Annotated in this window: 204 protein-coding genes, 4 tRNA genes and 1 riboswitch; of the genes, 152 read left to right on the top strand and 56 right to left on the bottom strand. The window is 73.5% G+C overall.

Translation table 11 applies throughout. From position 1 onward, the window contains the following. Positions 1-93 precede the first annotated feature (93 nt). Both radA and AB1207_RS04990 read right to left on the bottom strand, forming a co-directional pair. On the bottom strand, positions 94-1,494 hold the full coding sequence (gene radA / locus AB1207_RS04985) for a DNA repair protein RadA (RefSeq protein WP_367636698.1): 1,401 nt from the start codon (positions 1,492-1,494) through the stop codon (positions 94-96). Between the two features lie 93 nt (positions 1,495-1,587). Beyond that, positions 1,588-1,953, bottom strand: coding sequence for a hypothetical protein (locus AB1207_RS04990; protein WP_367636699.1), 366 nt, complete (start codon positions 1,951-1,953; stop codon positions 1,588-1,590). 80 nt (positions 1,954-2,033) lie between these two features. Between AB1207_RS04990 and AB1207_RS04995 the strand changes: the two genes are divergently transcribed. Then, entirely contained in the window at positions 2,034-3,266 is a 1,233-nt protein-coding gene (locus AB1207_RS04995) for a GGDEF domain-containing protein (RefSeq protein ID WP_367636700.1), read from the top strand. After that, on the top strand, positions 3,263-5,056 hold the full coding sequence (locus AB1207_RS05000; protein WP_367636701.1) for a putative bifunctional diguanylate cyclase/phosphodiesterase: 1,794 nt from the start codon (positions 3,263-3,265) through the stop codon (positions 5,054-5,056). The genes AB1207_RS04995 and AB1207_RS05000 overlap by 4 nt, the downstream gene beginning before the upstream one ends. On the opposite strand, the gene AB1207_RS05005 is transcribed toward AB1207_RS05000, so the two are convergent. Both AB1207_RS05005 and AB1207_RS05010 read right to left on the bottom strand, forming a co-directional pair. After that, the gene (locus AB1207_RS05005) at positions 5,023-5,712 is read right to left on the bottom strand and encodes a class I SAM-dependent methyltransferase (RefSeq protein WP_367636702.1); all 690 of its coding nucleotides are present in this window, start codon (positions 5,710-5,712) and stop codon (positions 5,023-5,025) included. The genes AB1207_RS05000 and AB1207_RS05005 overlap by 34 nt on opposite strands. Further along, a complete protein-coding gene (locus AB1207_RS05010) occupies positions 5,709-6,524 on the bottom strand; it encodes a DUF3109 family protein (protein ID WP_367636703.1) in 816 nt (271 codons plus the stop codon). The genes AB1207_RS05005 and AB1207_RS05010 overlap by 4 nt, the downstream gene beginning before the upstream one ends. A 65-nt stretch (positions 6,525-6,589) precedes the next feature. On the opposite strand from AB1207_RS05010, the gene AB1207_RS05015 reads away from it, so the two are divergent. From AB1207_RS05015 to AB1207_RS05075, 13 genes are all read left to right on the top strand, one after another. Continuing rightward, positions 6,590-7,582 (top strand): Ppx/GppA family phosphatase, encoded by a 993-nt coding sequence (locus AB1207_RS05015; RefSeq protein ID WP_367636704.1) that lies wholly within the window; start codon positions 6,590-6,592, stop codon positions 7,580-7,582. A gap of 1 nt (position 7,583) precedes the next feature. Continuing rightward, positions 7,584-8,432 (top strand): sugar phosphate isomerase/epimerase family protein, encoded by an 849-nt coding sequence (locus AB1207_RS05020; RefSeq protein WP_367636705.1) that lies wholly within the window; start codon positions 7,584-7,586, stop codon positions 8,430-8,432. A 31-nt stretch (positions 8,433-8,463) separates the two neighbouring features. Continuing rightward, positions 8,464-9,267, top strand: coding sequence for a pyrroline-5-carboxylate reductase (gene proC / locus AB1207_RS05025; RefSeq protein WP_367636707.1), 804 nt, complete (start codon positions 8,464-8,466; stop codon positions 9,265-9,267). An 85-nt stretch (positions 9,268-9,352) separates the two neighbouring features. Next, positions 9,353-10,468 (top strand): acetoin utilization protein AcuC, encoded by a 1,116-nt coding sequence (locus AB1207_RS05030; RefSeq protein WP_437178876.1) that lies wholly within the window; start codon positions 9,353-9,355, stop codon positions 10,466-10,468. Positions 10,469-10,660: 192 nt separating this feature from the next. Further along, positions 10,661-10,861 (top strand): helix-turn-helix domain-containing protein, encoded by a 201-nt coding sequence (locus AB1207_RS05035; protein WP_106210166.1) that lies wholly within the window; start codon positions 10,661-10,663, stop codon positions 10,859-10,861. Positions 10,862-11,004: 143 nt separating this feature from the next. After that, complete coding sequence (locus tag AB1207_RS05040) at positions 11,005-11,103, top strand: 30S ribosomal protein bS22 (protein WP_012085056.1); 99 nt, start codon at positions 11,005-11,007, stop codon at positions 11,101-11,103. A gap of 241 nt (positions 11,104-11,344) precedes the next feature. After that, positions 11,345-14,749, top strand: coding sequence for a hypothetical protein (locus AB1207_RS05045; RefSeq protein WP_367636710.1), 3,405 nt, complete (start codon positions 11,345-11,347; stop codon positions 14,747-14,749). Then, positions 14,746-15,552 carry a hypothetical protein gene (locus AB1207_RS05050; protein WP_367636711.1) on the top strand — a complete coding sequence of 269 codons (807 nt, stop codon included), beginning with the start codon at positions 14,746-14,748 and terminating at the stop codon, positions 15,550-15,552. Before AB1207_RS05045 ends, AB1207_RS05050 begins: the two co-directional genes overlap by 4 nt. Beyond that, entirely contained in the window at positions 15,549-16,688 is a 1,140-nt protein-coding gene (locus AB1207_RS05055) for a glycosyltransferase family 4 protein (protein ID WP_367636712.1), read from the top strand. The genes AB1207_RS05050 and AB1207_RS05055 overlap by 4 nt, the downstream gene beginning before the upstream one ends. Before the next feature lie 47 nt (positions 16,689-16,735). Beyond that, complete coding sequence (locus AB1207_RS05060) at positions 16,736-17,866, top strand: glycosyltransferase (protein ID WP_367636713.1); 1,131 nt, start codon at positions 16,736-16,738, stop codon at positions 17,864-17,866. 54 nt (positions 17,867-17,920) lie between these two features. Beyond that, entirely contained in the window at positions 17,921-19,438 is a 1,518-nt protein-coding gene (locus tag AB1207_RS05065) for a glycoside hydrolase 5 family protein (RefSeq protein ID WP_367636714.1), read from the top strand. Positions 19,439-19,557: 119 nt separating this feature from the next. Continuing rightward, positions 19,558-20,694: a glycosyltransferase family 4 protein gene (locus AB1207_RS05070; protein WP_367636715.1), complete on the top strand. Its 1,137-nt coding sequence runs from the start codon at positions 19,558-19,560 to the stop codon at positions 20,692-20,694. Between the two features lie 83 nt (positions 20,695-20,777). After that, positions 20,778-21,836: a cellulase family glycosylhydrolase gene (locus AB1207_RS05075; RefSeq protein ID WP_367636716.1), complete on the top strand. Its 1,059-nt coding sequence runs from the start codon at positions 20,778-20,780 to the stop codon at positions 21,834-21,836. Positions 21,837-21,849: 13 nt separating this feature from the next. On the opposite strand, the gene AB1207_RS05080 is transcribed toward AB1207_RS05075, so the two are convergent. Beyond that, positions 21,850-23,079: a glycosyltransferase gene (locus AB1207_RS05080; protein WP_367636717.1), complete on the bottom strand. Its 1,230-nt coding sequence runs from the start codon at positions 23,077-23,079 to the stop codon at positions 21,850-21,852. Next, the gene (locus AB1207_RS05085; RefSeq protein WP_367636718.1) at positions 23,076-23,996 is read right to left on the bottom strand and encodes a glycosyltransferase family 2 protein; all 921 of its coding nucleotides are present in this window, start codon (positions 23,994-23,996) and stop codon (positions 23,076-23,078) included. Before AB1207_RS05085 ends, AB1207_RS05080 begins: the two co-directional genes overlap by 4 nt. Positions 23,997-24,370: 374 nt before the next feature. On the opposite strand from AB1207_RS05085, the gene AB1207_RS05090 reads away from it, so the two are divergent. After that, positions 24,371-25,264: a DUF4397 domain-containing protein gene (locus tag AB1207_RS05090; RefSeq protein WP_367636719.1), complete on the top strand. Its 894-nt coding sequence runs from the start codon at positions 24,371-24,373 to the stop codon at positions 25,262-25,264. Positions 25,265-25,482: 218 nt separating this feature from the next. Continuing rightward, positions 25,483-25,926, top strand: coding sequence for a class F sortase (locus AB1207_RS05095; RefSeq protein WP_367636721.1), 444 nt, complete (start codon positions 25,483-25,485; stop codon positions 25,924-25,926). Positions 25,927-25,938: 12 nt separating this feature from the next. Here the strand turns inward: AB1207_RS05095 and AB1207_RS05100 are convergent, their stop codons facing one another. Further along, complete coding sequence (locus AB1207_RS05100) at positions 25,939-27,147, bottom strand: GH12 family glycosyl hydrolase domain-containing protein (RefSeq protein ID WP_367636723.1); 1,209 nt, start codon at positions 27,145-27,147, stop codon at positions 25,939-25,941. 73 nt (positions 27,148-27,220) lie between these two features. Further along, on the bottom strand, positions 27,221-28,021 hold the full coding sequence (locus AB1207_RS05105) for an HAD family hydrolase (RefSeq protein WP_367636724.1): 801 nt from the start codon (positions 28,019-28,021) through the stop codon (positions 27,221-27,223). Between the two features lie 41 nt (positions 28,022-28,062). On the opposite strand from AB1207_RS05105, the gene AB1207_RS05110 reads away from it, so the two are divergent. The 6 genes from AB1207_RS05110 (at position 28,063) to hemB (ending at position 34,452) form a co-directional block, all read left to right on the top strand. Continuing rightward, entirely contained in the window at positions 28,063-28,353 is a 291-nt protein-coding gene (locus AB1207_RS05110) for a glutaredoxin family protein (RefSeq protein WP_367636725.1), read from the top strand. Positions 28,354-28,551: 198 nt separating this feature from the next. After that, positions 28,552-29,256, top strand: coding sequence for a redox-sensing transcriptional repressor Rex (locus tag AB1207_RS05115; protein WP_367636726.1), 705 nt, complete (start codon positions 28,552-28,554; stop codon positions 29,254-29,256). Then, positions 29,257-30,597 (top strand): glutamyl-tRNA reductase, encoded by a 1,341-nt coding sequence (locus AB1207_RS05120; protein ID WP_437178865.1) that lies wholly within the window; start codon positions 29,257-29,259, stop codon positions 30,595-30,597. After that, positions 30,594-31,637, top strand: a complete 1,044-nt coding sequence (gene hemC, locus AB1207_RS05125) for a hydroxymethylbilane synthase (RefSeq protein WP_367636727.1) — start codon at positions 30,594-30,596, stop codon at positions 31,635-31,637. Before AB1207_RS05120 ends, hemC begins: the two co-directional genes overlap by 4 nt. A gap of 5 nt (positions 31,638-31,642) precedes the next feature. Beyond that, on the top strand, positions 31,643-33,436 hold the full coding sequence (locus tag AB1207_RS05130; protein WP_367636931.1) for a bifunctional uroporphyrinogen-III C-methyltransferase/uroporphyrinogen-III synthase: 1,794 nt from the start codon (positions 31,643-31,645) through the stop codon (positions 33,434-33,436). 38 nt (positions 33,437-33,474) lie between these two features. Next, a complete protein-coding gene (gene hemB, locus AB1207_RS05135) occupies positions 33,475-34,452 on the top strand; it encodes a porphobilinogen synthase (RefSeq protein WP_367636729.1) in 978 nt (325 codons plus the stop codon). Positions 34,453-34,498: 46 nt separating this feature from the next. Here hemB and AB1207_RS05140 read toward each other — a convergent pair whose 3' ends face one another. Then, positions 34,499-35,044: a DUF6308 family protein gene (locus AB1207_RS05140; RefSeq protein ID WP_367636730.1), complete on the bottom strand. Its 546-nt coding sequence runs from the start codon at positions 35,042-35,044 to the stop codon at positions 34,499-34,501. 64 nt (positions 35,045-35,108) lie between these two features. Between AB1207_RS05140 and AB1207_RS05145 the strand changes: the two genes are divergently transcribed. Beyond that, a complete protein-coding gene (locus AB1207_RS05145) occupies positions 35,109-36,269 on the top strand; it encodes an aldose epimerase family protein (RefSeq protein ID WP_367636731.1) in 1,161 nt (386 codons plus the stop codon). On the opposite strand, the gene AB1207_RS05150 is transcribed toward AB1207_RS05145, so the two are convergent. Continuing rightward, positions 36,266-37,315, bottom strand: a complete 1,050-nt coding sequence (locus tag AB1207_RS05150) for a metallophosphoesterase family protein (RefSeq protein ID WP_367636733.1) — start codon at positions 37,313-37,315, stop codon at positions 36,266-36,268. The genes AB1207_RS05145 and AB1207_RS05150 overlap by 4 nt on opposite strands. A gap of 62 nt (positions 37,316-37,377) precedes the next feature. Between AB1207_RS05150 and AB1207_RS05155 the strand changes: the two genes are divergently transcribed. Continuing rightward, complete coding sequence (locus AB1207_RS05155) at positions 37,378-37,821, top strand: helix-turn-helix transcriptional regulator (RefSeq protein ID WP_367636735.1); 444 nt, start codon at positions 37,378-37,380, stop codon at positions 37,819-37,821. Then, the gene (locus AB1207_RS05160; RefSeq protein ID WP_367636736.1) at positions 37,815-38,264 is read left to right on the top strand and encodes a VOC family protein; all 450 of its coding nucleotides are present in this window, start codon (positions 37,815-37,817) and stop codon (positions 38,262-38,264) included. Before AB1207_RS05155 ends, AB1207_RS05160 begins: the two co-directional genes overlap by 7 nt. Before the next feature lie 6 nt (positions 38,265-38,270). Here the strand turns inward: AB1207_RS05160 and AB1207_RS05165 are convergent, their stop codons facing one another. The 4 genes from AB1207_RS05165 to AB1207_RS05180 all read right to left on the bottom strand — a co-directional run bounded on the left by AB1207_RS05165 (position 38,271) and on the right by AB1207_RS05180 (position 39,824). Beyond that, a complete protein-coding gene (locus AB1207_RS05165; protein WP_367636738.1) occupies positions 38,271-38,447 on the bottom strand; it encodes a hypothetical protein in 177 nt (58 codons plus the stop codon). After that, the gene (locus tag AB1207_RS05170; RefSeq protein ID WP_367636739.1) at positions 38,437-38,667 is read right to left on the bottom strand and encodes a hypothetical protein; all 231 of its coding nucleotides are present in this window, start codon (positions 38,665-38,667) and stop codon (positions 38,437-38,439) included. Before AB1207_RS05170 ends, AB1207_RS05165 begins: the two co-directional genes overlap by 11 nt. Then, the gene (locus tag AB1207_RS05175) at positions 38,664-39,098 is read right to left on the bottom strand and encodes a hypothetical protein (RefSeq protein ID WP_367636740.1); all 435 of its coding nucleotides are present in this window, start codon (positions 39,096-39,098) and stop codon (positions 38,664-38,666) included. The genes AB1207_RS05170 and AB1207_RS05175 overlap by 4 nt, the downstream gene beginning before the upstream one ends. 108 nt (positions 39,099-39,206) lie before the next feature. Beyond that, on the bottom strand, positions 39,207-39,824 hold the full coding sequence (locus tag AB1207_RS05180; RefSeq protein ID WP_367636741.1) for a pyridoxamine 5'-phosphate oxidase family protein: 618 nt from the start codon (positions 39,822-39,824) through the stop codon (positions 39,207-39,209). Between the two features lie 138 nt (positions 39,825-39,962). On the opposite strand from AB1207_RS05180, the gene AB1207_RS05185 reads away from it, so the two are divergent. The 9 genes from AB1207_RS05185 to AB1207_RS05225 all read left to right on the top strand — a co-directional run bounded on the left by AB1207_RS05185 (position 39,963) and on the right by AB1207_RS05225 (position 47,632). After that, entirely contained in the window at positions 39,963-40,550 is a 588-nt protein-coding gene (locus AB1207_RS05185) for a hypothetical protein (RefSeq protein WP_367636742.1), read from the top strand. A 144-nt stretch (positions 40,551-40,694) separates the two neighbouring features. Beyond that, a complete protein-coding gene (hemL, locus tag AB1207_RS05190; RefSeq protein WP_367636743.1) occupies positions 40,695-42,053 on the top strand; it encodes a glutamate-1-semialdehyde 2,1-aminomutase in 1,359 nt (452 codons plus the stop codon). After that, positions 42,050-42,712, top strand: coding sequence for a histidine phosphatase family protein (locus AB1207_RS05195; RefSeq protein WP_367636744.1), 663 nt, complete (start codon positions 42,050-42,052; stop codon positions 42,710-42,712). Before hemL ends, AB1207_RS05195 begins: the two co-directional genes overlap by 4 nt. Next, the gene (locus tag AB1207_RS05200; protein WP_367636746.1) at positions 42,712-43,335 is read left to right on the top strand and encodes a TlpA family protein disulfide reductase; all 624 of its coding nucleotides are present in this window, start codon (positions 42,712-42,714) and stop codon (positions 43,333-43,335) included. The genes AB1207_RS05195 and AB1207_RS05200 overlap by 1 nt, the downstream gene beginning before the upstream one ends. Continuing rightward, positions 43,332-44,099, top strand: a complete 768-nt coding sequence (locus tag AB1207_RS05205; protein ID WP_367636747.1) for a cytochrome c biogenesis CcdA family protein — start codon at positions 43,332-43,334, stop codon at positions 44,097-44,099. The genes AB1207_RS05200 and AB1207_RS05205 overlap by 4 nt, the downstream gene beginning before the upstream one ends. A 12-nt stretch (positions 44,100-44,111) precedes the next feature. Beyond that, positions 44,112-45,842 carry a cytochrome c biogenesis protein ResB gene (resB, locus tag AB1207_RS05210; protein ID WP_367636749.1) on the top strand — a complete coding sequence of 577 codons (1,731 nt, stop codon included), beginning with the start codon at positions 44,112-44,114 and terminating at the stop codon, positions 45,840-45,842. After that, positions 45,839-46,834, top strand: coding sequence for a c-type cytochrome biogenesis protein CcsB (ccsB, locus tag AB1207_RS05215; protein WP_367636751.1), 996 nt, complete (start codon positions 45,839-45,841; stop codon positions 46,832-46,834). Before resB ends, ccsB begins: the two co-directional genes overlap by 4 nt. A gap of 3 nt (positions 46,835-46,837) precedes the next feature. After that, positions 46,838-47,119 carry a DUF4229 domain-containing protein gene (locus AB1207_RS05220; protein ID WP_367636752.1) on the top strand — a complete coding sequence of 94 codons (282 nt, stop codon included), beginning with the start codon at positions 46,838-46,840 and terminating at the stop codon, positions 47,117-47,119. Positions 47,120-47,167: 48 nt separating this feature from the next. Then, the gene (locus AB1207_RS05225; protein WP_367636753.1) at positions 47,168-47,632 is read left to right on the top strand and encodes a hypothetical protein; all 465 of its coding nucleotides are present in this window, start codon (positions 47,168-47,170) and stop codon (positions 47,630-47,632) included. A 14-nt stretch (positions 47,633-47,646) separates the two neighbouring features. Here AB1207_RS05225 and AB1207_RS05230 read toward each other — a convergent pair whose 3' ends face one another. From AB1207_RS05230 to menE, 4 genes are all read right to left on the bottom strand, one after another. Then, on the bottom strand, positions 47,647-47,937 hold the full coding sequence (locus tag AB1207_RS05230; protein ID WP_367636754.1) for a hypothetical protein: 291 nt from the start codon (positions 47,935-47,937) through the stop codon (positions 47,647-47,649). 61 nt (positions 47,938-47,998) lie between these two features. Next, on the bottom strand, positions 47,999-48,919 hold the full coding sequence (locus tag AB1207_RS05235; RefSeq protein ID WP_367636755.1) for a 1,4-dihydroxy-2-naphthoate polyprenyltransferase: 921 nt from the start codon (positions 48,917-48,919) through the stop codon (positions 47,999-48,001). A gap of 51 nt (positions 48,920-48,970) precedes the next feature. Next, complete coding sequence (locus AB1207_RS05240; protein ID WP_367636756.1) at positions 48,971-49,228, bottom strand: PLDc N-terminal domain-containing protein; 258 nt, start codon at positions 49,226-49,228, stop codon at positions 48,971-48,973. Positions 49,229-49,271: 43 nt separating this feature from the next. Next, entirely contained in the window at positions 49,272-50,462 is a 1,191-nt protein-coding gene (menE, locus tag AB1207_RS05245) for an o-succinylbenzoate--CoA ligase (protein WP_367636758.1), read from the bottom strand. A 213-nt stretch (positions 50,463-50,675) separates the two neighbouring features. On the opposite strand from menE, the gene AB1207_RS05250 reads away from it, so the two are divergent. Both AB1207_RS05250 and AB1207_RS05255 read left to right on the top strand, forming a co-directional pair. Then, on the top strand, positions 50,676-53,078 hold the full coding sequence (locus tag AB1207_RS05250) for a putative bifunctional diguanylate cyclase/phosphodiesterase (protein ID WP_367636759.1): 2,403 nt from the start codon (positions 50,676-50,678) through the stop codon (positions 53,076-53,078). Positions 53,079-53,130: 52 nt separating this feature from the next. Next, positions 53,131-53,343, top strand: coding sequence for a barstar family protein (locus AB1207_RS05255; protein WP_367636932.1), 213 nt, complete (start codon positions 53,131-53,133; stop codon positions 53,341-53,343). A gap of 38 nt (positions 53,344-53,381) precedes the next feature. On the opposite strand, the gene AB1207_RS05260 is transcribed toward AB1207_RS05255, so the two are convergent. Beyond that, on the bottom strand, positions 53,382-54,323 hold the full coding sequence (locus tag AB1207_RS05260; RefSeq protein ID WP_367636760.1) for a 1,4-dihydroxy-2-naphthoyl-CoA synthase: 942 nt from the start codon (positions 54,321-54,323) through the stop codon (positions 53,382-53,384). A gap of 63 nt (positions 54,324-54,386) precedes the next feature. On the opposite strand from AB1207_RS05260, the gene AB1207_RS05265 reads away from it, so the two are divergent. From AB1207_RS05265 to AB1207_RS05290, 6 genes are all read left to right on the top strand, one after another. Further along, complete coding sequence (locus AB1207_RS05265) at positions 54,387-55,436, top strand: o-succinylbenzoate synthase (RefSeq protein WP_367636761.1); 1,050 nt, start codon at positions 54,387-54,389, stop codon at positions 55,434-55,436. 13 nt (positions 55,437-55,449) lie between these two features. Next, entirely contained in the window at positions 55,450-56,112 is a 663-nt protein-coding gene (locus AB1207_RS05270) for a response regulator (RefSeq protein WP_437178866.1), read from the top strand. Between the two features lie 202 nt (positions 56,113-56,314). Continuing rightward, entirely contained in the window at positions 56,315-58,057 is a 1,743-nt protein-coding gene (locus tag AB1207_RS05275; protein WP_367636762.1) for a phosphatidylglycerol lysyltransferase domain-containing protein, read from the top strand. Beyond that, a complete protein-coding gene (locus tag AB1207_RS05280; protein WP_367636763.1) occupies positions 58,054-58,239 on the top strand; it encodes a hypothetical protein in 186 nt (61 codons plus the stop codon). The genes AB1207_RS05275 and AB1207_RS05280 overlap by 4 nt, the downstream gene beginning before the upstream one ends. 62 nt (positions 58,240-58,301) lie before the next feature. After that, positions 58,302-58,718 (top strand): GntR family transcriptional regulator, encoded by a 417-nt coding sequence (locus tag AB1207_RS05285; RefSeq protein ID WP_367636764.1) that lies wholly within the window; start codon positions 58,302-58,304, stop codon positions 58,716-58,718. Then, positions 58,715-59,812 (top strand): DUF5808 domain-containing protein, encoded by a 1,098-nt coding sequence (locus tag AB1207_RS05290; protein ID WP_367636765.1) that lies wholly within the window; start codon positions 58,715-58,717, stop codon positions 59,810-59,812. The genes AB1207_RS05285 and AB1207_RS05290 overlap by 4 nt, the downstream gene beginning before the upstream one ends. Before the next feature lie 4 nt (positions 59,813-59,816). Here AB1207_RS05290 and AB1207_RS05295 read toward each other — a convergent pair whose 3' ends face one another. Beyond that, the gene (locus tag AB1207_RS05295; RefSeq protein WP_367636766.1) at positions 59,817-60,239 is read right to left on the bottom strand and encodes a hotdog fold thioesterase; all 423 of its coding nucleotides are present in this window, start codon (positions 60,237-60,239) and stop codon (positions 59,817-59,819) included. Positions 60,240-60,280: 41 nt separating this feature from the next. Between AB1207_RS05295 and menD the strand changes: the two genes are divergently transcribed. The 4 genes from menD to AB1207_RS05315 all read left to right on the top strand — a co-directional run bounded on the left by menD (position 60,281) and on the right by AB1207_RS05315 (position 65,246). After that, positions 60,281-61,957 carry a 2-succinyl-5-enolpyruvyl-6-hydroxy-3-cyclohexene-1-carboxylic-acid synthase gene (gene menD / locus AB1207_RS05300; protein ID WP_367636767.1) on the top strand — a complete coding sequence of 559 codons (1,677 nt, stop codon included), beginning with the start codon at positions 60,281-60,283 and terminating at the stop codon, positions 61,955-61,957. Between the two features lie 176 nt (positions 61,958-62,133). Next, positions 62,134-62,859 (top strand): demethylmenaquinone methyltransferase, encoded by a 726-nt coding sequence (locus AB1207_RS05305; protein ID WP_437178867.1) that lies wholly within the window; start codon positions 62,134-62,136, stop codon positions 62,857-62,859. 45 nt (positions 62,860-62,904) lie between these two features. Then, a complete protein-coding gene (locus AB1207_RS05310) occupies positions 62,905-64,185 on the top strand; it encodes a geranylgeranyl reductase family protein (RefSeq protein ID WP_367636768.1) in 1,281 nt (426 codons plus the stop codon). 8 nt (positions 64,186-64,193) lie between these two features. Then, on the top strand, positions 64,194-65,246 hold the full coding sequence (locus AB1207_RS05315; protein ID WP_437178868.1) for a polyprenyl synthetase family protein: 1,053 nt from the start codon (positions 64,194-64,196) through the stop codon (positions 65,244-65,246). Between the two features lie 201 nt (positions 65,247-65,447). Here the strand turns inward: AB1207_RS05315 and AB1207_RS05320 are convergent, their stop codons facing one another. Continuing rightward, entirely contained in the window at positions 65,448-66,242 is a 795-nt protein-coding gene (locus tag AB1207_RS05320; RefSeq protein ID WP_367636769.1) for an SDR family NAD(P)-dependent oxidoreductase, read from the bottom strand. 192 nt (positions 66,243-66,434) lie between these two features. Between AB1207_RS05320 and AB1207_RS05325 the strand changes: the two genes are divergently transcribed. Next, on the top strand, positions 66,435-67,673 hold the full coding sequence (locus AB1207_RS05325; protein WP_367636770.1) for a prolyl oligopeptidase family serine peptidase: 1,239 nt from the start codon (positions 66,435-66,437) through the stop codon (positions 67,671-67,673). A 71-nt stretch (positions 67,674-67,744) separates the two neighbouring features. Here the strand turns inward: AB1207_RS05325 and AB1207_RS05330 are convergent, their stop codons facing one another. From AB1207_RS05330 to AB1207_RS05340, 3 genes are all read right to left on the bottom strand, one after another. Further along, positions 67,745-69,364, bottom strand: coding sequence for a methyl-accepting chemotaxis protein (locus AB1207_RS05330; RefSeq protein ID WP_367636772.1), 1,620 nt, complete (start codon positions 69,362-69,364; stop codon positions 67,745-67,747). An 88-nt stretch (positions 69,365-69,452) separates the two neighbouring features. Continuing rightward, positions 69,453-70,478 (bottom strand): non-homologous end-joining DNA ligase, encoded by a 1,026-nt coding sequence (gene ligD / locus AB1207_RS05335; RefSeq protein ID WP_367636773.1) that lies wholly within the window; start codon positions 70,476-70,478, stop codon positions 69,453-69,455. Continuing rightward, positions 70,475-71,515, bottom strand: coding sequence for an ATP-dependent DNA ligase (locus AB1207_RS05340; RefSeq protein WP_367636774.1), 1,041 nt, complete (start codon positions 71,513-71,515; stop codon positions 70,475-70,477). Before AB1207_RS05340 ends, ligD begins: the two co-directional genes overlap by 4 nt. A gap of 81 nt (positions 71,516-71,596) precedes the next feature. Between AB1207_RS05340 and AB1207_RS05345 the strand changes: the two genes are divergently transcribed. Continuing rightward, a complete protein-coding gene (locus AB1207_RS05345; protein WP_367636775.1) occupies positions 71,597-72,847 on the top strand; it encodes a four-carbon acid sugar kinase family protein in 1,251 nt (416 codons plus the stop codon). Continuing rightward, positions 72,844-73,488 carry a DUF998 domain-containing protein gene (locus AB1207_RS05350; RefSeq protein ID WP_367636777.1) on the top strand — a complete coding sequence of 215 codons (645 nt, stop codon included), beginning with the start codon at positions 72,844-72,846 and terminating at the stop codon, positions 73,486-73,488. Before AB1207_RS05345 ends, AB1207_RS05350 begins: the two co-directional genes overlap by 4 nt. On the opposite strand, the gene AB1207_RS05355 is transcribed toward AB1207_RS05350, so the two are convergent. The 4 genes from AB1207_RS05355 to rarD are packed head-to-tail and all read right to left on the bottom strand — an operon-like array spanning position 73,470 to position 78,148. Further along, the gene (locus AB1207_RS05355) at positions 73,470-74,492 is read right to left on the bottom strand and encodes an alpha/beta hydrolase (RefSeq protein ID WP_367636779.1); all 1,023 of its coding nucleotides are present in this window, start codon (positions 74,490-74,492) and stop codon (positions 73,470-73,472) included. The two genes, AB1207_RS05350 and AB1207_RS05355, sit on opposite strands and share 19 nt — an antisense overlap. Then, complete coding sequence (locus AB1207_RS05360) at positions 74,489-75,295, bottom strand: hypothetical protein (RefSeq protein WP_367636780.1); 807 nt, start codon at positions 75,293-75,295, stop codon at positions 74,489-74,491. The genes AB1207_RS05355 and AB1207_RS05360 overlap by 4 nt, the downstream gene beginning before the upstream one ends. Beyond that, positions 75,296-77,038: a bifunctional lysylphosphatidylglycerol flippase/synthetase MprF gene (locus tag AB1207_RS05365; RefSeq protein ID WP_367636782.1), complete on the bottom strand. Its 1,743-nt coding sequence runs from the start codon at positions 77,036-77,038 to the stop codon at positions 75,296-75,298. Positions 77,039-77,095: 57 nt separating this feature from the next. Continuing rightward, entirely contained in the window at positions 77,096-78,148 is a 1,053-nt protein-coding gene (gene rarD / locus AB1207_RS05370; protein ID WP_367636783.1) for an EamA family transporter RarD, read from the bottom strand. Positions 78,149-78,215: 67 nt separating this feature from the next. Here rarD and AB1207_RS05375 point away from each other — a divergent pair, with 67 nt between their 5' ends. From AB1207_RS05375 to AB1207_RS05385, 3 genes are read left to right on the top strand one after another with little or no spacing between them, the layout of a single operon-like run. Beyond that, positions 78,216-79,613, top strand: coding sequence for an FAD-dependent oxidoreductase (locus AB1207_RS05375; RefSeq protein WP_367636785.1), 1,398 nt, complete (start codon positions 78,216-78,218; stop codon positions 79,611-79,613). Between the two features lies 1 nt (position 79,614). Further along, on the top strand, positions 79,615-80,418 hold the full coding sequence (locus AB1207_RS05380) for an electron transfer flavoprotein subunit beta/FixA family protein (protein ID WP_367636787.1): 804 nt from the start codon (positions 79,615-79,617) through the stop codon (positions 80,416-80,418). After that, entirely contained in the window at positions 80,415-81,401 is a 987-nt protein-coding gene (locus tag AB1207_RS05385; RefSeq protein ID WP_367636788.1) for an electron transfer flavoprotein subunit alpha/FixB family protein, read from the top strand. Before AB1207_RS05380 ends, AB1207_RS05385 begins: the two co-directional genes overlap by 4 nt. A gap of 49 nt (positions 81,402-81,450) precedes the next feature. Here AB1207_RS05385 and AB1207_RS05390 read toward each other — a convergent pair whose 3' ends face one another. After that, positions 81,451-82,566 carry an alpha/beta hydrolase gene (locus AB1207_RS05390; RefSeq protein WP_367636790.1) on the bottom strand — a complete coding sequence of 372 codons (1,116 nt, stop codon included), beginning with the start codon at positions 82,564-82,566 and terminating at the stop codon, positions 81,451-81,453. An 82-nt stretch (positions 82,567-82,648) separates the two neighbouring features. Next, positions 82,649-83,443 (bottom strand): SGNH/GDSL hydrolase family protein, encoded by a 795-nt coding sequence (locus AB1207_RS05395; protein WP_367636791.1) that lies wholly within the window; start codon positions 83,441-83,443, stop codon positions 82,649-82,651. 205 nt (positions 83,444-83,648) lie between these two features. Then, positions 83,649-83,751, top strand: a riboswitch (SAM riboswitch). Here AB1207_RS05395 and AB1207_RS05400 point away from each other — a divergent pair. Continuing rightward, positions 83,745-85,088 carry an MFS transporter gene (locus AB1207_RS05400; protein ID WP_437178869.1) on the top strand — a complete coding sequence of 448 codons (1,344 nt, stop codon included), beginning with the start codon at positions 83,745-83,747 and terminating at the stop codon, positions 85,086-85,088. Its footprint overlaps the riboswitch before it by 7 nt. Continuing rightward, a complete protein-coding gene (locus AB1207_RS05405; protein WP_367636794.1) occupies positions 85,085-86,449 on the top strand; it encodes an LLM class flavin-dependent oxidoreductase in 1,365 nt (454 codons plus the stop codon). Before AB1207_RS05400 ends, AB1207_RS05405 begins: the two co-directional genes overlap by 4 nt. An 11-nt stretch (positions 86,450-86,460) precedes the next feature. Here the strand turns inward: AB1207_RS05405 and AB1207_RS05410 are convergent, their stop codons facing one another. Next, positions 86,461-87,732: a PP2C family protein-serine/threonine phosphatase gene (locus tag AB1207_RS05410; RefSeq protein ID WP_367636795.1), complete on the bottom strand. Its 1,272-nt coding sequence runs from the start codon at positions 87,730-87,732 to the stop codon at positions 86,461-86,463. Positions 87,733-87,852: 120 nt separating this feature from the next. Between AB1207_RS05410 and AB1207_RS05415 the strand changes: the two genes are divergently transcribed. Together AB1207_RS05415 and htpX are read left to right on the top strand one after the other, a co-directional pair. Next, positions 87,853-88,506, top strand: coding sequence for a LysE family translocator (locus AB1207_RS05415; protein WP_367636797.1), 654 nt, complete (start codon positions 87,853-87,855; stop codon positions 88,504-88,506). Between the two features lie 80 nt (positions 88,507-88,586). Next, a complete protein-coding gene (gene htpX, locus AB1207_RS05420; RefSeq protein ID WP_367636798.1) occupies positions 88,587-89,468 on the top strand; it encodes a zinc metalloprotease HtpX in 882 nt (293 codons plus the stop codon). Between the two features lie 4 nt (positions 89,469-89,472). On the opposite strand, the gene AB1207_RS05425 is transcribed toward htpX, so the two are convergent. Beyond that, positions 89,473-90,453 carry an alpha/beta hydrolase family protein gene (locus tag AB1207_RS05425; RefSeq protein ID WP_367636800.1) on the bottom strand — a complete coding sequence of 327 codons (981 nt, stop codon included), beginning with the start codon at positions 90,451-90,453 and terminating at the stop codon, positions 89,473-89,475. Between the two features lies 1 nt (position 90,454). After that, entirely contained in the window at positions 90,455-90,946 is a 492-nt protein-coding gene (locus tag AB1207_RS05430; RefSeq protein ID WP_367636801.1) for a YajQ family cyclic di-GMP-binding protein, read from the bottom strand. A gap of 96 nt (positions 90,947-91,042) precedes the next feature. On the opposite strand from AB1207_RS05430, the gene AB1207_RS05435 reads away from it, so the two are divergent. From AB1207_RS05435 to AB1207_RS05470, 8 genes are all read left to right on the top strand, one after another. Continuing rightward, positions 91,043-91,124: transfer RNA gene (locus tag AB1207_RS05435), tRNA-Tyr, on the top strand. A gap of 115 nt (positions 91,125-91,239) precedes the next feature. Then, a tRNA-Thr gene (locus AB1207_RS05440) sits at positions 91,240-91,311 on the top strand. A gap of 28 nt (positions 91,312-91,339) precedes the next feature. Next, positions 91,340-91,412: transfer RNA gene (locus tag AB1207_RS05445), tRNA-Met, on the top strand. 167 nt (positions 91,413-91,579) lie between these two features. Beyond that, positions 91,580-91,747 (top strand): 50S ribosomal protein L33, encoded by a 168-nt coding sequence (gene rpmG, locus AB1207_RS05450; protein ID WP_012085006.1) that lies wholly within the window; start codon positions 91,580-91,582, stop codon positions 91,745-91,747. Between the two features lie 32 nt (positions 91,748-91,779). Beyond that, positions 91,780-92,259, top strand: coding sequence for an FAS1-like dehydratase domain-containing protein (locus AB1207_RS05455; RefSeq protein ID WP_367636802.1), 480 nt, complete (start codon positions 91,780-91,782; stop codon positions 92,257-92,259). Beyond that, on the top strand, positions 92,256-92,675 hold the full coding sequence (locus AB1207_RS05460; RefSeq protein ID WP_367636803.1) for a MaoC/PaaZ C-terminal domain-containing protein: 420 nt from the start codon (positions 92,256-92,258) through the stop codon (positions 92,673-92,675). The genes AB1207_RS05455 and AB1207_RS05460 overlap by 4 nt, the downstream gene beginning before the upstream one ends. Further along, a complete protein-coding gene (locus tag AB1207_RS05465) occupies positions 92,672-93,913 on the top strand; it encodes an MFS transporter (protein ID WP_367636805.1) in 1,242 nt (413 codons plus the stop codon). Before AB1207_RS05460 ends, AB1207_RS05465 begins: the two co-directional genes overlap by 4 nt. Beyond that, positions 93,910-94,980, top strand: coding sequence for a UDP-N-acetylmuramate dehydrogenase (locus AB1207_RS05470; RefSeq protein WP_367636807.1), 1,071 nt, complete (start codon positions 93,910-93,912; stop codon positions 94,978-94,980). Before AB1207_RS05465 ends, AB1207_RS05470 begins: the two co-directional genes overlap by 4 nt. On the opposite strand, the gene AB1207_RS05475 is transcribed toward AB1207_RS05470, so the two are convergent. From AB1207_RS05475 to AB1207_RS05500, 6 genes are all read right to left on the bottom strand, one after another. Then, positions 94,973-95,362, bottom strand: a complete 390-nt coding sequence (locus AB1207_RS05475) for a GntR family transcriptional regulator (protein WP_367636809.1) — start codon at positions 95,360-95,362, stop codon at positions 94,973-94,975. The genes AB1207_RS05470 and AB1207_RS05475 overlap by 8 nt on opposite strands. Next, entirely contained in the window at positions 95,359-96,288 is a 930-nt protein-coding gene (locus tag AB1207_RS05480; RefSeq protein WP_367636811.1) for a hypothetical protein, read from the bottom strand. Before AB1207_RS05480 ends, AB1207_RS05475 begins: the two co-directional genes overlap by 4 nt. A 40-nt stretch (positions 96,289-96,328) precedes the next feature. Next, positions 96,329-97,390 carry an adenosine deaminase gene (locus tag AB1207_RS05485; protein WP_367636813.1) on the bottom strand — a complete coding sequence of 354 codons (1,062 nt, stop codon included), beginning with the start codon at positions 97,388-97,390 and terminating at the stop codon, positions 96,329-96,331. 118 nt (positions 97,391-97,508) lie between these two features. Then, positions 97,509-98,138 carry a response regulator gene (locus AB1207_RS05490; protein ID WP_367636814.1) on the bottom strand — a complete coding sequence of 210 codons (630 nt, stop codon included), beginning with the start codon at positions 98,136-98,138 and terminating at the stop codon, positions 97,509-97,511. Further along, on the bottom strand, positions 98,135-99,388 hold the full coding sequence (locus tag AB1207_RS05495) for a sensor histidine kinase (protein WP_367636816.1): 1,254 nt from the start codon (positions 99,386-99,388) through the stop codon (positions 98,135-98,137). Before AB1207_RS05495 ends, AB1207_RS05490 begins: the two co-directional genes overlap by 4 nt. Positions 99,389-99,435: 47 nt before the next feature. Continuing rightward, a complete protein-coding gene (locus AB1207_RS05500) occupies positions 99,436-100,689 on the bottom strand; it encodes a pyridoxal phosphate-dependent aminotransferase (protein WP_367636817.1) in 1,254 nt (417 codons plus the stop codon). A 114-nt stretch (positions 100,690-100,803) separates the two neighbouring features. Between AB1207_RS05500 and AB1207_RS05505 the strand changes: the two genes are divergently transcribed. The 50 genes from AB1207_RS05505 (at position 100,804) to AB1207_RS05750 (ending at position 141,128) form a co-directional block, all read left to right on the top strand. Beyond that, a tRNA-Trp gene (locus tag AB1207_RS05505) sits at positions 100,804-100,876 on the top strand. Between the two features lie 71 nt (positions 100,877-100,947). Continuing rightward, positions 100,948-101,181, top strand: coding sequence for a preprotein translocase subunit SecE (gene secE / locus AB1207_RS05510; RefSeq protein WP_367636818.1), 234 nt, complete (start codon positions 100,948-100,950; stop codon positions 101,179-101,181). A 65-nt stretch (positions 101,182-101,246) separates the two neighbouring features. Next, on the top strand, positions 101,247-102,185 hold the full coding sequence (gene nusG, locus AB1207_RS05515; RefSeq protein ID WP_367636820.1) for a transcription termination/antitermination protein NusG: 939 nt from the start codon (positions 101,247-101,249) through the stop codon (positions 102,183-102,185). A 184-nt stretch (positions 102,186-102,369) separates the two neighbouring features. After that, on the top strand, positions 102,370-102,801 hold the full coding sequence (gene rplK / locus AB1207_RS05520) for a 50S ribosomal protein L11 (RefSeq protein ID WP_367636821.1): 432 nt from the start codon (positions 102,370-102,372) through the stop codon (positions 102,799-102,801). A 77-nt stretch (positions 102,802-102,878) separates the two neighbouring features. Next, on the top strand, positions 102,879-103,595 hold the full coding sequence (gene rplA / locus AB1207_RS05525; RefSeq protein ID WP_366172937.1) for a 50S ribosomal protein L1: 717 nt from the start codon (positions 102,879-102,881) through the stop codon (positions 103,593-103,595). Positions 103,596-103,897: 302 nt separating this feature from the next. Further along, on the top strand, positions 103,898-104,425 hold the full coding sequence (gene rplJ, locus AB1207_RS05530; protein ID WP_367636822.1) for a 50S ribosomal protein L10: 528 nt from the start codon (positions 103,898-103,900) through the stop codon (positions 104,423-104,425). An 84-nt stretch (positions 104,426-104,509) separates the two neighbouring features. Further along, positions 104,510-104,899 carry a 50S ribosomal protein L7/L12 gene (rplL, locus tag AB1207_RS05535; RefSeq protein WP_367636823.1) on the top strand — a complete coding sequence of 130 codons (390 nt, stop codon included), beginning with the start codon at positions 104,510-104,512 and terminating at the stop codon, positions 104,897-104,899. Positions 104,900-105,286: 387 nt separating this feature from the next. Then, the gene (gene rpoB, locus AB1207_RS05540) at positions 105,287-108,796 is read left to right on the top strand and encodes a DNA-directed RNA polymerase subunit beta (RefSeq protein ID WP_367636824.1); all 3,510 of its coding nucleotides are present in this window, start codon (positions 105,287-105,289) and stop codon (positions 108,794-108,796) included. A 116-nt stretch (positions 108,797-108,912) separates the two neighbouring features. Next, on the top strand, positions 108,913-112,794 hold the full coding sequence (locus AB1207_RS05545; RefSeq protein ID WP_367636826.1) for a DNA-directed RNA polymerase subunit beta': 3,882 nt from the start codon (positions 108,913-108,915) through the stop codon (positions 112,792-112,794). Positions 112,795-113,082: 288 nt separating this feature from the next. Next, on the top strand, positions 113,083-113,457 hold the full coding sequence (gene rpsL / locus AB1207_RS05550) for a 30S ribosomal protein S12 (RefSeq protein WP_012084987.1): 375 nt from the start codon (positions 113,083-113,085) through the stop codon (positions 113,455-113,457). A 1-nt stretch (position 113,458) separates the two neighbouring features. After that, positions 113,459-113,929, top strand: coding sequence for a 30S ribosomal protein S7 (gene rpsG, locus AB1207_RS05555; protein ID WP_106209636.1), 471 nt, complete (start codon positions 113,459-113,461; stop codon positions 113,927-113,929). Between the two features lie 62 nt (positions 113,930-113,991). After that, positions 113,992-116,094, top strand: coding sequence for an elongation factor G (fusA, locus tag AB1207_RS05560; RefSeq protein ID WP_367636827.1), 2,103 nt, complete (start codon positions 113,992-113,994; stop codon positions 116,092-116,094). A 155-nt stretch (positions 116,095-116,249) separates the two neighbouring features. Beyond that, positions 116,250-117,443: an elongation factor Tu gene (gene tuf / locus AB1207_RS05565; protein WP_367636829.1), complete on the top strand. Its 1,194-nt coding sequence runs from the start codon at positions 116,250-116,252 to the stop codon at positions 117,441-117,443. A 455-nt stretch (positions 117,444-117,898) separates the two neighbouring features. Further along, on the top strand, positions 117,899-118,207 hold the full coding sequence (rpsJ, locus tag AB1207_RS05570) for a 30S ribosomal protein S10 (RefSeq protein ID WP_012084982.1): 309 nt from the start codon (positions 117,899-117,901) through the stop codon (positions 118,205-118,207). Between the two features lie 13 nt (positions 118,208-118,220). Next, the gene (gene rplC, locus AB1207_RS05575; protein ID WP_367636830.1) at positions 118,221-118,880 is read left to right on the top strand and encodes a 50S ribosomal protein L3; all 660 of its coding nucleotides are present in this window, start codon (positions 118,221-118,223) and stop codon (positions 118,878-118,880) included. 5 nt (positions 118,881-118,885) lie between these two features. Beyond that, entirely contained in the window at positions 118,886-119,590 is a 705-nt protein-coding gene (gene rplD, locus AB1207_RS05580; protein ID WP_367636831.1) for a 50S ribosomal protein L4, read from the top strand. Then, entirely contained in the window at positions 119,587-119,898 is a 312-nt protein-coding gene (gene rplW / locus AB1207_RS05585; protein ID WP_366172920.1) for a 50S ribosomal protein L23, read from the top strand. The genes rplD and rplW overlap by 4 nt, the downstream gene beginning before the upstream one ends. A gap of 56 nt (positions 119,899-119,954) precedes the next feature. Beyond that, complete coding sequence (gene rplB / locus AB1207_RS05590) at positions 119,955-120,791, top strand: 50S ribosomal protein L2 (protein ID WP_367636832.1); 837 nt, start codon at positions 119,955-119,957, stop codon at positions 120,789-120,791. 15 nt (positions 120,792-120,806) lie between these two features. Beyond that, positions 120,807-121,088 carry a 30S ribosomal protein S19 gene (gene rpsS, locus AB1207_RS05595; RefSeq protein ID WP_367636833.1) on the top strand — a complete coding sequence of 94 codons (282 nt, stop codon included), beginning with the start codon at positions 120,807-120,809 and terminating at the stop codon, positions 121,086-121,088. Positions 121,089-121,144: 56 nt separating this feature from the next. After that, positions 121,145-121,525 (top strand): 50S ribosomal protein L22, encoded by a 381-nt coding sequence (rplV, locus tag AB1207_RS05600; RefSeq protein ID WP_366172914.1) that lies wholly within the window; start codon positions 121,145-121,147, stop codon positions 121,523-121,525. Beyond that, positions 121,525-122,328 (top strand): 30S ribosomal protein S3, encoded by an 804-nt coding sequence (gene rpsC / locus AB1207_RS05605; RefSeq protein WP_367636834.1) that lies wholly within the window; start codon positions 121,525-121,527, stop codon positions 122,326-122,328. The genes rplV and rpsC overlap by 1 nt, the downstream gene beginning before the upstream one ends. A 3-nt stretch (positions 122,329-122,331) precedes the next feature. After that, complete coding sequence (gene rplP, locus AB1207_RS05610; RefSeq protein ID WP_366172910.1) at positions 122,332-122,748, top strand: 50S ribosomal protein L16; 417 nt, start codon at positions 122,332-122,334, stop codon at positions 122,746-122,748. A gap of 1 nt (position 122,749) precedes the next feature. After that, a complete protein-coding gene (gene rpmC, locus AB1207_RS05615; protein WP_366173018.1) occupies positions 122,750-122,998 on the top strand; it encodes a 50S ribosomal protein L29 in 249 nt (82 codons plus the stop codon). Beyond that, positions 122,995-123,288: a 30S ribosomal protein S17 gene (rpsQ, locus tag AB1207_RS05620; RefSeq protein WP_367636836.1), complete on the top strand. Its 294-nt coding sequence runs from the start codon at positions 122,995-122,997 to the stop codon at positions 123,286-123,288. The genes rpmC and rpsQ overlap by 4 nt, the downstream gene beginning before the upstream one ends. Before the next feature lie 130 nt (positions 123,289-123,418). After that, positions 123,419-123,787, top strand: coding sequence for a 50S ribosomal protein L14 (gene rplN / locus AB1207_RS05625; RefSeq protein ID WP_012084971.1), 369 nt, complete (start codon positions 123,419-123,421; stop codon positions 123,785-123,787). 2 nt (positions 123,788-123,789) lie between these two features. Continuing rightward, complete coding sequence (gene rplX, locus AB1207_RS05630) at positions 123,790-124,161, top strand: 50S ribosomal protein L24 (protein WP_106209611.1); 372 nt, start codon at positions 123,790-123,792, stop codon at positions 124,159-124,161. Beyond that, entirely contained in the window at positions 124,161-124,730 is a 570-nt protein-coding gene (rplE, locus tag AB1207_RS05635) for a 50S ribosomal protein L5 (RefSeq protein ID WP_367636837.1), read from the top strand. Before rplX ends, rplE begins: the two co-directional genes overlap by 1 nt. Positions 124,731-124,732: 2 nt before the next feature. Further along, complete coding sequence (locus AB1207_RS05640; RefSeq protein ID WP_367636839.1) at positions 124,733-124,918, top strand: type Z 30S ribosomal protein S14; 186 nt, start codon at positions 124,733-124,735, stop codon at positions 124,916-124,918. 97 nt (positions 124,919-125,015) lie between these two features. After that, complete coding sequence (gene rpsH, locus AB1207_RS05645) at positions 125,016-125,414, top strand: 30S ribosomal protein S8 (RefSeq protein WP_367636841.1); 399 nt, start codon at positions 125,016-125,018, stop codon at positions 125,412-125,414. 13 nt (positions 125,415-125,427) lie between these two features. Continuing rightward, the gene (rplF, locus tag AB1207_RS05650) at positions 125,428-125,967 is read left to right on the top strand and encodes a 50S ribosomal protein L6 (protein ID WP_367636843.1); all 540 of its coding nucleotides are present in this window, start codon (positions 125,428-125,430) and stop codon (positions 125,965-125,967) included. Between the two features lie 2 nt (positions 125,968-125,969). Then, complete coding sequence (gene rplR, locus AB1207_RS05655; protein ID WP_437178877.1) at positions 125,970-126,347, top strand: 50S ribosomal protein L18; 378 nt, start codon at positions 125,970-125,972, stop codon at positions 126,345-126,347. Positions 126,348-126,378: 31 nt separating this feature from the next. Then, a complete protein-coding gene (rpsE, locus tag AB1207_RS05660; RefSeq protein WP_367636844.1) occupies positions 126,379-127,038 on the top strand; it encodes a 30S ribosomal protein S5 in 660 nt (219 codons plus the stop codon). Next, a complete protein-coding gene (gene rpmD, locus AB1207_RS05665) occupies positions 127,038-127,220 on the top strand; it encodes a 50S ribosomal protein L30 (protein ID WP_367636846.1) in 183 nt (60 codons plus the stop codon). The genes rpsE and rpmD overlap by 1 nt, the downstream gene beginning before the upstream one ends. Then, the gene (gene rplO / locus AB1207_RS05670; RefSeq protein WP_367636847.1) at positions 127,220-127,678 is read left to right on the top strand and encodes a 50S ribosomal protein L15; all 459 of its coding nucleotides are present in this window, start codon (positions 127,220-127,222) and stop codon (positions 127,676-127,678) included. Before rpmD ends, rplO begins: the two co-directional genes overlap by 1 nt. Before the next feature lie 228 nt (positions 127,679-127,906). Further along, positions 127,907-129,208: a preprotein translocase subunit SecY gene (gene secY / locus AB1207_RS05675; protein WP_367636849.1), complete on the top strand. Its 1,302-nt coding sequence runs from the start codon at positions 127,907-127,909 to the stop codon at positions 129,206-129,208. Further along, on the top strand, positions 129,205-129,780 hold the full coding sequence (locus AB1207_RS05680; protein ID WP_367636850.1) for an adenylate kinase: 576 nt from the start codon (positions 129,205-129,207) through the stop codon (positions 129,778-129,780). Before secY ends, AB1207_RS05680 begins: the two co-directional genes overlap by 4 nt. 8 nt (positions 129,781-129,788) lie before the next feature. Beyond that, on the top strand, positions 129,789-130,604 hold the full coding sequence (map, locus tag AB1207_RS05685; protein ID WP_367636852.1) for a type I methionyl aminopeptidase: 816 nt from the start codon (positions 129,789-129,791) through the stop codon (positions 130,602-130,604). Between the two features lie 172 nt (positions 130,605-130,776). Further along, the gene (infA, locus tag AB1207_RS05690; RefSeq protein ID WP_012084955.1) at positions 130,777-130,998 is read left to right on the top strand and encodes a translation initiation factor IF-1; all 222 of its coding nucleotides are present in this window, start codon (positions 130,777-130,779) and stop codon (positions 130,996-130,998) included. Positions 130,999-131,059: 61 nt separating this feature from the next. Beyond that, positions 131,060-131,173 (top strand): 50S ribosomal protein L36, encoded by a 114-nt coding sequence (gene rpmJ / locus AB1207_RS05695; protein ID WP_106209588.1) that lies wholly within the window; start codon positions 131,060-131,062, stop codon positions 131,171-131,173. Between the two features lie 187 nt (positions 131,174-131,360). After that, positions 131,361-131,741: a 30S ribosomal protein S13 gene (rpsM, locus tag AB1207_RS05700; RefSeq protein ID WP_366172883.1), complete on the top strand. Its 381-nt coding sequence runs from the start codon at positions 131,361-131,363 to the stop codon at positions 131,739-131,741. 90 nt (positions 131,742-131,831) lie between these two features. Next, complete coding sequence (gene rpsK / locus AB1207_RS05705) at positions 131,832-132,239, top strand: 30S ribosomal protein S11 (RefSeq protein ID WP_366172881.1); 408 nt, start codon at positions 131,832-131,834, stop codon at positions 132,237-132,239. Positions 132,240-132,388: 149 nt separating this feature from the next. Further along, a complete protein-coding gene (locus tag AB1207_RS05710) occupies positions 132,389-133,402 on the top strand; it encodes a DNA-directed RNA polymerase subunit alpha (protein WP_367636854.1) in 1,014 nt (337 codons plus the stop codon). Positions 133,403-133,458: 56 nt separating this feature from the next. Continuing rightward, entirely contained in the window at positions 133,459-134,007 is a 549-nt protein-coding gene (gene rplQ / locus AB1207_RS05715) for a 50S ribosomal protein L17 (protein ID WP_367636855.1), read from the top strand. After that, positions 134,004-134,897: a tRNA pseudouridine synthase A gene (locus AB1207_RS05720; protein ID WP_367636938.1), complete on the top strand. Its 894-nt coding sequence runs from the start codon at positions 134,004-134,006 to the stop codon at positions 134,895-134,897. The genes rplQ and AB1207_RS05720 overlap by 4 nt, the downstream gene beginning before the upstream one ends. 156 nt (positions 134,898-135,053) lie before the next feature. Continuing rightward, positions 135,054-135,569: a SixA phosphatase family protein gene (locus tag AB1207_RS05725; RefSeq protein WP_367636856.1), complete on the top strand. Its 516-nt coding sequence runs from the start codon at positions 135,054-135,056 to the stop codon at positions 135,567-135,569. Positions 135,570-135,615: 46 nt separating this feature from the next. Beyond that, positions 135,616-137,313, top strand: a complete 1,698-nt coding sequence (locus AB1207_RS05730) for an ATP-binding cassette domain-containing protein (RefSeq protein WP_367636857.1) — start codon at positions 135,616-135,618, stop codon at positions 137,311-137,313. A 169-nt stretch (positions 137,314-137,482) separates the two neighbouring features. Beyond that, complete coding sequence (gene rplM, locus AB1207_RS05735; RefSeq protein WP_367636858.1) at positions 137,483-137,926, top strand: 50S ribosomal protein L13; 444 nt, start codon at positions 137,483-137,485, stop codon at positions 137,924-137,926. An 85-nt stretch (positions 137,927-138,011) separates the two neighbouring features. Next, positions 138,012-138,476, top strand: coding sequence for a 30S ribosomal protein S9 (rpsI, locus tag AB1207_RS05740; protein WP_367636939.1), 465 nt, complete (start codon positions 138,012-138,014; stop codon positions 138,474-138,476). Between the two features lie 139 nt (positions 138,477-138,615). Further along, entirely contained in the window at positions 138,616-139,980 is a 1,365-nt protein-coding gene (gene glmM, locus AB1207_RS05745) for a phosphoglucosamine mutase (RefSeq protein ID WP_367636859.1), read from the top strand. Between the two features lie 77 nt (positions 139,981-140,057). After that, a complete protein-coding gene (locus AB1207_RS05750; RefSeq protein WP_367636860.1) occupies positions 140,058-141,128 on the top strand; it encodes a GNAT family N-acetyltransferase in 1,071 nt (356 codons plus the stop codon). Here AB1207_RS05750 and coaA read toward each other — a convergent pair. Further along, on the bottom strand, positions 141,104-142,096 hold the full coding sequence (gene coaA / locus AB1207_RS05755; protein ID WP_437178870.1) for a type I pantothenate kinase: 993 nt from the start codon (positions 142,094-142,096) through the stop codon (positions 141,104-141,106). The genes AB1207_RS05750 and coaA overlap by 25 nt on opposite strands. 75 nt (positions 142,097-142,171) lie before the next feature. Between coaA and glmS the strand changes: the two genes are divergently transcribed. The 9 genes from glmS to AB1207_RS05800 all read left to right on the top strand — a co-directional run bounded on the left by glmS (position 142,172) and on the right by AB1207_RS05800 (position 151,735). Continuing rightward, the gene (gene glmS / locus AB1207_RS05760) at positions 142,172-144,043 is read left to right on the top strand and encodes a glutamine--fructose-6-phosphate transaminase (isomerizing) (protein WP_367636861.1); all 1,872 of its coding nucleotides are present in this window, start codon (positions 142,172-142,174) and stop codon (positions 144,041-144,043) included. Between the two features lie 75 nt (positions 144,044-144,118). Beyond that, entirely contained in the window at positions 144,119-144,472 is a 354-nt protein-coding gene (locus AB1207_RS05765) for a holo-ACP synthase (RefSeq protein ID WP_367636942.1), read from the top strand. 60 nt (positions 144,473-144,532) lie between these two features. Continuing rightward, positions 144,533-145,972: an NAD(P)H-hydrate epimerase gene (locus AB1207_RS05770; RefSeq protein ID WP_367636863.1), complete on the top strand. Its 1,440-nt coding sequence runs from the start codon at positions 144,533-144,535 to the stop codon at positions 145,970-145,972. A gap of 108 nt (positions 145,973-146,080) precedes the next feature. Continuing rightward, positions 146,081-147,265: an alanine racemase gene (gene alr / locus AB1207_RS05775; RefSeq protein WP_437178871.1), complete on the top strand. Its 1,185-nt coding sequence runs from the start codon at positions 146,081-146,083 to the stop codon at positions 147,263-147,265. Beyond that, entirely contained in the window at positions 147,262-148,335 is a 1,074-nt protein-coding gene (locus tag AB1207_RS05780) for an alpha/beta hydrolase (RefSeq protein ID WP_367636864.1), read from the top strand. Before alr ends, AB1207_RS05780 begins: the two co-directional genes overlap by 4 nt. After that, positions 148,332-148,841, top strand: coding sequence for a tRNA (adenosine(37)-N6)-threonylcarbamoyltransferase complex ATPase subunit type 1 TsaE (gene tsaE / locus AB1207_RS05785; protein ID WP_437178872.1), 510 nt, complete (start codon positions 148,332-148,334; stop codon positions 148,839-148,841). Before AB1207_RS05780 ends, tsaE begins: the two co-directional genes overlap by 4 nt. Further along, on the top strand, positions 148,838-149,656 hold the full coding sequence (locus tag AB1207_RS05790; RefSeq protein WP_367636865.1) for an alpha/beta hydrolase: 819 nt from the start codon (positions 148,838-148,840) through the stop codon (positions 149,654-149,656). The genes tsaE and AB1207_RS05790 overlap by 4 nt, the downstream gene beginning before the upstream one ends. A gap of 10 nt (positions 149,657-149,666) precedes the next feature. Beyond that, positions 149,667-150,338, top strand: a complete 672-nt coding sequence (gene tsaB, locus AB1207_RS05795) for a tRNA (adenosine(37)-N6)-threonylcarbamoyltransferase complex dimerization subunit type 1 TsaB (RefSeq protein ID WP_367636867.1) — start codon at positions 149,667-149,669, stop codon at positions 150,336-150,338. A gap of 41 nt (positions 150,339-150,379) precedes the next feature. Then, positions 150,380-151,735 carry an MFS transporter gene (locus AB1207_RS05800; RefSeq protein WP_367636869.1) on the top strand — a complete coding sequence of 452 codons (1,356 nt, stop codon included), beginning with the start codon at positions 150,380-150,382 and terminating at the stop codon, positions 151,733-151,735. Here the strand turns inward: AB1207_RS05800 and AB1207_RS05805 are convergent. After that, the gene (locus tag AB1207_RS05805; RefSeq protein ID WP_367636871.1) at positions 151,732-152,649 is read right to left on the bottom strand and encodes a squalene cyclase; all 918 of its coding nucleotides are present in this window, start codon (positions 152,647-152,649) and stop codon (positions 151,732-151,734) included. The genes AB1207_RS05800 and AB1207_RS05805 overlap by 4 nt on opposite strands. A gap of 53 nt (positions 152,650-152,702) precedes the next feature. Here AB1207_RS05805 and rimI point away from each other — a divergent pair, with 53 nt between their 5' ends. Next, entirely contained in the window at positions 152,703-153,680 is a 978-nt protein-coding gene (gene rimI, locus AB1207_RS05810; protein WP_367636872.1) for a ribosomal protein S18-alanine N-acetyltransferase, read from the top strand. Here rimI and AB1207_RS05815 read toward each other — a convergent pair. Further along, positions 153,673-154,848 (bottom strand): class I SAM-dependent methyltransferase, encoded by a 1,176-nt coding sequence (locus AB1207_RS05815; protein WP_367636873.1) that lies wholly within the window; start codon positions 154,846-154,848, stop codon positions 153,673-153,675. The two genes, rimI and AB1207_RS05815, sit on opposite strands and share 8 nt — an antisense overlap. A gap of 205 nt (positions 154,849-155,053) precedes the next feature. On the opposite strand from AB1207_RS05815, the gene groES reads away from it, so the two are divergent. After that, complete coding sequence (gene groES / locus AB1207_RS05820; protein ID WP_012084928.1) at positions 155,054-155,350, top strand: co-chaperone GroES; 297 nt, start codon at positions 155,054-155,056, stop codon at positions 155,348-155,350. A gap of 86 nt (positions 155,351-155,436) precedes the next feature. Then, complete coding sequence (groL, locus tag AB1207_RS05825; RefSeq protein WP_367636874.1) at positions 155,437-157,053, top strand: chaperonin GroEL; 1,617 nt, start codon at positions 155,437-155,439, stop codon at positions 157,051-157,053. Between the two features lie 131 nt (positions 157,054-157,184). On the opposite strand, the gene AB1207_RS05830 is transcribed toward groL, so the two are convergent. Continuing rightward, positions 157,185-157,487, bottom strand: a complete 303-nt coding sequence (locus AB1207_RS05830) for a WhiB family transcriptional regulator (RefSeq protein WP_367636875.1) — start codon at positions 157,485-157,487, stop codon at positions 157,185-157,187. A gap of 376 nt (positions 157,488-157,863) precedes the next feature. On the opposite strand from AB1207_RS05830, the gene AB1207_RS05835 reads away from it, so the two are divergent. The 7 genes from AB1207_RS05835 (at position 157,864) to AB1207_RS05865 (ending at position 165,915) form a co-directional block, all read left to right on the top strand. After that, positions 157,864-158,928, top strand: coding sequence for a MerR family transcriptional regulator (locus AB1207_RS05835; RefSeq protein WP_367636876.1), 1,065 nt, complete (start codon positions 157,864-157,866; stop codon positions 158,926-158,928). Positions 158,929-159,130: 202 nt separating this feature from the next. Continuing rightward, a complete protein-coding gene (locus AB1207_RS05840; RefSeq protein WP_366170466.1) occupies positions 159,131-159,742 on the top strand; it encodes a response regulator transcription factor in 612 nt (203 codons plus the stop codon). A gap of 382 nt (positions 159,743-160,124) precedes the next feature. Continuing rightward, entirely contained in the window at positions 160,125-160,709 is a 585-nt protein-coding gene (gene shbA / locus AB1207_RS05845) for an RNA polymerase sigma factor ShbA (RefSeq protein WP_367636947.1), read from the top strand. Then, the gene (locus AB1207_RS05850; protein ID WP_367636878.1) at positions 160,706-162,223 is read left to right on the top strand and encodes a hypothetical protein; all 1,518 of its coding nucleotides are present in this window, start codon (positions 160,706-160,708) and stop codon (positions 162,221-162,223) included. The genes shbA and AB1207_RS05850 overlap by 4 nt, the downstream gene beginning before the upstream one ends. A gap of 10 nt (positions 162,224-162,233) precedes the next feature. Next, positions 162,234-163,757, top strand: a complete 1,524-nt coding sequence (gene guaB, locus AB1207_RS05855) for an IMP dehydrogenase (RefSeq protein WP_367636879.1) — start codon at positions 162,234-162,236, stop codon at positions 163,755-163,757. A gap of 57 nt (positions 163,758-163,814) precedes the next feature. After that, entirely contained in the window at positions 163,815-164,936 is a 1,122-nt protein-coding gene (locus AB1207_RS05860; RefSeq protein WP_367636880.1) for a GuaB3 family IMP dehydrogenase-related protein, read from the top strand. Between the two features lie 19 nt (positions 164,937-164,955). Further along, positions 164,956-165,915: an oxidoreductase gene (locus AB1207_RS05865; protein ID WP_367636882.1), complete on the top strand. Its 960-nt coding sequence runs from the start codon at positions 164,956-164,958 to the stop codon at positions 165,913-165,915. Positions 165,916-165,918: 3 nt separating this feature from the next. Here AB1207_RS05865 and AB1207_RS05870 read toward each other — a convergent pair whose 3' ends face one another. The 3 genes from AB1207_RS05870 to AB1207_RS05880 form a co-directional block, all read right to left on the bottom strand. Next, entirely contained in the window at positions 165,919-167,118 is a 1,200-nt protein-coding gene (locus AB1207_RS05870) for an MFS transporter (protein ID WP_367636883.1), read from the bottom strand. 74 nt (positions 167,119-167,192) lie between these two features. Further along, positions 167,193-168,959, bottom strand: a complete 1,767-nt coding sequence (locus tag AB1207_RS05875; protein WP_367636884.1) for an ABC transporter ATP-binding protein — start codon at positions 168,957-168,959, stop codon at positions 167,193-167,195. Beyond that, positions 168,956-170,734 carry an ABC transporter transmembrane domain-containing protein gene (locus AB1207_RS05880; RefSeq protein ID WP_367636886.1) on the bottom strand — a complete coding sequence of 593 codons (1,779 nt, stop codon included), beginning with the start codon at positions 170,732-170,734 and terminating at the stop codon, positions 168,956-168,958. Before AB1207_RS05880 ends, AB1207_RS05875 begins: the two co-directional genes overlap by 4 nt. A 185-nt stretch (positions 170,735-170,919) precedes the next feature. Between AB1207_RS05880 and guaA the strand changes: the two genes are divergently transcribed. Further along, positions 170,920-172,500, top strand: a complete 1,581-nt coding sequence (gene guaA, locus AB1207_RS05885; RefSeq protein ID WP_367636949.1) for a glutamine-hydrolyzing GMP synthase — start codon at positions 170,920-170,922, stop codon at positions 172,498-172,500. 39 nt (positions 172,501-172,539) lie between these two features. On the opposite strand, the gene AB1207_RS05890 is transcribed toward guaA, so the two are convergent. Further along, positions 172,540-172,998 (bottom strand): Lrp/AsnC family transcriptional regulator, encoded by a 459-nt coding sequence (locus AB1207_RS05890; RefSeq protein WP_367636888.1) that lies wholly within the window; start codon positions 172,996-172,998, stop codon positions 172,540-172,542. Positions 172,999-173,091: 93 nt separating this feature from the next. On the opposite strand from AB1207_RS05890, the gene AB1207_RS05895 reads away from it, so the two are divergent. The 3 genes from AB1207_RS05895 (at position 173,092) to AB1207_RS05905 (ending at position 174,312) form a co-directional block, all read left to right on the top strand. Beyond that, the gene (locus tag AB1207_RS05895; protein ID WP_367636889.1) at positions 173,092-173,517 is read left to right on the top strand and encodes a rhodanese-like domain-containing protein; all 426 of its coding nucleotides are present in this window, start codon (positions 173,092-173,094) and stop codon (positions 173,515-173,517) included. Positions 173,518-173,611: 94 nt separating this feature from the next. Continuing rightward, positions 173,612-173,947 carry a PadR family transcriptional regulator gene (locus tag AB1207_RS05900; RefSeq protein ID WP_367636890.1) on the top strand — a complete coding sequence of 112 codons (336 nt, stop codon included), beginning with the start codon at positions 173,612-173,614 and terminating at the stop codon, positions 173,945-173,947. Further along, positions 173,944-174,312, top strand: a complete 369-nt coding sequence (locus AB1207_RS05905; protein WP_367636891.1) for a DUF1048 domain-containing protein — start codon at positions 173,944-173,946, stop codon at positions 174,310-174,312. The genes AB1207_RS05900 and AB1207_RS05905 overlap by 4 nt, the downstream gene beginning before the upstream one ends. A gap of 16 nt (positions 174,313-174,328) precedes the next feature. Here the strand turns inward: AB1207_RS05905 and AB1207_RS05910 are convergent, their stop codons facing one another. The 3 genes from AB1207_RS05910 to AB1207_RS05920 all read right to left on the bottom strand — a co-directional run bounded on the left by AB1207_RS05910 (position 174,329) and on the right by AB1207_RS05920 (position 177,569). Beyond that, positions 174,329-175,225: an alpha/beta fold hydrolase gene (locus AB1207_RS05910; RefSeq protein ID WP_367636892.1), complete on the bottom strand. Its 897-nt coding sequence runs from the start codon at positions 175,223-175,225 to the stop codon at positions 174,329-174,331. A gap of 99 nt (positions 175,226-175,324) precedes the next feature. After that, entirely contained in the window at positions 175,325-176,101 is a 777-nt protein-coding gene (locus tag AB1207_RS05915) for a methyltransferase domain-containing protein (RefSeq protein WP_367636893.1), read from the bottom strand. Positions 176,102-176,195: 94 nt separating this feature from the next. Continuing rightward, positions 176,196-177,569 (bottom strand): aminotransferase-like domain-containing protein, encoded by a 1,374-nt coding sequence (locus tag AB1207_RS05920; RefSeq protein ID WP_367636894.1) that lies wholly within the window; start codon positions 177,567-177,569, stop codon positions 176,196-176,198. Positions 177,570-177,647: 78 nt separating this feature from the next. On the opposite strand from AB1207_RS05920, the gene AB1207_RS05925 reads away from it, so the two are divergent. The 5 genes from AB1207_RS05925 (at position 177,648) to AB1207_RS05945 (ending at position 181,992) form a co-directional block, all read left to right on the top strand. Continuing rightward, a complete protein-coding gene (locus AB1207_RS05925; RefSeq protein WP_367636896.1) occupies positions 177,648-177,836 on the top strand; it encodes a hypothetical protein in 189 nt (62 codons plus the stop codon). Between the two features lie 36 nt (positions 177,837-177,872). Next, entirely contained in the window at positions 177,873-178,688 is an 816-nt protein-coding gene (locus tag AB1207_RS05930; RefSeq protein WP_367636897.1) for an SURF1 family protein, read from the top strand. After that, positions 178,685-179,050 (top strand): DUF3817 domain-containing protein, encoded by a 366-nt coding sequence (locus AB1207_RS05935; protein ID WP_367636898.1) that lies wholly within the window; start codon positions 178,685-178,687, stop codon positions 179,048-179,050. The genes AB1207_RS05930 and AB1207_RS05935 overlap by 4 nt, the downstream gene beginning before the upstream one ends. Then, positions 179,047-179,886 (top strand): NUDIX domain-containing protein, encoded by an 840-nt coding sequence (locus AB1207_RS05940; protein ID WP_367636900.1) that lies wholly within the window; start codon positions 179,047-179,049, stop codon positions 179,884-179,886. The genes AB1207_RS05935 and AB1207_RS05940 overlap by 4 nt, the downstream gene beginning before the upstream one ends. Before the next feature lie 90 nt (positions 179,887-179,976). Further along, positions 179,977-181,992: a bifunctional metallophosphatase/5'-nucleotidase gene (locus AB1207_RS05945; protein WP_367636901.1), complete on the top strand. Its 2,016-nt coding sequence runs from the start codon at positions 179,977-179,979 to the stop codon at positions 181,990-181,992. Positions 181,993-182,233: 241 nt separating this feature from the next. On the opposite strand, the gene AB1207_RS05950 is transcribed toward AB1207_RS05945, so the two are convergent. Together AB1207_RS05950 and AB1207_RS05955 are read right to left on the bottom strand one after the other, a co-directional pair. Then, on the bottom strand, positions 182,234-184,447 hold the full coding sequence (locus AB1207_RS05950; protein WP_367636902.1) for an MMPL family transporter: 2,214 nt from the start codon (positions 184,445-184,447) through the stop codon (positions 182,234-182,236). Between the two features lie 3 nt (positions 184,448-184,450). Then, a complete protein-coding gene (locus AB1207_RS05955; RefSeq protein ID WP_367636903.1) occupies positions 184,451-185,047 on the bottom strand; it encodes a TetR/AcrR family transcriptional regulator in 597 nt (198 codons plus the stop codon). A gap of 127 nt (positions 185,048-185,174) precedes the next feature. Here AB1207_RS05955 and pcrA point away from each other — a divergent pair, with 127 nt between their 5' ends. Beyond that, a complete protein-coding gene (pcrA, locus tag AB1207_RS05960; protein WP_367636904.1) occupies positions 185,175-187,538 on the top strand; it encodes a DNA helicase PcrA in 2,364 nt (787 codons plus the stop codon). Here the strand turns inward: pcrA and AB1207_RS05965 are convergent. Further along, positions 187,514-188,266 carry an alpha/beta fold hydrolase gene (locus tag AB1207_RS05965; protein WP_367636905.1) on the bottom strand — a complete coding sequence of 251 codons (753 nt, stop codon included), beginning with the start codon at positions 188,264-188,266 and terminating at the stop codon, positions 187,514-187,516. The genes pcrA and AB1207_RS05965 overlap by 25 nt on opposite strands. Positions 188,267-188,322: 56 nt before the next feature. Between AB1207_RS05965 and AB1207_RS05970 the strand changes: the two genes are divergently transcribed. Next, positions 188,323-189,171: a nitrilase-related carbon-nitrogen hydrolase gene (locus tag AB1207_RS05970; protein ID WP_367636906.1), complete on the top strand. Its 849-nt coding sequence runs from the start codon at positions 188,323-188,325 to the stop codon at positions 189,169-189,171. Here AB1207_RS05970 and AB1207_RS05975 read toward each other — a convergent pair. Together AB1207_RS05975 and AB1207_RS05980 are read right to left on the bottom strand one after the other, a co-directional pair. Beyond that, the gene (locus tag AB1207_RS05975) at positions 189,161-190,582 is read right to left on the bottom strand and encodes an alpha-L-fucosidase (protein ID WP_367636907.1); all 1,422 of its coding nucleotides are present in this window, start codon (positions 190,580-190,582) and stop codon (positions 189,161-189,163) included. The two genes, AB1207_RS05970 and AB1207_RS05975, sit on opposite strands and share 11 nt — an antisense overlap. Beyond that, positions 190,579-191,481, bottom strand: a complete 903-nt coding sequence (locus tag AB1207_RS05980) for a MurR/RpiR family transcriptional regulator (protein WP_367636908.1) — start codon at positions 191,479-191,481, stop codon at positions 190,579-190,581. The genes AB1207_RS05975 and AB1207_RS05980 overlap by 4 nt, the downstream gene beginning before the upstream one ends. Positions 191,482-191,715: 234 nt before the next feature. On the opposite strand from AB1207_RS05980, the gene AB1207_RS05985 reads away from it, so the two are divergent. From AB1207_RS05985 to AB1207_RS06005, 5 genes are read left to right on the top strand one after another with little or no spacing between them, the layout of a single operon-like run. Continuing rightward, positions 191,716-192,495 (top strand): sugar isomerase domain-containing protein, encoded by a 780-nt coding sequence (locus AB1207_RS05985; RefSeq protein ID WP_367636909.1) that lies wholly within the window; start codon positions 191,716-191,718, stop codon positions 192,493-192,495. 35 nt (positions 192,496-192,530) lie between these two features. Next, positions 192,531-193,937 carry an N-acetylglucosamine/diacetylchitobiose ABC transporter substrate-binding protein gene (ngcE, locus tag AB1207_RS05990; protein WP_367636910.1) on the top strand — a complete coding sequence of 469 codons (1,407 nt, stop codon included), beginning with the start codon at positions 192,531-192,533 and terminating at the stop codon, positions 193,935-193,937. Further along, positions 193,934-194,941 carry a carbohydrate ABC transporter permease gene (locus tag AB1207_RS05995; protein ID WP_367636912.1) on the top strand — a complete coding sequence of 336 codons (1,008 nt, stop codon included), beginning with the start codon at positions 193,934-193,936 and terminating at the stop codon, positions 194,939-194,941. Before ngcE ends, AB1207_RS05995 begins: the two co-directional genes overlap by 4 nt. Further along, positions 194,938-195,828, top strand: coding sequence for a carbohydrate ABC transporter permease (locus AB1207_RS06000; RefSeq protein ID WP_367636913.1), 891 nt, complete (start codon positions 194,938-194,940; stop codon positions 195,826-195,828). The genes AB1207_RS05995 and AB1207_RS06000 overlap by 4 nt, the downstream gene beginning before the upstream one ends. Continuing rightward, positions 195,825-196,808, top strand: a complete 984-nt coding sequence (locus AB1207_RS06005) for an N-acetylglucosamine kinase (RefSeq protein ID WP_367636915.1) — start codon at positions 195,825-195,827, stop codon at positions 196,806-196,808. The genes AB1207_RS06000 and AB1207_RS06005 overlap by 4 nt, the downstream gene beginning before the upstream one ends. A 15-nt stretch (positions 196,809-196,823) precedes the next feature. Here the strand turns inward: AB1207_RS06005 and AB1207_RS06010 are convergent, their stop codons facing one another. Further along, the gene (locus tag AB1207_RS06010) at positions 196,824-197,426 is read right to left on the bottom strand and encodes a LysE/ArgO family amino acid transporter (RefSeq protein ID WP_367636917.1); all 603 of its coding nucleotides are present in this window, start codon (positions 197,424-197,426) and stop codon (positions 196,824-196,826) included. Positions 197,427-197,496: 70 nt separating this feature from the next. On the opposite strand from AB1207_RS06010, the gene AB1207_RS06015 reads away from it, so the two are divergent. Together AB1207_RS06015 and AB1207_RS06020 are read left to right on the top strand one after the other, a co-directional pair. After that, complete coding sequence (locus tag AB1207_RS06015) at positions 197,497-198,363, top strand: LysR family transcriptional regulator ArgP (RefSeq protein ID WP_367636918.1); 867 nt, start codon at positions 197,497-197,499, stop codon at positions 198,361-198,363. Positions 198,364-198,409: 46 nt separating this feature from the next. Then, positions 198,410-198,898, top strand: a complete 489-nt coding sequence (locus AB1207_RS06020) for a DUF427 domain-containing protein (RefSeq protein ID WP_367636919.1) — start codon at positions 198,410-198,412, stop codon at positions 198,896-198,898. Positions 198,899-198,959 lie beyond the last annotated feature (61 nt).

The following is a 198,959-nucleotide window of genomic DNA, read 5'->3' on the forward strand; positions in this document are numbered from 1 at the left end:
CCACCTCCGAAACCTCGCACGTCACGACCACGAACCTGGGCGGAGTCTAGCGGTGCGCCCGTCGTAGCGGGGCGTCCCCTCCCCGCGACGGTTTCACGAGGCCACGAGTCGAGCGGCGACGCAGGCGTCCAGCAGCGTCTCGACCTCGTGCACCCGCAACCCCGCGGGCGCCGCGCCGTCCCCGAGCGACCCCTTCGGGACGATCGCCGTCGTGAACCCCAGCCGGGCGGCCTCGCTGAGCCGGCGGGGAACCCCCGTCACCCGGCGCACCTCCCCGGCCAGCCCGACCTCGCCGAGCGCGATGGTGCCCGCGGCGATCGGCCGGTCCTTCGCGGCGCTGGCCACGGCCAGCGCCACCGCCAGGTCGACCGACGGTTCGGTCAGCTTCACCCCGCCGACGGTGGCGACGAACGTGTCGCGGTTGCCGAGGGCGACGCCGAGGCGGCGCTGCACGACGGCGAGGACCATCGCCATCCGGCTCGACTCCAGACCGCTGGTGACGCGGCGCGCGTTGCCGGGCGTGGTGTCGGTGGAGACCAGGGACTGCAGCTCGGCCAGGAGCGGCCGGCGTCCCTCCAGCGTGACCGTCACGCACGTGCCCGCCACCGGTTCCGGTGTGCCGGAGACGAACAGCCCGCTCGGGTCGGGCAGGCCGACGATCCCGTCCTCGCCGAGCTCGAAGCAGCCGACCTCGTCCGTGGGGCCGTACCGGTTCTTCACGGCGCGCAGCAGCCGCAGGCGCGAGTGGCGCTCGCCCTCGAACTGGCAGACGACGTCGACCAGGTGCTCCAGCGTCCGCGGCCCCGCGATGGAGCCGTCCTTGGTCACGTGCCCCACGAGCAGCGTGGCGAGCGCCCGCCGCTTGGCGACGCCGATCAGCGCCCCGGCGACCTCGCGCACCTGCGAGACCCCGCCGGCCGCCCCGTCCACCTCGCCGGAGGCGATCGTCTGCACGGAGTCGACGACCAGCAGGTCGGGGTTCGAGTGCTCCACGTGGCCGAGGACCGTCGCGAGGTCCGTCTCGGAGGTCAGCAGCAACCGCGGGCGCAGCGCCCCGATCCGCTCGGCCCGCAGCCGCACCTGCGCCGCGGACTCCTCGGCCGTGACGTACAGGACGGTGCGGCCCGTCGCGGCCGCGCGGGAGGCGGCGTCGAGCAGGAGCGTCGACTTGCCCACGCCCGGCTCGCCCGCCATGAGGACGACCGCGCCGGGCACCAGACCGCCGCCCAGGACGCGGTCGAACTCGTCGACGCCCGTGGGCGTCGCCCGGGCGGCCTCGACGTCGACCTCGGCGATGGGGCGGGCCGGTTCGCGCACGGGGGCCGCCGTCGTCGTGCGGACGGTGACCGCCCCGACCTCCTCGACCGTGCCCCACGCCTGGCACTCCCCGCAGCGGCCGACCCACTTGGCCGTCGTCCAGCCGCACTCGGCGCACTTGTAGGCCGGACGGGACTTCGCGGACGAACCACGGGCGGTCGAGCTCTTCGCAGGCACGTCCCGCACCGTAGGGGCCGGGTACGACACGACCCCCGCACCGGGGCCGGTGCGGGGGTCGTGGCGGAGCGGACGGGCCGGTCGGGCCACCGGTCAGGTGCCGTAGAGGACCTTCATGGTCGTCATGAGGATGCCGAGCGTGGCCATCACGAAGCTGGGCACGAAGGCGAGGATCGCGGCGCCGATGCTGCCGCTCTTGCGGTAGAGCAGGTAGGCCGAGAAGACCATGACGAGCGCGCCGACGAGGGTGAACGTCAGGCCCACCGCGATCCGGCCGCCGGGGGCCGCCTCGTACGGGTCCGAGCCCAGCAGCAGCAGCGGGACGACCCCGGACAGGACGAGGCCGACGACCCAGATGGCCAGCGCGGCGACGGTCCCGCCGTTCGGCTTGGACCACTTGATGGGGGCGATGGCCCGCTGTTCCTCGTGCTGGACCGGCGGGGTGGCGTGCGCGCTCATGCCTCCATCATCCACGCTCGTGACCCTCCGCGGCGACCCAGGTGCACCGTGCGTCGTGCCGCGGCTCCTACGCCGGGCGGGTGAGCGGGCTCCGGAGCCCGCGCGGGACCGCCGACACCACAGGGGTGACCGCACCGCGCCGAGCAGGCAGCCTGCTGCCCCGGCCCTTCGCGGCGGACCTGGAACGGGAGTTCCAGGTGGCGCGCAACGCCTCCCGGTCGCGGTGGTTCGTCCCGACGGCTCTGCTCGGGCTCGTCTTCTTCGACCTCTACGTCCTCCTCGACCTCGTGATGGCCCCCCAGGTGGTCGAACTGTCCCTGTGGCTGCGGCTCGGCCTGGTCAGCCCCGTCACGCTCGTGGGCCTGTGGCTGCGCGGACGGCGGATCGCGGCGCGTCCGGGCTCCCGGGTCGACGTGCTGCTCGTCGCCGGCGCCGCCTCGCTGGTGGTCGGGGTCCTCGCCGTCGTCCAGCGCAGCGCGCCCGACGCGCTCGGCGGGGCGTACTTCGCGGGCGCCCTCATCGTCGTCGTGTTCTTCAGCACGCTCCTGCGCAACGACGTCCGCGGAGCCGCTGGGGTGCTCGCGACGATGGTCGGCGCGTTCGGGTGGGGGCAGTGGTACGTGGGGTCGGACCCCGTGGCGCTGCAGGCCACGTCGCTGCTCGCGGTCGCCGTCAGCGGCCTGTTCGGGCTCGTGCTGGCCGGGACCCTCGAGGAGAGCGAGCGGGCCCGCTTCCTCGCCGAACGCCGCGAACGCCGGCTGGCCGCCGAGCGCGAGGAGCTCATCGCCGCGCTGGCCCAGGCCGCCGTCCGGGACGAGCTGACCGGTCTGCTCAACCGCCGCGGGCTGCTCGACCGCGTGTCGGCGCACCCGGGCACCGCGGGCCGCGGGGGCGTCCTCGTGGTCGACGTCGACCACTTCAAGGAACTGAACGACCGGTTCGGCCACCTCGAGGGGGACCGGTGCCTCACGCTGGTCGCGGACGCCCTGGCCTCGGCGTGCCGTCCCACGGACGTGGTGGCGCGCTTCGGCGGGGAGGAGTTCGTCGTGGTGCTCGACGTGGAGCACGGGCAGGACGCCGGGGAGGGCGACGTGCAGCTGGCCGGGGAACGACTGCGTGCCGCGGTGCGCGGGTGCGCGCTGCCGCACCCCCGCGGCGGGGTGGTGACCGTGAGCGTCGGTGCGGCCCGCGGGGACTGGGAAGCGGCGCTGGCCGCCGCCGACGAGGCCGTCTACGCGGCCAAGGCGGCCGGGCGCGACACCGTCGTGGTGGCCGCCGCGGTGCCGGGGTCGACCGTGGGAGCGCGGACGTGAACCGCCGGCGCCGGGAGCAGCTCGGCGACCGCCTGCGCCGCCTCGGGCTGCCCGTCGTCTCGCCGAGCTACGAGGCGCTGGCCCGGCAGGCGGCCGACGAGGTGCTCGTGACGGACCCGGAGGGGACCGTCCGCTTCCTCAGCCCGTCCTTCAGCCGCCGCTGGAACCTCGACCGGTGGGGCCTGGTCGGGCGCGACGCCTTCGACTGGGTCCACCCCGACGACCGCGACCAGGCGCGTGAGCTCCTGCGGCAGGCGTGCCTGCCGGGGGCCGGTCCCGTCGACTCCCAGCACCGCTACCTCGTCCGCGCCACGGGGGAGGTGCGCTGGTGCCGCGTGCGGTTCAGCGACGCCCGCCACGAGCGCAGCGTGCGCGGCGTCATCTGGAACTGCGTCGACACCACCGACGAGAAGCGCGCCCTGGAGGCGCTGCGCTTCGCCGCCAGCCACGACGGCCTGACGGGGCTGCCGAACCGCCGCAGCCTGTTCGAGTCCTTCTCCGCCGCCGCCGACGCCGGGGCCACCTGCGGTCTCGTGCTGCTCGGCCTCGACGGGCTGAAGGCCGTCAACGACCGGCTGGGGCACTCCGCCGGTGACGACGTCGTCCGGCGCACCGCCGAGCGCCTGCTCCAGGTGGCCGGCGCCGACGCCGTCGTCGCGCGCCTGGACGGGGACGAGTTCGCCGTCCTCGTGACGGGGCAGGAGCGGAGCGTCGGTCAGGCCGTCGCCGTACTCGGCGACCGGTGCGTGCGCGCTGTCCGCGAACCGCTCGCCGTCGGCGGCCGGTCGGTCAGCGTGACGGCCGGGGCCGGCACGGCGCTCGCCGTCCCGGACACCCGGGACGCACGGGGCGGTGCCGCGCCGCAGGACCGGGTGCGCGAGCTGTTCCAGCACGCCGACATCGCCCTGGCCGCGGCCAAGGCCGGCGGTGGCGACCGAGCGCTCCCGTTCTCGCGCGGCCTGCTCGACGCCCGTCACGAGCGCGCCGAGCTCGCGGCCGACCTGCGGCACGCCGTCGCGCAGGGCCAGCTGCACGTCGTCTACCAGCCCCTCGTCGACCTCGCCGCGGGGTCGACGGTGGGGGTGGAGGCCCTCGTCCGCTGGGACCACCCGCGCCGCGGGGCGGTGTCCCCGGCGGTGTTCGTGCCCGTCGCGGAGGAGTCGGACACGATCCTCGACCTCGGGGCGTTCGTGCTCGACCAGGCGCTGGGGGCCGTGTCCGGGTTCCACGCGGCCGCGGGGTCGGGCGTGCTCGTGAGCGTCAACCTGTCCGGGCACCAGCTGCTGCAGCCCGGGATCGTGGAGCTCGTCGCCGACGCCCTCGCCCGCCACGCCGCCGACCCTGCCGCCCTGTGCCTGGAGGTCACCGAGAGCGCCGCCGTCGCGGACCTGTCCGCGGCGCGCGAGACGTTGCTGCGCCTGCGGTCCCTGGGTGTGCGGACGGCGCTGGACGACTTCGGGACGGGGTACTCCTCGCTGTCGTACCTGCGCCGGCTGCCCGTCGACAAGCTCAAGATCGACAAGTCGTTCCTCGACGACGTGGCCGACGGGCAGGGCGTGGCGGTGCTGTCGGGCATCGCGGCGCTCGCCTCGGGGCTCGGGCTGACGACGGTCGCCGAGGGCATCGAGACCGACCAGGTGGCCCGGCTCGTGGCCCGGGCCGGCTGCACGTGGGGGCAGGGCTACCACTTCGCCCGCCCGCTCGCCGAACCCGTCGTGCGCGAGCACCTCGCCCGCCGGGCCGGCCGGGGCGGTGCTCAGAACCCCTTGTGGCGCAGCACGACGGCGTAGTCCACCCGCGTCCCCGGGTGCCCCGCGAGGAACGCCTCGGCCAGCCGGGGGGTGAACTCGATCCGGACGACGGCCTCGAGGTCGGCGCGGGAGTCGAACTCCCACGCCACGTCCAGCCGCTCGACGTCCCACCCGCGGCGGGCGAAGAACCGGTCCACCGCGACCGGGTCGTAGGAGGGCAGCGACGTCGCGAACCAGCGGCCGACCGTCGAGCGGGTCGCGTCGTTGTCCACGACGAACGCGGTACCGCCCCGGCGCACGACGCGGTCGAGTTCGGTCAGGCCCGGTTCGCAGCCGGGGCCGAAGAAGTAGGCCCACCGGGCGTGCACCACGTCGACGCTCGCGTCCGGCAGCGGCAGCGCACCCGCTTCCCCCTGCAGCACGGCGACCCCCGGGGTCCCCGCCGTGCGGGCCCGGGCCCGCTGCAGCAGGGGCGGGTGGGGTTCGACGCCGGTGACCGAGCGGGCCGTGGCCGCGAACCGGGGGAGGTGGAACCCCGCACCGCAGCCGACGTCGAGGACGTCCTGCCCGGCCCAGTCGTGGACCGCGCGCATCGCCGCCTCGATCAGGCCGCCGCGGTCGACGGCGAGGTTCTCCAGCTCGTAGACGTCGGGGGAGTCCCAGATGTTCGGGCTGGGGACGACGCCACCCGTCACCGGCGCGGGTCGGCCGAGTGGTCTGCAGGGTGGACGGTCAGCGGCAGCAGCCGCCGGTGCGCCGACCCCGACCGCGTCCGCGCCACGAGCGCCTCGCAGTGCCGGGCCAGCTCCTCGTAGGGGGCGTCGCCGATCATCTCGCGCAACTCGTTCTCGCAGCTGAGGAACACCGGTCGTTCCCCGACGTGCGCGGCGGGGTTGCCGGTGCAGTACCAGTCGAGGTCGTGCCCGCCCTCGCCCCAGCCGCGGCGGTCGTACTCGGCGATGCTCACCTCGAGGTACGTCGAGCCGTCCCCGCGCGTGACGGTCCGGTACGAGCGCTTGAGCGGCAGCTGCCAGCAGACGTCGGGTTTGTAGGTCAGCGGGTCGACCCCGTCGCGCAGGGCCTGCAGGTGCAGCGCGCACCCGGCGCCGGCGGGGAACCCCGGGCGGTTGGCCAGGATGCAGCCGCCCTCGTGCACGCGCGTCTTGCGCTCGCCGTCCTCGACCTCGGTCCAGCCGCCCGCGCGGCCCTCGTCGTGGAACTGCCACACCTCGGGGGTCAGCCGCTTGACGACCTTCGCGACGCGCTTCTCGTCGGCCTTCTCGGTGAAGTGCGCGCCCAGCGCGCAGCAGCCGACGTCGGGGCGGTCGGCGTAGATCCCCGGGCAGCCGTTGCCGAAGATGCACGTGTAGTCGCTCGTGAGCCACGTGAGGTCGACGCGGTAGACCGTGTCGGGCTGGTCCTCGGGACCGCGCGCGGAGGCCACGTCCTGCGGGTCGGGGAACTCCAGCCACAACCGGGCGGTGTCCAGCGGGGTCTCGACGCTCACCGCTGCAGCGTAAGCGTGCCCACGGGACGCGCGGGGGACCCGCCGTCGTCCACTAGGGTCGCCGCGTGCGCTTGGGTGTCCTGGACGTGGGCAGCAACACCGTCCACCTGTTGGTCGTCGACGCCCATCCCGGGGCCCACCCGTTGCCCGCGAACTCCACGCGCCGGCTGCTCCGGCTGGCCGAGCACCTGACTCCCGAGGGCGCGATCGACACCGCGGGTGTCGACGCGCTCACCGACGCCGTCGCGGCGGCGGCCGCCGCAGCCGAGGACGCGGGCGTCACCGAGATGCTGGCGTTCGCCACGTCCGCCGTGCGCGAGGCCGTCAACGGCGAGGACGTCCTCGACCACGTCGAGCGCGCCACGGGGGTGCGGCTGCAGGTGCTGCCCGGGACCGCCGAGGCCGACCTGACCTTCCTGGCCGTGCGCCGCTGGTTCGGGTGGTCGGCGGGCCGGCTGCTCGTCCTCGACATCGGCGGCGGCTCCCTGGAGGTGGCCGCGGGTCTGGACGAGGCGCCCGACGTCTCGTTCTCGCTGCCGCTGGGCGCCGGCCGCCTCACCCGCGACCGGCTGGCCGGGGACCCGCCCTCGCCCGAGGCCGTCCGCGACGTGCGCCGCTCGGTGCGCCAGCAGGTCGCCGCGCGCGTGCGCGACGTGACGCGCGCCGGCACGCCCGACCGCGTCGTGGTGACGTCCAAGACCTTCCGCAGCCTCGCCCGCCTCACGGGGGCGGCCCCGGCGGAGGAGGGCCCCGCGGTGCGCCGCGTGCTGCGCCGCGACGACCTCGCACCCTGGGTGCCGAAGCTGGCGGGCATGACGTTCCGCCAGCGTGCGGAGCTGCCCGGGGTGAGCGTCGAGCGCGCGCCGCAGGTGCTGGCCGGCGCCCTCGTCGCCGAGGCCGCGTTCGAGCTGCTCGGCGTCGAGGAGGCGCTCGTCTGCCCGTGGGCGCTGCGCGAGGGCGTCATCCTGCGGCGCCTCGACGCGATCACCGCGTCGGGGTCGGGTTCGGGTGCGGGGGCTGTGGACGGCGCGCACGGTGGTGTCGGGAAGGGGAACTAGCGTGAGCGCCGTGGAAGACACGTCCCCGACCGCCGCGGACCTGCCCGAGGGCCGGATCCGCGTGGCCCTCTCGACGACGTGCTCCTACCCGGAGTCGACGACGGCCGCCTTCGAGATCGCCGCGCGCCTGGGCTACGACGGCGTCGAGGTCCTCGTCTGGACCGACCCCGTCAGCCAGGACGCCGCCGCCCTGCGCCGGCTCGTCGAGCACTTCGAGGTGCCCGTCCTGTCCGTGCACGCGCCGACGCTGCTGCTGACCCAGCGCACGTGGGGCCGGGGCGACCCGTGGGGCAAGCTCGAGCGTTCCGCCGAACTGGCCGCCACGCTCGGCGCGGACACCGTCGTCGTGCACCCGCCGTTCCGCTGGCAACGCGAGTACGCGACCGGTTTCGTCGCCGGCATCGAGGCCCTCGAGGCCCGGACGGGCGTGACGATGGCCGTGGAGAACATGTTCCCGTGGCGCGCCCGCGGCCGGGAGGTCGTCGCCTACGCCCCCGGCTGGGACCCGACCGAGCTCGGCTACCGGCACCTGACGCTGGACTACTCCCACGCCGCGACGTCGGGTCAGGACTGCCTGGAGCTGACGAAGGCGTTCGGCGAACGGCTCGCGCACGTGCACCTGTGCGACGGCACCGGGTCGGCCAAGGACGAGCACCTCGTGCCCGGTGACGGTTCCCAGCCCGTGGCCGCGGCGCTGGCCGAGCTGGCCCGCACCGGGTTCGCCGGGGTCGTCGCCGCCGAGGTGAACACGCGCCGGGCCCGCGGCCGCGCAGCCCGCGAGGAGGCGCTCGCCCGCACCCTGCGGTTCGCCCGCGAGCACCTGGCGCGGACCCCGGAGGTCACGGCGTGACCGGGCCCGAGCTGCTGACGGACGAGGGGGAGTGCGCGTGACGCTGGCGATGGTCGGGGCCGGGGTGATGGGCCAGACGCTGCTCGGGGGGCTGCTGCGCGCGGGTCGCGCCGCGGACGACGTCCTCGTCGTGGACCGGCGGGCGGGGCGTGGCCGGGAGCTGCACGAGCGGTTCGGCGTGCGGGTCGTGGACGACGTCGCGGCCGTGGCGGGCGCCCGCACGGTGCTGCTGGCGGTCAAGCCGCAGGACCTGCCCGCCCTGCTCGACTCCCTGGCCCCGCACCTGGACGCCGACGCGCTCGTCGTCTCCCTGGCCGCCGGGGTCACGACCGCGGCCATCGAGGCCCGGCTGCCCGCGGGAACGTCCGTCGTGCGGGTCATGCCGAACACGCCCTCCCTCGTGGACGAGGGGATGGCGGCGCTGGCCGCCGGGTCCTCGTGCGCGGACGCCCAGCTCGCCGAGGCGGAGGACCTGCTGCGCTCGTGCGGTCGCACGGTCGTGCTGGCCGAGAAGCACCTCGACGCCGTCACGGCGCTGTCCGGGTCCGGCCCGGCGTACGTCTTCTACGTGGTGGAGGCGATGGTCGAGGCGGGGGTCCTGCTGGGCCTGCCGCGGGCGACCGCGACCGAGCTCGTGGTCCAGACCGTCGTCGGGGCGGGGGCGATGCTGCGCGAGACCGGGCAGCACCCGACCGTCCTGCGCGAGCAGGTGACGTCGCCGGCGGGCACGACGGCCGCAGCGCTGCGCCAGCTCGACGACTCCGGGGTGCGGGCCGCGCTGGTCTCCGCCGTCGAGGCCGCCGCGGCCCGGTCCCAGCAGCTGTCGGGGGGCTGAGCCGGTGGGCGAGGGCACGCGGGACGAGGTGCGGGTCGTCTGGGACGAGGCGTTCACGCGCTACGACTTCGGCCGGTGGCACCCCATGGCGCCCGTCCGGCTCGACCTGACGGCCCGCCTGTGCGCGGACCTCGGCCTGTTCGACCGGCCCGGCGTCGTCGTCGTCGGGGCCGAACCCGCGGACGACGAGCTCCTGTGCACCGTGCACGACCGCGCCTACGTCGACGCGGTCAAGGCCGCCTCGGCCGACCCGCGGCAGGCCCAGCCGGTCTTCGGCCTCGGCACCGAGGACGACCCGGCCTTCCCCGGGATGCACGAGGCCGCCGCGCGCATCGTCGGCGGGTCCGTCGACCTCGGTCGCGCCCTCGTCGCGGGACAGACCCTGCACGGGGTGAACTTCTGCGGGGGCATGCACCACGCGAAACCGGGCTGCGCCAGCGGGTTCTGCGTCTACAACGACGCCGCCGCCGCCATCGTCGCGATGCTGCGCGACGGGGCCGAGCGCATCGCCTACGTCGACCTGGACTGCCACCACGGTGACGGGACCGAGGCGGTCTTCTGGGACGACCCCCGGGTCCTGACGATCAGCGTCCACGAGTCGGGCACCACGCTGTTCCCGGGCACGGGCTTCGCCGACGAGCTCGGCGGGCCCGACGCCCTCGGGGCCGCCGTGAACCTGGCCCTGCCGGCGGGCACGGGGGACGCGGGCTGGCTGCGGGCGGTGCACGCCGTCGTCCCGCAGCTCGTGCGGGCCTTCGCCCCCGACGTCCTCGTCACCCAGCACGGCTGCGACACCCACGCCCTGGACCCGCTCGGGCACCTGACGGTGTCCGTGGACGCGCAGCGGGTGGCGTCGGCGGCGATGCACGCGCTGGCGCACGAGGCGTCGCAGGGTCGGTGGCTGGCGCTCGGCGGTGGGGGCTACGAGGTCGTCGACGTCGTGCCGCGGACGTGGGCCCACCTGGTCGCGGAGGCCTCCCAGCAACCGCTCGACCCGGCCACCCCGCTGCCGGCGTCGTGGCGCGCGCACGTGGAGGCGACGCTCGAGCGGGAGGCCCCCGCGGCGATGACGGACGGTGAGCCCGCGACCTTCACGGGGTGGGAGGCGGGGTACGACCCGGACGACGCCGTGGACCGCGCGATCCTGGCCACCCGCCGTGCTGCGTTCCCGCTGCACGGGCTCGACCCGGACTTCGACTGAACTCCCAGCAGATTTTTACGGAGCGTCAGTGCTGGTCACAGCCTGTCCAGGTCACTCTGAGTGACTCAATGAGCACGGAGATCTTCCACGCACGTCACACGTGCCCCTAGAGTGGACGGTGAACGCGCCCCCACCGGGCCGTCCGCGGGGGACGGTGCGCAAATGGCGCGCGAACTGAAGGGTGCTGTGGGGATGCCTGAGGATCGCCCGCTGTCCGAGGTCCGGTTCCTGACCGTGGCCGAGGTCGCGTCGATGATGCGCGTGTCGAAGATGACGGTGTACCGCCTGGTGCACAACGGGGAGCTGCCCGCCGTCCGCGTCGGCCGCTCCTTCCGCGTGCCCGAGGACGCCGTCCACGAGTACCTGCGGCAGTCGTTCATCGACACCGCGTGAGCGCCTCCACCGGACTGCTGACGCTGCGGGCACCGCTGGGCGGGTAGACTCGCGGACGGTCTGCCGCTCGCTGAGCGGCACGTCGCGCGCCGGTCCGCCGGGGTGTCGGCAGCAACCAGTCGTATCGAGTGAGCGAGGACCCCTTGGGCTCTGTCATCAAGAAGCGTCGCAAGCGCATGGCGAAGAAGAAGCACCGCAAGCTGCTCCGCCGCACGCGTCACCAGCGTCGCAACAAGAAGTGATGTGCTGAAGGGCGGCTCCCCTGCGGGGGAGCCGCCCTTCGTGCACCGGCGGCTCACCACCCGGTGCCACCGACAGTGACGCGGCAGCAGCCTTGCGTTGCGTCTTCCCCGCCGAAACGGTGAAGGGTCCGCCCAGATGCGGGGAGCGGACCTCGCGGGGGAGGGATTCCGCTGCGGGCGGTCCTTAGACTCCTGGCGCCGGTAGGTCCGCGGTGGTCTGCCGCCAGAGTCGAGGAGTCGGATGACGCCCGGAACGGCCAGTTCGACTGTTCCCCCTCCGCCTGCACCGCCCGCCGGTGGTCTGCAGCGCATCCTCCGCATCTCCGCCTCGCTGGTCGGCACCCAGGCCGCCACGAGCGTCCTGGGCCTCCTGTTCTGGACGCTCGCCTCCCGCAACTTCGCGAAGGACCAGTTCGGCGTCGCGAACGCAGCGATCTCGGCGATGGGGTTGCTGGGCGCCCTGGGGACGCTCGGCCTGGGCACCTTGCTCATCTCGCTCCTCCCGCAGACGCCGCAGGGTGTCCGGCGGGTGACGGTGCGCACCGCCTTGGCTGTCTCGGCCGGCGCGGGGACCATTCTCGCGGTGGTCGTGCCCTTCCTCGCGATCCACGTCCTGGACCTCGGGAACCTGAGCCCGCTCGCCGGTTCCCCGGGCCACGCGACGCTCTTCGCGGTGGGTACTGGGCTCGCCGCTCTCGCGATCGTGCTGGACCAGGCGGTCCTGGTCGTCGGTTCGGGGAGCCTGCAGCTGGAGCGCAACGTCGTGGCCAGCGCGACGAAGGTCGTCGCCCTCCTGGGGCTGGCGGCCCTCGGTGCCACCGACGGCATGGCCGTCTTCGCCGCGTGGGCCCTCGGAACCCTGGTCTCGTTGCCGGTGGTCGCGCACCGCACGCGCGGCGGCCGGCCGCTGCAAGACCACTCTCGGCTGGTGGATCCCGCCTCCCTCCGCGGTCTGGGGCGTCGGGCCCTGAGCCACCACGCGCTCAACACGACGCTGCAGAGTCCTCTGATGCTGCTCCCGGTCATCGTCACGGCGACGGTGTCCGCTGCGGCCAACGCCCCCTTCGGGGCGGCCCTGCAACTGACGGGCTTCGTCTTCGCCCTGCCCTACGCCCTGTCGGTCGGCTTGTTCGCCGCCGCCGAGGGCGACCAACGGGAAGTCCTGCGCAAGATGAGGGTGACCCTGCCGCTGGGGCTCGCGGTCAGCGTCGCCGCCGACGTCGTCCTGTGGCCGACGGCACCGCTGGTCCTGCGGATCTTCGGCGAGGGGTACGCCGACGACGGTGCGACCGTGCTGCGCATCCTCGTGCTCGCCGGCCTGCCCTTCGTGGTCAAGGACCACTTCGTGGCCCTGCGGCGGGTCCAGGGTCGTACGAGCCAGGCGACGGCCGTGCTCGTGGTCTTCACCCTCCTGGAGCTGGGTGGCGCACTGGCCGGCGCACACCTGGGCGGGGTCGTCGGCCTGAGCGTGGGCTGGGTCTCCGTGCTGTTCGTGGAGGCCGTGGTGCTCGCGGTCCCCTTGGCGCTCGCCCGCCGGCGCTTCTCCGCGGAGGAGCGCGCGCACGCGGAGTCGGTGGGTGCGGCGGACGACGACGGCGGGACGGGAGCAAACCCACCAGGGTCTGGCGACGAACTCCCCGACGGGACGGTGGACGAGCGGGTCCGGCCGGCAGTCGACGACGTCCTTGGAGAGGACGGTTCCCGCCGCCGGGCGTCATCGACCGCAACGACAGGATCAGGGGAGCACATGCCGACGTCCGTCGAGACGCAGGAGCACGAGGCCCGGGAGGCCCGCGCGCGCGACGACCTCGACGTCGGCGCGGTGACCGAGCCCCGCCCCGCCCGCCGGGGCTCACGAGGCCTGGGGCCGGCCCTGCTGGCCATGGCCGGGGGACTGCTGTTGATGGCGTTCGCGGCGTCGCGTGCGCGCGAGACAGGCGACGACGGCGGTTTCACCCAGGTCCTCTGGGAGGTCGGCCTGGTGCTCATCGTCGCCCCGGCGGCAGTCCTCGCCGCCTGGCCGCGCACGAGCGGCAGCGTGCGGATCTGGGTGGCCGTCACCGCGGCCACGGCCCTCCAGCTGAGCCGCGTGGTCCTCTACCCCACGCGGTTCATGTTCCACGACGAGCTGCTGCACGCCAACCTGCTTCGTCAGATCTCCGACACGGGGCAGCTCTTCGACGTGAACCCGTTGCTGCCCATCACGGCCTACTACCCCGGGCTCGAGGTGGCCACGGACGGGGTGCACGACCTCACGGGCCTGTCCCTGCACACGAGCTCGGTGGTGCTCCTGCTCCTCGCCCGGGTGGTGCTCAGCCTCGGCATCGCGGCGATCGTGCTGAAGCTCACCCGCTCCAGCAGGGCCGGTGCCCTGGCGGTCGTCGTCTACGTCTGCAATCCGCAGATGCTGTTCTTCAACTCCCAGTTCAGCTACCAGACGCTGGCGCTCCCGCTGGCGGTGCTGACCGTGGCGCTGTTCGTCGCGCGGGAACGCCGTCGGGCTGCGGGGATGGTGCTGCCGCTCGCGGCGTTGACCTCGGTCGTGGTGACCCACCACGTGACCGCGGCGCTCCTCCTGGCCGCGCTCGTGGTCTGGTCGGTCGTCGACGTGGTCCTCGGCCGGGGTGTCGACCGGTCCCGGTCGTCGCAGGTCGGTCCCCTGCTGGTCATGCTGGGAGTCGGAGCGGGGGGCTTCCTGCTGACGCTGCTGAACCCCGGCAACTCCCTCGGCACGTACCTGGGATCCATCGTGACGAGCTCGTCCTCGGATCTCGGAGCTCTCTTCGAGGGACGTCAGACGAAGGCCCTCTTCGCGAACACCGCCGGTGTCGGACCTGCCTGGTGGGAGCAACTCCTGCTGGTCGGGGCGCTGGGGATCACCCTGTGCGCTCTGGTCCCGTCGTTGTGGGCGGCCCGGGCGTGGGTTCGACGCAGGGTCAGCCTCGCGGTGGTGCTCATCCTCACCGCGGTCCTGTGGCCCGTCGTCCCGGGCGGGCACGTGGCCCGGGCGACGTCCGAGGTCGGTGACCGTGCAGCCGGCTTCGTCTTCCTCGGTGTCGCCTTCGTCGTGGCGTGGTGGCTCGTGCGGCGCGCCGCCACGCGGCGGACGGCAGGGATCTTCGGGGTGGCTGCGACCGCGACGTTCCTGGGGGGTGTGGTGCTCGGTTCGGGCACCGTCAGCGCGCAGTTGCCGGGTCCCTTCCTCGTCTCGGCCGACGCCCGGAGCGTCGACGCCGACAACATCGCGGCGGCGGACTGGATGTCCCGGTCCCTGCCCGCCGGCAGTCGCGTCTACGCCGACCGGGTGTCCGGCCTCCTCGCGGCCGCGGACGGGGGAATGTTCACGGTGCGTCACATCAGCACCGGGGTGGACGCGTCGAGGTTGATCCTGGATCCCGAGTTCGGCGACGAGGACGTCCGGCTGATCCGGGAGGCCGGGATCCGTTACCTGGTCGTGGACCGCCGCGACGCCAACGGGTTGCCCAACCAGGGCGTCTACATCGAGTCCGGGGAGTTCGGCGGGGAGGGACGCACCGAACCGGTGCCGGTGGCGGCGCTGCTGAAGTTCGACGACGTCGCCGGGGTCGACCGCATCTACGACAACGGGTCCATCGCCGTCTACGACCTCTCGGAGCTTGACCGGTGAACCAGAGCCCTGACGTCGTCGACGACCGCGCGACTGGACGCCCCGCCTCGCGCCGGGCCCGGTGGTCTCTCCCGGCGGCGGCGGCCGCCGTCCTCGTCCTCGCCGCCGTGGTCGCGGTCGCGGCGGGCGCCGACTCGTGGCTGCGCGTGCCGCTGGTGGCCCTGGCGGTCGCCGCGACGTCCTGGCAGGCCGTGCGCCGGGGGTGGAGGCGTCCGCTCGTCGAGCGGGTCCTCACGGCCGTGGGCGCCGTCCTCGTGGTGCTCGTCCTCACCGGCATCGTGCTGGGTTTCGCCGGCCCGGGCCTGCGACCGGTCACCTGGGCCGTCGGCCTGGGACTGGTGGCCCTCGGCGTCCTCGCGGGGTCGGTCCTCGGCCACCGACCCGAACGTTCCGCAGCCGCCACCGAGCCCACCCCCGCGGAGCAGACCGGACCCGGGTCGCTGCGCGGCGCGGTGCTCCGCACCACGCCCTGGGCGCTCGCGGCGGTCGTCGTGACCGTCGCGGCGGTGGTCGTCGCCGTGCGCAGCGTCGACGTCGCCAACGTCCCGCCCGTGCAGGTCTCCCTGGCCTCCCTGGACGGCGCGCGAGCCGTCGTCGCCGTCTCGACGGACGAGGAGGTCGGACCGCTGGAACTGCGCACCGACCCCGGTGACGGGTCCGCCGTGACGTACCCCCTCTTCTCGGTACCTCGGGGACAGACCGTGCGGACCGACGTCGTCGTACCCCTGGAGGGCAGGGTCCTGATCACCGTCAGCAACCCCGGACAGGTCCAGCCCCTGCGCACCCTGGTGGTGAACAGGTGAGCCGCAGCGTCCGTCGGCCGCGGGTGCTGCACGTCGTGCAGCGGTACTTCCCCGAGATGGGCGGCCTGGAGACCCACGTGGCCGAGGTGACCCGGGGCCTGCAGGAGGCGGGGGAGTTCGACGTCACAGTGTTGACGACGGACCGCAGCGGACAGCTCCCGCGTCGCGACGAGGTGAACGGCGTCCCCGTCCTGCGCAGGCGGTCGTGGCCGCGGCACGGTGACCTGTACCTGGCTCCGGGGCTGCCGGCACCCCTCGTCCGCGGCCGCTGGGACCTCGTCCACGTCCAGGGCGTCAACACGCTCGCCCCGCCCGTCGGGATGCTGGCCGCGATCGCCTCCCGCACCCCGTTCGTCCTGACGTTCCACAGCGGTGGGCACTCCTCGCCGGTCCGCACGGCCGGACGCCGGGCGCAGTACGGGGCGCTGGCGCCGCTGCTGCGCCGGGCCGCACGGCTCATCGCGGTCAGCCGGTTCGAGCGTTCCCTCTTCATGGGGGTGACCGGACTCCCGCAGGACCGGTTCACCGTCATCCCGAACGGTGGTCGCCTGCCGGCCACGCCCGCAGACGTCCGTCCCGTCAGCGGTCGCATCGTGACCAGCGGGCGCCTGGAGCGCTACAAGGGCCACCACAGGGTCATCGAGGCGCTCCCCCTCGTGCGGCGGTCCGTGCCGGAGGCGCACCTCGTGGTCCTGGGGCGCGGGCCGTACGAGCCGGAACTGCGCGAGGCGGCACGCCGGGCGGGCGTGAGCGAGCACGTCGAGATCCGTGCGCTCGCGCCCACCGACCGAGGGGCGATGGCGACCGAGCTGGCGCGGTCGAGCGTCATGGCGGCCATGTCGGAGTACGAGGCGCACCCGGTGGGGGTGATGGAGGCCGTCACGCTGGGACTGCCGGTGGTGGGTGCGGACGTCGCCGGGATCGGCGACCTCGTCGAGGACGGTCTCGTGGACGGGGTGCCGGTGGACGCCGAGGCCGCCGAGCTGGCCGCGGCTCTCGTCGCCCGGCTCTCGGTCGGTGCGGTGGACGGAGCGGCGCCGCACTCGCCGCGCGCCGTGGAGCTGCCCACCTGGGAGACGAGCGTGGCGGCGACGGCGCAGGTCTACCGGGACGTCCTGGCCGGGGGGCGGTCGTGACCGCGGGTCCCGGACCGGATGCGGGCGAGAGCCGTCCTACGCGTGTCGTGCACGTCATCACGACCCTGACGACCGGTGGCGCCGAACGGCAGCTCGAGCTGATCGCCCAGCGTTCGGCCGCGTCGTCCCGGACGATCTGCCTCTACGAGGGGGGGCCGGTCGCCGACTCGATGCGTCGGGGAGGACTGACGGTCGAGGTGCTCGGCATGCGCGGCTGGCGCAAGGCTCTCGCCGTGCCGCGCCTGGCGCGGAGGTTGCGGGAACTGAGCCCCGACGTGGTGCACGTGCACCTCCTCGCGGCCCAGTTGTGGGGCATCCCGGCCGCTCGGCTGGCGCGCGTGCCCGTCGTGGTCTCCAGCGAGCACTCGCTCATGGCGGACTCCATCGAGGGTCGACCGCTGTCGCCGTGGCTGCGGCGGGTGTACCTGACCCTCGAACGGTTGGCGGACCACACGGTCGCGGTCTCCGCGACCACGGCGGAGCGGCTCGTCGCCTGGGGCGTACCCCGTGGTCGCATCTCGGTCGTGGACAACGGGATCGACGTGGACGGCGCGCAGCCGGCGACCGGGGACCGCGAACGCGTCCGTGCCGAGCTGGACGTCCCCGGGGGAGCGACCGCGATCGTGGCCGTCGGTCGCCTGGACCCGGTCAAGCGGGTCGACGAGATCCTCGAGGCCGTCGCGCCCCGGCTGCGCTCGGGAGGCCACGTCCTGCTGGTGGCTGGAGCGGGGAGCCTGCGGGACGCGCTGGCCTCCCAGGCCCGCTCACTGGGGGTGGACGCTGCGGTGCGGTGGCTCGGAGCCCGGGACGACGTCCCCGCCGTCCTGGCGGCGAGCGACGTCCTGGTCAGCGCGTCCCGGGACGAGACGTTCGGGTTGGCCGTCCTCGAGGCGGTCGCGGGTGGTCTGCCGGCCGTCTTCGTCCAGTGTCCCGCACTGGAGGAGTTGGGCGCCCTGCCCGACGGCACCGAACGCGCCGACGGTGGCGGACCGGAAGCCCTCCGCGCGGCCCTCGACCGGTTGACGGCTCGGGGACTGGGCCGTCGGCCGGTCCCGCCGGGGGTGAGGGAGCGCTACGACGTGCGAGCGACGGCAGCGGCCCTCGACTCCCTCCACGAGCGTCTCCTCCAGCGCACCGCCGGCGGTCCGGGACCGGGACGTCCCCACCGACGCCGGTGAGCCCGCGCTCCAGTCCGCGCTCCAGTCCGCGCGCCGGGACGCCGATGGGAGCGGGTGAGCACACGATCGTCCGCCTCCGGCCTGCTCCGCCGCGCCGCTCGCGGGGTACTGGGGTTGCCGCTGGTCCTGCTGGTCCTCGTGGCCGGCCTGACCGCGTCGTCCGAACCCGCCCGGGCGGCCCTGCCGACGGACGGGACGCCGGCCCCGACCACGAGCTCCTTCGTCCAGCGCGACGGCAGCCGGCTCACCCTGGACGGGCGCACGTTCCGGTTCTCCGGCACGAACGTCTACTGGCTCGGGCTGGACGACAACGTCCGCGACGCCCAGGGGTCCCCCGCGGTGCCGTCCCGGTTCCGGGTCGACGACGCCTTCCGCGCCGCGCAGGCGGCGGGCGGAACCGTCGTCCGCACGTGGGGTGGACTCGTCGGGTGCGACCGCTGCATCGAACCCCGCCTGGGGGTGTTCCAGGACTCCGCCTTCGACTCCATCGACTACGCCGTGGCGTCCGCAGCGCGTCACGGCCAGCGGATGGTGATCACCCTGGTCGACAACTGGGACTACTACCACGGCAGCAAGAGGACGTTCACCTCCTGGCGAGGCCTCCCCGAGTCGTCGTTCTTCTCCGACGCCCGTGTCATCGAGGACTACCGGGAGTACATCACGCACTTCGTGCAGCACGTGAACCCGTACACGGGACTGGCCTACCGCGACGACCCCACGATCATGGCGTGGGAGACGGGCAACGAGATGTGGTGCCAGACGTGTTCCGGCAACTACTGGGACGGGTCGTGGACGAAGGCCGTGGCCGACCACATCGCGGCGGTCGCCCCGAAGCAGCTCGTGGTCGACGGGCACGGAACCGACCCGGCCTGCCGTCGGGCCTGCCTCCACGAGCCCAGCCTCGACATCGCCTCCGTCGACATCGTCGACGACCACTTCTACCCGATGCAGCTCGACCGGGTCCGTTCCTCGGCCCAGACGGCCACCCGGCACGGCAAGGCCTACCTCGTCGGGGAGTACGACTGGAACGGTCACCGCGGCGGTGACGGGCTGCAGCCCTTCCTGGACGCCGTCCGCGACTCCGGGGCGGCCGGCGCACTCACCTGGTCCGTGGTGCCGCACGCCGACACCGCAGGGTTCGTGGACCACGACGACGGCTTCCAGTACTTCTTCCCCGGCCGCACCGCCGACGAACGGGCACGGACGTCGAGCTTGCAGAAGTTCGCCGTCAGCCTGGGGGGTGCAGCTCCGGTCGACCGTCTGCCGCCCGCACCCTGTGCCCTCATCGTCGGGCCGACGGCCGGAGGGAACGGACTGCGGTGGCGAGGGGCGGCGCCTGCGGCTCGCTATGCCGTGCAGCGGCGTCCGGCTTCAGGGTCGTCGGGGTGGACGACCCTCACGACCTGGGCGCGGGACCAGGTGGTTCCCGGCTCGGCGGCGCTCTGGATCGACAGCACGGCCGTCGCGGGGCGCGGGTACGCCTACCGGGTCGCCGGCGTCACCCTGGCTGGACGCACCGGCACGTGGTCGTCCGCGGTGACGAAGGGATCGACGAGTCCCTGCGCCGCCTGAGCCGCCGCACCTGCGGGTCACCTGTCCGGGTCTGGCTCCTTCCCGACGACGTGGGGGATCCTGGTGACGAGTGCGTCCATCCACCGGCGCACCACGCATCGGAGGAGGTCACCGACCGCATGGTCCTGGACGCCCGGTCTGCGGCGGCCCGCACGCCGCACGGCAGGGGACTGCTGCTGGCCTCACGGGGCGACGCCCTGACGCCCTTCCTGTTCGAGGAGGTCGCGCGGCGCTATCCCGTGGCCGGGGTCTTGAGCACCGACTTGTCACGGTGGCAACGTCTGGCGGTCGCCGCGACGACGTTCCGGGCCACGCGTGAGCGGTGGGCCGAGCAGTACTTCAAGAGCGCTCTGGGCTACCGACTGCGGTCGCGGAACGCCGCTGCGCTGCGGCGGGCCTCCGCGGCGCCCGAGGCGCCCGTGCTCCAGGTCCACGCACTCTTCGACGTCGCGGGGGCCGACAGCCTCCTGTACGTCGACTGCACACACCGGCAGGCCGCGCAGGCATGGGCGCCGTGGAACCCGATGCGCGGACGTGCACTGCGACGCTGGTACGAACGGGAGGCGATCGCCTACCGATCCGCGCGCCACGTCTTCGCGTTCAGCGGAGCGACCCGTGACTCCTTGGTGGAGGACTACGACGTGGACCCGGAACGGGTGACCGTCGTGGGTGCCGGCGCCAACGGTGGGCTGCCGCCGGTGACCGGCGCGACCAGCCTGCCGGACCGGCCGAACGTGCTGTTCATCGGGAACGACTTCGCCCGCAAGGGCGGCTGGGACCTGCTGGCGGCGTTCGCGGAGGTGCGCCGGTCGGTACCGGCGGCGACGTTGCGCCTCGTCGGAACACGGCCGGCCGTGCCGTCCACCCCGGGTGTCGAGGTACTGGGTCGGGTTCACGACCGCTCGCGCATCGACCGGTTGTACGCCGAGGCGTCCGTCTTCGTGCTTCCTTCGGTCTTCGACCCGTTCCCCCTGGTGCTGCTGGAGGCCATGGCCCGAGGAGTTCCCGTGGTCACCACGAACTCGTGCGGCATTCCGGACATGGTCCGCGGCGGGGTGGACGGGCAGGTCGTTCCCGTCTCGGACCCGTCGAGCCTGGCCTGTGCGATCGTGCGATCCTTGACCGACCCCCGCCGCAGCGCCTCGATGGCTGCTGTCGCGCGAACCCGGGTTCGAGAGGAGTTCACGTGGGAGCGCGTCGTCGACCGGATGGCACCAGTGCTCGACGAACTCGTCCTCCCTGGCCGCGCCGTCTGAAGGGACCCGTTGCGACGCTCGGTCTCCTCGCCCTGGTCGGCGCGTCCCTCGCGGCGTGCTCGCGTACCGACCTCGACGAGTTCGTGGGCCGGGACGGGCGGGACTTCGTCGTCGGTGGCGAACCCTTCCGCTTCGTGGGTTTCAACCTCTACGACGCTGCCGCCAGCGACCGCTACTCCTGTCGTCCGCAGTCGCGCATACCTCCTGAGGACCTCGAGGAGCAGTTCCGGTGGTTGCACGACGAGGCGGGTGTCACGGTCATCCGGTTCTGGGCCTACCAGCCCTACACATCGGGCGGACGGGACTTCAGCGCGGTGGACGCCGTCATCGAGGCCGCCCGTGCCGCCGGGATCCGGCTCATCCCGGTGCTCGAAGACGGCCCGGGGGACTGCAGCACTGGCCGACCCGGCGTGCCGCTGTCCGAGGCCGACGACGGGACCTGGTTCTCGTCCGGTTACCGCAAGCCCTACGGGAACGCGAGACTGTCCTACCGGGACTACGTGCGCGTGGTGGCGGAGCACTACCGCGATGAACCCACGATCCTCGCGTGGATGCTCGTGAACGAGGCGGAGACCACCGCCCGCGACGACCAGGACCGGTCGGTCCTGGTGAGTTTCGCCGGGGACGTGGCGCAGGTCGTCCGCGACGTCGATCCGAACCACCTGATCACGTTGGGCACCCAGGGGAACGGTGCACCGGGTGGCAGTGGATCGGACCTGCGGGCGGTCTACAACCAGTCCGGTCTGGACTTCGTGGAGGTCCACGACTGGGCCAGGTACGGATCGGACACGGAGCCTCTGCCTGGAGCGACGGCGGCCGGCGCGTTGCCCGCCGCCGACTCAGGGGAGTGCACGTCGCGAACGGCCCGCATCGCGTGCGCCTTCGCCGTTGCCGCCGACCTCGGCAAGCCGATCGTCGTCGGAGAAGTGGGGATCACCGCGACGGACGCTGCCGCCCGCCGCCGCAGGGCGGATCTGCTGCAGGCCAAGGGTGAGGCGGCGTTCCGTGCCGGTGCCGAGGGTTACCTCGTGTGGCACTACGGCACGGCGCAGACCGACGGTTACGACATCGTCCGGACCGACAACGACCCGACGTTCGGTGTCGTCCGCCGGCTGGCCGCGGAGTTCGGCACCGGAGACTGAACCCGGCTCGTCCTCAGTTGGCCGAGTTCGCCGACAGCGGGTCCCCAGCGGGGGTGCCGGCCATGGTCCCGTTGACGCCCAGTCCCTGGAACACCTGGTCGAACCGGCTGACGGACGTAGCCCACGAGTGCGGGTCCGCGTACCGCTCGTCACGTCGTCGCAGCAGGTTCCGCAGCGCGTCCCCGAGGGCCCGGGGGTCGCGGGGCGGGACGAACTCCGCCCCCTCGTAGTCCGCGGCCGCTTCGACGAGGCCTCCGACCGAGGTGACGACGACGGGGAGGCCGGCGCTCATGGCCATCTGCAGCGGACCGGAGGACGACGACCGACGGTAGGGCAGCACCACGGCGTCAGCGGCGGCGAAGTGGTCGCGCACCTCGGCGTCGGTCACGTAGCGGTTGACGAGCTCGATGCGGTCCCGGTGCGGACTGGTCTCGACGTCTCGCAGGGGCTGCGTCCAGCCCTCCCAGGTCTCCCCGACGATCGTCAAGCGGAACTGCTCGGCGAGGTCGCGGGGCAACGCGGAGAAGGCCGCCACCAGGTCTTCGAGGCCCTTGTAGGGGCGGATGGTCCCGAAGAACAGCAGCTGCATCTCGGGTGCGGTCTCCGACGTCGAACGAGGGGTGGAACTCTCGAGGACGTGGTCGTAGGGACCGTGCGGCACGATCGTGACGGACCGGTCGTCCAGGCCGTAGGCCTGTCGCAACAGGTCCCTGTCGAACTCGGAGTGGACGACGTGCGCGTCGACGCGGCGCAGCAGGGCCTTCATCGCCCACCGGACGTAACGCACGGCACCGGGGATGCGCGCCTCCCCGGTGTCCTGCACCTCGTGCCACTCCACGACGACGCGAGCGCCCCGAGCGCGCAGCAGGCCCGCGAGGAGGATGTAGGAGTGCAGAACGGCGCCCGTCCACCACTGCAGGACGACGACGTCAGGCGCCGTGCGGTCCAGGAACGCGCGCAACCCCCGGGTGCTGTTCCCCCAGTACCAGTCCACGCCGTCGAACACGTCGACGCCCTGGGCGTAGTCGAGGTCGTGGACGACGGAACCCACACGGGCCCGGCCCGGGTAGAGGAACCGGGGCACCAGTCGGCGCATGAGCACGACGCTCGTCGTGGTCTGCTCCGCGAAGGCGTTGGCGAGGCGGCAGGTGTAGTAGCTGATCCCGGATGTGAAACGCCACCCGGAGCCGACGACGAGGACACGTGTGCGGCGAGGTGTCTGCGGCCGGCCGGCCTGCGTCACGCGGTTGCTCCGTCCTGGACGTCGTCCGCCATCTCGGCCGACCGGCGGCGTTCGTCCGCGGTCCGCAGGTCGATGACCCGGGCGGCAGGCACGTGGTCGACCGCCGGGAACTGCTCGAGGGCGTCGAGGCGCTCGGCGTCGGCGTGCGCGTGGGTGAGCAGGTCCGCGCTGGGGGCGGGGACGTTCGCGCGGCCGCGCTGGAACCGTTCGGTGAGGATGGTGCGCAGCACACGGAAGCCGTCGCGCACCGCGTGGAGGTTGCTCTCACCGTGGATGCGGCGCAGTTCGACGCTGGGGACCTCGTGGATCTGCAGGCCGGCGGCTGCCACCCGGCAGTTGATGAGGGTCTCGATCTCGAACCCGTCCCCCCACTGCGCCGTCTCGTACCGGGACGAGGGGATCGCCATGTGTTGGAGCGCGTCCCGCCAGAAGGCGTTGTACCCGTAGCAGAGGTCCGTGTACTTGGTGCGGAACAGGACGTTGGTGATGGCTGTCAGCACCCGGTTCCCGGTGTCGCGCACGAGGGTGATGTCGTCGCTCCCTCCGGCGGCCAGGACCCTCGACCCCTTGGCGAAGTCGGCGCCGGCTGTGAGCGCCGCGACGAAGTCCTCGATCTCGGCCTCGTCGGCGGAGCCGTCCGCGTCGAACATGACCACGACGTCACCCGTGGCTGCCTCGAAACCCACGGCGAGGGCGTTGCCCTTGCCCTTGCGGGTCTGCTGCAGGAAACGGGCCCGGGGCAGGACCCTGGCCACGACGTCGGCCGTGTCGTCGGAGGAGTGGCCGTCGACGACGATCACCTCGTGGACGTCCGGCAGCTTCGGCAGCACGATCTCGAGGTTCCTGGCCTCGTTGCGTGCGGGGACCACGATGCTGACGGTCGGCGTCTCCGGGCGCGCTTCAGTGGCAGTGGACATCGATCGGGCCTCTCCGTGGGCGAATGGACGGCGTGGGGGATTCGCGACGTCGAGATTCCCGGCCGTGGGTCGGCCTGTCGGCGAAGGTAGCCCCCGGAACGTGAAGACGTTCGGTGCGCTGGTCCGAATGGATGGGTATTTCGTCAAAGAACTTCGCTGAGTCACCACGACTGGACAGGATGTGGCGGATCTGCGAGCTGAACAGGTGGCTCGTTCACTCCCGGTGCTTGGATGGCCACGGTTTTCGCGGCCGTCGGTGCGGTCTTCCACGGCGTGGCGCACAATGACCCCGGGGCACGCAGGTCGTGCCGCGGACGACAGGTCTCGACCGTCCTGGTCCCCACCGTCCTGGTCCCTGCCAGAGGAGTTTCGACGTGCCCTCCACCGCCCACCGTCGACAGCGGTCCACACGGTTGTCCCTTCTGCTCGCGGTCCTGGTCGGAGCGCTGGCGCTCTCCGGCTGGTCCGCGTCGTCCGCACGCGCCGCTGTCCCCGGCGACGCGTGGGTGCGGGCGGCCCACCTCGTGCCGGGTCTCGAAGCCATGCAGGTCGTCGCGCGGCCCCTCAGCGGCGGAAGCCCGTCCGTCCTCGCCGAACGGGCCGCCTACGGGGACGTCGCGCCGTACCAGCGTCTGACCCCTGGTGACTACAGCGTCGAGCTCAGGCCGGCCGGGGCTCCCACCTCGTCCGCGCCTATGCTGTCGAGCACCGTCGTGGTCGAGGCGGGTCGGGCCTACACCCTGGCGGGCCTGGGGTCGCTGCAGTCCCCGAGGCTGGCGACGCTGAAGGACGACCTGACGCCACCCGCCGCCGGGACGGTCCGCGTGCGACTGCTGCCGGCCGCCTCCAGTGCGGACCAGGTGACGGTGGCGGCGGTGGGCGGACCGGTCGTCGCCCGCGACGCCGTCTTCGGTCAGCCCACCGCGTACGCGGCGGTTCCGGCCGGGCGGTGGACGTTGCAGACCACCTCCGGCGGGGGCGACCCCACGTCGACGACGGTCGACCTCGCAGCGGGCGGGATCTACACCCTGGCCGTCGTGGACCGCGACGGCGGCGGGTTCGGGATCCAGGTGGTCACGGACGCCGCGGGGTCCGCCACGATGCCGGTGGGCGGCGCGGCGACGGGTGGCGGCGGTACCGCGGCCGGTTCCCCGGCCGGCGTTCCTGGGGCCGTGCTCGCGGGCGCCGCACTTCTGGCCGTCGTGGGCGCCCGCACCCGCGGGCGAGCCGTCCGGTCGCAGCGGCGTACGGCAGCACGCTCCTCGTGAGGACGGCCTGTGCTGCCTGCCGCGGTCCGCAGGCGTCGGTGCTCCTGCTGACGGTTCTCCTCGCGGGGTGCGCCGGTTCTGCTGGTCCTGGAGCGCAGCCGCCGTCGGGGTCGGCCGCGACTACGGCTGCCTCGTCACCATCTGTGTCCGCCCCGCCTGCGGGGCCCAAGACGGGAGACGTCGAGCCCGTCCCCGCGCCGGGTGGACCTGCGCGCTCCGTGGACCCGAACTCGGTCCCGGTGGAGCTCGAGATTCCCGCTATCGGCGTGGACGTCCCCCTGATCGGCCTCGGGACGACGGCGGCGGGCGAGCTGGAGGTCCCGTCGGACTACCAGCAGGTGGGGTGGTTCACCGGTGGGGCAGCGCCGGGGCAGACCGGGCCCGCCGTCATCGCGGGACACGTGGACAGCACGGACGGGCCGGCCCCGTTCTACCGCCTCCGGGACCTGGCGGCCGGCGACGAGGTCCTCGTGCGGTCGGCCGACGGGACACAGCACACCTTCCGGGTCGACGGCGTGCAGCAGTACCCCAAGGACCAGTTCCCGTCGGCCGCCGTGTACGGGCCGGCTCCTGGTCCGGTCCTCAGGCTCGTCACCTGCGGCGGTACCTTCGACCGAGCGTCCCGGCACTACCGCGACAACGTGGTGGTCTTCGCCTCGTGAGCGCTGCCGCCCTCAGGAGCAGGTGATCGTGGCCGGCGTCGAGGTGCTGCCGGTCGCGGCGAGCTGGTAGCCGAAGCTCGTCGTCCCACCCGCGGCGAGGGAGCCGTTGTAGGAGGCGTTCTTCACCGTCAGCGTCCGCCCGGACTGCGTCCAGGTGCCGTTCCACAGGTTGGTCACCGTCTGACCGGCGGGCAGCGTCGCGACGGTGGTCCAGCCCGTGCGGGCCTCGCCGCCGTTGGTGACCGTGACGTTCTGCACAGCCCCGGCGCCCCAGGCGGACTCGGTCTTCGCCGTCGCGGAGCAGACGGGACGGCCGGACGTCGGCCGCGGCGAGCGGGTCACCGTCACGGTGGGGCTCGCGGTGGCGGTGGGCGTGGCGGTGGGGCTGGCGGTCGGGCTGGTGGTGGCCGTCGGGGTCCCCGTCGAGCCCGTGCCCGCGGAGAACGACGTCACCGCGAGGCCCGCGCCGCCGGTCCACGGCTCGAACCCGGCCTGGATGCTCGTCAGGTACCAGGAGCGCTGGACCCAGCCGCGGGCCAGGGCGTCGTCGAAGAACGTGCTCACGGCGAAGTCCGCCGACGACGTCGGGGTCTGGCGGACGTACGAGACCACGTTCCAGCCGGTGTTCCCGTACCAGACGTCCCACGTCGCACCGGCGAGCGTCACGGTGCCGACCTTGCTGCCGACGGGCTGCGGGCGGCCGGCGTGGTTCAGCCACACCATGACCTCGGCGCCGGTGTTCTGGCCGTCGGTGCGCGGCGTCGGGTCGAACCAGAGGTCGAAGGACGCGTCCCACTCACCCGAGGTCGGGTAGGTCATGGCGACGCTCGTGCGGACCGACCCGAAGGTGCCGCTGGAGGCCTGCACGGGGGAGAACCCCGTGGTGCAGTCCGCGTAGTGGCAGCCCCAGTAGATCGACGGGTAGCTCTTGGGGGCGCCGCTGGTGGACACCGCGCCGTCGGCCTGGGTCACGCGGAAACCCGTCGCCGTGGGCTCGATGCACTGCTGCGCCGAGGTGCCCCAGCGGTTGTTCTGGATGCGGTACTTCCCGTCCGCGGTGGTCGTCTTGGCGTACTGGTCGCACAGGGCGGTGGCGGCCGCCGCGCTCGGGGTGTCGAGGGTGGTCACCGCCGTGGCGGCGCCCGCCACGAGGGCGGTCACGGCCGCGGCCACCCCGAGCTTGGGTCCGACGGTGGCGGCGAGGGCACGCAGGCGAGGCACGCCGCTGTCTCGTCCGTCCGTGCCCCCGACCTGAGCGTTCTCGGGTGTGGTGTGCATCACAGCTCCTGTCTCCTCACCTGCGGCGGACCAGGCCGGCCACGACCACGGCGCCCGCGGCCACTCCACCGGCGCGGACCGTCCAGCGGGCGACGTGCTGCCACGAGCGGAACTCGTGGACGGGCCACCCGTGGGTGGCCGCGTGCCGGCGCAGGGCGCGGTCGGGGTTGACCGCGCTGGGGGAGCCGACCAGTCCCAGCAGCGGGAGGTCGTTGGCGGAGTCGGAGTAGGCGGCGCAGCGGGCCAGGTCCAGCCCGGAGCGCTCGGCGAGGTCGCGCACGGCGTCCGCCTTGGCCTGTCCGTGCAGGGGTTCGCCGATGAGGCGGCCGGTGTACGTGCCGTCGACGGACTCGGCGATCGTCCCGAGCGCGCCGGTCAGCCCGAGGCGCCGGGCGACGACGTCGGCGAGCTCGACGGGGGCGGCGGTGACGAGCCAGACGGGGGCGCCGGCGTCGAGGTGCCGACGGGCGAGCGCGCGCGTCCGGGCCTGCACCTTGGCCTCGACGTGCTCGTCGTAGACCTCCTCGCCGATCTGCCGGATCTCCGCCGTGGTGTGGCCGGCGACGAAGGCGAGCGCGAGCTCGCGGATCTCGCCGAGGTGGCCGAGGTTCTCCCCGCGCAGGGCGAAGTGCAGGGCGCGGCGGCCGAAGCGCTGCAGCTCGCGGCGGGAGAAGAAGCCGCGGGCCGCGAGGCCCCGGGCGAAGTAGAAGAGGGAGGCGCCGCGGACCATCGTGTTGTCGAGGTCGAAGAACGCGGCCTCGCACGCAGCGCTCCCGCCGGGCAGGGCGGTGCTGTGGAGGGCGTCGTCGCGGTGCACTGCGGCATCGTAGGACGCCCCACCGACATGAAGGGTGACGAATGGACGACGCAGAGCGAACGAACGCGGCGACCGCGCGGGTCGTGCTCGTCTCGCGGGTCGGCTGCCACCTGTGCGACGACGGCCGCGAGGTGGTCCGGACCGTGGCGCAGGCGGCCGGTGTCGCCTGGGAGGAGGTCGACGTCGACGCCGACCCGGACCTGCACCGGCGGTTCACGGACAAGGTGCCGGTCGTGCTCGTCGACGGTGCCGAGCGGGACTTCGGCCGCCTCGACGCCGACCGGTTGCGGCAGGCGCTCGCGGGGCGCCGCTGGTGGCGGCGGGGGCGGTGACGACCCGGGTGCAGCGAAGGTGAGGTGAGGCTCACCTACCCGCGAAAGCCCAGGTCAGGGGCGACGTGGTCCTCGTCACGCGAGGCCTCCACGACTTTGTGCGTGGCTTCACAAGAGCCTAGGCTGCTGGCGCACGACCAGGGGTCCCGGGTTCTCCCGGACCCGAGCGACGCGTACGAGGATGCTGGTCTGACCGCTGTGGACGAGGACGACGTGGGGACGGTCGACGTCCCCGAAGCCACCGTGGCGCGGCTGCCCCAGTACCTGCGCGCGCTGTCCGTCCTGGCCGAGGCCGGTCTGCAGACCGTGTCCTCCGAGGCGCTCGCCGAGGCCGTCGGCGTCGGGTCGGCCAAGCTCCGCAAGGACCTCTCCCACCTCGGCAGCTACGGCACGCGCGGGGTCGGCTACGACGTCGCCGAGCTGCACCGGCAGATCGCCGACCACCTCGGGCAGACGACCCCCTGGAACGTCGTCATCGTGGGCATCGGCAACCTCGGCCACGCGCTCGCCGGCTACGGCGGCTTCGCCAGCCGCGGCTTCCGCGTCGTGGGCCTGTTCGACGACGGGGCCCACGTGGTGGGCGAGGTCGTGGGCGGCGTCCGCGTCCGGCCGCTGGCCGAGCTGCCCGACGTCGTGTGCCCGGGCGAGACCATCGGCGTCCTGGCCGTCCCCGGCGAGCACGCCCAGACCGTCTGCGACCGCCTCGTCGCCGCCGGGGTGCGGAGCGTCCTGAACTTCGCCCCGACCGTGTTGCGCGTCCCCGCGGGCGTCGACGTGCGCAAGGTCGACCTCGCCTCGGAGCTGCAGATCCTCGCCTTCCACGCCCAGCGGCGCGCCTCCCGCGTGCCGAGCCTGGCGCGCGTGGCTGAACCCGTGACCGAACGTGTCGGAGAGGTGGTCTGAGTGGCCCTCATGGTCGTGGGCCTGTCCCACCGGACGGCGTCCCTCGGCGTGCTCGAGCGCGCCAGCTTCGACGCCGCCGCCGCCGGGGAGGTCGTGGCCTCGCTGTCGGCGTCGCCGCACGTCGACGAGGTCTTCGTGCTGTCGACGTGCAACCGCGTCGAGCTCTACTGCGACGTCACCCGCTTCCACGGCGGTGTCGCCGACGTCGGTGACGCGCTGTGCCGGCGGATCGGCCTCGGGGTCGACGAGCTCGGCGAGCAGCTCTACGTCCACTACGAGGACGCCGGGGTCGAGCACCTCTTCCGCGTCGCCTGCGGGCTGGACTCGATGGCCGTGGGGGAGAGCCAGATCCTCGGCCAGCTGCGGCTCGCGCTGCGCGACCTGCACGAGCGCGGGCTGGCCGGCGGGACGCTGGACCGCCTGCTGCAGAACGCGTTGCGCGTCGGAAAGCGCGCCCACTCCGAGACCCGGCTGGACGCGGCGGGCGCCTCCCTCGTCGACGCGGCGATGACCCGTGCGGCCGCCGTCGTCGGCGGTGAGCTCGCGGGCCGGCGCGCCCTCGTCGTCGGCGCCGGGGCCATGAGCGCCCTCGTCGCGACGACGTTCGCCCGCGCCGGCCTCGACGTCGTCGTCGCCAACCGCACGCCGGACCGCGCCCAGCGCCTGGCCGCGGCCATCGGCGGCCGGGCCGTCGGCCTGGAGGACCTGCGGGCCGAGGTGGCCGCCGCCGACCTCGTCGCCAGCTGCACGGGTGCCGTCGGGCACGTCCTCGACGTGGCGACCGTGGCCTCGGCGCTGCTGGACCGCCCGGAGCGACCGCTCTTCGTCGCCGACCTGGCCCTGCCGCGCGACGTCGCCCCCGACGTGGCGACGCTGCGCGGGGTGCACCTGGCCGACCTCGAGGCCCTCGGCACCGACCTCGCCAGCACCGCCGTCGCCGACGACCTGCGCTCGGTGCGCGCCATCGTCGCCGAGGAGGTCGCGGCCCACGCGGCCTCGCTGCGGGCGGCCGACGTGGCCCCGACGGTCGTCGCGCTGCGCGCCCAGGCCCGGCACGTCGTCGACGTCGAGATGCGGCGGCTCACCAGCCGAGTCGACCTCGACGACGCCGCCCGCGCCGAGGTGGACCGCACGGTGCACCGCATCGTCGAGAAGCTGCTGCACACCCCGACCGTGCGGGTGAAGGAGCTCGCCGAGTCGCCCGGTGGCGTCGGGTACGCCGCCGCCCTGCGGGCGCTGTTCGACCTCGAGGTCGGGCCCGACCGCGCGCGCGGCGGGGCCCTGCCCGGCGACGCCCCGCTGTCCGGGACCGTGGCCGACGCCGTGGGACGCGTGTCGTGACGCGTGCGCTCCGGCTCGGCACCCGCCGCAGCGCGCTGGCCACCACGCAGAGTTCGTGGGTCGCTGACCTGCTGCGCCGCGGCGGCTCCGAGGTCGAGCTCGTCGAAGTGACGACGCACGGCGACGTCAACCGCGCGCCGCTGGCCCAGATCGGCGGCACGGGGGTCTTCGTCTCCGCGCTGCGCGACGCCCTGCTCGCGGGCGAGGTGGACCTCGCGGTGCACTCCCTCAAGGACCTGCCGACGGCCCCGGCCGACGGGCTCGCCCTGGCCGCCGTCCCCGAGCGGGAGGACGCGCGCGACGCGCTCGTCGCCGCGGGCGGGCGCACGCTGGCCCAGCTGCCCGCCGGGGCCCGGGTCGGCACCGGCTCACCCCGCCGGCAGGCACTGCTGCTGGCCCTGCGACCCGACCTCGAGGTCGTCGCCATCCGCGGCAACATCGACACCCGCGTGGGCTTCGTGGCCTCCGGCGAGCTCGACGCCGTCGTCCTGGCCGCGGCCGGGCTGGCCCGGATCGGGCGCTCGGACGAGGTCAGCGAGTTCTTCGACCCCGCCGCGTTCGTCCCGGCCCCCGGCCAGGGCGCGCTGGCCGTGGAGTGCCGCGCCGACGACGAGGAGGTGCGCTCCGCGCTCGCCCGGCTGGACGCGCCCGCCGTCCGCCGGGCCGTCGCCGCGGAGCGCCAGGTGCTCGCGTCGCTGGAGGCCGGCTGCTCGGCGCCCGTCGGGGCCCACGCGACCGCGCAGACCCTCCACGTCGCCGTCCAGGACCCCGGTGGCGCCCTCGTGCGCCGCGCCCTGCCGTTCGCGACTGTCGCCGATGAGGCCTCCGCGCGTACGTTGGGTGCCGACGTCGCACGCGACCTGCTGGCCCACGAGCTCTCGGGGGCCTCGGGGGCCGGTCGTCGTCCCGAGAGCCCCCCCGCGTCAAGACCCGGTGCGAGCGCTGGAAACCACGGCGACGGACCGCAGGTCTCGTCGGAGAACCACCCCCAGGACCGTCCGGACGACGGTCCACGTCCCGATCCGGAGAGTGGCTCGTGAGCACGATGACGAACAGCCCCCTCGTCGCCGACCCGGAGCAGGTGCCGGTCGTCGAGGTGGCGGTGGCCCCCGAGGTGAGCGTCCTGACCGAGGTGGTCGACGCGAAGAAGAGCCGCGACGAGGTGCCCGCGCAGCCCCGGACGAAGAGGACGTCGTCGAAGGGCTCGGTCCGCAAGGACAAGGCCGGCGACAAGGACCGCGCCGCGAAGGCCGAGAAGGAACTCGGGCACGTCTCCTTCGTCGGTGCCGGCCCGGGCGACCCGGGTCTGCTCACCGTGCGCGCCGTCGACCTGCTGCGCACCGCCGACGTCGTCGTGCTCGACCAGGCCAGCCGTGAGGACCTCGTGGCCCGCTTCGGCCGCACCGGCGTCGAGGTCCTCGACGCCGGCTTCGGTGAGGACGGCCAGCCCCTGACCCGCGCGGCGCGCGCCAAGCTCGTCGTGCGGGCCGCCAAGGCCGGCGGCCGTGTCGTGCGCCTCATGGACGGCGACCCCTCGACGTTCACCGGCCTCGTCGACGAGGTGGCGGCCTGCCGCAAGTCCGGGGTCGGCTTCGACGTCGTCCCCGGCGTCTCGGCCGTCAACGCCGTGCCCGCCTACGCCGGCGTCCCCATGACCACGCCGTCGACGTCGAGCGTCAACGTCGTGCACCCCGCGGGCCGGACCCTCGACTGGTCCCGGCACGCCGACGCCGACGCCACCGTCGTGGTCCTCGGCACCGGGGACGACATCGCCGCCGCCGCCCGCGGACTGCTCGCGGCCGGCCGTTCCCCGGCCACGCCCGTCGCGCTCACCTCGCACGGCACCACGACGACGCAGACGACGACCACCGCGACCCTCGGCACGCTCGAGGCCGCCGCGACGGTCATCGACGGCTCGCCCACGACCGCCGTCGTCGGCGACGTCGTCGCGCTGCGCGAGCAGAACAGCTGGTACGAGACGAAGCCCCTGTTCGGCTGGCGCGTCCTCGTCCCGCGCACCAAGGAGCAGGCCGGCGGCATCACGACGCGCCTGTCCGACCACGGCGCCACCGCCGAGGTCGTCCCGACCATCTCCGTCGAGCCGCCGCGCACGCCGCAGCAGATGGAGAAGGCCGTCAAGGGCCTCGTGACCGGCCGCTACGAGTGGATCGGGTTCACCTCGGTCAACGCCGTCCGCGCCGTGCGGGAGAAGTTCACCGAGTACGGCCTCGACGCCCGCGCCTTCTCCGGCCTCAAGGTCGCCGCCGTCGGCGGGGTCACCGCGGACGCCCTGCGCGAGTGGGGGATCGAGCCGGACCTCCTGCCCGAGGCCGAGCAGTCGGCCGCCGGGCTGCTGGAGGCGTGGCCGCCCTACGACGACGTGCTCGACCCCATCAACCGGGTCTTCCTGCCGCGCGCCGACATCGCCACCGACACCCTCGTGGCGGGTCTGCAGGAGAACGGCTGGGAGGTCGACGACGTCACGGCCTACCGGACCGTGCGCGCCGCCCCGCCTGCCGCGCCCGTGCGCGACGCCATCAAGACGGGTGCGTTCGACGCGGTCGTCTTCACGTCGAGCTCGACCGTGCGCAACCTCGTCGGGATCGCGGGCAAGCCGCACCCCTCGACGGTCGTCGCGTGCATCGGCCCGGCCACGGCCAAGACCGCCGAGGAGCACGGCCTGCGGGTCGACGTCCTCGCCGCCGAACCGAGCGCCGACGCGCTCGTCGAGGCGCTCGCGGGCTACGGCCAGGGGTTGCGGGCGAGCGCCGTGGAGGCGGGCGAACCCGTCCTGCGGCCCAGCCAGAAGAAGTCGTCCGCGCGCCGCCGGGCGCGCTGAGAGCCGCGCGCCGCCGGCGCGCAGGAAAGGTCCCACCCGTGGTGCAGCTGCCCGTCCGTCCCCGCCGTCTGCGCTCCACCCCGGCGATGCGCCGGCTGGTGACGGATGTGCACCTGCACCCGGGGGACCTGGTCCTCCCCGTCTTCGTGCGGGAGGGGATCAGCGAGGACCAGCCGGTCCGCACGCTGCCGGGTGTCGTCCAGCACACCCGTGAGTCGCTCGTGGCGACGGCCGAGGAGGCCGCGGCGGCCGGGCTCGGCGGGATCATGCTGTTCGGCGTCCCCGAGCGCCTCGACGCGACCGGGTCCGGCGCCGACGACCCCGACGGGATCCTCAACGTCGCGCTGAAGGACGTGCGCGACGCCGTCGGCGACGACCTCGTCGTCATGGCCGACCTGTGCCTGGACGAGTTCACCGACCACGGCCACTGCGGCGTTCTCGACGACCGCGGCCGCGTCGACAACGACGCCACCCTCGAGCGGTACGCGTCGATGGCGCTGGCCCAGGCGGCCGCGGGCGCCCACGTGCTGGGGCCCAGCGGGATGATGGACGGCCAGATCGGGGTGCTGCGCAGCGTGCTGGACTCCGGCGGGTACGAGGACACAGCGCTGTTCGCCTACGCCGTGAAGTACGCCAGCGGCTTCTACGGCCCCTTCCGCGAGGCCGTGAACTCCCAGCTCAAGGGCGACCGGCGCACCTACCAGCAGGACCCGGCCGCGAACGTCTCCGAGGCGCTGCGCGAGGTGCGGCTCGACCTCGACGAGGGCGCCGACATGGTCATGGTCAAGCCCGGTCTGCCCTACCTCGACGTGCTGCGCGCGGTGGCCGACGTCGCCGACGTGCCCGTCGCGAGCTACCAGGTGTCGGGGGAGTACGCGATGGTCGAGTTCGCCGCGCAGGCCGGCGCGATCGACCGGGAGCGCGTCGCGCTGGAGTCGCTGCTCGCCTTGCGGCGGGGTGGGGCGCAGATCGTGCTGAGCTACTGGGCGCTGGAGGCCGCGCGCGAGTGGCTGTGACGGCCGGATCCTTTCATCGACGGCTCGTCCGTGGAGGTTTGGCCCCTCAACCTTGCATCGTGAGTGCCCCGGGACGGCGGTGCCGCACGTCAGCCCTCGAGGGGCGCCACGCCGGGGCAGCTCCCGGCGTCGTGTCGGGGGTGGGGCGCATCCAGACGACGACGTCGAGGACGCGCAGCACGCTGACCCGGTCGTCCACGCCCGCCTCCGAGCGGGCTCTCGCCAGCCGCCCCGCCAGGTCGGACTCCGCGTCGGCGAAGTGGCCGACCAACCAGGCCCAGAGCCGTGGTGGGTGACTGAAAGCGCACCGCACCACGCGGTCGTAGACCGGGACCAACGCGGGACGCTTGCGGGCCAGGAGCTTGGCGGCCGTGACCCACTCGATGCCTCGCTGAGCCACGAGCAGGTCCCACGCCCGCCACAGCGGCCGGTCCTCGCCCAGGTGCACGGCGGCGTCAGCATCGGTGATGGCGACCTCGCGAGGTACCTGCGCCAGATGGTGTGCAACGCGATCCCACCTCGCCCTCCAGTCGCAGCGTGCTCGAAGTGAGAGCGCTCCCACGAGGTCGTTGACGCAGGCCACCAGCCGCACCTACCGTCTCAGGCGCCCCACAGAGCGCAGGGGCCACACCGGAGCTCGAGGAGGAGCAGTCCGCATGACCTTCACCCCATCCCGACGAGCCGTCGTCCTGGCCGCCACCGGCGCCGCGGCCCTCGTCGGTGCCACGGCCACGCCGGCGCTCGCCGCCGAACCCGACCTGTCCACCCAGCACTGGGGCACGCTGCCCGACGGCCGGTCCGTCGAGCGCTGGACTCTCACCAACGGCGAGGTGACCGCCCGCGTCATCACCTACGGCGGCATCCTGCAGAGCCTGGAGTTCCCCGACCAGCGCGGCCGGGTCCGCAACGTCGTGCTCGGGTTCTCCGACCTCGAGGGCTACCTCGCGGGCAACAACCCCGGCCCGTACTTCGGCGCGCTCATCGGCCGGTACGGCAACCGCATCGCGGGCGGGAAGTTCACGCTCGACGGCGTCGAGCACCAGTTGCCCCTCAACGACGGCACGAACACCTTGCACGGCGGGACCGACTCCTTCGACAAGCGCCTGTGGGAGGCGACCCCCGTCACCGAGCAGGGGAAGGTCGGGGTCCGGCTGGCCCTGGACAGCCCGGACGGCGACCAGGGTTTCCCGGGCAACCTGCACGTCGAGGTGACCTACACCCTCGACCGGTTCGGGCAGCTGACCCTGGACTACTGCGCGACGACGGACGCGGCGACGGTCGTGAACCTCACGAACCACACCTACTGGAACCTCGCCGGGGAAGGGACCGGCAGCGTCCTCGACCACGAACTGACGATCCACGCCGACCGCTACACGCCGGTCGACAGCACGCTCATCCCGATCGGGGAACTCGCCCCCGTCGCCGGCACCCCGCTGGACTTCCGACAGCCGACCCGCATCGCGGCCCGGATCCGGCAGCCGTTCCAGCAGTTGCTGTTCGCCAAGGGGTACGACCACAACTGGGTCCTGGACCGGGGGAGCGAGGCCGGACTGGAGGAGGTCGCCGTCCTGCACGACCCGCGCAGCGGCCGAACCCTGCGCATCTCGACCACCGAACCGGGTCTGCAGTTCTACTCGGGCAACTTCCTCGACGGAACCCTCGTCGGGAGCGGCGGCGGCACCTACCGCCAGGGCGACGGCCTGGCCCTGGAGACCCAGCACTTCCCGGACTCCCCGAACGAACCCGACTTCCCCTCGACCGTCCTGCGGCCGGGCCAGGAGTACCGGACCACGACGGTCTTCGCGTTGTCCCGCTAGGACGGTCCGGCCGGGACGTCGGGCAGCCGCCGGGGTTCCGGCGACAGGTCGATGCCCAGGTCGCCGGCGCGGACCACCCGGGTGCTGACGAAGACACCCGGGTGGTCCTGCGCCAGCTCGAACACCCGCGCCCCGCGCAGCCGGTGCACGTCCTCGCCCGGCAACCCGTACGCGCCGAACCCCGACCCGGGGCCGTAGCCGAGCTGGATGCCGTGGTAGTTCCCGGTGTAGTCGTTGACGTGGTCGTGGCCGCAGAACATCCCCTTGACGTCGCCGCGTTCCAGTGCCGCGTGGAACAGGCCGGGGTTGAAGGGGGCCGTGGCCTCCTCCTCGTTCCGCTCACCGACGATGCCGTGCTTCGCGACGGCGGCCGCGTGCGCTTCCTCCGTCGCCTCGGTGGGGGAGCCGAACCACAGGTGGCGGAACTCCCACAGCGGGATGTGGAAGAACATCAGCCCGGGAACTGGTTCTGGCGCGGAACCCTGGAGTTCGACCGACGTCCGCCGGTACCAGGCGACCTGGTCGGCGTGGATCGTCTCGTAGGGGTTCTCCGCGACGGCCTGCCCGCCCAGCGTCGCCGGCCCGTAGCGGCCCGAGTCCAGCAGCCACAGCGCGAACGCGGTGCCGTCCCCGCGTGCGGAGCGCAGGCGCACGACCTGGTTGGAGTTCCCGCTCACACCCTGGGCCGTACCGCCGACGTGGTGCGGGTACGTGCGCAGGAACTCGGCGGTGCGTTCGGTCGTCATGCCCGTCACGGGGGCCGAGTCCGCGTCGTGGTTCCCGAACGTCACGGCCCAGGGGACGCCGCGCGCCTCCACCGGCGCGACGACGAGGTGCCAGGCCCGGCGCACCTGCTCGGCCGTCCTCATGTCGCCGTTCACGACGTCGCCGTTGAGGACGACGAACCCGGGAAGCTCGGTGTCCAGGACGCGTTCGACGAGCTGGACCGTCCGCTCGTCCGGGGTGTGGGAGTCCTGGGTGTCGTTGAACTGCACGACGCGGAACGTGCCGTCCGCGGCGAAGGTGAGGTCGGGGCGGTCGGTCACGCCTCGACGCTAGCGCTGCTGCCGTCGTGGACGAGTCGTACCGGCTGGGCCACACTCGACGGGTGCCCCCGTCCCGCGACGACCTGGTGCGCCTGCGGCAGGTCCGCGACCGCATCGACCGCGACCACGCACAGCCGCTCGACGTCGCCGTGCTGGCCCGCCAGGCGCTCATGTCGCCGGGGCACTTCTCCCGCAGCTTCAAGGCGGCCTGGGGCGTGACGCCCTACGACTACCTCATGACCCGGCGGATCGAGCGGGCCAAGGCGCTGCTGCGCCGCGGTGACGTCTCGGTGACGCAGGCGTGCTTCGCCGTCGGCTGCTCGTCGCTGGGGTCGTTCAGCGCACGCTTCACGCGGCTGGTGGGGGAGAGCCCGAGCGCGTACCGCGCCCGCGACCACTCGGCCGCCGCCGCCATCCCCAGCTGCGTCCTCGCGCGGGCGTCCCGACCGGTCAGGATCGGAGAAGCGCCGGAGGGCGCCGCCGCCCTAGCGTCGTCCTCATGCTGAAGGTCACCAACGTCCTCCTCACCGTCCACGACCACGACGAGGCCCTGGGCTTCTACCGCGACCAGCTCGGGTTCGCGGTGACCCAGGACGTCTCCTACGAGGGCATGCGCTGGTCCTACGAGGGCATGCGCTGGGTCACGGTGACCCCGCCGGACCAGCCCGACGTCCACGTCGTCCTCGAGACGCCGCAGTCGTGGCCGGACGCCCCGCAGTCCGACCGCGACGCCGCCCTGGACCTGCTGGCCAAGGGCCTGATGTCCCGGCTCGTCTTCACGACCGACGACGTCGACGCGCTGCACGACAAGTTGTCCGCGGCCGGCGCCGAGATCACCTCCGAGCCGGTCGACCAGCACTACGGCGTCCGCGACTTCGGGGTCCGCGACCCCTCGGGCAACCAGCTCCGCTTCAACCAGCCGCTGGCCTCGCCGCCCGCCTGGGGCTGACGGGCCTCAGCGGAAGGGGTCCGGCCCGGGGCCGCGGTCCTCGCGCGCGGAGCGGATGCCGTCCCGGACCCCTACCCGCACGGCGCGGTACACGACGTACGCCGTGACGGCGAGGCCGACGGCCCAGAGGAGCAGGGGGACGCCGAGCGCGAAGAGGCCGCCGAGGCCGGGTTCACGGAACATGGCCGGACGCTAGCGACGTCGAGCGCTGCGCGTCGCGGAGACGGCGCCGGCGGGCCAGCACGGCGCGACCCCCGTGCCCCACGGCGAGCGCGCCGAACAGGCACCAGAGGCGGGCCCAGCCGGTGCCGCGGTGCACGGCCTCGGCGGCGAGCACGAGGGCCAGCGAGAAACCCAGTTCGACGGCGAGCTCCCGGAGCGCGCGGCCGACCCGGCCGGTCACGCTGTCGCCGCCGGTCGCAGGCACCAGGGAGCGGCTGCCCAGGCCAGTCCGGCCGCGACCCCGCCCGCCACGAGGGCCTGCCCGACCGCCGGCACCTCGACGGTCAGGAACGCGAGCGCCGTCAGCGCGGTCAGGACCCCGGCCACGACGGCGAGCGTCGTCCGGGCCGTGCGGTCGCGGCCGCCCGCGGCCAGACGCGCCGCCAGGCACCCGCCGACGGTCCCGGCCACCGTCCCGAGGACGGCGCCGACGAGGGCTCCGAACGTGCCGCCGGAGAAGAGCGCGGCGCTGAGGTGCAGGTCGGCGTCGCCCAGGAGGGCGAGGAACCCGGCGACCGCACCGCCGACCGCTCCGAACCCGGCCCCGGCCAGGGTGGCCCGACCTGCGCTGCGGCAGCGACCCTCCTCGAAGCACCCGGCGGTCTCGTCCACGGTCCTCCTCCTGCGTCCCTGTCCCGGTGGTCCGTCGAGCGTCGCAGCACGGGCGGCGGTGCGGACCCGTACGCGACCTCCGGGACCCGGTCCCGTTCGCCACGGGTGTCAGGTGCGGTAGAGCCCGTCGGCGTAACTCGGTCCGTAGTAGCGCTCCAGCTCCTCCAACGGCGTCTCGGGACGCTCCAGGGCCTTCGCCAGCTGCGCCCGGGGCGGGGCGGCCTCGGGCGTCCAGGTCGCGGGGTCCCACAGCTGCGAGCGCAGGAACGCCTTGGAGCAGTGGGAGAAGACCTGCTCGACCTCGACGACCACCGCGAGCAGCGGGCGGTGGCCCTTGACCACCATGCGGTCGAAGAACGGGGCGTCCGTCACGAGCCGGGCGCGCCCGTTGATGCGCAGGCTGTCGCCGCGGCCGGGCAGCAGGCTGAGCAGACCCACGTGCGGGTTGCCCAGCACGTTCCGCAGTCCGTCGACGCGGCGGTTCCCCGGCCGTTCGGGCAGCGCGACCGTCCGGTCGTCGAGCACCTGGACGAACCCGGGCGGGTCGCCGCGGGGGGAGACGTCGCAGGTCCCGTCCGGGGCGGACGTCGCCAGCAGGCAGAACGGGGAGGCCGCGAGCCACGCCCGGTCCAGCTCGTGCAGGTGGTCGCGCTCCTTGGCCAGCGCCTGCGGTGCCGGGTCGCCCACGAGCCGCCGCAGCTCGTCCTCGTCCGTGATCTCGCGCACACCCCGAGTGTGCTCCCTGCCTGTGGACGGAGGGCGCCCGTGTCGTCCCGGGACCCCCAGGTCCGCGGCGACGGCGTGTCGTCCACACCGGCCCGGCGCCCGCTGCCGCCGGGGTCGGTACCGGCGCAGGGTCGCTCCATGAGCCTCGACACCACGCCCGCCCCCGCCCCGACCGGCCCGGGAGGCCCCCGGTCCCGCGAGACCCTCGAGCAGTGCTGGCGCCGCCTCGCCGACGGCCGTCCCAGCTGGACCGCCGAGCTCCTCGACGTCGTGGAGCCCTACGTGCTCGGACGGCCCGCCCACCCGGGCGACGTCGCCCGCTACCGGGACCTGCCGTGGACCGCGGCCGCCGCGCTGCTGCACCGCGTGCCGGCGGGACACCTGCGGGACAAGCAGAACGCGGCCCCGAGCCTGGGGTCGGTGCTCGTCGCGGCCGTCGGGCACCCGCGGGAGGTCGAGGTCCACGGCTACCTCGTCCCGCCCTGCCGACCGGACGAGCGGATCGCCGCCGAGGGGATCGTCGTCTACGACCACCCCGAGCTCGACGAGTTCCGCCTGCTCGACGAGGACGGCCCGTGCTCGGAGACGGGGTGCGAGTGCCGAGCCTTCTGGTCGTCGGTGCAGGCCTCCTTCGGCCTGGAGGACGCCGGTGCCGGGCCGCAGGTCATCGCGCCCCGCACCTGCCGGCGGACGGGGCGGACGGGCTGGTACCTGTGGTGGACCTGAGGGACCGCTCGGTGCGGGCCCGGTGTGGGCCGACCGGGTGAAGGGGGGCGCGCGACGTGAAGTGCGTCACGCTCGACCTCCGACACGCCGTCGTAGACGCCCCTGGGGCGCTCGCACCCACGGAAGCTTGCGACACTGGGGCCCGTGACCGCGTCGACGCCTGCCCCGACGACCTCCTCCGGCTCCGATCCCGCCGCTGCCTCGGCCGCCCTCTTCGAGCGCGCGGCTGCGGTCATCCCCGGTGGGGTGAACTCGCCCGTCCGCGCCTTCCGGGCCGTGGGCGGCACGCCGCGCTTCGTCGCCTCCGCGCGTGGGCCCTGGCTGACGGACGTGGACGGTCGCCGGTACGTCGACCTGCTCTGCTCGTGGGGTCCGATGATCCTGGGGCACGCGCACCCCGACGTCCTCGCCGCCGTGCAGGCCGCCGTGCTCGACGGGTTCTCCTACGGCACCCCGACCGAGCGCGAGGTGCTGCTGGCCGAGGAGATCGTCTCCCGGGTCGAGCCGGTCGAGCAGGTGCGCCTCGTGAGCTCCGGCACCGAGGCGACCATGAGCGCCATCCGTCTCGCCCGCGGCTTCACGGGCCGCCCCGTCGTCGTGAAGTTCGCCGGGCACTACCACGGGCACGTCGACGCCCTGCTGGCCTCGGCCGGTTCGGGCCTGGCGACGTTCGCGCTGCCGGACACCCCCGGCGTCACGGGAGCGGCCGCGGCCGACACCCTCGTCGTCCCCTACAACGACCCCGACGCCCTCGAGGCCGTCTTCCGCGAGCACGGTGACCGCATCGCCTGCGTCATCACCGAGGCCGCCGCGGGGAACATGGGCGTCGTCCGCCCGCAGCCCGGGTTCACCGCGCTGCTGCGACGGCTGACGCGGGAGCACGGTGCCCTGCTGGTCTCCGACGAGGTGATGACGGGGTTCCGCGTGAGCTCCGCGGGCTGGTACGGCTACGAGGGCCTCGGGCTGGACCACGCCCCCGACCTGCTGACCTTCGGCAAGGTCATGGGCGGTGGCTTCCCGGCTGCGGCCTTCGGCGGGCGCGCCGACGTCATGGCGCACCTCGCTCCGGCCGGTCCCGTCTACCAGGCGGGCACGCTGTCGGGGAACCCGATCGCGACCGCCGCCGGCCTCGCCACGCTGCGCGGCACGACCCCGGAGGTCTACGCCGCGGTCGACGCGAACGCCGCCACCGTGCGCGACGCCGCGAGCGCGGCCCTGACGGAGGCGGGTGTCCCGCACGTCGTCAACACCGCGGGCTCGATGTTCAGCGTCTTCTTCACCGAGCTGGACGCGGTGACGAACTACGACGAGGCCCGCCAGCAGGACCTCGGCGCCTTCCGGGCGTTCTTCCACACCATGCTCGACGCCGGCGTCCACCTGCCGCCCAGTGCCTTCGAGGCGTGGTTCCTGTCGGCCAGCCACGACGAGGACGCGATCGGCCGGATCCTGGACGCGTTGCCGGCCGCCGCGCGCGCCGCGGCCCAGGGGGGCGGGTCGCTGTGAGCGGGACGATCACGACGGGGACGACGCGCACGACGGTCCACCTCGTCCGGCACGGCGAGGTGTTCAACCCCGAGCGTGTGCTCTACGGCCGGCTGCCCGGTTTCCGGTTGTCCGACCGCGGGCAGCGGATGGCGACCCGCCTCGGGGAGTTCTTCGCCGACCACGACATCGCCTCGGTGACGGCGTCGCCGCTGCAGCGTGCGCAGGAGACCGCGACGCCGGTCGCGCGCAGCCACGACCTCGACCTCGGCACGGACGCCCGGCTCATCGAGGCGGGCAACAGCTTCGAGGGCCGCCGCGTCACCGACGGTTCCGGCTCGATCCGCGACCCACGCGTGTGGCCGCGGCTGTGGAACCCCTTCCAGCCCAGCTGGGGTGAACCGTACGAGCAGCAGGTCGCGCGCATGTCCGCCGTGGTGCGCGACGTCCGCGACGCGTTCCCGGGACGGGAGTCGGTGCTGGTCAGCCACCAGCTCCCCGTCTGGGTCACCCGCCTGCGCGCCGAGGGCCGCCCGCTCGTGCACGACCCGCGCCGGCGGCAGTGCGCGCTCGCCTCGGTCACCTCGCTGGAGTTCTCCGGCCGCACGCTGGTCTCCGTCGCGTACACCGAACCCGCCGCCGACCTGCTGATCGGCGCCGACCCGGTTCCGGGGGCCTGATGGCGCTGTCGCGCAGGGCGTTCGGGGTCGCCGCCTTGTCGGCGGTCTCGACCCTCGTCGTGGCCGGGTGCGGCGGTGGCGACGGACTGCCGCAGTCGCAGGGCAGCAACTACATCGAAGGCGACGGCACCATCGTGCAGTGGAAGCCGGAGGAGCGGCGCGAACCCGTCGAGTTCACCGGCACCGCCGTCGACGGGTCCACCGTCGACCTCGCGCAGTACCGCGGCAAGGTCGTCGTCCTCAACACGTGGTTCGCGGGCTGCTCCCCGTGCCGCAAGGAGGCGCCCGACCTCGAGGCCGTGTGGCAGGAGTACTCCGGCCGCAACGTGCAGTTCCTCGGCATCAACACCGACGACACCGCGGCCATCGCCGAGTCGTTCCAGAAGAGCTTCGGGATCACCTTTCCCTCGGTCCTGGACAAGGACTCCGGTGCCGCGATGCTGGCGCTGCGGACCTACTCCCCGCAGGCGACGCCCACCACCCTCGTGCTGGACACCGAGGGTCGTGTCGCCGCGCGCGCCTCCGGGATCGTCCGCCGCCTCGACCTGTCGGGGATGCTCGACGACGCCGGCGCCACCCCGGCCGCCGCCCCCTCTGCCACCCCGACGAGCGCCCCCGCATGACGTCCGCGCTGGCGACGGCCACGACCCTGCCGCAGTACGTCCAGAGCGGACCGCTGCTGCTGGCCGTGCCCTTGGCGGCGCTCGCGGGGCTCGTGTCGTTCCTGTCGCCCTGCGTGCTGCCGCTGGTTCCCGGGTTCCTCGCCTACGTGACGGGGCTGTCCGGGGGAGGGCTGGAGCAGCAACGGCGCGGTCGGATGTTCCTGGGCGCTCTGCTCTTCGTCCTCGGCTTCTCGGTCGTGTTCGTGCTCATCAGCTTCACGGCGGGCGCCGCGGGGGACCTGCTCCTGGACCACCAGCGCGTGCTGCAGCGGGTCCTGGGCGGCGTCGTCCTGGCCGGGGGCCTGCTGATGCTGTTCTCGCCCCTGTGGGCGCAGCGCGAGCTGAAGGTGCGCTGGCGACCCCGCGCCGGGTTGGTCGGCGCCCCCGTGCTCGGGTTCCTCTTCGGCCTCGGCTGGACGCCGTGCATCGGGCCGATCTTCGCGGCGATCTCGGCGATGGCCTTCACGACGGGCAACGGGTCGCGGGCCACCGCGCTCGGCCTGGTGTACTGCCTCGGCCTGGGCATCCCGTTCATCCTCGTCGCCCTCGCCTACGGACGCGGCATGAAGGTGCTCGGCGTGCTCCGCCGGCACCGGGTCGCGCTCGACCGCTTCGGTGCGCTGCTGCTCATCGCCATCGGTCTCCTGCTCGTGACCGGGCAGTTCCAGACCCTCGTGAGCTGGCTGCAGGTCCACCTCGTCTCCAACTTCCAACCGGTGATCTGACGTGATGCTCTGATGGCCCGCACCGACGAGACGCACCTCGACGACCTCCGCGACGCCTACCGCGACGAGGCCGGCCGCGAGGGTGGCCGCAGACCCCAGCGCGAGCTCGCCTCGGAGATGAAGCCGCTGGAGTTCCTGCGGTACTGCTGGCGGCAGCTGACGAGCATGCGCACCGCGCTGTTCCTGCTCATGCTGCTCGCCGTCGCCGCGGTCCCCGGTTCGACGTTCCCGCAGGAGAACAACGACCCCTCGGGCGTCGCGACGTGGATCGACGACCACCCCACGGCCGGGCCGTGGGTGGAGCGGTTGCAGGGGTTCCACGTCTACTCGTCGGTCTGGTTCTCGGCGATCTACCTGCTGCTGTTCATCTCCCTCATCGGCTGCGTGCTCCCGCGCGTCTCGGTGCACTGGCGGTCGCTGCGCTCCAAGCCCCCGCGCACTCCGGCCCGGCTGGACCGGCTGCCCGAGCACCGCGAGGCGACGCTCGCGACCCCGCCGGCGGAGGTCCTCGAGGTCGCCCGCACGGTGCTGGCCAAGCGGCACTTCCGCGTCGAGCGGCGTGACGGCTCGGTCGCGGCGGAGAAGGGCCACCACCGTGAGAGCGGCAACCTGCTCTTCCACCTCTCCCTCGTGGGCCTGCTCATCGCCATCGCCTCCAGCTCGCTGTTCTCCTACGCGGGTCAGAGGATCGTCACGACCGGCGGCACGATGGTCGGCACCCAGCTCGACAGCTTCTCCGGCGGCACCTGGTCGACCATCGACGACGTCCCGCCGTTCACGCTGAAGCTGGACTCGATGGACGTGGCCTTCGAGGCTCAGCAGACGTCCCAGATCGGTGAACCCCGCCGGTTCGCGGCGTCGGTCGAGCTGACCGACGAGCCGGGGGACACGCCGCGGCGGGAGACCATCAAGGTCAACCACCCGGGCAAGGTCGGGCACACCCAGATCTCGCTGTCCGGGAACGGCTACGCGCCGGTCGTCGTCGTGCGCGACGGCCAGGGGAACGTCGTGCAGGACGGGGCGACGCCGTTCCTGCCGCAGACGTCGAACTACGACTCCACCGGCGTGGTCAAGGTGCCCGACGCCGTCGACGCGGACGGCAAGCCCGTCCAGCTGGGGATCCAGGGCGTGTTCCTGCCGACGGCGACGACCAACGCGGCCGGTGAGCCGATCTCCGCGTTCCCCGACACCGCCAGCCCCCTGCTCGTCGCGCGCGTGTGGACCGGCGACCTCGGCCTCGGCGACGGCGTGGCCCAGAACGTCTACACGCTCGACACCTCGCGCATGACCCAGGTCCAGGGCACGGACGGTCAGGCCTTCGCCCTGACCATGAAGCCTGGCGACACCGTCCAGCTGCCGAACGGGCTCGGCTCGGTGGAGTTCGCCGGCATCGAGCGCTTCGCCAGCTTCGACGTGCGCTACACCCCCGGCCAGACGGCGGCGCTCGTCTTCGCGTTGCTCGCCACGACCGGTCTGGTCCTGTCGCTGTTCCTGCCCCGCCGCCGCGTGTGGGTCAAGGCGGCCGCCGCTGCCGGTGGAGCCGGCACCGTCGTGCAGGTCGGTGGGCTGGCCCGCGGGAACGACGCGGGCCTGGCCGAGGAGGTCGAGGGCGTCCTGCGCCGCCTGCGCGAGTCCCTGGGCGAGACGGACGCCGAGCCGGAGCCCGATCCCGGTGGTTCGCCACCACCCCCCGCGGTGGGGGACCATGAGCAGTCAGTGCACGTTCCCGAGGAGAGACCGTGACCGTCGACGAGAGCATCGCGAGCACCAGCAACGTCCTGCTGTACGGCGGGATGACCGCGTACCTGTTCTCCTTCATCGCCTACGCGAGCGACCTGGCCGAGGGCGCCAAGGAGATCAAGTCGCGCGAGGCGCGTCGTGCCGCGGTCGCCCAGCAGGCCGCCTCCGGCGGCACGACGGCGACCCTGGAACGGCCCGCGGCGCCCCGCCGTCGTCGCGCCGCTGCCGTCGGCACGTCGCTGTTCGTCGTCGCGACGCTGCTGCACCTGGGCGCCGTCGTGACGCGTGGGCTGTCGGTGCACCGCGTGCCGTGGGGCAACATGTTCGAGTTCGCGCTCACGGGCTCGTGCGTCGTGGCCGTCGGGTACCTCGTCGCGGTCCTGCGGGCCCACAAGGCCGGTCTCGGTGGGGGGCGCGACGCGCGCTACCTCGGCACGTTCGTCGCCGCGCCGGTGCTCGCGACGCTCGGCATCGCGCTGCGCAGCTTCTACGTCGAGGCGGCCCAGCTCGTCCCGGCCCTGGACAGCTACTGGCTGATCATCCACGTCTTCGTCGCGATCTTGGCCACGGCGCTGTCGACCCTCGGGTTCTCCGCGACGGTGCTGCAGCTCGTGCAGCAGAAGCGCGACGCGAGCCGCGCCGCCGGTGGTCGCCCCGGCGGGGTCTTCATGGACGCCCTGCCCGGTTCGGTCGAGCTGGAGCGCACCGCGTTCCGCCTCAACGCCGTCGCCTTCGTCATGTGGACGTTCACCCTCATCGCCGGCGCCGTGTGGGCGCAGGTGGCCTGGAACCGCTACTGGAACTGGGACTCCAAGGAGGTGTGGACGTTCGTCATCTGGGTCGTCTACGCCGCCTACCTGCACGCTCGCGCCACGCGCGGCTGGGACGGCAAGCGCGCGGCCTGGCTGTCGGTGCTGGGCTTCGCCTGCATGCTCTTCAACTACCTGGTCGTGAACATCTTCTTCCCCGGCCTGCACTCCTACGCGGGGGTCTGACGCATGGGTGTCACGCTCCGCTACACCGTCCTGCGGCTCGGCATCTTCGTGCTGTGCCTCGTCGTCGCCCGCGAGGCCGGCGCCGTCGGCTGGCTGGCGATCCTCATCGCCGCCGTCGTCTCCGTGCTCCTCTCGCTGGTCCTGCTGCGCCGGCAGCGCGAGCAGATGGCGGCGGCGCTGCAGCAGCGCATCGACGGGCGCATCGACGCCCGCCAGAACGGGACCGCGAAGAAGTCGCGCTTCGCCCGCGGCGTCGACGAGGACAACGCCGCCGAGGACCGCTGACCGCTCGGGACACTCCGTCCTGTCGGACCGGGAGGGCAGAGTGCGCGCATGCGCAGCCACGCCCTCGTCGGGTCCTCACCGCTCGCCACCGTCTGCCTGACCATCGTGCAGGACGGCCCCGCGGAGACCGTCTACCGCCTTGACGTGCAGCACATCGTCCCCGACGCCCGGAACGTCGCGTCCGACCTCTTCGACGAGGCCGAGGCCTTCGGTGAGCCGCCGGGTGGGGACAGACGCGTCCACCTCGTCCTGAGGTTCGCCGACTGGACCTGTGTCGACAGCGCGTCGTCGCTCCAGGTCTGGGCCCGCGGCACCACCGACGGCGGCGAGGACTGGCGGCCCCGGCACCCGCTGCTGGTCGGCGGGGAAGGGAGCGCCTACGAGACGGACGCCCGTCCTACGCGGTCGGCCGAGCGGGTCTTCCGGCTCGCGCCGCGACCGTCGGGCCCGCTGGTCGAGGTCGAGCTGCGGTGGCTCGCCCTGGGGATCGAGCCCACCCTCACCGCCTGGTGACCACGGAGGGCGCCTCAGCGCAGCGGCACGCTCGGCAGCAGGTCGGGACGCTCCCGGTCGAGCTCGCGCAGGTCGACGACCGCGGGCACCTCGCCGCCGGACGTCTCGACGGTGTCGAGCAGCACCTCCAGCACCCGCCGGACGAGGAAGGGCTCCTCGGCGTCGGTCGCGTGGATGCGTTCCAGCAGGTCGCCGTCGCTCGTCACGAGGTGCTCGGTGCGCTGCCCGGCCGCCGTCTCCAGGACCGCGCGGTAGCGGTGCTCGCCGTCCGCCCACACGTCGATGTCGCCACGCGTCTCAGCCACGGATCTCACCCATGCGCGCACTGTCCCGCGCCACTGCTCACCCCGCCAGTCACAACGCTGGTCAGAGGGCCAGGCCGAGGGCCAGCAGGGCCCCGGCGAGCAGTTCGAGCTGCCCGGTGTCCTTGAGGACTCCGATCAGGTCGCGTCCCGTGGCGCCGCCCAGGACCGTGCGCAGCGGCCGCTGGGCGAGGACGCCGGCGAGCAGGACGAGGGCCGCGAACGGGTGCCACGGGACCGTCGTCAGGGCCGCGACGAACGCGCCCACGACGAGGACCGCGTAGAGGGTGCGGGTGCGCTGCTCGCCCAGCCGCACCGCGAGGGTGTGCTTGCCGGCCAGGGCGTCGGTGGGGACGTCGCGCAGGTTGTTGGCGACGAGGATCGCGCAGGCCAGGAACCCGACGCAGAAGGCGCCCGCGACGGCGCTGCCCCCGATGCGCCCGGCCTGGACGTAGGTGGTGCCCATCACGGCGACGAGGCCGAAGAACACGAAGACGAACACCTCGCCGAGACCGGCGTAGCCGTAGGGGCGCTTGCCGCCGGTGTAGTACCAGGCGGCGGCGACGCTGGCGGCGCCCACGAGCAGCAGCCACCACGACCCCGACAGCGCCACGACGACCAGGCCGGCGAGCCCGGCGACGGCGAAGCACGCGAAGGCGGCGTCGCGGACGTGCCGCGGCTCGGCGGCGCCCGACCCCACGAGGCGGAACGGCCCGACGCGGTCGTCGTCGGTCCCGCGGATGCCGTCGGAGTAGTCGTTGGAGTAGTTGACGCCGACCTGCAGGGCGAGCGAGACGACGAGCGCGAGGACCGCGGGCACCCAGGCGACGCCGTCGAGCGCGGCGGCCGCGCCGGTCCCGACGAGGACGGGCGTGATCGCGGCGGGCAGCGTGCGCGGCCGTGCGGCGGCGACCCACTGCCGGGGGGTGGCGCGCCGGTGGGTCACCGGGCTGGAGGGCAGGGGGAGCGGCGCGGGGTCGGACACGAGCGTCCATCGTGCCAACCCGTCCGCACCTCCGCGCTCACGGGGTCGTCCTCACAGACCACGGAGGAACTCCTCGTCGTCGTCGGGACCGCGCGGTGCCGGGCGCGCGCCGTAGGAGCGGGGCGGCTGGTCGGTGGGCCGGCCGGCGATGACGTAGGCGATCCCACCGACGAGGGGGAAGAAGAGGACGAGGAGCAGCCACGCCCACCGGGGCAGGTTCCGCAGGGCGCCCTCGGGTGCCTGGACGATGCTCACCAGGCACCACACGGTGAACGCCAGGATCAGCACGGTCAGGACGACGCGGGGCATGCCCAAGTTTCGCACCCGCTGACCGCATCCCCCACCGGGGACGTCAGCGGTCCTGCGCCGCCAGAGCCCGCAACCGCGTCCGGTCGGGCTTGCCCGGTCCCCGCAGCGGCAGCTCCGGCAGCACGAGGAGCTGGCGGGGCGCAGCCCAGCGGTCCAGGACGCCGGTGACCCGCTCGCGGACCGCGGCCAACGTCGGCGGCGTCCCCGACGGCACCACGCACGCCACCACGCGCTGGCCCCACTCCGGGTCGGGGGCCCCGCCCACGACGACCTCCGCCACCCCCGGCATCCCGGTCAGCGCCTCCTCGACGAGCCCGGGCGCCAGCTTCAGGCCCCCGGTGGTGATGAGGTCGTCGACCCGGCCGAGGATCCGCACCGTCCCGTCCCGGACCTCGCCGGTGTCGTCGGTGCGGAACGCGCGCACGTGGCCCGGTCCCGTGGGGAAGGCGGGGTGGCCGGGCAGCCCGCGGTAGCCGCGGGCGACCACCGGTCCGGACAGCACGAGCCGCCCGTCCTCGACCTCCGCGCGGACGCCGTCGAGGGGCCGGCCGTCGTAGACGCACCCCCCGCACGTCTCGCTGGACCCGTAGGTCGTGACGACCCGCACCCCCGCAGCCCGGGCCCGGGCCAGCAAAGGCGCAGGGGTCGCGGCCGAGCCGACGAGGACGGCGGCGTACCGGCGCAGGGCGGCGACGGGCTCGGAGTCGACCGCGGGAGAGGCGTCCAGCAGCCGCACGAGCTGCGTCGGCACCAGGGAGATCAGCAGCTGCGCCCCCGTGGCCGCGGCGGTCGCCGCGACGAAGGCCTCGGGGGTGAAGGGGCCGGCCGGCAGCACGACGGGGTCGGTCCCGGCGCGCACCGAGCGCAGCAGCACCTGCAGCCCGGCGACGTGGTGGCCGGGCAGCGCCAGGACCCACTGCTGCGATCCGGGGCCGGGGGACAGGCGTGCGGCGGTCGCGGCCGCGGAGGCGCGCAGGGCGCTCGCGGGCAGCAGCGCCCCCTTGGGGGTCCCCGTCGAGCCCGAGGTGGCCACGACGACGGCGGTGGGGTCGGCGGGGTCGTCCTCCCCGTCGTCCAGCGGCTGCCCCGGGCGCAGTGCCGGGTCCGGGGCCGCGCCCGTGGCGTGGGGGAGCAGCGCGTGGTCGAGCTCGCCGGCCAGGGCCTGGGCGAGGGTCGGCAGCAGGTCCAGGACGGCCTCCCCGGCGGGGACGGCGAGGGGGAGGAGCGGTCGCACGGGCGCAGGCTACGTCCGGCGGGGTCGCGAGACCCGACTGCGTTGCGTGGTGGGTCTTCTGCGTTGGGTGAGACGTTGCAGGTCAGAGACGTTCTCGGGTTGCTCCGATCAGGTGCAAGGAGTTCGCTGATCCTTGATCGAGCGTGACCGCGCGGTGCCGGAGTGTCAGGATGACGGCGTCCGGGACGGCAGGGGACGGCTGGGGAGGTGCTGATGAGCGCAGGCGTGCGAGAACGTCGGCGGACGGCCAGCGTCCTGTTCGACGGTGTCGTGACGCTCGCGGCCCTCGCCACCGTGGTCGTCTCGGCGGTCCTCTTCGGGCAGGCCACCGACGGTGTGCAGTGGCGCGACCTCGCCCTGTGCATCGTCGTGGGGTTCCCGCTCATGCAGCTGCTGACGCGGTTCCCGTTCCAGATCAACACCAAGCACGCGGGCGTCGAGGTCCAGTTCGACGTCGGCGTCCTCGTGTTCCTGCTGTGCTTCGCCGAGCCCGCGACCGCGGCGCTGGCCTGGTGCCTGTGCGTCGTGCCGACCAACCTGCTGCAGCGCGAGCGCTGGGTGAGCCGCGTCTACAACGCGAGCATCGGGGTCCTGTTCCTGCCCGTGGCCGTCGTCGTGCTCGGTGCGTTCGGCGTGGCCGGCCGCGTCCCGGGCGCACCGCGCGAACTCGCGGTCGCCCTGAAGGGCCTGCCGGTCGAGATCGTGGCCGTGTTCACGGCGGTGGTCGCCGTCTTCGTGGTGGACGTGGTGGTCTCGGCGGTGTCCGTCGCGATCCAGGAGCGGACGAGCCTGCGCCGCGAACTGCTGCACACCGGAACCTGGCTGGCGGGTGGCACGAGCGTCGCCGTCGGTGGCCTCGGCTACCTGGGCGGCCTCGTCTACTACCGGCTCGAACCGTGGGTGGCCCTGCTCCTGGTGATCCCCATGATCGTCACGATGGTGGCGACCCGGGCGATGCGCGAGACCCGGGACGTCGCCCGGCGCAGCGAGGCCCTGTTCGAGGCGGCCACGGCCCTGCACACCCAGGGCCGGCGCGCCGACCTCGCCAGCGCCCTGCAGAAGCACGCGCGCATGGTCGCCGGGACCCCGGCCGCGATGGTGCGGTCCGTCGGGCCCGGGGAGGACGAGATCGGCGTGCCCGTCGTCGCCGGTGACGGCGTCGTCCTGTACGTCACCGCGCCCAAGCGCCGGGACCCGAGCCAACGCGCCTCGGACGAGAAGGCCCTGGAGGCGCTCGCCTCCGTCGGGGAGGCCGCCTTCTTCCGCGTCAGCGCCAGCGAGGAGATGCACGGCCTGGCCCGCCGCGACGTCGTCACCAGCCTGCCGAACCGGCTCCAGTTCGCCGAGCACCTCGCCGCCGAGCTCGAACGGGCCCGTGACGGCGGCCGGCTGGACCGCCTCGTCGTCCTCTACCTGGACCTGGACGGGTTCAAGGGCGTCAACGACCGGTTCGGGCACGAGGCGGGCGACGAACTCCTGCGCCTCGTCGGGGCCCGGCTGCGCGACACCGTGCGCGGCGGCAACACCGTGGCGCGGCTGGGCGGGGACGAGTTCGCCGTGCTGCTGCCCGACTGCCTCGACGTCGAGGGGCTGTGCCGGCGCGTGCTCGTCGCCCTGCGCGTCGAGGTCCGGATGCGCGGGCACGTGCTGCGGGTCCAGGGGTCCATCGGCCTGTCCCGCGCCCGTCCCGGCGACGACGTCGGGACGCTGCTGCGCAACGCGGACACCGCGATGTACCGGGCCAAGGCGACCGGCAAGAACCGCTGGGTGGAGTTCCGGCCGGAACTGCTGGAGGAGGAGATCGCGCGCCTGCAGGTGATCGAGGACCTGCAGCAGGCCCCCGCCGAGGCGTTCGTCGTGCACTACCAGCCGATCGTCGACCTGCAGCACGCCGGTTCCGGGGCCGTCGGCGCCCCGGTCGTCGGCCTCGAGGCCCTCGTGCGGTGGCGCCGCGACCGCGGCGGTGCCGTCGAACCGCTCGTCGGCCCCGACGAGTTCATCGGGCTCGCGGAACGCTCCGGGACGGTCGTCGGAATCGGCGACTCGGTGCTGCGCCAGGTGGCCCGGGACGCCCCGCAGATCCAGCGGCACGCCGGGCGCCGGCTGGACCTCATGGTGAACGTCTCGCCCGTGCAGCTGCGCCACCCCGACTTCACCGAACGCGTCGCGTCCGCGGTGCGCCAGACCGGAGCCAGCGGGTGCCGGTTGCACCTGGAGATGACCGAGTCCGTGATGATCGACGACGACACAGTCGACCGGTTGCGCGAACTCGCCGAGACCGGGGCCCAGCTGACGATCGACGACTTCGGGACGGGTTTCTCCTCCCTCGGCTACCTGCGCCACCGGCCGTTCTCGTCGTTCAAGATCGACCGCAGCTTCGTGCGCGACATCGCGACCGAACCCACCGCCCGCGCCCTCGTCGAGGGCATGGTGAAGATGGGTCAGGCCCTCGGGCTGACGATCGTCGCCGAGGGCGTCGAGCACGTCGAGCAGGCCGAGATCCTGCGCGAGATGGGCTGCCACCTCGCCCAGGGGCACCTGTACTGCCGGCCGCTGTCGGTCGAGGAGATCGAGGACGTGCTGTCGGCGCCGCTCGCGCCGAAGCTCACCGCCTGAGGGTTTCGAACCGCCGAACCCCGCCGAACTCCACCGCGACATCGCCGCGGCGCTGGACTTCCCCGGCTCCTACGGAGCCGACCTCGACGCACTCTCGGACTGCCTGTCCGACGTGGTGACGTACGACCACGGCGCGTCCGAGTCGGACACCGGCCTCGTCCTCTCGTTCACCGGGTACGCCGTCTTTCGCCGAGCGCTGGCCCGATCTCGCGCAGGCCGTGCTGGACGTCGACGCGGGCCAGATCCGGCGTTCCGGTCGCGGTGACACCGTGACCGCCGTTCCCGGCGGGGCCGGGACGCGCCTCAGAAGTACCAGGGGAACGGGGACCAGTCGGGTTCCCGCTTGCCCAGGAACGCGTCCCGGCCCTCGACGGCCTCGTCGGTCATGTAGGCCAGCCGCGTCGCCTCCCCGGCGAACACCTGCTGGCCGACCATCCCGTCGTCCACGGCGTTGAACGCGAACTTCAGCATCCGCTGCGCGGTGGGGGACTTGCCGTTGATCTCGGCCGCCCACTGCAGCGCCGTCGCCTCCAGTTCGGCGTGCGGGACGACCTCGTTGACCATGCCCATCTCGTGCGCCTGCTGCGCCGTGTACGGGCGGCCCAGGAAGAAGATCTCGCGGGCGAACTTCTGGCCCACCTGCCGGGCGAGGTAGGCCGAGCCGTAGCCCGCGTCGAAGGACCCGACGTCGGCGTCGGTCTGCTTGAACCGGGCGTGCTCGGCGCTGGCCAGCGTCAGGTCGGCGACCACGTGCAGGCTGTGCCCGCCGCCCGCGGCCCACCCGGGCACGACGGCGACGACGACCTTCGGCATGAACCGGATGAGCCGCTGGACCTCCAGGACGTGCAGCCGGCCGCCCTCGGCCTTCGTCCGGACCTCGTCGACGGTGTCCGACGTCTCGCCCTGCGCGTACTGGTACCCCGAACGGCCCCGGATGCGCTGGTCGCCCCCGGAGCAGAACGCCCAGCCGCCGTCCTTCGGGCTCGGCCCGTTCCCCGTCAGCAGCACGCACCCGACGTCCGGGGTGCGGCGCGCGTGGTCCAGCGTGCGGGCCAGCTCGTCGACCGTCGCGGGGCGGAACGCGTTGCGCACCTCGGGCCGGTCGAACGCGATCCGGACGGTCCCGCGGGCCGGGCCGTCGACGACGCTCCGGTGGTAGGTGATGTCCTGCAGGTCCTCGAACCCGGCCACCTCCGCCCACGCCGACGGGTCGAAGGTCTCGCTCACACCGGGAAGGGCCGACACGCTCCGAGCCTAGGACCCGGACCCGGCGGCACCCGTGCCGGTCCGCGCGCCATGCTGGGGCCCGTGCCCGACGCCCTGCCGGAGGTCCCGCCCCTCGAGCTCCCCGCCCTGGGGGAGCTGCTCGAGCGCGCCCACGTCGTCCGGCTCCCGCTGCACCGCCGTTTCCGCGGGATCCTCGAGCGCGAGGCCGTGCTGGTCGAGGGACCGGCCGGCTGGGGGGAGTTCGCGCCCTTCCTGGAGTACGGGCCGCAGGAGGCGTCGCGCTGGCTGGAGGCGGCGGTCGAGGCCGCTTGGCACGGCTTCCCCGCCCCGCGGCGCGACCGCGTCGAGGTCAACGCCACCGTCCCGGCCGTCCCGGCCCACGACGTCCCGGCCGTCCTCGCCGCCTTCCCCGGTTGCCGCACCGCGAAGGTGAAGGTCGCCGAGGCGGGGGCGGACTTCGCCACCCGGCTGCGCGAGGACGTCGCCCGCGTCGCCGCCGTCCGCGACGTCCTCGGCCCGACGGGCCGGGTCCGCGTGGACGCGAACGCGGGCTGGAGCGTGGACGAGGCCGAGCGTGCGCTCGGCGAGCTCGCGGTCGTCGGCCTGGAGTACGCCGAGCAGCCGTGCGCGACGCTGGAGGAGATGGCGCTGCTGCGCCGCCGCCTGGCCGCCGCCGGCACGGCCGTGCCCCTCGCCGCCGACGAGAGCGTCCGCAAGGCCGAGGACCCGTTGCGCGTCGCCGGGCTCGAGGCCGCGGACGTCGTCGTGGTGAAGGTCGCACCCCTGCGCGGGGTGCGGCCGGCGCTCGCGGTCGCGCAGGCGTGCGGGCTGCCCGTCGTCGTCTCCTCCGCGCTCGACACGAGCGTGGGCATCGCAGCCGGGACGGCCCTCGCCGCGGCGCTGCCGGAACTGCCGTTCGCGTGCGGCCTGGGGACGGCGGCCCTGCTGGCGGCCGACGTCACCGCCGCCCCGCTCCTGCCCGTGGACGGTGCTCTCCCGGTCGGTGCCGTCGCGGCGGATCCCGAGCTCCTGCACCGCTTCCGGGCCCCGGCGGACCGCATCGAGCACTGGCGGGACCGGGTGCGCGCGGCGCACGCCGTCCTGACGTCGGCGTCGGCGGCGGGCCGCTGACGTGGAGACGCCGGTGCCGGGGCCGGTGCGCGAGGTCCGCGTCGTGGTCGTCGACGACGAGTCCCTCGTCCGCTCGGGGCTGTCGATGATCCTGCAGGCCGAGGGCGACGTCCGCGTCGTCGGTGCCTGCTCCGGCGAGGACGCCGTGGCGCTCGTGGCCCGCGAGCGGCCCGACGTCGTGCTCCTCGACATCCGCATGCCCGTCGTGGACGGCCTGACGGTGCTGGCCGAGGTGCTGCGCGGCCCCGCGCCGCCCGCCGTGGCGATGCTGACGACCTTCGACAGCGACCAGCAGGTCGCGCAGGCCATGCGGGCCGGCGCCTCGGGGTTCCTGCTCAAGGACACCGACCCCTTCGGTCTCCTGCAGGCCGTGCGCACGCTCGCCGCGGGGGGCGTGGTGCTCTCGCCGCGGGCGGCGCGCACCCTGCTCAGCGAGCACGCGGAGACGAGCGGGGTGACCGCCGAGACGCTGCGCCGCCTGGCGACGCTGACCGCGCGGGAGCGCGACGTCCTGGGCCTGCTCGCCCAGGGCCTGTCCAACGCCGACATCGGCGCCGCGCTCGACCTCGGGGTCGGCACGGTCAAGGACCACGTCAGCTCCATCCTCGGCAAGCTCGCCGTCCGCAGCCGGATGCAGGCCGCGCTCGTCGCCCGGCAGGTCCCGCCGCCCGCGTGAGGGGCCCCGCCGGCACGGACCGGGACCGCGGTGGTGCACGACCGTCGTCCCGCGGGTGGAGGCACCCCCGCCATCGGAGGGGGGTGCGGGTCGCGGTGATCCCTTCCCCAGGCTGACGCGCCGCCACCCCCCTCTCGGGCACCGTTGAGGGGAACGGTCCGGGGTCCGGGCCGTCGGGGGACGTTCGGGGGAAGGCGGAGTCGTGAGCACGGACGTGCGCAGCGAGGTGCAGGTCGTGGAGCAGGGGCGCTCGGGGGACGCGCCGGAGGGTCGCTGGGTGGGCCGGGCGCGGTCGGCCGCAGCCCGGGTCGCGACGTGGGTCTTCCTGCTCTCGGGGGTGATGTCGCTGGCCATGGCCGTCCACGCGCCCCTGTCGGACGGCGCCCAGCGCGCGCGCCCGATCGTCGTCGACCTGGTCTTCGCCACGGCCTGGCCCAGCCTGGGGTACGGGACGGTCCTGCTGCTGCTGGCCCGGTCGCTGGGACAGCGCAAGCGGGCCGCCTGGTGGACGGCGGTGGTCGTGTCCGGGCTCAACGCCCTCTTCAACGTCCTGTGGGGCGCCCTCGACGAGGTCACGCTGCCGCTGGGTCTGCTGCTCGTGCAGCTGGCCGTCCTCGCCGTCCTGGCCCTGGCGCGTCCGCGGTTCACCGTGCTCCCGTCCCGGTTGGGGGTGCGCCAGGCCGTCCGCATCGGGGGCGGTGCGTTCGCGGCCTGGCTCGTCGTGGGCACCGTCGTCGTCCTGGCGACGCAGGAACGCGCGGGCGGGTTGTTCGAGCGGGTCTGGTACGCCGCGGCCGGCACGCTCGTCTCGGTCGACAGCTTCGTGATCTTCCCCGACGGGGTGGTCGTCCCGGGGTGGGTGGACGTCGCCCTCAACGCGGCCGGGACGGTCCTCGTCCTGCTCGTCACGTGGTTCCTGTTCCAGCCCGCCGCCGACCCGGCGGCCCTCGGCGCCGACGAGGACCGGCTGCGCCACCTGCTGGCCACCGAGGGCGAGGGTGACGCGCTCGGCTACTTCAACCTGCGCCGCGACAAGACGGCCGTCTTCGCCCCCAACGGGCGGGCCGCGGTCGTGCACCGCGTCGTCGGCGGGGTGAGCGTCGTCAGCGGTGACCCGGTCGGCAACATGACCTCGTGGCCCGCGGCCGTGGAGGCCTGGCGCCGCCAGCTGGCCGCGCACGCGTGGACCCCGGCCGTCGTCGGCACCTCCGAGGCGGGGGCCGCGGTCTACCACCGGGCCGGCCTGCAGGTCCTGGAGGTCGGGGACGAGGCCGTGATCGACACCGCGCAGTTCAGCCTGGAGGGCCGGGCGGTCCGCTCCCTGCGGCAGGCCGTCAACCGCGCCCGCCGCGGCGGGACGGAGGTCACCATCCGCCGCCAGGTGGACGTGCCGGCCAGCGAGCTCGAGGAGATCGCCGCCTGCGCGGCGACGTGGCGCGAGGGGCGCGAACGCGGCTTCTCGATGGCGTTGGGGCGCCTGGGCGACGCGGCGGATCCGCAGCTGCTCGTCGCGACCGCGCGGGCGGCCGGAGGGGAGCTGCTCGCGGTCCTGACGTTCGTCCCGTGGGGCGAGCACGGGGTCTCCCTGGACCTCATGCGCCGCCGGCCCGAGGCCCCGAACGGCACCGTCGAGCTCGTCGTCACCGACGTCGTCGCCTTCGCCCGCGAGCACGCGCTCGCGCGCATCTCGCTGAACTTCGCGGTGTTCCGGTCGGTCTTCGACCGCGGTTCGCGGTTGGGAGCGGGTCCCGTCCTGCGCCTGTGGTACCGGGTGCTCGTGGTGTTCTCCCGCGCCTGGCAGCTCGAGCAGCTGTACCGCAGCAACGCCAAGTACCAGCCGCGCTGGGTGCCGCGGTTCGTCTGCTTCGAGCGCACGGCCGACCTGCCGCGCATCGGGTTCGCCGTCGCGCGCGTCGAGCAGTTCCTGCCCGGGCGCCGGTCGTGACCGTCCTGTGGGCGCGGGCGCGCCCGCGGCTGCACGCCGTGCTGGCCGCCCTGGCCGCGGCCTTCGTCGTGGGCGGGGTGGCGCTGGCGGTGTCGCTGCGCCCGTCGGTCGCCGTCGTGGCCGCCGACGTCGCCTTCGTCGGGGTGCTCATGCTCGTGGCGGCCCACCCCCGACGGGACTGACCCCTCGCCCATCTGTCCCACCTGTACTACTGTTGGTGGGACAGATGGGAGGTGGCGACGTGGTGGGTACCCCGTTGATCGACCTGGACCCGACGTCCGAGGTCCCGATCTACCAGCAGATCCGCGACCGCGTCGTCGAGGCCATCGCCGCCGGCACCCTCCCCGTCGGGTCGGCCCTGCCGTCGGTGCGGGCGCTGGCCGGCGGGTTCGGCATCAACACGGCCACCGTCGCCAAGGCCTACGAGCGCCTGCGCGGCGAGGGCTTCCTGCGGACGACGAGCAAGTCCGGCTCCGTCGTCGCCCGCGGCCCGGGGGACCCGCCCTCGCCACCGCACGTCGTGGACGACTGGCGCGCCCGGGTGCACACCCTCCTCGCCGAGGGGCACGCCCACGGCGTCCCCGACGTCGTCGCCGTCTGCCGCGAGGTGCTGGCCGGCCTCGCCCCCGCCACCCGCGAGCCCGCCGAGGAGACCTCGTGAACCACGTCGGCACCACCGCGATCGGCGTCGGCGCCTGCCTGCTCGTCGGGCTGACGCTGCTCCTCCTCCCGTCGCTGTCCGCCCGCACCCTGCCCCTCGGGGTCTCCGTCCCGCGCGAGCGCGCCGACGCCCCCGTCGTCCGGCACGCCGTCCGGACCTACCGGACCGCCGTGGCCGTCCTGACGGTGGTCGCCGCGCTCGTCGCCGCGCTCGTGAGGTCCCCCGAGGGCGTCCTGCCCGTCACGTACGGGCTCCTGGCCCTGGGGTGCGCTGCCTTCGTGCTGTGCCGCAGGCCGATCCGGGCGGCCAAGACGTCCGAGGGGTGGTTCCGGGAGGTGCCGGTCCGCCTCACCGCGCCCTTGGGCGACGTGCCCCGCCCGCCGGTCGCCGTGCACTGGTACGTGCTGGCCGCCGCCCTCGTCCTGGCGACGGCGGCGTTCGGCTGGACCCGCTACGACACCCTGCCGGACCCCTTCCCGACGCACTGGGACGGCGACGGCCGGCCCGACGCGTTCGCGGCCCGCTCCGTCTGGAGCGCGTTCGGCCCGCTGCTCGTGGCCGTCGGTCTGACGGTCCTGCTCGCCGCCCTCGCCTCCCTCGTGCGCCGGACCCCGCTGCGTCCGCGCGCAGGGGACGCCGACCCCCTCGCCCGGCCGCTGGCGACCGAGCGCGCCGCCCAGTCGCTGCTGGGGGTCGTCGCCCTGCTCGGCGCGGGGCTGGTCTGCGCGGTGCTCCTCGACGGGTGGCTGCACCCCGAGCGCCTGCGCTGGGCGGGGTTCACGCTCGTCGTCTTCGGGGCCGCGCTCGCGGTCACCGTCCTCGTCACCGTCCTCGTCACCGCCGTCCGCAGCCGGGCGCAGGGCCCGGCGCCGGAAGCCGGTGCGGCGCAGGCCCCCGACGACGACCGCCTGTGGCGCGGCGGCCTGCTCTACGTCAACCGGGAGGACCCCGCCCTGCTGGTCCCCAAGCGCGTCGGGGTCGGCTGGACGCTCAACGTCGGGCACCCGGTCGGGCGCGCCCTGGCGATCGGGCTGCTCGTCCTCGTCGGGGCCGGTCTCGCCCTCGCCGTCGTGGGGACCACGCTCGGCTCGTGAGCGGTCAGGACGGCTGCGCGGCCCGCACGTAGTTCGTGATGCGGGCCGTGCACAACCGCCGGCCCTCCTCGTCGGAGATGACGACCTCGTGGCTGCAGAGCGTGCGACCCAGCGAGATCGCCGTCGCGACCCCCGTCACCAGGCCGGAGCGGACCGAGCGGTGGTGCGTGGCGTTGATGTCCGTGCCGAGCGCGAGCCCGCCGGGCCACACGTGCAGGTAGGCGCCGACCGAGCCCAGCGTCTCGGCCAGGGCGCAGCTCGCACCGCCGTGCAGGAACCCCGCGACCTGGGTGTTGCCCTCGACGGGCATCGTCGCGACGAGGCGCTCCGGGCTCATCTCCAGGAAGCGGATCCCGAGACGGTCCACGAGGGTGTCCGCGGCGAAGGTGGCGAGGATCTCGTCGATGGACGGCGCTGTTCCGGTCACCGCGGCAGGCTGCCACACGCTCGCAGGCGCACCATGGAGGGGTGAACCCCTCGACCGCCTTCGCGACGGTCCTCGTCGACGCCCTGGTCCGGCTCGGCCTGCGACACCTCGTCCTGAGCCCCGGGTCGCGCAGCGCGCCCCTGGCCTACGCGGCCGCCCGCGCCGCCGACGAGGGCCGGCTGCGGCTGCACGTGCGCATCGACGAGCGCAGCGCCGGGTTCCTCGCCCTCGGCCTGGCCCGCGCGGGGGAGCTCGTGGCGGTCGTCACGACGAGCGGCACCGCCGTCGCCAACCTGCACCCCGCCGTCCTGGAGGCCCACCACGCCGGCGTGCCGCTCGTCGTGCTGTCGGCGGACCGCCCGCACGAGCTGCGCGGGTCCGGGGCCAGCCAGACCGCGGACGCGCAGGCGCGCATGTTCCTGCCCTCGGTGCGCTACAGCGCCGACCTGCCCGCCCCGGTCGACCCGGCCGCGCAGGCCCCGGCGTGGCGCTCGGTCGTGTCCCGCGCGGTCGCCGCGGCCCGGGGGCTGCGCGGTGACGGGCCGGGTCCGGTGCACCTCGACGTGGGCTTCTCCGACCCGCTGACCCCCTCGCCCGACGTCCTGCCGGTCTCCACGACGGGGCTGACGGTCGTCGCCGAACCCGCTGCGCCGCAGCCGGTCGTGCTGGAGCGCGGCCCCAGGACCCTCGTCCTGGCCGGTGACGCCCCCGACCCCGCGACGGGCCGGGCCGCGCGCGAGCTGGCCGAGCACGCGGGCTGGCCGCTGCTGGCCGAACCCAGCTCGGGCGCCCGCGGCGGCGAGCGGGCCGTCGGGCCCTACCGCCTGCTGCTGGACGCCGACGACGGCCAGGGCCGCCTCGGGGACGTCGAGCGGGTCGTCCTCTTCGGCCACCCCACGCTGTCGCGGCCCGTGACCCGGCTGCTGGCGCGCGACGACGTCGAGCTCGTCGTCGTCAGCCCGGACGGCACCTGGCCCGACGCCGGGTTCCGCGCCGCCCGGGTCGTCCCGGCCGCCACCGTCACGAGGCGTCCGGAGGCCGGCGAGCAGGAGTTCGCCGCCCGCTGGGACCGCGCCGCGAAGCTGGCGGCCGACGCGGTGGACGCCGTCGTCGACGACGAGAGCGCGCTGGCGGGCCCCTGGGCGGCCCGCGAGGTCGTGCGCGCCTGCGCGGCCGACGGTTCGGTGCTCGTCGTGGCGGCCAGCAACGCCGTCCGCGACGTCGACCTCGCCGGCCACCCCCGCGGGGTCCGCACCGTCTCCAACCGCGGGCTCGCCGGCATCGACGGGACGCTGGCCACGGCCGAGGGCGTCGCGACGGTCCTCGGGCCCACCCGGCTGCTCGTCGGCGACCTCGCCTTCCTGCACGACGTCAACGCGTTCCTGCCGGTGCCGGGGGAGACGCGGCCCGATCTGACCGTCGTGCTCGTCAACGACGACGGCGGGGGCATCTTCGAGACGCTGGAGCACGCCGCGGTCGTGACCCGGCCCACGTTCGAGCGGGTCGTCGCCACGCCCCACGGCGTCGACGTCGCCGCCCTCTGCGCCGCCTACGGCGTCCCGCACGTGCGCCCCCGCACCCGCGCCGAGGCGGCCGCCGTCCTGGCGACCCCGCCGTCGGGTCTGCGCGTCGTGGAGCTGCTCACCGACCGCGCCGCGGTCCGCCCCCGCCTGGAGCGCATCACCGCCGCCGTCCGCGCGGCCGTCCTCGACGCCTGACGCCCTCGCCCGCCCCGCCCCCTTCTGCGTGGAAAACACACTTTCCGCCCCTGGGGGACCCCTCTGAGGGGCGGAAAGAGTGTTTTCCACGCGGGACTGGGCCGGGGTGTCCGGGATCACCGTCCGAGGCGGCCGACCCGGCCAGCGGGATCGTCCGCTGCTGCGAGACTGGTCGGGTGGTGACCCCGGACGTCTCGACGCAGCGCGAACTGGCCGACCTCAGCAAGCGACCGGCGCAGGTCGCGGGCATGTTCGACGACGTCGCCGAGAAGTACGACCGCACGAACGACGTCCTGTCCGGCGGTCAGGACCGGCTGTGGCGCCGGGCCGTCCTGCGGGCCGTCGACGCCCGGCCGGGGGAGACCGTGCTGGACCTCGCGGCCGGGACGGGCCGCTCCAGCGAGCCCTTCGCCGACCGCGGGGTGCGCGTCGTGCCGTGCGACTTCTCGGCCGGCATGGTCCACGCGGGCAAGCGCCGGCGTCCCGACCTGGGCTTCGTCGTGGGCGACGCGACGCGGCTGCCGTTCGGCGACGGGGTCTTCGACGCGGCGACGATCTCGTTCGGGCTGCGCAACGTCGTCGACCCGGACGCCGGGCTGCGGGAGATGGCGCGCGTCGTGCGGCCGGGTGGCCGGCTGGTGGTCTGCGAGTTCTCGACCATCCCGAACCCGTTGCTGCGCAAGGCGTACACGACGTACCTGCACCACGGGCTGCCGCGGGTGGCGCGGCTGGTGAGCTCGCACGGGGAGGCGTACAGCTACCTCGTCGACTCGATCGACGCGTGGCCGGACCAGGCCGAGCTGGCCCTGCGCATCGGCGAGGCCGGGTGGGAGCGCGTGGCGTGGCGCAACCTCTCCTTCGGCGTCGTGGCGATGCACCGGGCCGTGCGCGCAGCGGTCTGACGGACACGACTAGACTTCGTGAAAACTTTCACGAGCGGAGGGACCATGGAGACGCAGGACGCGGACGTGCTCGTCGTCGGGGCCGGGCCGGCCGGCTCGACGCTGGCGCGGCACCTCGCGGACGCCGGGCGTCGCGTCCTGGTGCTCGAGAAGTCCTCGTTCCCGCGCGAGAAGGTCTGCGGTGACGGCCTGACGCCGCGTGCCGTGCACGAGCTCGACCAGCTCGGTCTGCGCACCGACGTCTCCGACGGCTGGATCCGCAACAAGGGTCTGCGGCTCCTCGGCGGCGGCGTCCGGATGCAGGTCCCGTGGCCGGAGATCACCGACTTCCCCTCCTACGGGCTCGTCGCCACGCGCTCGAGCTTCGACCAGGCCCTCGTCGAGCACGCGCGCGCCGGGGGAGCGACCGTCGCCGAGCGCACGAGCGTCACCGGCCCCGTCCTGGACGAGCGCACCGGGCACGTCGTCGGCGTCACCGCGCGCCCCGTCGACGAGAAGGGCCGCAAGGCCGGCGAGGAGCGCACCTACCGTGCGCCCGTCGTCGTCGCGGCGGACGGGGTCGGCGGCCGCCTCGCCCTCTCGATGGGCCTGGCCAAGCGCGACGACCGCCCGCTCGGCATCGCCGTCCGCACGTACTTCACCAGCCCCCGTCACGACGACGACTGGATGGAAGCCTGGATGGAGCTGCGCGAGGGCGACAGCTCCACCGGCCCGCTGCTGCCCGGCTACGGCTGGGTCTTCGGCGTCGGCGACGGCACCTCGAACGTCGGCCTCGGCGTCCTGGACCCCGGGTCCGGCGACATCGACTACCGGGACCTGCTGCGGCGCTGGATGTCCGGGATGCCGGCGGAGTGGCGCTTCCGCGAGGAGGACCAGGTCGGCCCGATCCGCGGCGCCGCCCTGCCGATGGCCTTCAACCGCACCCCGCACTACACGCGCGGGCTCGTCCTCGTCGGCGACTGCGGCGGCATGGTCAACCCGTTCAACGGCGAGGGCATCGCCTACGCCATGCAGTCCGGGCGGATCGCGGCCGGCGCCGTCGACGACGCCCTGGCCGCGACCGACGAGCGCGCCCGCGAGCGCGCGCTGCAGTCCTACCCCGCCGCAGTTCGCGCGGACCTGGGTGGGTACTACACGCTGGGTCGTGTGTTCGTCTCCCTCATCGGCCACCCCGAGGTCATGCGCGTCGCGACCCGGTTCGGGCTGCCGCGCCCCGGCCTGATGAAGCTCGTGGTCAAGCTCCTGGCCAACCTGGCCGACCCGACGTCGAAGGACGCCACCGACCGCGTGGTCGTGGCGCTGAAGCGATTGGCCCCTGCCTCGTGAACCCGTCTGTGAACACGTCTCCCACCACCGCCGGGAAGACCTCCGGGCAGGCGCAGGGCGCGCTGCCGACGACGGACCCCGCCCTCGAGGACGCCCTCCGCGACGGCCTCGACGCGGTGGAGGTGCGGCTGCGGCACGCCGTCAGCACCACCGACCCGATCGCCGACGCCCCGGCCCGCCACCTGGTGGAGGCCGGCGGCAAGCGCGTGCGCCCCATGCTCACGCTCCTCGGCGCCCACCTTGCCGCCCCGGGCAGCGCGGTCGTGGCCGACGAGGTGCTCGAGGCGGCGGTCGTCTGCGAGCTGACGCACCTGGCCTCGCTCTACCACGACGATGTCATGGACTCCGCCCCCACCCGTCGCGGAGCGCCTGCGGCGCAACAGCTCTACGGCAACAACACGGCCATCCTCATCGGCGACCTGCTCTTCGCCCGCGCCTCCAACGTCGTCGCCGCGCTGGGCCCCGAGGCCGTCCTGCTGCAAGCCGCGACCTTCGAGCGGCTGTGCCTGGGCCAGCTGCACGAGACCGTCGGGCCGCGCCCCGACGAGGACCCCGTGCGGCACTACCTCGACGTGCTGAGCGACAAGACCGCCTCGCTCATCGCCACCGCCGGCCGCTTCGGCGCGCTGTTCGCCGGCGGCTCCGAGGACGTGGTGCAGGCGATGGTGCGCTACGGCGAGGACGTCGGCGTCGCCTTCCAGCTCGCCGACGACGTCCTGGACCTGGCCAGCGACACCGACGAGTCCGGCAAGCGGCCCGGGACCGACCTGCGCGAGGGCGTCCCGACGCTGCCCGTGCTGCTCGCCCGCCGCGCCGCCGCCGAGGGCGACGCGGACGCGCGCGCCGTCGTGGACCTCCTGGACTCCGGTCGCCTCGCCGACGACGACGTCCTCGCCGAGGCCGTCGCCGCCCTGCGGGCCCACCCCGTCACCGAGGCCGCCCGCGCCACCGCGCGCGAGTGGGCGCACCGCGCCGCCACCCACCTCGCCGCCCTGCCGCCGTCGCCCGCGCGCGAGGCGCTCGAGGTGTACGCCGCCACCGTCGCGGACCGCGTGGCCTGACGCTCCACGCGCCCCCTCGCCGGTCCGCCTCGAGCTCGCCGGACCCCGGCGGCGCAACCCACCGGTGTCACCCCGTGGGGTGACGTGTGGGTGTCCCGATGACGTCGTCCTGACGACCTCGCCCGAACACCCACAGCTGACTCCACGGCTCACCTCACGTGGTGACACCGATGGGTGTCCCCTCCACGCGCGAGCGCCGCCTCAGCCCTTCGGCCGCGCGACCATCCCGGAGACCCGCGCCACGACCCCGCGCGGCATCAGCCGCGCCACGACCCCGAGCGCGGTGAACAGCGGCCCGTCGACGACGCTCGGCCCGCCGGACTGCAGCGCACGCAGCGTCGTGGCGACGACGTCGTCGACGGTGCGGCGGGGCAGGCCGCTGTCGGACTCCTCCCCGGCCACCTCGAAGAACGGGGTGTCGGTGGGGCCGGGGCAGACGGCGAGGACGCGCACGCCCGTGCCGCGCTGCTCGGCCCACAGCGCCTCGGTGAACGACAGCACGAACGCCTTCGTCGCGGCGTACACGGCCAGCCCGGGGACCGGTTGCAGCGCAGCGACACTGGCGACGTTCACGACGACCCCGGAACGGCGCGCGACCATCGCGGGCAGGAAGCGGGTCGTCAGGTCGACGACGGCGGAGCAGTTCACGGGCACCTGGGCGACGAGCGCGTCGGCGTCCGCGCCGGCCACCGGACCGGCGACGCCGAAGCCGGCGTTGTTCACGAGCACGTCGACGTGCAGCCCCAGCGCCAGCACCCGCTCGTGCAGGTCGCGGCCCGCCCCGGGCGCGCCGAGGTCGGCGGGGGCGACGTGGACGGTCCGTCCGTGCGCCGCGCGCACCTGCGCGGCCAGCTCCTCCAGGGCGTCCGCCCGCCGCGCGACGAGGACGAGGTCGGCCCCGCGTTCGGCCAGGGCCCGTGCCAGCCCGGCCCCGATCCCCGACGACGCCCCGGTGACCAGGGCCGTGCGTCCGGCGTACGTCTGCGACTGGCTCATGCGGCTGAGCATGGTCCCCCCGGCTGGACGCCGGGTGGGCGGCCCCGCGGGCCCGGCTGGATTCCTACGAGTCTGCTGGTCGACACCTGTGGATCACCGGTGCGAGAGTGTGCGCGCCGTCGCAGGACGCGACGTGCCGCGGACGGCGACGACGCCGTGCGCGACGGACGACGGTTGCGAGGACCTTCGATGATGAGACCTCTCGCCCTGCTGGCCCTGGCAGCGGCCCCACTCGTGCTCACCGCGGCGGCGGTGCCCGCACAGGCGCAGGAGCTGCGGCCCGTGGGCCCGACGACCGCCGCCTTCACCCTCGACGCCGAGGTGCAGGACGGCGGCCAGCAAGTGGTGTCCCTGACGATCGACGTGCGGGGACTCGGCATCAACCCCAGGAGCCTGTCCGACGACGCCTTCAGCGTCCGTGCGAGCGGCACCAGCCCCGACCCCTCCGTCCCGGGCCCGGTGCTCGGCACCTTCGAGGACGTCGACCGTCCGGTCGCCGACGTCCGGCTGGAACCCGGCGGCCGGCTCGTCGTCGACCTCGAGGACGGTTTCGGCACACCGGGCGGCAGCACGCTCGGCTACTCCGTGGGGGCGGGCCGCAACGTCGAGCTGGACCTGGAGTACACGCTCACGCAGGTCAAGCCCCTCACCGCCCGCGGCGTCAGCGACTTCCGGTTCGCCGCCCTCGAGCAGTCGCGGCTGGTCGACGACGAGGTCGAGGCCTTCGCCCCCGGCGAGGCGAACGGCCTGGCCTACCGCCTGTTCTCCCCGAGGGAGCGCGGGCTGCGTCCGCTCGTCGTGTGGTTGCACGGCGGGGGAGAGGGCGGACGGGAGGGCTCCTACGACAACGACCTCGTGCTGCAGGCCAACCGCGGCGCCCTCGGATTCGCGACGCCGGAGGCCCAGGAGGTCTTCGGGGGGGCCTACGTCCTCGCGCCGCAGGCGCCCGACTTCTGGCTGAACGACCCCGCGCGCGGGTACTCCGCGCAGCTCAAGGGGCTCATCGACGAGGTGGTCGCGAGCCACCGCGTCGACACGAGCCGCATCTACGTCGTCGGGGCCTCCAACGGCGGGTACATGACGGCCCAGCTCACCGCCGACAACCCCGGCTTCTTCGCCGCCGACGTCCCCATCGCCGCGGTCCGCGAGTACGACGACGCGGTGGTGCTGACCGACGAGGAGCTGGCGGCGATGAGCAGCACGCCGACCTGGGTGGTCCACGCCGAGAACGACGAGACCGTGCCGTTCGAGCCCAACGGGAAGTACATCGCCGAGCACGTCGACGGCGCGCTGCTTTCCGCCTACCCGGACGTCACCTACGACGGCATCGCGTACGACGGCCACTGGTCGTGGATCTACGTGGGCCGCAACGACCCCACGACGCCGGACGGCACGCACGTCTGGCAGTGGATGGCCGCCCAGCGGCTGTAGGTCCGTCCGCCCCGGAACGGCGAACGGCCCCGCACCCGGGTGGGTGCGGGGCCGCTCGTCGCGTGGAGGCGTCAGACGCGGAAGCGGCCGACCAGGGCGTTGAGCTCGCCCGCCATGCGGTGCAGGTCGTCGGTGGCGGCGCGCGTGCCGGCGACGACGTCCGCGGTGGAGCGGGCCGAGCCGGTGATCCCGCGGATGCCCTCGGAGATGGACTCCGACCCGGCCGCGGCCTCGCCGACGGAGCGGCTCATCTCGGCGGTCGTCGCGGACTGCTCCTCGACGGCGGACGCGATGGTCGTCTGGTGGTTGCTGATCTCCCCGACGACCTCGGCGATGCTCTCGATGGCGCGCACGGCCTCGGCGGTGTCGGTCTGGATCGAGCTGACGCGGGCGGCGATGTCCTCGGTCGCCCGGGCCGTCTGCGCCGACAGCTCCTTGACCTCACCGGCGACGACGGCGAAGCCCTTGCCGGCCTCCCCGGCACGGGCGGCCTCGATGGTGGCGTTGAGCGCGAGGAGGTTGGTCTGCTCGGCGATGGCGGTGATGGCCTTGACGACGTCCCCGATCTGGGTCGAGCTCACGCCCAGGCGGGCGACGGTCTCCCCGGCGCGGCCGGCCAGGTCGTCCGCACGGGCGGCGACGGCGGTGGCCTCGGAGGCGCCGGAGGCGATGTCGCGGATCGCGGCCTGCATCTCCCCGGCCCCCATGGCGACGGTCGCGACGCTGGCGGCGACCGTGGCCGCGGTCTCGGCGGCGTCGGCGGCGACGGCCGCGGTCCGGCCGGCCGTCGAGCCGATGCGCTCGCTGTCGGCGGCCAGCTGCGTGGAGGCGGCGGCCAGCGAGGCCGACGACGACGCGATGGCGGACACGGTGCTGCGGACGCTGTCGCGGGCCCGCTCGAGCGAGGCGGCCATCTGGCCGACCTCGTCCCGGCTCTCGACGCGCGCGGCCACGGTGAGGTCGCCGGCGGCCATGGCCTCCAACGACTGCGAGACCTCGCTCAGCGGGCGGGTGATGGACCGCACGACGGCCAGGCCGAGCGCGGTGGCCAGGGTCAGCCCGAGCAGGAGCCCGCCGACGACGAGGTTGCGCGAGTGCGCCGACTCGTCGGCGGCGGCCTGCGCGTTGTCCCTGGCGGCCTTGTCCTCGGCAGCCTCGATGGCGTCCAGCGCGTCCGCCGCCTTGCTCACGAGGGGCTGGGCGACCGAGGAGTTCGCCGCGGCCCAGCCGGCGAGGTCGCCCTTGTCGGAAGCCGGCACCAGCTGGCTGTCGCGGGCCTGGCGCCACTGCGACCAGGTGTCGGTGAAGACCTTCCAGTTCGCCGCGTCGGCCTGCGGGGTCGCCGTGTACTTGGCCGCCCACGTGTCGAGCTCGGCGTCGCTGTCCTTGATCTTCTGCGCGACCGCCGCCTTGCCCTCCGCGTCGGGCGTCGCCGCGTGCTGGGCGACGAGCATGCGCGTCTTGAGCTCCTCCTGGTGCACGCGGCCGAGCGCGGTCAGCCCGACGACGCTGTCCTGGTAGAGGTCGTCGGAACGGACGGTGCCCTGGTGCAGGGCGGTCAGCGAACCCGCGCTCACGGCGACGGTCACGAGGCCCAGGGCGCCGAGCGCGCTGAGCACCTTCGTGCGGACGCTGCGGTCGGCCAGCAGGGACCGGGTGGGACGGGTGGAGCTGGCGGCGGTGCTCGACATCGAAGGCTCCCGGGGGGTCATCCACCGGCGACAGGACCGGTGCACTCACCCCTTCGGCGGTTCCACGGCCCGGCTTGAACGTCTCCGGTCACGAGTTCCGGGCCCGCGACGGCTGCACGCGCTTGGGCTCACCCGGCATCTTGGGGTAGTTCGGCGGGTAGGGCAGGTCCCCCAGACCCGCCTCGGCGTCGGCGTCGGCCAGGGCCAGGAACGGCTCCAGCGAGTGCGCCCGCTCGCCCCGGCCCGCCCACAGGTCACCGACCTCGGCGTACCGCGCGGGGAAGGTCGTCAGCGTGAAGTCGTCGGGGTCGAGGTCGTCGGCCAGCTCCTCCCAGCGCAGCGGCGCGGACACCGTGGCCCGCGCGGTCCGGCGCAGCGAGTAGGCGCTCGCGATCGTGCGGTCCCGCGCGTTCTGGTTGTAGTCGACGAACACCGTCTCGCCGCGCTCCTCCTTCCACCACGCCGAGGTGACCAGCCCGTCGGCCCGCCGCTCCACCTCGCGGGCCAGCGCGATCGCGGCGCGACGGACCTCCGTGAACGTCCACCGCGGCTCGATGGTCACGAACACGTGGATGCCCCGCCCGCCCGACGTCTTGACGAACCCCTCGCAGCCCAGCTCGGTCAGCAGGGGGCGCAGCACGTCCCGGGCCACGGTCCGCGCCTGCGCGAACCCCGTCCCGGGCTGGGGGTCGAGGTCGATGCGCAGCTCGTCGGGGTGGTCGACGTCGGGCGCCGTGCAGTGCCAGGGGTGGAACGTGATCGTCGCCTGCTGCGCGGCCCAGACGAGGGTGGCCGCGTTCGTGGGGCGAATCGCGTCGGCCGACCGGCCCGACGGGAACGTCACGTGCACGGTGTCGACGTGCTCGGGTGCGAACTTCGGGACGCGCTTCTGGTAGACCTCCTCGCCCTCCACGCCGTCGGGGAACCGCTGCAGGTAGGTCGGCCGGTCGCGCACGGCGGTCAGCAGCGCCGGGGCCACGAGCCGGTAGAACTCCACGACGTGCCGCTTCGTGCCGGCCTCGCCGAGCTCGGGGTAGTACGGCTTGTCCGGGGACGTCAGCCGCACGGGGGTGCCGTCGACGTCGAGTTCCTCGGCGGGCGGCTTGGGGCTCACCGGGACGCCCCGGACAGCACGTCGGCGAGGTCGTAGTCCGCGGGGACGTCGAGCTGGTCCAGCCGGCACTGCTCGGGCGTCTTGTCCGGCCGCCACCGCAGGAACCGCGGGTTGTGCCGGAACCGCCACCCCTCCAGCTGGTCGTACTCGACCTCGCAGACGAGTTCCTGCCGCACCGGGATCCAGGAGTTGTCCTCCCGCGCGTTCCACCGGTTCTTCTCGCCCTGCGCGGGTTCGTCCCCCGTGCGCAGCTGCGAGAGCTGCTCGAGCAGTTCCACCCGGCGCTTGGCGGTGAACGCGGCGGCCCCGCCGACGAACGCGACGCCGTCGTCGGTGTGCAGGCCCAGCAGCATCGACCCGATCCCCGGGGAACTCTTGTGCATCCGGTACCCGACGACGAAGCAGTCGGCCGTGCGCCGGTGCTTCACCTTCGTCATCACGCGTTCGGCCTGCCGGTAGGTCGCGTCCAGCGGTTTGGCGACGACACCGTCCAGTCCCGCGCCCTCGAACGTCGTGAACCACTCCGTCGCGAGGTCCGCGTCGTGCGTCGCCGTCGTGACGTGGGTGAGCGGCCCGCACCCCGCGAGCGCCTCGACGAGCCGTGCGCGGCGCTCCGCGGTGCTCAGTCCCGTCAGGTCCTCGTCGCCGAGGGCCAGCAGGTCGAACGCCACGAACTGCGCCGGAGTCTGCGCCGCCAGCTTGTCGATGCGGCTCTTGGCCGGGTGGATGCGCTGGGAGAGCAGTTCCCACGCCAGCCGCCCGCCGCCGGGCTGGGGGACGAACAACTCCCCGTCCACGACGCACCGCTGCGGCAGCTCGGCGCGGACGGCCGCCTCGACCTCGGGGAAGTACCGCGTCAGGGGTTTGGTGTTGCGCGAGCCGAGCACGACCTCGTCGCCGTCGCGGAACACGATGCAGCGGAAACCGTCCCACTTCGGTTCGTACAGCCACGCCGGTCCGTCGGCGGGCTGGGCGGGGACACCGGTGGCCGCCTTGGCCAGCATCGGCGAGACGGGCGGGTTCACCGGCAGGTCCATGTGGCTCACTCTGCCGCACCCGGTGCCGCTGCACGAGAGCGAGCGGGCAGGCCGTCCCGGGGGTCTGGTCTACTGCGGAGGGTGAGCCACAAGACCGTCGTCCTGGACGACGACCCGACCGGGACGCAGTCCGCGACGGGGGTCCGGGTGCTCCTGCGCTGGGACGCCCCGCACCCGCCCCTGGCCGACCTCCTCACGGACGCCCTGCGCGCGGCGGACGGCGTGTACGTGCAGACGAACTCCCGGGCCCTCGACGAGGCCGCCGCGGTCGAGCTCGTGACCGGCATCCGGGACGCCGCCCGCGAGGCCGGCCGGCGCCTGGGGACCGACGTGCGGTGCGTCCTGCGGGGCGACTCGACCCTGCGCGGGCACGTGTTCGCCGAGACGGACGTGTTCACCGGCCCCGACGACGTTGTCCTCTTCGTCCCGGCCTTCCCCGCCGGAGGCCGCACGACGGTCGACGGCGTGCACCTCGTCCGCAGCGGTGAGCAGGAGGTGCCGGCGGGGGAGACGGAGTACGCCGCCGACCCCGTCTTCGGCTTCCGCAGCTCCCGGCTCGCGGACTACGTGCGGGAGAAAGCCGACCGCACCCCCGTCGCCCTGGCCGGGGCCGACGAGCTCGCCCGCGCGCTCGACGACGCCCCCGCCGGCGCCGTCCTGCTGCCCGACGTCCGCGACGACGCCGACGTGCAGGCCCTCGCCGACGTCGTGCGCTCGTGGACGCCACCGGTGGGTCGCGACGTCGTGGTCCGCTGCGCCGCCCCCCTCGCCGCGGCGCTCGCGGGCGCGACGAGCACCGCGTTCCTCGACCGGCCCCTGCTGCCGGGCTCCCCGCGCGTCCTCGTGGTCTGCGGCTCGCACACCGACGGGGCCCGCGCCCAGCTCGAGGTGCTCGCGCAGCGGCACGGCCCCGCCCACGTGCTGCCGACCGCTGCGGCGCTCGAGGATCCCGTCGCGGCGGGGGAGGACCTCGCCGACCGCGCCCGCGCCGACCTCGCAGCCGGGCTCTCGGTCGTCGCCACCGAACGCGTCCGCTCGGGCGAGCACGGCACGCTCGACCACGGCGAGCGGGTCATGACGGCGCTCGTCACCGCCGTCCGGCGGCTCGTCCCCGACGCCGACGCCGTCGTCAGCAAGGGCGGCATCACCGCGGCCGAGGTCGCGCGGACGGGGATCGGCGCCGACGCCGCGCTCGTCGAAGGGCAGGTCGCGGCCGGGATCTCGGTCTGGCGGATGGACCTCGGCGGTCGCGACGTCCTGCAGGTCGTCGTCCCCGGCAACGTCGGCGGCCCCGACGCCATCGCCGACGCCGTCGCGGCGCTGGGCCGGTGACGGTGCGCAGACCCGTCCTCGTCCTGGCCGTGGTGGCCGCGGTCGTGGCGGCGGTGGCCAACGCGAACTTCCTGCTCGCCCCCGTCGTCGGGGCGCGGATCGACCTCGCCGTGGGCGTCATCAGCGAGCTGTCGGTGCCGTCGGAACCGGGGTCGGTGTGGTTCCGCCTGGGCGACGGGACGGCGGGCGTCCTCGCCGCCGCGCTCGGGGTCGTGCTGTGGCGCAGCGCGTTCCGGCACGCCCGCTTCCGGGCCCTGTGCCTGCTCGCGTTCGGCCTCGGCACGCTCGTCTCGGCCGTGGTGCCCGTGACCTGCGCGCCCTCGCTCGGTCCGTGCCCACCGTCCTCGGACACCGCCGAGCTCGTCCACGACGGGGTGTCCGTCCTCGCCACCACGGGCGCGGTGCTCGGGGGCGTCGAACTGGCCTGGCGCGCACGGGGAGTGCTCAAGGCGCTCGCCGTCCTCACCGCCCTCGTCTCCGCCGGCTGCGGGCTCTACGAGGTCGTGACGTTCTTCCAGGGCGGCAACGGCGGCGGCGGGAACTCCCAGCGCTGGCAGGTGCTGTCCGTCTCGGCGTGGCTGGTGCTGGAGGCGCTCAGCTGGGGACAGCGCGCGCGCACGACTCAGCCCGCGTCGAGGTAGCGCCCGGCGAAGGTGAGCCCGTACGGCAGCAGCTCCCGCGCCGTCGTCCACGTGTGGCCCCCGGGCACGTCCCGCCGCTCCAGCGGCCAGCCGCGCGCCGCGACGAGCCGGGCCAGCTCGTCGGTGCCGGCGCGTTCGGGGGCGCCGGTGCCCGTGCCGAGGAACACCGGCACCGGCGCGGGCACGACGACGGTCGGCAGGTACCGCGCGGGGGAGGCGGCGGCGAAGGCCGCGGCGGACAGCTCCCCGCGCACGGCCGGACCCGGGTCGCCGAACGGCTCGAGGGCGAGGAGCGGGCCCCACACGTCGCGGTGCCGCAGCCCCTGGTCCAGCGCGCAGAACCCCCCGGCGCTCTCGCCGCCGAGCAGGCGAGACGACGGCCGGGCCAGGGTGCGGAAGCGGCGGTCGACGCCCGGCACGAGGTCGCGGTAGAGGTACGTCTCCCACTGCGGTCCGCCGGGCAGGTCGAGGCACTCGGTGTCGCTGCCGGCGCCGAGCAGGTCGGGGTCCATGTCGGGTGTGACGACGAGGACCGGGGGCAGCAGGCGGGCGTCGGTGAGGGCGTCGACCGTCCGCGCGGCACCGCCCGCCGCGAACCAGTCCGTGGAACGTCCCGGGGAGCCCGGCAGGAGCACCACGACGGGGTACCGGCGGTCGGGGTGCTCGGCGTACCCGCGCGGCAGCTGGACGTGGACGGTCGTCGCGGCGACGTCGAGGTCGGGGGCCCCGAGCCGGAACGAGACCACGCGGCCCCCGGGCAGGTCGCCGGTCACGAGGAAGCGGGCCGCCTGCGCGGTCGGGACGTACCCCGTCAGCGCGTTCGCCGTCGTGGCCGCCACGACGACGGCCGCGACCACCGAGGCCAGGACCCACCGTCCGCGCGGACGCCGCCGCACCGACCGCACGAGGCAGGCGAGCAGCAGCAGACCGGCGCCGACGGCGAGGAGCGGGGAGTCCACCCAGGCCCCGGGCAGCCGGGTGGCGGCCAGGACCTCGGGTGTCACGTCTCCTCGGGGATCGCCGGCGACCCCGCGAGGACCACCGAGCAGCCCACGACGACGACGAGCGCCGCGACCGTCGGTACCCACCAGCCGGCCCGCACGACGTCCCCGAGCAGCGCGAACCCCGCGACCGCCGGCACGACGACCTCGACCGACCACAGCAGCGCCGTGGCGGGGCCGACGGGACCCTTCTCCAGCGCCGCGGCGTACCCGAGCGTGCCGGCGACCCCGGCGACGGCGACGGCCCACGCGACGGGTTCGGCGAGCACCCGCCAGGCGTCCGACCAGGCGTCGGGCAGGGTCACGGCCCGCGCGCCGAGGGCCGCGACGGAGTACCCGAGACCCGCCAGCACGGCGAACGCCGCGGAGCCGAGGCGGCGCAGCACGAGCACGGCGAGGAGGAGCAGCACCCCGGCGACGAGCAGCACGACCTGCAGGGGCGTCGCCACGGTGGGGGAGGGCTGCTCGGTCCCGGCGCCCCCGACGACCCCCAGGGCCGCGACGAGCGCGAGCACGGCCGCGGTGTCGCGGGGGCGCAACCGCGAGCCGAGGAACACCCGGGCCAGGACGACGGTCAGGGCGAGCGACCCCGCAAGCAGCGACTGCACCGCGAACGTCGGCAGCCGGCGCAGCGCCACGAGCGAGAGGAGCCAGGCGAGACCGTCGACCCCGAGGCCCGTGAGGTAGAGCGGGGACCGCGTCAGCGCGGCGGCCCCGGACCCCCCGCGCACCCCGACGGCCTGCAGGATCGACCCGGCCGCGTACCCGAGGGCGGCCAGGACGGCCGCCGCCAGCGCGAGCGCCACTCAGGACCCCGTGCCGGTGGCCGCGGGCCGCCGCCCGAGGAAGCGACCGACGACGGGCAGTTCGGCGACACCCTCGGCGTCGGCGATCGTGAACCCCTGCGCCGCAGCGAACTCCACGGAGTCCAGGACGACGTACCGCGGTCGCCACTCCGGGTCGTACTTGGCGTTGAACTTCCACAGCGACTCGATCTGCGCGCTCTTGGACAGGGCGTGCAGCGCGTGGCGGCCCAGGTCGGCGAACGTGCCCTCGCGCTCCCCGGCGACGACCTCGCGCAGCACCGCGAAGTTCAGGCCGAGGCCGCGCATCCCGTTCTCCGCCAGGTGCGCCGCGGTCGCGACGATGAGGGCGTCGGTCAGGCCGTTGGGGACGTCCTCGGCGGTCGAGCGGCGCATGACGTCGAGCGAGTAGCCCTGCACCAGGGGGGCCGGGACCCACTGGATGAAACCGGCCGGGCGGCCGTCCTCGAAGCGGGCGACGCTGACGAGCACGCCCTCGTCGGCGGGGTCGAACAGCCGGGACAGCGTCATCGAGTACCCGCGCTCGGCCTCGCCGTGCCGCGACTGCCCGGAGATCGACAGCAGCTCCTCCTTCACCTCGGCGGGCAGCGTCGCGCCGTCGTGGAAGGTCACCGTGATCCCGGCCTTGGTGACGCGGTTCACCGACCCGCGCAGGCTCTTCATCGACGAGCCCTTGAGGGAGAACTTCGAGCAGTCGAGCACGGCCTCGTCGCCGAGGTAGACCGGGCGCAGCCCGACCGCCTCGTAGGACGGGAGCCAGTCCGCCGACGCACCGACGACGGCCACCGACCACCCGGACCGCTCGACGTGCTCGAGGAAGTCCATGAGCAGGGCCCCGCGCCGCTCCTCGGGCCCGATGGGGTCGGGGGAGACCAGGCACACGCCGTTGCGGACGCTGTGCGCGACCACCCCCTCGCCCTCGGGGTAGGTGGCGAAGAAGAAGTCCTTGTCGTCGCGCAGGGCGAAGAAGTCGAGGGTGTCGCCGCCGTGTGCGGCGACGACGGCGCGGGCCCGCTCCCGCAGGGCGAGGCGCTGCTCGGCGCTCAACCGCGGGGCCCGGTGCGGGCTGAACAGCAGCCACGCCAGGACGACGAGCAGGGCCAGGCCGAGCGCCAGCAGCGAGGGGTTCAGCAGCGGCAGGAACACGTGGTCGGCGTTGCCGCGCAGCCGCGGCAGCGGGCGGCTCTCGTCGCCGATGAGCCGCTCGACGACGGCCGCCGTCGTCTCGCGCGGGTTGCGCTCCTCCCCGACGGCCACGACGAGCGCCGCGGACACCGCCAGGGTGACGACCGTCCCGACGACGACGACACGCACCGCCCGCCGGGCACGGGCCGGGCTCGGCAGCACCGGGAACGCCCGCGCGTTGGCGACGAGCCACACGAGCGCCACGACGTTGAGCGCGGCCTCCTCCACGTCGATGCCCTTGACGAGGTGCAGGACGACGGAGGCGCCCAGCAGCCCGATCGTCGTGCCCCACGCGAGCCGCTGTCCCCGCCGCAGCCCCCCGGCGAGCAGCAGCAGCGCGAGCGAGACGGGCACGAGGACCGTCTTGCTCAGCAGGGGCACGCCCAGCGGCAGCACCTCCAGCAGCGGGCCGAACCGCTCGCGGGCGGGCGGGGTGATCGCGGAGAGGATGCTGAGGACGGCCAGCACGGCCACGGCCCCGGCGCCGAGGCGACGGGTGCGGTCGCGACGGGCACGTCCGGCCAGGAGCGGGGGGAGCACGGACCTCAGTCTGCTGTCTCGGCCGCCCTCACCGCAGCGGCACAGGACGTCCCGAGGTCAGCCCGGGGGTTCCGGGACCCTGACCCGTCGCTGGTTCCGCAGGACGTCGGCCGTCAGCAGGACCAGCGCCGCCCAGACGAGCCCGAAGCCGATCCAGCGCGACGTCGGCATCGTCTCCCCGAGCAGCAGCGCCGCCACGAACTGCAGGACGGGCGTGACGTACTGGAGCATCCCGACGACCGTCAGCGGGACGCGGGCCGCCGCGGCCGCGAACAGGACGAGCGGCACGAGCGTCGTCGGGCCCGCCAGGACGAGCAGTGTCGTGTGCAGCGACCCCTCGCCGGCGAACGTCAGGCGGTCGCCGAGCACGGCGAGCGCGACGACGGCCGGCACGAGGAGGACACCCGTCTCGACCGTCAGCCCCGTCAGCGGGTCCACGCCCGCGCCCCGGCGGGCCAGCTGGTTCTTCAGCAGGCCGTACGTGCCGAAGGACACGGCCAGGGTCAGCGCCATCCACGGCAGCCGCCCCAGGTCCGCGGTGATGACGACGACCGCGGCGAGCCCCACCCCGACGGCCGCCCACTGCCCGGGCCGCAACCGTTCGCGCAGCACGAGGACGCCGAGCAGCACCGTCAGCAACGGGTTGACGAAGTACCCCAGCGACGCCTCCAGGACGTGACCGGTGACGACGGCGAGGCCGTACACGCCCCAGTTCACGGCGATCGCGAGCGCCGCCAGGGCCAGCAGCCCGCGCTGCGCGGGGTCGCGCAGGACGGCCAGGACGCGCGCCCACCGGCGCAGCACCGTGACGAGGACGACGGACAGGGCCAGGGAGAAGACGATCCGCCAGGCCAGCAGCTCGACGGCGCCGGCCGAGCGCAGCGCGTGGAAGTAGAAGGGGAACAGCCCCCACAGGACGTAGCAGGCGAGCCCCATCGACACCCCGGCCAGTCCCGGGGAGCCGGGGGAGCCCGTCGTCCCGTTGCGGGAGCCGTCCTGCCGGTGAACGATCCGTGTGTGCGCCGGGCGGGTTCCGCCCCTGTCGTCGTCCAGGTGGTCCACAGGAGCCATCGTGACGACGGTCGTGTCGGCGCGCGGCGTTAGGCTCACCTACGCACGTTCGCGCTCACCACCCCGCTCCGCGCTGGAGCACCGACCGAGAGGGACACCGAGACCTGTGACCGATTCGAACCGTCCGCTGCGCGTCGCCGTCGTCGGAGCCGGACCGGCCGGGATCTACGCCTCGGACATCCTCTCCAAGGCCGACCTGTCGGGCACCGGGTTCGACGGTGTCGGCATCGACCTCATCGAGCGGCTGCCCGCGCCCTTCGGCCTCGTCCGGTACGGCGTGGCGCCGGACCACCCGCGCATCAAGCAGATCATCGTCGCCCTCGAGAAGGTGCTGTCCCGCGGGGACATCCGCCTCCTGACGAACGTCGACTTCGGCACCGACGTCACGCTCGAGGACCTCCAGCGGTACTACGACGCGGTGGTCTTCTCGACGGGGTCCATCGAGGACGCGCGCCTGGAGATCCCCGGGGTGGACGCCCCGGAGAGCTACGGCGCAGCCGACTTCGTCTCCTGGTACGACGGCCACCCCGACTACCCGCGCACGTGGCCGCTGGACGCCGAGCGCGTCGCGGTCCTCGGCGCCGGCAACGTGGCCCTCGACGTGGCCCGCATCCTCGCCAAGCACGCCGACGACCTCCTCCCGACGGAGATCCCGGACAACGTCTACGAGGTGCTGAAGGCCTCGCCGGTCACGGACGTGCACGTCTTCGCCCGTCGCGGGCCCGCGCAGGTGAAGTTCTCGCCGCTGGAGCTGCGTGAACTCGGTCACGTCCCCGACGTCGACGTCCTCGTCGACCCGGAGGACTTCGACTTCGACGAGGGCTCCGAGCAGGCCATCGCCTCCTCCAACCAGACCCGGCAGGTCGTCAAGACGCTGACCGACTGGACGCTGAAGGAGGGCGAGTCGACCGCCTCGCGGCGCATCCACCTGCACTTCCTGCACGCCCCGGCCGAGGTCCTGACCGACGCGGGCGGCCACGTGAGCGGCCTGCGGACCGAGCGCACGCGCCTCGTGGGCGACGGCACGGTCGAGGGCACGGGCGACTTCCACGACTGGGACGTCCAGGCCGTCTACCGCGCGGTGGGCTACTTCGGCTCCCCGCTGCCGGGCGTGCCCTTCGACGCCCTCGCCGGCGTCATCGCCAACCACGAGGGCCGGGTCACCGACCCCGAGGGCGGGTCCCTGCCGGGCGTCTACTGCACCGGCTGGATCAAGCGCGGTCCGGTCGGCCTCATCGGCCACACGAAGTCGGACGCCTCCGAGACGGTCCGGCACCTGGTCTCCGACGCCGCGCAGCTGCCGCAGGCGAGCGAGCCGGACCCCCAGGCCGTGCTGGACTTCCTGCGCGGCAAGGGTGTGGAGGTCCTGACCTGGACCGAGTGGGAGACCCTCGACGCCTACGAGCGCTCGCTTGGGGAACCGCGCGGCCGCGAGCGCGTCAAGGTGGTCTCGCGCGAGGACATGATCGCGGCCTCGCGCCGCGCCGGGGCCGGGGAGGCCTGAGGTGCGGGTCGTCGTCTGCGTCAAGCACGTCCCCGACATCCAGCAGCCCCGCTCCCTGCGGTCCGACGGCCTGCTCGTGCGGGGCGGGGACGACGACACCCTCAACGAGCTGGACGAGGACGCGGTCGAGGCGGGGCTGCGGACGGCCGAGGCCGCCGGGTTCCCGGCTGAGGGCCACGACGTCACCGTCCTGACGGTCGGCCCGAGCGCTGCCGTGGAGTCCCTGCGCCGCGGGCTGGCGATGGGCGCGTCGACCGCCGTGCACGTGCACGACGACGCCGTGGCGGGGTCCGACGCCATCGCGACCGCGCGCGTCCTGGCCGCGGCGGTCGCCAAGCTGCACGCCGAGCAGCCCGTCGACGTCCTCGTGGCCGGGATGGCCGCCCTCGACGGGCTGACCTCGCTCGTGCCGGCGGCGCTGGCGGAGCTGCTCGGCTGGCCCCAGCTGACGCTCGCGGACCGCATCGAGGTGGCCGACGGGGTCGTGTCGGTGCGGCGTGAGACCTCCACCGACGTCGAGGAGCTCACGGCCCCGACGCCGGCTGTGCTGTCCGTGACCGACCAGGCGTTCCGCGCCCGCTTCCCGAACTTCAAGGGGATCATGGCTGCGCGCAAGAAGCCCGTGACCACGTGGACGTTGGCCGACCTGGACCTGGCGGAGTCCGCGGTGGGTCCGGCCGGCTCCGCCACGCGCGTCGTCCACGCCGTCGAACGCCCCGAGCGGCCCGACCGCGTCCTCGTCACCGGGGACGCCGAGACGGTGCCCGCCCTGGTGGACTACCTGTCGCAGAAGGGTTTCGCGTGAGCGAGCAGGAGAACCGCGCGGCCGGCCGGGTGGCCGTCCTCGTCGACCACCTCGACGGCGCCGTGCGCCCGACGGCGCTGGAGCTGCTGACCCTGGCCCGCGGTCTCGGCCTCGAGGTCCACGCCGTGTGGGTGGGGTACTCGGCCCCCAGCGCCGAGCTCGCCGCCCACGGCGCGGACGCCGTCCACGAGGTCGCGGTGGACGGTGCCGACGCGCAGCTGACGGCGTCCGTCGTCGACGCCCTGCAGACGGTCCTGCCCGCGATCGGCGACGTCGGGCTGCTCCTCGTCCCGTCCACGTTCGAGGGGCGCGAAGTGGCCGCCCGGCTCGCGGTCCGCACCGGCGCGGGTGTCGTCACGGGCGCCTCGGGCGTGGCCTTCGAGGACGGCCGCTGGACCGCGCACAAGTCCGTCCTGGCCGGTGCCTGGGACACGGCCTGCGCCGTCACCGGGCCGCTCGCCGTCGTCGCCGTCGCCCCGCACGCCGTGCAGGCGGTCGCGCAGGACGGTGCCGCGGAGCCGTCCGTCGTCCGGCACACGGCCGAGGCGTCGGCCGCGGCCCGGGCGGTGACCGTCGTCTCGCGCACGCGCCGTCCCACGAGCGAACGGCCCCCGCTGGCCGAGGCCGAGGTGGTCGTCGTGGGCGGCCGCGGCGTCGAGGGGGACTTCTCCGGCGTCGAGGAGCTCGCCGACGTGCTCGGCGGTGCCGTCGGTGCGACGCGCGTCGCCACGGACGAGGGCTGGATCGGGCACGAGGCGCAGGTCGGGCAGACGGGCGTCACGATCTCCCCGCGCCTGTACGTGGGGCTCGGCGTCTCCGGTGCCGTCCACCACAAGGGCGGGATGGCGGCGTCCGCGACGGTCGTCGCCGTGAACAGCGACCCCGACGCCCCGATCTTCGAGTTCGCCGACTACGGGATCGTCGGGGACCTCACCGAGGTCCTGCCGGCCCTCACCGCCGAACTCCGCCGCCGTCGCGGCTGACCCGGTCGTCGAGGCGGCCCCGCGCCCGGTTCCCGGGCGCGGGAGGGCCTCAGGCCGACGTCGGCGCGAAACCCTGCAGGTTCTCGCCCAGCCAGTCCAGGGCCTGCGGGACGAACCCGGCCCAGATGCTCGTGCGGTGCCCGCCCTGCTGCTGGGTCACCATCGTCACCTGCAGCGGCCCGTGCGCGGCCGCGGCCAGGGCCGACGTCGACGGCCAGGACAGCGAGTCGCTCTTGGAGGCCAAGGCCCACACGCGCACGGCGGGCGGGCTGACCTTGGCCAGGGTCACGAGGTCGAGCCGCTGCCCCGCGGGGCTGTTCAGCGCGAACGGCTTCCACGACCCGAAGTTCGGCCTGAAGTACCCGCCGAAGGAGATCGTCGCCCCGAACCGGTCCGGGTGCAGCATCGTCATCTGGTTGGCGCACCACGCGCCCATCGACAGGCCCATCGTCGCCCAGGAACTGGCCGTGCGGGCGGCCTGGTAGTGGCTCTCGACCCAGTCCGGGACGTCCTTCGACATCCACGTCTCCAGTTGCGGCTCACCGGGTCCGCCGTTCACGCACTCCGTGTCGCGGCCCGCGGGGATCTCCAGGTCGGGGAACACCAGGATGGGCGACACGATCTGCCGGCGGGCGACGGCGCCGTCGACCGAGGGCATGACGTCCATCGCCTCCAGCCACTGCTGCGGGGTTCCCGGGTAGCCGTGGAAGGCCTCGATGACGGGGTACCCGCCCGCCGGGGCGGGTGCCTTCCCGTACCCGGCGGGGAGCATGACGAGCACCGTCCCGGTGACGCCGGACGCCGGTCCGGGCACCTGCGCGCGGAACACGCGGCCGTCGTAGCCCGCGATCTGCTCGGCCTTCGGGTCGCTCACGGTCGTCGTGCCGCCGGTGCCCCCGCCGGACGTCGTCGTGGTCGTGGCGGACTGCGCGGACTGGATGCCGAGGAGGTCGTCCCAGTCGGAGTAGAGGCCGAACTTGGAGTTCACGACGAGGAACACGGCCACGAGGACGGTCAGGTTGACCGCGATGAGCGAGGCCGCCCGGCCCAGCAGCGCCAGCACCCCCCGCCGCGCCAGCAGCCTCCAGCCGACGACGATCGCGACCAGTGCCGCGCACGCCACCCCGATGGCCACCCACTGGGTGACCGGACTCGACAGACCCACCGTGGAACTCCCCCCGTACCTGCGAACGCCGGTGGGCGTTCCTCCCGATCATGGGGGAGTGAGGGACCGGGATGGCGCGTTCTCAGCGGATGTTCGGTGAACGTGTGGCGCGCTCGGAGGACAGGGCCGTGAGCACGGCGTCCGCGATGGCCCGCTGGCCCTTCGCGTTCGGGTGGTCCCCGTCGTCGGCCAGCAGCGGCGTGGGGTCCAGGCTCCCGTCGTCGCCGTGGAAGACCTGCCGCAGGCCCACGAACGTGACCCGGGCGCCCTTCGCGTCCACGGCGGCCTGCAGCTGGTCGTCGAAGGAGTCCGTCAGCTGGTCCTGCACGGCCTGTTCGGCGGGCGTGTACTCCTGGTCGGCGACCGCCCCGTCGAGCCCCACGGCCCAGTAGTCCAGGACGACGACCCGCGCCCCGGTGGGCACGATGCGGTCGACGGTGGCCGAGACCGTGGCGACGGCCTCGGCGGCGGCGCTGTCGACCTGCGCCTCGTCCGGCAGTGGGTCCGAGCCGTCGGCGAGGTCGGCCAGGTCGTTGGCGCCGGCCTCGAGCAGGACGACGTCGGTGGCGGAGAAGTCCGACAGGTCGTCCTCGACGGTGGCCGCGACGTCGTCGGACGTCGCGCCGTCCTCGGCGAGCTGCTCGAGCCCCACGCGCTGCCCGGGGGCCGCCAGGTCCGCCGCCACGAGGACGGGGAACGGCGAGCAGTCGCACTGGGCCCCCGTGGGGACGGAGTCGCCGAGGGAGACGACCCGCGTCGGGCGCAGGGGCCCCTCGGCACGCGCGCCGCCCGCGGCCGCGACCGTCTCCTCGGGCAGGGAGGCGGCCATGCTGCCCAGCAGGAGCAGCACGACGGCGCCGAAGCGGAGAGGTCTCACGCTCCGCACTGTGGCATCACCACCTGTGATCGACCCGTGAATCGGGGGAGGGACGGACCGGACCCGGCACCCTCGATGGTCGGCCCACCGGCCCCGTCGCGCCAGCCCGGGACCCCCCGACGGGGGCCACGGCGGCCGGGCGGCCGGACCCGCCACCCACCCGCCCGTGTTGCGGTACCCGGTGCGGGGTGGGGTACGTTCGCCGCAGCCATCCAGAGCGACCGAGAGACCTGGCTCGTCGACGTCGCAGCAACCATCCCGTCCCCGACGTGGGGCGGGACAGGTGCTTCCGCCAGGACCGATGGGAGATCTCGTGAGCGCCCTGCAGTCCCCCGACGTCCGCACCCGCCCGGCGGCCCGCACGGCCCGCCGTCGTGCGGCCCTCGGCAGCTTCGTCGGCACCACGATCGAGTGGTACGACTACTACCTCTACGGGACGGCGGCGGCGATCGTGCTCGGCCCGCTGTTCTTCCCCGACGTGGGCGGGGCCGTCGGTGTCGTCGCGGCGTTCGCCACCTACGCCGTCGGCTTCCTGGCCCGCCCGCTCGGCGGGGCCGTCGCCGGGCACGTCGGCGACCGGGTGGGCCGCAAGGCCGTCCTCGTCGCCTCCCTCCTCGTCATGGGCGTCTCCACGACCGCCGTCGGCCTGCTGCCGACGCACGCCCAGATCGGCGTCTGGGCTCCGGTCCTGCTCGTGCTGTGCCGTCTGCTGCAGGGGTTCTCGGCGGGCGGGGAGTGGGGCGGGGCCGTCCTGCTGGCCGTCGAGCACGCCCCCACGGGACGGCGCGGGTTGTTCGGTGCGATCCCGCAGACGGGCTCGGCCGCGGGCATGGTGCTGGCCAGCGGCGGGTTCTGGCTGACCCGCTCCCTCACCGACGACGACGCGTTCCTGGCCTGGGGGTGGCGGCTGCCGTTCCTGGCCAGCGCCGTCCTCGTCGTGGTCGGCCTGCTCATCCGGCTCAAGGTCACCGAGTCGCCCACCTTCGCCGCGGTCCGCGACGCCGAGGCGACCGCCCGCCGCCCGGTGGCGGAGGTCCTGCGCACCAACCGCCGCGGCGTCCTCGTCACGACCGGGATGCGGCTGGGGCAGAACGGGTCCTACGTCCTCTACACCGTCTTCGCGCTCAGCTACCTCGGCAGCGAGGTGCGTGCGGACGGGGCGGACGTGGGGTTGCTCGCGGTGCTCGTCGCGTCGGTGCTGAGCCTGGCGACGACCCCGTTCTGGGGGTGGTTGTCCGACCGCGTCGGCCGCCGCCCCGTCTACCTGGCCGGGTCGGTGCTGACGGCTGTGTTCTCCGTCCCCGCGTTCCTGCTGTTCGACACGGGGTCCACGGCCCTCGTCGTCGGGGCGGTCGTCGTCGCCGTCAACCTCGGCCACGACAGCCAGTACGGCGCCCAGGGCGCGTTCTTCGCCGAGCAGTTCGACGACCGGACGCGCTACAGCGGCGCGTCCCTGGGGTACTCGATCGGGGCCGTCCTGGGTGGGGGCCTGACCCCGCTCGTCGCAGCGTCGCTGCTGGCCGCCGGCGGGGGTTCGCCCTGGCTCGTCGCCGGCTACCTGACGTTCCTGGCGGTCCTCACGACCGTCGCCGCCGCCTGCACGCGCGAGACCGCGCACGAGCCCCTGGAGGGTCCCACCCCGTGAAACCGCTGCGCCTCAACGCCTTCGCCATGGCCTGCGTCGGGCACCAGGCCGCCGGCCTGTGGAGCCGGCCGGAGGACCGCAGCGCCGACTACCGCACGCTGCGGCACTGGACCGACCTCGCCCGGTTGCTCGAGCGCGGCGGCTTCGACGCGCTGTTCCTCGCCGACGTCCTCGGCACCTACGACGTGTACGGCGGGTCCCGCGATGCCGCCGTCCGCGCCGCGGCGCAGGTCCCCGTGAACGACCCCCTCGCGGCGGTGTCGGCGATGGCGGCGGTCACCGAGAACCTCGGGTTCGGCCTCACCGTCACGACGACGTACGAGCAGCCGTACTCCCTCGCTCGCCGGCTCACGACGCTCGACCACCTCACCGAGGGCCGGATCGCCTGGAACGTCGTCACGGGGTACCTCGACTCCGCCGCCCGCAACCTCGGGTTCACCGCCCAGGTCGCCCACGACGAGCGCTACGACGTCGCCGAGGAGTACCTCGAGGTCTGCTACAAGCTCTGGGAGGGGTCCTGGGAGGACGGCGCCGTCGTCCGCGACGCGGCCCGCGGCGTCTACGCGGACCCGGCGAAGGTGCACGACATCGCCCACCACGGCCGGTACTTCGACGTGCCCGGCGCGTTCCTGTGCGAACCCTCCCCGCAGCGCACGCCCGTCGTGTTCCAGGCCGGTTCCTCCCCGCGCGGGCAGGAGTTCGCGGCCCGCCACGCCGAGTGCGTCTTCGTCATCGCCCCGACCGCCGCGATCGCCCACCGCTCGGTGGACTCGCTGCGCCGCAAGGTGGAGGAGGCCGGGCGTGACCCCCGGTCCGTCGCCGTGTACGCGGGCCTGACCCCCGTCGTGCGCAGTTCCGACGCCGAGGCCCACGCCCTGCTGGCCGACCTGCGCGAGCACGCCAGCCGGGAGGGCGCGCTCGCCCTGTTCGGCGGCTGGACCGGCGTCGACCTCGCCGGGGCCGCGCCGGGGGACCGGCTGCAGCACGTCACGACCGACGCGAACCGCTCGGCGCTGCGCAGCTTCACCGACGACCCCGACCGGGACTGGACCGTCGACGACCTCGCGCAGTTCGTCGCGGTGGGCGGACGCGGCCCGGTGCTCGCGGGCTCGCCGCAGACCGTCGCCGACGAGCTGGAGGCCTTCGCCGAGGAGGCCGACGTCGACGGGTTCAACCTCATGTACGCGACCATGCCCGGCACCTTCGCCGACGTCGTCGACCACCTCGTGCCCGAGCTCGCCCGTCGCGGCCGGACGGCGCCGCCTCCACCGCCCGGGACGACGCTGCGCGAACGCCTCGGCACCGGCGACGGCCCGCGCCTCGCGGCCGCCCACGCCGGAGCCGGGTACCGCCGCCCCTGACGGGCTCCCCGTCAGGCGGTGTCGCGCACCGCGAGCACCGCGCAGTCGTCCTCGGAGTTCGCCACGTGCGCGGTGACGAGCTCGCCGAGCAGCGTCTCCAGCGGTTCGGTGTGGGTGCGCTCCAGGCTCGAGCGCAGCACGAGGATCCCGTCCCCGACGTCGCGGCCGCGGCGCTCCACGAGCCCGTCGGTGTAGAGGACGAGCGTCGCGCCGGCCGGCCACTCCCGGACGTGGTCGTGCCGGGGCCGCCCGGGCGCCACGCCCAGGGGGAGGTCCGGGTCGGCGAGCAGCACGGTGCTGTGCCCCTGCGCGTCGACGAGCAGCGGCGGGGGGTGCCCGGCCGTCGTCCAGTGCACCTGCCGCCCCGGCCCGGGCGGGTCCAGCCGCACGACGGCCATGGTCGCCAGCGTCAGGTCGCCGAGGGCGTCGAGCACGTGGTCGAGCCGGTGGACCAGCGCCGCCGGGTGCTCCTCGGGGTGGTCGACGGCGAGCGCCCGGAACATCGACCGCACCCGGCCCATGCGGGCGGCGGCCTCGATGTCGTGCCCGGCGACGTCACCGATGAGCAGCAGCACCCCGCCGTCCGGCAGGGCGATCGCGTCGTACCAGTCGCCGCCGACCTGCTCGTCCGTGGGTGACCACGGCAGGTAGCGGCTGGCCAGCTGCAGACCGGGCAGCGCGGGCAGCTCCGGCAGCATCGCGGCCTGCAGGGTGTGGGCGACGTCCCGGCGCTCGCGGTAGAGCTGCGCGCGGCGGGCGGCCTGGGCGGTGGCGTCGGCGACGGCCGTCACCAGGACGGCCTCGTCCTCGCGCAGGCTCCGCTCGACGTCCCAGGCGATGGTGAGGGCACCGATCCGGAAGCCCCCGGAGATCAGCAGCGGCAGCACGACCCCGGAGCGCAACCCGGTGCGCCGGTAGGTGTCCGCCGCGTCGGGGAAGGCCTCCAGCAGCTGGTCCAGCCGGTGGAACACCAGGGGCTTGCCGGTGCGGGCGACGCGGTGGGCGGGGGAGTCGACGTCCAGCGGGAGCCGCAGCCAGCGCTGCTCGGTGTCGTCGTCGAGCTGCCCCAGCGCGGGGGTCGTGAGGAACGGGCCCTCGATCATCGACACCGTCGTGTAGCTGGCGTCGAGGTCCTGGCGCATGAGGTCGCGGACGGCCAGGGCCACGTCCTCGACGCTGTCCGTGGCGGCCAGCGCGGTCGCCAGCCCGAGGAGGGTCGCGTCGCGACGGCCGGTCTGGTTCCTGGTCGAGGACGTCGTCGTCCGCGTCCCGCTCGCCTCCACCCGCGCCGTCCCGCCCCCCGCTGAGTCCTGCGCGCCGCCTCGGCGCCGCCTGAGAGTCACTCACAGTCCGGTGCCGTCACGCAACCACTGGATGGGCCGACCCGGTCCTACAGTCGGCGCGTGCCTCTCACCCTCGAGCAGGTCCTCGCCCTCGGTGCGACCTGCGCCGTGATCATCCTCGTCCCCGGCCCGAGCGTGCTGTTCATCGTGGGACGTGCGCTCGCGCACGGCCGGTCGACGGCGCTGCTGAGCGTCCTCGGCAACTCCCTCGGCAGCCTGCTCGCGGCGCTCGTCATCGCGGTCGGTCTGGGCCCCGTGCTGCAGCGGTGGGACGTCGTGCTGGAGGTCGTGAGGATCGCGGGCGCCGCCTACCTCGTGTGGCTGGGCGTGCAGGCCCTGCGCGGGGCCCGGCACGCCGGTCCCGCGCCCGCCACCGCCCCCGGCGGTGCGCCCGTGGCCGCCCGGCCGCAGCGCGCGCTGCGCGACGGTGTGGTCGTCGGGGTCAGCAACCCCAAGGTGTTCGTCATGTTCGCGGCCGTCCTGCCGCAGTTCGTCGAGCCGGCGGCGGGCTCGGTCCCGCTGCAGATGGCCCTGCTGAGCCTCGTCCCGGTCCTCATCGGGCTCGTCTGCGACAGCGGGTGGGGCCTGGCGGCCGCGCGCGTGCGGACGGCGTTCGTCGGGCGGCCGTCGCGGTTGCGGACGGTCACGCGGGTCGGGGGAGTCTCGATGATCGGTCTCGGCGTCGTGACCGCCGTGACCGGCCGCCACCGCTGACCCCCGACCACCACCCTGCGGAACGCGCGGGCGGGGTGCGGCGTTCAGCCTGACGAGACTCACCCGGGGGAAGGGACGGCATGCACCGGCACCACAACGGCGTCAAGACGGCCGTGCTCTTCGGCGCGATCTGGGCCGTGCTGCTGCTCATCGGGGGTCTGCTGGCGTCCTCCTTCCGCGCGCCGGTGATCCTGCTGGTCTTCGTCCTCATCGGGGTCGGGACCTCGGCCTACGGCTACTGGAACTCCGCGACGCTCGCCCTGCGCGCCATGCGCGCGCGGCCGGTCTCGGAGGCCGAGCAGCCGGCGACGTACCACATCGTGCGCGAGCTGTCGACGACGGCTCGGCAGCCGATGCCCCGCCTGTACGTCTCGCCGACCATGGCCCCCAACGCCTTCGCGACGGGACGCAACCCCGAGAACGCAGCGGTCTGCTGCACCGAGGGCATCCTGCAGATGCTGGACGAGCGCGAGCTGCGCGGCGTCCTGGGCCACGAGCTCATGCACGTCTACAACCGCGACATCCTCACGAGCTCGGTCGCGGGTGCCCTCGCCGGGATCATCACCTCGGTCGCGCAGTTCGGGCTGTTCTTCGGCTCGATGCTCGGCGGCGGCCGCGACGAGGACCGGCCGAACCCCCTGGCGATGCTGCTGCTCTCGCTCATGGCCCCGCTGGCCGCCACCGTCATCCAGCTCGCCATCTCCCGCACGCGCGAGTACGACGCGGACGAGGACGGCGCCAAGCTGACGGGGGACCCGCTGGCCCTCGCCTCGGCGCTGCGCAAGCTCGAGCTCGGCACCCGCCAGCTGCCGCTGCCGCCCGAGCGCGAGCTCGTGAACTCCAGTCACATGATGATCGCGAACCCGTTCCGCGGGCAGGGGGTGGCGAAGCTCTTCGCCACCCACCCGCCCATGGCCGAGCGCATCGCCCGGCTCGAGGCCCTCGCCGGCTACCGCCGCTGAGCGCTCAGCCCAGCCGGCTCTCCAGCCACGTCCGGAACAGCGGGACGATCGGCCCGCCCGGGTCCTTGCCCGCCACGTGGTTCGCGCCGGGGACGAGCTGCTCCTCGACGGTGTCGCCGGCCGCCCGGACGGTGTCGCAGAAGAACTCCGTCTGCGACACCGGGACGACCTCGTCGGAGGTGCCCGCACCGGCCCACAGCGGCATCCCGTACGGCGCGCGCCGCGAGGGGTCGCCGATCGTGAAGCGGTCGGGGACGTCGGTGGGGGAGCCGCCGAACAGCCCGGCGACGTTGGCGTCCTCGCCGTAGGCGACCGAGGGGTGCAGGACGCCGGACAGCGACGCGGCGAGCGCCGGGACGACCCGCGGGTCCGCGCCCGGAGCGCCCTGCGGCAGTCCGCGGCGGGCGGCCGCCCACATCGCCAGGTGGCCGCCGGCGGAGTGCCCGACGAGGCAGATCCGGTCCTGCGGCAGCGAGAACTGCGTGGCCGCGACGGTCGCGAGGTCGACGGCCGTGGCGGTGTCCGTGAACGTCGAGGGCCAGCCGCCGCCGTCCCCGTACCCCCGGTAGTCGACGTTGAGGACGGGGTACCCGCGCCCGACCATGTCGCCGACGAGGTCGTTGATGTCCCGCCGGTCGTAGCCCGCCTCCCAGCCGCCGCCGTGCACGACGACGAGCAGGACGTCCCGCCGCTCGCCCGTGGGCAGCCAGAGGTCGGAGACCTGCCGGTAGTGCTCGCCGTAGCGGTAGACCGTCCGCTGGGTCGAGCTGAGCCCGTTCGGGACGAACGAGGGGTCGGTGTCGGCGTCCGGGGTGCCGGTCGCGGTGGGGGACGGTGTGCTCGTCGTGGGCGCCGGAGCCGACGAGGTCGTCGCCGGCTCCGGGTCCCCGCCGTCCGAGCAGCCGGCCAGCACGCCACCGGTCAGGGCCAGGCCGAGCAACGCGCGGCGGTCGATCCCGGCGCCGGGCCGGGGGTGCGTGGTCACGTCAGCGGTAGTTGACGAACTGGAGCGCGACGTCGAGGTCGGCACCCTTGAGCAGCGCGATGACCGCCTGCAGGTCGTCGCGGTCCTTGGAGCTGACCCGCATCTCGTCGCCGGTGATCTGCGACTTCACGCCCTTGGGGCCCTCGTCGCGGATGATCTTGCCGATCTTCTTGGCGACGTCCTGGGCCAGCCCCTCCTTGAGGGTGGCGGTGATCCGGTACTCCTTGCCGGAGGGCACCGGCTCGGACGTGTCGAGCGCCTTGAGCGACACCCCGCGCTTGATGAGCTTGGTCTGCAGCACGTCGAGCACCGCGTTCACCCGGTCCTCGGAGTTGGCGACCATGAGGATCGACTCCCCGCTCCACCGGACGTCGGCCCCCACACCCTTGAAGTCGTAGCGCTGGGCGATCTCCTTGGCGGCCTGGTTGAGGGCGTTGTCGACCTCCTGGCGGTCGATCTTGCTGACGACGTCGAACGACGACTCGCTGGCCACGACGGGGGTCCTCCTGGTGCGGTTCGGGATCTCGGTTTCCGAGCAGGGCCTCGGGCTTGCTATCGTCTCACCCGTCACCAGCTCGCTGGTGGCACTGGCGGGTTGCCCGAGCGGCCAAAGGGAGCGGATTGTAAATCCGCCGGCGTAGCCTACGTTGGTTCGAATCCATCACCCGCCACGTCGCGAGTCGCGACCCGGTGCTCCGCGCGGAGCACCGGGTCGCGCCGTGTAAGGTCGTCACCGGCCGCGCACGCGGCAGCACGGCCAGCAACACGCACGACCTGCACAGCACCGCCCCGATAGCTCAGTGGTAGAGCACTTCCTTGGTAAGGAAGAGGTCTCGAGTTCAATCCTCGATCGGGGCTCGCAGCCGGCGGCCTCCGCCGGACGCACGGCGGGGTAGCTCAGTTGGTAGAGCAAGCGGCTCATAATCGCTGTGTCGCCGGTTCAAGTCCGGCCCTCGCTACAGCCCACGACGCGCTCCGAGCGGTCACCGATCCGGTGGCCGCTCGTCGCGCGTCCGGGCGGCGTGCGCGCATCGCGTACCCTGGTAGGCAGTTCGGCGGAGCAGTCCTGGACACCGCCCGCAGTTGACGACACGCAGTCGCAGAGACCGAGGAAGAGGCACCCGCCGTGGCCAAGACCACCGACGTCCGCCCGAAGATCACCATGGCTTGCACCGAGTGCAAGGAGCGGAACTACATCACCAAGAAGAACCGTCGGAACGACCCCGACCGTCTCGACCTGGCGAAGTTCTGCCCGCGCTGCGGCAAGAAGACCACGCACCGCGAGACCCGCTGACCCTCTCGTCCCGACCGGGGAGCCGCACCGCCGTGACCGTCACCGTCGACGAGTCCTTCGCGGGGCGCGTCTACCCGTCCACCGGAACGACCCTGGTGACCGCCGACACGGTCCGGGCCTTCGCCCGGGCCGTGCGGGCGGCCCACCCCAGCCACCACGACGCCGACGCGGCCCGTGCGGCCGGCCACGCCGACGTGGTCGCGCCCCCGACGTTCGCCGTCACCCTCGCCCAGGCCGCCGAGCAGCAGTTCGTCGCCGACCCGGCCGCGGGCATCGACTTCTCCCGCGTCGTCCACGGCGAGGAGCAGTTCACCCACCACCGCCCGATCGTGGCGGGCGACGAGGTCGCCGCCGAGCTCCACGTCGACCGCGTCCGCGTCGTGCGCGGCAACGCCATGGTCACCACGCGCGTCGAGCTCTCCCGCGCGGACGGCACCGCGCTGTCGACGGTCGTCTCGATGCTCGTCGTGCGCGCCCCCGAGCCCGCGACCCCCACGGAGGCCCCCGCGTGAACGCCGACGTGCGCCTCGAGGTCGGCACGGAGCTGCCGACCGCTCGGTACGAGCTCTCCCGCGATGACCTGCGTGCCTACGCGGAGGCCTCCGGGGACCGCAACCCGATCCACCTCGACGAGGTGACCGCCCGCTCGGTCGGGCTGCCCGACGTCATCGCCCACGGGATGCTGACGATGGGCCTGGCCGGCACCGTCGTCGCCGACTGGGTGGGCGACCCGGCCCGCGTCCTGTCGTACGGCACGAAGTTCACCGCCCCCGTCGTCGTCCCGGCCGACGCGCCGGCCGTCGTCGAGGTGGCCGGGACGGTCGTCGCCCTCGACGAGGCCGCCGGCACCGCCGAGGTCGACCTCGTCGTCACGAGCGCCGGGGCGAAGGTCCTGACGCGCGCCCGAGCGGTCGTCGCCCTCTCGTGAGCTCCCCGCTCGTGCCCGCCGCCGCGGCGCTGCGGGCGCGGACGGCGGTCTACGCCGCGTTCGTGCTCAACGGCGCCTTCATGTCCGCGTGGGTCTCCCGCATCCCCTCGGTCCGCGACACCCTCGGCCTGTCCAACAGCGGGATGAGCGTCCTGCTGCTGGCCCTGTCGGCCGGTTCGGTCATCGCGATGCCCCTCGCGGGTGCGGTCGTGCTGCGCATCGGCCCGGCGCGGACGGTCTTCCTCGGCTCGGTGGCCGTCGCGACCGGCCTGGCCGTTGTCGCCGTCTCGGTCGACGGGCTGGGGCTGGTGGCGCCGGCGGCGCTCGGCCTCTTCGTCGCGGGGGCGGGGACCGCGAGCTGGGACGTCGCCATGAACGTGGAGGGCTCGGGCGTCGAACGGCGGCTGGACCGCTCGATCATGTCCCGCTTCCACGCGGCCTGGAGCCTGGGGACCGTCCTGTCGGCCGGGCTGGCCGTCCTGCTGCTGCGCCTCGGCGTGCCGACCTGGACGCACCTGGCCGGGTTCGCCGTCCTCGTCGTGACGGGGACCGCCGTCGCCACCCGGTCCTTCCTCGTGGGTGCGGCCCCCGCGGCGGGGGAGGAGCGGCCCGCCGGCAGCATCACGCTCGGCCAGGCGTGGCGCGAGCCCCGCACGCTCGTCATCGGTGTCCTCGTGCTGTGCATGGCCTTCGTCGAGGGGACGGCCAACGACTGGCTGGCGCTCGGCATCGTCGACGGCCACGACGCCACCCACTCGGTCGGCGTCGCCGGCTTCACGGTCTTCGTCATCGCCATGACCACCGGCCGGCTCAGCGGCCCCTGGCTGCTGGAGACCTTCGGGCGGGTCCGCGCGCTGCGCATCAGCGCCGCGGTCGCGGCCGTCGGGATCGGGGTCTTCGTGCTGTCCCCGAACGTCGGCGTCGCCATGGCCGGCGCGCTGCTGTGGGGGCTCGGCACCGCGCTGGGCTTCCCGACGGGCATGAGCGCGGCCGGTGACCAGGAGGTCAACGCGGCCGTGCGCGTCAGCGTCGTGTCCTCCGTCGGGTACACCGCGTTCCTCGCCGGGCCGCCGCTGCTCGGGCTGCTCGCCGACCACGTCGGCGTCATGACGGCCGTGACCGCGGCCGCCGTCGCCGCGGTCGTCGGGCTCTTCGTCGCCTCGTCCGCCGCCCCGCACTCCGACGGCGTGGCCCTCGGGTCGGCCCGTCGCGGCGCGGCGGGCAAGCTGTCCTCGTGACGACCTCGCTGGCCGACCTGACCACCCTGCGCGTCGGGGGACCGGCCCGCCGTCTCGTGCACGCGCGGACCGAGGCCGAGCTGGTGGACGCCGTGGCGGCGGCCGACGCCGCGGGCGAGCCGCTGCTCCTCGTCGCGGGCGGGTCCAACCTGCTGGTGGCCGACGCGGGCTTCGACGGCACCGTCGTGCACGTCGCCACCGAGGGCGTCCAGGTGGCCTCGGAGGACGCCTGCGGTGGCGGGATCGTCACGGTCGCCGCGGGGCACCGCTTCGACGACTTCGTCGCGACGGCCGTCGAGCGCGGGTGGGCCGGGGTCGAGGCCCTGTCCGGCATCCCCGGCAGCGTCGGCGCCACGCCCGTGCAGAACGTCGGGGCGTACGGCCAGGAGGTCGCGCAGACCGTCGAGACCGTCCGCACCTTCGACCGGGTCGAGCGGCGGCAGCGCACCTTCGTGGCGGCCGAGCTGGACTTCGGCTACCGGACCTCGCTGCTCAAGCGCTCGCGCGTGGCCCTGCACGGGGACCACGCGGAGAGCCGTTACGTCGTCCTCGACGTCACCTTCCAGTTCCCGTTGCGCGCCAACGCCTCCGAGGTCCGCTACCCCGAGCTCGCGCGGCGCCTCGGTGTGGCCGTGGGCGACCTCGCCCCGGCCCGCGACGTCCGGGCGGCGGTGCTCGAGCTGCGCGCGGGCAAGGGGATGGTGTGGGACCCGGCGGACCGCAGCGACCACGACACCTGGAGCGCGGGGTCGTTCTTCACCAACCCCCTGCTCACCCCCGACGAGGCCGCGGCGCTCCCCTCCGACGCGCCGCGGTTCCCCGCCGGGGACGGTCTGGTCAAGACGTCCGCCGCCTGGCTCATCGACCACGCCGGGTTCGGCAAGGGCTTCGGCGCCCCCGGCCCGGCGACCCTGTCGACCAAGCACACCCTGGCGCTGACCAACCGCGGGTCGGCGACCGCCGCCGACCTGCTCGACCTCGCGCGGACCGTCGCCGACGGGGTCGAGGAGCGGTTCGGGGTGCGGCTCGTCCACGAACCCGTCCTCGTGGGCGCCGCGCTCAGCTGACCCGTCCCCGGCTCGCCGCCACCGACACGAGCGCGGCGCGGACCACGTCGAGGGCCTGGTCCGGCGTCAGGCCGGAGTCGAGCGCCCGTTCGACGAACCCCTCCGCCGCCCACCGGACGTCCTCCTCGACGCTCACCCGGGCGGCCACGACGGTCCCCGTCCGCCGCCGGGAGACCACGGTCCCCGCCAGCTCGAGCTCCCGGTAGGCCCGCTGGACCGTCCCGACCGCCAGGCCGAGGTCCGCGGCGAGCGCGCGCGCGGCCGGCAGCCGGTCGCCCTCGCGCAGCGAACCGGTCGTGACGAGGGTCGTGACCTGTTCGCGCAGTTGCTCGTAGGCGGGGACCGCCGAGGCCGTGTCGACGAGGACCCGCAGCTCGCTCACGGCCGGACCTGCACCAGGGCCGGCTCCCGACGCAGACCGCGCGCCGGGACGAGCAGGACGGCGATGGCCAGGAGCAGCAGCGGGATGCCCGACAGCGCCACGCCCGCCGCGACGGCGTCGAGGACGGGCGGCAGGCTCGTGGTCCCCGTCACGACCCGCCCGCCCTCCTCGTAGCTCCAGGTCCCGCCGACGCGGTGGGCGGCGGACCCGCCGACGGCGACGAGCGCTGCCGTGGTGGCCAGGACGGCCGCGGTACTCGCCCGCAGGGCCCGGTGGGCCGCGGCGCGGCGCAGCGTGCCGTCGGTCGCCGCGTCGGCCCCTGCGACCGTCGGTCGCTGCGGGACGCGCAGCAGGACGGCGACGGTCAGCGCGACGGCCAGCGCCGCCGCGAGGGCGATCGGGCCCGCGTAGAAGGCTCCGGGGAAGGGGGTGGCGCTGGCCGAGCTGGCGATGTCGTGGACCGTGATCCCCCGTCCGGACTGGTCGGCCAGCACCGTGCCGACCACGCAGACGCCCCAGAGCAGGGCGGTGGTCCCGGCGAAGAGCACGACCAGGCCGCGCGGTGCGTCCTGGCGGACGCTGCGGACGACGAGCCGGGCGGACCGCAGGCGCTGCGTCGGCCGCGGCCAGGTCAGCTCCCTGACCAGCAGGACCCCTGCGTGCAGGGCCGCGGCGGCCAGTGGAGCGATGGCGACGAGCTGCGTGCGCGCCGGCGACGTCTCGGGCAGGGCCAGTCCGCCGGCGAGCAGGGGCACCGCGAGGGCGAGCCCCGCACCGGCGACGACGGTTCCGCGGCGGCGAGCTCGCACCACGGGCACGGTGAGCTGCGCCGACGGCACGTGCCGGACGAGGAGCACGCAGCCCACCACGATGCCGCCGAGCAGCAGGAGGGTCAGCGGCAGAGCGACGACGAGCGGTGCGAACACGGCGACCTCCTGGACTCAATGAACCAACTCATTGAGTCAATCACACCGCGATGCCCCGCGTCCCCCGTTCCGACACCTCTGCCGGGCTCGCCAGCCAGTCGTCCACGGCCGCGTGCAGCTCGGCCTTCGTCGCCGCGGGGGCGCGCGAGGCGCTGATCGACGCCTTCGCCAGCCCGGCGAGCCCCTCGTCGTCGAAGCCGTGGTCCTCGCGCGCGCTGCGGTACTGCGCGGCCAGCCTCGGCCCGAACAGCAGCGGGTCGTCGGCCCCCAGCGCCACCGTCGCCCCCGCGGACACCAGCTCCCGCAACGGGACGCTCGGCAGGTCGGGGTACACGCCGAGGGACACGTTGCTCGTGGGGCACACTTCCAGGGCGATGCCCGCCGCCACCACCCGCTCCAGCACGCGCGGGTCCTCACCGCTGCGGACCCCGTGGCCGAGGCGGTCCGGGCGCAGCGTCCGCAGTGTCGTCTCGACGTGCTGCGGACCGAGGAGCTCGCCCGAGTGCGGCACGCACGCCAGCCCGGCGTCGCGCGCGATGTCGAAGGCCCCGGCGAACTCGGCGGTTTCCCCGCGCCGCTCGTCGTTCGACAGCCCGAACCCCACGACCGTGCCCGCCCCCTCCCCGGCGTGCCGGGCCGCGAGCCGGGCCAGGGTCCGGGCGTCGAGGGGGTGCCGGATGCGGCTGGCGGCCACGACGACCGCGATCTGCGTCCCCGTGAGGGCCGTGGCGTCCCGCGCCGCCTGCAGGACGACCTCCAGGGCCGGGGTGATGCCCCCGACGTGCACGGCGTACGACGTCGGGTCGACCTGCAGCTCCAGCCAGCGCGACCCCTCCGCGGCGTCGTCCGCGGCCGCCTCGAGGACGATGCGCCGCATGTCGTCCGCCGTCCGCACGCAGGCGCGCGCCGCGTCGTAGAGCCGCTGGAAGCGGAACCAGCCCCGCGCGTCGGGGGAGAGCGTGATCATCGCCTGGGAGCTGAGGGTCGCCGGCAGCCGGATGCCGTGCCGCTCGGCGAGCTCGAGCAGCGTCGACGTCCGCATCGACCCTGTGAAGTGCAGGTGCAGGTGGGCCTTGGGGAGGGTCTCGACCGCGCGCGTCACGCTCCGTGAGTCTGCCAGCACACCCGGCTGCGCGCGGGGCCGGATCGTTGGCCCCTCACTGCCGATCATCGGCAGTGAGGGGCCAACGATGCGGAGGGGGCGTGCGGTGCGGGTGCCGTCAGGCGGGGGGCGAGAGCAGCCCCCGCTGGAACGCCACGGTCACCGCGTGCGTCCTGTCGTCCACGCCCAGCTTCGCGAACGCCCGCAGCAGGTGCGTCTTGACGGTCGCCTCCCCGATGAACAGCTCCCGGCCGATCTCCGCGTTCGTCGCCCCGCGGGCGACGGCGCCCAGGACCTCGAGCTCACGCGGCGTCAGCGTCTCCTGCGCGGGGGCGCGCAGCCGTGCCATGAGCCGCGCCGCCACCGGGGGCGCCAGGACGGTCTCGCCGCGGGCCGCCGCCCGCACGGCCTCGGCCAGCTCGGTGAGCGGGGTGTCCTTGAGGAGGTAGCCCGTGGCGCCCGCCTCGACGGCGCGCACGATGTCGGCGTCCGTCTCGTACGTCGTCAGGACCAGGACGTGCACGGCAGGGTGGTCGCGCCGGATCCGCTCGGTGGCGCTGGCCCCGTCCAGACCGGGCATGCGCAGGTCCATGAGGACGACGTCGGGCTGCAGCGACGCCACGAGCCCGAGCGCCTCCAGTCCGTCACCGGCGCTGCCCACGACCAGCAGGTCGCCGGCCGTGCCCAGCAGCGCCTCGATGCCGCCCCGCACGACGGGGTGGTCGTCGACGACGAGGACGCGGATCACCCGGCGTCGCCGCCGACCAGGTCGACGGGGGCGGGGACCGGAGCGGGCGTCGTGGGCAGCGCGATCCGCACCCGGGTGCCGACCCCCGGCTCCCCGGCCACCTCCAGGACGCCCCCGGCCTCCTCGACGCGCCGCCGCATCCCGGCCAGCCCGAACCCGGTGCCGCCGGTCAGGTCGGCGGCGGCCAGCCCCACGCCGTCGTCGCGGACCTCCAGCGACGCCGTCCCGTCCTCGCTGGACAGCACCACCTGTGCCCGGCCCGCCCCGGCGTGCTTGCGGACGTTGGCCAGGGCCTCCTGAGCCGCCCGCAGCAGCACGACCTGCTGGGCCCGGGGCAGCGTCACCGGGTCCCGGCCCGACACGACGACCTCCACACGCACGCCGCTCTCGCGCGAGACGCGTTCGGCCAGCCGCCGCAGCGCCTCACCGAGGGTGCTGGCGTCCTCCAGGCCCACGGGGCTCATGGCGGCCACGAGGGTGCGCGCCTCGGCCAGCCCCGACCGTGCGGCCCCCTCGATGAGGCCCAGCGCCCGCCGGGTCGGTTCCTCGCGGGCGACCGCGGCGGCGGACTGCGCGAGCAGGACGATGCCGGTGAAGCCCTGCGCGAGGGTGTCGTGGATGTCCGCGGCCATCCGCGAGCGCTCCGCTGCGACGCCCGCGTCGTGGTGCGCCGCAGCCAGTTCCGCGCGGGTGTCCTCCAGTTCGGCGATGAGCTGGGCCCGCTCGGCGCTCTGCTCGACGACGAACGAGATCCAGACGCCGAGCACGCAGGTGAAACCGACGGACACGAGCATGGAGACCGCGATGTCCATCGTCGCGGCCGAGGGCCCGTACCCGGCGGACATGCCGACGAGCCCGGCCGCCGCGGTGGCCACCGTCCACACCACGCCCTCGCGCCGGGTGTCGGTGAGGAACCACGTCTGCGGGAAGGCGATGAAGAGCAGGAAGCTCAGCTGCGGGTCGGCGGCGTAGGCCCCGCACAGGCCCACGACGGCGACCGCCAGGTAGGCCCGGGCCCGCCAGTCGCGCCGGCGTGCCCCGGGCACCGCGAGCAGGACGTAGGCGAGCGCGACGGCCCCGACCGCCAGCGCCGCGAGCGTCCTGTCGGGGTCGTGGGAGGCCAGCAGCACGACCCCGGCGATGGCGACGAACAGGCCGAACGCCCCGTGCCACCCGGGCACGCTGCGCACCCACCACGACCCCGCGCTCTGCGGGCCCGCCGTCGACCAGCGCTCACGGGGTGTCGGCACGGTCCCCATGCTGCCGCCTGCCCGCCCGCGACCGGTCGACGTCGGCCTCAGCGGACCTCGGCCAGCAGCTGCTGGATCCGCTCGACACCCGCGACGAGGTCGGCGTCGGCCAGGGCGTAGGACAGGCGCAGGAACCCGCTGGGCCCGAACGCCTCTCCGGGGACGACCGCGACCTCGGCCTCGGTGAGGACGAGCTCGGCCAGCCGGGCGGAGGAGGTGATCTCGTGCCCCCGCAACGTCTTGCCGATGAGCCCCTCGACGCTGGGGTAGGCGTAGAACGCGCCCTGCGGCAGCGGACAGTCCACGCCCTCGACCGCGTCGAGCATGGAGACCATCGTCCGGCGGCGGCGGTCGAAGGCCTCGCGCATCTGCGCGACGGCCGTCAGGTCGCCCGTGAGGGCCTGCACGGCCGCGCGCTGGGAGACGTTGGCGACGTTGGAGGACAGGTGGGACTGCAGGTTGCCCGCCGCCTTGACGACGTCGGCCGGGGCGATCATCCAGCCCACGCGCCAGCCCGTCATGGCGTACGTCTTGGCCACGCCGTTGAGGACGATGGTCGTGTCGGCCAGCTCGGGCACCTCGACGGGCATCGACGCGGCCCGCACGCCGTCGTAGACGAGGTGCTCGTAGATCTCGTCGGTGACGACCCAGACCCCGTGCTCGAGCGCCCAGTGCCCGATGGCCCGGACCTCCTCGGGGGTGTAGACCGCGCCGGTCGGGTTCGAGGGGGAGTTGAACAGCAGCGCCTTGGTGCGCGGGGTGCGCGCCGCCTCGAGCTGCTCGACGGTCACCTTGTAGCCGGCCTCGAGCCCGGCGAACACCTCGACGGCCACCCCGCCGGCCAGCCGGGCCGCCTCGGGGTAGGTCGTCCAGTACGGCGCGGGCAGCAGCAGTTCGTCGCCCGGGTCGAGGATCGCCGCGAACGCCTCGTAGACGGCCTGCTTGCCGCCGTTGGTCACCAGCACCTGGCCGGGGGAGACCTCGTAACCGGAGTCCCGCAGCGTCTTCGCCGCGATCGCCTCCTTGAGCACGGGCAGCCCGCCGGCGGGGGTGTAGCGGTGGTTGGCGGGGTCCTGGCAGGCCGCCACGGCCGCGTCGACGATCGCCTGCGGCGTGGGGAAGTCCGGCTCGCCGGCGCCGAAGCCGATGACCGGGCGGCCGGCGGCCTTGAGCGCCTTCGCCTTCGCGTCCACCGCGAGGGTCGCGGACTCGGCGATGCCGCCGACGCGGGCCGAGACCCGGGACCGGGCCTGCTCGGGAGCGGTGGGCTGGGGACTCGTCTGCGCGGTCACGCCGCTCATCCTTCCACCCCGCGGAGGGGACGGTTCGACTCCCGGGGCTGCCGTCACCTATGGTGGTCGCGGCGGTCCCCGTACCGCTGCGGTGGAGCACGCCTCACGGCGGGCGATCCGCGAAGGGCAGTGGCGCAATTGGTAGCGCACCGGTCTCCAAAACCGGCGGTTGTGGGTTCGAGTCCCTCCTGCCCTGCGAGCACCACCCGTGGGCCGGTCTCCCGGCCCACGTTCCCAGGAGGCGAGCACAGGAGCGGGGCAGCCGACGTGAGCCAGACGACGAAGGCCGTCACCGAGCCCGGTGAGTCCAAGCGGCGCACCGGTCTGCTCCTGTTCCTGCGGCAGGTCGTCGAGGAGCTGCGCAAGGTCGTCTGGCCGAGCCGCCGCGACCTGCTCAGCTACACGGGCGTCGTCCTCGTCTTCGTCGTGGTGATGATGCTCTTCGTCTCCTTGCTGGACTACGGCATCGGCAAGCTCATCCTGCTGGTGTTCGGGTCCTGACGAGCGTCGGCGCGTCCCCGCCTGGGGCGCGTGAGTCCCGTACCCCGAAGGAAGCAGGTCAGCACGTGTCGGAGCAGTGGGGTCGTCCCTCGGACGACGACCGGTCGGACGAGTCGTTCGACGCGACCCAGTCCTACGACGCCGAGGACGTCCGCGACGACGCCGAGGCGGACGTCGAGGCCGACGACGAGCAGGCCGCTGACACCCCCGACGCCCCCGTGGGCGACGCCCTGGGCGCGCCCGAGGCCGAGCTCGACGGTGCCGAGACGGGTGACCTGAGCGCCGAGGCGGACGACGTCCTGGCCGAGGACGAGGCGGCCGAGGACGAGGCGCCCGAGGGCGAGCAGACGGAGGCCGCCGGCGAGGCGCTCGACGCGGGCGAGGGTGACGTCGACGAGGCCGCGGAGTTCCGCAAGAAGCTGCGGCGCATGCCCGGTGAGTGGTTCGTCATCCACTCCTACGCCGGCTACGAGAACCGCGTGAAGACGAACCTCGAGACGCGCATGACGTCCCTCAACATGGAGGACTACATCTTCCAGGTCGAGGTGCCCATGGAGGAGGTCGTCGAGGTCAAGAACGGCCAGCGCAAGAACGTCCGCCGCGTGCGCATCCCCGGTTACGTCCTCGTCCGCATGGACCTGACGGACGAGTCGTGGGGCGCCGTCCGGCACACCCCGGGCGTCACGGGCTTCGTCGGCAACACCCACCAGCCCGTCCCGCTGTCGCAGGACGAGATCTTCTCGATGCTGGCCCCGACGCTGACCCCCAAGCCGCAGGCGGGGGAGAAGGCGACCTCCGGCGGCGGCACCGCCACCGCGACGGCGACCAAGGTCGTCGACTTCGAGGTCGGCGAGTCGGTCACGGTCATGGAGGGCCCCTTCGAGACCCTCCCGGCGACCATCTCGGAGATCTCCGCCGACCGCCAGAAGCTCACCGTGCTGGTCTCGATCTTCGGCCGGGAGACGCCGGTCGAGCTCAACTTCAACCAGGTCGCCAAGATCTGACTCGCCTCGCGACGAGCGAACCCCCTGTCCCGCACCGGGTCAGGGGGTTCCTCCGTTCCGCGGCCACGGGCGTGGTCCCCGGGCCGTGCGCCGGCGTCGTAGACTGGACGACGGCCTCCAACCACTCGTCGCCCGATCCGCGGGCACCGAAGGGCCGTTCACGCATCCGAGGAAGGGATCGCTCATGCCCCCCAAGAAGAAGGTCGCCGGGCTCATCAAGCTCCAGATCAAGGCCGGCCAGGCGACCCCGGCCCCGCCGATCGGCCCCGCGCTCGGTCAGCACGGCGTGAACATCATGGAGTTCTGCAAGGCGTACAACGCCCAGACCGAGGCCCAGCGCGGCAACGTCATCCCGGTCGAGATCACGGTCTACGAGGACCGCTCGTTCACCTTCATCACGAAGACCCCGCCGGCCGCCGAGCTGATCAAGAAGGCCGCCGGCGTCGACAAGGGGTCGGGCGAGCCGCACGTGAAGAAGGTCGCCAACCTCACCCAGGCCCAGGTGCGCGAGATCGCGGAGCAGAAGCTCCAGGACCTCAACGCCAAGGACGTGGACATGGCCGCGCGCATCATCGCCGGCACCGCCCGTTCCATGGGCATCACCGTCTCCGACTGAGCACCCGCTCGGCCGGTCCCAGTGGCAGGGCCCGCGCGGCCCGTCCGACCACGACTCCACCCACTCAAGGAGCAGCAGTGAAGCGCAGCAAGGCCTACCGCGCCGCCGTCGAGAAGATCGACGGCGACGAGCTCTACGCCCCCCTCGACGCCGTGAAGCTGGCGCGCGAGACCTCCACCGTGAAGTACGACGCGACCGTCGAGGTCGCGTTCCGCCTCGGGGTGGACCCGCGCAAGGCCGACCAGATGGTCCGCGGCACCGTCAACCTGCCGCACGGCACCGGCAAGACCGCCCGCGTGCTGGTCTTCGCCGTCGGTGACCGCGCCGCCCAGGCCGAGGCCGCCGGCGCCGACATCGTCGGTGGCGACGAGCTCATCGACGAGGTGGCCAAGGGCCGCCTCGACTTCGACGCCGCCGTCGCGACGCCGGACCTCATGGGCAAGGTCGGCCGTCTGGGCAAGGTGCTGGGTCCCCGTGGCCTCATGCCGAACCCGAAGACCGGCACCGTGACCATGGACGTCGCCAAGGCCGTCACCGAGATCAAGGGCGGGAAGATCGAGTTCCGCACCGACAAGCACGCCAACCTGCACTTCATCATCGGCAAGGCGTCCTTCGACGACACCCAGCTCGTCGAGAACTACTCCGCTGCGCTCGACGAGGTGCTGCGCCTCAAGCCGTCCTCCTCCAAGGGCCGCTACCTGCGCAAGGCGACCATCACCACCACGATGGGCCCCGGCATCCCCGTGGACCCGGCGCTCACCCGCAACCTGACGGGCGAGGCCACCTCCGCCTGACACGAGGCGACAGCTCCGTCCGCAGGGGCGGGATCCCGACAGGGGTCCCGCCCCTGCGGCGTCCCGGGCGCCGGTCGCGTGGTCGGGACCACCCCGTCACGGCGTGTAGGCTGGGGTCGTACCGAAGACCGCCGGTCGCCGCCTCCTCCGGGAGCGGCCGAAGGCCCCGTGCACACGGGCGACCTGCGCAGGTGAGCAAGAGCTTCGAGAATCCTTCGACGCCCCGTGCCGCGCCTGCGCCGGGGCGTTTCGTGCGTCCAGGGCCCGACCGGCTCCCCCGAGACGAAGGAAGGAGGGCACCCGTGCCGAAGCCCAGGAACATCGCGGCCGTGAAGCAGCTCACGGCCCTGTTCGAGGCGTCCAACGCCGCCGTGCTCACCGAGTACCGGGGGTTGTCCGTCGCGCAGATCACCAACCTGCGCCGGGCGCTGGGTCCTGACACGACCTACGCGGTCCTCAAGAACACGCTGACCAGCATCGCTGCGAAGGAAGCCGGCGTCACGGCTTTCGAGGGGCAGCTGTCCGGCCCCTCCGCGATCGCCTTCATCACCGGTGACCCGGTGGAGGCGGCCAAGGGTCTGCGTGACTTCGCGAAGGCCAACCCCCAGCTGATCGTCAAGAGCGGCATGCTCGACGGTCGCGCCATCAGCGCCGCTGAGGTCACTGCCCTGGCCGACCTGGAGAGCCGCGAGGTCCTCCTGGCCAAGGTCGCCGGTGTCCTCAAGGCGTCCCAGTCCAAGGCCGCTGCGCTGTTCCAGGCGCCGCTGTCGAAGACCGTCCGCACCGTGGAAGCGTTGCGGGAGAAGCAGGCCGGTTCCGAAGCCGCCTGACCCAGGCGACCGACGAGCTCGACCACACCACCCGCCCGCAGGCGCACACCTGCGGATCACCCCAGCACAGGAAGGACCGCCACCATGGCGAAGCTCAGCACCGAAGAGCTCATCGACGCGTTCAAGGAGCTCACGCTCATCGAGCTCTCCGAGTTCGTGAAGCAGTTCGAGGAGACCTTCGACGTCACCGCCGCCGCCCCCGTGGCGATCGCGGGCCCGGGCGGTGGCGGCGGCGCCGCTGCTGCCGAGGCCGAGGAGGAGAAGGACGAGTTCGACGTCATCCTCGCCGCCGCCGGTGACAAGAAGATCGGCGTCATCAAGGAGGTCCGCGCGCTGACCTCCCTCGGCCTCAAGGAGGCCAAGGACCTCGTCGACGGCGCCCCCAAGCCCGTCCTCGAGAAGGTCAACAAGGAGACCGCCGAGAAGGCGAAGGCGCAGCTCGAGGGCGCCGGCGCCACCGTCGAGCTCAAGTGATGCACGCCCCGGCCTGACCGGGGCGCACCACGCCGCAGGGGCGGCCGGACGACTCGTCCGGCCGCCCCCGTGCGTTCCCGGCCCTCTCCGGGCGGGCGTCCGGGTGACGCGCCGTCCACAGCGCGGGGAGTCGCCTTGACGCGGCTCCCGCGGCGGAGCATCCTCGTCACCGGTCGTACCTGACCCTGGTACCGCAGCGACAACGCCGTCGTGGGTGCCCCGGGGGTCCGGCCCGGGTTCGTCGTGAACCGGGGTTGGACTTGCGCGCGTGTGCACGCTATGCTGTTGTTTTGCGCTGCCCAAAGTCATATGGCCGGTCGTCGCCGTGGGAACGACCGAGTGGGGCGGGGAGCGCGCAACGTTCGCAGGCCCGTGGAAGGACCCCTCTTGGCTGCCTCGCGTCCAGCGTCCGCACCGAACAGCACCGGCACCCTCGTCGTCGGCAACCAGTCGCCGCGCACCGTCTCCGGACGGTACTCCTTCGGCAAGATCCACGAACCGCTTGAGGTCCCCGACCTCCTGGCGCTGCAGACCGACAGCTTCGACTGGCTGCTCGGCAACAAGCGCTGGCAGGACCGGGTGGAGGCGTCCACCAACGGTGGGCTCGCCGTCCCGACGACCTCCGGTCTGGAGGAGATCTTCGAGGAGATCTCCCCGATCGAGGACTTCTCCGGCTCCATGTCGCTGTCGTTCCGCGACCACCGGTTCGAGCCGCCGAAGTACTCGCTCGACGACTGCAAGGAGCGCGACCTCACCTACGCCGCCCCGCTGTTCGTCACGGCGGAGTTCATCAACGGCAACACCGGTGAGATCAAGTCCCAGACGGTCTTCATGGGCGACTTCCCGCTCATGACCGACCGGGGCACCTTCGTCATCAACGGCACCGAGCGCGTCGTCGTCTCGCAGCTCGTCCGCTCGCCCGGCATCTACTTCGAGCGCGTCCCGGACAAGACGTCCGACCGCGACACCTGGACCGCGAAGATCATCCCCTCGCGCGGTGCCTGGCTCGAGTTCGAGATCGACAAGCGCGACACCGTCGGCGTCCGCGTCGACCGCAAGCGCAAGCAGTCCGTCACGGTCCTCATGAAGGCCCTGGGCTGGAGCGAGTCCCAGATCCGCGAGGAGTTCGCCGACTACGAGTCGATGATCTCCACGCTGGAGAAGGACCACACCGCCGGCGTCGAGGACGCACTGCTGGACATCTACCGCAAGCTGCGTCCGGGCGAACCGCCGACGCAGGAGGCCGCGCGCAACCTGCTCGACAACCTCTACTTCAACCCCAAGCGCTACGACCTCGCCAAGGTCGGCCGCTACAAGGTGAACAAGAAGCTCGGCACCGAGGAGCCGCTGTCCGACAGCGTCCTGTCGGTCGACGACATCGTGCGCACCATCAAGTACCTGGTGAAGCTGCACGCCGGCGAGGTCTCGATGCCGGGCGTCAAGAACGGCCAGCCCGTCGACACCCGCGTCGAGGTCGACGACATCGACCACTTCGGCAACCGCCGCCTGCGCAGCGTCGGCGAGCTCATCCAGAACCAGGTCCGCACCGGCCTGTCCCGGATGGAGCGCGTCGTGCGCGAGCGCATGACGACGCAGGACGTCGAGGCCATCACGCCGCAGACGCTCATCAACATCCGTCCCGTCGTCGCCTCCATCAAGGAGTTCTTCGGGACGAGCCAGCTGTCGCAGTTCATGGACCAGACCAACCCGCTCGCGGGTCTGACCCACAAGCGCCGCCTGTCGGCGCTGGGGCCGGGCGGTCTGTCGCGTGAGCGCGCCGGCATGGAGGTCCGCGACGTCCACCCGTCGCACTACGGCCGCATGTGCCCGATCGAGACCCCCGAGGGTCCGAACATCGGTCTGATCGGCTCGCTGTCCTCCTACGGGCGCATCAACCCGTTCGGCTTCATCGAGACGCCGTACCGCAGGATCGTCGACGGCAAGGTCTCCGACGACGTCGACTACCTGACGGCCGACGAGGAGGACTCCTTCGTCATCGCCCAGGCGAACGCGCCGCTGAACCCGGACGGCTCCTTCGCCGAGGCCCGCGTCCTGGTGCGCGCCAAGGGTGGTGAGACGGAGTTCGTCCCGAACTCCGACGTCGACTACATGGACGTCGCCGCCCGGCAGATGGTCTCCGTCGCGACCGCGATGATCCCGTTCCTCGAGCACGACGACGCGAACCGCGCGCTCATGGGCGCGAACATGCAGCGTCAGGCCGTGCCGCTGGTCAAGACCGAGGCCCCGCTCGTCGGCACCGGCATGGAGTTCCGTGCCGCCGTCGACGCCGGCGACGTGGTCGTCGCGACCAAGGCCGGTGTCGCCACCGAGGTGTCCGCCGACCTCATCACCGTGTCCAACGACGACGGCTCCACGACCAGCTACAAGGTCGCGAAGTTCCGTCGCTCCAACCACGGCACCGCGTACAACCAGCAGGTCGTCATCGAGGAGGGCGCGCGCGTCGAGGTCGGCACCGTCCTCGCCGACGGTCCCTCCACCGACGGTGGCGAGATGGCCCTGGGCCGCAACCTCATGGTCGCGTTCATGCCGTGGGAGGGCCACAACTACGAGGACGCGATCATCCTGTCGCAGCGCCTCGTGCAGGACGACGTCCTGTCCTCGATCCACATCGAGGAGCACGAGGTCGACGCCCGCGACACCAAGCTGGGCCCCGAGGAGATCACGCGGGACATCCCGAACGTGGCCGAGGAGGTGCTGGCCGACCTCGACGAGCGCGGGATCATCCGCATCGGCGCCGAGGTCCGCGACGGCGACCTGCTCGTCGGCAAGGTCACGCCCAAGGGCGAGACCGAGCTGACCCCGGAGGAGCGCCTGCTGCGCGCCATCTTCGGTGAGAAGGCCCGCGAGGTCCGCGACACCTCGCTGAAGGTGCCCCACGGCGAGACCGGCACCGTCATCGGCGTCAAGGTCTTCGACCGCGACGAGGGCGACGAGCTGCCCCCGGGCGTGAACCAGCTGGTGCGCGTCTACGTGGCCAACAAGCGCAAGATCACCGACGGTGACAAGCTCGCCGGCCGTCACGGCAACAAGGGCGTCATCTCCAAGATCCTGCCCGTCGAGGACATGCCGTTCCTCGAGGACGGGACGCCGGTCGACGTCATCCTCAACCCGCTCGGCGTGCCGAGCCGGATGAACGTCGGTCAGGTCCTGGAGCTGCACCTGGGCTGGATCGCCAGCCGCGGCTGGGAGATCGAGGGCCAGCCGGACTGGGCCGAGCTCATCCCCGAGGAGATCCGGTCCGCGCCGGCCGGCTCCCGCATCGCGACGCCCGTCTTCGACGGTGCGCGCGAGGAGGAGATCACCGGGCTGCTGAGCTCCACGCTCAAGACGCGCGACGGCGACCGCCTCGTCCAGGGCGACGGCAAGGCGCGGCTGTTCGACGGCCGCTCCGGCGAGCCGTTCCCGGACCCGGTCTCGGTCGGCTACATGTACATCCTGAAGCTGCACCACCTGGTCGACGACAAGATCCACGCCCGCTCGACCGGTCCGTACTCGATGATCACGCAGCAGCCGCTGGGTGGTAAGGCGCAGTTCGGTGGTCAGCGCTTCGGCGAGATGGAGGTCTGGGCCCTGGAGGCCTACGGCGCCGCCTACGCCCTGCAGGAGCTGCTCACGATCAAGTCCGACGACGTCCTCGGCCGCGTGAAGGTGTACGAGGCCATCGTCAAGGGCGAGAACATCCCCGAGCCGGGCATCCCCGAGTCCTTCAAGGTGCTCATCAAGGAGATGCAGTCGCTCTGCCTGAACGTGGAGGTCCTCTCCTCGGACGGCATGGCGATCGAGATGCGCGACAGCGACGAGGACGTCTTCCGGGCGGCCGAGGAGCTGGGCATCGACCTGGCGCGGCGCGAACCCAGCAGCGTCGAAGAGGTCTGACGGAGGAGCGGGTGGGGGAGCGCCCCCACCCGCCTCCGGCCGGACAACGGAGCCCCTCACCGGGGGTTCCTCGGACACAGTCAGACCTCGGAAGAACCTAGAGAAAGAAGATCACGTTGCTCGACGTCAACTTCTTCGACGAGCTGCGCATCGGGCTGGCCACTGCGGACGACATCCGCACGTGGTCGCACGGTGAGGTCAAGAAGCCGGAAACCATCAACTACCGCACCCTGAAGCCGGAGAAGGACGGGCTCTTCTGCGAGAAGATCTTCGGTCCCACCCGGGACTGGGAGTGCTACTGCGGCAAGTACAAGCGCGTCCGCTTCAAGGGCATCATCTGCGAGCGCTGCGGTGTCGAGGTCACGCGGGCCAAGGTCCGTCGTGAGCGCATGGGGCACATCGAGCTCGCCGCCCCCGTCACGCACATCTGGTACTTCAAGGGCGTCCCGAGCCGGTTGGGCTACCTGCTCGACCTGGCTCCCAAGGACCTCGAGAAGGTCATCTACTTCGCGGCCTACATGATCACCTCGGTCGACGACGAGGGTCGCCAGCGCGACTTCTCCTCGCTCGAGGCCCAGATCGAGGTCGAGAAGCGCGAGGTGGAGAACCGTCGCGACTCCGACGTCGACGCCCGCGCCAAGACGCTCGAGGCCGACCTGGCCGAGCTCGAGGCCGAGGGTGCGAAGTCGGACGTGCGCCGCAAGGTGCGCGAGTCGGCCGAGCGCGAGATGGCGCAGATCCGCCGCCGCGCGGACACCGAGATCGACCGCCTGGCGACGATCTGGGACCGCTTCCGCACGCTCAAGGTCCAAGACCTCGAGGGTGACGAGGTGCTCTACCGCGCCATGCGCGAGCGCTTCGGCATGTACTTCGAGGGCGGCATGGGTGCGGCGGCGCTGCAGAAGCGCCTCCAGAGCTTCGACCTCGAGGCCGAGGCCGAGTCCCTGCGCGAGACCATCGCGACGGGCAAGGGCCAGCGCAAGACGCGTGCCCTCAAGCGCCTCAAGGTCGTCTCGGCGTTCCTCACCACGCGCAACTCGCCCGACGGCATGGTCCTGGACTGCGTCCCGGTCATCCCGCCGGACCTGCGCCCGATGGTGCAGCTCGACGGTGGCCGCTTCGCGACCTCCGACCTCAACGACCTGTACCGCCGCGTCATCAACCGCAACAACCGGTTGAAGCGCCTCCTCGACCTCGGGGCTCCCGAGATCATCGTGAACAACGAGAAGCGCATGCTGCAGGAGGCCGTCGACGCGCTGTTCGACAACGGCCGCCGCGGCCGGCCGGTGACGGGTCCGGGCAACCGGCCGCTGAAGTCGCTGTCCGACATGCTCAAGGGCAAGCAGGGCCGGTTCCGCCAGAACCTGCTCGGCAAGCGCGTCGACTACTCCGGCCGTTCGGTCATCGTCGTCGGCCCGCAGCTGAAGCTGCACCAGTGCGGTCTGCCCAAGCAGATGGCCCTGGAGCTCTTCAAGCCCTTCGTCATGAAGCGGCTCGTCGACCTCTCGCACGCGCAGAACATCAAGTCGGCCAAGCGCATGGTCGAGCGCGCCCGCCCGGTGGTCTGGGACGTCCTGTCCGAGGTCATCACCGAGCACCCCGTGCTGCTCAACCGCGCGCCCACGCTGCACCGCCTCGGCATCCAGGCCTTCGAGCCCCAGCTGGTCGAGGGCAAGGCCATCCAGATCCACCCGCTCGTCTGCACCGCCTTCAACGCGGACTTCGACGGCGACCAGATGGCCGTGCACGTGCCGCTGAGCGCGGAGGCGCAGGCCGAGGCCCGCATCCTCATGCTGTCCTCGAACAACATCCTCAAGCCGGCGGACGGCCGTCCGGTGACCATGCCCACCCAGGACATGATCATCGGGCTCTACCACCTGACCGCTGACCGGGACGACGTCGACGGCGCGGGCCGGCAGTTCTCCTCCCTGGCCGAGGCGATCATGGCCTTCGACGCGCGGCAGCTGCACCTGAACGCGAAGGTGCGCATCCGCCTGCAGGGCGTCGTGCCGGCCGAGGGCTGGACGCTGCCCGAGGACTGGAACGCCGGGGACGACCTCACGGTCGACACCACGCTGGGTCGCGCGCTCTTCAACGAGACGCTGCCCGTCGACTTCCGGTACGTGAACACGGCCGTGGACAAGAAGCACCTGTCCGCGATCGTCAACGAACTGGCCGAGAAGTACCCCAAGGTCCAGGTCGCGGCCGCCCTCGACGCCCTGAAGGAGGCCGGCTTCCGCTGGGCCACCCGCTCGGGCACCACCGTGTCCATCGCCGACGTCGTGGCGCCGCCGAACAAGCTGGCGATCCTCGAGACCTACGAGGCCAAGGCCGAGAAGGTCCAGCAGCAGTACGAGCGTGGTCTGATCACCGACGACGAGCGCCGTCAGGAGCTCATCGAGATCTGGACGCAGGCCACGAACGACGTCGCCAAGGACCTCGAGCAGGCCATGCCGCAGCACAACACGATCCACCGCATGGTGAGCTCGGGTGCGCGAGGCAACTGGATGCAGATGCGTCAGCTCGCCGGGATGCGTGGCCTCATGGCCAACCCGAAGGGCGAGATCATCCCGCGTCCGGTCAAGGCCTCGTTCCGCGAGGGCCTGACCGTGGGTGAGTTCTTCATCACCACGCACGGTGCCCGCAAGGGTCTGGCGGACACCGCGCTGCGGACCGCCGACTCCGGGTACCTCACCCGTCGTCTCGTGGACGTCTCCCAGGACGTCATCGTGCGCGAGGAGGACTGCGGCACCAGCCGTGGCCTCGCCATGCCGATCGCGGAGAAGGGTGCCGACGGCACCCTGCGCCGTCACGACGACGTCGAGACGAGCGTCTACGCCCGCACGCTGGCGACGGACGTCGTGGTGGACGGCGAGGTCGTGCTCGCGGCCGGGGCCGACCTCGGGGACGTCGTCATCGACGCCCTCGTCGCCCAGGGCGTCGAGTCGGTCAAGGTGCGCTCGGTGCTGACCTGCGAGTCGCGCGTCGGGACCTGCGCGCACTGCTACGGCCGTTCGCTGGCGTCGGGCAAGCTCGTCGACATCGGTGAGGCCGTCGGCATCGTCGCGGCCCAGTCGATCGGCGAGCCCGGCACCCAGCTCACGATGCGCACCTTCCACACCGGTGGTGCGGCGTCGGAGTCCGGTGACATCACGCACGGTCTGCCGCGCGTGGTCGAGCTGTTCGAGGCCCGGACCCCCAAGGGGAACGCGCCGATCTCGGAGGTCGCGGGCCGTGCCCGGATCGAGGAGACCGACAAGGGCCGCAAGATCGTCGTCACCCCCGACGACGGCGCCGAAGAGGTCGAGTACCCCGTCACGCGCCGTCAGCGGCTCCTGGTCGAGGACGGCACGCACGTCGAGGTCGGGCAGAAGCTCGTCCAGGGTGCGGTCGACCCCAAGCAGGTGCTGCGCATCCTCGGCCCGCGCCGGGTGCAGATGCACCTGGTGGACGAGGTGCAGGAGGTCTACCGCTCCCAGGGCGTGTCGATCCACGACAAGCACATCGAGGTGATCGTCCGCCAGATGCTGAAGCGGGTCACGATCATCGAGCAGAACGACTCCGAGCTGCTCCCCGGGGAGCTCGCCGAGCGCGCTCGCTTCGAGGAGGAGAACCGTCGGGTCATGGCCGAGGGCGGTCAGCCGTCCTCCGGTCGACCGGAGCTCATGGGGATCACGAAGGCGTCGCTCGCGACCGACTCGTGGCTGTCCGCCGCCTCCTTCCAGGAGACGACCCGCGTCCTGACGAACGCGGCCATGGAGGGCAAGAGCGACCCGCTGCTCGGCCTCAAGGAGAACGTCATCATCGGCAAGCTCATCCCGGCCGGCACGGGGCTTCCCCGCTACCGCAACATCCGGGTGGAGCCGACCGAGGAGGCCAAGGCGCAGATGTACTCGGTGCCCGGCTACGACGACGTCGACTACGCCCAGTTCGGCGTGGGCTCGGGCCAGGCCGTGCCGCTCGAGGAGTTCGACTACGGCAGCAGCGACTACCGCTGACGCCGGACCGGGCCGTTCCCTCCCCCCTCAGCGGGGGAGGGGGCGGCCCCTCCGCGGGCCGTCGCCGCCGGCGTGCGCCCGTTTTGACCACTCAGCAAGAGCGCGGGTAGTCTCGTGTCCGCTTGACACGAGCGCGCCCGCGACCAGGTGACAGGACGTCACTCCTGCGGGACCTCGACCGAACGACACGCCCGACCTCGTGGGTCGGCGGGGGTCGAGCGCCGGCCCAAGACGGGCGGCGCGTTCCCAGGACAGCCGAACCACCAGATCGAGACAGACGGAGACAGGGTGCCCACCATCCAGCAGCTGGTCCGCAAGGGCCGGGAGGACAAGGTCGTCAAGACCAAGACGCCCGCCCTCAAGGGCAGCCCGCAGCGCCGTGGCGTGTGCACGCGTGTGTACACCACGACGCCGAAGAAGCCGAACTCGGCGCTGCGCAAGGTCGCTCGCGTGAAGCTGACCAGCGGCATCGAGGTCACGGCCTACATCCCCGGCGTGGGTCACAACCTGCAGGAGCACTCGATGGTCCTGGTGCGCGGTGGCCGCGTGAAGGACCTGCCGGGTGTCCGCTACAAGATCGTCCGCGGGTCGCTCGACACCCAGGGCGTGAAGAACCGCAAGCAGGCGCGCAGCCGCTACGGCGCGAAGAAGGAGAAGAGCTGACATGCCGCGCAAGGGCCCCGCACCCAAGCGTCCCCTCGTGGTGGACCCCGTCTACCAGTCCCCGCTGGTGACGCAGCTCGTCAACAAGATCCTCCTCGACGGCAAGAAGTCCGTCGCCGAGTCCATCGTGTACGGCGCCCTCGAGGGTGCTCGCGACAAGACCGGTGGGGACCCCGTCGTCGTGCTGAAGCGCGCGCTCGACAACGTCAAGCCCGCGATCGAGGTCAAGTCCCGCCGCGTCGGTGGCTCGACCTACCAGGTGCCGATCGAGGTGCGCCCGAGCCGTTCCACGACGCTGGCCCTGCGCTGGCTCGTCGGCTACGCCCGGCAGCGCCGCGAGAAGACGATGACCGAGCGTCTGCTCAACGAGATCCTCGACGCCTCGAACGGCCTCGGTGCCGCGGTGAAGCGCCGTGAGGACACGCACAAGATGGCCGAGTCGAACCGGGCCTTCGCGCACTACCGCTGGTGACCCCGGCGGTGAGCAGCGCTCGCCGTTCCACCCCCTCGATCCCAGGGAAGAGGCAGTAAACCGTGGCACAGGACGTGCTGACGGACCTGACCAAGGTCCGCAACATCGGCATCATGGCGCACATCGACGCCGGCAAGACCACGACGACGGAGCGGATCCTCTTCTACACGGGGATCAACTACAAGATCGGCGAGGTCCACGACGGCGCGGCCACGATGGACTGGATGGAGCAGGAGCAGGAGCGGGGGATCACCATCACCTCCGCTGCGACCACCTGTTTCTGGGAGGGATCCCAGATCAACATCATCGACACCCCGGGCCACGTCGACTTCACGGTCGAGGTCGAGCGCTCCCTGCGCGTGCTCGACGGTGCCGTCGCCGTCTTCGACGGCAAGGAGGGTGTCGAGCCCCAGTCCGAGACCGTGTGGCGGCAGGCAGACAAGTACGACGTCCCGCGCATCTGCTTCGTCAACAAGATGGACAAGCTCGGCGCGGACTTCTACTTCACCGTCGGCACCATCGTGGACCGCCTGGGCGCGGAGCCGCTGGTCATGCAGCTCCCCATCGGTGCTGAGAGCGACTTCCTCGGCGTCATCGACCTGGTGTACATGCGCGCCCTCACGTGGCGCGGGGACACCGCCAAGGGCGAGGCGTACGAGAAGGAGGAGATCCCGGCCGACCTGCAGGAGAAGGCCGAGGAGTACCGCACCAAGCTCCTCGAGCGCGTGGCCGAGACGGACGAGGCCCTCCTCGAGAAGTACCTCGGCGGCGAGGACATCACGCCCGAGGAGATCAAGGCTGCGGTCCGCAAGCTGACGATCTCCAGCGAGGTCTACCCGATCTTCTGCGGCTCCGCGTTCAAGAACAAGGGCGTCCAGCCCATGCTCGACGCGGTGCTCGACTACCTGCCCTCGCCGCTCGACGTGAAGCCGATGATCGGCCACAAGGTCGGCGACGAGTCGGTCGAGATCATCCGCAAGCCGGACTCGTCCGAGCCGTTCTCGGCCCTGGCGTTCAAGGTCGCGGCGCACCCGTTCTTCGGCAAGCTCACCTACGTGCGCGTCTACTCGGGCGTGGTCTCCGCCGGCTCGCAGGTCGTGAACTCGACCAAGGGCAAGAAGGAGCGCATCGGGAAGCTCTTCCAGATGCACTCCAACAAGGAGAACCCGGTCGACGAGGCTCGCGCGGGCCACATCTACGCGATGATCGGCCTCAAGGAGACGACGACGGGCGACACGCTGTCCGACCCGGCGCAGCAGGTCGTCCTCGAGTCGATGACCTTCCCCGAGCCCGTCATCTCGGTCGCCATCGAGCCGAAGACGAAGGGCGACCAGGAGAAGCTGGGCACCGCGATCCAGCGCCTGGCCGAGGAGGACCCGACCTTCCAGGTCGAACTGGACCAGGAGACCGGCCAGACCATCATCAAGGGGATGGGCGAGCTCCACCTGGACATCCTCGTGGACCGCATGCGCCGCGAGTACAAGGTCGAGGCCAACGTCGGCAAGCCGCAGGTCGCCTACCGCGAGACCATCCGTCGCGCAGTCCTCAAGGAGGACTACGTGCACAAGAAGCAGACCGGTGGCTCCGGCCAGTACGCGAAGGTCCAGGTCTCGATCGAGCCCCTGGACACCACCGACGGCACGTTCTACGAGTTCGTGAACGCCGTCACCGGTGGTCGCGTGCCGCGCGAGTACATCCCCTCGGTGGACAACGGGATCCAGGAGGCCATGCAGGAGGGTGTCGTCGCCGGCTACCCCCTCGTCGGCATCAAGGCGTCCCTCATCGACGGTGCGGCGCACGACGTCGACTCCTCGGAGATGGCGTTCAAGATCGCCGGGAAGATGGTCCTGCGCGAGGCTGTCCGCAAGGCGCAGCCCGTGCTGCTCGAGCCGGTCATGGCCGTCGAGGTGCGGACGCCCGCCGACTACATGGGCGAAGTCATCGGCGACCTGAACGCCCGCCGTGGGCAGATCGAGTCCATGGAGGACGTGAGCGGGGCCAAGCTCGTCAAGGCCGCCGTCCCGCTGTCGGAGATGTTCGGCTACGTCGGGGACCTCCGGTCCAAGACCCAGGGCCGCGCGGTCTACTCGATGCAGTTCTCCAACTACGCTGAGGTTCCGCGGAACGTGGCGGACGAAATCGTGAAGAAGGTCCGCGGGGAGTGACCCGCTCCTGACACACACGGGGGAGCGGCCCACACCGGGCCGCTCCACCGTGGCAAGACCCCTGGACCACACCGCGTGGGCCAGTGACCAGCCAGGTCACCCACCCACCCGTTGAACCGGGTCGGGAAGAAACGACAGTCCGAGGAGGACCCCCAGTGGCGAAGGCGAAGTTCGAGCGGACCAAGCCGCACGTCAACATCGGCACGATCGGTCACATCGACCACGGGAAGACGACGTTGACCGCGGCGATCACCCGCGTGCTGCACGACAAGTTCCCGGAGCTCAACAAGGCTTCGGCGTTCGACCAGATCGACAAGGCCCCCGAAGAGCGTCAGCGCGGGATCACGATCTCGATCGCGCACGTCGAGTACCAGACCGAGGCGCGTCACTACGCCCACGTCGACTGCCCGGGCCACGCGGACTACATCAAGAACATGATCACGGGTGCGGCGCAGATGGACGGCGCCATCCTCGTGGTCGCGGCCACCGACGGCCCGATGCCGCAGACGAAGGAGCACGTCATCCTGGCCCGCCAGGTCGGCGTCCCCTACATCGTCGTCGCGCTGAACAAGGCCGACATGGTCGAGGACGAGGAGCTCCTCGAGCTCGTCGAGATGGAGGTGCGCGAGCTCCTCTCGTCGTACGAGTTCCCGGGCGACGACGTCCCCGTGGTCCGCGTCTCGGCGCTCAAGGCCCTCGAGGGCGACGCCGAGTGGGGCGACAAGCTCATGGAGCTCATGGACGCGGTCGACACCGCGATCCCCGAGCCCGAGCGCGCCGTCGACCAGCCCTTCCTCATGCCGATCGAGGACGTCTTCACGATCACCGGCCGCGGCACCGTCGTGACCGGCCGCATCGAGCGTGGCGTCCTGAACGTCAACCAGGAAGTCGAGATCGTCGGCATCAAGCCGACCTCCTCGAAGACCACCGTCACCAGCATCGAGATGTTCAACAAGATGCTGGACACCGGCCAGGCCGGCGACAACGCCGCCCTGCTGCTGCGTGGTCTCAAGCGTGACGACGTCGAGCGCGGCCAGGTCGTGACCAAGCCGAACTCGATCACCCCGCACACGGAGTTCGAGGGCCAGGCCTACATCCTGTCCAAGGACGAGGGTGGCCGTCACACGCCCTTCTACAACAACTACCGTCCGCAGTTCTACTTCCGGACGACCGACGTCACCGGCGTCGTCTCGCTGCCCGAGGGCACCGAGATGGTCATGCCCGGTGACAACACCGAGATGAAGGTCGACCTCATCCAGCCCATCGCGATGGAAGAGGGCCTCAAGTTCGCGATCCGTGAGGGTGGCCGCACCGTCGGCGCCGGTCGGGTCACGAAGATCCTCAAGTGAGTCGCGCCGCCGCGGGGGAGTGATCCTCCGCGGCGGACCGCTCGCCACGCGAAGGGGCGGGTCCACCTGGACCCGCCCCTTCGTCGTGGGCGAGACCGCCCAGCACCGGTACACCGCTGCTCGATTCGCCAAGGGCCGCCTCCGTCTGGCAGACTGTCGGGGTTGCTGCGCCGCTGGACCGCGCCTGGATCACGATTCCACCCGATCCGGGGACCGGGCCAGACCACCGGCCGGCAACCGCGAACGTCGAACGTCTCGGACGGGCGGCGAACGGTTCACCTGGACCTCCAGGGCAACCTGAACAGGACGACAGGACCACACCGGGCAACCGGGCGAGGGTGCAGAACGTGCGAGAGCGCGACACGCCCGACCTCGGGGGTCGGAGCTCCACCACACGGGGTTCCGCGCCGCGCGCGAGTCAGTAGCGGTACGAAGAGAGAGAGTCAGACGACGCCATGGCGGGACAGAAGATCCGCATCAGGCTCAAGGCCTACGACCACGAGGTCATCGACAGCTCGGCGCGCAAGATCGTCGACACGGTGACCCGCACTGGTGCTTCGGTCGCAGGGCCCGTGCCGCTGCCGACCGAGAAGAACGTCTACTGCGTCATCCGCTCGCCGCACAAGTACAAGGACAGCCGCGAGCACTTCGAGATGCGGACGCACAAGCGTCTCATCGACATCATCGACCCGACGCCGAAGACCGTCGACTCGCTCATGCGGCTCGACCTGCCGGCCGGGGTCGACATCGAGATCAAGCTCTGAGGGACTGCACACGATGAGCGACAGGCAAGTGCGAGGGGTGCTCGGCACCAAGCTCGGCATGACGCAGCTGTGGGACGCGGACAACCGCGTCGTCCCGGTGACCGTCGTCAAGGTCGAGCCGAACGTCGTGACCCAGATCCGCACCACTACCACCGACGGCTACGAAGCCGTCCAGCTGGCCACCACGGCGATCGCGCAGCGCAAGGCGAACAAGCCCGCTGCCGGTCACTTCGCGAAGGCGGACGTCGCGCCTCGCCGTCACCTGGTGGAGCTGCGCACGACCGACGCTGGTGAGTACCAGCTCGGTCAGGAGGTCACCGCCGAGGTCTTCGAGACCGGCACGACCGTCGACGTGGTCGGCACCACCAAGGGCAAGGGCTTCGCTGGTGTCATGAAGCGTCACGGCTTCTCCGGCGTCGGCGCCTCCCACGGTGCGCACCGCAACCACCGCAAGCCGGGGTCCATCGGCGGCTGCGCCACCCCCGGTCGCGTGTTCAAGGGCATGCGGATGGCCGGGCGCATGGGTGCTGCCCGCCAGACCACCCAGAACCTGACCGTGCAGGCCATCGACGCGGAGAAGGGTCTGCTGCTCATCACGGGCGCGATCCCCGGTCCCCGCGGCGGGCTCGTGCTCGTCAAGAGCGCGTCCAAGGCGCGCGTGAAGGAGGCCTGAGCCAGATGTCGACCGAAACTCACGCCACCGAGAACGTCACCGTCCCCCTGCGGACGGCTGACGGTGGCACCAACGGCACCGTCGAGCTGCCGGCGAAGGACTTCGCCCGTCAGGCGAACGTCGCGCTGATCCACCAGGTCGTCACCGCGCAGCTCGCCGCGGCCCGTCAGGGCACGCACGCGACGAAGACGCGGGGCGAGGTCCGTGGTGGCGGCAAGAAGCCGTACAAGCAGAAGGGCACCGGCCGCGCCCGTCAGGGTTCGCTGCGCGCCCCGCAGTTCACCGGCGGTGGCACCGTGCACGGTCCCCAGCCGCGCGACTACTCCCAGCGCACCCCCAAGAAGATGAAGGCGGCCGCCCTGCGCGGTGCCCTCTCCGACCGGGTGCGTCACGACCGGCTGCACGTCGTCGAGGGCCTGGCCTCCGGTGAGGTCCCCTCGACCAAGACGGCGCGCACGCTCATCGCCACGCTGTCCGGCCGCAAGAACGTGCTCGTCGTGCTGACCCGCGACGACGAGGTCTCGCAGAAGTCCCTGCGCAACCTCGACAACGTGCACGTCCTCCCGGCGGACCAGCTCAACACCTACGACGTCCTGAAGAGCGACGACGTCGTCTTCACCCGCGCGGCCCTCGACGCCTTCGTCGCCGGCCCGCGCAAGGGTCGCAGCGCGACCGCGGTGGCGGCGGAGTCCGAAGGGAGCACCCTGTGAGCGCGCTCGGCGGAACCCAGAAGGACCCGCGCGACATCCTGCTCGCGCCGGTCGTCTCGGAGAAGAGCTACGGGCTCATCGACGAGGGCAAGTACACGTTCCTGGTGGACCCGCGGGCCAACAAGACCGAGATCAAGATCGCGGTCGAGAAGGTCTTCGGCGTCAAGGTCTCGGCGGTCAACACCGCGAACCGTCAGGGCAAGAGCCGGCGCACCAAGTTCGGTACTGGGAAGCGCAAGGACACCAAGCGGGCCATCGTGACGTTGCGCGAGGGCACGATCGACATCTTCGGCGGCTCGGTCGCCTGAGCCCGTAGGGCTCGCACGACTGCCGTAGACACCTTCGAACCCGAGGAAACGCTGCAATGGGAATCCGCAAGTACAAGCCGACGACGCCGGGCCGCCGTGGCTCGTCCGTCGCCGACTTCGTCGAGATCACGCGGAGCGAGCCGGAGAAGTCGCTCGTCCGCCCGCTGTCCAAGACCGGTGGTCGCAACTCGTCCGGCCGGATCACCACCCGTCACATCGGTGGTGGCCACAAGCGCGCCTACCGCGTCATCGACTTCCGTCGTCACGACAAGGACGGCGTCGTCGCCAAGGTCGCGCACATCGAGTACGACCCCAACCGCACCGCGCGCATCGCGCTGCTGCACTACGTGGACGGCGAGAAGCGCTACATCATCGCCCCCGCGAAGCTGAAGCAGGGTGACCGGATCGAGAACGGCCCCGAGGCCGACATCAAGCCGGGCAACAACCTGCCGCTGCGCAACATCCCCGTGGGTACGGTCATCCACGCCATCGAGATCCGTCCCGGTGGCGGCGCGAAGATCGCCCGCTCCGCGGGTGCGAGCGTCCAGCTGGTGGCCCGCGAGGGTCGCTTCGCCCAGCTCCGCATGCCCTCCGGCGAGATCCGCAACGTCGACGTCCGCTGCCGCGCGACGATCGGCGAGGTCGGCAACGCCGAGCAGTCGAACATCAACTGGGGCAAGGCCGGCCGCATGCGCTGGAAGGGCAAGCGCCCGACCGTCCGCGGTGTCGCCATGAACCCGATCGACCACCCGCACGGTGGTGGTGAGGGGAAGACGTCCGGTGGGCGTCACCCCGTCAGCCCCTGGGGCAAGCCTGAAGGCCGTACGCGGCGTCCGGGCAAGGAGAGCGACAAGCTCATCGTCCGTCGCCGCCGCACCGGCAAGAAGCGCTGATAGGGAGCTAGAGCCATGCCTCGCAGCTTGAAGAAGGGCCCGTTCATCGACGACCACCTCCAGAAGAAGGTGGACGCTCAGAACGAGGCCGGTACGCACAACGTCATCAAGACGTGGTCCCGCCGTTCGGTCATCACGCCGGACTTCCTGGGTCACACGTTCGCGGTGCACGACGGCCGCAAGCACGTCCCCGTCTTCGTCACCGAGTCGATGGTGGGGCACAAGCTCGGCGAGTTCGCCGCCACGCGGACGTTCAAGGGCCACGAGAAGGACGACCGCAAGGGTCGTCGCCGCTGAGCCACCGGCTCACGCGACACAACCTTTCGAGACCGAAACCAGGAAGCAGGACAGGGATGGAAGCCAAGGCGCAGACGCGGCACCTCCGCGTCACGCCCCAGAAGGCGCGCCGAGTCGTCGACCTCGTCCGGGGCAAGCAGGCCACTGAAGCCGTCGCCGTGCTCTCGTTCGCCCCGCAGGCGGCGGCCGAGCCCGTGCGCAAGCTCGTCGAGAGCGCCATCGCGAATGCGAAGTTCCTCGCGGACAAGCACTCCGAGGCGTTCGACCCGAACGAGTACGTCGTCAAGGCGATCCACGTCGACGAGGGTCCGACCATGAAGCGCTTCCGTCCGCGGGCCCAGGGCCGCGCCGGACGCATCCTGAAGCGCACGAGCCACATCACCGTGGTCGTGGCCCCCGCCGTCGCCGGCGCCAAGAAGACGAGGAGGACCCGCTGATGGGACAGAAGGTCAACCCGTTCGGGTTCCGACTGGGCATCACCACCGACCACCGCAGCCGGTGGTTCGCCGACTCCACCAAGACCGGTCAGCGCTACGCCGACTACGTCAAGGAGGACGTCGCGATCCGCAAGCTCATGTCCAAGGGCATGGAGCGCGCGGGCATCTCGAAGGTGGAGATCGAGCGCACGCGTGACCGCGTGCGGGTCGACATCCACACCGCCCGGCCGGGCATCGTCATCGGTCGCCGCGGCGCGGAGGCCGACCGCATCCGCACCGAGCTCGAGAAGCTCACGGGCAAGCAGGTGCAGCTCAACATCCTCGAGGTCAAGAACCCCGAGACCGACGCCCAGCTCGTCGCGCAGGGTGTCGCCGAGCAGCTCGCCAGCCGTGTCTCGTTCCGTCGCGCCATGCGCAAGGGGATGCAGACGACCATGCGCTCCGGGGCCAAGGGCATCCGTGTCCAGTGCGCCGGCCGCCTGGGCGGCGCCGAGATGAGCCGCTCGGAGTTCTACCGCGAGGGTCGCGTTCCGCTGCACACGCTGCGCGCGAACATCGACTACGGCTTCTACGAGGCCCGCACGACCTTCGGCCGCATCGGCGTGAAGGTCTGGATCTACCACGGTGACATCACCAGCCGTGAGCTCGCCCAGTCGCAGGCGCAGGCTCCGCGCGCCCCGCGTCGCGGTGAGCGTGGCGACCGTGGCGAGAGCCGTGGCCGTCGTCGTCCCACCGCCGAGCAGCAGCCGGCAGCCGAGGCTGCCCCCGCTGCCGCCCCGGCCAGCACCGGATCGGAGGCCTGAGTCGTGCTCATCCCGCGGCGAGTCAAGCACCGCAAGCAGCACCACCCCACGCGGCGTGGTGCGGCGTCCGGCGGCACCCGAGTCACCTTCGGTGAGTACGGGATCCAGGCCGTCGAAGGTGGCTACGTCACCAACCGGCAGATCGAGTCGGCCCGTATCGCGATCACGCGCCACATCCGTCGTGGCGGCAAGGTCTGGATCAACATCTACCCGGACCGCCCGCTGACGAAGAAGCCCGCCGAGACCCGCATGGGTTCCGGGAAGGGTTCCCCGGAGTGGTGGATCGCGAACATCAAGCCCGGCCGGGTCATGTTCGAGCTGTCGTTCCCGAACGAGAAGGTCGCTTCGGAGGCGCTCACCCGCGCCATCCACAAGCTGCCCGTCAAGTGCAAGATCGTGCGCCGCGAAGGTGGTGAGTGAGTTGGCCATCGGGACCAAGGGCCTGAGCGCGGACGACCTGCGTGAGTTCGACGACGCGAAGCTGGTCGACGAGCTGAAGAAGGCGAAGGAAGAGCTGTTCAACCTGCGCTTCCAGTCCGCCACCGGTCAGCTGGAGAACAACTCCCGGCTGAAGGCGGTCAAGCGGGACATCGCCCGCATCTACACGACGATGCGCGAGCGCGAGCTCGGCATCACCGAGGCGCCGATCACGAAGGAGGCTGCGAAGTGAGCGAGCAGGACACCGCCAAGACGTCCCACGAGACCACCGAGCGCGGCTACCGCAAGACGCGCCGCGGGTACGTCGTCAGCGACAAGATGCAGAAGACCGTCGTCGTCGAGGTCGAGGACCGCGTGAAGCACCCGCTCTACGCCAAGGTCATCCGCCGCACGACGAAGGTCAAGGCGCACGACGAGGTCGAGACGGCGGGTGTGGGCGACCTCGTCCTCATCGCCGAGACCCGGCCCCTGTCGGCGACCAAGCGTTGGCGCGTCGTCGAGGTCCTCGAGCGCGCGAAGTGACGCACGCGTCCTCGGACGCGTTCGACCGAGGGTGGGCCGCGGTTGCGGCCCACCCCCAGATTCCATGTCCGTTCGGCCAGGCTCGCCCCCTCGCGGGTGGTCGAGAACCGGCGCGACGAAGGAGTAGAGAGTGATCCAGCAGGAGTCGCGGCTCAAGGTCGCCGACAACACGGGTGCCAAGGAGATCTTGTGCATCCGCGTGCTCGGTGGCTCCGGCCGCCGCTACGCCGGCATCGGTGACGTGATCGTGGCCACGGTCAAGGACGCCATCCCCGGCGGGAACGTCAAGAAGGGCGATGTGGTCAAGGCCGTCATCGTCCGCACCAAGAAGGAGCGTCGGCGTGCCGACGGTTCCTACATCCGTTTCGACGAGAACGCCGCCGTGATCCTCCGCGCCGACGGCGACCCGCGTGGCACCCGCATCTTCGGGCCCGTCGGTCGCGAGCTGCGCGAGAAGAAGTTCATGCGGATCATCTCGCTGGCACCGGAGGTGCTCTGACCATGGCGAAGTTGCGCATCAAGAAGGGTGACCTCGTGCAGGTCATCACCCGTGTCCGCGGGCGCAAGAACGAGGACGGCACCAAGACGTCCGACCTCGGCAAGCAGGGCAAGGTGCTCGAGGTGAACGCCGAGACGCAGCGCGTGCTGGTCGAGGGTGTGAACCGCATCAAGCGCCACACCAAGGCCCGCCCGGGTGTGGAGGGCGGCATCGTCGAGCGCGAGGCCCCCATCCACATCAGCAACGTGCAGCTCGTCGACCCGGAGACCAAGAAGCCGACCCGCGTCGGCATCCGCGAGGAGAAGGTCGAGCGCGACGGTCGCACCAAGACCAACCGCATCCGCGTCGCCAAGCGTTCCGGCAAGGACATCTGATGACCACCACCACTGAAGCGCGTGCCCTGCCTCGCCTGAAGCAGCGCTACCGCGAAGAGATCAAGGGTCAGCTGCACACGCAGTTCGCCTACCCGAACGTCATGCAGATCCCCGGCCTGGTCAAGGTCGTGGTGAACATGGGTGTCGGCGAGGCCGCTCGTGACTCCAAGCTGATCGACGGCGCCGTCCGCGACCTGACCGCCATCACGGGGCAGAAGCCGCAGATCACCAAGGCGCGCAAGTCCATCGCCCAGTTCAAGCTGCGCGAGGGCATGCCGATCGGTTGCCACACCACCCTGCGCGGGGACCGGATGTGGGAGTTCCTGGACCGCCTGGTGTCGCTCGCGCTGCCGCGCATCCGCGACTTCCGCGGCCTGTCGCCGAAGCAGTTCGACGGCAACGGCAACTACACCTTCGGTCTCAACGAGCAGTCGATGTTCCACGAGATCGACCAGGACAAGATCGACCGCGTCCGCGGCATGGACATCACGGTCGTGACGACGGCGAAGACCGACGACGAAGGCCGTGCGCTGCTGCGTGCTCTGGGCTTCCCGTTCAAGGAGAACTGACCGTGGCGAAGACCGCTCTGATCCACAAGGCCGCGCGCAAGCCCAAGTTCAAGGTGCGCGCCTACACCCGCTGCCAGCGCTGCGGTCGTCCGCACGCCGTGTACCGCAAGTTCGGCCTGTGCCGCGTCTGCGTGCGCGACATGGCGCACCGTGGCGAACTGCCCGGTGTGACCAAGAGCAGCTGGTGACTTCCCACTCCTGCACGACCCTGATCACTGAGACGCCGAAGGTCCGGCCCGCACTGCGTGGCGCGGAAACCGCGGCGAGGAAGGGCGGACGAGCCCGATGACGATGACTGACCCCATCGCGGACATGCTGACGCGTCTGCGGAACGCCAACTCGGCGTACCACGACACCGTCCAGATGCCGTACAGCAAGCTGAAGTCCCACATCGCCGAGATCCTCCAGGCCGAGGGCTACATCGCCTCCTGGACGGTCGAGGACGCCGAGGTGGGCAAGAAGCTGACGCTGAACCTGAAGTTCGGCCCCAACCGCGAGCGTGCGATCGCCGGCCTGCGCCGCGTGAGCAAGCCCGGTCTGCGGGTCTACGCGAAGTCGACGAACCTGCCCCGCGTGCTCGGTGGCCTCGGCGTGGCGATCCTGTCCACGTCCTCGGGGCTGCTGACCGACAAGCAGGCCAACAAGAAGGGCGTGGGTGGGGAAGTCCTCGCCTACGTCTGGTGAGGGAGGAGAACTCATGTCGCGCATCGGTCGACTCCCGATCACCGTCCCCTCGGGCGTGGACGTGACCATCGACGGCTCCGCCGTCACGGTCAAGGGCCCCAAGGGCGAGCTGAACCACACCGTCGCTTCGCCCATCGCGGTGGAGCGCTCCGAGGACGGGGCCCTGTCGGTCACCCGTCCCGACGACGAGCGCACCTCGCGCTCGCTGCACGGCCTGACCCGCACCCTGATCTCGAACATGGTCGAGGGTGTGACCAAGGGCTACGAGAAGAAGCTCGAGATCGTCGGCACGGGGTACCGCGTCACGGCCAAGGGCTCCGACCTCGAGTTCGCGCTCGGCTTCAGCCACCCGGTCGTCGTCAAGGCGCCCGCCGGCATCACCTTCGCCGTGGAGAGCAACACCAAGTTCTCCGTGGCGGGGATCGACAAGCAGCAGGTCGGCGAGGTCGCCGCGAACATCCGCAAGCTCCGCAAGCCCGACCCGTACAAGGGCAAGGGCGTGCGTTACGCCGGCGAGCAGATCCGCCGCAAGGTCGGAAAGGCTGGTAAGTGACCATGGGACTCTCCACCCAGAAGACCCAGAAGGGCACTGCGCCGGCGCGCAAGCGTCGCCACACCCGCGTGCGCAAGAAGGTCGTGGGCACCGCCGTGCGTCCTCGTCTCGTGGTCACGCGCTCCACGCGTCACGTGTTCGTCCAGGTCATCGACGACGCGGCGGGTCACACCCTGGCGTCGGCCTCGACCATGGAGGCGGACCTGCGCGCCAGCGGCGACGACAAGTCGGCCAAGGCCAAGGCCGTCGGCGTGCTCGTCGGCGAGCGGGCCAAGGCAGCCGGCATCGAGGCCGTGGTCTTCGACCGCGGCGGCAACCGCTACGCCGGGCGCGTCGCGGCGATCGCGGACGGCGCTCGTGAGGCGGGGCTGTCCCTGTGACCTACGAAGTCGATGAGATGAGGAACGTCTGATGCCTGGACCCCAGCGCCGAGGCGCCGGTGCGGCCGGCGGCGGCGACAACCGCGGCGGCGGCGACAACCGCGGGAACGACCGCGGCCGTGGTGGCCGCGACGGCGGCCGCGACAACCGTGGACGGGGCGACGCGGGCGACCGCGGCAACTTCGTCGAGCGCGTCGTGACCATCAACCGCGTCGCCAAGGTCGTCAAGGGCGGTCGTCGCTTCAGCTTCACGGCCCTCGTGGTCGTGGGTGACGGCGACGGCACCGTCGGTGTCGGCTACGGCAAGGCCAAGGAGGTGCCCGCGGCGATCGCCAAGGGTGTCGAGGAGGCCAAGAAGAACTTCTTCCGCGTCCCCAAGATCCAGGGGACCATCCCGCACCCCGTGCAGGGCGAGAAGGCGGCCGGCGTGGTCATGCTGCGCCCGGCCTCCCCGGGTACCGGTGTCATCGCCGGTGGTCCGGTCCGCGCCGTGCTCGAGTGCGCGGGCATCCACGACGTGCTGTCGAAGTCCCTGGGCTCCGACAACGCGATCAACATCGTCCACGCGACGATCGAGGCCCTGCGTGGTCTCGAGCGTCCCGAGCAGGTCGCGGCCCGCCGTGGTCTGCCGGTCGAGCACGTCGCTCCGGTCGCGCTCCTGCGCGCCCAGGCTGCGGGGGTGAACGGCTGATGGGTCGCATCAAGGTCACGCAGCTCAAGTCCGGCATCGGCGGCAAGCAGAACCAGCGCGACACGCTCCGCAGCCTCGGGCTCCACAAGATCGGGCAGTCGGTCGTCAAGGACGACAAGCCCGAGTTCCGTGGGATGGCCAACACCGTCGCGCACCTCGTGATGGTTGAGGAGGTCGACTGATGGCGAACCAGGGTGACCACGTCCTGAAGCTGCACCACCTGCGCCCCGCTCCGGGGTCGAACACCGCGAAGACCCGTGTGGGTCGCGGTGAGGGCAGCAAGGGCAAGACCGCCGGTCGCGGCACCAAGGGCACCAAGGCCCGCTACCAGGTGCCCGAGGCGTTCGAGGGCGGGCAGATGCCCCTCCACATGCGCCTGCCGAAGCTGCGCGGGTTCAAGAACCCGTTCCGCGTCGAGTTCCAGGTCGTCAACCTCGACAAGCTCGCGACCCTCTTCCCCGAGGGCGGCACCGTCGGTGTCGACGAGCTCGTCGCGAAGGGCGCGGTCCGCAAGGGCCAGCCCGTCAAGGTCCTCGGCACCGGTGAGGTGTCCGTGGCCCTGCAGGTGACGGCCGACAAGTTCTCGACCTCGGCGGCCGAGAAGATCGCGGCTGCGGGCGGTTCCACGACCGTCCGCTGACGCCCAGCACCACCGCCCACACGGCGGTAGCGGCGAGTGATCGCCTGCTACCGCCGTGTGTGCGTTTGCGGGGAGGTAGGGTCTACCAGAGCCCCACGCGTCCCGCTGGCAGCAGCGGACGGGGGAGTTCGTCTCACCCGCTGTGCCCGAAGCAACCTGTTCGGCCCAACCGTCCGACCAGTCAGGAACGACTCCGGCTCCTCCGGGAGCGCGGTGCAGGAGGTCGTAGTGCTCACCGCAATCGGTCGCGCCTTCCGGACGCCCGACCTGCGCCGCAAGCTGCTCTTCACGATCGGGATCATCGTCCTGGTCCGGCTGGGCTCCTTCGTGCCGGCGCCCGGGGTCTCGTACTCCGCCGTGCAGCAGTGCATCGACGTGGCGCAGACCGGCAACGACCTGCTCGGGCTGGCGAACCTCTTCTCCGGCGGCGCGCTCCTGCAGCTCAGCATCTTCGCGCTGGGGATCATGCCGTACATCACGGCGAGCATCATCATCCAGCTGCTGACGGTGGTGATCCCGCGCTTCGAGGCCCTCAAGAAGGAGGGTCAGCAGGGGACCAGCAAGCTCACGCAGTACACGCGGTACCTGACGATCGGCCTGGCCGTCCTGCAGTCGACGACCTACGTGACGATCGCCCGGGAGCCCTCGCGACTGTTCGGCACGTCCTGCAACGCCCAGGTGCTGCCCGACCAGAGCGTCCCGACGATCCTGCTGATGGTCCTCACGATGACGGCCGGCACCGGCCTCATCATGTGGCTCGGTGAGCTCGTCACCGAGCGCGGCGTCGGCAACGGGATGTCCCTGCTGATCTTCGCCCAGATCGCCGCGACCTTCCCGACCTCGTTGCTCGCCATCGGCCGCGAGCGCGGCTGGCTCACCTTCGCAGGGGTCGTCCTCATCGGCCTCGTCGTCGTGGCGGCCGTCGTGGCGGTCGAGCAGTCCCAGCGCCGGGTGCCCGTCCAGTACGCCAAACGGATGATCGGCCGGCGCATGTACGGCGGCACCTCGACGTACATCCCGCTCAAGGTCAACATGGCCGGCGTCATCCCGGTGATCTTCGCCTCGTCGCTGCTCTACCTGCCCGCCCTCGTGGCCCAGTTCAACGACCCGAACGCGGCCTGGGTGGCCTGGATCACCGACCACTTCACCAAGGGCGACCACCCGCTGTACATGGCGGTCTACTTCCTGCTCATCATCTTCTTCGCGTACTTCTACGTCGCGATCACGTTCAACCCGGACGAGGTCGCCGAGAACATGCGCAAGTACGGCGGTTTCATCCCCGGGGTGCGCGCCGGACGGCCCACCGCGGAGTACCTCGACTACATCCTCACCCGCATCACCCTGCCAGGATCGCTGTACCTGGGGCTCATCTCGCTGCTTCCCCTCATCGCGTTCGTGCTCTTCAATGCCAACACGAACTTCCCCTTCGGGGGCACGTCGATCCTGATCATCGTCGGGGTCGGGCTCGAGACGGTGAAGCAGATCGAGTCCCAGCTCCAGCAGCGCAACTACGAAGGGTTCTTGCGATGACACGTCTCGTCCTCCTCGGTCCGCCCGGTGCGGGCAAGGGCACCCAGGCCAAGCTCCTGTCCTCCCGCCTCGGCGTCCCCGCCATCTCGACCGGCGACATCTTCCGCGCGAACGTCGCGGAGGAGACCGAACTGGGCAAGACGGTCAAGGAGTACCTGGACGCCGGCAAGTACGTGCCGGACTCCGTCACCAACGCGATGGTCCGGGACCGGCTGCAGCAGCCGGACGCGGCCGACGGGTTCATCCTCGACGGCTACCCGCGCACGACCGACCAGGTCCGCGAACTCGACGACATGCTCCGCGAGATCGGGGCCAAGCTCGAGCACGTCCTGGAGATCACGGCCGACACCGACGAGCTGGTCCGCCGGCTGTCCAAGCGCGCCGTCGACCAGGGGCGCAGCGACGACACCGAGGACGTCATCCGCACCCGCCAGCAGGTCTACCTCGACCAGACCGCCCCGCTCGTGGAGGTCTACTCCGAGCGCGGCCTGCTGCGGTCGGTGGACGGGCTGGGGGAGATCTCGTCGGTGACCGAGCGCCTCGTCAAGGCCCTCGACCTGCCCGACGCCTGAGGCCGCCGGTGGTGTTCGGACGTGAACGGGTGGAGTACAAGACCCCCGAGCAGGTGCGCGCCATGCGCAAGGCCGGCCTGCTGACGTACGCCGCGCTGGAGAGCGTGCGCTCGGCCCTGCGGCCGGGCGTCACCCTCGCGGAGCTGGACGCCCTGGGTGCGGAGGTCATCCGCACCGGGGGAGGCACGTCGAACTTCCTGGGCTACCACGGGTACCCCAAGACGCTGTGCATCTCGGTGAACGAGGTCGTCGTCCACGGCATCCCGGGCGACCAGGTCCTCGCCGAGGGCGACGTCGTCTCCGTCGACGGCGGGTGCGTCGTCGACGGGTGGCACGGGGACTCGGCCTTCACGGCCATCGTGGGGGAGCCGGTCGACCCGGCCGACGCCGAGCTCGTCGAGATCACGCGCACCGCGCTGTGGGCCGGCATTGCCGCCCTCGACGCCCGTGGCCGCGTCGGCGACGTCGGTGCGGCCGTGGAGGACGCGGTCGACGGTCGCCTGGGCATCGTCGACGGCTACACCGGGCACGGCATCGGGACGGCCATGCACATGGCCCCCGAGGTCCTCAACTACCGGGTGCGCGAGAAGGGGCCGAAGGTCAAGCCCGGCCTCGTCCTGGCCATCGAGCCCATGTGCACCCGCGGCGGCATCGAGACCGACGTCCTCGCCGACGACTGGACCGTCGTGACGTCCGACGGGACCCGCGCCGCGCACTGGGAGCACACCGTCGCCGTCCTCGACGAGGGCCTGTGGGTGCTGACCGCGCCCGACGGGGGAGCCTCCGAGCTCGCCGCGTACGGCATCACCGTCCCCGAGGGCTGAACCGCCCCGGACGCGACCGGTTGCGCTGCAAGGGGGACGAGCGGCATGATCGCCCGATTTCGCCCTCGGCGCGCCGTCGCGTAAGCTTGACCGTCGGTCCGCCATGCCTCCCGTTGGGTCCACCAGCGGGGCCGGGCTGACTCCAACCGACACTTGATGAAAAGCGGAGGACATGCCGAAGAAGGACGGCGTCATCGAGATCGAAGGCACCGTGATCGAAGCCCTGCCGAACGCGATGTTCCGCGTCGAGCTGAGCAACGGTCACAAGGTGCTCGCCCACATCTCCGGGAAGATGCGTCAGCACTACATCCGCATCCTCCCCGAGGACCGGGTGGTCGTCGAGCTCAGCCCCTACGACCTGTCCCGCGGGCGCATCGTCTACCGCTACAAGTGACCACCCACTGGCCGCCGGCCCGTCCCGAGCTCGGGGCGGGTTCAGCACGACCGGAGACACGATGAAGGTCAAGCCGAGCGTCAAGAAGATCTGCGACAAGTGCAAGGTGATCCGCCGTCACGGGCGGGTCATGATCATCTGCGACAACCTGCGCCACAAGCAGCGCCAGGGCTGACGCAGCGGGTCACACCGCCGCACGACCCGCAGTCCTCGCCGAGGACGCGCACCCCATACGCAGGACCCGCCGACCGCGCCCGTCAGGGCCGGTGCGGTGACACCCCCGGTCGGAGGCCGGGGACCCGCTCGAGACGGCGGGACCGGTCCTGTGGCAGACCTCCGCGACAGAAGAGGGACCATCCCGCATGGCACGTCTCGTCGGCGTCGACCTCCCCCGCGAAAAGCGGCTGGAGATCGCGCTCACGTACATCTACGGCGTCGGTCGCACCCGCGCCCAGGAGACCCTGGCCGCGACGGGCGTCAGCCCGGACCTGCGCGTCCGGGACCTGACGGACGACGACCTGGTCGCGCTGCGCGACCACATCGAGGGCAACTACCGCGTCGAGGGTGACCTCCGCCGCGAGGTGGCCGCCGACATCCGCCGCAAGGTGGAGATCGGTTGCTACGCCGGTCTGCGGCACCGCCGCGGCCTGCCCGTCCGCGGGCAGCGCACCAAGACCAACGCGCGCACCCGCAAGGGCCCGAAGCGCACCGTGGCCGGCAAGAAGAAGGCCGGTCGCAAGTAAGCAGTGCGCGGCCCCCCACCGGGTCGCCTCGCGAACCCCAGGGTTCGCCCTCGAAGCCAGTCGTCGCAGTCCACCAGGAGTCCGGAGAGCATGCCTCCCAAGAGCCGTCAGGCCAGTGCGACGCGCAAGCCGCGTCGCAAGGAGAAGAAGAACGTCGCGCACGGCCACGCGCACATCAAGTCGACGTTCAACAACACGATCGTCTCGATCACCGACCCGACGGGCGCGGTCATCGCGTGGGCGTCGGCCGGTCAGGTCGGGTTCAAGGGGTCCCGCAAGTCGACCCCCTTCGCCGCGCAGATGGCCGCCGAGGCGGCCGCCCGTCGTGCGCAGGAGCACGGCATGCGCAAGGTCGACGTCTTCGTCAAGGGCCCGGGTTCGGGCCGCGAGACCGCGATCCGCTCGCTCCAGGCCACCGGCCTGGAGGTCGGCGCGATCCAGGACGTGACCCCCAGCCCGCACAACGGCTGCCGTCCGCCCAAGCGTCGGCGCGTCTGACGAGGGTGCGGCCCTGACCCCCACCGTCGCGGTGGGGGTCGGGGCCGTCCCGATCGGAACCCAGTTCTAGCAGTCAGACCCCGTCGGCGGACCGATGTCGACGGGCGTGCGGGGCGTCATATGGCGGACGCCCGCGGGAAGGAACCTCCGTGCTGATCGCACAGCGCCCCACCCTCACCGAGGACGTCGTCGACGAGTACCGCTCGCGCTTCGTCATCGAACCCCTCGAGCCCGGCTTCGGGTACACCCTCGGCAACTCGCTGCGCCGCACCCTGCTGTCGTCCATCCCGGGCGCCGCGGTGACGAGCCTGCGCATCGACGGTGTGCTCCACGAGTTCACCTCCGTGCCGGGTGTGAAGGAGGACGTCACCGAGATCGTCCTCAACGTGAAGAACCTCGTCGTCTCCTCCGAGCACGACGAACCCGTCGTGATGTACCTGCGCAAGCAGGGCCCGGGCGCGGTCACCGCGGCCGACATCGCCCCGCCCGCGGGTGTCGAGGTCCACAACCCCGACCTGCACATCGCGACGCTCAACGGCAAGGGCAAGCTCGAGCTGGAGCTGACGGTCGAGCGCGGCCGCGGCTACGTCTCGGCGGCGCAGAACAAGTCCGGCGAGCAGGAGATCGGCCGGATCCCGGTCGACTCGATCTACTCGCCGGTCCTGAAGGTGACGTACAAGGTCGAGGCGACCCGCGTCGAGCAGCGGACGGACTTCGACCGCCTCGTCGTGGACGTGGAGACCAAGCACGCCATCTCCCCGCGCGACGCCGTCGCCTCCGCCGGCAAGACGCTGGTCGAGCTGTTCGGCCTGGCGCGCGAGCTCAACGTCGAGGCCGAAGGCATCGACATGGGCCCCTCGCCGACCGACGCCGCGCTCGCGGCCGACCTCGCGCTCGAGATCGAGGCGCTGGACCTCACGGTCCGCTCCTACAACTGCCTCAAGCGCGAGGGCATCCACACCGTCGGCGAACTGGTCTCGCGCAGCGAGGCCGACCTGCTCGACATCCGCAACTTCGGGCAGAAGTCCATCGACGAGGTCAAGGCCAAGCTGGTCGGCATGGGCCTGCACCTCAAGGACTCCCCGCCCGGGTTCGACCCGAGCGCCGTCGTCAACGACTTCGAGGACGACGACCAGTCGTTCGCCGAGGACGAGCAGCTCTGACCGTCCGCAGCCGCACGCTCTGAGAACGCGCGCGGCAACACCGAGGAGACAACACAATGCCCACCCCCACCAAGGGTCCGCGGCTCGGCGGCGGGCCGGCCCACGAGAAGCTCATCATCGCCAACCTGGCGACTGCGCTCTTCGAACACCGCAGCATCACCACGACCGAGGCCAAGGCGAAGCGGCTCCGTCCGCACGCCGAGCGCCTCATCACGTTCGCGAAGAAGGGTGACCTGGCGGCCCGCCGCGAGGTCATGAAGACGGTGCGCGACAAGTCCGTCGTGCACTTCCTCTTCACCGAGATCGCCCCGGCCATGGCCGAGCGCAACGGTGGCTACACCCGCATCGTGAAGATCGGTCCCCGCAAGGGTGACAACGCCCCCATGGCCGTGATCCAGCTCGTCATGGAGCCGGTCAGCGCCAAGCAGGGCGTCGTCCGCGAGGCCGAGCAGGCCGCTGCGGCGACCGCTCCGGCCGAGGAGACCCCGGCCGAGGAGACCGCCGCGGCCGAGTCGACCGAGGACACCACCTCGGACGCGGTCGAGGTCGACGCCGCCGAGGCCGACCCGAGCGACGAGAACACCGAGAAGAAGGACCAGGCCTGAGCGCCTCCCTTCCCGCTGACGAGCCCGTCCTCCCCGACACCGGGGAGGGCGGGCTCGTCCGCGTCCGGCTCGACCTCGGCTACGACGGGACGCACTTCGCGGGCTGGGCCGAACAGCCGGGCCTGCGGACCGTCCAGGGTGAGCTGACCGCCGGCCTGGGGCGGGTGCTGCGGCTCGACCCGGCGCCGCGCCTGACCGTGGCCGGGCGCACCGACGCCGGGGTGCACGCCTCCGGCCAGGTGGCCCACGTCGACGTCCCGGCGGCCGCGTGGGCGGCCGTGCCGGGGCGCTCCGACGCTCCGCCCGGGACGGCCCTCGTGCGGCGCCTGGCGGGCGTCCTGCCGCCCGACGTGCGCGTCCACGGCGCCCGGCAGGCCCCTGCGGGTTTCGACGCGCGGTTCGGCGCCCTGCGGCGCCGCTACGCCTACCGGGTCTGCGACGACCCCGCCGGCGTCCCGCCGTTGCGGCGCTTCGACGTGCTGCACCACCGCCGACCCCTCGACGTCACCGCCATGGACCTCGCGGCCCGCAGCCTCGTCGGGCTGCGCGAGTTCGCGGCCTTCTGCAAGCCCCGCGACGGGGCCACCACCGTCCGCACCCTCCTGGCCTACTCGTGGCGGCGCACGGACGACGGGCTGCTCCTCGCCGACGTCCAGGCCGACGCGTTCTGCCACTCGATGGTCCGCGCGCTGGTGGGTGCGGCCCTCGCGGTCGGCGACGGCCGCCGCGACGTGGACTGGCCCCGCCTCGTGCAGGACCGCGCGGTGCGCGACCCCGCCGTCGCGGTCGTCGGACCCCAGGGCCTGACGCTGGAGGAGGTCGCCTACCCCGCCGACGCCGACCTCGCCGCCCGCGTCGCGCAGTCCCGCGCCGTCCGCACCCTCCCCTGAGACCGCCTCTGCCCGCGTGGAAACCACTCTTTCCGCCCTCCTGCAACGCTGCAGGAGGGCGGAGGGAGTGTTTTCCACGCGGGCCCGGGCGGGACTGGGCCGGGCGGGTGAGGGGTGGGTGGGGCGCGGGGTCGGGCGTGCGGCAGGCTGGTGCGTGTGCCCACGCTCGTCGTCGTCCGCCACGCCAAGGCCGACTCGCCGGTAGGACTGCAGGACATCGCCCGCCCCCTCGCCGACCGTGGCAAGGCCGACGCGGAGGAGGCGGGACGCTGGCTGCGCGAGCACGTCGGCGCGTGCGACCTGCTCCTCAGCTCGCCCGCCCGCCGGACCGAGGAGACGACGGCCCGGCTGCTCGACGGCTGGGGCGTCGCCCCCGTCATCGTCGACGAGGAACGGCTCTACGAGGCCACGCTGGGCGACCTGCTGCGGATCGTCCGCGGTCTGGACACCGAGACCGCGGACGCCACCGTCGTCCTCGTGGCCCACAACCCCGGTGTCAGCGCCCTCGTGGAGGCACTGACGGGCGAGGTCGTCCAGCTGCGGACCGCGGGCATCGCGGTCCTGGACGTCGCGGGGGACTGGGCGGACGCCGACACGACGAGCTGCGCCCTGCGCCTGCAGCACACCGCCCGCGCGGACACCGACGGTCGGGAAACCAGCGGCGGGCACTGACCCCGACCCGTCAGACTGGCCGCTCACGCACGACAGGAGCAGGGCAGTGGCTGGAACAACGGGTGGGCACGTCGACGTCGCAGGGCTGAGCCACGAGCTCCCCGACGGGCGGCCCCTGCTGAGCGAGGTGTCCTTCCGTGTCGCGGACGGGTCGACCACCGCTCTCATCGGTCCCAACGGCACGGGGAAGACGACGCTGCTGCGGCTCGTCGCGGGCGACGAGCCGGTCCAGGAGGGGTCGGTCAACCGCAGCGGTGGCCTCGGCGTCATGCGCCAGTTCGTCGGCTCGGTCCGCGACGGCACGACCGTGGCCGAGCTGCTCGTCTCCGTCGCCCCCGCGCCCCTGCGGGAGGCCTTCGCGGCCGTCGAGGCGGCGGAGGCGGCCATGGTCGAGCAGGAGACCGAGAAGTCCCAGCTGCGGTACGCGCAGGCCCTGGCCGACTTCGGCGACGCCGGCGGCTACGAGCAGGAGGTGCTGTGGGACGAGTGCACCCACGCCGCCCTCGGGGTCTCCTTCGACACCTGCCGCAACCGGCTCGTGCGGACGCTGTCCGGGGGTGAGCAGAAGCGGCTCGTCCTGGAGGCGCTGCTGCGCGGTCCCGAGGGCGTCCTGCTCCTGGACGAGCCGGACAACTACCTGGACGTGCCCGGCAAGCGCTGGCTCGAGGAGCAGCTGCGCACCACGCCGAAGTCGGTGCTGCTCGTCAGCCACGACCGCGAGCTCCTCGCCGCCGCCGCCGACCGCATCGTGACGCTCGAACCGGGAGCGGTCGGGGCGGTCTCCTGGACGCACGGCGGCTCGTTCGCCGACTACGGCGCCGCCCGGCAGGCCCGCGGGGAGCGGCTGGAGGAGCTGCGCCGCCGCTGGGACGAGGAGCGCGTCAAGCTGCGCACGCTCGTCGTGACGCTGCGGGAGAAGTCGAAGTTCAACGACGGCATGTCCTCGCGCTACGCCGCCGCGCAGACGCGGCTGGCGAAGTTCGAGGAGGCGGGCCCGCCGCAGGCCCCGCCCGTCGCCCAGGACGTCCGCATGCGCCTGCGGGGCGGGCGCACCGGCAAGCGCGCCGTCGTCGTCGAGGGGCTGGAGCTGACCGGCCTCATGCAGCCGTTCGACGCCGAGCTGTGGCTGGGGGACCGCGTCGCCGTGCTGGGCTCCAACGGGTCGGGCAAGTCGCACTTCCTGCGGCTGCTGGCCGCCGGCGGGTCCGACCCGGACGCCGAGCACCGTCCGGTCGACGAGCACGTCCCCGACCCCGTGCACCACAGGGGCGCCGTGCGGCTCGGGGCGCGGGTGCGGCCGGGCTGGTTCGCCCAGACCCACGAGCAGCCGGCCCTCGTGGGCCGGTCCCTGCTCGACGTCCTGCACCGCGGCAACTCCCACCGCGACGGCCTCGACCGCGAGGCCGCCTCGCGGGCGCTGGACCGGTACGGGCTCGCCGAGGCGGCCGAGCAGCTCTTCGAGAACCTGTCCGGAGGCCAGCAGGCGAGGTTGCAGATCCTGCTGCTGGAGCTGTCCGGGGCCACCCTGCTCCTGCTGGACGAACCGACGGACAACCTCGACCTGCACTCGGCCGAGGCGCTCGAGCAGGCCCTGGCCGCCTTCGAGGGCACGGTCGTGGCCGTCACCCACGACCGGTGGTTCGCCCGCGGCTTCGACCGCTTCCTGCTGTTCGGGGAGGACGGCCGCGTCGTGGAGACCCCCGAGCCCGTGTGGGACGTGCGGCGCGTCGAGCGCGTCCGCTGACGACCGCGCCCCGGGCGGGAGCCGTTTTGACCCGCCCGGTGGACGGCGGGTAACGTCGGTGGTCGTTGTGCCCACGCAGTGCCTGCCACAGGGCGCCGGGATCTCCCGGCGCCGGAGGACTCGAGCGCGGGCCCAGTCCGCAACAAGTCCGAGGAGATGGGCAACCCCCGTGCGCACGTTCACCCCGAAGCCGGGCGACATCGACCGCCGTTGGCTCGTCATCGACGCGGAGGACGTCGTCCTGGGCCGTCTGGCCGTCCAGGCCGCCACCCTCCTGCGCGGCAAGCACAAGGCGACGTTCGCCCCGCACGTCGACGGTGGCGACTACGTCATCATCGTCAACGCCGCCAAGGTCGCCCTGACGGGCTCCAAGCGCGAGCAGAAGGTCGCCTACCGCCACTCGGGCTACCCGGGCGGCCTCAAGGCGACCAGCTACGTCGAGCTGCTCGACAAGAACCCGGAGAAGGCCGTCGAGAAGGCCATCCGCGGCATGATCCCCAAGAACTCGCTCGGCCGTCAGGTCCTGAGCAAGCTCAAGGTCTACGCGGGCCCCGAGCACCCGCACGCGGCGCAGCAGCCCGAGACCTTCACGATCACCCAGGTCGCGCAGTGAGCCGCGGCACCAACCCGGCCAACTGAGCGAAGCGAGGAGCATCGTGAGCGAGTACACGACCACGACGGACGACGTCGTCGAGGACATCACCGAGACCGACGAGTTCGACGGGACCTACACGTCCGAGTCGTCCGCGCCGGCCACCGGCGGCAACAGCATCATCGCCCCCGGCGGGGCCACCGGCCGCCGCAAGGAGGCCGTCGCCCGCGTCCGCATCGTCCCCGGCTCCGGCCAGTGGAAGATCAACGGCCGCGAGCTGGACGACTACTTCCCGAACAAGGTGCACCAGCAGCTCGTCAACGAGCCGTTCCGCGTCACCGCGCTCGAGGGCTCGTTCGACGTCATCGCCCGCATCCACGGCGGTGGCTCGTCCGGCCAGGCCGGCGCCCTGCGCCTCGGCGTGGCCCGCGCGCTCAACGCGGTGGACCTCGAGGCCAACCGCCCGGCGCTGAAGAAGGCCGGGTTCCTGACCCGCGACCCGCGCGCCATCGAGCGCAAGAAGGCCGGTCTGAAGAAGGCCCGCAAGGCGCCGCAGTTCAGCAAGCGCTGATCCGGCGCTCGCCGGCCGGCCGACGCCGGCCGGCGAGTACCGTCACGACGGCCCCGGGAGCTCTCCCGGGGCCGTCGTGGTGTCTGGGGCCCGTGTCCGGCAGTGGCGCGGCCCGTGAACGCAGGGAGAGGACGACAGGGTGGGGCGGCTCTTCGGGACCGACGGTGTGCGGGGTCTGGCGAACGTCGACCTGACCGCCGAGATGGCGCTCGGGCTGGCGGCGGCCGCGGCCACCGTCCTCGTCGACGAGGGCGGGACGGCGCACCCGCGCGCCCTCGTGGCCCGCGACCCGCGCGCGTCCGGGGAGTTCCTGTCGGCCGCGGTCGTGGCCGGGCTGGCGAGCTCCGGCGTGGACGTCCTGGACATCGGCGTCGTCCCCACCCCTGCGCTGGCCCACCTCGTCGACACCTCCGGCGCCGACTTCGGCGTCATGCTCTCGGCCTCGCACAACGCCATGCCGGACAACGGGTTGAAGATCTTCGCCCGTGGCGGCACGAAGCTGCCCGACGACGTCGAGGACCGCATCGAGGCGGCCTACCGCGCGGGAGCCCCGCGCCGACCGACCGGGAGCGGCGTCGGGCGCGCCCACGCGGGCCCGGACGTCGAGCAGGACGCCCAGGACAGCTACGTCGACCACCTCCTGTCCACCCTGCCGGGGGGCCCCGGGTCCCTCGCGGGGCTGCACGTGGTCGTCGACTGCGCCAACGGCGCCGCCAGCGCCATCTCGCCGCGCGTCCTGCGCGAGGCCGGGGCGCGTGTCACGACGCTGTACGCCGCCCCCGACGGGCTGAACATCAACGACGGCTGCGGGTCCACGCACCTCGGCCCGGTGACGGCCGCCGTCGTCGAGCACGGCGCCGACCTGGGCCTCGCGCACGACGGGGACGCCGACCGCTGCCTCGCCGTCGACGCCGCCGGGAACGCCGTCGACGGCGACCAGATCATGGCCGTCCTCGCGCTGGCCCTGCGCGACCGCGGGCAGCTCACCGAGGGCACCCTCGTGGCGACGGTGATGAGCAACCTCGGCCTCAAGCTCGCCATGCAGCGCGAGGGCGTCACCGTCGTCGAGACGGGCGTCGGTGACCGGTACGTGCTGGAGGCGCTGAACGCCGGCGGCTGGAGCATCGGTGGGGAGCAGAGCGGTCACGTCGTCCTGCCCGAGCACGCGACGACGGGGGACGGCGTCCTCACGGGGTTGCAGCTGGCGGCGCGGATGGCCGAGACGGGGCGCACCCTCGCCGACCTCGCCTCCGTCGTGGAGCGGCTGCCGCAGGTGCTCGTCAACGTCCGCGGCGTCGACAAGTCCCGTGCGGGCGCCGACGCCGAGCTGCTGGCCGCGGTCGCCGAGGCCGAGCGCGAGCTGGGGGAGACGGGCCGGGTGCTGCTGCGCCCCAGCGGGACCGAACCGCTCGTGCGGGTCATGGTCGAGGCCGCGCACACGCAGCACGCCCAGGACGTGGCCGACCGCTTGGCGGACGTCGTGCGGGCACGCCTGGCCTTGTGAGCGTGCGGGCACGCCTGGCCTTGTGAGCGTGCGGAAACGCCTCGCGCTCTGACGTCCCGTTCTGGCTGACTGGGGACGTGCTCCCCGCCCTGACGCTCCGCTCGACGTCCTCGACCGACCCCGTGCGGGGCGCGTGGGCGCAGGACCACTTCGACCGCTGGTACGACGCGCTGGCGGCCGCGGAGGCGCTCGACCGGCCAGATCCCTCCACCTGGCGCCGCGGGGAGCTGCGGGCGCTGCTGGAACGCGGTTCGTCGGACGAGCGGATGCACGTGCTCCTCGCCGAGGAGAACGGTGACGTCGTGGGGGTGGCCGACGTCCGCTGCAGCCTGGCCGACAACCGGCACGTGGCCGTCGTGCACGTCGCCGTCCCGCCCGCCCACCGGCGTCGCGGGGTGGGGTCGGCGCTGCTGGCAGCGGCCCTGGAGGTGGCCGCGGCCGAGGGCCGGACGACCGTGCGGGTGCGCGTCGACCGCCCGGCCGAGCGCGACCCGCGGAGCTGGCCGGGATCCGTCGCCGCCGCGCGCTGGGGGTTCGGTGCCGGTCTGCTCACCGCCCGCCGGCAGCTGCCCCTCCCGCCGGCCGCCGACCGCCTCGCGGCGCTCGAGGCGGCGACCGCGCCGCACGCCACCGGGTACCGGGTGCGCGCCTACGCCGGGCCGGTGCCCGAGGCGGACCTGGAGGAGATGGCCCGCCTGACGGCCCGGATGAGCACCGACGCCCCCAACGGCGACCTCGCGGTCGAACCCGAGCACTGGGACGCCGAGCGCATTCGCGAGGTGGAGGCCGTCCGGGTGGCGCAGGGGCGCCACCAGTGGCTGGCGGTCGCCCAGGACGTGCAGGGACACCTCGTCGCCTACACGGTCCTCGTCCGCTCCGACCACGAACCGGAACGGCTCATCCAGCTCGACACCCTCGTGCTGGCCGAGCACCGCGGCCACCGCCTGGGGACGCTGGTGAAACTGGCCTGCTTGCGCCGGGCCCTCGTCGACAACCCTGCGGCGCAGCGGGTCTCGACGTGGAACGCGGTGTCGAACGCGCCGATGGTCGCCGTCAACGAGGCGCTCGGGTTCGTCCTCGACGAGTTCCTGGAGGAGCTCGAGGCGCCCCTGGACCGGGTGGTTCAGACCTTGCGCAACCGCACCTGACGCACCGAGTGGTCGGGCCCCTTCTGCAGCACGCAGGTGGCCCGGCCGCGCGTCGGCAGCACGTTCTCGGCGAGGTTGGGGCCGTTGATCTCGTTCCAGATGCCCCGCGCCCGCGCCACGGCCTCGTCGTCGGTGAACGAGGCGTAGCGGTGGAAGTACGACTGCGGGTCGGAGAACGCGGTGCGCCGCAGCTCGAGGAACCGGTCCACGTACCAGGTGCGGACGTCCTCGCTGCGCGCGTCGACGTACAGGGAGAAGTCGAAGTAGTCGCTGACGGCGACGCCCTGCGTCCCGTCGGCGCGCACGCGCGCCGGTTGCAGGACGTTGAGGCCCTCGACGATGAGGACGTCCGGCCGGCGGACGAGGATCTCCTCGCCGGGGACGATGTCGTAGACGAGGTGGGAGTACACCGGTGCCCGCACCTCGGGCACCCCCGACTTCACGGCCGCGAGGAACCGCAGCAGCGCCCGCCGGTCGTAGCTCTCCGGGAAGCCCTTGCGGTGCAGGATGCCCCGCCGTTCCAGCTCGGCGTTCGGCAGCAGGAACCCGTCGGTCGTCACGAGTTCGACGCGCGGCGTCTCGGGCCAGTGCGACAGCAGTTCGCGCAGGACGCGGGCCGTCGTGGACTTGCCGACCGCGACCGAGCCGGCGATGCCGATGACGAACGGCGTGCGCTGGACGGCCTCGCCCAGGAAGGTCGACGTCGCCGCGTGCAGCGACCCGGCGGACCGGTCGTACAGCGTCAGCAACCGGGACAGCGGGAGGTAGACCTCCTCGACCTCGCGCAGGTCGACGCGGTCGCCGAGCCCCCGCAGGCGGGCGACGTCCTCGGCCGTGAGCGTGAGGGGGGTGTTGGCCCGCAGCGCGCTCCAGTGCGCCCGGTCCAGGACGACGTACGGGGTGGGCGAGCCGGCCGGGCCGGGGGAGGGGTGGGTCGCGGAGGAGTTCGTCGTCGCGGCCGTTCTCACCGGCGTGAGGCTACCGGGTGACGGAGCGGGCGCGGGTGACCGGGACGGGCCCCTGCGGACCGTACCCTCGTGCCCATGTGCGGAATCGTCGGGTACGTGGGGTCCCCCCAGCGCGGGGACGGGGCGGGCGTCGAGGTCGTCCTCGAGGGGCTGCGGCGCCTGGAGTACCGCGGCTACGACTCGGCCGGCATCGCCGTCGTCACGCCCGACGGCGTCCGGACGCGCAAGAAGGCCGGCAAGCTCGCCAACCTCGTCGAGCAGCTGCAGGCCGACCCGCTGCCCGCGGCGACGACGGCCATCGGGCACACCCGCTGGGCGACCCACGGCGGCCCGACCGACGCGAACGCGCACCCGCACGTCGGGGTCGGCGGCCGCGTCGCCGTCATCCACAACGGCATCGTCGAGAACTTCGCGACGCTGCGCGCGGAGCTGCTCGAGGCCGGTGTCGAGTTCACGAGCGAGACCGACACCGAGGTCGTCGCGCACCTGCTCGCCCGGGCCTGCGAGCCGGCGGACGGGCCCCTGGACCTCGCCGCCGCCATGCGCGCCGTCTGCGCCCGGCTCGAGGGTGCGTTCACGCTCCTCGCCGTCCACGCCGACGCACCCGGCACGATCGTCGGCGCCCGCCGGAACTCCCCGCTCGTCGTCGGCCTCGGCGACGGTGCGAACTACCTCGGCTCCGACGTCGCCGCGTTCATCGCCTCGACGCGCGACGCGCTCGAGCTCGGCCAGGACCAGGTCGTCACGATCACCCCCGACAGCGTGGTCGTCACCGGGTTCGACGGGTCGCCCGCGCAGGGTCGCCGGTTCCACGTCGACTGGGACGCCGCGGCCGCCGAGAAGGGGGGTTTCCCGTCCTTCATGGCCAAGGAGATCCACGACCAGCCGCAGGCCATCGCCGACACCCTCCTCGGCCGCGTCGACGCGAACGGGCGGTTGCAGCTGGACGAGATGAACATCTCCGAGGCGGAACTGCGGACGATCGACAAGATCGTCGTCATCGCCTGCGGCACCGCCGCCTACGCGGGCCAGGTCGCGAAGTACGCCATCGAGCACTGGTGCCGGATCCCCGTCGAGGTCGAACTCGCCCACGAGTTCCGCTACCGCGACCCCGTCGTCTCCGAGCGCACGCTCGTCGTCGCGATCTCCCAGTCGGGGGAGACGATGGACACGATCATGGCCGTCCGGCACGCCCGCGAGCAGGGCGCCAAGGTGCTCGCGATCTGCAACACGAACGGGTCGACGATCCCGCGCGAGTCCGACGCGGTGCTCTACACGCACGCGGGCCCCGAGATCGCCGTCGCCTCGACGAAGGCGTTCCTCGCCCAGATCACCGCCTGCTACCTGCTCGGTCTGTTCCTGGCCCAGCTGCGCGGCAACAAGTTCTCCGACGAGGTGGCCGAGGTCCTCGCGCAGCTGCACGAGATCCCGGGTCAGGTCCGCCAGGTCCTCGACGGCCTCGAGCAGGTCCGCGAGATCGCCCGCTACATGGCCGACACCCGCTCGGTGCTGTTCCTCGGCCGGCACGTCGGCTACCCCGTGGCGATGGAGGGGGCGCTGAAGTTGAAGGAACTCGCCTACATCCACGCGGAGGGTTTCGCGGCGGGCGAGCTGAAGCACGGGCCCATCGCCCTCGTCGAACCCGGTCAGCCGGTGTTCGTCGTCGTGCCGAGCCCGCGCGGACGGGACTCGTTGCACTCCAAGGTCGTCTCGAACATCCAGGAGGTCCGCGCGCGCGGGGCGCGGACGCTCGTCATCGCCGAGCACGGCGACACGGCCGTCGAACCGTACGCCGACGTCGTCATCCGCGTGCCCCGGACGTCCACGCTGCTCTCGCCCCTGCTGGCGGTCGTGCCGCTGCAGGTCTTCGCCTGCGAACTGGCGACCGCCAAGGGCCTCGACGTCGACCAGCCGCGCAACCTCGCCAAGTCCGTCACGGTGGAGTGACCCCCGCCGTCGGGTGGCCGCGAGCCGCGTGGGAACGTGACGCCCGCGGACGCCGTCGGCGGAGGGACAGCACTGGTGATCATCGGCATCGGGATCGACGTCGTGGACGTCGCCCGTTTCAGACGTCAGGTCGAGCGCACGCCGCTCCTGCTCGAACGGCTCTTCGGCGACGGTGAACGCGGCCTGCCCGCGGAGTCGCTCGCGGCGCGGTTCGCGGCCAAGGAGGCCGTCGCCAAGGCGCTCGGCGCGCCCGTCGGCCTCGTGTGGCGCGACGTCGTCGTCGAGCGCGAGGACGGGCACCGGCCGGAGATCGTCGTGCGGGGCAGCGCGAAGAAGATCGCCAAGGAGATGGGTGTGGCCACCTTCCACCTGTCCCTGTCGCACGACGCGGGCATCGCGACCGCCATGGTGGTCGCCGAGTCGAAGTGACCTCCACGTGAGCACGGTCCCCGGGGAGCGCCCGGGCGCGCGTCCGGGGAGGGTGGGCCCGTGATCCCCGCGCTCCGCACCGAGGACGTCCGCCGCACCGAGGCCGCCGCCCTGGCGGCCCTGCCCCCGGGCACCCTCATGCAGCGCGCCGCGTCGGCCCTCGCCGTCGCGTGCGCGGACGTCCTGCGCGAGAGCACGGGCGGTGTCACCGGTCGCACGGTCGTCGTGCTGGCCGGGCCGGGGGACAACGGCGGGGACGCGCTGTTCGCCGCGGCCCGGCTCGCCCGCCGCGGCGTCGCCGTCACCGCGCTGCTCACCGCCGACCGCGTGCACGACGAGGCCCTCGCCGACGCGCACCGCGCCGGGGTCCGCAGCCGCGCGTGGCGCACCGGCGACGAGGACGTCTGCGCCGCAGCCGACCTGCTCCTGGACGGCATCGCCGGGATCGGCGGCCGCGGGGGCCTGCGACCCGCGTTCGAGGGCCTGTCCGCGCTCGACGGTCCCGCCGTCGTGGCCGTCGACCTGCCGTCGGGCCTCGACGCCGACACCGGTGCGGTGACGGGGGAGGTGCTCGCCGCCGACCTCACCGTGACGTTCGGCACGGCGAAGCCCGTGCACCTGCTCGGCCCGGCCGCGGCGCTGTGCGGGCGGCTGCTCGTCGCCGACATCGGCCTGACCGACCTGCCCGCGGCGGCCGTCGAACGCGTCGAGCCCGCCGACGTCGCGGCGCGTTGGCGCCGGCCCCGGCCCTCGGACGACAAGTACTCCCGCGGCGTCGTCGGCGTCGTCGCGGGGGGACCGGACTACACCGGGGCGGCCGTCCTCGCCGTCGAGGCCGCCGTCCGCGCGGGCGCCGGGATGGTCCGGTACGTGGGGCCGGCGCACCCGACCGAGCTCGTCCGGCACGCCCGGCCCGAGGTCGTCGCCGGCCCGGGGCGCGTGCAGGCGTGGGTGCTGGGCCCGGGGGTGTCCCCGGACGACCCCGAGCAGCAGGCCCGCGTCCGGGAGGCCCTGGCGGGCGGCGAACCGGCCGTGGTCGACGCCGGGGCGCTCGCGGACCTGCCCGCGCTCGGGCCGCAGCACGTGCTCACCCCGCACGCCGGGGAGCTGGCGCGCCTCCTCGGGACGGAACGGTCCGCCGTGGAGGCCGACCCGCTCACCCACGCCCGCCGCGTCCACGAGGAGACGGGCGCGACCGTCCTGCTCAAGGGGACGGTGACGACCGTCGTCGGCGCCCGGGTCCTCACCGCGGCCGCCGCACCCGCCTGGCTCGCGACCGCGGGTGCCGGGGACGTGCTCGCCGGGATCCTCGGCACCGCGCTCGCGGGTCTGCGCGACCCGCGAGACCCCGAGGCCGTCGCGTTCGCCGCCGCCGACGCCGCCGTCCTGCACGGCCGGGCCGCAGCGCTCGCCTCCGCCGGCGGGCCCCTCGCCGCGCTCGACGTCGCGCAGGCCGTCCCGGCCGCGCTGACGTCGCTGCCGGGGTGGGACGCGCCCTGAGCCCTGTCGGGCGCTGACGCCCCCGTGCCCACGACAGCGCGGGGACGGCGGGCGTGGGGTCGACGGGTGCCGGGCCGGGCCGGTGGGGGCGCGGGTACCGTCGGGGACGTGGACCTGCCCACCGAGCTGCCGGCCGTGGCGCTCGTCGACCTCGACGCGGTCGCCCACAACGTCGGTGTGGTGCGCAGCCGCGTCGCCCCGGCCGCCGTCATGGCCGTCGTCAAGGCCGACGCCTACGGGCACGGCCTCGTCCCCGTCGCCCGCGCGGCCCTCGCCGGGGGCGCGAGCTGGCTCGGCGTCGCCCACGTCCACGAGGCGCTGGCCCTGCGGGACGCCGGGATCGACGCCGACGTGCTGGCCTGGATCCTCACCCCCGGCACCGACCTGCTCCCCGCCGTGGAGGCGGGGGTCGACCTGTCCGTGGCCGCCACCTGGTCGCTCGAGGCCGTCGTCGCGGCGGCCCGGGCCGGCGGGCGGCGCGCCCGCGTCCACCTCGAGGTCGACACCGGGATGTCGCGCGGAGGCTCCTCCCCGTCCGAGTGGCCCGCGCTGCTGGACGCCGTCGCCAAGCACGTCGACGCGGGTGACGTCGAGGTCCGCGGCACCTGGGCGCACTTCGCCAGCGCCGACGTCCCGGCCGACCCCTCCGTGCCCGCCCAGCTCGAGGCCTTCGAGGCGGCGCTCGCGACCGCCCACGAGCACGGCGTCGACCCGGGCCTGCGCCACCACGCCAACTCGGCGGCCGCGTTCTTCGTCCCGCAGGCGCGCTACGACCTCGTCCGCGCCGGCCTCGCCGTCTACGGCCTCAGCCCCGCCCCCGACCTCGCGTCCGGCGCCGAGCTCGGCCTCGTCCCCGCGATGACGCTCGCCGCGCGGCTCGCGCACGTGCGGCGGGTGCCGGCCGGGGCGGGCGTCTCCTACGGCCTGACCTACACCGTGCCCGCCGACACGACCCTCGGTCTGGTGCCGCTGGGCTACGGCGACGGCGTCCCGCGGCACGCCTCCTGGGACGGGGAGCGTTCCGGGGAGGTCCTCGTCGCCGGGGCCCGGCGGCGCATCGCCGGTCGCGTCTGCATGGACCAGGTCGTCGTCGACCTCGGTGACGAGGCGGCGCTGCCCGGGGACCCGGCCGTCGTCTTCGGCCCCGGCGGCGACGGGGAGGCCACGGCCGACGACTGGGCGCAGGCCGCCGGGACGATCTCCTGGGAGGTCGTCACCCGCATCGGCGCCCGCGTCCCCCGCCGCCACACCGGGACGGCCGGCGTCCCGCAGCCCCCGGAGGTCCCCGCGTGAGGCCCACCCTGCCCACCCTGCCGACGCTGCCCGTCCGTCGGCGCCCCCTGCGCCGGCGCACGAGCGACCGGCGCGAGGAGCTGCTCCCGCTCACGGGCAGCCCCGTCGAGGTCGTCACCGACGACGGCGCCCGGCTGCACGTCGAGGTCGACGAGCTCGACCGCCCGGCCACGACCGGTGCGGGTCCGGCGCCGACGGTCGTGCTGTGCCACGGCTACGCCCTGACGGCCGACTGCTGGCACTTCCAGCGCCTCGCGCTGCGCGGCCGGTACCGGCTCGTCCTGCCCGAGCTGCGCGGTCACGGCCGGTCCGGCCGCGGCCCCGACGGACCCGTGGGCGTCGCCCGCCTCGCCGACGACCTCGGGCAGGTCCTCGACGCCGTCGCCCCCGACGGACCCGTCGTCCTCGTCGGGCACTCCCTGGGCGGCATGACCGTCATGGAGCTCGCCGCCCGCCGGCCCGACCTGCTGCCCCGGATCGCCGCCGTCGCCCTCGTGGCGACGTCGGCGGGCGGGCTCGCGGCCGTCGACCACGGGCTGCCGCTGCTGGGGCACCACCTCGTGCACTGGGCCGAGCTGGCCCTGGAGCGGGCGGGGGGCCGCTACGAGGTCCTCGAACGCAGCCGCCGCGTCGGGGCCGACCTCGAGCAGCGGCTCGTGCGGCACTGGAGCTTCGCCGGGCCGGTCGCGCCCGAGCTCGTCCGGCTCAGCGCCCGGATGATGGCGCAGACGCCCGTCGACGTCATCGCCGACCTGCTGCCCGCCTTCGCCACCCTCGACGAGCGGGAGGCGCTCGCGGGCCTGGCGGGCCGCCCCGTCCTGGTCGTGGCCGCCGAGCGGGACCTCATGACCCCGGCCGCCCACGGCCGGGGGATCGCCGACGCCCTGCCCGAGGCCGAGCACGTGCTCGTCCGCGGGGCCGGGCACCTCGTCATGCTCGAGCACCCCGGGGTGGTGACGTCCCGCCTGGAGCGGCTGCTGGCGCGGGCCGCCGACGCGTCCGGTCCGCCGGCCGCGACGCACGAGGTCGTGGTCCCCCTGGCCCGTCGAGGACGCCGGAGGCGCGCGTGAGCACCGAGCACCTGCTGCGGACGCCCGAGGAGACGACGGCGTTCGGCGAGCGCGTGGGGCGTCAGTTGCGCGCCGGTGACCTCGTCCTGCTGTCCGGGGACCTCGGCGCCGGCAAGACGACGTTCACCCGCGGGCTGGCGGCCGCGCTCGGCGTGCGCGGGCCGGTGACGTCCCCGACGTTCGTGATCGCGCGCGAGCACCCGTCCCTCGTCGGCGGGCCGGTGCTCGTCCACGTCGACGCCTACCGCCTCGGGTCCCTCGCCGAGGTCGACGACCTCGACCTCGACACCGCGGCCGAGGAGGCCGTGACCGTCGTGGAGTGGGGGCGCGGGCTGGTGGAGGAGATCGCGGGGGACCGGCTCGAGGTCGACCTGCGGCGCCCCACCGGGGCGGCCCCCTCCACCGACGGGGCGGGGGAGGACCCCGAGGCCGGGGCCCCCGTCGAACCGCGGCGCGCGGTCGTGCGCGGCGTCGGCGAGCGCTGGGCGGGGGTGGACCTCGCGTGAGCGGACGGCAGGGGTCGCTGGCCGAGCGGACCGACGACGACCGCGTCCACGGCTTCGCCCGGCGGCACGCCGTCCGGCCCCGTACGGGAGTGCTCGTCGTGCACGGCTTCACGGCCACACCGCTGTCCGTGGCGGCGTGGGCCGAGGAGTTCCACGCGGCGGGGTTCGACGTCGAGGTCCCGCTGCTGCCCGGGCACGGCACCACCGCCGCGGACTGCGACCGCACGACGTGGGCCGACTGGCTCGGGGCGGCGCAGGCCGCGCTGGACCGGCTGGACCACGAGGTCGTCCTCGTGGCCGGCATCTCGATGGGCGGTGGCCTGGCGCTGCGGCTGGCCGAGCTGCGCCCGGACCGTGTGCACGGCCTCGTGCTGGCCAACCCGGCCGTGCTCCTGGAGCCGTGGAAGCTGGCGGCGGTGCAGGTGCTGGGCCGGGTCCTGCCGCGCTGGCCCGGCGTGGCCGGGGACCTGCAGGACACGACCGCCCAGGTGCTGGCCTACGACACGACGCCGTTGCGCGCGCTCGTCTCGCAGGCCGCGGGGTGGCGCGACGTGCGGCGCGACCTCGCGCTCGTCCGGCAGCCGCTGCTGCTCCTGCGCTCGCGCGTCGACCACGTCGTGCCCGCCGCCTCCGCGCGCGCCGTCCTGGCCGGGGTGTCCTCGGCCGAGGTCTCGGAGGTGGTGTACGCCAACAGCTTCCACGAGCTGACGTCGGACCGGGACGCGCCGGCGGTCTTCGCCGCCTCGGTCCGGTTCGCCCGCCGCCGTTCGCACCCCTCCGACCGCCCGGACGGGACGGCCGCCGGACCGTCCTAGACTCCCGGACGTGCTGCTGCTCGCCCTCGACACCGCGACCGACGGGGTGGCGGTCGCCGTCCACGACGGGGAGCGGGTCCTCGCCTCCGCCCGGGCCGGGACGGCCCGCAGCCACAACGAGGTCCTCGTGCCGACCGTTGCGCAGGTGCTGCGCGCCGCGGGCCGCGAACGCCGGGACGTCACGGACGTGGCCGTCGGCGTGGGCCCCGGGCCCTACACCGGTCTGCGCGTCGGGATCGCCACCGCCCGCACCCTCGCCCTGGCGTGGGGAGCCCGCGTCCGCGGCGTCTGCTCCCTCGACGCGCTGGCCGCCGCGGCCGTCGCCGAGGGCACCACGGGGGAGTTCCTCGTCGCCACCGACGCCCGCCGCCGCGAGGTGCACACGGCGCGCTACCTGGTCGTCGGCGGAGCGGTCGGAGTGCGGCGCACCGCCGGACCGGACGTCCTGCGGCCCGCTGACGTGGTCGTGGACGTCCCCGTCGTCGGCGCGGGCACGCGACTGTACCCCGAACTCCTCGGTGGGGAGCACGGCCCGTTCGACGTCGACGGCGGTGCGCTGGCCCAGGTCGTCGTCGACGCGCTCGCCGGCCGCGGCGCCCTGGAGCTCCTGCCGCCCGAACCCCTCTACCTGCGGCGGCCGGACGCCGTGGCACCGGGAGCGCGCAAACGCGTCACGGCGTAGCGTGCCCGGGTCTGGGAAGTCTCGACGAGGAGGTCCCGCCCGTGCCCGCAGCGGTCAGCAACCCGGTTCTGGAGTCGGCCGTCCGGCGGGCCTCCCGCCGGCTCATGCCGATGATCGTCGTCCTCTACGTGGTCTCGTTCCTGGACCGCACGAACGTCAGCTTCGCCGAGCGGGCCCTGGAACTTGACCGCGGGATCTCGGCCGCGGCCTACGCGTTCGGGGCGGGCGTGTTCTTCATCGGCTACGCGATCTTCGAGATCCCCAGCAACCTCGCGCTGCGCCGGTTCGGGGCGAAGGCGTGGCTGGCGCGCATCGCCATCACGTGGGGGATCGTCTCGGCGTGCTTCGCCTTCGTGCAGGGCGAGACGTCGTTCATCGTCCTGCGGTTCCTCCTCGGCGTCGCCGAGGCGGGGTTGTTCCCCGGCATCATCATGTACCTGGCCGAGTGGTTCCCGAACGCGCACCGCGTCCGGATGTTCGCCATCTTCTACCTCGCGCAACCGTTCTCGCAGATGATCGGGTCACCGCTGTCGGGGGTCCTCATCAGCCTCGGCGACTCCGTCGACGGGATCGCGGGCTGGCAGTTGATGTTCGCCGTCGAGGGCGGTCTCGCGGTGGTCGCGGGGATCGTCGCGATCTTCGCCCTCGTGAACTCCCCGCAGCAGGCGACGTTCCTGTCCGAGCAGGAGAAGGGCGCGCTGCGGCAGGCCATGGCCGAGGAGGACGACCTGCGGTCGGCCGACGGCCCCGGCGGCGTCTGGGCGGCCATGCGCAACGGTCGCGTCTGGTACTTCACGGTCGTCTACTTCTGCCTGCAGATCGCCGTCTACGGCGTGACGTTCAACCTCCCGACGCAGGTGGCGGGGCTGACGGGCCGCGACGTCGGCTGGCAGGTCGGCCTGATCACCGCCGTGCCGTGGTTCGTGGGGATGTTCGCCTGCTACTTCGTCGGCCGGCACGCCACGACGGTCCGCCGCCGCCGCACGTGGGGAACGTGGCTGTTCGTCAGCACGGGCGTGTTCGTCATCGGGTCGGCGGCGGCGGGCGCGAGCGGGTACGCGCTCGTCGGGATCGTCTGCATCTCCGTGGCCGTCGCCTCGTTCCTGTCGATCGGGCCGATCACCTGGTCCTACCCGACGGCGTTCCTCACGGGGGCGGCCGCGGCGGCGGGCATCGGGCTCATCAACTCCCTCGGGAACCTCGGGGGTTTCGTCGCCCCGAACCTGCGGGAGTTCGTCGCCTCCAGCACGGGGTCGGACGCCCTCGGGGTCGCCGCGCTCGGCGTCCTGCCGTTCCTGGCCGCCGTGATGATGTGGGGCACCAAGCGGTTCCGGCTGCGGGCCGACCGGCTGCTCGTCGACGTGCGCGACGGGGCGGACGAGCGGACCCGGGGCTAGGACCCCCACCAGCGCAGGACGCGCAGGGCGAGGAACGTCACCCAGCGCGAGGGTTCCCCGGCGGGGCCGTCGACGGGGAACCAGACGGCGCCGGGGAACCGGTCCGTCCGCGTCCACCGGCCGTCGGGCCGCCGTTGCGACCGGACGACGTCGACGGCCTCGGCCATCCGGGCGTCCCGCGTCCCGACCTCGCGGAAGTGGTCGAGGGCGTTCAGCACGCTGTACCCCCAGCGGAACGGGTAGGTGTGGTCGTCGACCCACGGCGCGACGAGTTCGCCGGTGCTGAGCCGGCGCCGCAGCCGGCGTTCCAGCAGGTACTCCTCACCCGCGGCGGCGGACGTCGTCGTCCCCGTGCGGCGTTCGGCGTCGCGCAACGCCCGGACGGCGGCGAGGGTGGAGTGGAACGAGGACCGCGTCGAGCCCTCGACCCACGCGCAGTTCCAGCCGCCGTCGGCCATCCGGTGCTCCTCGAACCACCGGACGAGGCCGCTCACGTCGACCCCGAGCCACCCGCCGTTGAGCAGGGTCCACGCGTTGATGCAGCAGTCGACCTCCCCGCCCCAGTAGGGCAGGTCGTCGTACTCCCACCGCGCGTCGGCGAGCCGTTCCGCGGTGTCGCCCAGCGCTCCGGCGTCGACACCCCACTCCCGCAGGGAGTTCAGGACCCACGTCGTGGCCGTCCACGGCTGTGGGCCCGTCGGGTCGGCGTCGGCGGGGAAGAACGCACCGCCGGCCCACCGTCCGTCGGGGTCCTGCAGCGCGAGCAGGCGCGCGCCGAACCCCTCGTGCGGGACGCGGGCGCGGGTGGCCTCCCAGACCTCGGTGGGTTCGTCGGCGAGGTCGCGTTCGACCTGCCACCGCAGTGCGGGGTCGGAGTCCAGCAACCAGTCCAGCACCTGCTCCGGTTCGTCCACGGCACCAGCGAACCACCGTGCGGAGCGCTGCGGAAGGGCGGCAGACTGCGCGTGTGGAGGAACCGTCCGTCGTCCTGCGTCCCGCCGAACCCGCCGACCTGTCCCGCGTGCAGGACGTGGAACGCGCTGCGGGGGAGGCGTTCCGGGACCTCGGCATGACGGCCGTCGCCGACGACGACCCGCCCGCCCTCGACGTGCTCGCCGCGCACCGGGCGGCGGGACGCGCCTGGGTGGCGGTCGAGGAGGGGACCGGGGCGGTCGTCGGGTACCTGCTCCTCACCGTCGAACCCGTCGACGGGAACGGTCACGTCGAACAGGTCAGCGTCCACCCCGGCCACGCCCGCCGCGGGATCGGCCGGCGCCTCCTCGAGCTCGCGGCCGACGTCACCCGGGAGGACGGCCGACCGGCGCTGACGCTGACGACCTTCGCCGACGTGCCGTGGAACGCGCCGTACTACCGGCGGCTGGGTTTCCGCGACGTGGCCGACCCCGGCCCGCAGCTGCGGGCCCTGCGCGTGCACGAGGCCGAGCTCGGCCTCGACGCGTGGCCGCGGCTGTGCCTGGCCCTGGACCTGACCGGACCCACCGGTGTCGTCCTGCGCGACATGCGCTGGTGGGACGTCGCCGACGTGCACGCCCTCGAGAGCGACCTGTTCGGCCGGGGCGCCTGGAGCGTCGAGGCGTTCTGGGGGGAACTCGCGCAACCGAACCGTCGGTTCCTGGTGGCCGAGGACGCGGGGCGCGTGGTCGGGTACGGCGGGATCGTCGTCGCGGGGGCCGACGCCGACGTGCAGACCATCGGTGTGGCCCGCGACCAGCAGGGCCGGGGGACGGGCCGCGCGCTGCTGCGGGAACTGCGCACCAGCGCTGTCGACGCCGGTGCGACGCACCTGCTGCTGGAGGTGCGGGCCGACAACGAGCCGGCCCAGCACCTCTACCGCAGCGAGGGGTTCGAGCAGATCGCCCGGCGGGCCCGGTACTACCAGCCCGACGACGTCGACGCGCTCGTCCTGCGGGCGCGCATCAGCTGACCGGGTCCACCACCAGCACGCTCTGCCTGCCCGCCACGCGCGTCAGGACGATCGTCGCGGGCCGGGACCCCTTGAGCGCCAGCTGCTTGCGCAACTGGTCGGGGTCGACGGCGGTCCCGCGCTTCTTGACGGTCAGCGCTCCGACGTCCAGGGAGCGCAGGTGCGCCCGCAGGCTCTTGAGCCCGAACGGCAGCACGTCCAGGACCCGGAACGAGCGGACGAGCGGGGAGGAGACCGCGTCGTCCGTCGTGACGTAGGCGATCGTCTCGTCGACGAGCCGGCCTCCGAGGTCGGCCGCGACGCGTCCGACGAGCCCGGCCCGGATGACCGCGCCGTCGGGTTCGTGCAGGAACCCGCCGACCGCGCCCACCTCGGCGTCGGGCAGGTCCACCGAGTCCAGGTCGACGGCGACACCGCCCCGCACCACCCGCGCGCTGCGCGCCACCCCCGGCCGGGCCAGCGGTCCGCACCACAGCGCGCACTCGACGACCTCGCCGTCGACGGAGGTCCACTGCGCCTCGGCGTCCGCGGGGACGAGCTCGTGGGGCAGGCCCGGCGCGAGCTTGGCCCCCGTCGCCGGGACCCGGGCGGCCGTCGCCAGCACGAACGACAGCGGCGGCGAGGTGGCCTCGGGGTCGAAGACGCGCCGCCCGCCCGACGTCCGGCGGGCCGGGTCGAACCACGCGCCGTCGCCCTCGCCGAGCTCGCCGGTGATCCCGGCCGTGACGTCCTCGCAGCGGACGGCCACCCCGAGGTTGTGCGTGGCGACGGCGGCCGTGACGGGGTCGGCGTCGACGGGCAGGACGGCGAGCCCCGCGTCGAGGAAGGCCAGGGAGTCCGCGCCGACGCCGCAACCGAGGTCGGCGACCCTCGCCACCCCCGCCGCGACGAAGCGGCGGGCGTGCTCGCGGGCGACGACGGCGCGGGTCGCCTGCTCGACACCGGCTGCGGTGAACAAAAGGTCTCGGGCCCGGTCGCCGAACTTCGCGGCCGCCTTCGCCCGCAGCCGCGACTGGGTCGTGGCCAGGGCGGCGAGGGCCGGGTCGTGGCCCGCGCGCCGCAGCCGGGTGGCCAGCGCGACGGGGTCCTCACCGGCCGTCCCGGCCAGGGCGTCGAGGAGGGCGCGGCCCGCCGGGGACCGCAGGGCGTCGACGTCGGCGGTGTTCACCCGGAGGATGCTCCCAGAGCCCCCCTGCGTCTGGCACTCGTCAGGGCTGAGTGCTAACGTCTCGCGCAGCGTCGGTGGCACTCCCCGGGTGGGAGTGCCAACGGGGCAGCGGCCGCCCGGAACCCGCGACGACGGTCGTCCGCTCCCCACCGTTCCGACCGTCCCGTACGCCAGTTCGCTGAAGCAGAAGGGGAGGGCCGCACCAGTGTCGGTCTCCATCACTCCGCTCGAGGACCGCATCGTCGTCAAGCCGCTCGACGCGGAGCAGACGACCGCTTCCGGTCTCGTCATCCCGGACACCGCCAAGGAGAAGCCCCAGGAGGGTGAAGTCCTGGCCGTGGGCCCGGGTCGCGTGGACGACAACGGCAACCGCGTGCCGGTCGACGTGGCCGTCGGCGACAAGGTCATCTACTCCAAGTACGGCGGCACCGAGGTCAAGTACGGCGGCGACGAGCTGCTGATCCTCTCGGCGCGCGACGTCCTCGCCAAGGTCGCCAAGTAGTCGACCAGAGGTCCTGACGCCCCGGGCACCCGATCTCGGGTGCCCGGGGCGTCCCTCGTTGCGCACGTCTACGGAAGGAAGAAGACATGGCCAAGCAGCTCTCGTTCGACGACAAGGCCCGCAAGTCCCTCGAGCGCGGCGTCGACGCGCTCGCCAACGCCGTCAAGGTGACCCTCGGCCCCAAGGGCCGCAACGTCGTCATCGACAAGAAGTGGGGGGCGCCGACGATCACGAACGACGGCGTCACCATCGCCCGCGAGGTCGAGCTCGACGACCCGTACGAGAACCTCGGCGCGCAGCTCGCGAAGGAGGTCGCCACCAAGACGAACGACGTCGCCGGTGACGGCACCACCACCGCGACCGTCCTGGCCCAGGCCCTCGTCAAGGAAGGCCTGCGCAACGTCGCGGCCGGCGCGGCCCCCTCCGGCCTCAAGCGCGGGATCGACAAGGCCGTCGAGGCCGTCAACGACAAGCTCCTGTCGCTGGCCCGCGACGTCGACGGCAAGGGCGACATCGCCCACGTCGCGACGATCTCGGCCCAGGACGCGACGGTCGGCGACCTGCTCGCCGACGCGTTCGACAAGGTCGGCAAGGACGGCGTCATCACGGTCGAGGAGTCCTCCACGACCGCCCTCGAGCTGGACTTCACCGAGGGGATGCAGTTCGACAAGGGCTACATCTCGCCGTACTTCGTCACCGACGCCGAGCGTCAGGAAGCGGTCCTCGAGGACGCCTACGTGCTCGTGCACCAGGGCAAGATCTCGACGGTCCAGGACCTGCTGCCGCTGCTGGAGAAGGTCCTCAAGGTCTCCAAGCCGCTGCTGATCATCGCCGAGGACGTCGACGGCGAGGCGCTGTCGACCCTGGTCGTCAACAAGATCCGCGGCACCTTCAACGCCGTCGCGGTGAAGGCCCCCGGCTTCGGCGACCGCCGCAAGGCGATCCTGCAGGACATCGCCACCCTCACCGGCGCGCAGGTCGTCGCCGAGGAGGTCGGCCTCAAGCTCGACCAGATCGACCTCGACGCGCTGGGCACCGCCCGCCGCATCACGGTCACCAAGGACGACACGACGATCGTCGACGGCGCCGGCTCGGCCGACGACATCGCCGGCCGCGTCGCCCAGATCAAGGCCGAGGTCGAGCGCACCGACTCCGACTGGGACCGCGAGAAGCTCCAGGAGCGCCTCGCCAAGCTGTCCGGCGGTGTCGTCGTCATCAAGGTCGGCGCGCACACCGAGGTCGAGCTCAAGGAGAAGAAGCACCGCATCGAGGACGCCGTCTCCGCGACGCGCGCCGCGATCGAGGAGGGCATCGTCGCCGGCGGCGGCTCGGCCCTGGTGCACGCCGTCTCCGTGCTCGAGGACGGCCTGGGCACGACCGGCGACGAGGCGACCGGTGTCGCGCTCGTCCGCAAGGCGGCTTCGGAGCCGCTGCGCTGGATCGCCGAGAACGCCGGCCTCGAGGGCTACGTCGTCGTGGAGAAGGTCCGCTCGCTCGAGCCGGGCAACGGCCTCAACGCCGCGACCGGCGAGTACGTCGACCTGCTGGCCGGCGGGGTCCTCGACCCGGTCAAGGTGACGCGCTCCGCGCTGCGCAACGCCGCCTCGATCGCGTCGATGGTGCTCACCACCGACACGCTCGTCGTGGACAAGAAGGAGGAGGAGCCCGCCGCTGCGGGTCACGGTCACGGCCACGGCCACTGACCTCTCCTGAGGACCACGCGAAGGGCCCGGCTCCCCTGGGGGAGCCGGGCCCTTCGTCGTTCCCAGCGGTGTCCCGGCCCACCGGCCGGTCCGTGCGCCGCACCACACCGCGCACGGGGTGGAGCAGGGCGTCAGCCGGCGATGCGCATCCCGCGGCGACGCTCGGTCGCGTAGACGGCTTCGCGGTCGTCCTCGGTCATGCCGCCCCACACGCCGTAGGGCTCGCGGACCTTCAGGGCGTGCTTGCGGCACTGCTCCAGGACGGGGCACCCACCGCAGATCGCCTGGGCGGCGGCGTCGCGGTTGCGGCGGGCGGGGCCACGCTCGCCCTCGGGGTGGAAGAAGAGGTTCGGGTCGGCTTCGCGGCAGGAACCGTCGAGCTGCCACTCCCAGACGTCGGCGACGGGTCCGGGGAGACGGGAGATCTCGGCCATGGTGGTGTGCTCCTCGCTGGGGGATCGTGCTGAGTGGCGGTGCGTCTGACCATGAAGCTACAACCGCGTCAGAAGTTGTTCAAGCCCCTGGGGGGAAGTCGTCCCCGATCGGGTCAGGATCCGGTCCCGGCCGGGCCGACGCCCGGGGGCCGGTCGCGTGGACAGCTCCCTGAACCAGGTGTGAACAAGGTGCAGAGATCCGGGGTCCCCGCCAGCCGAACGCCCCGGAACAACGCCGACCGTCCGTTGAACAACGCTGAACAGCATTGGCGCGGTGAGGTGAGTGGCGCGAGGCCACGCGCGGCGACAGACTCGTCCCATGCCGTCCGCTGTCGACCCCGCCGGTCGGGGTGCCTCTGCGCCGCCTGCACCGCGCATGACCCTCACCGTGGCCGCCGTCGCGCGCCGCCTCGGGGTCGCCCCCGCGACGCTGCGGACCTGGGACCGGCGCTACGGCCTCGGGCCGTCGGAGCACACCGCGGGAGCGCACCGGCGCTACTCCGCCTCCGACCTGGCCCGCCTGGTGGTCATGCGGCGTCTGACGTTGGAGGGCGTGGCTCCCGCCGAGGCCGCCCAGCTCGCTGCGACCACGGCCGTCGCCGACGGCGGGTTCGCCCTGGCCAGCGTCTCGACGATCCCGAGCGCGGTCATCGAGGCAGCCGTCACCGACGCCGCCGCCATCGCCGGTCCCGGCTCCGGTCTGGTCCCGCACGCCGGCACGAGCCCGCTCTCCGACACCGCGGACGTCGTGGAGGCGGCCGGCTCCGCGGAGGTCGCCGAGGCCGGGCGGCCCGACGAGTCCGAGGACGTCGAGGTGCGCCCCGCCGCGCGTTCGCACGAGCACGGCGGCGGCCGTCCCGCGCTCGACGAGGACGACTGGGCCGTCGCGAGCCTGTCCGACCGCTTCGCCGACGAGGTCCGGGCCCGTGGGGTGGCCCGCGCCTGGGACGAGGTCCTCGGCCCCGCCTCGGCCGCCCGCGACGCCGCCATGCACGCCGCCGTCGCCCGGGCCCTGTCCGCGCTGCCCACGGCCGACGGGGAGCGCGCCGTCCTCCTCGCCGGGGCCGGCACCGCCGACGACCGCGACCGCACACCAGTCCTGCTCGCCGCCGCGGCCGCGCTGGCCGAGCAGGGCACGGGGGCCCGCAGCGTCGGGGACGGCGTCCCCGCGCGGATGCTCGCAGCCGCCGTCCGCCGCGTGCGGCCGCCGGCCCTGCTGCTCGTCGCGCCCGGCGCGACCTCGCGCGAGGACGTCCTGCCCGGCCTGGCCGACGTCCTGCGGGTCCGTCCGGCACCGCTCGTGGTCGTCCTCGGCGGGGACGAGCTCGTGGCCGACCTGGAGCGGGCCCGCGGTCAGGCGCACGGCCCGGAGCGCGACCTGGTGCCGGTCGCGGGGCTGACCGCTGCCGTCGCCGCGTGCGCCGAGGCCGTCTCCGCCTGAGCCGACCAGCGGGACCGAGACCCTCTTCTAGAGGCCCTTAGCACGTCCGGCGTGCGCCGGTCCAGTCTTCTCCGGTCTTCGTCGCATCCGCTGCTCAGGTCGGGTCCGCGGCGTGCCGACAACTCTTCCGTGACGTGCAGGACGTGCGGCACAGCAGGGCCACGGACGGCCTTGCTCCACCCACACAGGGAAGAGGTTTGTGGTGGCAACGGTTTTGGTCTGCGATGACCTTCCGCTGGCCCGCGAGGCCATGCGACGCATGGTGGCGGCCGTCCCGGGCGTGACCCGCGTCGTGGGCGCGAGCTCGGGCGAGGAGGCTCTGCAGCGGTGGCCCGTGGAGCGGCCCTCGCTGGTGATCATGGACGTGCGGATGCCCGGCATCGGTGGCGTGGAAGCCGCCCGCCGCCTGCTCGCGCGTCACCCGGAGGCGAACGTCCTCATGGCCACGATGGCCGAGGACGGCGACGGGGTGGCCCGCGCGGTCGCCGCCGGCGCGCGCGGCTACCTGGTCAAGGACGTGTCCCGCGAGGAGCTGGCCACGGCCGTCCTCCAGGCGCTGCAGGACGTCAGCCGCCGTCGTGGCGGCGGTCGCACCCGCGCCGTCCTCACCGGCCGCGCGCCGGTGCTGACGGAGCGGGAGCAGCAGGTGCTCGTCGGCATGAGCCGCGGGCGCAGCAACGCCGAGATCGGGCGCGAGCTGTTCCTGTCCGAGGACACGGTGAAGACGCACGCGCGGCGGCTGTTCCGCAAGCTCGAGGCGGCGGACCGTGCTCAGGCGGTGGCTGTGGGATTCCGCTGGGGTCTCGTACGGTAGGCAGGTGAGCCCGGGGGGCGACGAGTCCGTCGATGCGCGCGGCGGCCGGTCCGACGCAGACACCCGACGCACGGACGTCGGACGTGACGGCGGTCGTGACGTCGGTGCCGCCGTCGTGCCCGACACCCCCCGGGTCGAACGGTCTCCGGGCCTGGCGGTCGACGGCGACCCCGGCCCCCTGGACGGACTGCGCGTCGACGCGCACCCCGGGGCCTCGGAGGACCTTCAGGTCGACGTCCCGTCCGCCGATCAGGACCTGGACGAGGACCAGGACCACGGGTCCGCGCAGGACTCTGCGCAGGACGACGACGACGAAGGGGGAGCGGGGACCCGGCACCCGGCGGGAAGGACGCAGGGTGTAACGCCCGGTCGCCCCACAGCGATGGACAGTTCGGAAGCCGGGGGGCTCCAGGCACTGGCGACTCGTGCCCTGTCAGGGGAACAGGGCGCTGTCGCCGACCTCCTGGCAGCGGTACGCCGCCTAGTACACCGTTACTGCCGGGCCAAGCTCGGGCGCCTGCCCGGAGCTGATCACGCCGCAGAGGATGCGGCACAGGAGGTGTGCATCGCCGTGCTGACGGCCCTGCCCCGCTACAAGGACACGGGACGCCCGTTCGAGGCGTTCGTGTACCGCATCGCGGCCAACAAGGTCGCCGACGCCCAGCGTGCCTCCTACCGCGCCCCGGTCCCGACCGACGACGTCCCCGACGCCGCCACGGCCGAGCCGGGCCCCGAACAGCTGGCCCTCGACGCCTTCGACGCCCAGACCGTCGGCCGGTTGCTCGACACGCTGCCGCCCAAGCTGCGGGAGATCATCACGCTGCGGGTGGGAGCGGGCATGTCGGCCGAGGAGACGGGCCGCGCCCTGGACATGACGGCCGGGGCCGTGCGCGTCGCCCAGCACCGCGCCATGCAGAAGCTGCGCAAGACCGCCCTCGAGGACGCCTCCCTGCAGGTGGCGCCGTGAGCGGCGGCGACACGACCGGCGGGCCCACGGGCCGGCGCCGGGGCCACCTGCGCGGAGTGCGCGGACAGGCCGGTCAGACCCCCGACGGGTCGACCACGCACGACGAGACGCACGACGAGACGCACGACGAGTTCGAGCTGGGAGGGGGGACCGTGGACGACAACTCCTTCTCCGTGCCCGACCTCCTGGCCACCGACGCCCTCCTGGACCGGCTCGGCCGCCACGAGGCCACCGGCGGCGACCTCGCCGACGCCGTCGCCCGCCTGCTGGACTCCTACGCCCTGCACGCCGACCCCGAGACCGCGGGCGTCCGCCCCGTCGAGCTGCCGGACCTGGACGCCGAGCTCGAGCACGAGCCGGCCCACGTCCCGGCCCCGCGCGTCCTGCTGGCCCGGCGCCGCACGATCCAGCGCCTCGGCCGTGGCACCGTCGCGGCCGCCGCGGTCCTCACGCTCCTCGGTGGCACCGCCGCCGCGGCCGCCACGAGCGTCAGCCCGCTCGGCGGGCCGGGCGGATCCGTGTCCGCCTCGATCGCCTCCCAGCTGCCGGGGTGGTTCCCGGACACCGTCTTCAGCGTCTTCGCCGGCTCGCCCACCGAGCGCGCCCAGCGCGAGATCGTCCAGGCCCAGGCCGCGGCGCTCGCGGGCGACAGCGAGGGGGCCAAGGCGCGCCTGAAGTACCTCCAGCGCCAGCTCGACGACACCTCGGTGGACCCGCAGGTCGTCCAGCAGGTCCAGCAGGTCCTCGCCGCCCTCGAGGACGACGACCTCGACAGCGTGGCCGGTTCGGTCCCGACGGGTTCGCCGACGGGGTCGCCCACGGCGTCGCCGTCCCCGACGGGCACCTCGCTCGTCGACGTGGCGACGGTGACGCCGACCGCGTCGCCGAACACCTGGCGCGTGCCGCTGCAGCCCGGCCGCACGACGGGCACGGCCACGTCGGCCCCGACGACGCCCAGCCCCTCCGTCCCGACGGCCGGCGACCCGGCGACGGGCGGCACCCCGCCGCGCACGTCGACGCCGGTGACGTCCTCGCCGCCCGTCGTCCAGAACCCGCCCGCCGGGGGTGGCACGGGCGCTCCGTCGACGCCCGTCACCACGGACCCGCCGGTCACCCAGACGCCGGACCCGTCCACGGGCGGCTCCACGGGGACCCCCACGGGGACCCCCACGGGGACCCCGACGGACTCCGGCACCGGGACGCCCACGGGCACCCCGACCGACTCCGGCCCGTCCACCGACGGCTCGACGCCGACGGGGGAGACGGGCGCCACGCCGACGTCCACGCCCACGTCGACGGACGGTGGGGGCGGGGGCGCGACCGGCGACCCCGGCGCCACCGACCCGGTCGTCACGCCGACGCTCCCGGTCGTCGCCACGCCGACGCTGCCCGTCGTCGCCGAGCCCTCGCCCACCACGGGCGAGGCGCCGGTGCCGGGCTCGGCCGCCGACGCCGCGTCGGACGGCGGGGACCCCGCCGCCACCACGGACTCCGCGGTCACCTCCGGCTCGTAGAATCGTGGGGGTGAGCGCGCAGATCCCCGACGGACAGACGTCCGCACACGACCCCTTCGGCTTCGTGGGCCTGACCTACGACGACGTCCTGCTGCTGCCCGGTGAGTCCGACGTCATCCCGTCCGAGGTCGACACCTCGACGCGGGTGTCCAAGCGGGTCAGCCTCCGGATCCCGCTGCTGAGCTCGGCGATGGACACGGTCACCGAGTCGCGGATGGCCATCGCGATGGCCCGCCAGGGCGGTCTCGGTGTGCTGCACCGCAACCTGTCCGCCGAGGAGCAGGCGGCCCAGGTCGACCTCGTCAAGCGGTCCGAGTCCGGCATGGTCACCCAGCCCGTGACGACGACGCCGGACGCCACGCTGGCCGACGTCGACGCCCTCTGCGGGCGCTACCGGATCTCCGGCGTCCCCGTCGTCGACCCCGACGGCACGCTCGTCGGCATCGTGACGAACCGGGACCTGCGGTTCGAGTCCGACTTCACCCGGCCCGTCCGGGACGTCATGACGAAGGCGCCGCTGGTCACCGCCCCCGTCGGCGTCTCCGCCGACGACGCGATGCAGCTGCTGCGCGAGCACAAGATCGAGAAGCTGCCGATCGTCGACGGCCGCGGCCGCCTGACCGGGCTCATCACGGTCAAGGACTACGTGAAGAGCGAGCAGTACCCGCACGCCACCAAGGACGCGGACGGCCGGCTTCGGGTGGCGGCCGCCATCGGCATCTTCGAGGACGCCTGGAAGCGCGCGATGGGCCTGGTCGACGCGGGTGTCGACGTGCTCGTCGTCGACATGGCCCACGGCCACTCCCGCGCGGTGCTGGAGATGATCTCCCGCCTGAAGAGCGACCCGGTCGCCGCGCACGTGGACGTCGTCGGCGGGAACGTCGCGACGCGCGCCGCCGCGCAGGCCCTCGTGGACGCGGGCGTCGACGGCATCAAGGTCGGCGTCGGCCCGGGGTCGATCTGCACGACCCGCGTGGTCGCCGGGGTCGGTGTCCCGCAGGTCACCGCGATCCACGAGGCCGCCAAGGCCGCCAAGCCCGCGGGCGTCCCGGTCATCGGCGACGGCGGGCTGCAGTACTCCGGCGACATCGCCAAGGCGCTCGTCGCGGGGGCGGACACCGTCATGCTCGGCTCGCTGCTCGCCGGCTGCGACGAGAGCCCGGGCGAGCTGGTCTTCATCAACGGCAAGCAGTTCAAGAGCTACCGCGGCATGGGCTCCCTGGGGGCCCAGCAGACCCGTCAGGGCGGCCGGTCGTTCTCCAAGGACCGCTACTTCCAGAACGACGTCGCCTCCGACGACCGCTTCGTGCCCGAGGGCATCGAGGGCCAGGTGCCCTACCGCGGTCCGCTGGGCGCCGTCGCGCACCAGCTCGTCGGCGGGCTGCGGCAGTCGATGTTCTACTCCGGCGCCCGCACGGTCCCGGAGCTGCAGGCGAACGGCACCTTCGTGCGCATCACGCCGGCGGGGCTGAAGGAGTCGCACCCGCACGACATCCAGATGACGGTCGAGGCGCCGAACTACAGCGGTCGCTGACCGACGGGCCCGGGTCGCGCGGACGGACGCGCGGCCCGGGACGGGTAGCCTGCTGCCGTGTCTGATATCGAGATCGGCCGCGGCAAGCGGGGGCGACGCGCCTACAGCTTCGACGACATCGCCGTCGTCCCTAGCCGTCGCACGCGCGACCCCGAGGACGTCTCCACGACGTGGCAGATCGACGCGTACCACTTCGACATCCCCGTGATGAGCGCGCCGATGGACTCCGTCGCCTCGCCCGCCACGGCCGTCGCGCTGGGGCAGCTCGGTGGGCTCGGCGTCCTCGACCTCGAGGGCCTGTGGACCCGCTACGAGGACCCCGAACCCCTCCTGGCCGAGATCGCCGGCCTGGACCCGGCCGTCGCCATCCCGCGCATGCAGGAGATCTACGCCGAACCGGTCAAGGCCGAGCTCATCACCAGCCGCCTCGCCGAGGTCCGGGCCTCGGGCGTGACCGTCGCGGGGGCCCTGTCCCCGCAGCGGACGCAGGAGTTCTGGAAGGTCGTCGTCGACGCCGGGGTCGACCTGTTCGTCATCCGCGGCACCACGGTGTCGGCCGAGCACGTCTCCGGCACGACCGAACCGCTGAACCTCAAGCGGTTCATCTACGAGCTCGACGTCCCCGTCGTCGTGGGCGGCGCGGCGGGCTACACCGCTGCGCTGCACCTGATGCGCACGGGCGCGGCCGGGGTCCTCGTCGGGTTCGGCGGGGGAGCGGCCCACACGACGCGCACCGCGCTGGGCATCCACGCGCCGATGGCCTCGGCCGTCGCCGACGTCGCGGCCGCGCGCCGCGACTACATGGACGAGTCCGGCGGCCGGTACGTCCACGTCATCGCCGACGGCGGCGTCGGGACGTCCGGCGACATCGTCAAGGCCATCGCCTGCGGTGCGGACGCGGTCATGCTCGGCGCCGCCCTGGCCCGCGCCACCGAGGCTCCCGGCCGCGGCTGGCACTGGGGCCCGGAGGCCCACCACGCGGTGCTGCCGCGCGGCGAGCGCGTCCGCGTCGGCACGACGGCCCCGCTGGCGGAGATCCTCAACGGGCCCGGCCGGGTCGCCGACGGAACCACGAACCTCATGGGCGCGTTGCGACGGTCGATGGCCACGACGGGGTACTCCGACCTCAAGGAGTTCCAGCGCATCGAGGTCGTCGTCTCGCCGTACCAGCCCGCCTGACGCCCCCGCGAGGAGACCCGTGAGCCACCCGGACAGCACCCCCTGGACGCCCGACGCGATGGGCCGGCAGGAGGGGCGCACCGTCCTGGTGACCGGCGCGAACTCCGGGCTCGGGTTCCACGTCGCGACGGAGTTCGCCCGCCGCGGCGCCGACGTCCTGCTGGCCTGCCGCAACGCCGAGCGCGGCCGGGCCGCGGTGGCCCAGCTGCAGGCCGAGGTCCGCAACTCCGGGGTGGACCCGCAGGTCGAACTGGTCTCCCTCGACGTCGCCGACCTGGCCAGCGTGCGGCGTGCCGCCTCGGACGTCCTGCACCGCCGGTCGAGCATCGACGTGCTCGTCAACAACGCGGGCGTCATGGTGCCGCCGTTCGGCCGGACCGTGGACGGCTTCGAGACGCAGGTCGGGACGAACCACCTCGGCCACTTCGCCCTCACCGGGCTGCTGCTGCCGGCGCTGCTCGCCGGCGGCGGGGGCCGCGTGGTGAGCGTGGCGAGCGTGGCCCACAAGTTCGGCCGGCTGAACCGCGAGAACTACCAGAGCGAGCGCAGCTACCAGAAGTGGCTGGCGTACGGGCAGTCGAAGCTGTCGAACCTGCTGTTCGCCTTCGAGCTGCAGCGTCGCGCGATCGCGGTCGGCGCGCCCCTGGTGTCCGTGGCGGCCCACCCGGGGCTGTCCGACACGAACCTGTGGAAGATGACCCCGCTGGGCGGCAACCGCGTGGGCGAGGCGTTCGCCCAGGTGCTGGGCCGGGCCGTCGGGCAGTCCGCGGCCCTCGGCGCCTGGCCGCTGCTGCGCGCCGCGACGGACCCCGGGGTCGTGGGCGGGGAGTACTTCGGCCCGGGCGGGCGGCAGGAGTGGCGGGGCTTTCCCGTGCTGGTCCCCGCCAACCCCCACGCCTACGACACCTCGGACGCCGCGTGGCTGTGGGCCCGCTCGGTCGAGTGGACGGGTGTCGACCCGACCGAGCTCAGCGCCTGAGGCTCACCGCTTGAGCGGGGCCGCCACGGCGGTCACCGCCAGCAGCGCGCCGGCCACCGCGACGACGCCGAACCCTGCGGCGGGGCCGGCGTGCTCGGCGAAGGCCCCGCCGAGGGAGGCCCCGGCCGCGACGCCGAGCACGACGCCGGAGTTCAGCAGCGCCATGAGGAACGCCCCGCGTTCGGCCGGCACGAGCCGCGCCGCCACCGTGTTGACGGTCACCAGGGCGGGGCCGATGAACAGCCCCATGACGAGGACGGCGCCCGTCAGGGCCCCGAGGTGGGTGGCCGTCGCGGCCATCAACCCCGCCCCGACGAGCAGGCCGAGCCCGCAGGCGACCCAGCGGGCCCGCAGGCCGAACCGCTCGGGCAGGAGCACGAGGCAGACGGTCGTCGCGGTGGACCCGATCGCGGAGACGGCGTAGACGAGCGAGCCCAGCGAGGGCGAGCCGATCCGTTCCGCCGCAGCGGTGACGCCGGTCTGGGTCGCCCCGAACGTCGCGCCCATGCAGACCATGGCCAGGACGGGGACGACGACGATCCACGGCACCCGGACGTGCGGACGCGTCGTGTCGCGCGGGACGGGGGCGGTGTGCCGGTGGCTGCGGTGGCAGGCGAACGCGGTGACGAACACCGAGGTGAGGGCGGCCGACGCCAGCAGCGCGGCGGCCGGGTTCCCCAGGACGCCGACGACCCCGACGAGGGCGGGGCCGAGGATGAACGCGGCCTCGTCGATGGTGCCCTCGGCGGCGAAGGCGGTCGACAGGTCGTCGCGGTCGGACGTCATCCGCAGCCACCGGGCGCGGGAGAACCCGCTGACCGAGGGCAGCGTCAGCCCGACACCGGCCGCGGCCGCCAGCACGACGGGCGTCCCGGCCGCGCCGAGCGCGGTGAACAGCCCGGCGAGGGCCAGCAGGTGCAGGACGACCACGGTGAGCAGGACGGTGCGCTGCCCGCGGCGGTCGGCGAACCAGCCGACGACCGGGACGCCGAGCGCCTCACCGATCGCGGCGGACGCGCTGGCCAGGCCGCCGACGGCCACCGAGCCGCTCGAGGCCGTGACGAGCCCCAGGACGGCCAGGGGCACCATCGTGATGGGCAGGCGCCCCAGCGCCGTCACGGGGAGGTAGGCCGGTCCGGCGATCTGCGGCAGCCGCGCGTAGCGCGAACGCAGGCCGGTGGCAGGGGTGGTGGTCGTGCTCACGGGTAGGCTCCAGCCTCGTGGGTGCGCCTCCCCACCACAAGCGCACCAGGGCCCTGAGCTGTGACTCGGGCAGGTTACCCCTCTCCGTGCCAGCTCCGCCACAGGTGCGCGTACGAACCCCCCGCGTGGACGAGTTCGGCGTGCGTGCCGAGTTCGGTGATGCGCCCGCCCTCCACGACCGCGATGCGGTCGGCGTCGTGCGCGGTGTGCAGGCGGTGCGCGATCGCCACCGTCGTGCGGCCCTCCAGGACGGCCGCCAGCGACCGTTCCAGGTGCCGCGCCGCGTTCGGGTCCAGCAGCGACGTCGCCTCGTCCAGGACGAGGGTGTGCGGGTCGGCCAGCACGAGCCGCGCGAGCGCGACCTGCTGGGCCTGAGCGGCCGACAACGGCACCCCGTTCTCCCCGACGGCCGTGTCCAGACCGTCGGGCAGCGCGAGCACCCACTCCCGGGCGTCGACGGCCGCGAGCGCCTCGAGCACCTGCTCCTGCGAGGAACCCGGCGCGGCGAGGGCCACGTTGTCGCGCAGCGAGGCCGCGAACACGTGACGCTCCTGCGTGACGAGGGCGATGCGGGAACGGAGTTCGTCCAGGGGCAACCCGGTGACCTCGGCCCCGCCGACCTGCACGCTGCCGTCGGTGGGGGCGTTGATGCCGGCGATCAACCGCCCGAGCGTCGACTTCCCCGCCCCGGTCGGCCCGACGACCGCGAGCCGTTCCCCGGGTTCGAGCGCGAGGGAGACCCCGTGCAGCACAGGACGTCCGGGGGTGTAGGCGAACCCGACGGCGTCGGCGTGGACGACGTCGGACTCCGGCTGGGCCGGCAGTTGGGTGCGGTCGGGTTCCACCGCGGACAACCCCACGACGCGGGCGAAGCTGGCCTGCCCGACCTGGAGTTCGTCCCACCAGGCGAGGAGTTCGTTGACGGGACCGACGAGCTGGCGCAGGTACAGGACGACCGTCGTCACCTGCCCGATGGTCTGCAGGTCGTGCCGGACGAGGAAACCGCCCCACAGCAGCGCGACGACCACGGGCACGAGGTAGGACATCTCGATGCTCGGGAACCAGACGGTGCGCAGGGACAGCGTGTAGCGCTCGCGGCGCACGGTCGAACCGATGACGTCGTCGACGAGGCGCACCCGGTGCTCGGCCAGTCCGAGCGCCTCGACGGTCCGGACGTTCTCGACGTTCTCGCCCAGCGTCGTGGAGATCCGGCCCCACTCGGCGCGTTCGGCGGCGTACCCCTGGGGCGCCCGGCGCAGGTACCACCGGGTGGCGAGGAACAGCCCGGGGAAACCCGCGAGGATCGCGAGCGCCACCAGTGGCCCGGAGAACACGGCGGCCACGACGGTCAGCACCGACGTCACGAAGGCGACGAGGATCGCCGGCGCCCCGTACCGCACGGTGTAGCTGAGGGCGTCGACGTCGTTCGTCGTGCGAGAGACGAGGTCCCCGGTCCCGGCCTGCTCCACGACCGACAGGGGCAGGGCGGTGGCGCGGGTGAGGAACTCCTCGCGCAGTTGCGCGAACACGCCCTCGGCCAGGACGAGGGACCGCTTGCGCGCCAGCCGGGCCAGGACGGCCTGCGCCACGACCGCGGCCACGAGGACCGCCACGGCGACGTCGATGCGGCGGGCGACGACCTCGAACGCGGTGCCGTCGCGGACGGCGCCCACGACGTCGTCGACGAGGCGGCCGAGCAGGAACGGGCCGGTCAGGCCCGCGACGGCCGCCAGCGCGTGCAGCGCGAGCATGCGCAGCCCCGGGTCGCGGTGCTCGCGCAGCAGCCGCCGCACGTCGCGCAGGACGTGGTCGCGGTCGGCGACGGGAAGCGTGGTCCTCACGGGTGTTCCTTCACGGTGCGGTCGGGGGTCCGGGGTGCGGGCACGGTGTCCGGTGCGGGGGCGGCGGCGTCGCGGGTGACGAAGACGCGGTAGCCGGGGTCGGTGGCCAGCAGGTCGGCGTGCCGGCCGGTGGCGACGACGCGTCCGTCCCGCACCCAGCAGACGTCGTCCACCTCGGGCAGGACGAGCGGGCTCGCGGTCGCGACGACCGTGGTCCGGCCCGCCCGCGCCCGCCGCAGGCGCCCGGCGATGCGGGCCTCGGTGTGGGCGTCGACGGCGCTCGTGGGCTCGACGAGCACGAGCGCCTCCGGGTCGCGGGCCAGCACCCGGGCCAGGGCCAGGCGCTGTCGCTGGCCACCGGACAGGGACCGGCCGCGTTCGGTGACGGTGCCGGCCAGGCCGCCGTCGACGAGGTCGAGGACGTCGCGCGCGTCGGCGACCTCGAGGGCCGCGAGGACCTCGGCGTCGTCGTGCACGCGCTCGGGGTCGACCTGCTCGCGGATCGTGCCGCTGAACAGCTGCGCGTCGTCCTCGGCGAGCAGGACCCGCGCACGGACCTCGGCGACGGGCAGGTCCCGCAGCGGGACGCCGCCGAAGGTGGCGCGGGTGTCGTCGTCGAAGCGGGCCAGGCGCCGGGCCAGCACGGCGGCGTCCTCCGGTGGGTCGCAGACGACCGCCGTGAGCCGGCCCGCGGCGGCCGTGACGCCGGACTCGGGGTCGGTCAGCGTCCCGCCGGGGCTGGTCGCGGCCGTCCCGGGGCGGTCCACGACCGAGGCCGGGACCTCCAGCAGCGTGATGAGGCGGCGCGCCGCGACGAGGGCGCGGACGTACTTGTCGGCCGCCTCCACGAGCATCCGCAACGGGGAGGTGAGGAAGGCGGCGTACCCGTAGAGCGCGACGAGCTCACCGGCGGTGACGTCGCCGCGGGCGGTGGCCCGGGCGCCGGCCCAGACGAGCGAGGCGACGAGCAGGCCCGGCACGAGGATCTGCAGCGCCTCCAGGGCCGACTCCCACGTCGCGACCCGCACACCGGCCGCCCGCACCTGCTGGCTCTTGGCGCGGTACCGGTCGAGGAAGACCTCCTCGCCGCCGATGCCGCGCAGGATCCGCAGCCCCCGCACGGTGTCGGTGCCGATCGACGTCAGCTCGCCGGACAGCTTGCGGTGCAGCCGTTGCCGCTCCTGCAGCGGGCGCAGGACGAGCAGCAGCAGCGCCATGACGGCCGGGACGCCGACGAGGATCACGAGCCCGATGGGCACCGACGTGCGCAGCACGAGCACGGCCACGACGACCACGGCCGCGACCGAGGCCACGGCGCGCTGGGTGACGTCGAAGGCGTCGGCCAGGCGGGGCCCGTCGGAGGCGATGGAGGCGAGCACCTCGCCCTGGGGCAGCTTCGCGGTCACCGCCGTGCCGGCCCGGGCGGTGTGGCGCCCGACCTGCTGCAGGGTCCGGAAGCAGGCCGTCAGCCAGTTCGTGACGCCGAAGCGGTGGCGCGCGATCGCGGCCCACGCGGTGACGACGGCCAGGGCGAGCACGAGCAGCGACCAGCGCGTCAGGGCGGCCGCGTCCCCCTGCCCGTCGGGCTCGTCGGGCCCGGCGTCGACGGCCCGCCCGATGGCGGCGGGCAGGACGGCCTGGGACAGCAACCACACGGTGCCGATCGCCGAACCGGCCACCATCGGTCGCCACTGCTGCGCCGCCGTGCGCAGCAGGAACCGGGTGGGGGAGGAGACGTCGGGAGTACCGGGGTCGCTCAGGGGGAGGGAGCGCACGTCTACCGACGGTAATCGCTTCCCGGTTCCGCTTCCACGTGGTTTTCAGGGGGCCGGGCGCCGACGGCTACCCTTGGGTCGTGACGCCGGACGCGCCCGAAGGCCAGACCACTCCCCCCGCCGATGCCCCCGCCGATGCCCCCGTCGATGCCCCCGTCGATGCAGCCGTCGATGCACCCGCCGAGGTGGACGCCGAGCGCGCCCACCGGCCGGTCCTGGTCGTCGACTACGGAGCCCAGTACGCGCAGCTCATCGCGCGCCGGGTCCGCGAGGCCGACGTGTTCTCCGAGATCGTGCCGAGCTCGACGAGCGTCGCGGAGATGCTCGCCAAGGACCCCGCCGCGGTGATCCTCTCCGGCGGCCCGTCGAGCGTCTACGCCGACGGCGCCCCGCAGGTCGACCCCGCGCTGTTCGAGGCCGGTGTCCCCGTCCTCGGCATCTGCTACGGGTTCCAGGCCATGGCCAAGGCCCTCGGCGGCGAGGTCGCCCAGACGGGTCGCCGCGAGTACGGCGGGACGGCCGCGGCCCTGCCCGACCCGGCCGCCTCGACGCTCCTGCGCGACCAGCCGACGGAGCAGTCGGTGTGGATGTCCCACGGGGACAGCGTGTCCCAGGCCCCCGCGGGGTTCCGCGTCACGGCCTCGACGCCGGACACCCCCGTCGCCGCGTTCGAGGACGACGAGCGCCGCCTCTACGGCGTGCAGTGGCACCCGGAGGTCAAGCACTCCGCCCACGGCCAGGACGTCCTCGTGAACTTCCTGCGCTCCGGTGCTCGCATCGACCCCGACTGGACGACGGGGAACGTCATCGAGGAGCAGGTCGCCCGCATCCGCGCCCAGGTGGGCGACGGCAAGGTCATCTGCGCCCTGTCCGGTGGCGTCGACTCCGCCGTCGCCGGCGCGCTCGTCCAGCGCGCGGTGGGGGACCAGCTCACGTGCGTCTTCGTCGACCACGGTCTGCTGCGCGCCGGCGAGGCCGAGCAGGTCGAGAAGGACTTCGTCGCCGCGACGGGCGTCAAGCTCCACGTCGTCGACGCGGTGCAGCGGTTCGCCGACGCCCTCGACGGCGTCAGCGACCCCGAGCAGAAGCGCAAGATCATCGGCCGCGAGTTCATCCGCGTCTTCGAGCAGGCCGCGCGCGACGTGGTCGCGAAGGAGGGCTCCGAGGGTGGCGAGGTGAAGTTCCTCGTCCAGGGGACCCTGTACCCCGACGTCGTGGAGTCCGGTGGCGGCACCGGGGCCGCGACGATCAAGAGCCACCACAACGTCGGCGGGCTGCCCGACGACCTCGCCTTCGAGCTCGTGGAACCGCTGCGCGCCCTGTTCAAGGACGAGGTGCGCGCGGTCGGTGTGCAGCTCGGCCTGCCCGAGGCGATGGTCTACCGCCAGCCCTTCCCGGGGCCGGGGCTGGCCATCCGCATCGTCGGGGCCGTGACGCCGCAGCGCCTGGAGGTCCTGCGGGCGGCCGACGCCATCGCGCGGGCCGAGCTGACCGCGGCCGGTCTGGACCGCGACATCTGGCAGTGCCCCGTCGTCCTGCTCGCCGACGTGCGCAGCGTGGGCGTCCAGGGCGACGGCCGCACCTACGGCCACCCGGTCGTGCTGCGCCCGGTGTCGTCGGAGGACGCCATGACGGCCGACTGGACCCGTCTGCCGTACGACGTCCTGGCCCGCATCTCCACGCGCATCACCAACGAGGTGCCCGAGGTCAACCGCGTCGTGCTCGACGTGACGAGCAAGCCGCCGGGGACGATCGAGTGGGAGTGACCTCTCGACGCTGAATCCTCCGGCCGGTGGCGCTGACCGTCACGCCGGCCGGAGGTGCCGGCCCGGAAACGGGCTGGAGTACACGACGCTCGTGGTGACCGCGCCGAGCGTCGCGAGGCGTCCCGTGACGCGTTCGAGGTCGCGCATCGACCGGGCGAGCACCTTCAGGACGAAGCAGTCGTCGCCGGTGACGTGGTGCGCCTCCACGACCTCCGGTGTGGTGTCCAGCAGGTCGTGGAACGGCTTGTAGTTCCCCGTCGGGTAGGCGAGGCGCACGAACGCCGTCACGGTGTACCCGAGCGCCTCCGGGTCGACGACGGCCGTGAACCCCGTGACGACGCCGGTGTCGGTGAGGCGGCGCAGTCGTTCCGCGGTGGCGCTCGCGGACAGGTTCACCGCCCGGCCGAGGTCGGCGACGCTCGTGCGGCCGTCGCGTTGCAGGTGCTCCAGGAGGGCCCGGTCGGTCGCGTCGAGGGCCGGCCGCGGATTCGTCGTCACGCACGGGAAACTACCGGTGGATCGCCGGTCGTCGCGGCCCTGGCCCGTGGACCGGCCCTGGCCCGACCGACGGTTCCCCGGTTCCCTGGAGGGGTGTCGAACCCCCTCTCCGCCGTCGACTTCTTCGCGGCCCAGCTGACGTTCCAGACCGACCCCGCCGACCTGGCGGCCGACCGCGCCGCGGGGCGCTCGCCGCTCGTCCTCGACGTGCGCTCGGACGCGGCGTGGGCCCAGGGGCACCTGCCCGGTGCCGTCCACCTGCCGGGGCCGCAGGTGCGCGAGCGCGCGGCGGAGGTCGTGCCCGACCTGGACGCGCCCGTCGTCGTGCACTGCTGGGGCCCGGGCTGCAACGGGGCGACGCGCGCCGCGCTGGTGCTGGCGACGCTGGGCCACACCCACGTCCGGGAACTGATCGGCGGGTACGAGTACTGGGTCCGCGAGGGTTTCGCCGTCGTCACCGCGACCGGTCGGGTCCGCCGCGCGCCGGATCCGCTGGCCGCTCCCGTTCCGGGGTGCTGAACCCTTGCGTCCTCGGTACTCAGCGATACTATCTACCGGTAGTCAGCGTCAGTGAGTACCGACGCTGTCAGCACCGAGACGACCGGGGTGGTCCGTGGCCAGGCAGCTCACCGAGATGCTCAAGGGAACCCTCGAGGGTGTCGTCCTCGCGGTCCTCGCGAGCCGGGACGCCTACGGGTACGAGATCACCGCATCGCTGCGCGAGCGGGGTTTCGAGGACATCGCCGAGGGCACCGTGTACGCCCTCCTCGTGCGCCTGGAACAACGGGACCTCGTCGACGTGCAGAAGGTCGCCTCCACCAAGGGGCCGCCGCGGAAGGTTTACTCGCTCAACGCGTCCGGGCGTGCAGCGCTCGACGAGTTCTGGACGACGTGGGACTTCCTGGCAGGACGGCTGGCCGAACTCCGGACCGAAGGGAACCCGTCGTGACGAAGAACCCGCTCGGGGTGCTCACGGGCGCGCTCGAGGACAAGAAGCGGTGGCGCGCGTACAAGGAGCGCGCCGGGGCGCTGCCCGAGAACCACCGCTCGGTGCTCGCGGCCGTCGAGCGCTACGCCATGCACTGCCCGAGCACGCCGACGGACGGCGGCAGCGCCGCGAGCATGTTCGAGGACCTCGCGGACCTCTTCGAGCAGGCGGCGGCCGACGGGACCCCGGTGCGGTCCGTGGTGGGGGAGGACCCCGTCGAGTTCGTGGAGGCCTTCGTCGCCACCTACTCCGACGGGGGCTGGCTCACCGCCGAGCGCCGCCGGCTGCGCGAGTCCGTGGACCGCGCGGTGGGCGGGGACGCCTGACCCTGGCGCGGGACCGTCAGGGCTTCGCGGCGTCCACGGCGTCGAGGTGCCCCTCGACGGCGTCGCCGAAGGGTTCCAGGACGGCGGCGGGGAGCGCGTGCCCCATGCCGGGGACCGTGACCAGCCGGGCGCCGGGGACGCTGTCGGCCAGGTGCCGGGCGGTCGGCGGCGGGTAGGCCGGGTCCTCGGGGGCCTCGACGACCAGCGTCGGCACCCGCACCCCGGCCAGTTCCGCGCCGCGGGCGAGACCGGAGGTGCCGGCGCGGGCGTGCGCCGTGGCCGAACTCGCGTCGGCGGGTCCGCCGTGGGCGACGGCGCCGCGTTCGAGCGCGAGGACCTCCTCGCGCGGGAACGGGACCACCGCCCCCGCGAGCGCCTGCCAGTGCTCGACGCGGAACTCCATCTCGGCGTCCTCGTCGCGCGTCTCCCCGAGCCGGGACCAGAGGGCGAGCAGGTCGGGGTGCGGTCCGGGCAGCCCCTCCCCGCCCGGCGCGCCGGCCAGCGCGCCGGTGCAGAACAGGGTCGCCGACAGCACCCGGTCGGGGTGGTCGAGCAGCAGCAGCTGGGTGAGCAGCCCGCCCATCGACATCCCCACGACGTGGGCGCGCTGGACGCCGAGGTGGTCCAGGACGCGCACCGCGTCGGTCGCGAGGTCGCGCAGCTCGTAGGGAGCCACGTCGACCGCCCGGGTCGAGCGGCCGGTGTCGCGGTGGTCCCACACCACGACGCGGTGGCGGCGGCCCAGGCGCTCGACCAGCGCGTCGGGCCACAGGACGCCGCTGGAGGCCGCGCCCATGACGAGCAGGACCGGGGTGCCGGTGGGGTCGCCGCTCTCGCGGGCCCACAGCTCGACGCCGTCGGCGACGGGGACGGTGTGCTCGCGGGGAGCGCTGTCGGGGGCGTCGGCTGGCATGGGGTCGAGGATGCCGGGAAGTCCCCGCGCGGCACCAGGGTGTTTCCTGTGCCGCCCTCGGGTGCCGATCGTCCGCCGGACCGCCCCGCCGGTCCGCGGTCAGTCGTCGACGGGACGGGTGAGGACCGTTGCCACGACCGTCGCGACCGCCGTGAACGGGCCGGTGGCGAGGTCGTCGAGCCAGGCTGCGCTGCGGCTGGCGTCCAGGCGACCTGCCGCGACGGCCGCGCGCGTGGTGCGGGTCAGCCCCAGGACGGCGTCGGCCTCCTCGACGTCCGTGAACACCGCGGGGAACGCCTGGACGGAGACGACGGACAGACCGGCGTCGACGCCGAGACGCGGCAGCTGCCGTCCGACGTGCGCGTTGCGGACGACGTGCCGGCAGGTGTGGGCGGTGAACGCGGTCGACGCCTCGAGGTCGTGCGCGTCGACCGCCATGAGCGCCCAGTCCGGTTCGACGAGGGCGGCCACACCGCCCGGACGCAGCACCCGGGCGACCTCCGCGACGGCCCGCGCGGGGTCCTCGACGTGCTGCAGGACGCGGTCGGCGTGGACGCGGTCGACGCTCGCGGCGGGCAGGTCGAGCGCGTGGACGTCCCCGCGGCGCACGGCGACGGTGGGACGGTCCGCCGTCAGGTCCGACGCCGTCGAGACCATGACGGGGTCGACGTCCACGGCGACGACGCGACCGGTCCGGCCCGCGCGGTCGGCGAGGGCGCCGAGGTCGGTGCCGGGACCGCACCCGAGATCCAGCACGACGTGCCCGTCCAGCACGTCGAGCGCGTCGAGGACGGCCCCCTTGTAGGCCCTGCCGGCCGCGGAGTCGGCGACGAGGCGCAGGTAGGCGATCGGGTCCGGGCGGTCGAGGGTCGGCACGTCCGCGAGTGCACCACGCCCGCCCGCCGCCGGTTGGGGACGACCGGGGCGGGGGCGGGGCGGATCCCGTGACGGAACCCTCCACGGGGCCCGCTCACAGCGAGGCGGCGAGCACCTTCACCGCGGCGGGGATCTGCTGCTCGGTGATCGCGGCGTAGCACAGGCGCAGGTGCGCGGCGTCCTCCTCGGCGACGACGTAGTGCCGACCGGGGCCCACGGCCAGGCCGCGTTCCCGGGTGCGGCGGGCCACCTCGAGGTCGTCCACCCCGCGCGGCAACCGCAACCACAACGAGAAACCCCCGCGGGGCCTCGGCCAGCTGCACTCGGGCAGTTCCCGGGCCAGGGCCGTGGAGAGCGCGTCGAGCCGGGAACCCAGCGCGGCGGACAGACCGCGCAGGTGCGCGTTCCAGCCGGCACCCGTCACGAGTTCCACGGCGGCCTCCTGCAAGGGCCGCGCCACGATGAGGTGGTCGACGAAGCTCAACCCGGCGATGCGTTGCGCCACAGGGCCGCGCGCGACCACGCACCCCACCCGCAGGCTCGGTCCGGAGACCTTGCTGAGGGAGTTCACGGTGATGACCCGGCCGTCGGTGTCGTCGCGCAGGAGGGACGGGGACGCGGTCGGGCCGTGGCCGAGCCAGCGGGCGAAGTCGTCCTCGACGATGAACGCGCCGGCCCGCGCGGCGATCTCCAGCACGGGGCGGCGGCGGTCGGGCGCGAGCACGGAACCGTCGGGGTTGGCGTAGGTGGGTTGCAGGTACAGCAGGCGCGCACCGGACTGCTCGAAGGCGCGTTCGAGCAGTTCCGGGCGCACGCCGTCGGCGTCCGTGGGGACGGGCACCGGCACGAGCCCGGCGCTGCGCAGCAACGAGATGACGCCCGGGTACCCGGGCACGGCGACGAGCACGGGGCTGCCCGCGGGGACGATCGAGCGCAGCACGGTCGACAGCGCGCCCTGGCCGCCGGGGGAGATGAACACGTCGTCGCGGTCCGCACCGAGCTGCTGGGCGAACCACGTCCGCAGTTCCGGCACACCGGCCGGCGGCGGCACCGTCCACGCCTCGGGACGGCGGGCCGCGCGGGCCATGGCCGAGGCCAGGCGGGAGGACGGTTGCAGCGACAGGTCGAGGTACCCGCGCGCCATGTCGAGGACGTCGTGGGACGGGACGGTGAGGGCGGCCAGCACCCCCTCGGTCTGGACGGGGGAGGCGCCGAGCGCCACCCGCTGCCAGTCGGTGTCGACCGTGGCGGTGCGGCTCGCGCGGGCGACGAACGTCCCCGCCCCGGGGCGGGTCACGACGGTGCCGTCGGCGACGAGCACGTCGATGGCCCGCTGCACGGTCACCGGCCCGACACCCAGGTCCGCCACCAGGCGGCGGCTGCTCGGGAGCTTGGCGCCCGCGGGCAGCGTGGCGGCGACCTCGCGCAGGCTGGCGGTGACGCGCTGCACACTGCTACCGTTGTCCATGAACAGAGACAATAGCGCTACCGAGCCGCTGGCCGGTAGCGGTCCCAGCACCAGCCGCCACGGCGGACGGAGCGACCGGTGACCGCCCTCGTCGTCCTGTGCCTGCTCGTCGCGATCGCCGTGGCGGCTCCGCTCTTCGGCGCCGACACGCGCTGGCCCGGGTCGGGGACCCGGGCGGACCGGCCGTCGCGCGGAAAGCGCTACCGTCGCTCGTGGGATTCCGCTATCGCAGAGGCCCGGCGGGACGAGTTCGACCGCACGAGCTGACGGGGAGCTCCCAGTTCCGGCACGTAGCCTGACGGGGTGCCTGACCGCGAGGACCCCGACCGCCCGGCCGTGCCGCGGGGCCGCATCGCGGTCCTGACCGTCGTGGCCCTCGCCGTCGTCCTCGTCTGCAGCGGCCTCGGCGTCTGGCAGTGGCAGCGCGGCAACGTCGTCATCACCGAACCGCCTGCGCGGCAACCGGTCGCCCCGATCAGCGAGATCGTGGACGCCGGCGGCTCGGGGGCAGCGTCGATCCTGTCCGCGGACGAGGTCGGGCACCGGGTGGAGGTCGCCGGGACGTTCGACCCGGCCGTCGACCTCCTCGTCCCCGGCCGCAGCCTCGACGGGGTCGTGGGTGCGTGGGCCCTCGGCGTCGTGGTGCTGCCCGACGGGTCCGGCGTGCCGCTGGTCCGCGGCTGGGTGCCCGAGGGCTCCCCGGCGCCCGCCCTGCCGACCGGCCGGGTCGACCTCGTCGGGGTCGTCCAGCCACCGGAGGCCTCCGACGTCGCCCCCTCGACGGCCGTGCTGCCCGCGGGGCAGACGTGGATCGTCAGCGCGGCCGACCTCGTCAACCGCGTCGACTACCCCGTCGCCAACGCCTACGTCACCGACACCGCCCCGGCCGCCGGTCTGCAGGCCGTGCCGCCTGCGGACCCCGGCCAGGCCTCCCGGCGCCTGGACTGGCGCAACCTCGCCTACGCGGCGCAGTGGTGGGTGTTCGCGCTCTTCGCCGTCGTCGTCTGGTTCCGGGCCGTGCGCGATGAGCGCAGGGAGACGGGAGAGGATGACCTCGAGACGGCGGCGGACGGACCGGCGCACGGTGCAGGAGGACGAGACATGAGTGGTGCCCGGTGAGCGCGGGGACGTCCGGCGGGCTGCGGTCGGAGCCGAAGATCAGGGCCGCGCTCACGCGGTACCGCGTGATGGCCTACGTGACGGGCATCGGTCTCATCGTGCTGACGTGCATCGGCATGCCGCAGGAGTACCTCGGCCTCTTCGGCGGCGGTGACAGCGTCACCCGGGTCGCCGGCATCGCGCACGGCTGGCTGTACGTGATCCTCCTCATCACGGTCTTCGACCTGGGGAACCGGCTGCGCTGGTCCTGGAAGCGCATGGTCCTCACGGCGCTCGCGGGCACCATCCCCTTCCTGTCCTTCTACGCCGAGCGCAAGAACACGCACGCGGTCCAGGCCGAGCTCGGCGTCCGCGCCGCGTGAGCGCCCTCCAGCGGGTCGCGGTCCACGTCGCCGTCGAGGCCGGCGGGCGCCTGCTCGTGCTCGACGACGCCCTGCCGTGGGCGTTGCTCGCCCACGGGGAGACGCCGCTGGCCGCTGCCCGGCGCGTCCTCGGCCCCGACCTCGACCTCGGTGAGCTGCTGGCCGTCCACGACGGCCGCCGCACGGACGGCGAGGGGGTGTTCGGGCTCGACCTGCACACGGTGCACCTCGTGCTGGCCGGGACGCTGCCCGACGGTTCGGCTCCCGCTGTGGCGCAGTGGATCCCGGTCTCCGACGACTGGCCGCTGGTCGCGGACGACCGCGTCGCCCTCGACCCCGCCGAGCGGGTGCGGTTGTCCCCGGCCGTCGACAGCGCCCCCGACAGCACCTCCGCCGATGTCCCCGTCGTGCGGCAACGGCTCGCCTGCTACGCCGTCGTCGTCGCCGACGGCTCCCTGCTGCTGACGCGGCTCAGCACGAAGACGCCGAGCCCCGGACGCTGGACCCTGCCCGGCGGTGGAGTCGACCACGGCGAGCACCCGCTCGAGGCCGTCGTGCGCGAGGTCCACGAGGAGACGGGCATGGCGGTCCGCGTCACCGGCCTGGCCGAGATCGGCGCCGAGCACTTCACCGGCCGGTCCCCGCGCGGGGTCCTCGAGGACTTCCACGCGGTGCGCATCCTCGTCCGCGCCGAACCCCTCGAGGTCCTCGACCCCGTCGTCCTCGACGTGGGGGGCAGCACCGACCTCGCCCGCTGGGTCCCGCTCGGCGAGGCCGACGACATCGGTCTGGTGGGCGTCGCCCAGCGGGGCTTGCACATCGCCCTGCAGGGCTGAGGGGCGGGGGAGGGAACCGCTGAGGGGTTCCCCTGCGGCGGCTGTGATGGCAGGATCCGGCTCGCCCCCACCCCCCTCGGAAGCGAGCCCATGCGTCCTGGTCGTCCCCTCGTCCGGTTCCTCTGCTCCGGCGCCGCCACCGCGGCGCTCGCGGTCCCGCTGCTGGCGGTCCCCGCGACGGCCGCGACGACACCCGCAGCCAGTCCCGCAGCCACTCCCGCAGCCACTCCCGCAGCGACTCCGGGTCAGGTGCCGGACGTCCTCCCGGCCCCGGCCGCCGGGACGACCCGCATCCAGATCGGGGCGTTCAACGACTTCCACGGCCGTCTGGAGTCGCCCGAGGAGACGGACGACGGGGCCCCGATCGGTGGCGCGGCGCAACTCGCCGGGGTGTTCGACGCGATGCGCGCGAAGAACCCCAACACCGTCGTGGTCTCGGCCGGCGACAACATCGGCGCCTCGACGTTCACGTCGTTCATCCAGCAGGACGCCCCGACGATCGCCGCGCTCAACGCCATGGGCGTCGCCGTCTCGGCCGCCGGGAACCACGAGTTCGACCGCGGCTACTCCGACCTCGTCGACCGGATCGGCGTGCAGGGCAAGCCGGGTGCGAACGGGGCGAACCCCCTCGCGGCGTTCCCCTACCTCGCCGCGAACGTGCTGAAGGCCGACGGGACCCACGCGCTGCCGTCGTTCGCGACGACCGACGTCGGTGGGGTCCGCGTGGGTTTCGTCGGCGTCGTGACGCAGCAGACGGCGAGCCTCGTCGCCCCGGCCGGCATCCAGGGGCTGCAGTTCACCGACCCCGTGGCCGCCGCGAACGCCGTCGCCGCGCAGCTGTCCGACGGGAACACCGCCAACGACGAGGCGGACGTGATCGTCCTCCTCGCGCACGAGGGGTCGTCGGGCACCGACTGCGCCACCGTCGGGACGCAGGGCGCGTTCGGGAAGATCGTGCAGGAGTCGAGCGCGCAGATCGACGCGATCGTCTCCGGGCACACCCACCTGCGCTACGACTGCGCCTTCGGAGTCGCTGGGCGCACCGTCCAGCGCCCCGTGGTCTCCGCGGAGAGCTACTCCACGGCCGTCGACAACCTCGTCCTCGACGTGGACACGACGTCGCGCGACGTGGTCGCCGCCGGCCACCAGGTCCTGCCGGTCGAGGGTTTCACCCCGAACCCGCAGGTCCAGGAGATCGTCGACGACGCCGTGGCCTACGCCGACGACCGAGGCAAGCAGCCGGTGGGTTCCATCACCGCGGACATCACCCGCGCGTTCTCCGGTGAGGACGACGACCGCGGCAAGCAGTCGCCGCTGGGGAACCTCGTCGCCGACGCGCAGCTGCAGCAGACGGAGGCCGCGGGCGCCCAGATCGCGCTGGAGAACCCCGGCGGGTTGCGGGCGGACCTGCTGTACGCGCAGTCCGGAGCCGAGGGCGACGGGGTCGTCACGTACGCCGAAGCCGCGGCGGTGCAGCCGTTCGCGAACTCGGTCGTCACGATGACCCTCACCGGTGCGCAGGTCCGCCAGGTCCTCGAGGAGCAGTGGCAGCCGGCGGGTTCCTCGCGGCCGTTCCTCGCCCTCGGCCTGTCGAAGGGTCTCTTCTTCACCTACGACGAGGCCGCTCCCGCGGGCCAGCGGATCCGTTCCGTGACCCTCGACGGTGCTGAGGTCGACCCGGCCGCGCAGTACCGCGTCACGGTGAACAGCTTCCTGGCCTCCGGCGGGGACAACTTCACGACGCTGGCGGAGGGCACCGACCGCGCCGAACTCGGCAAGACCGACCTCGAGGCGTTCACGGCCTACCTCGGCCTGCCCGAGAACCAGCGCCTCACACCGGACACCGAGCTGCGCTACGCCCCCGCCGCCGCGGCACCGGCCCCGGTCCCGACGACTCCGGCGCCGACCGCGCCGGCCCAGACGGCACCTGCCGCCGCGCCGGCGCCGAGCAGGACCCCGACGCAGCGTCCGTCGCGGACGGCCGCGGCGCAGCCGGGGTCGCTGGCGAACACCGGAGCGGACGTCGCGCCCTGGCTCGCGGCCGGTGCGGCTCTCGTCCTGGCCGGCGGGCTGCTGCTGACGGCCGCGCGACGCCGGGCGTCCTGACGAGGAGGCTGGTCGCCCCGAGCGTCGCCTCTCGGCGAGTGGCCGCTCGTAGCGGCTGGAGTTGAGGCCCGGGGACACGTACCGGGGCGACCAGTCCTCACAACCATCGGCACCCGGGGAGCATTCCTGGAGCCCCACCTCGACCCCTCGTCCCGCGTGGAAAACACACTTTCCGCCCTCAGAACACGTGTTCCAAGGGCGGAAAGAGTGTTTTCCACGAAGGTGGGTGACGGGCGGTGGCTCAGTGCGTCGGGGCGGGGGCGGCGGGGCGCTCGCCGGCGGGGTCGCGCCGCTCGAGGGCCGCGCCCTCGACGTCCAGCACCGGCAGCCAGCGCAGCCACCGCGGCAGCCACCAGGCCGCCCGGCCGAGCAGCGACAGGGCCGCGGGCACCGCGATCATCCGGACGACGACGGCGTCGGCGAGGATCCCGACGGCCAGGGCGAACGCGATGGGCTTGATCGTCGCGTCGCCCTCGGGGACGAACCCGGCGAAGACGGCGAACATGATCGCTGCGGCCGCGACGACGACGGGTGCCGCCTGCCGGAACCCCGTCCGCACCGCCTGCAGCGGTTGCGCCCCGTGGGCGTGCGCCTCGTGCATCCGCGAGACGAGGAACACCTGGTAGTCCATCGCGAGGCCGAAGAGGATCCCGACGACGATGATCGGCGCCAGGCTCAGCAGCGGCCCCGTGGTGTCGGCGTGGACGAGCTGCTTGAGCCAGCCCCACTGGAAAACCGCGGTGGTGGCGCCCAGCGAGGCGCCGATCGTCAGGAGGAACCCGAGGACCCCGACGACGGGGACGAGGATCGAGCGGAACACGAGCACGAGCAGCACGAACGCGAGGCCGACGACCAGCACGAGGTAGACCGGCAGCGCGTCCGACAGCGTGGCGTTGACGTCGACGCTCACGGCCGTCTGACCCGTCACGTACGCCGGCGTGCTCGAGCCGTCCTCGCGGATGAGGTCGCGCATGCGGTGCACGAGGTCGGTCGTCGCCGCGGCGTCGGGGGCGGTCGTCGGGATGACCGTCACGAGGGCGGCCCGCCCGTCGGCGCTCGGGACGGCGGGGGTGGCGAGGGCGACGCCGTCGAGGCGGGCGAGCTCGGTGGTCAGCTCACCGCCGCGGGCCACGGCGTCCGCGCCGCGGGTCAGGACGAGCAGCGGACCGCTCACCCCGGCGCCGAAGCGGTCGGACAGGATCGCCTGCGCCTTCTCCTGGGTGCTGCCGTCCGGCCACGAGGTGGCCAGGCTCGTCTGCATCGAGGCGACGGGGATCGAGACGGCGCCGAGCGCGACGACCGCGGCGACCAGGCTCAGCCAGCGCCGGCCGGTGACGAGGCGGCTCCAGCCGCCGAAGAACCCGCGACCGGCGGGGTCGGGCTCGGCCGGCGGGACGGCGGTGTGCTTGCCGCTCTCGTGGGCCAGGGCCCGGCGGGCCGCGCGCGGCAGGGCGCGCAGGCCCACGACGCCCAGGGCGGCGGGGACCAGCGTGAGGGCCACGAGGACGGCGACGACGACGGTCGCGGCGGCCGCGACACCCATCTCGGTGAGGAAGGGGATGCCCGCCACCGCGAGGCCGGCGAGGGCGATGACGACCGTGGTCCCGGCCGTCAGGACGGCCGACCCGGCGGTGCCGACGGCGAGCGGGACGGCCTCGGCGACCGACCTGCCGGCCAGCAGCTCGTGCCGGAAGCGCGTGACGATGAAGAGCGCGTAGTCGATCCCGACGGCCAGGCCGAGCATGACCGCGAGGATCGGGGTCGTGGACTGCAGGTCGACGAAACCGGTGAGGGTCGTGATGCCGAGAGCCCCGATGCCGACGCCGACGACGGCCGTCAGCAGGTTCATGCCCGCCGCGACGAGGGAGCCGTAGGTGATGGCGAGCACGACGAGCGCGACGACGACGCCGAGCACCTCGGCCGCCCCGCCGATCGTCGCGACGCCCTGCGTGGCGGTCCCGGTGACCTCGGCCGTCAGGCCCGAACCGCGGGCGTCGTCGACGGCGCGCAGGAGCGCCTGCCGCTGCGCGTCGGTGACCTCCGGCGGGGCGACCCCGTAGGAGACGGTGCTGTAGGCGGCGCGCAGGTCGGGGGAGACGACGGGGTTCTGCGGGTCCAGCGGGTTGCTCGCCCCGCGCGCGCCGGGCAGGGCGTTCAGCGCCTGCACGACGCCCGCGACCTTGGCGGCGTTCTCGGGCGCGGTGATCTGCTGGCCGGCGGGGACCTGGAGGACGACCTGCGCGGACGCGCCGTCGGCGGTGTCCCCGAACTCCTGGCCGATGAGGCGCAGGGCGGTCGTCGACTCCTGGCCGGGGATCTCGAAGGTGCTCACGGTCTTGCCGGACAGGGTGGCCGCGCCGACGCCTCCGAGGGCGAGGAGCAGCACCCAGACCGCGATCACGAGGCCGCGGAACCGGAAGGACCCCCGGCCGAGGCGGTGCAGGAAGGTGGCCATCGGTCAGTTCTCCGTCTCGTGGGGGTGCGCGTCGGGGTGGCCGAGCGCGCCGAGGGCGGCGGCGACGAGGTCGTCGGCCAGGTCGGTCGTGGGGACCTCGCAGAAGGCGAGAGACGTGACGGCCAGGCCGCCGACGGCGCTCGTGATGCGCACGGCCCGGGTGACCTCGGCCGGCGTCGGTTCCGTCCCGGGGGTGGGCACCGTGGCGCCGAAGGCGCGGAAGAGGACCTCGCCGAGGACGTCGAGGCGTTCGCCGGTCAGGACGCCCTGGCTGATCGAGGTCAGCATGAAGGAGACGAGACCGGGGCGGCTGGCCGCCAGGGCCACCAGCGCCTCCAGCACCCGCCGGTCCCGCGCGGAGCCGGCCGGGGTGCCGTCGACGGCGGCCGCGACGGCCTCGAAGTGGTCGACGGTGTGGGCGATGGTCGCCTCCGCGATCGCCTCCTTCGTCGGGAAGCGGTGCAGCAGGCCGGTCTTGGAGTAGCCGACGGCGTCCGCGATGCGCTGGACGGACGTCTGCTCGAGGCCGTGCCGGGCGAACAGCGCGGCCGCCGCGTCGAGGATCTCCTCGTCGATCTGTTCCTTCGTCAGCCGTGGCATGGGACCAGTGTAGACCGGGATGGACCGGAGTGGTCCATCGAGGACCGGATCGGACCAACGGCCGGGCGCCGCGGTGTGCCCGTTCGCGGCGGGGTCTGTCCGAAGGGAGGCCTACCCTTGACGGACGATGAGCACACTCTTCGACGACCTCCCCTTCGGCGGCCCCTCCGGTCCCGGCGGCGGGCGGGGCGACACGGGTCCCGCCGTGCTCGCCGACACCTCCGCGGCCCGGCGACCGCGGCGCCCGGGGCTGGACCCCGCGGCGCTCGTCGCGGGCCTGAACCCCCAGCAGCGCCAGGCCGTCGTGCACGCCGGGTCCCCCCTGCTCATCGTCGCCGGGGCCGGCTCGGGCAAGACGCGCGTGCTGACGCACCGCATCGCGCACCTGCTCGCCGAGGGGCGGGCGAGCGCGGGGCAGGTCCTCGCGATCACCTTCACCAACAAGGCCGCGGCCGAGATGCGCGAGCGCGTCGCGGCCCTCGTCGGCGACGTCGTCGGCATGGGCGCGCGCAGCATGTGGGTCTCGACGTTCCACTCCGCCTGCGTCCGGATCCTGCGGCGCGAGGCCCAGCACCTCGGCATGCGCACGTCGTTCTCGATCTACGACTCCGCCGACTCCCAGCGGCTCATGGCGATGGTCGGCCGCGAGCTGGAGCTGGACCCGAAGAAGCACGCGCCGCGCGCGATGTCGGCGATGGTCTCGAACCTCAAGAACGAGCTGGTCGACGAGGACACCTTCTTCGACCGCGCGCACTCCGGCGAGGGCACCGAGACCGAGAAGGTCCTCGCGCGCGCCTACCGGACGTACCAGCAGCGGCTGCGCCAGGCCAACGCCATGGACTTCGACGACCTCATCATGTCGACCGTCCACCTGCTGCAGGCGTTCCCGGACGTGGCCGAGCACTACCGCCGCCGGTTCCGGCACGTCCTGGTCGACGAGTACCAGGACACCAACCACGCGCAGTACGTGCTGGTGAAGGAACTCGTCGGCACGGAGGAGGGCAACGTCCCGCGGGGCGAGCTGACGGTCGTCGGCGACGCCGACCAGTCGATCTACGCCTTCCGCGGCGCGACGATCCGCAACATCGTCGAGTTCGAGCAGGACTACCCCGACGCCACGACGATCCTGCTGGAGCAGAACTACCGCTCGACGCAGAACATCCTCACGGCGGCCAACGAGGTCATCAAGGTCAACGAGGACCGCCGCCCCAAGAACCTGTGGACCGCCTCGGGCGCAGGGGAGAAGATCATCGGCTACGTCGCCGACGACGAGCACGACGAGGCCGCCTTCGTCGCCGAGGAGGTCGACCGCCTCCACGACCACGAGGACGTGAAGTACAAGGACGTCGCGGTCTTCTACCGGACGAACGCCCAGTCCCGGTCGCTGGAGGAGGTGTTCATCCGCACCGGTCTGCCCTACAAGGTGGTCGGTGGGACGCGCTTCTACGAGCGCAAGGAGATCAAGGACGCCGTCGCGTACCTGCGCGTCCTGGACAACCCCGACGACACCGTCAACCTGCGCCGCGTGCTCAACACCCCCAAGCGCGGCATCGGCGAACGGGCCGAGGCCTCGATCGTCGTCCTGGCCGAACGCGAGCGCATCGGCTTCGGCGCCGCCCTGGACCGGGCCGACGAGGCCATCGGGCTCGTCTCCCGTTCCCTCAACGCCATCAAGGGGTTCGCCCAGCTCATCGCCGACCTGCGCACGCTGGCCGAGTCCGGGGCGTCCCCGGCCGTCGTGCTGGAGGCGGTCCTGGAGCAGACGGGGTACCTCGCCGAACTGCGCGCCAGCGCCGACCCGCAGGACGAGTCGCGCGTCGAGAACCTCTCCGAACTCGTCGCCGTCGCCGAGGAGTTCGCCGAGGACAACCCCGAGGGCACGCTGTCGGACTTCCTCGAGCGCGTCTCCCTCGTGGCCGACGCCGACCAGATCCCGGCCGGTGCCGAGGACGACGGCGTCGTCACCCTCATGACGCTGCACACGGCCAAGGGCCTGGAGTTCCCCGTCGTGTTCCTCACGGGCATGGAGGACGGGACGTTCCCGCACCAGCGCTCGCTGGGGGATCCCGACCAGCTCGCCGAGGAACGCCGGCTCGCCTACGTCGGGCTCACCCGCGCTCGGGAACGGCTCTACCTGTCCCGCTCGGCCGTGCGCAGCGCGTGGGGGGCGCCGCAGCAGTACCCGCCGTCCCGGTTCCTCGACGAGGTCCCGCCGACGCTGCTGGACTGGAAGCGCGGGGAGTCGACGTACCAGAACGTCTCCTCGCCGTCGGCGGCTTCGCGCGTCTCGCAACGCCCGGGCGTGCGCTCTGCGGGCAACCGCCCCGTCATCGCGCTGAACCCGGGGGACCGGGTGACCCACGACTCCTTCGGCCTCGGCACCGTCGTGCGGGTCGAGGGCGAGGGGGACAAGACCATCGCGCACATCGACTTCCGCACCGAGGGCACCAAGCGGTTGCTGCTGCGCTACGCGCCGGTCGAGAAGCTCTGACGGATCGCGGCCGCCACCTCGGCGGGCCGTTCCAGCGGGAGCAGGTGGCCCGCGCCCCGCAGGGTGGTGAACTCCGCCCGTGGGTACACGGCGCCGTTGAGCTCCCGCTGCGCCTGCGGGCCCAGGTCCCCGTCGGCACCTCCGGCGAGGACCAGCGCGGGGACGTCGAGCCGGCCCACCCGGTCCGACCAGTCCTCGCGGCTGCCGTGCTGCAGCCACGCCCGCCAGGCGGCGGGGTCGGTGCGCCGCAGGTCCTCGCGCGCCAGGGCGTCGAGGGTGGGGTCCAGCGGGTCGCCGGTGTTCGCGTCGAGGAACTCGCCGACGGCCGCTCCGCCGAGCGGGCCGTCAGCGGCCCAGCCGAGCATCGTGCTCCGGCGGTCCTCCGCCATCGGCTCCGGTGACGGCGGGGACGCGGCGAGCAGCACGACCCCCGCCGGCCGTTCGTGCGGTGCCAGTCCCGCGGCGACGACGGTGGCGACCTTCCCGCCCATGCTGTGACCGAGCAGCAGCCACCGCCCCCGGTCCCGTCCGGTCAGCTGGTCGAGGACCCACCTCGCCATCGCCTCGACCGACGTGCCCGGGTCCAGCGGCGCCCCGCCGAACCCCGGGAGGTCCAGGGCCACCAGGTCGAACCCCGGCGCCAGCTCGCGCGCCAGCGGTCGGAAGGAACGGGAACTCATCCCGAGGGCGTGCAGGCAGACGATCGTCGTGGAGGTGGTGGTGCTCACGAGGGCATCGTCTCCGTTCCCGTCCGGTCCCGCCCGCGCTGCGGCATCCTGACGGGATGAGCACGACCTCCCCGCTGCCCGAGGTGGACGTCGCCGTCTGCCAGGTCGCCCTCGCCGTCGGGGACCCCGACGGCAACCTCGCCCGCGGCCTCGCCGCGGCGGAGGACGCGGCCCGCCGGGGCGCGCGCATCGTCGTCCTGCCCGAACTCCTGCGCAGCGGTTACGTCTTCGTCTCCGCCCAGGAGGCCGAGGACCTCGCCGAACCCGCCGACGGCCCGACCGCCGCCGCGTTCACCGACCTCGCCCGCCGGTACGACCTCGTCGTCGCGGTCGGGTTCGCCGAGCTCGACGCCGACCGGTCCCTGCGCAACAGCGCCCTGCTGCTGGACGGCAGCGGGATCCGGACGGTCTACCGCAAGGCGCACCTGTGGGACGGCGAGAAGGACGTGTTCGTCCCCGGTGACGAGCTGCCCGAGGTGGTCGCGACGCCGTGGGGCCGGCTGGCGCTCGCCGTCTGCTACGACCTGGGGTTCGTGGAGTGGATGCGGCTCATCGGCCTCGCCGGTGCCGACCTCGTGTGCGCGCCGACGAACTGGCCCGGTCCGCCGCGCGGCGAGGGCCGCCCGATGGAGGTCGTGCACGTCCAGGCCGCCGCGTCGGCGAACCGGATGTTCGTCGCCGCCTGCGACCGGACCGGGGCCGAGCGCGGCGTGACGTGGGTCGGTGGTTCGGCGGTCGTCGGACCCGACGGGCGCCCGTTCGTCGAGGCACCGGCCGGTGCGGGGGAGCACGTCCTGCTCGCGCGCTGCCGGCTCGGGCTGGCGCGCGAGAAGAGCACGTCGGCGCGCAACGGCGTGCACGCCGACCGGCGTCCCGAGCTCTACGCGGGACTGCTCACGCGCTGACGACGCGGACACCGGTCAGAGCCGGCCGTGCGCGGAACTCCTCCAGCACCACCTCGACGTGGTCGGCGAGCACGTCGGGCACGTCGAGGATCCGCAGGTGCCCGACGACCCCGGCCCCACCGCGCCAGACGACCTCGCCAGCGCGGGACAGCACGACGGAGAACCGCTCGATCCGCTGGCTGTGGGCGATGTCCTCCCACAGGTCGACCGAGCGCACCGGGAACGCCGAGGGGAACCGCAGGCCCAGGCGCGGACGGTCGTCGTCCGGGGACCAGGGGGACCGTCCCTCGACGGGCGCCCCGGCGAGGTCGACGGGTCCGTCCTCGTCGCCGACGACGGCTTCCCCCGCACGGTCGCCCTCGACGTGCCGGCGCACGAGGTCGCCGAGCCCCGCCAGGGCCGCGACGTCGGGGTCGGCGATCCGGCCGGTCGCCGCGGGCGGCACGTTGAGCAGGAAGCAGGAGTTCCCGCCGACGGCCGCGCGCCACAGGTCGAACAACTCCGCCGCGGGGCGCACCCGGTCGTCCTCGGCGGGGTGGTGGAACCAGCCCGGTCGCACGGACGTGTTGACCTCGGCCGGGTACCAGACGCACTCCCCGGCGTACCCGGCCAGCGCGGCCCGGCTGCCGAGGTCCTCCTCGTCCGAGCGCACGCGGCGGGAGAACTCCCCGTCGTCGGCCTGCTGGGAACGGCTGGCCGTGCCCTCGGCGTCCCGCAGTTCGTGCGGCACGACGCTCCACTCGTCGCGGCGGGTGTGGCCTGCCTCGTTCCCGCACCAGCGGACGTCCGGCCCGCACACGCTGACGACCGCCTCCGGTTGCAGCGCACGGACGACGCGCACGTAGCGGTCCCAGTCGTACAGCTGCCGGCGGCCGTCGGGGCCTTCGCCGTTGGCGCCGTCGAGCCAGACGCAGAACACGTCGCCGTACCCCGTGAGGAGTTCGGTGAGCTGGGCGACGAAGTAGTCGTCGTAGTCCCGGCCCGAGCCGTAGCGCGGGTCCGTGCGGTCCCACGGGGAGAGGTAGACGCCTAAGGCCAGACCGGCTGCGGCGCAGGCCTGCGACACCTCGGCGACGAGGTCGCCGCGGCCGCCGCGCCAGGGGCTGGCCGCGACGGAGTGGGCGGTGTGGGCGCTGGGCCACAGGCAGAACCCGTCGTGGTGCTTGGCGGTGAGGACCACCCCGCGCATCCCGGCAGCGGCCAGCGCAGCGACCCACTCGCCGGCGTCGACGTCCGGCGGGTCGAACAGCGCGGGGTCCTCGTGACCCAGGCCCCACTCCCGGTCGGTGACGGTGTTCATGCCGAAGTGGACGAACCCGTAGAACTCCAGCGCCTGCCAGCGCAGCTGACGCGCCGACGGGCGGACGTGGGCGAGGTACCGCAGGTCCGGCTCGCGGGTGCCGTCGCTCACCGGGCCCGCCGCCGGGCCGGGCGCACCGCGTGCTGGGCGGGGATGTGGTCGGTGAGGGCGCGGGCGGCGCTGGCGCGGGCGAACGTCAACTGCGCGACCCGGACGTAGAGGCAGTCGACGACGAGGAGCTGAGCGTGCCGGGCGGCGAACGGCCCCTCCCGGTAGGTCGTGCCGCCGGGGGCGACCGTGAGGACGACGTCCGCGAGCTGGGCCAGCGCCGACGTCGGGTCCCCGGTCACGGCGACGGTCGTGGCGCCGCGCCGCGCAGCCAGCTCGGTGGGTTCGACGACCTCGCGGGTCGCGCCGGAGAACGAGATGGCGATGGCGACGTCCGCGGGGGTGAGCAGCGCCGCCGACGTGCTCGCGGCGTGGACCTCGGTCCAGTTCCGCACCGGGACGCCGATGCCGAACAGGCGGGCGTCGGTCTCGGCCGCCATCGCGGCGCTGCCGCCCACGCCGTACACGTCGACGCGGTGCGCGCGCGCGACCGCCTGCGCCGCGCGCTCCACGGCGTCGAGGTCGAGGCGGCGCGCGGTGTCCTGCAGGCTGCGCACGTCGGCGGCGGCGACGACGGCGGCGACGCGGTCGAGGTCGTCGTCGGGGGCGATCTCCGGCCCGATCTCGGCCGACCCCCAGACGGACCCGCCGCCGTCCTTGCGTCCCTGTTCGCGGGCCATCCAGCGCACGAGGCCCTGGTACCCGTCGAGACCGATGGTCTGGCAGAACCGCGTGACGGCGGCCTGGGACGTGCCGGCCCGGCGCGCGAGCTCGGTGGCCGAGCACTCCTCGACGCTCTCGGGGGACTCCAGCACGAAGTCGGCCACCTTGCGCAGGGAAGGGGGCAGGTCGGCCCGGACCGCCTCGATGCGCTGCGCCGGGTCGAGGGTTTCGACGCCCATCCGGACTCCTCCGTCAGAGTGGATGACTCATCCAGCTGACGCAGGCTAGCACTGCGACCACGCTGCGTGCGGTCCCCGGCGGGACCGGAAAGCCCTTCCAGGAGGGGGCCGCGAGCGCAACGAGAACGCAACACGAACGCAACACGGCGATCCCTTGACAGGCCCTCTCGACCGAGTGAAACATTCATGCAACCAGCAACGACGCGGTGAATCGACGACTCAAGGAGAGATGCTGTGCCCCCCTTCGCCGACCGGTTCGCCGGCCACGTCGCCCAGTTCGGCACCGAGGTGCGGGACCGCCTCGACCGCCTCTCGACGCTGGCCACCTCCGGCGGTCTCGACGAGGCCGTGGGCCTGCTCGCGGACTGCATCGCCGCCGGCGGGGTCGTCCAGGCGTTCGGCACCGGGCACTCGGAGGCCTTCGCCATGGAGGTCGCCGGACGTGCCGGCGGGCTCATCCCCACGAACAAGGTCGCCCTGCGCGACGCCGCCCTCCTCGGCGAGCACGAGATCGCGGAACTGACGGGTGAACCCCCGCTGGAACGCGACCCGAACATCGCCCAGGACGTCTTCGCCACCGTCGTCCGCGACCCCCGCGACGTCTTCGTCATCGCCTCGAACTCCGGCGTCAACGGGTCGGTCGTCGGTCTGGCGCTGCTGGCCAAGGAGAACGGCCACAAGGTCATCGCGGTGACGAGCCTGGAGCACACGCTGGCGGTGGAACCCAAGCACCCCAGCGGCAAGCGGCTCTCCGAGATCGCCGACGTCGTCATCGACAACCTCGCCCCCTACGGCGACGCGACCCTGACGGGCGTGTCCGACGTCGCGGTCGGTTCCGTGTCGTCGCTCACCGCGGCGTTCGTCGCGCAACTGCTGACCATCGGCACCGTGACGGCCCTCGCCGAACGGGGCGAGGACGCCCCGCTCTACGTGTCGGCGAACGTGCCCGGCGGTCACGACCGGAACAAGGCCATCGAGGCCCGCTACGGCGACCGCCTGCGCCGCAGCGCCTGAACAGCATCCCGCCCGTCCACCCGGAAGGAACCACCGTGAGCGAGTCCACCACCCTGCAGCGCCGACGTTTCCTGGGACTGGTCCTGGCCGGGACCCTCGTGCCCGCCGCCACCGCGGCCTGCGCCGCCTCCGGCGGGAACGAGGACTCCGGCGACTCCGGTCCCACCGGGGAGGTCAGCGAGCAGAACCCGTTCGGCGTCGCGAAGGGGGCGGCCGTCGACGCCGTCATCTTCGACGGCGGCTACGGCACCGACTACGTCTCCTTCGCGGCCGCGAAGTACGCCGACCTGCACGACGGCGGAAAGCTGACGGTGTCGCCCTCGACCCAGATCGCGCAGGAGCTGCAGCCCCGCTTCGTCGGCGGCAACCCGCCGGACCTGCTCGACAACTCCGGCGCGAACGCCATCGGCCTGGCGACGATCGCCGCGCAGCTCGAGGACCTCACCCCGCTCACCAAGGCCAAGAACACCGACGGCGACGTCATCGCCGACACCCTCTACCCGGGGATGCTCGACGACGGCACCTACGACGGCCGCCTCGTGCAGCTGAACTACGTCCTCACCGTCTACGGCCTCTGGTACTCCAAGTCCCTGTTCGACGCCAACGGCTGGAAGGCCCCCGCCACCTGGGACGACGCCCTGGCCCTCGGCGCCTCCGCCAAGGAGAAGGGCAAGTACCTCTTCTGCTGGGGCAAGGAGGCCGCGTCGTACTACCTCACGCTGGCCGTCGACTCGGCCGTCAAGGAGGGCGGGGACGAGGTGCGCGTCGCCCTCGGCAACCTCGAGGCGAACGCGTGGAGCCATCCCGCGGTCCAGGCCGTGTTCGGGAAGATGTCCGAGGCCGTCAAGGCCGGCTACTTCCGGCCCGGTGGCGCCGGCACCCAGTTCACCGCGGCCCAGGCCCAGTGGAGCCAGGCGCAGGAGGCGATCCTGTACCCGTCGGGTTCGTGGATCGAGAACGAGATGAAGTCCCAGACCGCCCCCGACTTCCAGATGACGGGCGCGCCGCCGCCCTCGGTGACCTCCGGTGCCGCCATGCCGGCCACCGCCTTCCACGCCAGCGCGGGCGAGCCGTTCGTCGTCCCGAGCAAGGGGAAGAACAAGGCCGGCGGCATGGAGGTCCTGCGGATCATGCTGTCGAAGGAGGCGGCGACGAACTTCGCCAAGACGAAGCTGTCCTCCACCGTCGTCAAGGACACCGTGCCGGAGGACGCCTTCGGCTCGACCGCGCTGGCCTCGCAGATCGCCATGCTGAACGCGGCGGGGGAGGACACCTACACGTTCAACTTCAACGACGTGTACGGGTTCACGAGCCAGAACAACGTGCTCTGGAACGGGTTCCTGTCCGGCCAGCTCGACGTCGCCGGTCTCACCAGCGGCCTGCAGCAGCAGTTCGACCAGACCCGCGAGGACTCCAGCATCGTCAAGGTCAAGGTGTCGTGAGCGCGCTGCCCGGCACCCCGACCCGCGTCACCGGCCGGGGGGCCTCCCGCCCCCCGGCGGCGACGCGGAAGCGGTGGACGTTCGACCGGGTCAGCCTCGTGGTCGTCTTCCTCGGGGTGCCGGTCGCGCTCTACCTGCTGTTCGTCCTCTACCCCTTCACGCAGGCGGCGTGGTACTCCCTCACCTCCTGGTCGGGGTTCACCTCGACGCAGGAGTTCATCGGGCTGGAGAACTACCAGCGGCTGCTGACCGACGGGCTCTTCCTCCAGGCGGTCGGCAACAGCCTCGTCCTGCTGCTCGTCGTGCCCGCGGTGACCCTGGTCCTGAGCTTCGCCCTCGCCTGCCTGCTGACGTTCGGCGGCTCCTCGACCGGGGCCGTCCGCGGGCTGTCGGGCTCGTCGTTCTACCGCGTCGTGTCGTTCTTCCCCTACGTCGTGCCGGCCATCGTCGTCGGCATCATCTTCGGGCGGGTCTACGACCCCAGCGCGGGGCTGCTCAACGGGGTCCTCACGGGCCTGGGGCTCGGCAGGTTCAAGGACTTCGCGTGGCTGGGCGAGCCCTCGACCGCGCTGTGGGCGGTGGTCGTCGTCATCGTCTGGAGCTTCGTCGGGTTCTACATGGTCCTGTTCGTCGCCTCGATCCGCGCCATCCCGGCCGAGATCTTCGAGGCGGCACGCATCGACGGCGCCGGCCGGTTCCGGACGGCGGTCTTCATCGCTGCCCCCGGGATCGCCGGCTCGCTGCGGACGGCGTACGTGTACCTGGGGATCTTCGCCCTCGACGCCTTCGTGTTCCTCGCGGCGATGAACCCCGACGGCGGGCCGGGCAACTCGACCCTCGTCATCACCCAGCAGATCTTCTCGACGGCGTTCAAGGAGGGCCGCTTCGGGCTGGCCTGCGCGATGGGGGTGGTGCTGGCCGTGCTGACCTTCGCCTTCACCGGTCTGGTGCTCGGGGTCGGCCAGGCGCTGGCCCGCCGGAACGCCCGGGGGGCACGCGCATGAGCGCCGACACCCGGGTCGCCACCACCGCGGCCCCCGCCCGTCCCGAGCGGCGTGGCCCGTCGGGGGAGCGGACCGTCGCGGTCACCTCGCACACCGTGCTGGGCATCTGGTCGCTGCTGGTCCTGCTGCCCTTCGCCTGGACGGTCGTCTCCAGCTTCAAGACGAACCGGGAGATCTTCGCCTCGCCGTTCTCGCTGCCCAGCGAGTGGCGGTACCAGAACTACGTCGACGCCTGGAACACCGCCGGCATCGGGTCGTACTTCTTCAACTCGGTCGTCGTGGTCTTCTCCGCGCTCGTGCTGACGATGGTCATGGGGGCGATGTCGGCGTACGTGCTGGCGCGGTTCGACTTCCGCGGCCGCACGGTGCTGCGCTACCTCATCGTCGCGGGGCTCACGTTCCCGGTCTTCCTGGCGGTCGTCCCGCTGTTCTTCATCCTCCAGCAGGTCGGTGTCCTCAACACCCTGCCGGGGCTGATCCTCAGCTACGCCACCTACGCCTACCCCTTCACGGTGTTCTTCCTGCTGAGCTTCTTCGAGGAGCTGCCGGGGGAGATCGCCGAGGCGGCCTCGATCGACGGCGCGAGCGAGTGGCGGACCTTCTTCCAGGTCATGCTGCCGATGGCCGGACCGGGGATGGCGGCCGTGGCCATCCTGAACTTCGTCGGGTTGTGGAACCAGTTCCTGCTGCCGGTGGTCCTGAACTCCGACCGCAGCAACTACGTCCTCACCCAGGGGCTCGCGGCGTTCGCGTCCCAGGCCGGGTACGACGTGAACTTCGGTGCCCTGTTCGCCGGCGCCGTCATGACGGTGGTCCCGGTGCTCGTGGTCTACCTCGTGTTCCAGCGCCGCCTGCAGGGTGCGGTGTCGGCCGGCGGGCTCAAGTGACGCCAGCCCCCTCCGGGGTGGTGCTGGCCCTGGACGCCGGGGGCAGCACGACCCGGGCCCTCGTCCTCGACCCGGCCGGGCATCCCCTGGCCCGCGCCGGGTCCGGGCCGGGGAACCCCTCGGCCGTGGGCGTCGAGGCGGCCCTGGGCGCGCTGCGCGACGCCGTGGTGCAAGCCCTCGCCGGGGCCGGCGTCACCGGCGGCGACGTACGGTCCACCGTGCTGGCGACCGCGGGCTCGGACCGGCTCGTGCCGCGGGACCGCCTCGTCGACCACCTCGGTCTGGACCCCGGCGCCCCGTTCCGCCGGGTGTCGGACCTGCTCGCGATGTTCCACTCCGCGATCCCCGACGACGGGGACCACGACACCGGCGCGGCCCTCGTGGCCGGCACCGGCTCGGTCGCCGCCCGGGTCCGCGACGGCGCCCTGGAACGGGTCGTCGGCGGCAACGGCTGGCTCCTCGGCGACGCCGGGGCGGGGTTCTGGATGGGGCGCGAGGTCGCCCGGGCCGTGACCTCCGACCTCGACGGGACGGGCCCCGCGACCGCGCTGACCCCGGCGCTCCTCGCCGAGTTCGGGCTCGTCGACGACCGACGCCCCCGCGAGGGGCGCGCGTTCGTGCTGGGGGAGATCGTCGACCTCGTCTACGGCACGGACCCCGTCCGGCTGGCCCGGCTGGCCCCCGCCTGCTTCACCGCGGCCGACGCGGGCGATCCGGTGGCCGAGGCCGTCGTGACCGCGGCGCAGGAGGAGCTGGCCGCGCTCGTGCGCGCCGTCGACGGGCCGGGGCCTCTCGTCGTGGGCGGCGGGGTGTGGCGGCGCGGTGCCGAAGGGTCCCCGGCCCCGGGCCTGCGCGCGGCCCTCGCCGGCCGGACCGTGCTGCCCGCCGAGGACGGTCTGCTCGGCGCCGCTGCGCTGGCGCTGCGCGCGATCGGCCTGCCGACCGACGCCCTGGAGGCGTTGCGCCGCAGCGCGGGGTGAGCAGGCGGCCCGTGGTCAGGCGCGGGAGACGAGCTGGACCGCCAGCACGACCATCACGACCGCGACGACGACGTCGAGCACGCGCCAGGCGGCGGGGCGGGCGAACACGGGGCGCAGGAGTCGGGCGCCGCGTCCGAGGAGCGTGAACCACACGACGCTGCCGAGGGCGGCGCCCGCCCCGAACCACCAGCGGTCGGCGCCGTGGGCCGCCGCGACCGAGCCGAGCAGGACGACGGTGTCGAGGTAGACGTGCGGGTTCAGCCACGTCAGGGCGGCCGTGGTCGCCACCACCCGCGCCAGCGGGACGGCCGCTCCCGAGGTGTCCGCACGCAACGCCCCCGGCCGCCACGCCCGCCGCAGCGCGAGGGCGCCGTAGGCCAGGAGGAACGCCGCCCCCGCCAGCCGCAGCACCGTCAGCACACCCGGCGCCGCGGTGACGAGAGCGCCCGCCCCCGCGACCCCGACGCCGATGAGCAGCACGTCGCTGACGATGCACACCGCCACGACGGCGCCGACGTGCTCACCGCGGACCCCCTGCTGGATGACGAAGGTGTTCTGGGCGCCGATGGCGACGATGAGGGACAGCCCGAAGGCCAGCCCGGCGAGGAGGGTGAGCACGTCCCCGACGGTAGGGACCGGTGTGCCCGCACTCCAGCTCAGGAATCTGTCGCAGCTTTAGCATCGCTTCATGAGCGAGGGCGTCGACTGGGACCTGGCGCAGCTGCGCACGCTGACGGCGGTCGTCGCGGAGGGCTCGTTCGAGGCCGCCGCGAGGACCCTGCACGTCACGCCGTCCGCGGTCAGCCAGCGCCTGCGGGCCCTCGAGACCGCCGCCGGCCGTCCCCTCCTCGTGCGCAGCCGACCGCCGCGCCCCACGGAGGCCGGGCAGGCCGTGCTCCGGCTGGCGCGCGAGGTGGACCTGCTCGCCGCCGAGACCGAGCGGGCGGTCCGGCCGGCCGACGCGCTGACCGTCCTGCCGGTCGCCGTCAACGCCGACTCCCTCGCGACGTGGTTCCTGCCCGCGCTCGCGCCGCTGGCGGGGGAGTTCTGCTTCGACCTGCGCCGGGAGGACCAGGAGCGGACGCACGAACTGCTGCGCGAGGGCAGCGTCGTCGCGGCCGTGACGACCGAGGCCGACCCGGTGCCCGGTTGCCGGGCCACCCGCCTCGGTGCCGTGCACTACCAGCCGTTCGCGACCGCCGGGTTCGTCCGCCGGTGGTTCCCCGACGGGGTCGACACGGCCGCGCTGGCCCGCGCACCCCTCGTCGTGTTCGACCGCGACGACGACCTGCAGGACAGCTGGTTGCGCCGGTACGGCAGCCCCGGCGGTCCCCGGCACCACGTCCCCGCCACGGCCGACCACGGGCAGGCCGTGCGGCTGGGGTTCGGCTGGGGGCTGCTGCTGCCCGAGCAGGTCACCACCGAGCTGCAGGACCCGCTCGTCGATCTCGACCCCGGCGGCGGGCTGGACGTCGACCTGCACTGGCAGCGGTGGAAGGTGGGGTCGCCCTCGCTCGACCGGCTGAGCGCGGCGGTGCTGGCGGCGTGGCGCTGACGCGCTCCGCTCGCGGTGCGCGGCGTGCGGGACGACCCTGACCTGCGTGAGCGAATCCTGCTGGGACTACCCGCGTCCGCCGCGGCTCGAACCCGCGCGCCGGCGCGTGCGCATCCACGACCCCGAGGGCCGGCTGATCGTCGACGTCCTGCCCGCCGAGCAGGCGCCACGGGCGTGGCGCGTGCTGGAGACCTCGCACCCGCCGACGTACTACGTCGCGGCCGACGCCGTGCTCCCCGGTGCGGTCCGCCCCGCGGAGGGTCGGAGCTGGTGCGAGTGGAAGGGGCAGGCGTCCTACGTCGACCTCGTCGGTGAGGACGGACGGGTGCTGCGACCACGGGCCGCCTGGTTCTACCGGCAGCCGACCCCGGCGTTCGCGGCGCTGCAGGGGGCTCTGTCGTTCTACCCCTCGGGGGTGCGCTGCCTGCTCGACGACGAGGAGGTCCAGGCGCAGGAGGGGGACTTCTACGGCGGGTGGATCAGTTCGGAGGTGACCGGCCCGTTCAAGGGCGCACCGGGCACGATGGGCTGGTGACCTGGCGTCGGGGGGGGGGGGCGCCCCCCCCGCCGCAGCTATTACTGTTCGCCTCCATCGA

It is taken from the genome of Kineococcus endophyticus, from assembly GCF_040796495.1.
Taxonomy (GTDB): Bacteria; Actinomycetota; Actinomycetes; order Actinomycetales; family Kineococcaceae; genus Kineococcus; species Kineococcus endophyticus.

What these genes read in the sequence shown, in the direction of transcription:
- AB1207_RS04990 (WP_367636699.1), bottom strand. Translation starts at nt 1,953, where the DNA reads ATGAGCGCGCACGCCACCCCGCCGGTCCAGCACGAGGAACAGCGGGCC.
- AB1207_RS05030 (WP_437178876.1), top strand. Translation starts at nt 9,353, where the DNA reads ATGGCGCCCGTCCGGCTCGACCTGACGGCCCGCCTGTGCGCGGACCTC.
- AB1207_RS05035 (WP_106210166.1), top strand. Translation starts at nt 10,661, where the DNA reads ATGCCTGAGGATCGCCCGCTGTCCGAGGTCCGGTTCCTGACCGTGGCC.
- AB1207_RS05045 (WP_367636710.1), top strand. Translation starts at nt 11,345, where the DNA reads ATGACGCCCGGAACGGCCAGTTCGACTGTTCCCCCTCCGCCTGCACCG.
- AB1207_RS05070 (WP_367636715.1), top strand. Translation starts at nt 19,558, where the DNA reads ATGGTCCTGGACGCCCGGTCTGCGGCGGCCCGCACGCCGCACGGCAGG.
- AB1207_RS05085 (WP_367636718.1), bottom strand. Translation starts at nt 23,996, where the DNA reads ATGTCCACTGCCACTGAAGCGCGCCCGGAGACGCCGACCGTCAGCATC.
- AB1207_RS05110 (WP_367636725.1), top strand. Translation starts at nt 28,063, where the DNA reads ATGGACGACGCAGAGCGAACGAACGCGGCGACCGCGCGGGTCGTGCTC.
- AB1207_RS05130 (WP_367636931.1), top strand. Translation starts at nt 31,643, where the DNA reads ATGACGAACAGCCCCCTCGTCGCCGACCCGGAGCAGGTGCCGGTCGTC.
- AB1207_RS05145 (WP_367636731.1), top strand. Translation starts at nt 35,109, where the DNA reads ATGACCTTCACCCCATCCCGACGAGCCGTCGTCCTGGCCGCCACCGGC.
- AB1207_RS05160 (WP_367636736.1), top strand. Translation starts at nt 37,815, where the DNA reads ATGCTGAAGGTCACCAACGTCCTCCTCACCGTCCACGACCACGACGAG.
- AB1207_RS05165 (WP_367636738.1), bottom strand. Translation starts at nt 38,447, where the DNA reads ATGTTCCGTGAACCCGGCCTCGGCGGCCTCTTCGCGCTCGGCGTCCCC.
- AB1207_RS05185 (WP_367636742.1), top strand. Translation starts at nt 39,963, where the DNA reads ATGAGCCTCGACACCACGCCCGCCCCCGCCCCGACCGGCCCGGGAGGC.
- AB1207_RS05200 (WP_367636746.1), top strand. Translation starts at nt 42,712, where the DNA reads ATGGCGCTGTCGCGCAGGGCGTTCGGGGTCGCCGCCTTGTCGGCGGTC.
- AB1207_RS05205 (WP_367636747.1), top strand. Translation starts at nt 43,332, where the DNA reads ATGACGTCCGCGCTGGCGACGGCCACGACCCTGCCGCAGTACGTCCAG.
- resB (WP_367636749.1), top strand. Translation starts at nt 44,112, where the DNA reads ATGGCCCGCACCGACGAGACGCACCTCGACGACCTCCGCGACGCCTAC.
- AB1207_RS05220 (WP_367636752.1), top strand. Translation starts at nt 46,838, where the DNA reads ATGGGTGTCACGCTCCGCTACACCGTCCTGCGGCTCGGCATCTTCGTG.
- AB1207_RS05225 (WP_367636753.1), top strand. Translation starts at nt 47,168, where the DNA reads ATGCGCAGCCACGCCCTCGTCGGGTCCTCACCGCTCGCCACCGTCTGC.
- AB1207_RS05240 (WP_367636756.1), bottom strand. Translation starts at nt 49,228, where the DNA reads ATGCCCCGCGTCGTCCTGACCGTGCTGATCCTGGCGTTCACCGTGTGG.
- AB1207_RS05250 (WP_367636759.1), top strand. Translation starts at nt 50,676, where the DNA reads ATGAGCGCAGGCGTGCGAGAACGTCGGCGGACGGCCAGCGTCCTGTTC.
- AB1207_RS05310 (WP_367636768.1), top strand. Translation starts at nt 62,905, where the DNA reads ATGGAGACGCAGGACGCGGACGTGCTCGTCGTCGGGGCCGGGCCGGCC.
- AB1207_RS05320 (WP_367636769.1), bottom strand. Translation starts at nt 66,242, where the DNA reads ATGAGCCAGTCGCAGACGTACGCCGGACGCACGGCCCTGGTCACCGGG.
- AB1207_RS05325 (WP_367636770.1), top strand. Translation starts at nt 66,435, where the DNA reads ATGAGACCTCTCGCCCTGCTGGCCCTGGCAGCGGCCCCACTCGTGCTC.
- AB1207_RS05330 (WP_367636772.1), bottom strand. Translation starts at nt 69,364, where the DNA reads ATGTCGAGCACCGCCGCCAGCTCCACCCGTCCCACCCGGTCCCTGCTG.
- AB1207_RS05340 (WP_367636774.1), bottom strand. Translation starts at nt 71,515, where the DNA reads ATGGACCTGCCGGTGAACCCGCCCGTCTCGCCGATGCTGGCCAAGGCG.
- AB1207_RS05400 (WP_437178869.1), top strand. Translation starts at nt 83,745, where the DNA reads ATGGGAGATCTCGTGAGCGCCCTGCAGTCCCCCGACGTCCGCACCCGC.
- htpX (WP_367636798.1), top strand. Translation starts at nt 88,587, where the DNA reads ATGCACCGGCACCACAACGGCGTCAAGACGGCCGTGCTCTTCGGCGCG.
- AB1207_RS05500 (WP_367636817.1), bottom strand. Translation starts at nt 100,689, where the DNA reads ATGAGCGGCGTGACCGCGCAGACGAGTCCCCAGCCCACCGCTCCCGAG.
- rplK (WP_367636821.1), top strand. Translation starts at nt 102,370, where the DNA reads ATGCCCCCCAAGAAGAAGGTCGCCGGGCTCATCAAGCTCCAGATCAAG.
- rplL (WP_367636823.1), top strand. Translation starts at nt 104,510, where the DNA reads ATGGCGAAGCTCAGCACCGAAGAGCTCATCGACGCGTTCAAGGAGCTC.
- rpsG (WP_106209636.1), top strand. Translation starts at nt 113,459, where the DNA reads ATGCCGCGCAAGGGCCCCGCACCCAAGCGTCCCCTCGTGGTGGACCCC.
- rpsJ (WP_012084982.1), top strand. Translation starts at nt 117,899, where the DNA reads ATGGCGGGACAGAAGATCCGCATCAGGCTCAAGGCCTACGACCACGAG.
- rplC (WP_367636830.1), top strand. Translation starts at nt 118,221, where the DNA reads ATGAGCGACAGGCAAGTGCGAGGGGTGCTCGGCACCAAGCTCGGCATG.
- rplD (WP_367636831.1), top strand. Translation starts at nt 118,886, where the DNA reads ATGTCGACCGAAACTCACGCCACCGAGAACGTCACCGTCCCCCTGCGG.
- rplB (WP_367636832.1), top strand. Translation starts at nt 119,955, where the DNA reads ATGGGAATCCGCAAGTACAAGCCGACGACGCCGGGCCGCCGTGGCTCG.
- rpsS (WP_367636833.1), top strand. Translation starts at nt 120,807, where the DNA reads ATGCCTCGCAGCTTGAAGAAGGGCCCGTTCATCGACGACCACCTCCAG.
- rplV (WP_366172914.1), top strand. Translation starts at nt 121,145, where the DNA reads ATGGAAGCCAAGGCGCAGACGCGGCACCTCCGCGTCACGCCCCAGAAG.
- rpsC (WP_367636834.1), top strand. Translation starts at nt 121,525, where the DNA reads ATGGGACAGAAGGTCAACCCGTTCGGGTTCCGACTGGGCATCACCACC.
- rplX (WP_106209611.1), top strand. Translation starts at nt 123,790, where the DNA reads ATGGCGAAGTTGCGCATCAAGAAGGGTGACCTCGTGCAGGTCATCACC.
- rplE (WP_367636837.1), top strand. Translation starts at nt 124,161, where the DNA reads ATGACCACCACCACTGAAGCGCGTGCCCTGCCTCGCCTGAAGCAGCGC.
- rpsH (WP_367636841.1), top strand. Translation starts at nt 125,016, where the DNA reads ATGACGATGACTGACCCCATCGCGGACATGCTGACGCGTCTGCGGAAC.
- rplF (WP_367636843.1), top strand. Translation starts at nt 125,428, where the DNA reads ATGTCGCGCATCGGTCGACTCCCGATCACCGTCCCCTCGGGCGTGGAC.
- rplR (WP_437178877.1), top strand. Translation starts at nt 125,970, where the DNA reads ATGGGACTCTCCACCCAGAAGACCCAGAAGGGCACTGCGCCGGCGCGC.
- rpsE (WP_367636844.1), top strand. Translation starts at nt 126,379, where the DNA reads ATGCCTGGACCCCAGCGCCGAGGCGCCGGTGCGGCCGGCGGCGGCGAC.
- rpmD (WP_367636846.1), top strand. Translation starts at nt 127,038, where the DNA reads ATGGGTCGCATCAAGGTCACGCAGCTCAAGTCCGGCATCGGCGGCAAG.
- rplO (WP_367636847.1), top strand. Translation starts at nt 127,220, where the DNA reads ATGGCGAACCAGGGTGACCACGTCCTGAAGCTGCACCACCTGCGCCCC.
- AB1207_RS05680 (WP_367636850.1), top strand. Translation starts at nt 129,205, where the DNA reads ATGACACGTCTCGTCCTCCTCGGTCCGCCCGGTGCGGGCAAGGGCACC.
- infA (WP_012084955.1), top strand. Translation starts at nt 130,777, where the DNA reads ATGCCGAAGAAGGACGGCGTCATCGAGATCGAAGGCACCGTGATCGAA.
- rpmJ (WP_106209588.1), top strand. Translation starts at nt 131,060, where the DNA reads ATGAAGGTCAAGCCGAGCGTCAAGAAGATCTGCGACAAGTGCAAGGTG.
- rpsM (WP_366172883.1), top strand. Translation starts at nt 131,361, where the DNA reads ATGGCACGTCTCGTCGGCGTCGACCTCCCCCGCGAAAAGCGGCTGGAG.
- rpsK (WP_366172881.1), top strand. Translation starts at nt 131,832, where the DNA reads ATGCCTCCCAAGAGCCGTCAGGCCAGTGCGACGCGCAAGCCGCGTCGC.
- rplQ (WP_367636855.1), top strand. Translation starts at nt 133,459, where the DNA reads ATGCCCACCCCCACCAAGGGTCCGCGGCTCGGCGGCGGGCCGGCCCAC.
- glmS (WP_367636861.1), top strand. Translation starts at nt 142,172, where the DNA reads ATGTGCGGAATCGTCGGGTACGTGGGGTCCCCCCAGCGCGGGGACGGG.
- groL (WP_367636874.1), top strand. Translation starts at nt 155,437, where the DNA reads ATGGCCAAGCAGCTCTCGTTCGACGACAAGGCCCGCAAGTCCCTCGAG.
- AB1207_RS05830 (WP_367636875.1), bottom strand. Translation starts at nt 157,487, where the DNA reads ATGGCCGAGATCTCCCGTCTCCCCGGACCCGTCGCCGACGTCTGGGAG.
- AB1207_RS05835 (WP_367636876.1), top strand. Translation starts at nt 157,864, where the DNA reads ATGACCCTCACCGTGGCCGCCGTCGCGCGCCGCCTCGGGGTCGCCCCC.
- shbA (WP_367636947.1), top strand. Translation starts at nt 160,125, where the DNA reads ATGGACAGTTCGGAAGCCGGGGGGCTCCAGGCACTGGCGACTCGTGCC.
- AB1207_RS05910 (WP_367636892.1), bottom strand. Translation starts at nt 175,225, where the DNA reads ATGCCAGCCGACGCCCCCGACAGCGCTCCCCGCGAGCACACCGTCCCC.
- AB1207_RS05920 (WP_367636894.1), bottom strand. Translation starts at nt 177,569, where the DNA reads ATGGACAACGGTAGCAGTGTGCAGCGCGTCACCGCCAGCCTGCGCGAG.
- AB1207_RS05945 (WP_367636901.1), top strand. Translation starts at nt 179,977, where the DNA reads ATGCGTCCTGGTCGTCCCCTCGTCCGGTTCCTCTGCTCCGGCGCCGCC.
- AB1207_RS05950 (WP_367636902.1), bottom strand. Translation starts at nt 184,447, where the DNA reads ATGGCCACCTTCCTGCACCGCCTCGGCCGGGGGTCCTTCCGGTTCCGC.
- AB1207_RS05955 (WP_367636903.1), bottom strand. Translation starts at nt 185,047, where the DNA reads ATGCCACGGCTGACGAAGGAACAGATCGACGAGGAGATCCTCGACGCG.
- pcrA (WP_367636904.1), top strand. Translation starts at nt 185,175, where the DNA reads ATGAGCACACTCTTCGACGACCTCCCCTTCGGCGGCCCCTCCGGTCCC.
- AB1207_RS05970 (WP_367636906.1), top strand. Translation starts at nt 188,323, where the DNA reads ATGAGCACGACCTCCCCGCTGCCCGAGGTGGACGTCGCCGTCTGCCAG.
- AB1207_RS05980 (WP_367636908.1), bottom strand. Translation starts at nt 191,481, where the DNA reads ATGGGCGTCGAAACCCTCGACCCGGCGCAGCGCATCGAGGCGGTCCGG.
- AB1207_RS06000 (WP_367636913.1), top strand. Translation starts at nt 194,938, where the DNA reads ATGAGCGCCGACACCCGGGTCGCCACCACCGCGGCCCCCGCCCGTCCC.
- AB1207_RS06015 (WP_367636918.1), top strand. Translation starts at nt 197,497, where the DNA reads ATGAGCGAGGGCGTCGACTGGGACCTGGCGCAGCTGCGCACGCTGACG.